The following is a 230,686-nucleotide window of genomic DNA, read 5'->3' as shown; positions in this document are numbered from 1 at the left end:
CGTGCCGCCAGTTCGATCGCAGATTTTGGAACATTTCGCACTAAGATTTGAATGCCGCCAAACTTACAGAAATTTGTAAGTCTGGCTTTCTAATAAAAAATATCACGGTGGTGCTTATTCATGACAACAATCAATACTGTAACAGGGCCTATTTCAGTGGACCAATTGGGAAAAACTTTGATTCACGAACATTTTATTTTTGGCTATCCAGGTTTCCAGGGTGATGTAACCCTTGGCGGATTTCATCAAGAAAAAGCATTAGCGGAAGCAGTAAAAATTGCCAGGCAGATCCAAAGCTTTGGGGTGCAGACAGTCGTTGATCCAACACCAAATGAATGCGGCAGAAACCCTGAATTTTTAAAGAAAATCAGCGAAGAAACAGGACTTCAGATCATTTGTGCCACAGGCTACTATTATGAAGGCGAAGGTGCAACACCTTATTTTAAATTCCGCCAGGCGCTGGGTACAGCCGAGGAAGAAATCTATGAAATGTTTATTAGGGAAATTAATGAAGGGATAGCCGGAACCGGAATAAAACCGGGGGTCATTAAGCTGGCATCCAGTAAAGATAAAATTACTCCTTATGAACAAATGTTTTTCCGTGCAGGGGCAAGAGCTCAAAAGGAAACAGGCGTTGTCATCTTGACTCATACCCAAGAAGGAACAATGGGACCAGAACAAGCAAGGTTCCTGATTGAACATGGAGCAGATCCTTCAAAAATTATTATTGGACATATGTGCGGAAATACAAATCCTGAATATCACAAGGAAACAGTGGATCAGGGAGTGAGAATTGGTTTTGATCGCTTTGGTATTCAGGGAATGGTAGGCGCGCCGTTTGACCAGGAAAGAGTTCAGGTCCTTCTTGCCCTGTTAAAGGAAGGCTACGAGGATCAAATCATGCTTGCTCATGATACTGTTAATATCTGGCTCGGCCGTCCTCCAGTGATGAATGAACAATTAACAAAAATAATGGAAAACTGGCAGCCAACTCATATTTTCAGCAATATCCTTCCTCAGCTGAGGGAAAACGGTGTTACTGAAAAGCAAATCGATAAGATGATTGGCGAAAATGCAAAAGCACTTTTTTCAGGAGCGCCAGCAAAGGTAACTTTATAGGAATTTAGACCATTTTCGACAAGGGCAAAGAAATCCTGGCCCAGCAATAAAAAAGAGTGATGGCCTAAAACCCTGTATTTAAACTTTAAAAAAGGGGTGAGGTCTTATTCGAAAGATAAAAACGCTGACAATGGATACACCTTTTTCCGAAGGATTTGTAAATGCCTTTGCTGTAATAGGTGAAACGGCAACTCTTGTAGATGCGGGGAATCCAGGAAGGAAATCCTTTAATCAGCTGAAATCTCAGTTAAAAGAACATGGACTTACTTTTAAAGACTTTGACAGCATTGTTTTAACACATATGCACACAGATCATTCCGGCGGTGTCATGTACATTCAGGAGGAAGCTGATCTGCCTGTCTATGTCCACGAGCTTGCTGAGCCAGTGGTTACGGGCGGCATAAATGAGTTTAACAGAATAAATGACTTCTTTAATAACTTTCTAACTCAATGCGGTGCCGATTCGTCAGAGCATCAGCATGTGAGAAGATATAAAGAAGAAATATGGAAGAATGTACATTATTTAAAGGATGAAGACGATGTCCATATTGGTGGAGTTCCCTTCAAAGTTACCTATGTTCCTGGTCACAGCCAGACAGATATTCTGTTATGGAATCAAGAAGACGGCACAGCTTTGGTTGGAGACCATATTATTCCGGAATTATCCGTAAACGCTTTCATTGAACCTCCGCCACCCGGCCAGATGGAACGTCCTAAAACCCTGCTGCAATATCGGGAATCTCTTAACCGAGTGAAGACTCTCCCTCTGAAAAACTGTTATTCGGGGCACGGCAAACCGTTTGAACAGCATATTGAATTGATAGAAAAAAGGCTTGCCGAGCATGATAAACGCAGCAGGCAAATCTATGAAATTCTCGCATCAGGCAGTAAAAATATATACGAGATTTGTCTTGTCATGTATCCAAGATTAAGAGACAAAACCATTTTCCTGGGATTGTCACAAATCCAGGGTCATCTTGACTTAATGGAATTACGAGGGGAGGTGGAAAAAGAAAACATTGAAAGTGTCATGATTTATAAACTGGTTTAGTTGATTTCCCTCTTAGCCCAAGAAGAAGGAGTGGAAGATATGACACTAAAGGAATTGCTTGAGGTTAATATAGACAAATACGGTGAGTATCCATTTTTGTATTACCGTGATAAGCAATACACGAATTTAGAAACAAAATTGTATGCAGATCAATTAGCCAGTGGTCTGCAAAACAGGCTTGGCATAGAAAAAGGAGACCGTGTAGTAGTTTGCATGCCAAACTGCCCGGAGGTTGTTTTTTCCTATCAGGGAATTACCAGAAGCGGTGCTGTAATTGTTCCTGTTATGTTCACCCTGCATCCTAAAGAAATTCATTACATTATAAAAAACAGTACTGCGAAAGCTGTCATTTGTTCTTCGTATACAGCAGAACAGGTGAAAAAATCACTTGATGGCTTGGATCAGCAGCCTGCACTCATTGTAACGGATCTTCCCTCCGGTGAAGGAGTCCTAAATTTTTATGACATGATGAAGGATGATACTTTGAAGGAAGTGGAAGCAACTGACGAAGATACTGCTGTTATTCTTTACACCTCCGGTACAACCGGAAATCCTAAAGGCGTGCTATTAACCCATAAAAACCTCTATTCCAACGCCGTTAACTCCTCAGAACATAGCCGAGCTGAAAGCGGGATTACAATAGGAGTCCTGCCGCTTGCTCATGTTTACGGTCTTACAATATCGAATGCCTGTTTTTTAACTGGAAGTTCTGTTGTGATCTTTTCAAAATTTGACCCCAAAGAGATATTTGAAGCAATTGAAAAATATAAAGTTAAGTCATTTTCTGCTGTACCAGCGATGATCCATGCTATGCTCGCGTATCCTAAGGCCGGTGATTTTGATACTTCTTCACTTGAGTCTGTTGGTTCAGGATCTGCTCCTTTGCCTGTAGCATTGCTTAATGAATTTAAGAACAGGTTCGGGGCAGTGGTGCTGGAGGGTTATGGTCTTTCAGAAGCTGCGCCGGTCGTGACAGCACATCATAAAAATATTGAAATTAAGCCCGGCTCTGTTGGTATTCCCATACCCGGAGTAGAGATTAAAATTATTGATGATCTGGGCGAAGAGGTTCCTGCTGGTGATGTTGGGGAGCTTATTGTCCGGGGAGACAACGTGACACCTGGTTATTATCAAAATGAAGAAGAATCCAAAAAGGTTTTACAAAATGGATGGTTACATACAGGAGACATGGCCAGGGTGGATAACGAAGGATACCTGTATATTGTAGACCGTAAAAAGGACCTGATTATCAGAGGCGGCTTTAATGTTTACCCGCGTGATATTGAAGAGCTTCTTAACGGTCACGAAAAAGTTTCAGAGGCTGCTGTGGTCGGAGTGCCTGATGCAAGAATGGGTGAGGAAATGGTCGCTTGCATCGTTAAAAAGCCTGGATCAGAAGTAACGGAGGAAGAGCTGATACGTTTTTGCCAGGAACACCTTGCCAAGAATAAAACACCTAGAAGGGTTGTTTTTATGGACTCCCTTCCCCGCAATGGAGTTGGAAAGATATTAAAAACCCATCTAAGGCAGACCGCTGCTGATATAGTATCCTATTAAATTCAAGGAGGAAGTGAATATGGAACAAAGAACCATTTTAACAACAAGCAAAAGGGGACTGCTGGAGGATTCATTCCCATTCCGCTTGTATCAAAAAGCAAAGAAGTTTGGTATTTGGAATCCCTCTGACATTGATTTTTCACAAGACCAAAAAGACTGGCAGAAATTACCCGCGGAACAAAAGCATGATATTCTGCGCTTAATATCCCAATTCCAGGCAGGTGAAGAAGCTGTAACGCTTGATTTGCTGCCGCTAATCATGACGATAGCTAAAGAAGGCAGGCTTGAAGAAGAAATGTTCCTTACCACCTTTTTATTCGAGGAAGCTAAGCATACAGAATTCTTCAGGCTGGTTCTAAATGCTATTGGTGAGCGCGGGGACCTCTCCCATTTCCATACAGGTGCTTATAAAACAATTTTCTATGAAATTTTGCCAGCTGCAATGGAACGCCTAGTAACCGACCAATCACCTGAAGCAATTGCAGAAGCCTCTGTTGTTTACAACATGTTTGTGGAAGGCGTTTTGGCCGAAACAGGCTATTATTCCTTCTATAAATCCCTTGAAGCAGACGGAATCATGCCAGGCCTGCTACAGGGAATCGGTTATTTAAAGAAGGATGAATCAAGACATATAGGGTATGGTACATTCTTACTGCAGCGCCTGATTTGTGAGCATCCACATTTATTTGAATTTGTTGAAGCCAAAATGCAAGAACTGACTCCGCTGGCAATCCGGCTAAATCAGGAAGGCTTTGCCGGCAAAGATGTCAGTGAGTTTGGCCATTTACTTGAGGATACAATGAACTTTACACTTCGCCAGCTTTCTGTCCGCATGGATATTCTTTCACGGGCAAGAGGCAAAAAGATAGAAGAGATTTACAGATTTACAGAAAGCGAGCTTGGTGTTCTTTAAAAATTCTATAAGAGGAGGAATTGAAATGACAGTAGAAGTTGATGTAAGAACCTTTCCGCTATTTATTAACGGAACATGGGAGCCGGCATCAAACGGTGAAACGTTTGATGTTTTCAACCCTGCTACAGGCGAACTTGTAGCTAGAGTGGCTAAGGGAACAGAAGAGGATGTCAATAAAGCAGTTGAAGCTGCAAGAAATGCTTTTGACAGCACCGATTGGAAGAACATGAAGCCTAAGGATAGATCAAAGGTTCTTTATGCCATTTCCTACCAAATTGCTGCGCACGCAGAAGAACTTGCCTATTTAGAAGCTATTAGCTCTGGCGGAACAGTTCGAAGACTGGGTGGTAATGATATTTTGCAAATGGTTGATCTATTTCAGACCCTTGCGAAGTTTGTTGAAGAGTATCCATTTTCAGAAACGCTTCCAAGCCCGCCTTTTCCTGGACCGGCCCATAACTTTATTTGGAGAGAGCCAATTGGAGTTTGTGCTGCAATAACACCCTGGAACCTTCCAATGGTCATTGCAACCTGGAAGATCGCTCCGGCACTCGCTATGGGTAACACAGTTGTGGTCAAGCCTGCAAGCTATACACCACTTTCTACTTTAAAACTTGCTGAAATCATTTCACAGGTTGTTCCTCCTGGAGTCATTAATGTAGTGACAGGGCCAGGTGCTGAAGTAGGCGAAACTCTAGTTAAACATCCAAAGGTGGATAAGGTTGCATTTACTGGTTCTACAGATGTAGGACGCCGTGTTATGAAGCTTGCTGCTGAGACTATTAAAAATACAACCTTGGAGCTCGGCGGAAAGTCGCCAAATATCATTCTAGAAGATGCAGATTTAAGCCTTGCTATTCCTGGAAGCCTGTTTGGAGTATTTTTGCATTCCGGACAACTTTGTGAGTCTGGAACTAGACTTTTTGTTCCGGATCATCTGCATGATGCTGTAGTAGAGCAGCTTGTAAAGCTGGCAGGAAAGATTAAGCTTGGAAATCCACTAGATCCTGCTACAGATGTTGGTCCTGTTATTTCGAAAAAGCAAAAGGAAACCATCCTTTCCTATATTGAAGCGGGTAAGGCAGAAGGTGCCACTCTCGTTTGCGGCGGGAAAGAAGCAGTAGTTGCTGGCTGTGAAAATGGCCAATTCGTTGAACCAACTATTTTTATAAACGTAACAAATGATATGAAAATTGCCCGTGAAGAAATTTTTGGACCAGTATTATCAGTTATCCGGTATAAGGATGTTGATGAAGCAATCCGCCTTGCAAATGACACCATTTATGGACTGGCAGCGGGAGTTTGGACACGTGATGTTAACAAAGCGTACGACGTATCCCGCAAGCTGCAGGCAGGTGTTGTCTGGATTAACGACTGGCATATGCTTCGTAATGATGCACCGTTTGGCGGATATAAGCAAAGCGGTATTGGCCGTGAAATGGGCAAGCATTCTCTTGATGCTTATACACAGGTTAAGCATGTCCATACTTCCATGGTTCCTGAAATTCATAAGCGCAACTGGTACGGCCTATTGTTTTCCAATACTAATGAATAAAAAATTTATATTGAGGTGAAGCGGATGCAAACGACAACTTTATCACAATTTATGCTTAGATCTGCTATCTACAGCGGATCGAATTCAAGGGCACTTGTCCCAGATTTGTTTAAAGGACTTGGGGCAAAGAGAGTCGTACTATTCAGTGATCGCGGACTGGAAAAAGCAGGAGTAGTTGAAAAAGTAGCTCAAATTTTTGAATTAACTTCTCATGGTTCCGGACCTGAGCTGGCCGGCGTTTATTTGGACATTTCCCAGGATGCAGAAAGCCGTTGTGTGAATGAAGCTGTCAGATATGCCAGAGAAGTAGGAGCTGACGGACTTCTGGCTGTCGGTGGGGGCAGTGTGCTTGATACTGTAAAAGGGGTGAAGTATGCCCTTTATAATGGCCTTTCCGATATCAAGGATGCTATTCCTGGCGGCTTCCGCTTTGAACAGTTCCCTAAGGCTCAATTTATGGCGATTCCTCATATCTCAGTTCCAACTACTGCTGGTACAGGTTCCGAGGTTTCACCAATCGCTGTTATTTTTAATGAAGAGATCCAAATGAAAGGCAATATTATCAATCCATTTATCAGTGCAGATATTGCGGTTTTAGATCCAGACCTTACGGTTGGTCTTCCGCCGGCAATTACCGCATTTACAGGATTTGATGCTTTAACACATGCGATTGAAGCTTTGGCATCTCCAAGTGCAACAGCTATAACAGATGCCCATGCCCTCCATGCTATTCGCCTGATTGAAAAAAATCTTCCCCTTACTGTGGCTGATGGTTCGAATGTAAATGCCCGAATGGAAATGCTCCAGGCAAGTTTAATGGGTATTACTGCTTTCAGCTTTGCCTTAAATGCTATTCCAGTCCATAACTTTGCCCATGCATATGGAGCATTGTTCCGTATTCCACACGGATTGGCAAACGCAGTCTTCCTGCCAGTTGTCATGGAATATGTCCCTGATCTTTATCTGCCAAAAATTGCTGAACTAGCTGAAGCACTTCGAGTAGATACTGATGCAGCTGACGAGCCGCGCACTGTTTTAGCGAAGGTGGTTGAAAAGCTGCGCCTTCTTCAGCATAAAACAGGCCTTCCTGAGGACTTTGCACAGTACAATCTATCAGAAGAGGACCTTGAAAGGGCAGCAGCAGCGGTTGCAAAGGACCCTGCTTCGGTTTCCTTCCCAATGCCTAAGGAGCTTATCCAGGCGGTTGGCCAGAAGGTAGTGCCTTTAACAGTAAAATAAAACAAAATAAAGCGGACTCAATTTTAGCTTTTTGAGTCCGTTTTCCTATTACTTATAAACATAAACATAATAATATTATGTAACAAGGAGATGGAGAGCGATGATGAATTTTTCTTTTACGGAAGAACAGGAGCTTTTAAGAAAAACTGTTAGAAGTTTTGTAGACAAAGAGATTATGCCATATATCAAGGAATGGGATGAGAATCAACATTTTGAGCCTCGTATTTTAAAAAGGCTTTCCGAGCTAGGACTAATGGGTGTGTGTATTCCTGAGCAGTATGGGGGCTGCGGTATGGATTATAATTCCCTTGCTATCGTTTGTGAAGAACTGGAAAGAGGGGATACTGCCTTCCGGACTGCCGTTTCCGTTCATACAGGTCTCAATAGTATGACTCTGTTGCAATGGGGAACGGAGGAGCAAAAACGTAAATACCTAATTCCTCAGGCAAAGGGTGAGAAGGTTGCAGCCTACGGCTTAACCGAACCAAATGCAGGCTCAGATGTGGCCGCCATGCAGACGACAGCTGTGGACAAGGGTGACCACTATTTATTAAATGGCTCGAAGACCTGGATTTCCCTCTGTGATGTTGCAGACCATTTCCTTGTTTTTGCCTATACAGATAAGAGTAAAAAGCATCATGGAATATCCGCCTTTATTGTAGAGAGAACCTGGGATGGCTTTTCATCTAAAGCGATAAAAGGAAAGCTTGGAATTCGCGCCGGAAATACGGGTGAACTCTTTTTTGATAATATTAGAGTTCCGAAGGAGAATCTCCTTGGCCAGGAAGGTGAAGGGTTTAAAATTGCGATGTCAGCATTGGATAACGGAAGATTCACTGTTGCAGCAGGTGCTTGCGGAACGATCATGGCAAGCCTTGAAGCAAGTCTAAAGTACTGCCATGAAAGAAGTACTTTTGGCAAGGAAATCGGCCGCCACCAGCTCGTCCAGCAAATGATTGCAAAAATGGAAGCAGGGCTTCAGGTGTCGCGCCTCCTTGTTTATCGCGCAGGCTGGCTGAAAAATGAAGGCAAGCGCTGCACCAGGGAAACCTCGCTGGCAAAATGGCAGTCCTGTGATTATGCCTATGAAGCAGCAAATGATGCTGTTCAAATACACGGCGCCTATGGCTTTTCAAATGAGTATCCAGTTGAAAGATATTTAAGAAACGCTAAGGCGCCTGTAATATATGAAGGAACACGTGAGATTCATACGGTTATGCAGGGTGAATATGCTTTAGGATATCGTACAGACAAACCATTATCGAAAACACTGCCAGCGTGGCCCTTTGAGCCTGCAATCGAGGAATCGCTTAAATAAAAAAATAGTCCTCCTGAATATGAGGGAGGACTATCCTATTAATTTTAAAAAATTAAATCAAAAAACTTGTTATTTCTGAAATTTCGGAATAGAATTAATCTAACATACCTACCGGTTGGTATGTAACGGATATTTATTTAATATAATTTTTATAGTAAAAAACTAGATTACCAGACTATGAATGGAGTGAAAGGTATGGATTTAAGGCTGACTGATGAGCAAAAAATGGTTCAAAAAACGATTCGCAGATTTGTAGAAAAAGAACTTATCCCGCTTGAAAATGATGTTCTTAGAAATGAAAGAGAAGGAAAACCAAGCCTTCCACCGGGAAAATTAAAAGAGCTTCAGCTTAAAGCAAAGGAAGCCCGTTTCTGGGGCATAAACACACCTGAAGAATATGGCGGTGCAGATCTTGGCCAAATGATGATGGCAATTGTTTTAATGGAAGTTTCTAAAACATTTGTACCTTTCCAATTTGGAGGTTCAGCCGATAATATTCTTTACTATGGAAATGAAGAGCAGAAACAAAAATATTTAATCCCAACCATTAATGGCGAGAAAAAGTCCTGTTTTGCAATGACAGAGCCTGGTGCTGGATCCGATACACAAAACATTAAAATGACAGCTGTAAAAGACGGCAATGAATGGGTTCTAAACGGCGAGAAAACATTTATTACTGGCGGTAATGAAGCCGATTTCGTTATGGTTATTGCAATTACCGATAAAGAAAGGCACCAGGAAACAAGAGGTCGTGAAGGTGTAACCTGCTTTATCGCAGACAGGGACATGGGCTGGAAATCAGAGTATATACATACGATGGGAGAATGGGGCCCAGCCGGACTTGTATTTGATAATGTGCGAGTGCCTGAGGAGAACATTCTTGGCGAATTGCACAAAGGCTATAATTTAGGACTTGAATGGATTGGCTTCGCTCGATGGATCGTTGGAGCAAGAGCAGTAGGTTCTGCCGAGCGTCTATTGCAAATGGCCATTGATTATTCTAAAGAACGTGTAACTTTTGGGAAACCGATTGCTGAACGCCAGGCTATTCAGTGGCAAATTGCTGACTCTGCAGTTGAAATTGAAGCTGCCAGATGGCTTGTTTTAAATGCGGCGTTCACTCTTGATGCTGGTGAAGATAACCGCCACCTGGCTTCAATGGCAAAATTATATGGCTCCAATATGGGTAACCGCGTAGTTGATCGTGTGTTGCAAATCCATGGCGGAATGGGTTATACAAGAGAATTGCCAATTGAAAGATGGTACCGTGAAGCAAGACTCTGGAGAATTTACGATGGAACTGATGAAATTCAGCGCATGATTATTGCAAGAAATCTCATCAAAGGACATGTCAAAGTGGGCCAATATATTTAAAAAATGTAAGCGATAACATAATTTTTTGGGAGGTAATCTAATGACAGGCAGATTTGAGGGCAGAGTTGCATTCATAACAGGAGGCAGCCGTGGTATTGGAAAAGGAATTGTTGAACGTTTTGCTGAAGAAGGCGCTAAGGTAGCTTTCATTGATTTAAATGAAGAGGCACTCGCCGAAACTACAAACGAACTTCGTGATAAAGGCTATGAAGTATTTTCAAAAGTTGCTAGCGTAACAGAAGCAGAACAGGTTGAGCAGGCTGTAAAAGAAGTTAACGACACCTTTGGATCGGTTGATATTCTTGTAAATAATGCAGGAGTCATCCGTGATAATCTTCTTTTTAAAATGACAGATTCAGACTGGCAAACGGTAATGGATGTCCATTTAAAAGGTTCCTTTAACGCAGCCCGTTCCGTACAAAAATATATGGTAGAGCAAAAATACGGAAGAATTATCAATATATCTTCTACTTCTGCCTTGGGAAATCGTGGTCAGGCTAACTATGCTGCGGCTAAAGCCGGTTTACAAGGCTTTACAAAAACACTTGCAATCGAGCTTGGCAGATATGGGATTACTGCTAATTCCGTTGCCCCAGGTTTTATTGAAACGGAAATGACAAAAGAAACAGCAGCCCGAATCGGAATTCCGTTTGAGGAGCTTATCAAACACAGTGTCTCCAATATTCCTGTTGGCCGAAGTGGCAAACCAGCTGATATTGCCAATGCAGTTGCATTCTTTGCAGACGAAAGATCTTCCTTTGTAAACGGCCAGGTTATTTATGTAGCTGGCGGTCCAAAAACTTAATTCTAATATAATGAGGTGTGGAAGAATTGTTTAAGCATTTGATAGGCAAGCAATCTGCCAAAGTGAAAAACTCAGTTGAACGCGGTGCGGTTAAAAAATTTGCAGAATCCATCGGTGATCTTCATCCTATTTATCTGGATGAAGAAACCGGCCGCAATTCAAGATATAAAGGCAATATCGCACCACCTACCTTTCCGAGGGTTTTCGACTATGGAACCATTGAGGATTTGAATCTTCCTAACAAAGGCTTGATCCACGGAGAGCAAACCTTCCATTATGAAAGGCCTCTGTTGGTAGGTGAAGATATTTATTGCTATTCCGAGGTTAAGAACTATTTCGAAAAAAAAGGAACGATGGGAGAAATGGGCTTCCTTGTTCTTGAAAGCTTTGGAGAAGATACATCAGGACAGATTGTCTTTTCTTCTAAATCAACCGTTATTATTTCGGAAGCAGTAAGGAAGGTGTTGGTTCCATGATGACACTTCAGGAGATTCAAGTTGGCGATTCGCTGGAAGATATCCAATTGGAGCCTGTAGACAGAATTACTTTGATTAAGTATGCCGGTGCTTCAGGCGATTTTAACCCAATTCATACAATCGATGAGGAAGCAAAAAAGGCCGGTCTGCCTGGTATCATTGCCCATGGTATGTGGACGATGGGCAACTTGTCGAAGCTGTTTACTCCTTATTATGAAGAGGGATTTATACAAGATTACCAAATCCGCTTCAGAGGCATGGTTTTCTTAAACGATCAAATCACCCTCAAAGCAGAGCTGAAGGAAAAAGAAGCAAACAAGCTGAGCTTCCTTGTTAAAGCGATAAATCAAAAAGGTGCTGACGTGATAAACGGTGAAGTTGTTTATAAAAAGTATGAAGATTAAGTAACTATAATTAGTGACCCAAAAGAGGTTTGCGGAAGCAAAAGGGGCAACTAAACTGCAAAAAGTACTACTTAATCTACAAAAAGCAAGTCTCTTTTTACAAAAAATCCCGCTTATTCTACAGAAAATACTTTGTATTCTACAAAAATGGGGCCGTATTTTACAAAACTTCAAAAACCGTCCCCATTTCCGTTATTTTGAAAACTTAACCCAAAGACCCGGCATATTTGCTGGGTTTATTGCTATCCATAAGAGGTGTTCTGGATGAATGGCAAGACAGTGATTATCACGGGAGGAAGCAGTGGTATTGGCAAAGCGATGGCTAAAAAATTCCTCGATAAAGGAGCAAATGTAGTCATTACTGGCCGAAACAAAGATAAACTAAGCCAGGCTTCCACAGAAATCGACCAAAATACCGACAGGCTTCTAACAGTTGAGATGGATATAAGAAGCCCGGAGGATATAGAAAGAACGATACAGGAAACTAAAGCTCGATTTGGCAGCTTTAACACTCTAATCAACAATGCAGCCGGAAATTTTATCTGCCCGGCCGAGGATTTATCCCTCAACGGATGGAATGCGGTAATAAATATCGTATTAAATGGAACCTTTTATTTCAGCCAGGCTGCAGGAAAAGAGTGGATCGCAAACAGAGTGCAGGGGAGTATCATTAATATCCTCGCCACCTATGCCTGGACATCCGGACCTGGTGTCATCCACTCTGCCAGTGCCAAAGCGGGTGTTCTCGCCATGACCAGGACGCTTGCTGTTGAATGGGGCTCCAAATATGGAATACGTGTGAATGCTATTGCACCGGGACCAGTCGCAAATACAGGTGGAGCAGACCGGCTATGGGGATCAGAAGAAGCTTATCAGCGTACTGTTTCCTCCATACCTTTAAAAAGACTTGCTCTTCCAGAAGAGATTGCTAATGTAGCCTCGTTTTTAACTTCAGAAGAAGCTGCCTTTATAAACGGTGACTGTATTACCGTGGATGGGGGCCAATGGCTGAATCGCAGGTCGTTCTTATCCTGAAAATATAATAAAGGAGCGATAAAATTGGCAGTTAAAGAATATAAGGCAAACTATAAACCTCCTGTTTTTCAAACAGTTGAGGAGGAGCGTCTTCATTTAAAGCAAAAGCTTGCAGGGGCATTTCGACTATTTTCTAAATTTGGTTTTGATGAGGGTGTAGCAGGCCATATAACGGCAAGGGATCCTGAAAAGAAAGACCATTTTTGGGTAAATCCCTATGGTGTTCATTTTAGCCAGATTCAGGCATCCGATCTTATCCTTTGTAATCATGAAGGTAAAGTAGTCGAAGGAAACTATCCGGTCAACGGTGCCGCTTTTGCTATCCACTCACAGGTCCATGCAGCAAGGCCAGACATCATCGCCGCTGCACATTCCCATTCTGTTTACGGAAAATCATGGTCTTCACTTGGAAGACTGCTCGATCCGCTCACACAGGATGCCTGTGCCTTTTATAATGATCATTCGTTATTTGATGATTATACAGGTGTAGTTTTGGACACCGAGGAAGGAAAAAGAATAGGAAAGGCACTTGGAAACCATAAGGCATGCATTTTAAGAAACCATGGCTTACTTACAGTGGGAAAAACGGTTGACGAAGCGGTTTGGTGGTTTATTACTATGGAACGCTCATGTCAGGCACAGTTGCTGGCTGAGGCAGCAGGAACTCCTGTACTAATAGAACCGGAGAATGCAGAGGTGACAAGAGGCCAGGTAGGAACACATGAAGCCGGATGGTTCCAATTCCAGCCGCTTTGGAACAGGATTGTCAAGGAACAGCCAGATTTCCTTGACTAATTGTTACTACATAAGAAAGCCCTTCGGAAAGGAGGAATGATTTTGAAAATAGGAGTAATAGGAGCAGGGGCAGTCGGCGGATATTTTGGCAGTATCCTTCAAAAATCAGGTAATGAGGTTGTATTCCTTGCAAGAGGCAAAAATCTTGAAGCGATGAAATCAATGGGCTTAACAGTGGAAGGTGAAAATGGAAGCTTTACCGTTCAGGGCAAATTTACTGACCGATATGAAGATCTATCAGATTCTGACCTTCTTTTATTTTGCGTAAAATCAACAGACACATATAAAACAGCTTTACGCGTAAAGCCCTTTTTGAAGGATGGTTCCTTCATACTGACTCTGCAAAACGGGGTGGATAATGAAGCAATTCTTTCAACCGTTTTTGAAAAGGAAAAAATTTTTTCAGCAGCATCCTATATTCAGGTTTTTTCTAAGGAACCAGGGGTTGTCAGGCAGATTGGCAATTCTCCCAGACTTGTAATGGGAGGAGTGGAGGAAAGCCAGGAAACAGCCATTAAGGAAATATCAACCTTCTTAAATCTCGCAGGTATCGAAACCTTCACTACCAAAAACATTACAGAAACCAAATGGAAGAAGCTCCTATGGAATGTTACATTTAACCCTATTACTGCGCTCCTTGAAACAAGTGTAGGTGAAGTACTTGATAATCCGGAATTAAAAAATACAGCAGAACAAATTTGCCGGGAATCTATTAATGTAGCAAAAGCCATGGGCGTTACACTTGGAAACAGTGCTTGTGACGAAATACTTGCACAGGGGGCGTTGGCGAGAAACCATCAAACATCCATGCTGCAGGATAAACTGCGGGGGAAAAAGATGGAGGTTGAATCCATCTGCGGGTTTATCGTTAAAAAAGGCCGTGAATATAACGTGTCTACACCTGTACTAGAAACCCTCTACCATCTTTTAAAATTTCAGGATTCTAGAATTGGCAGCACTTTTTCGGAGGTGGCGACATGAATGAAGTCCACCCTCAACCCTGGATGAAATATTATCCGGATACAACAGAAACATCCTTCGATATCCCAGAGGTCAGCTTATTTTCATTTTTAGAAGATACGGTTGAAAAATATGGACAGCAAACCGCGATTATTTATGAAGAGGAGCACATTTCCTATAATAGCCTGAAGAGCAAGACTGATCGCCTTGCCGGTGCATGGAGAGACCTTGGAGCCCAAAAAGGTAATCGAATCGGCCTGATGCTATCTAACGTACCCCTTTATATTATTTCCTATTATGCGGCCTTAAAGCTAGGATTGATTATTGTCCAGATCAATCCCCAGTATACGCAAAGAGAACTAACTGAAATATTGACGGACTCAGATATTTCCTATCTTGCAGCAGAACCAGAGCAATTGGAAAAAGTATTAAATGTTGAAAAGGACTTTCCGGGTCTTCGGTATATTTTCTCGTCTGGACAGAGAGGAAAAGAAGGAATCAAGCTCCTGGATAAATTAATTGAAAACGCCAGCCCTTTAGTAGAAAAGGTATCTATTAAAGCTAAGGAAGATATTGCAGTTATTCAATATACAGGAGGAACAACCGGCCGAAAAAAAGGGGCCATGCTTACTCACTTTAATTTAGTGGCAAATGTTCTCCAAAGCAAAGCTCTGTATGGAGAGAAAATGCTATTTGGCTGTGAGACGATTCTCACTGCCATTCCCCTCTACCATGTTTTTGGAATGACAGTAGGGATGAACATGGGAATTTACACTGGTGCCACTAATCTTCTCGTCAAGAAATTTGAGACGGAAAAAGTACTTAATCTGATTAAAAAGCATCAACCAACATTTTTTCCGGGAGTTCCAAAGATGTACACAGTCTTTGTAAACTATCCTGGTATAGAAAACTATGGGCTTGATTCGTTTAAAATCTGTTCAAGCGGATCTGCACCACTGCCGGTTGAAATCATTCACCAGTTTGAAAAATTAACGGGTTCAACAATTGGAGAAGGGTACGGTTTGTCAGAAACATCACCCTCAACTCACCGAAATCCTCCATATGGAATCAGAAAAGTGGGGAGTATTGGGCTGCCACTTCCTGGTACGGATTGCCAGATTGTCGATGATCTGGGTGAAACATTGCCACCCAAAGCAATTGGCGAATTGCTGATTAACGGGCCACAGGTCATGCTTGGCTACTGGAATAAGCCAGAAGAAACCATGCAGGCAATTCGTGACGGCTGGTTTTATACAGGAGACCTGGCTATGATGGACGAAGAAGGCTATTTTTACATCGTTGGCAGAAAGAAAGAAATGATCATAGTCGGAGGTTTTAATGTTTATCCTCAGGAGGTGGAAGGTGTTCTTTATGAACATCCATCTATAAAGGAAGCAGCCGTTATAGGTGTTCCCGACCATAAAACTGGAGAACTTGTCAAAGCCTTCGTGGTTCCGAAAGAAGGAAAAACCATCAACCTGAAAGATCTGAAGGAATTTTGCTATCAGGAGCTGACGCGCTATAAGGTTCCTAAAGAATTCGAGATTATTGAGGAACTTCCAAGAAACTCTGTCGGCAAGATTTTGAAGAGACTCCTAGTTGAAAAGAAATAAAGATAGAGGTGTCATACAATATGAACTTTGAACTTGATGAGGATATATTATTTTTGAAAAGAAATGTCCGGGATTTTATCCAGACTGAAGTTGAAGCGGTTGCGATGCAAATTGAAGAAGAGGATCGAATTCCGGATAGGATCATTAACCTTTCCAAGGAAATGGGACTGTTCGGGCTAAGCATTCCAGAGGAATATGGCGGTCTTGGGATTGGAATGGTAGGAAAATGTGCGCTCTATGAAGAGATTGGCCAAACTCATAATGGATATACTACCCTGATTGGTGCTCATACCGGAATTGGTTCTGTCGGTATTGTAGAAATGGGCAATGAAGCCCAAAAGAAAAGGTACCTTCCCGATATGGCAACAGGTGACTTGATTGGAGCATTCGCTTTAACGGAACCGGAAGCAGGTTCTAACGCCGCCAATCTAAAAACAACAGCTGTTAGAAAAGGAGACAAATACATCCTTAATGGCCTTAAGCATTATATAACCAATGCTACCGAAGCAAGTGTTTTTACAGTTATGGCTGTAACAGATCCTTCAAAAGGCGCAAAGGGAATTACCTCCTTTATTGTTGAAAAGGACTTTCCGGGCTTTAAAGTCGGTAAGGTTGAAAAAAAGATGGGGCTGAAAGGATCTCATTCTGCAGAATTGATTTTTGAAGATTGCGAGGTTCCTGCTGAAAATGTTCTAGGATCAGAAGGCCAGGGTTATGTGAATGCTTTAAAAATTCTTGCAAACGGACGGGCCGGTCTGGCGTCAAGAAATATGGGCTCCAGCCAAAAGCTTCTGGACATGTCCGCTGCCTATGCAAAAGAAAGAATTCAATTTGGTACACCAATCATAAAATACCAGGCTGTTAGCCATATGCTTGCAGAAATGGCAGTTGAGATTGAAGCGCTTCGTTCTTTTACCTACCGGGTAGCCTGGATGGTGGACCAAGGAATGAAGGTTATCAAAGAAGCAGCGATGTTAAAGCTTTATGGATCTGAAGTCTACAACCGTGTTGCAGATAAAGCTGTTCAAATTCACGGAGGACTTGGCTATATTGCTGATTATCCGGTAGAACGCTTTTACCGGGATGCAAGGATAACAAGAATTTATGAAGGAACCTCAGAAATTCAAAAAAATATCATTGCAGCCCAGCTGGAAAAAGAATATTAAGGCTTATTCAGACAGGACTAGCAGTAAGTTGTCTGTGACTGTCCGAATAGGAGTGGCATTCAAGCAGGACCAACTGGAAAATTTCTGTGACGTTCCGAATGCAAGGCTTAAATATCATAGGAGGTGAACTTTTGGAAATCAGCAAGGTTCAATCAACCTTTTTTGAACACATTGGCTTTAGAAGAGATGAAACAGACTCCGATGCCTTTAATTTGGAGCTTGATCTACAGCCCGAACTTCTTCAGGATGATGGGACCATTCACTCCGGTGTATTCTCTACCATGCTGGATATTGTAATGGGCGCTACTATATCTCAAAAATTTCTTTCCTTTGCAACCACCATTAATTTAAATATTTCTTTTTTTAATCTGGATCCTTATCCTTCATTCCGGGCGGAGACAACTATCCTTCACCATGACACAAAAAGCGTTACCGCAGAAGGTGTAATTTTTAACTATGAAGGAGACCTGATTGCTAAAGGAATGGGTACCTTTAAAATTTCACCAGGATCGCGTCAATAGGAAGGAGGAAAATATGTCCCAAACTCTTCATGAAATAAGAACCGGACTTGAAAATAATCCATTTCTAAAGAGAACGGGTTTTGAAATTTTAAAGTTTGAGGAGGAAGATATTCTCTTAAAACTTAAAATAGAACCAAGCCATCTTAATCTCAATCAAACACTGCATGGGGGAGTGCATGCTTCCATGCTGGAAACAGCGCAAGCAATGGCGATTCGTTCCCTGTATAAAACGAGAGTTTCCGTCATAAACGTCAACATTCAATATTTAATGGCAACCAGTTCAGGTGATCTTTTTGCAAGAGCAATAGTGTTCCAAAAGGGATATAAGATCGCCGGAGCTGAAGCAGAAATAAGAGACAGTGAAAACCGTCTGATAGCAAAAGGCAGCGGAGTGTACAAAATAATCCGGGAGTAACATGGAAAAAAACAATCCACAAACAGAAAAACAAGTTGAATATTCTAAAAATTTTGTATAATATTAACTAAATGCATACCAACTAGTTAGTATGTTGGATGCGGAATATGAGGTGTATATATGTATTTTGAACATACAGACAAAGTAAAAGAACTGCAAGCCAGGCTGACAGATTTCATGAACGAGTATGTATATCCAAATGAAAAAATATATAAGGAACAAATCGATAAACAGGATCGTTTTTCTTCTGTACCTCCAATTATGGAGGAACTAAAGCAGAAAGCTAAAGATGCAGGACTCTGGAATTTATTTTTACCAGAGAGTGAATATGGAGCAGGGCTGACCAACCTCGAATATGCTCCTCTATGTGAAATTATGGGACGTTCCAGTATTGCCCCTGAGGTCTTCAATTGCGCAGCACCTGATACAGGAAATATGGAGGTTCTCGTGCGTTATGGTACACAGGAGCAAAAGGACCAATGGCTGCAGCCACTCCTTGACGGAGAAATCCGTTCTTGTTTTTCGATGACTGAACCAGACGTCGCATCCTCCGATGCCACGAATATTCAGTCTAGTATTATAAGAGACGGCGATGAGTACGTCATTAATGGAACGAAATGGTGGTCCTCTGGTGCAGGAGATCCTAGATGTAAAATTGCTATTGTAATGGGAAAAAATGACCAAGAGGCTGCAAGGCATCAGCAGCAATCTATGATTCTAGTGCCACTGGATGCACCAGGAGTAACAATTAAAAGAGTACTCCCTGTGTTTGGCTATGATCATGCCCCTCATGGTCACGCTGAAATTGAATATAAGAATGTAAGAGTGCCAGCCTCTAATATGCTATGGGGTGAGGGCAAGGGATTTGCTATCGCACAAGGAAGACTGGGACCAGGACGTATACACCATTGCATGAGAACAATAGGTGCAGCTGAAAGAGCATTAGATGAATTATGTAAGCGCGTTCAAGAAAGAACAGCTTTTGGTAAGAAACTTTCTGAGCAGGGAGTCATCCAGGAATGGATTGCAGAATCCCGCATTGATATTGAACAGGCAAGGCTTCTGACATTAAAAGCAGCCTATATGATGGACACAGTCGGTAACAAGGAAGCGAAGGCAGAAATTGCTATGATCAAGGTCGTTGCGCCTAATATGGCCCTAAAAGTAATTGACCGAGCTATCCAGGCGTTTGGAGCAGCAGGTGTAAGCGATGATTTTACACTGGCAGCTTCATGGGCTAATATCAGGACACTTAGACTGGCTGACGGACCGGATGAAGTTCACAAGAGAGCCATAGCCAGATACGAATTGAAAAAGCACAAATAGAGATGACGAGGAGTGTTTATAGATGCATGTAAAGGAATTATTTGATTTAACAGGGAAAGTTGCTATTGTAACCGGTGGAGGACGCGGACTTGGCAGGCAGATTGCAGAAGGGTTTGCAGAAGCAGGGGCAAACGTAGTTGTTTGCTCGAGAAGAGTGGATGCCTGTGAAGAAGTAAGCGAACATTTGAAATCCCTGGGCGTTGAATCTTTTGCATTAAAGTGTGATATTACAAACCCAGAAGATGTTCAAAATGTAGTAGATAAAACAAAAGAACGCTTTGGACGGATTGATATTCTTGTCAATAACAGCGGAGCTTCCTGGGGAGCGCCTGTAGAAGAGATGCCGCTTGAAGCATGGCAAAAGGTGATCAATACAAATGTTACCGGAACATTTTTAATGTCCCAGGCTGCAGGACGTGTAATGCTTGAACAAAAATCGGGAAAAATTATCAACATCGCTTCTGTTGCCGGTCTGAAAGGCTCCAATCCTAAGTATATGAATGCCATCGGCTATAATACCAGCAAAGGAGCCGTTATAACTTTCACAAAAGACCTTGCTGCAAAATGGGGGCCAAGCGGTATCTATGTAAATGCCATTGCACCAGGATTTTTCCCTACCAAGATGTCCAAGGGGCTCCTTGAAGCTGGCGGGGAAGGAATTCTTGAGGGAACGCCTCTTCGTAAATTCGGCTCGGATTCGGACCTTAAGGGTGTAGCGTTATTCCTTGCTGCTCCAGCATCGGATTTTGTTTCAGGTGATATTTTAGTAGTCGACGGCGGAGCGCACGTCTTATAAGGAGGAGTCATTATGACAAGAGAAGCGGTAATTGTTTCTGCAGTAAGAACAGCCATCGGGAGACAGGGCGGAGCATTGGCTACTGTACCTGCCTATGTTTTCGGAGCCGAGGTTATTAAGGAAGCGGTTCGTCGTGCTAATGTTAAGCCGGAAATGATAGATGATGTCATAATGGGAAATGTCATCAGCGGTGGAGGAAATATCGCCAGATTAACAGCTTTACAGACTGGTTTATCACTAGACCTGCCAGGTCTGACCATTGACAGGCAGTGTGGTTCCGGAATAAATGCTGTCAATCTTGCAGCACAGGCAATCCTGTCCGGTGACGGAGACGTTTATGTTGCAGGCGGTATTGAAAGTATGAGCCGGGCCCCTTACTTAATGGATCGCCCTGAAAAGCCATACAGCCCTGCTCCTCCAAGCTTTAGAAAATCCCGGCTGTCCCCTGCTGAAATCGGAGATCCCCCAATGGGAATTACGGCTGAAAATCTAGTGGAAAAATATAATATCAGCCGTGAAGAGCAGGATGAGTTTTCTCTCAGAAGCCAGCAAAGAATGGCTGCTGCGATGGAGGAAGGACGGTTTGACGAACAAATTGTCCCAATCACAATTCCAGTGAGGAAAGGCGAGCCTATAGTTTTTAAAAAGGATGAGCATCCACGTCCCGATACTACAATCGAGGGATTATCAAAGCTTCAGCCTGCTTTCTTAAAAGGTGGGTCTGTTACAGCAGGGAGCAGCTCTGGTTTAAATGATGCAGCGTCTGCTTTGTTGATCATGTCCAGAGAAAAGGCAAATGAACTGGATGTCCAGCCATTGGCAGTGATTCGCGCTTCGGCGGTAGCGGGTGTTGATCCTAACATTATGGGAATCGGACCAGTTCCGGCTGTAAGGAAAGTATTAAAAAAGGCCGGCCTTTCACTGGATGACATGGACCTGATTGAAATAAATGAAGCTTTTGCTGCACAGGTTATTGCCTGCAACAGAGAGCTTGAGATGGATATGGAAAAAGTGAATGTTAATGGAGGAGCGATTGCACATGGCCATCCGCTTGGTGCCACTGGAGCCATCCTCATTACTAAGGCAATTTACGAGCTTGAAAGAATCAGTGGAAGATATGCGCTAATAACCGCGTGTATCGGCGGCGGTCAAGGCATTGCCACCATCATAGAGCGTGCATAGGTTGGCAATTGTAGAACTATAGCCAAAAAGTGTAGAAATTCTGATTGTTTTTGTAGTACGTGTTCTAAAAAATGTAGAACATCAGCCCAAGAGTGGAGAGGTATTCCTTGATTTTGTAGATGCAGCGGAAGTAATTCCGAGTTTCACGAAAACAGTCTCTAAAACAGCGGATAAAACCACAGAATCTAAAGAAAAGATCTTAAATTCACGGATAAATAAATGGAGAGCCTTACCGCTCTCCCAATTCTATTATTTTTTCAAAAAGGAGGGGCATAAATGGCTTACGATACGATTCCAATTAGAAAAGGTGAAGAGTTGGATACAAAAGCAATCGAAACATTCCTGAGATCTGAGCTCACCGACTTGCCTGAAGGCTCTCTTACTATTCAGCAGTTTAGCCATGGACGATCCAACCTGACATACCAGCTGCAGCTTGGTGATTGGGAAGCAGTTTTAAGGCGCCCGCCGCTTGGTCCTGTTGCACCCAAAGCACATGATATGGAAAGGGAGTACCTGATACTTAAGGAAATTCATCCGCATTTTAAGGCAGCTCCTAAGCCATATTTTTTTGCTAATGAAAGTGTCCTTGGCAGTCCGTTCTTTATTATGGAAAGAAAGCATGGAATCGTGCTGGACACCGATTTCCCCGAGGGCATTAATCCAACTGAGGAAATGTGCTGGAACTTATCCGCAACAATGGCAGATAATCTTGCAGCGCTTCACAGTATCGACTATACGCAAACAAAGCTGGTTAAAATGACGAAGCCTGAGGGTTTTATGCAGCGGCAAACCAGCGGATGGATCCAGCGTTATGAAAGATCTCAAACGGATGATATACCAGGTATCGACGAACTTAAACAATGGCTAAACAGCCATGTTCCACGATCTAAAGATTCGTCCATTATTCATTATGATTACAAATTAAACAATTCGATGTTTGATGAAAGTTTAAGTGAAATGGTTGGTTTATTCGACTGGGAAATGACAACCGTGGGAGATCCTCTTGCTGATTTGGGCGTTGCCATGAGCTACTGGATTGAACCAGACGATTCAGATCTTTTAAAAAGAGGCATGGGAAAGCCTCCTATTACTGCTACTCCGGGGTTTATGACTAGAAATGAATTTCTGTCCCGTTATGCAGCTAAAAGCGGAAGAGATATTTCTAATATGAATTTCTACTTAACCTTTGCTTACTTTAAGCTTGCCGTTATCTGCCAGCAGATTTACTACAGATGGAAAAAGGGGCAGACCCAGGATGAAAGATTCGCTGGACTTAATAACTTTGTGAGCAGTCTTATCCAATATTCACTATATACAGCGGGACAAAAATGGTAACTACGGATAGGGGTGCTTCTCATTGCTGAAAGTCCATCTTTTATTAAAAAAAGAAGAAATTGACCAAGAAAAAATGCAGGAAAATAAATTGGCGGTTGTATTCGATATTTTATTGGCAACCTCTACAGTTACATCTGCACTTGAATTTGGTGCGAAAGAAGTCATCCCTGTACTAAACGGGACAGAGGCCCAATTGGAAGCACAAGGAAGAGAAGAGGATAGCTTTGTGCTCGTAGGCGAATATCAGGGAAAGACCATTGATGGTTTTTTATCTCCCAATCCGCTTGAATTGAAGGAGAAAATAGAAGGTAAAACGGTTATTCTCTCAACAACAAATGGAACGGTTGCCTTGAAAAATTCATCAGGTGCTAATGCTGTATATGCAGCATCTATTCTTAATAGCCAGGCTGTAGCCAACCATATTTTAAAAGATTACAAGGGAGAAACGATCATAGTGATTTGTTCCGGTTCATCCCAGGAATTTAATGTTGAGGATTTTTACGGTGCTGGGTGTTTTATCGACTGTTTGTACAGGGGTTACGGGGAGGAAGTTGATTTAACGGATTCTGCCTTTGCTGCCCATCAATTTTATAAAACCAATAAAGAAAAGGGACAGGATATTTTAAAAATTTCCCGTGTTGGCCAAATGCTGTTACAGGCCGGATTCGAAAAGGAAATTGAGTTTGTTTCACAGGAGGGCTTTTTTCAATCAGTCCCACGCCTGGTCGACCGGAAACGTATATTGCCGATTTAAGGGGGAGAAATCCCCTAAAAAGTCACATAAATTGTTAGCGTTTACATATTTGAAAGGGAGATGAATGTATGACATTAAAACCAGAAGTTAAAGCTTTGCTGGAAGCTTTCCAAGCAAAAGGTATTCCTCCGATTGAAAAACAAGGCCTTGAAGAAGCAAGAAAAGGATTTGAAGCATCAGCAAAGCTATTAAGCAAGGCAGATAAACTAGCCAAAACCGAGGATCGAAAAATAAAAGGCTTTAAGAATGATATTGGTATTAGGATTTATACTCCTGAATCAGATTCATCAAATGCTCGTCCAGCTCTTGTTTATTATCATGGAGGAGGCTGGGTAATCGGCAATATCGAAACCCATGATGCAACCTGCCATTCTCTAGCTGTTGAAGGTGATTGTATTGTTATTTCGGTTGATTACACCCTCTCTCCGGAAAGCAAGTTTCCAGTTGCTGTCGAAGATGCCTATCTAGCTGTCCAATGGACTGCGGACCATGCCTCCGAGCTTAATATTAATAAAGAACTTATTGCTGTTGGCGGAGATAGTGCAGGAGGAAATCTTGCAGCGGTTGTCTGCTATCTGGCTGTAGAACGAAATTCACCTTCCATTGCTTATCAGATGCTGTTTTATCCTTCAACAGGATATGAATATACCCCTTCATATGAAAAGTATGGAGAAGGCTATTATTTGACCAAATCTACCATGACATGGTTCCGCGAACAATATCTTAACGACCCTTCTGATACCCTTAGTCCTTTAGCCGCGCCAATGTTAATTCCCGATGAAGCAGCCTCAAAACTGCCACCAGCTTTTATTATGACCGCTGAATATGATCCGCTTTGTGATGGCGGAGAAAACTTTGCAGCCAAGCTAAAACAGGCAGGTGTAGAAACCAAATATGTTTGTTTACCCGGGCTGATACATGGATTCCTAGGGATGACAGAATATCTTCCAGATGCCAAAAGTGCCATTAAGCAGGCTGCAAACGAACTTAAAGGGCTGCAAAAAACAACGGAAAGTATTTAATAAGGAGAGATGAATATGTTAACACTGCACCACCAATTCTGGCCTAAGATTTCAAAAACTTTAACTCTTCCAGAAACTTCGCTCTATGAAAATCTAAGTATCAGTGCCAGAAGATATCCAAATAAAGAAGCCATTAACTATTACGGAAATACTCTTTCATTTAAGGAACTGGATGACGAAGTAAACTCCCTTGCCGGCTTCTTGCAAAACAAACTAGGTGTTGGGGCAGGGGATAAGGTTTTACTATTTATGCAAAATTCCCCTCAATTTGTTATAGGTTTTTATGCTATTTCAAGAGCAAATGCTGTTGTGGTTCCGATTAATCCAATGCTGACAGCAAATGAATTGGAATTCTATATCCGTGATTGTGAGATCAAAACCGCGTTAACCGGACAGGAGTTATATTCAAAAGTAGGTCCTAACGTAGGATCAACTTCATTGGAAAATATTGTGATTGCTGCCTATTCCGATTACAAGGGAGATAATTTTACTGGTATTATCCCGGCTGAAGTAGAAGCGCCTCGCGCCGTGATCAATGAACCAAACCATTACCTCTGGAAAGAGGCAATTGATGCAAATTATCAGCCTGGTGAGCATACAGCTACAGCGGATGATCTTGTTGTGCTGCCTTACACATCGGGCACTACCGGTCTTCCAAAGGGATGCATGCATACAAACAGGACAGTTAACGCAAATACTGTAGGTGCCTATCATTGGTCAAGATCTACAACAGATACAGTTCATCTGCAGACTTTGCCGCTTTTCCATGTAACAGGAATGGTGCAAAGCATGAACATGCCAATTTTTGCAGGAGCCACTATGGTCATTATGACAAGATGGAACCGTGAAGCTGCGGTTGAAACGATAAGAAATGAGGGATGTACACACTGGGTAGCCATTGCTACTATGATTGTTGATTTCCTTGCCAATCCCAACCTTAAGAAGGAGGATATCGCTTCCTTAACTTCCATTTCAGGTGGAGGTGCCGCTCTTCCTGAGGCAGTAGGGAAAAAATTATTTAATCTGACAGGATTATATTTTGTAGAAGGATATGGACTAACAGAAACCATTGCCCAAACCCATTTTAATCCTGCAGACCGGCCAAAAATGCAGTGCCTTGGCGTTCCTTCCTTTAATGTAGACGCGAGAGTCATCGAACCTTCTACAGGCAAGGAGCTTGGAGTCGGAGAAGTGGGAGAAATTGTCGTGAATGGTCCGCAGGTTATGGTTGGTTATTATAACCGGGATGATGAGAATAGAAGCTCATTTATTGAAATAGAGGGGAAAAGCTTTTTCAGAACTGGTGATATCGGTCGTTATGACGAAGAGGGATATTTCTTTATGGTTGACCGGGTGAAAAGGATGATTAATGCCTCAGGCTATAAGGTATGGCCAACAGAAGTTGAATCTTACCTTTATAAACATCCAGCCATCCAGCAGGCAGTGGTGGTAGGGGTGCCAGATCCACGAAGAGGTGAAACAGTTAAAGCCTTTGTAATTTTAAATGATGGTTATGAAGGAAAGGTTTCTGAAGAGGAAATTATTGAATGGTCCAAAGAGCATATGGCTGCCTATAAATACCCTCGCCAGGTTGAATTTAGAAAAGAATTCCCTGTAACCAGCAGCGGGAAAATTTTATGGAGAAAGCTCCAGGAAGAAGAACAGGCAAAAGCGGAAAAGGTTTAATTCATTCCTCCAGTACCTATGTCTAACAAAATACAGTGACTTTGGCAACAATTAACTCACGAGGAGGATAAACATGGAGATATTCGTTCAGCAGATGTTTAACGGCTTAACCATTGGCAGTGTCTATGCGCTTGTAGCTTTAGGACTGACGCTTGTTTACGGCATCCTGCACATCCCGAATTTCGCTCACGGTGCTCTCTATATGATGGGTGGATATATTACCCTCACTATGATGACAAACTTCGGCCTTCATTACTGGCTGGCCATTCTTGTATCCATTCTTGCAGTAGGCTTAATTGGGGTGCTGATGGAAAGACTTGTTTTCCATCCTCTACGCCATGCACCACCCATTCATGACAAAATTGCTGCCATTGGAATTCTCCTCTTTTTGGAGGCATTCGCCCAATATGTATGGGGAGCCGATTATCAAACAATGCCATCTCCTTATGATCAGGTGGTACATCTATTTGGCCTAACCTTTACAATGCAAAGGCTGCTAATTATTGTTTTTGCAATAGCTGTAATGATTCTTCTTTATGTATTCCTGAAAAAAACCTTCATAGGAGCGACCATTATTGCCATGTCCCAGGACAGGGAGGGAGCAAATCTGGTTGGTATTAACACGAATAGAACAGCTATGCTGACATTTTTAATAAGCGGTGGGCTGGCATCAATTGCCTGTTCTCTGGCTGCTCCTATTAATCTAGTATTTCCTGGAATGGGACAGCTCGTTATTTTAAAGGCATTTGTCATTATCATTTTGGGAGGAATGGGCAGTATTCCAGGGGCAATTCTTGGAGGCTATATACTCGGGTTTAGCGAAAGCCTCGGAGCAACTTATATCTCCAATGACTATAAGGACATTATCGCCTTCGTTCTCCTAGTAATTATTTTATCTGTTAAGCCTACAGGTTTATTCGCAAAGGGGGGGCATTAATGGCGAAGATTCTAAAACAGAGAAATATTATTTCTTTGCTGATTCTAATTGCAATTGTGTTCCCTTTCCTTACTAAAAATGAATATTTCATTCATGTTATGACTTTGTCATTTATTTGGATGATAGGTGTATACGGGCTTAATTTGCTGGCAGGATACACAGGCTATCTTTCCTTAGCTCATGCAGGATTTTTTGCCATCGGAGCCTATTCGCTTGGCATATTAACGGTAAAAGCTGAAATGAATTTCTGGCTTGCATTTCTGCTATCCCTGCTGATTACAGGCATTCTTGGATTTTTAATTGGACTAATCGCTCTAAGGACAAAGGAACACTTTTTTGCGATCTATACGCTTTGTGTAGGCTATATTATTTATTTAGTCATTGATAAATGGGATAGCCTAACTGAGGGTGTACGCGGTCTTATTGGTATACCGGCTCCAGGAAAAGCAGGTCCGATAAACTTTGAGGAACCTTTATCCCAATATTATCTGGTCTTGTTTTTCCTGCTTGTGACTGTACTTATTGTGTACCGGATTATACATTCACTATCTGGAAGAACCTATATTGCGATTCGGAACAGCGAGGATCTCGCCCTGACGATTGGGATATCAACCATGAAAAACAAGCTTTCCGTGTTTGTCCTGTCGACCATTTTTGCTGGGCTTTCAGGTGCTTTATATGCTTCCTTTATTCGGTTTATCGGGCCAGATATCGGTCAGATTTCCGTCACTTTTGATTTGCTGACCTATCTGCTGGTAGGGGGAATTGGAACCCTTTCAGGACCTATTGTCGGAACAGTGCTGATAGTATGGCTGTCTCAGGAGCTTCAATTTTTACAGGATTATCGAATGCTCATTTTTGGACCGGTTTTAACACTCCTAGTCATTTTTTATCCAAGGGGAATTGTTGGAGCTTTAACAGGCTGGAAACACAAAAGGGATGAAAAAAGAAAGCCCCAAGCAGCCCGTGCAAGTTCCATGGCCTTTGGGAAAAGCCAAGTCACAGTAGATAAGCCGGTAAAGGAGGGCTAGATATGTTTCTTGAAACAAAGGGATTAACCAAAAGGTTCGGAGGAAACACCGCCGTCAATAATGTCGATTTCACAGTTGAACAGGGAAAAATTAATGCTATTATCGGTCCGAATGGTGCCGGAAAATCAACCTTTTTCAATTTAATTAGCGGATTTCACCCTCCAACATCAGGACAAGTGATTTTTAAGGGGCAGGATGTAACTAAAATGCCGGCCAACAAAATTGCCGAGCTTGGGGTTGCCAGAACCTTTCAAACAACCAACCTATTTGAGCAATCAACTGTTTTGGATAATGTTATTGTCGGACACCGTCTCAGAACAAAATCAACTCTCTTCGATGCAATCTTTAGGACGGGCCGTTTAAAAACTGAGGAAGCCATATGTCGTGAAAAAGCTATGGAAGTGATTGAATTCACTGGTTTAATGCATGTAATGGGAAAACAGGTCGGCAGTTTATCACAGGAGGAAAAGAAAAGGACCGCCTTTGCTCTTGCACTTGCTACAGACCCGGAAATAGTTTTTTTGGACGAACCAGCTGCCGGTATAAACCCCGACGAAACAGAAGGACTGGCGGAATTAATTAAACAGATAGCAAAAAAAGGAATTACTGTTTGCCTGATTGAGCACAAGATGAAAATGATTATGAAATTGGCAGACAAGATAATGGTCCTAAACTATGGAGAGAAAATAGCAGAGGGGACACCGGAGCAAATCCAAAATAATCCGACTGTCATCAAGGCTTACCTGGGAGGGAGTGCCATTGCTTAAGCTTCAGAATGTTTCAGTTAAATATGGCAGTTTTACAGCTATTGAAAATTTAAAGATTGAAGTAGAAGAAGGCCAGATTGTTGTTCTTCTTGGTGCAAATGGGGCAGGTAAAAGCACTGCATTTAAAGCAATCAGCGGCCTCAAAAAACCTTCATCAGGAGAAATTTTCTTTCAGGGAACACCAATCAGCAGACGGACAGCCGATAAAATTGTTCAGCTAGGAATTGTCCAGTGTCCTGAAGGGAGACATCTTTTTCCTGCTATGTCTGTATACGAAAACCTGAAAATGGGTGCCTTTGTTCATCGCAGAAAAAAGGATGAAATCAAGAAATCCATGTCCCATGTATTCGAATTGTTTCCAATCTTAAAAGAAAAGCAGCATGATCCTGCAGGCTCTTTAAGCGGAGGGCAGCAGCAGATGCTTGCTATTGGAAGAGCGCTCATGTCGAAACCGAAGCTAATGATGCTGGATGAACCTTCGGTTGGCCTCGCACCATTGATTGTGGAGCAAATGTTCGAGGTAATCAAAACGATAAATAAAGAAGGAACAACCATACTATTAGCCGAGCAAAACGCCAATGCTGCTTTGAAAATTGCGGATAAGGGTTATGTTTTTGAAAATGGATCAGTCGTACTTCAAGGTACATCAAATGAGTTATTCTCCAATGATGAGGTTAGAAAAGCCTATATCGGAGCCTAGCATCTTATCATTCCATCTGAGGGGGTGATGGGCAACACTTAAAAGCTTTATTTTTCGAATATTTCAAATAAAAAACAAAAAGGGGAGAAATCGATGCAAAAATTAAGAAGCCTGGTTGGTCTTAGTATCATTTTTGTCTTCATGTTTAGTCTCGTTGCCTGCAATTCCTCCAAGTCAAGCAGTTCGGCATCTAAACCTAGCAAAACTGAGGCAGATGGTGCATCAACAGTGAATATTGGGTATAGCGGGCCATTAAGCGGTCCCGCAGCATTTTATGGTAAACGGACCTTGAATGGTACCGAAATGGCTGCCGAAGAAATCAACAAAGCAGGCGGTTTTGAGGTTAATGGGAAAAAGTATAAGCTGAATGTTGTAGCACTTGACGACAAATATTTGCCAAACGAAACAGGGGCAAATGCTAAAAGGCTTCTTCAGGAAAACAAGACACCGATTATTTTTACTCCACACAGTGGCGGAGTAGCTGCCCTTCAGGTTTTTAACCAGACAGAAAATAAATTTATTATTGGCGCCTATACGAGTGAGCCAAAGATTACAGAGAATGGAAATAAGTTAACTGTCCGAATTCCACCTCGTTACGATGGATATATCGAACCTTTTACAAAATATGAAATGGATCATTTCGGCAAGAAAATTGCTTTTCTACCAACTTCCTCTCAATATGGCAAGGACTGGTCTGAAAAACTCCAGCCATATTGGGAAAAACAAGGCGGAAAGGTTGTTTACAATTCCTCCATTGATTTCGCAAAAGATACAGACTTCTTCACGATCGTCACGAACGCTCTAAAGAAAAAGCCGGATGTTCTGTTTATCGGCGGTGCTTCAGAGCCAACTGCAAAAGTTGCAAAACAGGCTAGGGAACTAGGATTTAAAGGCGGATTCATCGTTATGGACCAGGCAAAACTGGATGAAATGAAAAAAGTAACAGGATCTTATGATGTTTTAAATGGCGCAATTGGAGTAATGCCATTGGTTCACTCCGAAAGCCCAGGTATTCCGGAGTTCATTAAAAACTATAAAGCTAAATACAATGAAGATCCAGGATCAGAAGCTGGCCTAAACTATATTGCTACTTACGTGTTTGTCGAAGCAATGAAAGCTGCAGGTTCTGTTGATGATCCAGAAAAAATCCGTGCACATATGCAAGATGGACTGGATAAGCTGCCAGAAGACAAAAAAGTATATGTAATTCCTAAAATCGATGATCATGGCGGTTTTGAAGGGGAACTAATTATTGCTGCAGTTGAGGATGGGAAGATCGTTCCAATTAAAGTAAAATAGGCCAATACAAAGAAAAACGCGAACTATAACAGTTCGCGTTTTTCTTTACTATAGGGAGGAGTTGCTGCTTTTACTGGGGCCTTATCGATTTTAAGTCCATCGATTAAGAACCAATGTTCCTTTCGCCCTGTAAGCAAAAGAGCCTTCCCTTAAAGTGCCAAAATCCGAAGTCGCTGCTAACCCTTTCAAGTTGACCAGTCCCTTCTTCTTTTATTGGCGTTACATTCTTTATTTACCACAGTGTGAAAAAGAAAAACATAAAATTAGCATTTGGTTAAAATTGGTTCTATGACCATTTTATTTCTTTGCTATTCTTTTTAGGACAGCCTTCTCTATGGTTTTCCATGGGAGGATGTTTTTAAGGATAAGATTCCTTTTCACACCTTTTCCCACAGGATAACGCAAGGCAGGATTTTTGTGATCGGCAATATCTGAAACCAGTCGCGCCACTTCAATGGGGTTACCGTAATCCGGTTTGCCTTTTTCAAGCTCATTTAAAATAAACTTCATATAATCCTTGTAAATTGAATCTGCTTTAGTATTAACATCATCTATACTAGTCCAAATGCTGGTTTCGTATGAACCAGGTTCAACAAGTACTACATCAATACCAAAAGGTTTGAGTTCAAGCCTTAAACTTTCACTCCAGCCTTCAAGAGCATGCTTTGACGCAGAATAGGCCGATAAACCAGGGAAGCCAATTTGGCCACTTATGCTGCTTATATTAATAATCTTTCCCTGGTCACTTTTTCTCAAAAATGGAAGCAATGCCTGCGTCACGCGGATTGCACCAAAGAAATTCGTTTCAAACTGAACCCGGTAATCTTTTAGAGACAATTCTTCACAAAATCCCCCTACAGCCAAACCGGCATTATTGACAAGAATATCAGCTGATTCGATTTTTAGAATAAAGTTATTTACAGACTCTTCAGATGTCACATCAAGCTGACGAATATCAATATTTTCCCTAACACCATTTTGTTTTGAGAGTTCTAAAAGTATTTCTGCCTTACTCGTATTTCTCATTGTGGCAATAACAGAGAAATCCTTTTTAGCAAGTTCAATTGCGGTGAGAAGCCCAAACCCGCTTGATGAGCCGGTAATAATGGCTGATCTTTTCTTCATATTTTCTCCTTTCAAATGCTTTGCGATTAAATTCTATAAGTTGATCCTGTTTCCCTCCTTGCGTTGTCGGATAAAAAGATTAAAATGAAATTAACTTTCGGAATAGAGGGGAATAAAGTGGAGTATCAAACAACTGAACTCTGGAATGAGGAAGTATGGAAAAAAGCCTCTGAAATATACCATACTGCCTTTGAAAAGGGAGCCAAGACAGAAAAGATCATCCGCAATATGTTTAAAAAAGAAATTGCTCACCTTCATGTATGTTATAAAGGTTCCAAAGCTGTGTCAATGGCGATAACAGGAACAATTAAAGGGCTTAACAGCCTGCTTATTGACTACCTCGCTGTTGATTCCAACTTTCAGGATGAAGGATATGGGAGGGCAATGGTTGAATATATAAAAACAAAATCGCTGGGTTTTGATTCAATAATCATTGAAGTGGAGTCAGAAGAAACTATAGAAAATCTGTCCAGAATTCATTTCTGGGAAAAGTGCGGATTTATCTTATCTCCTTATATCCACCAATATATATGGGTGCCTGAACCTTACCAGGCGATGTACCTGCCCTTAAAGGAGATAGAGTTAAAGACTGACGGCAGGGAACTATTCAGATTTATTACTCAGTACCATAAAGAATCCTTCAGATCTTAGAAAAACCAGGTTAACGAAGTAGAACTTGTATTGACACTGGAGATTTCTTCACAATATTATCGAGATCTCTAACAGCACTAGAGGTAATATTGATTTGGTTCACCTGCTCATAAGGGGTGGGCAGGATAAAACCAATATTGCCTTTTTTCGTTTCTCCACCCTTTAAATTACCGCTCATTTTTTCCTGGTAAATATCCTTTTCACCACTTATAAAAACTTTGTCAGCATCTAAAGAAATAATAGGAGTAAATTTGACCGTTTTAGGTTTTGTATTAACCATCTCAACATTCATTTTTATGAAATCAAATTCTCTTAAATTCGTGTATTTTCTAAAAAAGTGTTCCCGTCCCGGTGCTGGTTGAAAATGTATGATTTTTATATCGTTAACAATGTATTCGATGCCGTCAAGTAGGTAAAGTTTATTAATTGGTATGTTCTTTTTAAGTGTTAATGTCCCAAAAAAGGAAGAAATGGAGTCCCCCGAGTCCGAAAAATCATTATCCTTTGGTAATTGAGCAGATGGCGTTTTACTCTTAAGAGTCTTCTCTTTTAAGTGAACAGCTTCAGATATGTTTTTTTTGTTATCCCGATTAATAGATGGTTCATTGCAAAAGCCGGCCAGAAATCCCGTTAAAATTAACAACAAAAGCAAGTGCCGCATCGTATTCCTCCCGGATATTTTATTTTTAACACTTTTACTTTAACCCATTATCGTTAAGGCAAATGGGTGGTTTTGTTAAAGTAGTGTAAAGAATTTCTAATTTTTTTGGCAACTCCCATCATGAAGCTTTAAAATGTAAATATAGAGAGCAGTTAGATTCTAATAAAGGGGCGAAGTGATTGAGAGCCATTTTCAATAAACTGAGTGGGAAAAGTTTTTTATTTTTATTATTGGCATTTGTGTTAATCCAAGTTCCTGTCCTCGGCAATTATGTAAGTATGATAGACACGTTAATACACGAGTCCGGCCATGCAATTATTTCCCTGCTTGGCGGAAAAGTGGATCAAATCTCTCTATTTAGCAATACTGAAGGAGTGACAGTCAGCAGCCAGTCTACCTGGATTGGCGCTTTTTTTACCAGTCTTGCAGGGTACTTTACTTCATCATTACTTGCTTTTATCGCCTTTTGGCTGATTGGAAAGAGGAAGTACAAGATTATGATTTTAATTCTGTTAACCTTTATTGTACTTAATATTATTTTTTGGGTACGTAATTTGTATGGTCTGTTTTGGCTGATTTCTTTTGGAGTCATTTTTCTCTTTCTTTTGGCTAAAGGTTCCAAGAGGTTCAATTATCATCTTGTTTTACTTTTTGCTTCTATTATAATGGTAGACTCGGTAAAAAGCGGTTTTGATGTTATGTACATAAGCTTCCTTACTCCAATATACTCAGGTGACGCTGCAAATCTTGCTCATCTAACTGAATTTATTCCTGCGCAAGTATGGGGAATCTATTTCTTTTTGCAATCTCTATGGTTTTGCTTCTTTGGTTTAAAAAAGGGAATTTTTAAACTAGCTAACCCTGATTATAGTAAAGACTAAAATGCTGCCTTAATTGGCAGCATTTTTTCTTCGTTTTGAAATTTATAGATTTTTACCTTTTGGATACCTCCGAACTAGGTTATTGTAATCTAGCTCCACAAGGAAAGCTTCGTCAGCTACACCTCGCACGAAGAAAAAGCTTTAGCTTTTTCGAGGAGCGCCCAGCCAGTTTTCCTCGAGAATATGCTTCTTTGAATATCTTGTGAGGATCATGACCGATAGGTTATGATTCGAACAGCTCGGGGTCATAAGCCAACTCACTCCAGAAATCAGGACAAGGAACGCTTCGGAAGCTTCCGCATCGCACGAAGGAAAAGCTTTAGCTTTTCCGAGGATGACTGCGTGATTCGTCTTATGCCTGTCGGAGGCCTATAGGACAAGGAGAATTTTGGAAGGTTAAGCATCGCACGAAGAAAAGCGCAGCTTTTCGAGGACGTGGCGTTTTTAGCCTTTCATCATCTAAACAGGGCGCTTGCGCCTTTTGTTCTTAATCCAGTTTTCACCAATGGTTTCTTTTTCGTTTTTAAAGGGAATTTAGACATCAAGGAACAAAAAAAGGAAGTGGCAGGAATGAGTTTATCGGTGGCGAAGCATAAAGCCGAAGGAGCTGGCAGGGAAATGGCACCATGGATTTGCCGCTGTGGCCGCATCGGATATATGGCTCGGGGAGTTGTCTATGTATTAATTGGGATACTTGCTGTGATGTGGGCATTTGGCCTTGGTGGTAAAGCAACAGGTCCAAACGGAATGTTTAAATTTATAAAAGGAATACCTTTTGGAGAAGTGATACTTTGGGCTATTGGCATCGGATTAATAGGGTATATAATTTGGAAAGGAATACTAGCCATTGTTGATCCCGAAGATAAAGGACTTAAAGGAAAAGGTCTTATTGCAAGAATTGGATATCTTGTGAGTGCAATCATTAACTCAGCAATTGCTTATAATGCAATAAAAACAGCTATGCATTTAAGCAGCGGTGGAGAAGGTACTCAGAAATCTATTTCTGCAAAAGTGCTTTCAAAACCATTTGGTGAATGGGCAATAGGCATAGTGGGCTGCATCATAATTGGTTATGGAATATGGGAAATGTTCAGTGGATTTAAAGAAAAGTTTATGAAGGATTTTAAAATTTACAAAATGAATCCTCATGAAATAAAAATGACCAAAAAGGCTGGGAAAATTGGTCTTATCTCACGGGGTCTAGTCTTTGGTTTTATTGGTTATTTTTTTATTCTTACAGCCATTACGTCCAACCCGAGTCATACAAAAGGACTTGGAGGTGCACTATCCAAGCTCGCTCAGCAGCCATATGGACACTTTCTGCTCGGAATAGCAGGAACTGGCCTAATATTATTCGGCCTATATGGAATAATAAGAGGACGCTATCAATATATGACTTTATAAGAGGAGCCCTAGTGGCTCCTCTTTTTCTTAACGGAAAATATAGCAAACTTAAAAAATATGGTAAAATTAGCTAAGATACTTTCTAAAATTGCAGGAGGGTCTTGGTGAATTTTACCATAACTTTCTTTCCGGCGATTATATTTAGATTTTTGGGAAGAGAAAGAAACAGAATTGGATTAATTTATTACTTACAGGAATAAATTATTTGTCAGCTTTCTATTTAAAAAAAGAACTAGAGGATGAAAAAGAACAAATATAAGGAGAGTCAATAATGGAGAATATGGGAGTTAGATTAGCGCAAAAGCAGCTGGATGCTTATAATGCTCAAAACTTAGAAGAGTTTTTATCAGTATACAGTGAAGATGTACAAATAATGGAGTTTCCTTCAAACCGTGTGACTACAAACGGCCTTAAAGAAATGAGAGAAAGATACGGCAGGCTTTTTAAGGAAAACCCTAATAATCATGCTGAGCTTTTAGCAAGGATTGTAAAAGAGAACCATGTTATTGACCATGAATATGTAACTGGAAGGGCAAATGGAAAGGAAGCTAAGGCTGTAGCTATTTATGAAATTCAGGGAGATAAAATAGCGAAGGTATGGTTTCTTTAACTTAGATAAATAAAGAAAAAGTGGGGGAGAAAATGAGGAACTATTCTATTAAAAGATTAAATGAATGCTCAATTGATGAAATAGTGGATGTCTGGAATCGTGGATTTGAAGGTTACTTTGTTCCAATTAAGATGACTGCCGAAGCTTTTTTTCAAAGAGCAGTAAATGAAGGAATATCACTTGATAAATCAATAGTAGCCTTCGATGGCGACACATCTGCAGGAATCGTTTTAAATGGCTTCAGGACAGTTGGAGGCAAAAAAATTTCATGGAATGGCGGAACCGGGGTGGCAACAGAGTACAGAGGCACAGGAGTATCTAATTTCCTTATGGAGGAGATTTTAAAAATCCACAGTGAAGAGAATGTTGAAATGGCAACCCTTGAGGCAATAAAAGAAAATGAAAGGGCCATTCGCCTTTATCAGAAATATGGTTATGAAATAACAGACATACTTGTATATATCAACGGGAATTTGGAGCTAGGAAATGGACAGGAAATCCAGACAGTCAATATTAGGCCAGAGCAGCTTTCACAGTATTCCTTCTACAAAAGTAGTGAGCCATGGCAATGCCAATGGCAAAGTGTAAAACAAGGGGAAGCTCAGGTATATTATGATACCGCTCAAAATCCGTTAGGCTATTCCATATTTAAAAGAACATGGAAAGCTGATGGCGGGCTGGATAAAGTTTTTCTTTTTCAGGTGGAATTAATCGGAGAACCAATGGAAGAAACAATTCAATCTGTTTTGACAGCTATTGCAGGACAGCAGGATAGAGAACTAGTGAATTTCACTACCATTAATAACAGGGAATCGAGTCCTGTTGTAAAATACCTGTTAAGTAAAGGGTTTATGAAAACTGTCGAACAGGTAAAAATGGATCTGGTTATTGAAAGGCAATAATAATTAGGAGGCATATAAATTGAAAATCGCAGCAATAGTCGGCAGCAACAGAAAACATTCTTATAATAAAAAAATCGCTCTCTTTATCCAGGAAAGATATAAAGAAAAAGCAGAAATTGAAATTTTACCTATAGAAACACTTCCAATGTATTCGGAAGACGATGAATTAGCCCCGCCTTCACAGGTTACTGAAATTAAAGCAAAGATTAAAGCAGCCGATGCAATTTTAATTGCAACACCTGAATATAATCATTCCATACCAGGATTTTTGAAAAACGCATTAGATTGGTTTTCTCGTGTAGATAAGGTCTTAGTCGGAAAACCTGTCATGATCGTGGGTGCTTCTCCAGGAGTTCTTGGAACCGTGCGTGCTCAGGTACATCTTCGGCAGATTTTAAATTCGCCAGGAATGGGTGCCCTTACTTTGCCAGGAAACGAAGTATTTATTGGCGGTGTTAAAGAAAAACTCGATGAGTCAGGCAAGTTAACTCACGAACCAACTATTCAATTTTTAGATACAGTGATGATAAACTTCATGGAATGGATTAAGAAAACAAAATAACAAAAAAACCTGCAGAATTTCTGCAGGCTTTTTTGTTATTTTTTCCTCGTTATTTCCTGACTCTGAAATTCGAAGAGTATTAATGTAAGATGAGACATTGAACATATACTTGATTAAGCACCGGACGAAAGGGATGGGAATGCTTTTTCGCAGAAACGGGCTGGCAAGACTCCATAATATGGCTCGAGTGAGTAAGTTTGGCAGTTTGTCATCTGAAAGGGAGGCCTACCAGGAAGTTGCTACTTTAGCCATTCATCCTTATAACACATAGGGAAATGCTGGATAAACCCTTCCTTTAGGACAAAATCCCGTCGAACTCCGTTTACGCTCTTTTTACAAAAAATCAAAGTCAGGGCCTATTTATTATGTGGCATAGCTTTCGGAAGCTTTTTAAAGAAAAAATGAGGATTTCATATATTTCGCCGTTTACAATTGGTGTTCACAAATCAGACACAATCATGGTGTACTCACTTTTGTTGAATACGGACCCCCACTTTCTTGAGAGTTGAAAGTGAAAAAAAGAAAGAGGTATTAATTTTGAATTTAAATACAATTAAATATTCTTGGTTTGGAAATATTAAAGGGGATATTTTATCAGGTATTGTTGTTGCTCTTGCATTGATCCCTGAGGCTATTGCATTTTCTATCATCGCAGGAGTAGATCCATTGGAACATTTGATTGGTCATGCTTAAAGTCTTTTAAAAAGGTTCCGGTTACTGATACTATCGTTATGTCCGTAACTGTCATTAGTAGTAAAAACTAGTAACTTATCTTAAGGTGTATTATTTGGGGTTATCTTAAGTGCCTTATTTTTTGCAGCAAAAATTTCAAAAGTGAAGTAACCAGTCTATCGGCAAAAGGTTCTCACAAAAAGGTCTATCACGTAACAGGTCAGCTCTTTTTCGCCTCAGTAACAGAATTTGTAAACAGCTTTGACTTCAAGGAAGACATAAAAGAGGTAGAGATTGATTTATCCAATGCACACCTTTGGGATGATTCTGCTGTTGGTGCTATTGATAAAGTGGTTATTAAGTACCACCAAAACGCTGTAAAAGTGACTTTGAAAGGGTTAAATACTGAAAGCAATAAACTTATGAATAAAATTGGAATTCATTACAAGCCAGGCGGACTGGAAAAGGTTTCCGGACACTAAGGAATGAAAAAAGGGTGCATTACTGCATCCTTTTTAATTTTATGGAAAATATTTTTCTATTTCCTTTGGTAATACAGCTGTGTCATTAGGAAACCAATAATAACTTTTCCCATCAAATTGTAAATTAAAATTATATGCTATTGGTTCTCCCGTATAAAAAATGACCTGAAAAGAAGTTGGATCGCTGCTCTGCGTGTGCGGTGTGTAATTTGGATGCGGCACCCCTTCGTTTAGAAGTTCGATAAAAGTTTTTATATCCTTACTAAGTGTTAGTTTATTAATTTGTTGATTACGGTTCTTAATATTTGATTGATATATTTCAACCCTTTGAACCTTTTCAAATGGCAAATTGGAAAACTGCCAAATCTCCTCTTTCTCACTGTCACAATAAATTCTATATCCGTTAATATCCCAAGGCGACTTAACAGCAATTAAGTTTGGCTTACCCTTAATAGAATAAATTTCTGTCCCTTTCTTAAGAAAGGCTGCATCTCCATCCTTTGTTCGATAATACGGGTCTGAAATATTGTCAGCAACTTTGAATCTAACTTGGCCAATTTTATTTCCTAAATAAACCTTATCAGAAAGAGTTCCATTAAAGATACCAACATATTCTTTTCCATCCCATTTAATAAAATCAACCCAGTCAATAATCGCGTAATTGTTGAGTAATGGTTGAAAAGGATTGCATCCGGACAATAAAAAAAAGAGCAATATTGGTCCCCACAATAATTTCCTCATAATTTCACCGCCTTTTTCTAATAGACGCAAAAGTTGTTAAAAAGTTCCATTAGAAAAAAGAAGACCCATACTATAGTTCCTGTGAAGAATGCTCTTCTCCTGTATCTACTTCCTCAATTTCAAGATCAGCTTCAAGCATTTGGGTAGCAAATTTATTTAAAGGTTCGTTTTCCTCTAATCCATAACTAAAAGAATCGTTTATATCTTTTTCCTCTAAGGAGGCCATAATTCCATCTATATCATTGTGATCACCAGCTATTGAACCGAACCCCTGGCTATGCTTTTTGTTGCTTACAAATCCGGTCGGAAGATTATTCCCCAGGTTTACACAGGAGGCACCTTCGACAGTTCCGATGGAAATGGTACCAATAAAAAAGGAGGGGGAGAACTTTTTCACACAAACACCCTTTCCTTAATCAATTGTATAAGCTACTTGCTTTTCATTTATCTTTACTTGAATATCATTTCTTTTATCGGTTTTTTCTTGCTTTGCTGTCTTCTTTTTTGGATGAACCACAGGGGAGAAGGTATTACCGAGGTTTAACATACCGCTTAATTCGTTTATATCTAGTTTATCCAGATGAAAAGCCAGCTCTTCAAGATTTACTTCATTAAGGTGAAGGTCCTTTATATCCACGTTTACAATAATTGGAGGGGATTGTTTCTCCTGTAACGTTTTTTCGAGCATACTGATTTTCCGATAAATTTCCTCGATTTTTATTACTAAATCTTCCTGATCCATAAGGTTCAATCCTTTTTACCTTTTTTTCTCTAAGCTTGCTGAGTTTTTGCTTATATTATTTTTGCTTCCAGTAATTCTTCCAAATCCTTCGTTTATTACTGAATCGCTCTTCCTGCCTTTTTGAACATTCGTTCCCACAAAAAAACCTGATGATTCCCTCAGACTGAGAATATTAATTGACATATACTTAATCGAAGTCATTTTCCTTCTCCTTTTTTAATCTTTCGGAATAGAGACAATTAGTATTCCTTTTGCAAATTCAGCTGTCAGCTTGTCCAGTCTGTACTCATGTGTAAGGGGAATTTCTCTTTTAAAAGGACCATAAAAACGTTCACTTACTATACTTTGCATAATGTCAGGTGAGAAGGAATTATGAATTACTCCTTCTACAATTAGTGTAGTTTTCTCCAATCTTAACGAAAAATCTTTCCGATCTGCTCCAGCTAGGTCCAGAGTTACATAAAAATGATTTTCTGTTTTAAATACATCCAGCCTGGGCTCGACAAAAGGTGCAATCTCGTAAAGAATTCCGGAAAGTCCTGGTCCCAGAACCCTTTTTATGTGAGGGTGTAGATGAGGCTTTACCACTCAAATCCCTCCAAAAATTATATTTTCCCTTATTTCACTCTATGTGCTTTTTGAGGGAGACATGCCAAAAGGGTATATAAAAGACTCTTAAATTTTAAACCGGCATGGCTTAAATTAAAGAGCCTGTGTTTGAATACTCGGTGATGGGTTCTGACTGTTAATAAGGCCGTCTAAAACATCTGTATCATTTACCAGTGCCCCATTACCCACATTTAAAACATTGCCTGCAAAAAAGCCAATACCATTATTGACTTTCCGGTGAGCAGCCCAGCCTGGAAGCTGGTTTTCTCCGACAGAGATGGCGGCGTTAGTATTAACAGAATTTACATTTATAGCCCCAAGTGTAAATGCAATTGGCAACTTCCTTCAGCTCCTTTCTAGCCGTGCTCATTTATAGGGGTGTCAATGATATCGTTATCTAAAATAACAGATGAGTTCTGTGTATTTTGAATGGCACCAGCAAACCTTCCTTGCCCAGCGTTTCGTTTACTGTGGGCGCTCCAGCCGTTAAGATCATTTTCACCGACAGAAACTGCTGCACCTGAATCTAAAACATTTATATTAATCTCCGTAACATTAATCTCATTTCCATGGTTGTCATTTACCCGTTCGATAATAATTTCAGGACAGTTATCAATCGGAGTATCAACAAAATCATTATCAACAACATAACTGGAGTTTTGAGAAACGATAGAATTACTGGCCGTTCCAAAGCCGTAATTATTTTTCCTATGGGATGACCAATTATGGGCAAAATTCGTTCCGATAAAAATACCAGAGGAAGTATCAATTGTGTTTACTGAAACTTGATTTAAATTGACCTGGCTAATTATGGGTTTATTTTTCAAGATTTCCAGCCCTTTTCAAACATGCTATCAATACATTAATTTATGATAATTAGAGAAAAGTGTTCTTTCCTCTAAAAACTGGTGCCTTTAAAAAAGGTACCATTTTCCAATAAGGCCGTGTTAGAATTAATTATCTAAATATTAAAAAAAGGAGAATGACATGAATTTTCCTGTTTATATCTTTGAAATACATCCTCATTTTCTGCTTGAGTCCCTTTCATACTTTATTGGTTTTAGGGTGTACCTATATACAAGAAATCAGGAAAGGATTCCTAAAGACAAAGCGATGTGGGTAGTGGTAGGGGCAATTTTTGGAGCAGCTTTTGGTTCAAAATTTGTATACTGGCTGGAGGACCCTGTAAAAACCCTGCAAAATTGGAATAACATATTATACCTGATGAAAGGCAAAACCATCGTAGGTGGCTTGCTGGGAGGATTGATTGGGGTTGAAACGGCCAAAAAGATTATTGGCTGGAGCCGCTCCACTGGTGATGATTTTGTACTGCCGATTGCTGTTGGAATGATGATTGGAAGGATTGGCTGCTTTTTAACCGGACTTGATGACCATACATATGGAACAGTAACAAACTGGATAACAGGAATTAATTTTGGCGACGGGGTATATAGGCATCCCACTCAACTTTATGAAATTGGATTTCTATTCATTTTTATAATCTTTCTTCTTTCTATAAAAAAACGAAATAAAGTTCGTTGGGAAGGTTATCTCTTTCAGCTATTTATGATTGGTTATCTGACATTCCGGCTGCTGATTGATTTTATAAAACCCACGCCGCATCCCTATCTTCACTTAAATAATATCCAGGTTGCGAGCATTGCCGGTATTCTTTATTACTTTTTCCTTATATGGAAAAAGCACAGTCAAATTGATAACGAAGATATATTTATAAAAGGGGAGATTAGGAATGCCGAATAGGCCATATACCTATTATGACTTAACAATTAGCATTTGTTCTAAGTGTTTAAGGAAAGTGGAAGCTAAAATTATTTTTGAAAATGAAAATGTTTATATGGTTAAAACCTGCATGCAGCATGGAAGAGAAAAAGTTTTAATTTCAACGGATATTGAGTATTACAAGCTCTGCAGGAATTTCATTAAGCCATCCGAAATGCCCTATCGCTGGAATACACCGATTAAATACGGCTGTCCATATGACTGCGGTTTATGTCCCGACCATGAGCAGCACAGCTGCCTTAGTCTTCTCGAAATAACAGAGCGATGTAACCTTAAATGCCCTATTTGCTATGCTGAATCATCTCCAAACAAAGGTACCTTTCGCTCTCTGGAACATATTCAATTTATGTTAAACAGTATCGTCGAAAACGAAAAAGAGCCGGATATAATCCAGATTAGTGGAGGAGAACCAACGATTCACCCGAAATTTTTTGAAATACTTGATATGGTGAAAGCTACTCCAACAAAGCATATTATGGTGAATACAAATGGGCTGAGAATTGCTAATGACAAAGAGTTTGCCAAAAAACTAGCGTCCTATAAACCGGGATTTGAAATTTACCTCCAGTTCGACAGCTTTGAAAAGGAAACACTGGAAGAGCTCCGCGGAGTCGATTTAAGGGATATTAGGAAAAAAGCGATTGACCATTTAAACGAATTTAATATATCTACTACACTTGTAGTTACCCTAAAGAAGGGGCTCAATGACAGTGAGGTAGGAAGGATCATTCAGTATGGGCTTCAGCAAAAATGCGTAAGGGGAGTTACCTTCCAGCCAATTCAGAGTGCCGGACGTCTTGAGGAATTCAATCCCGAAACTGACCGGCTTACATTAAGCGAGGTCCGGCAGATGATTATCGACCAGTCGTCTGGAGTGTTCGGAGAAAAAGATATGGTTCCGGTACCTTGCCACCCGGATTCACTAGCTATGGGATATGCATTCAAACAGAATGGCAAGGTTACTCCATTAACAGGGATGATCGATAAAAACATTCTGTTGGAAGGAGAGAGGAACACGATTGTGTTTGAACATGACGAAAATATCCGCAACATGATTTTTAAGCTGTTTTCACTTAATCACTCTCCCCAATCGTCCGCCATGACACTGAAGGATTTATTGTGCTGTCTGCCGAAAATTACTTTGCCAGGAAAAATTGGTTACGACAATGTGTTTAGGGTGATTATTATGCAATTTCAGGATGCCCTTAACTTTGATGTCCGTTCCGTCAAAAAGTCTTGTGTCCATATTGCCCATCCAGATGGAAGAATCATACCTTTTGATACTTATAATTTATTTTATCGGGATGAAAAAGAAGAAGAGTTGAAGAAGATAAGAGAAGAGGTTGTTCTTCAGAGGTAAAGCTGGAAAGGGGGATTCTTATGAGCAGTCAAAGTAATAATCCTGATAAAAAAAATGAAGGTAACATTGGTGCTGGCATAGCAATGGGTATATTAATATATATCCTTACAGTACCCGTGGTTTTATCATTCACATCGCTTTGGCTCTTGATAATAGCTCCTTTAATTCATATTGGAGCTATAATCTACTTCTTCGCAAAAGGAAGGAGGTATACAGGAATAGGGCTGCTTTTAATCGCAGGTTTTGCCCTTTTGCTTGTAGCAGCCTGTTATGGATGGGTCTTTACAATGAATCTATAGGTCTTTCAAAAATCCTTGTTAAGCACAAGGATTTTTCTTTTTTTTGAAAATTTATCTTTAGAGTTCCTAAATATTAATAGTATAATATAACGATGTAAACCCAATATGGAAATTTTTTAAAAACAGGAGCGTGAGTGGTATTTTGCCTCAAAAAAGTAGTTCTTTTCTTGGATCGCCTTCCTTCGCGAAATACTGGTTCTCGCGAATCTTTGCATCTACTGCTTTTCAAATGCTTTCTTTGGCTATTGGCTGGGAGATGTATAATCTAACCCATGATGCCTTCAGCCTCGGTTTTGTCGGTCTTGCCCAGTTCCTGCCAATGGTCCTGCTTACGTTTGTCGTAGGACATGTCGCCGATCGCTTTGACCGCAGACGAATTGTTTACCTGTGTCAGTTTATTGAAGGCGGTATAGCCATTTTTCTTTTGGTGGGCAACATAAATGGCTCGTTGAGCAGGGAATTAATTTTGCTGGCAGCTGCAATTCTGGGTGCATGCCGTGCTTTTGAAGGTCCGGCAGCCTCGGCATTATTGCCGCAGCTTGTTCCAAAGGATATACTTCAAAAAGCAATTTCCTGGATTACTTCAGCAGGACAAACAGCCCAAATCCTTGGTCCATCACTCGGCGGATTACTATTTTCTCTGAAACCAGAGTCTGTCTACATAATAGCAGCAATAGCGCTGCTGATCTCCGGGGTACTCACATATTTAATACCAAAGGTAATAATTGAACGGAAATCTGAGCCGGTTTCATTGCGGTCGGTTTTTTTAGGACTGGTGTTTGTCTATCGCCATAAGGTAATTTTAGGAACTATATCACTCGATCTATTTGCAGTGCTTCTTGGCGGGGCAACAGCGCTTTTACCGATTTTTGCACAGGACATTCTTCACACCGGAGCCTGGGGATTGGGTTTAATGCGGACTGCTCCAGCTGTGGGTGCCTTATTGATGTCTGTAGTTTTGGCGTACTATCCACTCAAAAAGGCATTTGGACCAACACTATTTGGAGCACTGGCTGTTTTTGGATTGGCGACAATGCTCTTTGCAGTTTCAAAAAACATATATCTCTCCATGTTGGCTTTGCTTTTAATAGGGGCTTCCGACGTAATCAGCGTGGTAATCCGATCATCCCTTGTTCAACTGCAAACACCTAATGAAATGCTCGGCCGTGTGAATGCAGTAAACTCTTTGTTTATTGGGACTTCCAATCAGCTAGGTGAATTTGAATCTGGCATGCTTGCCGGATTTATGGGTGCTGTACCAGCTGCATTTATTGGAGGTCTTGGAACATTAGCCGTTGCCGGATTATGGATGTATTTATTTCCCTCATTAAGAAGGCTAAGATCACTTTCCGAAAGTTAGTGATGCCGATAATAATTAGCAAAAAGAGCAGACAGCTGTCTGCTCTTTTTTAAGAAACCTTATTACTTTCAATGTATGTTTCCAAAGCTGGATGGAATTCTTTTTGAAAATGCCCTTCTGGACATGATTTAATGATTACTGATTTAAATATATTTGATTGTTTAGTATCCAAGACTTTGTTTGCATTTAGGACAACGCTCTATAAACAGATTCTTAAAGAAACTCATATATCATTTTCCTAACCCATTAAATCCTATAGATATGCTAAGTATTATACAACGAATATAAAAGAATACAATAAAAACATCTCATTAAAAAGTGTTAATCATCAGGAAGGAAAATTTAAAGTATTTTATTCAACTACCTTCTAAATTGATTTTTATAAAAAATCATAAGCGACAAGTAATGGATGAGGTGCTAAAGTCGCCACTTCCTGTGGCCCCATTTTGCGCAGCCGAACTGACAAGCCTCCTCGCCCGTATCTCTCTGTGGGAGCTTGACAGCATGTTTTCCTCCATAACATTGAAATAGTAACCTCTTATATACACTGCGGAGGAAATGCGAATGAATTTTCGAGTAGTGTCGCAGGTCTCTTACATCAGCATCATCGTAACTGCGTCTAATAAATAAAAAATGCCGTTCCAGACTATAGCCCGAAACAGCACTTCTTATCAGTTTATTATTTATTTTTCTATTTCAGCTATCTTAACAAGGGACTTTCCTAGATTAGCTCCTTTAAAAAGATCAAGGAAAGCATCTATTGTATGGTCAAAACCCTCAGTAATGGTTTCTTCATACTTAAGCTTGCCTTCATTTAACCAGCCCGCAAGCGCCTTAATTCCTTCTCCAAATCTGGACGAATAGTTTCCAACGGTAAAGCCCTGCATAAGTGAACTTGTCTTAATCAGATAGGATTGAACACGCGGTCCTACATCTTCGATTTCATTATTGTATGATGAAATAGCACCACAAACGGGAATTCTTGCAAAATGATTTAATAAAGGGAAAACAGCATCGGCTACCTTTCCGCCAACGTTTTCAAAATAAACATCAATACCATTTGGACATGCTTCCTGAAGAGCAGTTCCTACATCCTGGGTCCTGTAATTAATTGCTTCATCAAACCCTAACTCATTCTTAAGGTAATTAATCTTATCTTCAGAACCAGCAATACCTACTACTCGGCAGCCTTTCAGTTTAGCAATTTGCCCAACAGTTGAACCTACAGCACCGGCAGCACCAGAGACAACAACCGTTTCACCTTCTTTAGGCTTCCCAATATCCAATAAACCGAAATAAGCAGTAAGACCAGTCATACCCAAAACACTTAAATAGGCAGAAACAGGGGCCAGATTAGGGTCCAGCTTACGAACAGATTTCTCACTTGCAACCGAGTATTCCTGCCACCCTAATGAACCAAGTACCATATCTCCTTTTTTAAAAAGGTCTGATCGGGATTCGACAACCTGGCCTATAACGCCGCTTGAAATTACTTCATTCAATTGAAAAGGAGGAATATAAGATTTTCCTTCATTCATCCGGCCACGCAGGTAAGGATCAACTGAAATATAAACCGTTTTTATTAGGATCTCTCCTTTAGAAGGCTCTCCAATAGGCACCTCTAAAACCTCAAAATTATCATATGTAGGAGTACCCGTTGGTCTTTTTTTAAGATTAATTTGTTTTGGCAAGTTTTATCATCCCTTCCATAAGTTGTGTTCAATCTTAATATACCTAAAGGAAGAGGATATTAAAAATTTAAAGCATCCTAAAAGTTAAGTAGTTTTAAAAATTAAAAACAATCGAAATAGTGACCAAGGCAATCAATTATGTGCGGCTGAAGTCGTAAATAAAATTAAAAAACATCTTTAATTACTAGTGAAACACATATAATATACTTCTCGTTTAAAGACAAGGTTATCAGAGATGACTTGCTTTTTTAAGCTCTCTTCTAAGGTGCCTTGCCAATTCAGCTAAAATCCTGGAGAACAATCCTGAGCTAGCAAAATTAAGGCTAATTCAAACTATAGAATCAACTCAGGGGAATACTTTTGTTTTAAATACATCTGAAAATAAATCAATTAGCTAAAAGACTAAGAGTTAGTCTTTTTTTTTCAGAATTTAAATCCCTAAATTCTGAACGCACGAGGTACAGGACAAGGAATGCTTCATCAGTATATCATCACATGAAGCAAAAGCATCTGCTTTTTCTCACGAAGTCCTAGTCAGGCGAAAGGCACAGGACAGGTCTGCCAGCTTTTGCCTTGCATGCATGAAGAAAATACAAAACTTTTTCGAGGATGTGCCGTTTTCAGCGTAGTAATCTTTTTGGTGATCCATAATAAATAAATTTCTAATTTTAGGAAAAACAGCAATTTCCCGTTTTAACACCAACAAAAAAGGAAAAAGTATATTATACAACTTTGAGATCAGAGGAGCATCGAGATGATATTAAAAATTAAAGTATATTCAGACTATGTTTGACCGTTTTGCTTTATAGCGGAGGTTCCGCTAGAGGAAGCAATTAAAAATAAAGATGTAGAGATTGAATGGATGCCTTATGAATTGAGGCCCTATCCAAATGAAACACTTAAACCAGAAGGCGACTACCTTCAAAATTCATGGAAAAATTACGTTTACCCTATGGCAGAGCATTTTGGTGTGAAAATGGTATTGCCCAGAGTATCTCCACAGCCGCATACCCATCTTGCCTTTGAAGGTTTCCAGTATGCCAAGGAAAAAGGAAAAGCAAATGAGTATAACCATCGTATGTTTACAGCATTCTTTCAGGATGAACTGAATATTGGAGATATAAACGTTTTAACCAATATTGTGGAAGAGCTGGGACTTGATCATGAAGAATTTCGTTCCTCTTTAGAAACAAGAAAGTATAGAGAAGTACATCAGAAGGCATTAAAACATGCATACGAGGAAGCGGACATACAAGCAGTTCCAACCTTTTATATTGGCGAAACAATAGTCAAGGGTGCCAGGCCTAAGGAAACACTTGAAAGAATTATAAATGAAGAGATAACAAAGCAAAAACCAAAAATAGATTTTGAAGGCTGGGTTTGCGGACCAGATGGCTGTTAAAAATAATAAAAAGGAGAGATGATGCACAATGAATAGAAACCCCATTCAATTAGCCAAGATTTCGATTTTTCAGGTTGAAACAGCAAATAAAATTCGACAGTCTAATATTAGCGGTTTCCAGCAACCTATCTTTTGTGGTGTACATGGAGGAGTCAAGCAGTTTTTTGGAGTGGAACCAGAAATTGAATATCCTTCCACACTGGACCATACTGTTATTGAAGCCGGTGGGTAATAGAAGAGGTGGAACCACCTCTTTTTTTATCGGTTAGGAAATTATAGATTTTCACCTTGTGGAAAACTCCGAACTAGGTTATTGTAATCCAGCTCCAGCGCCCAGCCCCTCGGGGTCATAAGCCAAATCACTTCAGAAATCAGGACAAGGAAAGCTTCGGAAGCATCCGCATCGCACGAAGGAAAAGCTTTAGCTTTTCCGAGGATGACTACGTGATTCGTCTTATGCCTGTTGGAGGCCCACAGGACGTGGGTCAGAAAGGCGTTGCCACAGGACGTGGCGTATTTAGCCTTTCATCATCTGAACAGGGCGCTTGCGCCTTTTGTTCCTGACTTGTTTTTGGCTAGTTTGAAAACACAACAAGAGATATTTTTTTCCTTTTCCATATTTTTTCGTTATAATCCAATTATCACGGTGATATCCAGCAAACTCTAAAAAGGAGATGCGAGAATGCTAGAAACGTTTGAAGCATTCATTGTGGATTTGATTTTTATTTTAGTTTAGTTCTTTCCTTGGGTACAGAACTTCGGATTGATACAAAAAAATTCCACAAAAGTATCATTCTGCCTTTTATGATTTTGCCTATTCACTAGCACTTGCTTTTAATATGATTTTTAATGTTCGTTTCGATGGTAAATTTCAAATCGATTTACGTATTACTGTTTTTGTCATAGCGGGTTTATACATAGGTGAAATCAGGATTACTGATACAGGAATAGGCATGACTGAGGAGTAAATAGGCAGACTTGGTGAACCTTATTTTTCAACAAGGGGAAAAAAGGGACCGGTCTTGGCATGACGATCGTATATAGTATTATCGCTTCGATGAATGGAGGCCCGATGTGAAAAGCCAGCCAGGAAATGGACCATTTTTAAACTTAGCTTTCCGAGGGCAGTGCCTTTAAAGGCTGTGGAATAAGGGGACTAAAGCATAAGAAAGGTGATGCTTTCATACCTTTGATTCGGGAGGCAATAGAATGAAACAGTCATTATTTGGAGGAATTTATTTATCTCTTGCGGCGGGAATTTGGGGAGGAACCTTTGTAGTCAGCAAATATGTCCTGGATTATATTCCACCCTTTACTTTAATCTGGATTCGTTATTTAGTAGCCTTTGTAGTTTTATTTTTATTCCTTAAAATAACAGGCAGAAGAAATAAAAGTAAAACCAGGATGGGCAAACAGGAATGGTTATTACTGATATGGCTCGGTTTTATTGGTTATTTTGTTTCGATAGCCCTGCAATTCATTGGCACTAAGCTTTCGGATGCCCACACAGGTGCAATTATAACCTCCTCAACTCCTGCTTTTATGGTATTATTTGCCCGTTTCATATTAAAAGAAAGTCTTACCCTAAAGAAAATTATCTCACTATTATTAGCCTCTCTTGGTGTCGTAACGATTATTGGCTGGGATGTTAAAATAGGAGATTATCTTTTGGGATGTTTAATTTTAGTAGGAGCAGCTGTGACTTGGGCTCTGCTTTCCGTTTATGTAAAAGTAGCAGCACAAAAATATTCATCTCTTTACATTACTACCTGGTCTATTTTCTTCGCTTTATTATTCACTACCCCCGCAATGGCAGTTGAATTGCAAAATAGTAAAGTGGAATTCCATTCTTCTTATATCATTTTAGGAATCTTATACTTAGGTGTAATATCTACTGCAGTGGCTTTTTTCCTTTGGAATAAAGGCCTTGAACTTATGGATGCGGGAGTAGGATCACTCTTTTTCTTTTTCCAGCCTTTTACAGGTACCTTACTTGGATGGCTTTTATTGGATGAAAAATTAAATTCCTCTTTTTTCTTAGGAGGATTTATGATTTTAGCGGCAGTTTTAATTGTAAGTATTCAATCCAGACAACCCGGCAGGAATCCAGAAATTGAAGTAAGGAATCACATTGTATAAAATAAGTTTGATACGGTTTAAGATATATCTTTTCTTGGGAATGCTTTATGAATATATATACACGGCTGAGGGAGAAGAATTTTTAACGAGCCTGCAATTGCTATATACATCGAGGACTGGCCGGGAAGGTGATATTGGTTAAATTGCTGCTGCCAATGAAGGGCTGAATGTTGAGTTATCCGGATTCGCCTTTTTTGAAAAACTACTTTTCTCAGCATGGCAGTCGTTGAAATGTTCAGGAGTAAAGCAATAGGAAGAAAGCCTATGAGAATTTGCTGAAAGAAGCTAAATTACTTGTTATGACAAGCTTCTTAAAGTGTAGATCCAAGAAACCCTGCCTTAAAACCATAAAAAAATTTGGATGCAAAAGGCTGGAATCTACGGAACCGCATGGAATATGGCGATGAAATTACAATATCAAGGCGCTATTGCTCGCCTAATTCTTATGAAAATAAACCGATAGGAGGGAAAGGGCATGTTATCGATTGATCCTAAAAGCCTGCCAGATAAAGAAAATTATAAGTTTCTTACAGGAAGTATTATTCCAAGGCCAGTTGCTTTTGTTACTTCGCTATCTAATGATGGTGTACTCAATGGTGCACCGTTTAGTTATTTTAATATCGTATCTTCAACTCCTCCGCTCATATCTATTTCTGTTCAAAGAAAAGCCGGGGAGAGGAAGGATACAGCACGAAATATTCTTGAGTGTGGAGAATTTGTAGTCCATATTACCGATGAAGAAAATGTGGAGAAAATTAATGTCACCGCTGCAAGCCTGCCCCCACATGAAAGTGAAATACCAGCAGCAGGGCTGACTCCTATAGACAGCACTGTGATTAAAGTTTCCGGGGTGAAGGAAGCGAAAATTCGCTTTGAATGTATATTGGAAAAATCATTGGAACTTGGCGATATAGATGGAGAGCCTGCTTGTGATCTTATTATCGGTAGAGTGGTTCAGTACCATATAAATGAAGACTTGTATGATCAAGGAAGGATTAATGAACTGAAGCTTTCCGCAATCAGCCGCCTTGCAGGCAATAATTATGCTAAAACTGGCGAAATTTTCTCGCTGGAACGTCCTAAATAATCTTGGCGCAAAAAGAAGGGAACCAACTCTACACTCGGATCTCTTCTTTTCAATTTATTTATTTAAATATGTACTTCTTGAGGAAGGAAACTTGAAGGAAAAGCGGGTTCCTTTGCCTAGTTCACTATCAACTTTGATCGATCCATTCAGTGCCCGAACGATACTAAAAACAACCATCATACCAAGGCCTGTGCCCTTTGAACCTTTAGTGGAATAGTATGGCTCACCAAGTTTTTCTAATTGATTCTTGGTCATACCCACCCCTGTATCTGCTATTTCAATTGCAACGGTGTTTTTTGAAAATTCGGTTCCAATTTTAAGGTAACCGCCAGAGGGCATGGATTCTATAGCATTTTTAATGACATTAACAAAACACTGGCGAAACTTCTGCTGATCTCCCTGAATAAAACCCACGGCAGAGAAATCAGTAGTTATTTCTACTGAATTTTGGTTCGCCATTGGCTGGAGAATTTTAATGGCTTGCAGGAGTTCCGCTTTTACATTTAATTCCTCCATTGAAGTTATAGAAGGCTTTGCAAAAGTTAAATAATCCTGAATGACTCGTTCTGCTGCCATTAACTCTTCCTTAACGAGTGCTAAATATTCTTTTTGTTTATATTTAGGTAGATAATCATCCTGAAGAAGCTGTACAAATCCAGTTGCGGCTGTAAGTGGGTTTCTGATCTCGTGAGAAATGGCAGCACCCATTTGTTCAACTGCCTGGAGCTTTTCTGTTTTAATTAATTGGTGTTTCATTTGGATATTTCTTCTAACAAACTCAATCATATAAGCTATGATTCCTATCCCAAGAGCAGGTATTGTTAAAAATGCAAACCAAGCATCCAGCCAAAAAATTCGAGTATGTATAAATTCCATTCCAAGCACTGTAATAAGACTTATTACCAAACCAACGGTCACAGCATAAATAATCCGTTTTTTTGGACGAATGGCCGAGAACCGGGGATACTGCCTCCAAAAGAAAAAAGCAAGTGGAATATAAAAAGCTGCTGTTTCATAAAAACCCGAATCTAATCCCAAAAAAGCTCGAATAATGATTACAGCACCTGCAATTAAGGGGCCAATTCCGAGATAAAGTCCTCCAATAACCAAGGGAATGATTCTTAAATCATACCTTGCACCTCCATCAGCATGGTAAGCAAACTGCATAGAGCTCCATAATGCTATATAACAAATAAAATTAAAGGAGAGCTTAGAATTGAGGAAGTTTCTTCCTTTTTCATGAAAAACGAAACAAAAAAAGAGGAAAACAATTAAGAAAGATAGGTTAATTAAAAAGTGGGTGGTTATTTCCATAAAAATCACCTCTATTCACAGGCCTGTTTAAGGAAATTTTACAGGTATTTTTATTCTTCGACAAGAAAATTCTAAATAAATAATAAAAACTAGCAAATTATAGTTATTAAAAAGAAAAAAGCAGCGAGTAAGGATCGCTGCTTTTGCATAAGTATTCATGAATTATTCAGTTCCGATACAATTCGATAAGACTTAAGACGAGCTTGATGGTCGTAAATTTGGGAGTTAATAATCATCTCATCGGCTTGAGTTTTATCAAGAAATGCCTGTAGTTTTTCTCTAACTGTTTCAGGACCGCCAATAATAGAAGAACCCAGACGCTGATTTAGCAAGGCACGTTCATACTCACTAGTAAAGTCATCAATATTATTGACAGCCGGTAATAAAGGACCGGGATTGTTCCGAAGAAGATTAAGGAATTGCTGCTGTAGTGAGGTCGAAAGCATCACTGCCTTTTCATCTGTCTCCGCTGCCACCACATTTACGCCTACCATGGCATAAGGTTTACTTAATACCTCAGAAGGTTGGAAACTTCGGCGGTACAAATCAAGGGCCGGAAGTGTGTTTTCAGGAGAAAAATGGCTTGCAAAAGAAAATGGCAGACCGAGCTGTCCTGCCAGCTGGGCGCTAAAACCACTTGAACCCAACAGCCAAATAGGAATATTTAGCCCCTCTCCAGGAACCGCATGAACGGTTTTTTTTATTTCAGCATTAAAGTAGGCTCGCAGTTCATCGAGCTGTTCCGGAAAATCATTTCCGTCACTCCTACGGTCCCGTCTTAGAGCATGGGCAGTAATCTGGTCAGTTCCAGGCGCGCGGCCAAGACCCAGGTCAATTCTCCCTGGGAAAAGAGATTCAAGTGTTCCAAACTGTTCTGCAATTACTAAGGGGGCATGATTTGGAAGCATTATTCCTCCTGAGCCAACCCTGATTGTACTGGTGCCGCCTGCTACATAGCCGATAACCACTGAAGTGGCGGAGCTTGCGATACCGGGCATATTATGGTGTTCGGCAAGCCAGTAGCGTTTGTAACCCCATTCTTCAGCATGTCTTGCCAAATCAAGGGTGTTTCGAAGAGAATCAGCAGCAGTTCCGCCTTTTAATATAGGGGAAAGGTCAAGCACTGAAAATGCTAAATCTCTCAATTGTTTTTTGTTTGCATCTGACATTTATTTCATCTTCTTTCGTTGTTTTCTAAAGAAAATATAATCTATTGTAACAATTATTAAATAGACCACAAAACGAAACGTTCTGCATCTTCTATGCTTCCCATCCGAGCGGTTAAAATGAGGGGCGCTTGCATCCCGTAATCTCTATCGTTATCATAGTTTTAGATCATATGTACGGAATAGGAGGAATTCGAATGAACAATATTTTACCGCCAGGGCAATTTGAAACCGATAAATGGCCGATTCTTCATAAAGGTGATGTATTTAATTTTAATAAGACATATTGGACTTTCCGCCTTTTCGGCGAGGTAAAGGAGGAAGTAAATCTTTCGTTTGATCAGTTCATGAGTTTGCCAAAAACAACAACAGCAATTAATATGCATTGTGTTACAACATGGTCAAAGTCTGGCACAGTGTTTGAAGGAATCAGATTATCAGAACTTCTAAATCTTGTTGATTTGAACGAAGATGTCCAATACATTAAAATATTTGGTTATTATAACGGGGACAGATTTGGATATTCTGCAAATCTGCCTCTAAAACCACTCTTGGGTGATGACTCATTGTTTGTTTTCCGCTGGAAGGATGAAACACATGCTTGGCAGGAACTTGATCCTAAGCATGGATATCCGCTTCGCTTTATTCCGCCAGAAACCTTTTATTTATGGAAAGGAACCAAATGGGTCTCGGGTATACAATTTATGAAGGAAGATGAAGCAGGTTTTTGGGAGGACTTCGGATATTCCATGACCGCCAATCCCTTTAAAGAGGAGCGATTCAGATAATTGGGTCGTTTTATCAGGATGAGGACGAAAGCAACAGCTTTCGTCTTTTTTAATAGGGATACAAAATTTTGTATTGAGAATAGTCAGATACGGATTTAAAATGAGAGAGGGAAAATGTTTGAGAGAGAAGGATTAAGAATGTGGATTGCTGCAGCTTTGGTTACAACACTAAGTTTCGGAATGAACAACACTATTTTTAAATGGAGTACAGCACACGGTCTATCAAAAGTACATATTCAGTTTTTTTTCTACTTTGTTGCCTTTTTGCTGACACTTGGTTATGGGATTACAGTAGGATCGTTGCATTTTAATTTGATGGCTATTTTTCTAGGTTGCCTTATTGGTATATTAAATGCTAACGGAAACATTCAAATGTCCAGAGCATTTGAGAAGGGACCTGCAAGCCTTACTTCCCCATTAGTCGGTACTAATGCTCTTTTTCCCATTCTAGGGGCAGGTATAATTTTTCATGAACATATTTCACTTCTTCAGTGGGTAGGAATTATATTTATTCTGGGCTCAGCGATGATCATTCAATATTCACCGGGCTCAAATCACGCAACCGAATATAGACCTTGGCTGTTGCGTGTCCTTTTTGCCATAATGTCTTTTGGGATACTTGGGATTTTAATGAAAACAACCTCGTATTTGCAAATAAGTTCATTAGATACTCTTATTTGCATGTATGGTGGAGGCAGTATTTATCTGGGGCTTAAAAGTATTTATGAAAAAGAAAGATGGCAGCGTACAGAAGCCCATATTGGCTCACTTGTAGGTCTAGTCAGTGTCGTAGGATATAGCTGCTACTTCTATGCCCTTCATGAAGGAACGGCAAGTATTGTTTTTCCTATCGTAAGTTTAAATTGTCTTGTCGTGATCCTTGCTGGATGCTGGCTGTTTAAGGAAAAATTAAAGCTTTATCAGCTTGTTGGGATATTTTCGGCACTTCTCGGAATTATTTTCACAAAAATTTGATTGCTAAAATAGCAGGGAGGAATTTTTTTCTGCTGTTTTTTCGTCAAAAAGCGTAGAAAACAAAGCTTTTTTTTGAAGTTTTTATCATTTCATTATAAAATTCGGCATGATTTCTTGCACATTTCAATTTTTTCTGTTATTGTTAAGGAGAATTATTTTTGTTCGGGTATATAAGGAAGGAAAACAAATGCTTTTCGCCTGGATATCGATAAGAGCAAGAATAGTAATACAAATGTGTGTTCAGCACACTGGGAGGCAACAATAATGGAAACAGGTAAAGTAAAATGGTTTAATGCAGAAAAAGGATTCGGATTCATCGAGCGCGAAGGTGGAGAAGACGTATTCGTACACTTCTCAGCTATCTCAGGCGAAGGCTTCAAAACTCTTGAAGAAGGTCAAGAAGTATCTTTTGATATCGAGCAAGGTGCTCGTGGACCTCAAGCTGCTAACGTTCGCAAAAACTAATATTTTTTCCCATACAAAAACAGGCTCTCTCGGGAGCCTGTTTTTTTCCGTTTTAGGTAAGGTAAAAATAAAAAGTAATTACTTTTTTATTAGCAATATTTATTTTAAAATGAAAAAACCCCGCTCAAAAGAGCGAGGCTGTATATTACAGTAAAGCAAATGGTAAATTTATTATATCATAAGTTTTCAATATAACCAGTCAAATTTAGATATTTTTCCCCAAAAATCGATAAAAATTCTACCAGTTAACCAAAATAGGAAAACCTTTTAGAAACATAGCTTTCTGCATCGATCTGAAAAGATGTTAAACAGGCTTATATCCAAAAAGGAGGCAATATAAATGAATTTGTTAGGTCTGCACCATGTTTCGATTCTTACAGGTAAAGCTGAAAGGAACTACCAGTTCTATACGAATATATTAGGTATGCGATTAATAAAAAAAGGGGTTAATCAGGATAACACCAGCTCTTACCATTTATTTTACGGAGATGCTAAGGGTACTCCGGGAACAGAGATTACCTTTTTTGATATTCCGGGACTGGGACATACATATCCGGGAACTTCAAGTATATCAAGAGTTTCTTTAAGGGTAAAAAGCACGGTATCCCTCCGGTTTTGGAAAAATCGGTTTGCACAGGCTCAAGTAGTGCATGGGGAAATTTCAAGAATGGCCGATCGAGATACCTTGATATTTGAGGACTTCGAGGGAACAAAACTTATGCTAGTGGCTGATAATGGTGAAAAGGGAATAGCTTCGGGAATACCTTGGAGTAAACCTGACATCCCAATAGAGCATGCCATTATTGGGTTAGGGCCGGTAACACTTACTGTGGAAGCATTGGAACCAACTGCCAAAGTTTTAACTGAAATTCTCGGCTTTCAGCACATAGGCTCTTTTCCTTCATCTGAGAACGGTGTGCCGAAGACAGAGATTTATAGTACAGGAGAAGGAGGGGCAGGAGCAGAAGTTTATGTCAAAACAAGGCCTGGACTTCCAAAAGAACGATTGGGCAGAGGCGGAGTACACCATGTTGCCTTTAGAGTGCCTAATGAGGAAGAATTTAGCTATTGGGTGCAAAGGATAAATAAATTTGGCTTTACTAATTCAGGGAAAGTGGACCGTTACTACTTTAGGGCTCTTTACTTCAGGGAACCTAATGGCATCCTTTTTGAACTTTCAACCGATACACCAGGATTTGATGTAGATGAGGATATAGATAATTTGGGTGAAAAACTTTCGATTCCTCCATTTTTAGAAGCAAAGAGAGGAGAAATTGAAGCCAGCCTTCGACCTTTAAAGCTATAAAAGAATAAAGAAAGAAAGCAAACCGCCATTTATGGCGTTTTCAGTTTGTCGACAAAAGGGGTTTCGGAATGCTTTATTCCGAACCACCTTTTTGATTTTATTGAGATTTCCTATTGGATGTTACCATTCTAATTCTCGGATTCAAGGACGTTACTGGATCCCACCCTGTCTAGTTGGCCATCTTTTTTAAATTCAGGGGAGGGGAAGTGAGCATATCTGCATTGGCAGCTCTTTAAGTCTCCTCATGGTTGTCCAACGCAAGCCAAGCTTCTCTTTGCGTCGGTGAATATACTCTCGTCGGTTTCCTTACGTTTTCCATAAATGTTTTTTACCTCTTCTTCATGCCTCAAATGATCTTCTTCCTCCACATTTTCTTGCCAGATATGGCGGGTTACGAACTTTTGATGGTCTTTGCTTTCTGTACAAAGGACAGGTGGCGCATATATGCTATGGAGATTTATATTCACGGTACCCTTCTTTATTCGAGGTCGAATACTTCAATACTTCCCCAGGAGGACAGAGGGAACAGTCATAATATTCAGCTTAGACATATCAAGTTTTCGGAAGAAACCATCCGGCTGATCTCTTTGAATGGGACTGTTTTTCAAAAGCATCTTCATCACCTCAAGCGTTATTTATATATCTTTTAAAATAGGTTTGGTTCTACTGCCACACCAACTTTCTAAATCCAGTTGATTGGAGTGCTTTGTAAGGGAAATCAACAGGCCCCTTCTAAATCTGAAACCGCCATTTAATGCAGCAAGTGAAAAAAGCTCCTATCTCTAGTTTTTCGATTTTCCAACTTGAAATAAAGGAAAACTTAAGATTCATCTCAGATAATCACACTATTAGCAAATCTAGCTTGTTCATAAAAATTTTTAAAATAAGAAAAGAGGTAATATGATGGATAAGAAAAAATTAATCTCCTGGGGAGTTAGCTTTGGCAGTGTTTTACTTGTGGCAGGAATGGTAGCTTATCTTGGATTGGGAGATGGGCAGCAAAATCAGAAACAGGGCTGATTCTCCAGCTTCCGCACAATATCAAAGGGAAAATAGAAACAATGAACAGTCCAAACGGAATAGTGGACAGGACGGAGACCAGGGAACCGCTTTTAATCAGGATGGACAACCGGAGAACAGTGCAGATCAAAACACAAATGGCAATTTTAACGGAGAGGCTCACCATTTCAGGCACGGATTTGAAGATGGCGGTTTTTCAGACGGCCAGCAATACGATAGCCAGTTTGGTCAGGATGATAGTGCCGGAAGCCAATTAGATCAGGGAGGATCTTCTGATAAACAGCAATTCGATACAAGGACTGGAGGAACAAATTTTTGAAAAAAAATAGGTTCCGTTCTATGAGTACAATGATTGAGGTTTCATATTGTGAGACAATCTTTCCTTTTCAGATAGATGAAATAATTGATTACTTTTCTTTGATTGAGAGTATTTGCAGCCGGTTTAGGATTGACAGTGAATTATCTTTTATAAATAACCATGTCGGACAGGAACAGCCCGTATCAGATATATTATTAGATATCTTGCAAGCTGCTCTCTTATTTTACAATGAAACAGATGGGCTCTTTAATCCGGGGATTCTTGATGCTCTGGAAAACGAAGGCTATGTAGAATCAATTGAAAAAGTGATAGAGGGTACTAGTGTAAAGCAGGGGTCTAGAGAAACTAACTTTGTACCATACAACTTAAACGCTGAAAAAAGAACTGTAACACTTCGTAACAGAATAGATTTAGGCGGGATCGCAAAAAGCTGGGCAGTTGATAAAGCAGCTGAAATGCTAGAACCCTTCGGATATGGATATGTAAATGCAGGAGGGGATATACGCATTTTTAGTAAACTCCCCAGGCCATTGCGCGTAGGAGTGGAAGATCCCTTTAATTCCATTAATAATTTAACTGTCATAGAAGTTGAATCAGGAGGGGTTGCCACTTCATCTACCATAAAAAGAAGATGGGAGGCGAACGGAACCTGGCACCATCATTTAATTAATCCTAAAACAGGAGAATCAAGCACCGGAGATATTGTTTCATCTACACTAACAGCTTCAAGCTGCGTGGAAGCAGATGTATGGGCAAAATCGATTCTTTTGCTTGGTGAGGAACAAGGAGTAAAGATGGTAAAGCAAAGAAAAAGCAAAGCAGTCCTCATTAATAGTAATGGACTCCTTGTGAAAGGAAGCTGAAAATGGATCAATATATTTGGTATTTAATTAGGGCAACAGGTATGGTTGCCTACGTGCTGATGTTTTTTTCGGTATTGACTGGTTTGTATAGCCAATATGCAAAAAACAGGAAAATTAAAATAAAAAATACTTTATTTTTACACGAGAAATTGTCAGATTGGAGTTTAATTCTTGTTGTCATCCATGTTTCCGCCTTATTTTGTGACCGCTATGTTACCTTAAATTGGATTGAAATCCTCGTTCCTTTTCAAACAAACTACCATCCGCTTGGTATGGCAACAGGCATTTTTTCCCTCTATTTTTTAATATTTACTATGGTTACATCAAAAGCTAAAAAACTAATCGGATATAAAGTTTGGAAAAAGCTGCACGGGTTAAATCCATTCCTTTATATTTTTACGACAGTTCATGGAATATTCCTTGGAAGTGATACGAATACAGTATTTTATGTTGGTGTAAACGCTGTTCCAATGGTAATTTTAATAGCACTTCTTTTGAAAAAATCACCAGCCCAAACAGGAAATTAATAGGACTTAAAAGCATTCGGAGACCCGAATGCTTTTTTTCGTTTTTCACAAATGATACAATCTAAATCAAGCTGTACGTTTTAAATTCTTAAATTGACCTTTTGAAAGTACTGTTTTATCCAGCCTATGAGCAAGCAGCCCAGCCATTACGGATAAAATAACATCTTTAGGAAGAGGAACTACCATCCAGGCCCATGCCATTTTATAGCTAAAAGCAGAAGGAGCAGCAGCCCAGAATTTATAGGCATAATACATCCAGTTAGTTCCAATAACATAGTTTATTGCTAATCCAATTATGGAAGCTAAGATAAAGGCTGGAACACTGTTATTTTTCTCAACAATTTTGCCTGTAAAATAGGCGACAAGAATAAAGGAAAGTATAAAGCCGAAGGTTGGATCCAAAATAATTGAGAACCCGCCATGAAAACGTGAGAATACCGGAATACCTATTAACCCGGCAACAGCGTAAACAATCATGGAAAGAGTTCCAACTCTGCTTCCAAGAACAAGCCCAGCTAGCACAGCAAAAAAGGTTTGCAGCGTGATCGGTACCCCTCCGACCTCCATAAATGGAGCAATTTGAGTAATATTAGCCCCGATCGCCATTAATGCAACAAACATGGCCGCCATGGTTAAATCAATTGTTTTAAAACTGCGTTTCATCATTTTTCCTCCATTTGTTGTATTATAATTTAACAATAATAGGTCAGGAATATATATGTCAACTAAAAATATAATCAGGTTAACATTTAAGAGCGAAATGACCTGCGGAAGGATGATTTAAAAAAATGAGGCTTTTTACTGATATTGATTTGGATGGATTAGGATGCGGACTCCTTGCTAAAATGGCCTACAAAGAGAATGCTGAAGTATATTATTGTTCCTACCGCAACTTGGACAAGCGGGTAATGCAATTTATTGATAAGCCTGATTCTCATAACGCTGAAGTTTATATAACTGATCTGGCTGTTAGCAAGGAAGTCGAAGTAAAGCTCGAGGAACGATTTAAAAAGGGAAGACATGTAAAGATGATTGATCACCATATCACCGCTATGCACTTTAATGAATACGAATGGGCATCCGTTAATCCGGAATATGAATCAGGAAAAAAAACTTGTGCAACATCTCTTTTCTATGACTTTTTAGTTGAAAATGGAAAATTGGAAAAAACAAAAGCCCTAGACGAATTCACGGATCATATCCGACAGTATGACACCTGGGAATGGGAAGAAAATGAGAATGTCCAGGCTAAAAGGCTTAATGATTTATTTTACATAATTGGTCGAGAACAATTTGAAGGTGAGATGCTTAGCAGGTTGCTTCATAATCAAGACTCATTTTCGCTTTCAGAAACAGAAAACCAGCTGCTTGATATTGAGGAAAGAAAAATAGAACGCTATATTTTTTCAAAGGAGCGTCAGATGGTCCAAACCTTTGTGGATGAATTTTGTGTGGGGATCGTTCACGGTGAACAATATTTATCTGAGCTGGGGAACGCATTAAACAAACAAAACCCGCATCTGGATATGATCGTAATCTTGAATGTGGGCAGTAAGAAGGTTGGTTTTAGGACCATTCATGATGATATTAACGTAGCAGAATATGCCAGAACTTTTGGCGGGGGAGGACATCCAAAGGCGTCAGGCTGCGATATGACCGAGGATGCATTTAGAAAGTTTGTTGTGGAAATCTTCCCTTACGAATCAGTTAGACCAGATGCATATAATAATGAATTCAATGTTAAAGGCGCCAAATACGGTACTTCTTATTTGAATAAGGATGGACTAATTTCGATTATTCTTCCTTTGCCTGATGGTACATTCGCCCTTATCCATAATGGAAATAAAATGGAGAACGTCTTTTGGAAGTACGAAGAAGCTGAAAATTTTATCAAAAGAAATTATTCTTCATGGCTACGTTATGACGAAGACTATATTCATTATTTGTCTGGCGAACATGCTATTGCAAAGGATGAACTTCGAAAAACCTATACTAGCTTTATTACAAAGGTCCACACAGAACTGTTAAATAAATAAATTAAGAAAAGCAGAAGCGCCCGTTCAGCGACGTATGACCATTTGAAGAAAGGCTAAGGTCGCCACGTCCTGTGGCAACGCCTTTCTGACCCGCGTCCTGCGGGCCTCCACTTCGACTGAGATAAAGGATACACGAAATGCAAAGCATTTCGATGTTGACTTATCGTAGGGAGAAGCGGGATGGACACTAGCTGCACCCAAGTATCACCTGAAGGTCATACTTGATGCAAGATATTCAAAGAAGCTTCTCATTGTTGAAAACTCGCTGGGCGCTGGAGCTAGACAATTTAAAAGGTAAAACTTTATACTCTCTTACCCATAAATATAAGGCTGTCTCATTTACGAGACAGCCTGTTTTCATTTAAAGTCCGGGTTCCTGTTCAAAAATCCTTTCCAAGCCTGTTCAGTTCCGCGGTCTATTTCTTCTCTGGAAGCTCGCAATCTTACCTGAGAGCCCCCGTAGCCGATTTCCAGATCCCCATTTTTAATATCATTAAAAACTTTATCTGCAAAATCATCGAGTGGTGCACCGAAGGTATGGAGACCAGCACCTCCCAAATCCGTATTTACCGCAGGAGGTAGAACCTCGATTACCTTTACATTGGTATCCTCTAGCTGGTGCCTTAGTGAAATGGTAAAAGAGTGTATAGCCGCTTTGGTTGCGCTATAAATTGGCACCCAGACTCCAGGCGTGATGGATAAGCCGGATGAAACATTCACTATAGCTCCCTGCTCCTGCTTGACTAAGTGAGGGAGAAACAATAGAACAAGGTGGATAGGGGCTTCCATGTTGGTAATTATCTCATTCTGATGAAAACTCCATTCATTTTCATCTTTTAAAAGATTTACCCGCTGCTGGATTCCTGCATTGTTTACAAGAACGTTTAGTCCAGGAAATTCCTTAATTGCCCAATCGAAAAGTGACTTGCGATCTTCTTCGTTGGATACATCGCAAACGCGTGTATGTAAATCCGGGAAACGCTGTTTGGCTTCCTCAAGCTTTTCGGCCCGGCGTCCGACAATAATAACTTCGTTTCCTTCATTTAAAAATCGTTCAGCAAAAGCAAGGCCAATTCCAGATGCTCCGCCCGTAATCAATATGGTATTCCCTGAAATTTTCATTTAGTTCTCCTCCTTTGGGGATATGGTAACTGATAAAAGTGAAGATATACAAACATTTATATTCAGACCCTATAGTATTCCCTAAGAAAACCCAGGGATTTTTTATTCTTTTCTATTTTTAGGCTCTTTTCAAATAGATTGTTGCAATTTGAAGAAACTGTGAGAAAAAAAGGCGAGACTCCCCGAAAATGCATTCGCATTTTCTTCGTGCGGTGATGATTCACCGATGTAATCTCAACGTCCTGCGGGAAAAGCAAGCCAGGGCGAGACCACTCAGGTCGTTAGCGACCGGGGAGGCGTGCTCCTACGCCTCAGAATATTAGCAGAAGCAAGCCTTCAGCTCGTCGCAAAGCCTGCAAGTAGAGCTGCAGAGATGCTTATCACGAAGTTATTTTCAGGCAGCCGCCTGATTGCCCGCGGAAAGAGAGTCTATTTTTGTTTAATAAACAACAAAGTTTACGAAAAGAGACTTTTTTTATTTGTCAAAAAAAAGTACACACCAATTGGTATGTACTTTAAAATCCAAAAAGGAAAGAGAGCATTTTTCTCTTCTTAGGTTTTCTGGATAACACTTCATGAATAGGTGTTTCGATTCTTTCGGAAGTTCTTAGGGAGGATTCGAGAAAAGATATTTTTTCAGTTAAATGTTTAATCTCCTCCTGCAGGTCTTCAATTTCCCGCCGGTGCTGCAATAGCTGATAAGATGTAACGGAGTCTGCCTTCTCGTTTAGTCTTCGTTCTAAATCATTAATCTTTTCAAAAATCCGGTTCATTTGCGTATCAGTTTCAGGCTTTTTCACTAATGCTATTCGTGACTTTTTCTCTTTTGCCGCAGCGATTTCCTGAAGGAGGGTACCGTTTTGTACCTGGTCCTGAATGGTTTTTAAAATCTCTATGTCTTCATCATTAAAATGGTAGTGCCCCCGCTCGTTTCTTTCCATAGGCAGTTCAAGCTGCTTTACCCATCGTTGTATGGTGCTCTGCGAAACACCTAATAATTTTGACACTTCTGCAGTATTCATTCATTTTCCCACCTTTTTAAATTATCTCTAAATTAAGGTCCAGAAAACTAGTGATATATTTTATTTTTTCCAAATAGACCAGCGCTTTTTAGGTTTTTCTTTAGCCGAGGCCGCCTCCCTGAAGTTTTCTACCATATCTTGGAATGCAGCTTCCCGTTTGCCTACTTCATGGCTTAGCTGCTCGCGAACATTATTAATGGTTTCGATATAGTATTCACGGTCAAGGTTAATACCATCGACTAATTCATCTGAAAGCCTGGCCATATTGGCTTCAATGGTTTTTACCCTTGTCGTATTAATTTCTGCTGTCTTGCCGATCGTTGCTGAGAGCGCTTCTACTGCTTCTGATGTCTGTTTCGAAACGTTCGCAATGCTGTTAGACAGTGATTCCACAGTTTCGGTAGTGTTTTCCGAAGATTTTGCAATACTGAATGTAAGAGTTTCGATGGTTTCATAGGTATGTTCTGAAGCCATTACAATATTATTGGAAAGTGCCTCTATCGTTTCTGCAGTGTGGATGGATGTTTTGGCGATTTTGCTTTCAAGGCTTTTTATTTTTTTTGAAGTATGTTCTGATGATTTCGCAATATGATTAGAAAGAGCTGACATTGTTTCGGAAGTACGTTCTGAAGATTTCGAAATCTGGTTAGAGATCGTCTTTATTTCGTCTTTCGTCTTTTCAGCTGATTTATAGATCGAATCCGATATGCTTTTCACTGTTTGCAGTGTGCCTTTTGAAATCTCTTTTTTTACTTCTTCAACAATCTCCTTACGAACACCATTTCTTAATTCATTTTTAATTTCATCCAATATATTACCCTTGAATTCATCTAAAAAGGGCATCAGGTCGAGGGTGGGAGGGCTGCTGTTTTCAGAATTAGGAAATCCCGAAAAAGGGACAAGTCCTGCTTCGAGTGATTCGGAGGCAGGTTCCGAATTTACTCCCAAATGTCTCTGAAGAAGCTCCCGAATCATTTCCTTCCCTAGATTCTTTTCTCGCATTTGCTTTATTTTAATTAAAAGTGTAATCTCAACTTCCGTATAATAGCGGGCTCCTTGTTTAGTCCGGGGAATAACCAAGATTCCCTCCAAATCCTTTTCCCATTGTCTAATAGTTCCTGATGGAACTTGAATATGTTTAGAAACTTCTTTTATGGTGTGCGCCTTTACAAACGTAGATTCTTTCATATGAACAGCCCTTTCTGAATTATAATAGGATATGGTGTTCGGAAATGTTCTCCTTAAATAATTCATCAAAGGGAAGCCTCTTTTCCTGCCGAGTGACAAAAGCTCTCAAAACAAGACCTAAAAGACCATTTCCCAACAATTTAAATGGAAAGAGCTTAATCTTTTGTAATTGGTTCTCTTTTTTTGCAAAATAAAGAGGTAGATTGTAAAAGGAATCTTCGGCACACCTCGAAATACCTTCCGATTACCTTGGAGCTGTGCAGCTTCCCTACATGCTAGTTCGGTGTCCTGCGGAAAAACGGGCCGGCAAGAATCCACAGTGAGTATCGAGCGAGGAGGCTTGACAGTACGTCCGCGGAATGGGAGCGGATTCCCTTCTTTTTCAAATCAATAGTAAAAGTTTACAAAGTCATTTAAAAATAATGCCGAAAATGGGCAGGAGGAGAGAAATAGTGAATTTAATTGATGTTCTGGAAAAATTACAAAATCGGACTCCAGCTATACTTGGAAGTGAAAATTTCAAAAAGTATTCTGTTCTTCTCCCCCTGTTGGAAAAAGAAGACGGTATCCATGTTCTTTTTGAAGTAAGGTCACATCAGCTCAGAAGGCAGCCGGGTGAAATTTGTTTTCCGGGAGGTAAAATGGATCCCGAGGACAAAGATGAAGAATTTTCTGCCATTCGGGAAACGTCAGAAGAGCTAAGAATTAAAAAAAGCGAGGTAAAAAGCGTCTTTCCACTGGATTACATGGTATCCCCATTTGGTATGATTATTTATCCTTATGTTGGTATCCTTTCAGATGCAGAGAACCTAAATCCTAATCCTTCCGAAGTAGAAGAGATTTTTACTGTTCCGCTTACCTATTTCCTTGAAAACAAGCCTGATATTTATCATGTCAATTTTGAAGTAAAGCCGCAGGACGGCTTTCCGTTCCATTTAATTGCTGGGGGAGAAAATTATAACTGGCAGGCGCGCAAAATGGATGAGATTTTTTATCAATATGACGGCAGGGTTATTTGGGGACTGACTGCCCGTGTTTTATATCATTTCATTAAGGTAATAAGTAATTAGTTCTGCAGCCTTCTGTTTAGGAGGCTGCTTTTTATGGGACAGCATAGGTTCATTTTGATAATATTTTCGTTTGTAATTTCCTTTAGAGGGGAATTAAAACAATGAGTACTTAAAACGTGTCTCAATCAAAATATCAAGACAGAAGGAGGAACAGACATGGCGGTAAAAAAACCACAGCAAATAGCCCAAGTGGCAGTGGAAGCAGGTATTACTAAGGCCGCACTTCCGTTAAGAAGCATGCTGCTGCTTGGTTTTCTGGGGGGAGCTTTTATTGCACTAGGTTATTTACTCGATATCCGGGTAACAGCTAATCTTCCAAAGGAATGGGGAACTTTTGGCGCATTTTTAGGCGCATCTGTCTTTCCATTGGGACTAATTCTCATTGTTATAGCAGGCGGGGAGTTACTTACCGGTAATATGATGGCCGTATCCATTGCATGTTTATCAAAAAAAGTAAAACTTAGCAGGCTTCTAAACAATTGGTTTTGGATCACAATCAGTAATTTTATAGGTGCATTATTTGTTGCTTATGTTTTTGGGCACCTTGCAGGACTTTCCTCTGACGGCCCTTTTTTGGACAAGACACTTAGTATGGCCCAAGCTAAGCTAGATGAAGGATTCTGGGAAAGCTTTTTCTCTGGAATAGGATGTAACTGGCTCGTAGGTCTCGCAGTATGGCTTTCTTATGGTGCTGAAGATATGGGTGGGAAAATCCTTGCCATTTGGTTTCCAATTATGGGGTTCGTTGCTATTGGTTTTCAGCACGTTGTTGCAAATATGTTTGTCATTCCGGCAGCCATATTTGCCGGACACTTTAGCTGGCTGGAATATCTGGCGAACTTTGTTCCAGTATTCCTTGGGAATGCTGTTGGAGGAAGCTTATTTGTAGGATTGATTTATTGGTCTTCCTATAAATCCTACCTGGCCCCGCAAGCATCAGAAGAATACCAAATGATGCCCAAACGGAAAGCGAGATAACATTTCAAAAAAGTATCCTTGCGGCCACTGATGAAGTCTATGGTGACCGTTTTTCATATTAGTAGACCTTTTGGATAATAATATTATCTTTTCGATACCTTTTTTCCTCTACAAAGAATGTTTGGGCAAGTCCTTCCCCCATCAATAACCCTTTATCCTTTCGGGAAGACCTTTAGGAAACTAAATCATAACTTAACAAAAAACCGGATAGCGATGCTTTCCGGTTTTTTTAGCAAATCAGAATTTATATCCACAAATTCTAAACGCACGACGGACAGGACAAGGAAGGCTGCAGCAATGTCATCGCACGAAGGAAAGCACCAGCTTTTCCGAGGAAGTCCTAGTCAGGCGAAAGGCAAAGGACAAGGAAAGCCACGTCAGCTTTGCCTCGCACGAAGAAAAAGCATAGCTTTTTCGAGGATGTGCCGTTTTGAGCGTGATAAGTAAAAATAGGGCCTTCGCCTAAATGACTTGGCGAATGCCAAGTTTTTCTAATGCTTAAGGCAGTAAATAAATATCATGATAGGGAGGTTTGTCCATGCTTGATTTCTCCAAACGGCCTTCCTCCACTAATTGCTGCAAGCCTTTTTCAACCTCTTCATGTTTTGTACCATACAGATTAGCAACTTTTACAGATGAAATTGTCATATACTTTGGTTTTTTAGATGATGACATTATCATTGAATAGACATGCTGGTACAACTCTTCTTTTTCCATCATTAATCCCTCTTTCCCTACAATTTTATTTAACTTTTTAATAAAATCCCCTAATTAGTAAATATTAATTCCTATACCAGATAGGAGGGAATTGAATGAGTTTCCATGCTCCGCAGCAAATTGCGAAGATGGCAGCTGAAGCGGGAACAAGAAAAGCGACTCTTCCTTTGAGAAGTATGCTGGTCCTTGGGTTTCTGGCTGGAGCTTTTATTTCGGTCGGATATTTACTCGATGTTCGGGTTACCGCTAATCTGCCTAAAGAATGGGGAACCTTTGGGGCGTTTTTAGGTGCATCTGTTTTCCCGCTAGGACTTATTTTAATTATCATAGGCGGCGGGGAACTTTTAACAGGAAATATGATGGCTGTCCCTATGGCTGTAATGGCAGGGAGAGTGTCAATTGGACGCCTAATTAACAATTGGTTCTGGATAACAATAAGCAATTTTATAGGCGCAATCTTTGTAGCTTATGTATTTGGACAGCTTGCCGGTCTGACTACTCAGGATCCTTATTTGGCAAAAACTGTTGCGATGGCAAAGGCAAAACTGGACGAAGGATTTTCAGAAAGCTTTTTCTCTGCCATTGGGTGTAACTGGCTGGTAGGCATGGCAGTATGGCTTTCTTACAGTGCTGAAAGCATTGGCGGTAAGATTTTAGGGATTTGGTTCCCGATTATGGGATTTGTCGCAATAGGATTTCAGCACGTAGTTGCCAACATGTTTATTATTCCGGCTGCTATTTTTTCCGGGCATTTTACCTGGGGAGATTATTTAGGCAATTTTATACCTGTGTGGCTTGGAAACGCAGCAGGTGGAGCTGTCCTTGTTGCTTTTGCCTATTGGCTTTCCTATAAGGATGTCATCTCCGAACCTTCAAATCAACATACGGAAAAAAGGGAGGCGTCAAAATGAATGAAGAAAAAATCTCCTTTCAGTTTAACGGAAAGGGGTATACCGCCAAGAAAGGGCAGACCATCCTAGAGGCTGCGAAGGAACAGGATGTTTTTATCCCAGGCATTTGTTCACACCCAAACCTGGGACCTATACAAACATGTGACACCTGTTATGTTTCTGTAAATGGTGAGCTGGTCCGTTCATGTGCAACAAGAGTGGAAAGTGGCATGACTGTGGACACTCAGTCAGAAACTGTAAAAGAGGCACAGGATGAAGCAATGTCGAGGATTTTAATAAACCATGAATTGTACTGTACGGTCTGTGATAACAACAACGGAAACTGTACGATTCATAATACGGTCGAATTAATGGAGGTTGAACACCAAAAGTACCCTTTCCGTGCAAAACCTTATCCTCCAGATAATTCACATCCTTTTTACCGTTATGAACCTGACCAGTGTATTCTTTGCGGCCGATGTGTTGAAGCGTGTCAGGATTTGCAGGTAAATGAAACTTTGACGATAGATTGGAGCCGCGAAGTTCCCCGTGTTATTTGGGATAATGATGTACCTATTGATCAATCATCCTGTGTATCCTGCGGGCATTGTGTCAGCGTTTGTCCATGTAACGCATTGATGGAAAAATCGATGCTAGGCAATGCAGGATTCCTCACTGGTATTCCGCCAAAGGTATTAGGGCCAATGATTGATTTGACCAAAGAGGTAGAACCAGGATACATGGAGATTTTTGCTATATCCGAAGTAGAAGCAGCCATGAGGAAAACAACTATAAACCGCACTAAAACCGTTTGTACTTATTGTGGTGTTGGATGCTCCTTCGAAGTATGGACAAAGGGGAGAGAAATCCTTAAAATTCAGACTACTGCTGAAGCCCCCGCAAATGGCGTTTCGACATGCGTTAAGGGGAAGTGGGGATGGGATTTTGTTAATAGTGAAGAAAGGCTCACAAAGCCATTAATTAGAAAAGGCGATGAGTTTGTTGAAGCAACATGGGAGGAAGCACTTGGGCTCGTCGCTAGGAAGCTTTCTGAAATAAAAGAAGAACATGGGCCCGATTCTATTGGATATATCGCTTCGTCTAAATGTTCTAATGAGGAAAATTACTTATTCCAAAAGTTTGCCCGTGCCCTTATGGGAACGAATAACGTAGATAACTGTTCAAGGTATTGTCAGTCTCCTGCCACTGCAGGGTTGATGAGAACTGTTGGACTGGGTGGAGACTCAGGCACTTATGAAGATATTATGGCATCAGATCTAGTAATTGTAATTGGGGCAAATCCGGCTGAATCGCATCCAGTTCTGGCCACTCGCATTAAGAGGGCCCATAAGCTGCATGGACAAAAGCTGATTGTAGCTGATTTGAGGGAAAATGAGATGGCGCAACGTGCCAACATGCTGATCCATCCAAAACCTTCTACAGATCTAATCTGGTTAAATGCTGTTGCAAAATATATTTTAGATCAGGGCTGGGAGGACAAAGAGTTTTTGGAGAACCGTGTTGCCGGCCTGGAGAAATTTAGAGAGACACTAGAAAAGTATACGATTGAATATGCGGTAGAAAAAACAGGCTTAACAAAAGAAGAATTGATTAAACTGGCAACAATGATTCACGAAGCAAAATCCGTTTGTGCCCTTTGGGCAATGGGGATTACACAGCATATGGGTGCAACAGATGCCAGTACAGCAATTTCAAACCTGCTTTTAGTAACAGGAAATTATGGACGCAAGGGAACCGGTGCCTATCCTCTTCGCGGGCATAATAACGTTCAGGGTGCTTGTGACTTTGGAACAATGCCTGCATGGATGCCAGGTTATGAGGCTGTTCAGGATCCTGAAGTGAGGGCTAAATATGAAAAAGCATGGGGAGTATCTCTTCCTGAAGAACCAGGAATGGATAATCATCATATGGTGGAGGGCATGCATAAAGGCAAAATAAAGGCCATGTACTTGTTCGGAGAAGAAATGGCACTTGTTGATGCAAACTCCAACTATGTGGAAGCAGGCTTTGAAGGTTTAGATTTTTTCGTCGTTCAGGACATTTTCTTTAGCAGAACAGCAAGGTATGCGGATGTTGTTTTACCAGCGGCACCAAGCCTTGAAAAGGATGGTACGTTTGTGAATACGGAACGCCGCATACAGCGTTTCTATAAGGTTTTTGAAACACTGGGTGAGTCTAAACCGGATTGGATGATTTTCCAGGAGATTGCCAATTTAATGGGAGCAAATTGGAATTACAAGCATCCATCTGAAATTATGGATGAGGCAGCCAGTCTGGCAACACTCTTCTCAGGTGTCAGCTATGACCGCCTTGAAGGCTGGCAATCACTAGTATGGCCGGTTTCTCCTGAAGGCAAAGATACACCGCTTCTTTACCAGGAAAGATTTCCATTCCCAGATGGAAAAGCAAGACTTGTACCGGTTGATTGGACACCGCCATTTGATCCGGGAGAGGAGTACGATCTACATTTGAATAATGGACGTTTGCTGGAACACTTCCATGAGGGTAACTTAACCTACCGTAATGAAGGATTGACCCATAAAGTACCACATCCATGGCTTGAGGTTTCATTGGAGCTAGCCAAAGAAAGAAACCTGGAGGATGGTGCATTGGTTAGGTTGACTTCACCATATGGCCATGTTGAAATCCGGGTAATGGTCACAGACCGGGTTAGCGGGAATGAATTATATCTGCCTATGAATACCCGTGATGAGCTGGCAGCTGTAAACCGTTTAACTAGCAGTTATCATGACATCATCACCCATACTCCGGCTTACAAAGAAATGGGAGTGAAAATGGAAGTTCTCGAAACTGCAGGAGAACCGCCATTGCCTAGACATAACCACCGGTTTGGCAACCGTGTACCGCAAATCAGTGTAAAAGTAGAAGAGAAATGGAAGCGTGAGGACTTTACACCGATTGAGCAAATGTATGAAATAAAGGGGGATCAACATGGCGAGGGCAATTACGCAAATTAGCAGATACCAGGTAAACCCTGAAGAGGAACAAGCCCGGGCGCAAGAAGAAATAATGAAGGCTTTAACTGATAATAAGGACGCTGTTCTCAATTTAATTACTCTTGTAAAAAGACTTGATGACTTAAAGGTATTTCAGGCTGCAAATGCATTTATTGAGAAGGGCGAAGATATAGGAGTAATTGCCATGCAGCAAATAAACCAGCCCACTATGCATAATGTGATAAAAAATGCGATGGGAGCATTCACATTTCTCGGGTCCATTCAGCCAGCTCAGCTCAATACCATTATGGAAGGGCTCAGCCATGGCATGAAGGAAATGTCCAGAACAGGAGAAAAAGGCGAAAAACAAAGCGTATGGCGTTTGCGTCTTCGTTTCTGGACACCTGAAATCAGAGCTGCAATGACAACTATGATGTCCTTTATGCAAGGAATGGGTGAAGTATTTCTGCGGAACAGAAGAGAAAATTAATCATAATATTTTTTAGCTGCATCCTTCATCAGTGATGCAGCCTATCCAGATTGAAAGAAAGGATGACAAATCATGGAATCCGGTGTTTTGAAGGTGAATAGTAAACTAAGTGAACAGGACGCCGAGAAAATTTTGGATGCATTAAATCATGTCTGGGGAGTATCCGATGCAGAGGTAAGCGTGGATCGTGCAGAAGCGTCTTTCAAATATAATAAGAAAATGGCATCAGCCCAGGATTTTGCCCAGGCAGTAATAGATGCAGGTTTTACCATAACCGAACAAAAGTAAAGGGTGACTCTCATGCGAATTTGTGAAGTATGTGGATTTAAAGAAGAAGAAGAAATCAGAGATCAGGAAGAAATACAGCAAGTGGTTCTTCATGTATGCGAAAGCTGCAGACAAGAGAGAAAATATAATCCACTAAATTGGATTTTTTAAAAAGTCGATTATCTTAATTTGAAGCCCCCTATAAAAACAGCTTTCCTTTAAACAAGAAAGCTGTTTTTTTCTCTTCTCTAAAAGACCATTGAACTTAGAACTTAGAAGAAACTGTGAGAAAAATAGGTAAGACTCCAAAGTCGTTACTATTTTAGATTAAAGATTTTCATAACATCCTCCCCCTGTTAGAGGAACCTAACTCCTAGCGAATTAAATATTAAGAGCGCAGGAATTAAACCATACAACGACATTAAACATCATTAATCAAAAGGTATTTAGCTAAAAGTTACAAAATTGATACTTCAAACATATTAAAGTGCTAGCAATAAGATAGCAATTGCTTAGCAGGTGATAAAAACGCTGTCGAAAGCTGTGTTTTCTAAGCTGATCGGTAAGATTCGCCTTTTTTCTTAGTAAGTAAATTTTTTTGAACGTTTTTCCTTTTTAACTCGTCTTAAATGTATTAAAGAGAAAAAGATCTACTATTTGGGAGGAGAAAGCATACATGAATGCTTTTATAAAAGCAGATAAAGTTTCAAAAAACTTCGGGGCACATAAGGTACTTAAAGAGGTATCTTTTAAAGTTGATAAAGGAAAAGTTGTTGGTTTACTGGGACCAAACGGTGCCGGTAAAACAACGATTATCCGCTTGCTAAATGGAGTGATTATTGCAGACGGTGGGTCTATGGAGATTGGAGGTTGGAACCCTAGAGTCAATGGACATGAAATTAGGAAGATGTGCGGTATTCTTACCGATGGAGCTGGCATGTATTTTGAAATGTCCGGTGCAGAAAACTTGGAGTTTTTCGCTAAGATCTATGGTACATATGAAAAAAAAAGGATACAGACGTTATTAGAAGAATTTGAACTTGCAGAGCACCAGAAAAAGAAAGTGGGGCTTTACAGTACAGGAATGAAAAAACGACTGGGGATGATTAAGGCGTTATTGCACCGCCCTCAGATTCTATTCCTTGATGAGCCAACCAACGGTCTGGACCCTGAAGGGATCCGGCTAGTTTACGATTATGTCAGCAGGCTTAACCATGAGGAGGGAACAACTATATTCTTATGTTCCCATATTCTTCACCAGCTCGAAGATGTATGCCATTCTTTTATGTTTCTCGAAAATGGAAGCATTCTGGAATCAGGAACAAAGCAGGAATTGGAAGAAAAATATATTAATCAAGTAACGCTGCGAGTTGAGACTGGGCTAAATATCAAATCTGATTTATGGAATGGATTGCAGGTTAAAAACCTAGGAGTAAAAGGTTTTGAGTTTAAACTGTCAAATAAAGGGGAAATTGCTCCTCTTCTGCAAAAAATAGCGGAGGAAAGCTGGATACATGATGTACACATTCAAAATAGGGATCTTGAATCGCTCTATTTTAAGATACGGGGTGAAAGCAATGAATAAACAAGCTATTTGGGCCATAGCCCAAAAGGATATAAGGGGCATAACAAGCAACAGTCAGGTATGGATTGGTTTTATTGTGACTCCTTTATTATTTTGCATATTATTACCTGTGGGGCTCATACTTGCTGCTAAGTACATGGTTGTAGCCGACCAGGACTTATCTGCCATACTTTATAAGATTTTAAAAAACCTTCCAAATGGAGAGTTGAAGCATTCCATTCAAATGCTGCCATCTATTAACCATCAAATTATATTTGTTGGTATAAACTTCTTTCTTGGCTCGCTTTTTCTTATGGTTCCTTGTTTAAATTCCATGATGATAGCAACCAATAGCTTTGTTGGGGAAAAAGAAAGGAGAACCCTTGAAAGTCTGTTATTTGCTCCAATCACTGTGAAGGATTTATTTATCGGAAAGGTTCTTGCTGCTTTTATTCCTGTTATGGCTCTCACGGCAGGAAGCTTTATTATATTTGCGATTGTAGCTGACGCGTTGACCTATTCTATGTTTGAAAAATTGCTTTTACCCAATACAAATTGGTTTTTGCTCATTTTCTGGCTTTCACCCATTATTTCCTTATTAACGATATTATTCAGTGTGATGGTATCAGCAAAGGTTCAAAGCTTTCAGGCAGCACAGCAATTTGGAGGTGTTATTATTCTGCCTATCATTCTGTTAATTATCAGCCAGGCCTCCGGTTTCCTTATCCTGCAGCCTCTGGCTGTCTTTCTTATTGGAATTGGCCTTCTCATAGTTTGCATTCTCTTTCTTTGGCAAATTACCAAATGGAATAACCGGAATATCCTGTTTGAAAAACAGCTATAGATTTTAAAGGAGGAACCCCAAATATAGTGGTATTTCTCCTTTAAAAGGAAGATTTTCTTATTTGGTATAAGTGGCCAGCAGTGCCAGAAACAGAAGTTTTAACACTCCCCGATACTTGACGTAAAAATAGTGCACCGATATACTTACTTACGATAAGTAAAGATAGATTAGCTGTTTTTTAATATAATTGAGGTGTTATGATTATGGCAAAGATTAAACCAAACACTGCGTCTGGAAATTCCTCCAAATTTATTTTTTGGATCATTGGGTTAATCGCAGTATGTATTTTAGGATTCATTTTTTTGGCGAATCACTCAAAATCTACTTCTACATCAAAAGATTCTATAGATTACAGTAATCAGCCGTTTTTGGGGAAAGCATCTGCTCCTGTATCGATTATTGAATTCGGAGATTATAAATGCCCTAACTGCAAAAACTTCGGTGAGAATGTTATTCCTGTCATTCAAAAAGAACTTATTGATACTGGTAAAGCAAAACTTTATTTTATGAATGATGCTTTTATTAATACTGATTCCACTCGATCTGCCAAATTTGCAGAGGTAGTATATAAAGAACTTGGAAATAAAACTTTTTGGAAATTCCACGAGCTTTTATACAAAAAGCAGCCATCAGAGAGCAAATATGAAAAAATGGACATTTATAATGAAGCATTTTTAACGTCAACATTGAAAGAGATTGCTTCTGAGTCAGATACTCAAAAGGTTGTAAATGCATTTAAGAATAATGAGGGAGACTCTCCCTTCAAGAAAGATATGAATTATGCTGCCAAATTACATGTGACAGGCACTCCGACCATCTTTGTGGATGGAAAGCTATTTGACGGGCAAACGATCGATGATCTGGCCGAAATGGTGGACAAGGCGGCTAAGAAGAATGAATAAAAGTTTATTACTAGCCTGGATTGCAGCGATTATCGCTACATTAGGAAGCTTATATTTAAGTGAAGTCATGCATTTTATCCCTTGCACACTTTGCTGGTACCAGCGTATTTTTATGTATCCATTGGCAATCCTGCTGGGAATTGGCTTTTACTATCATGACAAAAAAATACATCGGTATGCCTTGCCGCTTTCTGTGATAGGTATGCTGATGTCCGGATATCATTTCCTGCTGCAAAAGATACCATATCTTCAGCAATTTGAAATGTGTACTTCAGGGGTACCTTGTGCAAAGGATTATCTTAATCTGCTGGGATTTATAACGATCCCATTAATGGCTTTTACAGCCTTTACGATTATAACGATTAGTCTTGTTATATTTGCCCGTATAAATAAAAATGAAGAATAACAAAAAGCGAAAACCGATTTAAAGGTTTTCGCTTTTTTATTTAACTTCCCATAGCTTCAGACTGCTTTTTCTTCAAGCGGTTTTCAAGAACGCTTATCATAAATAGGAAGTGTTCAGCTTCTCGAACCACATGATCGGCAAGAAGGGGATTAATTACATTTTTTATCTGACAGTTTTTATTAATTCAAGCCAAGTCTTTTTAAAATTCCTTAATTTTACGGTTGCACTTTCGCTTTCCTGATTTAACCTGCCAATGGTTGAATAAGTTGGTCTTCTTTTATAAAGCATTGATTCAACATCCGCGAGCCTGGTTTGTGCCTCCCTAAAAAGACTTTTGGTTTATTGTTTTTTCGATAAATTTCTAATATGCCCTAAGCAAATTAAAAAACTGAGAATGCAGAACATATTTACCTGAATATAAATTTATAGGGATAAATAGATGGCTAAAATGAAAAATGTTGTTAAAACACATAAAAAAAGGGCCTCAAAAGATCACTTGTGTTGCTTTTCCTTCTTCATATTAATATCCATTTGATTTCAAACATCCCAATATCTCTTTCATTCTCAAGCCTATATTTGTCAGTTTAAGACTTCTTTCATCTTCAATAAAGGATAAATGATAAACGAAATAGAAAATATCATACATAAAATGGAAAAAGAGGGGGAAGTAATGGATATATCCCTTGATTATGATATTTTTAATAACCTGCCAACTACTGTTGCAAGCCTGCTGGGTATTATAGTATCAATCGCCATGTTTACATATTTATTTATAAACCAAAAAGTAAAACTGGGTTTTAAAAAAACTTTAGCAGCGACATTAGTTGGGATAGTTGTCTTTTCTTTTACGATTAATACTGCTGTTATTTCAGTCAAAATCCCGGTTCTGCCTCTTGGTGTTTGGTTCTTATACTTTTATCTTAGGGGGAATCGCAATAACGAGCGTTGGCAGCAATATCGAAAGTTTGCCTGGCTTGGGTATATACTGAACTTTATCCTTATCCTTTGTCATTTAATTGTCATACCATTATCTCATTACTTTTATCCGGAAAATAAATTATCAACCTATATTGATAATGCCAGTAATGCTCGAGTATTCGCATCCCATCCTTCTGCCAGCCCCGCAGAACTTAACCGTATTTCATTATTAAACCAAATTGAGAAAGCGCGAGAAAAAAAGGCTATGAGCATGGACTGGTATTATGATACTGCTATAAGAGAGAATAGATCTGCTGAACGATTTCCTTATTATTTAACCAATACCAAACCAAAAACAGGAGGAGAAGAGGTTAGAATTTTTATTGAGAGGAATGGAAAGGGTCTTCTTATTTCGACTTTAAAAGGCCAGCACTATTTTCGTCTTGACAGCTCCATTTTAAAGGAGGAGCTCCATGACTAAAAAAACTCAATATAGCCTTATTTGCATCGGTATCATTCTCCTGGCCGTGTCTGCCTATATCTTTTTTATAAAAGAACCATTAGATTTCCCGAATAAGAAAGTCCTCAATAAAAAATTAGAAGAGGTATTCCAGGAAAATGGCGGAATTAAAATTAAACAAATTCAATTTCTGGATAAGCAGCATGCTGTTGTCTTTTTTTCTTCACGTGATAATGCCAACGGGACGAGTTTCTGGAAGTGGGATACAGTAAAATGGAGTATAGTTTCTGCTGATACTATGGGGATTCCGAAAGTATGGAAAGTAAATCCGTCCGATGAGAATTCCTATTATGTTATCTGGAACTTTGGTCCCGGAAACCAGTATAAAAAAGTCGATTTTTACTTAATATCAAAGCGGAACTTTTTAGTATCAGATGAAATGGACACCTATACACCAGGTGTACAACTTAAAACTAATCTTCCAATTGAACAGTACAGCTCAGGAGTTATGAAGCTGCCGATGAACATGACAGCCTATATTAGAGATGAAATTAAAATCAAACAGATGAATAAACTAAGTTTTTTTAATGAAGAGATGCCCATGTATCAATTTGGCTGGTTGGGTTTTGCCAATAATGGAAAAATAGGAATCTTTAATAATTCAGACGGAAGTGGGTTTGGAACCGGAGGAGAGGAAGGCCTGCAAGATGTTTTTTTCCGCGATCCAAGTGAATTGGAAGGACCTCTTGAAGAAAAATGAGGGCGAATTTATATGAATCCTGCAAATCTTAAGAATCTAAGAAGATATCAATTTTTAGTTTTGAAATGGCTTTAATAATGGGTGTTTTTTACTTAACTTTAAAGGCAGGAGTTCCCTTGGACTACTTTTTCCTTTTCGCTCTGTTATATGGCTAATCCAGGGGAGTTAATCTTTTTAAAATCTTGATTCCTAAAAAGTTAAAAGCCGCTGCAGGAATATGAAAGATTTTCAAAAACAGTTATCTGACCTAGATTATTATTTATCTGCGATGCTGCCACTCATTATTGTGGTTAACATAGCTCTTTATTTTCAAAATCGCAAGCTGGACCCAATTGAAATTAAGAAAAGGTATGAAAGTAAGAATCTTGTAAAAGGAATTGTATTAGGGATTCAGGTGCTATTGCTCTCATGCCCTTTAATATGTTCTGCTTTATCCTCTTTGGAGGATTTAACTTTTGTTCTTGGAAGTTCGAAAATGTTATGGTATAGTGGTTTAGGAATTTAATAATATCCGCTAACGCGGTAGAGGTTCTAGCTACCCTCTCAAAAAAACTATGGGAAACAGGACTTCTTTGTAGTTCTGTTTTTATTTTTTTGGAGTGCCGAACCGAATTTCCTCATTTCATATATTCGGAGGTTACAGGATGAGAATTTTTCTTTATTTGTTTAGCATAGTAACAGCAAACGTTATAACAGCTGCTTTTGCACCATTACATCTGGGGATCTTTATTGTTCCTATGGGAACCTTGCTTGTTGGGGCAACATTCATTTTGCGTGACCTGGTTCAAAATAAATACGGACGTGCGAAAACTTATTTATTTATTGGAACAGCACTTGTTTTATCTGCGGCTGTTTCTTCATATTTGGGAGATACTTTACTAATTGTTGCTGCATCAGCTTTATCATTTCTTGTTTCAGAAACCTCGGATACAGAGATTTATAGTCGTTTAAATCTTCCTATGAGCTGGAGAGTATTTTATAGCGGTCTCGCAGGCGGTTTCCTCGATTCCATCATTTTCGTGATAATCGGGTTAAGTCCATTAGGTGCTAATTTTCTTCCATGGGAAGCAGTACCGGCAGCAATTCTTGGACAGGTAATTTTTAAAACCATCATTCAGGGATTAGGAGCACTCATTCTTCATCAAGCCGAAAAATCAAAGCTGTCATCAAAGCCCATTTCAAATAATTAATCAAGAAGCGTCTTTCTATAAAAGGAAAGGCGCTTTTTATCTTTAATGCTGTAAAAAGATGTTGTAGATTGTAAGAGAATCGCGACACTCCTCGGAAATGCATTCGCATTTCCATAAGCGGTTCAAAAATGCTCGTTCAATCTTTTGCGGAAAAACGGTCTGGAAAGACTCCACTGCGGAATAAGAGCGAGGAGGCTAAACCATTGTGACGTGAAAAGGGAGCTGATTTCCATAAAAATGTTTTTAAATTCTTTATGGAGAGAGAGTTGTCAAAAAAAACAATGGGACCGTCCTTTGTTATAGAAGTGAAAACGGTTTGTAACTATCTGGACATGTATCTGTAAACAAACCTTACTATAATTAAATAAAATGCAGAAAGCAGGTGTTTTTATGGAAGAAACAGAGGTTAAGTCATACTTGCAAAAATCGCTTGATGAGTGGAAGGAAGATATTACACAGGTCCTTGATCAAATTGGGCTTGAATATGAAGAAGTTGCCCAGGAACTCAAGGTTTATTCCTATAAATACGGTATAACAAAGCAGGTCATTCAATCAACTGTTAATGATGAAATTATAGAAAGTATTCGTGAGAGGTACCATAGACCCTTTGAAGAACAATATAACCAGCTAAAGGAATACATAAAGGACCTGGAAGAAAAGCGAAGAGTTTTTCAGATGTTCATACATAAAATCGATGAAGTTACCAGGAAAGAAGCTTCAAGATATTAAAACTTAGCAAAATAAAATCGCCTGCCGAATTTGGACAGGCGATTTCTTAATGAATAGAAGTCATTAACAACGGAATGAGTGAAAAACCAAAAACCAAGGTAATCCATGCAGCAAAAATCATAGCCAGAGTAGAGAAGGTGCCTTCCTGTTCTCCATACTCAAGCGCCTTGCTTGTTCCCGCACCGTGAGCAGCTGTCCCTAAAGCCAATCCTTTAGCAATAGGAGCTTTTATAGAAAGACCTTTAATTACCAGCGGACCAAAAGCTCCGCCAATTACTCCCGTTAAAATAACAAAGACAGTAGTTAAAGCTGGAAGGCCACCAATTTCTTTTGAAACTTCAATAGCAATTGGTGTAGTAATCGAACGGGGAAGAATACTGATCATAAAATCGCTATTTAAGTGAATCAATTCGGATAATCCAAAAGATGAAATAATAGCTGCCAGGCTTCCTGCTGTAATGCTGACAAAAATAGTACCGATATATTTTTTTACCATAGAATAGTGTTTGTAAATGGGAATCGCAAACGCAACGGTAGCAGGTCCAAGCAGATGGGTCAGTAATCGAGAGGAATCAAGATACTGATTTGCAGAGACATGAACGATGCTTATAATTAGAATTAATCCAGCCGGTGCGATAATCAATGGATGAAACCAAGGAAAAGGCCACTTAGTATAGGCTTTTTTAGACACCCGGTAAATGATATAGGTTATTAATGTAAACAAAATCATTTTCATTACGCATTACTTCTCTTTCGGTTTAATATTTTTTCAGCTACATATGCAGTTACCCCTATAACAATAACTGTACTGAAAGCAATCAGTAGAACAGTTTCTCCTCCCTGAATGCTGAAAATTTCATGATAATTTACAATTCCAACGGCAGATGGAATAAAAAATAGAAGTAATTCCGCCAGCAGCCAATTCCCGCCTTGTTCCACCCACTCAAGTTTAACCATTTTAAATTTAAGTCCAAGGAACAAAAAGATCAGACCTATCATAGAAGCGGGAATAGGAATAGGAAGTACATGTTTTACTCCATAACCCATAAACAAGAAAATATGAAGGAATAAAATTTGTATAATAATTATTAGAATTTTTTTCAATCGTAACAGCCTCTCTCTAAAACACCTTAGGTAGAAGATAATATTACGACGAAAAACGATATTCGTAAAATACATATTAAGAATGAGTTTCATAACTTAAGGTTATGATGCATCCGCTGAAAATGGTTTAAGATTCGATTTGTGTCAGAATAAAATTAATTAATTTTCGTCCCGCATATGAAAGGTAACGATCTTTTCGAGTAATAACAGCTAATTCCCACATAACAGGCGGATTCAGTTTAATCTGTTTAAGATCTTCGTGTGAGGCTCGTTCACAAATCGACTCAGGCAATATAGTAACTCCCATTTGCGCGGCAACCATTTCTGTCATAAAATCCCATTGGGAGGTTTTAAATAAAATTTTTGGTTCAAAGCCCTCATTTATGAATTTTTTCCTCATGATATCATGAAGTGAAAATTCTTCATGGTAAAAAATAAACTCTTCATCCACTAATTCCTTTAATTCAACATATTCCCTGTTCGCATACCGGTGACTATAAGGCACAAGCAGCCTCATTTCTTCAGCAAGAAAAGGAAAGACATTTAGTTCCTTTTCATCAATTGGTAAGACAGCGACTCCCAGTTCAAATTCTCCTTCCTCTACGCTTTTAACAACCCTCGCTCCGCCATATTCTGTAATTTTAATTTCAATATTAGGGTAATCACGATGAAATTTGGCCATCACTTTGGGAAAAAAGAGACTTCCAATGATGGGAGGGAGTCCGATATGTATTCTGCCGCGCTTTAAGTTGGTCATATCATTCAGGGTTGTATTCATTTCATCCATTAATGAAGTCATCTTCTGAGCATATTCCATAACAACATTTCCTGCATCTGTTATTTCATTTTGCTTATTGCTTCTAATCATCAGAGGTATTCCAATTTCATCCTCTAGGGACTTTATCATTTTACTTAAAGCAGGCTGGGAGATATGAAGCGTTTCAGCAGCCCTCGTTACACTTTTTTGCTTTCCTACTTCCAGGAAATATCGTAAATGCCTTATTTCCATGGTTTTCACCTCCACCTAAGCATTTTAATACAATTATGGCGTAAATAAAAATACGGAGAACAAACCTTATGGTCCGAACTCCGCACAAGTTTACATTTCTAGTTCCATTCGTACTTTCTTCTCCGTTCTGACAAGACGGGGGAGAATGATAAGATAATACGTTCCAACAATCAGCATCAGGATTCCTATGGCATTATAAATAGAATCTACTTTTATAAAAGCTGGGAAGATCGCTGCAATAATGGCAAGTGCAGCAGAATGGGCGGTCATCATTAGCGGATCCAGCCAGCCTGATACTCGACCCAAAAATTTTGGCTCCACTAGCTCATTCATCCACCCTGATATGGCGACATTAACAGGAGCAAGAATAATCCCCATGACTAATATAACAGCATAAAACCACCAGACATTTGTCATGGCACCAGCAATCATACAAATAAATTGCTCCGGTTAAAAGTACTTCTGTGATAAGAATCCTGTATGCCTTAAATTTTTTGACTAATGGACTGCCAATAGAGCTTCCAATAATAAAACCAATTCCGAGAAAAAAACTGAAATAAGCTGCAAATTGTTTATAATGTTCAGGAGCTAACATATATTTCAATGTAAAAAGCGGGAGTACCGAAAAACATCCATTAATAAACCCGAAAACAAGAAAACCGGAAATGATTGAAAGAAGAAGTTTATTTTTTAAAATATATTGAAGTCCAGATCTGAAATCGGCGAGTAACATTTTTATATTAAGTTCCTTCATTTTTGTTTTCCCGTTTGGAAGCCTGACTTAAGTAGAAATAGGGCAGCTGCGAATCAAAATGGCTGAAACGACAAAGCTAACTCCATCAATAACAATCGAGCCGGATACACCAAAATAATGTTAGGAAAGAGCGCCGAGACCAACTCCAAAAAGCATAAACAGTCCCATAACCATAATTTGCTGGTTTAAAGTTATCTTTGTTGATTTTTTCCAGCTATCTTGATTGAAGAGGGAGGCTGCCAAAATGCCTGCGAAAAGCGAGCGCCAGGAGTAAAAATCTTATGGTGAGTATAACAATGGTTAACCCTTTGAAGCACACAGGCAACCAAATGATAAACGGGGAATATGCTAAAGAAAAAAGGGAGGGGCTGCCATTGCTTCATATTGTTAGTCCGGGGGAGAGCTTTGAAAGTATATCTATGGATTTTCGTGTTTCCCGAAAAAAACTTTATCGTGCCAACCCTGGTATATATAGACTGTATCCGGGACAAAGAATTGTCATCCCTGGTATTCCGGAGCCAATTACGATTCCATTTTCTATAAAGGTTTCCCTTGGCAAAAAAACACTTGCTCTTTTTAATGATGGCCGCTTTGTGAAAGTCTATCCTGTGGGTATTGGGAAAATGCTGACCCTTACACCTCTTGGGGATTATATTGTTGTTAACAGGGAGCCAGCACCCGGAGGACCTTTCGGTGTTATGTGGCTTTCTTTATCAAAAGCAGGGTATGGAATCCACGGCACAGACAACCCGGCTTCCATTGGCAAAGCCGTTTCACATGGATGCATAAGAATGCACAATAGGGATGTTCTAGAGCTTTCAGGAATCATTCCAAATGGAACGAGAGTTAGTATTGAAAAATAACCTGTAAGGATTATCCCTTACAGGTTAAATTTATAATCGAATAGAAATGTTAACAAGCTGGCGACTTTCTTTTCGCAGATCTATTTTTGCTGACCATAGGAAGTAAATTGCACCTAGCAGAATATAGAGAAATCCTCCCAGTAAGCCAAGGGTTCGGGGTGAAATCCCTTCAAGAGCCAATCCTGATAAAAACATAGAAAGACCTAAGCAAGTATTGGTGACGGTTGCAGAAAAAGCAAAGTAAGCTCCATGGTGTTTTGCAGGTATAGTCTGCATAACAGCCGTATCCATTAAAGTATTTCCCACTCCGCTAAAGAGCGTAAGAATTCCAAATAAAAGGGCTGCAAGTACAAAGGAATGAACCTGGCTAATCCCTGTAAGGACAACTCCTTCCATTAATAACCCTATAAAGGCAATTGATAGAAAGTTCTTTTTAATAAGTCCTGAAACCAGAGGACTCATTAAAAGTCCTGTTCCCAGAACGCTATAAAAAATTCCAACTCCAAGTCCGCCCATTTGGAAAACCTTCACCGCGTAAACACTTAGCAAAACATTCTCAATCCCATTTATTAAAGGATTTAACAAATCAAAGGTCATGAGCATAATCAAAAAGACAGAAGTCATGGCCAGCCTTGCTATGCTGACATCATGAACTGTTTCTTTTGATGACATTTTAACCGTTCTATTCTCAAGGCTTGGTATTCCGGAAATGAAATATGCAGCAGCAGCAAAAGATAGAATGTTAATAAAAAATGCCGCCTTCGGGCCAAGGAGGAAAGAAACGATCCCTCCAGTAAAAGCTCCCACAATTAAAACAATTCCGAGAGAAACCTGCTCCCACGCGTTAACATCCTTTATTGATTTCTTTTGCACGATGACAGGAATTCCAGCTTTCCTTGCCGGAGCATACAGAGCTTCTCCAGCTGAAAGAAGAAAAGAGCCTGCATAGACAATCCACATGTCAGCTGCACTATTAATAAAAAGAAAAGATATGGCAATGAAAGCACGTACAAGGTCGGTAGTAATCAGAACTCTCTTCCTGGTCCATTTTTTTGCGAACCTGCTGCTAAATGGAGCAAATAGGAGAAAAGGGATCATTCTTAACGCCATTGTTACCCCAACAGCTAGGCCAGAGCCTGTCATTTCCAAAATAAGCGTCAATAGCGCTACCTGACTGAAACGGTCACCAATTCCATTAACCACGCCGGCTAGAAATAACTTTCGGTATGATTTTTCACGAAGTATGGTTTGATACATTTTAAAACTCCTAAGTTTAACCATTAATTTTATAATTATCTAATTAGATATTAATCTAATCTCATTCTCCTGTAAACAAAAATATCAACTTTTTAATGCAAGAATTGAATATTTAAAAAGGAGGGAAATATAAATACATGGACAAGGAGGGGTTTGAATGGAAAACAAATTTATCTTACAGTTTTTTTATAATGAGGACAGCTCCATTTCCATACCAGTTAAAGGAGAAAATGCAGAAGAAATTTCTAAAAGGATCATTGAACAAAATAAGCCATGGATCTCCTTTCCGCTACGAGATAAATTCACAAAGAAATTAGGTTCGGAATATGTCACTATTAACATAGAAAAAGTTAAATATTTTAAAGTGGAAAAACAAATCAATTCTGTGACATCCAGATTTGACGAATCAGATTTTGTAGGAATAACGGAATAGAAGCAAGAAATGAGAGACAGTAAGATAAACTGAAAGATTCACAGAAAAAATAAGACTAAGATTCTATTTTGATTTAATTGTGCTAAATTGGCAGTTTTACAATTTCATAACCACTGAATAAAATAGACAACGTATATAGTTAATAAAATAGACAACGTATATAGTTAATAAAATAGACAACGTATATAGTTAATAAAATAGACAAGTTATATAATTAAAAGCCTAATCCTGATATTTTTCAGAAGCGGAGGAACCAATGTTCTTGGGGTTCATTCTGTTTTACAGAAGGGGTGTGTTCTCTTTCGCCATCCTATCCGTCAGCTAACTTCGCAGGCAAAGTGAGGAAGGTCCTAAGACCACCAAATTCGGTTTATTTTTTTGATTGAAAAAGATACCTGATAGAAGGTCTTTTTGTTTTGCGTTATAAATTAAATCGCCTAGGGAAAAATTCCTCATGATATAAAGGACAGCATTAGTTCATGAATCAAAAAATAACCATTATTATGATTCACCTGTATACAGCACAAATGAATCCAGAAGCAAAAGGTGATCAAAATGTTGGCAAATTATATAAAACGTTTAATCGGTCAGCCAAAAATTAATATAAAACTTGATAAGCCATAGTATTCTGCTGGTGGTGTTATTAATGAATCAATTGAATTCGAAGGCAGATTGATCAAAAACAAAATCGGCCGTATTGATATTGATTTGCTGGGTGAAAAGAAGTCTGTTCACGATGCTTTAAATACCATGTCTGTATTATGTTCACTGCCATGCTATCCTAAGAAAAAAGAATCGATTGAATTTATTATAACTATTCCTGAGGAACTGGAAAGAGAAAAAGACTACTCTCTTGAGTTTAGTGTCAAACTTGATAATTCCTCTTTTATTACAAAAAGAAAAACCTTAAGAGTTTCCTATTGAAAAGGATGTCATTACATTTGTCTTGGTTTCTGAAATACACAAAGTAGTAAACATTACACTTTCGTTTACAAATAGTATCGGCGGAGAAAATATTATTGCGGTTTATGTGAGATTTGACGATACATTAATTGAAAAATGGAAGAAATGTGGTGCTCCTTGCAGATTGAATGTTCTTAAAAGCAAATTGATCTCTTTTGGACCCGCTGAACAGGTTTATTCAAGCAGTGGAAGAGAAAAGGGGCCTTGACGGCGATATTCACATTATTATGCCCCAGTTTATCCTGATGAAATGATGTATAACCTTCTTCATAAACAAACAGCAATTCAGCTGAGGTGTCGGTATTTCCACCATACGGATATTGAAAAAATTAAAAGAAGGCAATATAACCACCCTGGTATATACTGCCTTCTTTTTGTCTGGAAGTACTTCCTTCACTCATAAAAATTAAATTTCATTTTACATGAAAACAGCCAGCATGTGTTACAATCTTGAGTATTCAATATGGAAAAATTAAAACACTGCTAAAGAAGGGACAAAGCTTTTGAACACTAAATTCAATCAAAAAATTATCATAGAGAAGTGCGGCACTGTCTCCTTCAGGCGTGGAGAATTTTTTAACCGCAATAATAAAATAGAATTTTCTGAATTCTGTTCCAATAAATATAAAGCAGTTGTGAAGGGTGATGAAGAAATTTTTCATGTCATTGTTCAAACTGATGAACATGGCAGCCTTCATACTAAATGTGATTGTACTAAGCTTGCTTCCTATAATAAGGATTGCCAGCATATCGCAGGAGTTCTGCTGGCCATTCTGGAACATCAGCGTAAAGGAACTGTACCAATTGAAGCAAAGGAAAACGATGAAACTTTAACAGAGGGATTAATCAACCTTTTCACTAATCGTACCGTGCAAGCAAGCGGGCATCTTCCTCATTTCGAAAAAAAACAGGTAATTGATGTTGCCTTTACATGCAAACCATTTTCTTTAGGCAATGAGAGATATCTATTCGGCCTGGAAATAACCATCGGTTCTGAAGTTGTTCAAGATATTCGAAGGTTTTTAAACCACATAAAAGAAGGCAGGCCTTACAAACATTCAGGCACCTTCACATATGAACCAACTCTTCATTGTTTCGAAAAAGAAACATATGATGTTATCCAGCAGATAATCCAGGTGCTTCGAGACCAAAATGCTTATGGAAACACTGCTCCATTACAAGAACACGATCAGATGCTGCTAATCCCGTCTTCCTCATGGGAACGCCTGCTTCCTATGCTGGTAATAGCTTCACACACAAAGCTGGAATATGAGGGACAAACCTTTTCAGGCATTAGCTTAACAAATGAAATCTTCCCATTGGAATTTGAAATGAAAGAAACAAACGGATCCGGCGTTGCGTTAAAGATTAATGGCTTGTCAAAGCTGGTCATTTTCGAATCCTATGAGTCTGTTTTATTCGATGGAAAAATAAAAAAGCTGGATAAGGACGATTTGAATAGGCTTTTGGAACTTATAAAGATGCTGGGAACGTCGGGTTCAAATTTCATTCCTATTCCAAAAGAGCAGCTTTATTTTTTTCTTGAAAAAGTGGTCCCTGGACTGAAAAGACTTGGGCGTGTTAACATTTCTGAAAGTCTAACAAAAGAATGGGTAAGAACTCCTTTGGTGGCTAAGCTTTATCTTGACCGGGTAAACAATAAGCTTCTTGCAGGGCTGGAGTTTCAATATGAACATATATCGATAAATCCATTGGAAAGAAGAGAGCTGCCAGGTGGTTCCTATATCGTTAGGGAGACTGCGAAAGAAGATCAAATCCTTCAGCTTATAGATGAAAGCTCATTCTCAAGGACCGAGGAGGGGTTTTATCTTCAAAATGAAGAGCTTGAGTATGAATTTTTATATCATGTTCTTCCAAAACTCCAAAACCTTGTACGAATTTATGCTACCACTGCGGTAAGAAATAGAATATCAAGAGGAGTTTTTAATCCTCAAATAAGAATCAGAGTCAAAAAGGAACGGACAAATTGGCTTGAATTTAAATTTGAAATGGATGGTATCAAGGAACCGCAAATTAAGGAAGTTTTGCAGGCCTTGGAGGAAAAAAGAAAATTTTACCGTTTGCCAAATGGATCTCTCTTCTCGCTACAGACGCGAGAATTTGAAGAAATTCTGCGATTTCTCCGTTCTCCATTGATGGAAGATAAGGATCTGGTAAATGGTTTAAGCCTTCCATTTGAAAAATGCCTGCAGCTGCTTGATACTGTTGAGTCAAATGATAATTTTAAGCTGGAGGAATCATTCCGGGAGCTTTTAGACAACTTGCGGAACCCTGACAGATTAGCATTTGAAGTTCCACACAGTTTTGATTTCATCCTGAAAGAGTATCAAAAATACGGGTATAAATGGATGAAAACTCTTGCTCATTTTGGATTTGGCGGTATCCTGGCTGATGATATGGGACTCGGAAAGACGGTACAAAGTATTTCATATATAGTATCGGAACTGCATAATATTCGTAAGGATAACCAGCCAGTTCTCATTGTTTGCCCTTCTTCTCTTTCATATAACTGGCTCAGTGAATTTAAGAAATTTTCTCCCGAGCTTAAAGTGTCAGTCGTAGATGGCAACAAAACAGAGAGAGCAAGCCTTTTGGGGAGTTCAACTAATACTGATGTATTAATTGTGTCCTACCCCTTATTGAGACGGGAGATCAGCTGGTTTGAAAAACAAGGCTTCCATACGGTATTTTTTGATGAAGCACAGGCGTTTAAAAATCCGTTAACCCAGACTGCTAGAGCAGTAAAGAAGCTGAACTCCAGATATCGCTTTGCACTTACCGGTACTCCTATAGAAAATTCCTTAGAAGAGCTATGGTCTATTTTTCATGTGGTTTTTCCTGAACTCTTCCTCGGGCTGAAGGAATACAGCAAGCTCTCCAGGAAACATATCGCGAGAAGAATTCAGCCTTTTTTACTACGAAGATTAAAAGAGGATGTACTAGCAGAACTTCCTGATAAAATAGAATCAAGGGAATCGGTTGAACTTTTTCCTGAGCAAAAAAGATTATATGCTGCATACTTGGCAAAACTTAGGCATGATACATTAAAGCATCTCGATAAGGAGACAATACGAAAAAATCGAATTAGAATTTTAGCAGGACTGACTCGTCTCCGCCAGATTTGCTGTCACCCTGATTTGTTTGTGGAAGGATATAAAGGGAAATCAGCAAAGTTTGAACAGTTGATGGAAATTGTAGAGGAATCAAGAATTTCGGGAAGAAGAGTGTTAATTTTTTCTCAGTTCACTAAAATGCTTGAACTCATTGGCAGGGAGTTAACTAATAAAAGTATGCCATTCTTTTACTTGGATGGCCAAACTCCGGCAGAGGAAAGGGTAGAAATATGTGAACGATTTAATAATGGTGAACGTGATATGTTCCTTATTTCTTTGAAAGCCGGAGGGACCGGGCTTAATCTAATGAGTGCCGACACTGTTATTTTATATGATACCTGGTGGAATCCCGCAGTAGAAGAACAGGCAGCTGATCGTGCCCATCGTATGGGACAGAAAAATGTGGTTCAAGTCATCAAGCTCGTCGCCCGTGGAACAATCGAAGAGAAAATGAATGATCTCCAGGACAAAAAGAGGGACCTTATAGGAGAGATCATTGATTCTGATGAAAAGATTATTTCTTCCCTTACAGAAGAGGATATAAGGGAATTATTAATGATATAAGTAATACATCAAAAAAAGCAACCTGAGGGAAGCTTTTTTTGGTGTGCTAGACATCTCCATTAACTTGGCGGTAAAAGTCAGCTTTGGATGTTGGGATATGCGCCCATTAGCTGAAGGCGAAGGTGTCCGCTGCGACGTGGAATCTAAAGGAAGCCTTAGGCAAGCCATCGGTCCGAGTTAAACGAATCATACGATTATTCTCAAGGAATTCCCTCATCAACAATGTGTTTAATTTCAGAAAAAAAACCAATGTGTTTTGAGGTTCTTTTTAGATACCTGCTGGAAGGCTTCCATGTGTGTTTATTAGAATCCCATCTGAAGTAAACATAGTTATATCTGCTGGTCGAAAGAATACGATATCCTTTAGTCCTTGCATTTTTTATAAAGTTTGTATCTTCACTCAAAGATATATCTAAAAAAGGGACATCCTGCATTACTGTTTTTTTAGCAACAATAGTCCCGCCTAGTACTAGTTTAACCGGTTTAAATTCCCGGCCTGGGAATCGAAGCCGTAATTCCTTAGTAGCCGGAATATACATAAAAATGCTTCTTTTTCCAAGAATATCAGCGTCTGTATTCTGAAAGGTTTTTAAAGCTTCATCTAAATACGCAGGACCATAATAATCATCATCGTCCCATTTAGCTACAAATTTAAACTTAGCTTTATCAATACCAAAGTTTAAACAACTTCCTAGTGTTGTGTACTCTGGAAGTTGGTACACCTGGACATGTTCATAATTTTCCGCTTTTTTCATCCATTCATTTAAATTTAGTGAATCACTATTTAGAACAATGATTAACTCTTTTTCTTGTAATATTTGATTTCGATAATTTGAAAAGATATTGTCCATATATCCCTCTTTATTTGTACAAGCAACGATGGAAATTCCCTCGTTTTTATTAGTTTGCTCCATTATACTTTACTCCCCTTGAATCGAAAGTTATTTAAGAAGCACCATGCTGTTTGCTTATCCGATCAATTAAAAATCTGCCATATCCTATAGGATTAAAGTGTTTTGCCTTCCATTCTTCATATCTTTTTCCTTTGTATCTCATGTTTCCATAGCGTCCGCGGAAGTTGCTCTCAATAAAATAGGGGTGTCCTTCTTTATTTAAAGCAATGTCAAATGCTATATCGGCAATATGTTCTGTATATTTTTCCAAATGTATTGCCAATTTCAAGGTTAGCTGTGAAATATCGTCATACACCTTGCTGTAAGAAAGAGATGGATGTCCCTTTAAAACAGAATCGAAGCTGAGAGATCTGCCACCCTGGCTAATATTCGTAACAAACTGTTCTTTTGATGGAGATACCTTACATAGAATACCTGCCAGTACCCAGTTGCCCGTGTGATTTCGCTGTACAACTACACGAAGGTCGAAGGGTCTTTCATTGTAAGTTGCCAGTTCAATTCTTTCCTGGATAATGTATTGCTTCTTACTAAAGGTTTCTGTAATATATGGGGGGATTTCATCTTTAAAGGTAATTTGAGACCACTCTCTTCTTGCATGTGGATAGTTGAGTACCCATGTACCCAAATTGTCCCTGGATAATTTCATTATCCCTCCGCCTAAGCTTCCGTTTGCTGGTTTAAGAATTAAATGATTGTGCTGATTCATCATTATTCTCAGGTTTTCGATCGTTCCCTTTACAGTCTTAGGCAGAAACGCTTGTAACTCTGGATTTTCACTGATAATGTGGTGCATATTCAATTTATTATGGCCAATGCCTTTTTTATTGTAGAACTGGATATTTCTTTTTTCTAAAAAGTGAATCTGCCTTTTTGATAAAAAGCTTCTTGTATAAATCACCTTAGGAATAGAAATGGTTTTAAGTTTGTACTTTCCCTCTGTTTTTACAAACCCTTGCACTTGATCAACTCCAGGTTTAATACTCCTTAACCTCATAAAAAAAGGAATAAGATGATAATGTTCCCCTGCCGCCTGGTAGGCGGAAACGTTTATTTGATTTTGTCCCTTTAACAGTACTTGATAAATGCCATCAGGCAGGATTACCCCTATATATTCCTGTTTCACTGTCCTTCAGCTCCTGCTTTTATCATTCTTCTCTATGTATATTTCAGATAAGCTAATTTTGCTCTAGATAATTGGCACAAATAGAAGGGGACTCATAGTATGTAGAAGTGAAAAGGAATACAGCCGTGAGGTGGTGGACTATGAGTAAATCGTTTCAAATAAAAAAAGAAATGGAAAATGGCTATAGAATAACGCTAAATTCTGTCGTATTACGGAAGCTGGGGATTACCCCATTGGAAAAAATACAATGTCGGTTTGGCCTTCAAAAATGTGAAGTCAATATTATTTCGTCTAATAAAATAAGAAAAGATGAAATCTTAATGACGGGTGATACTTTTCATTCTTTAATGCTGCCCCTGCTACCGGCGTACGAGATAGTATGTAAAGAAAATGTGATTCATTTCGGACCCATTATCGGAATCGTAGCAGCAAAAACCATATCAAAGCTGGATGAAAAAGTCCTCAAGCTTGGAAGATATGTGAAAAATTATAAAAAAATTGGCGGAGCGATTATTGCATTTTCAAACGAAGGGATTGACCGTGACAAGAAATTGATATTTGGTTATTTGTATAATCCATCAAAAAAAAGATGGGAGAAAGGGTACTACCCTTATCCATTGGCTATATTTAAAAAGTCTTCCTTAAATCAGGATTTGCATCGTCATTTTGAATCCTTGATTGGGAAAAATATATTTAACTCTTCTACATTTGATAAATGGGAAATGTATACTTGGTTTAAAAATTCTTCAGAATTAAAGCCTTTTTTGCCAGAAACAAAAATCTTTCGAACGTTTGTAAATGTTGTGCAGATGATGGAGAAATATGATGCTGTTTATATTAAGCCAATAAAAGGCATGCAGGGCAAAAGGGTAGCGAAATTAGAGAATAAGGACGACAAGCTTCTCCTTCAATACATTGATGAGGATACAAAAAAAGATTACACTTTTCCCGATTTGTATGAGGCAAAGGATTTCCTGGAAAAAAATTTTGGTGAAGAGAAATTTATTCTTCAGCAGCCTCTTAATCTTCGTTTTAATAATTCCATCATAGATTTTAGAGTGATCATGATTAAGGATCACACCGGATCGTGGAAAAATTATGGTGTTGTGGGGAGAAACGGGGTAAAAGGTCAAATTGTCAGCAACCGCCATAGAGGCGGAAAAGTAGAACAAGTAGATATCACACTCGGAAAAATGTTTGCCAAAAGGTCTGCAATTTTGGAGTATAGAAAGAAGATGGACAATTTGGCAAGAAAAGCTGCACAAACGATTGAGAATTGTGGATTTCACTTTGGGAAACTGGGGATTGACATTGGAATAGATACGGATGGAAAAGTGTGGTTAATCGAGATTAATCATCGTAATCCTAATGATTTTGTCGCTTCCTTTTCAGGGAATAAAAAATTGGTAAACTTGATTAGGCTGGCTAATATGCTTTACGCAAAAAGGCTAGCCGGTTTTTCATAGTTGAGATTATTATTTTATAAACGGATAAAGGCATTTTAGATTTTATTCGTTTTATTAGCGAGCCATAAATAAGAAGAAGCCTCCTTAATCATCCAAGTCATGATTTAAGGAGGCTTTGTTTGTCTATACCGTATCAGGCTGTTTTTTAAGTTCTTTAACGAATCTTCTTAACGACTCTCGCATTGAAGTTTTGACCAATATGATGGAATTTGGATTGGCCAGTTCATTAAGAATGTTCTGTGCCTCGATATCTGATTTGCATATATATACTCTGTTTGGATCCATGCCCAATTTGATTGCTTCACGGCTTATAATAGAAGCCGTATTTCCAATTGAAATCAATATTTTTATTTGATTTTCTATAACCATACGGGCAACTTTTTTATGCTCATTTTTCTCTTCTGCACCAAGCTCGCTAATTTTGCCAAGTACGGCTATAGAGGTTTTTTCGTGGGCGAGTTGATTTAAAACAGTAAGAGCCGCCTGTATGGAACCAGAGTTCGTATTCCAGGTATCATCAATAAGGGTTGCACCTTTTAATCCTTTCACTATTTCAAGGTGTCGTTTAAGATGTTTAAAGCTTTCAAGACGTTGGATCGCGTACTGAATGTCAACTCCATTCGAATGGACGGCGGCGATGGCAGCGAGTGCATTATAAACATTATGAATGCCGCAACCTGGTATACGAGCAGAAAGGGTTTCTTTGTTAAAAGTTAATTGAAAATCAATACTATGTTCTGAATATATGATATTATGCGCCCTAAAATCGGCTGTTTCTTCTAAGCCAAACCAAACAATCTTTTTATTTGGAAAGTCCTTGGTGATCTTTAAAGTATTTTCACAGTCTGCATTAAGTATTGCAGCCTGATTTTCGCCAACACCATTTAAAATCTTTGACTTTTCCATTCTATAATTTTCAATCGAACCAAATCTTTCGATATGGTCAGCTCCTATGCCGGTAATCACGGCTGTGAATGGGCCAAAACATCGGCAGCAGCGATCCAAATTCCCCTTTTTTCCAACACCTAATTCAAAAATTCCAAAATCCGTCTGATCTTCGAATTTTGTTAATACACTTGAGTTTGAACGGAACAGGTTATAGTTACCTAAAGTGGCTTTTACTTTGTATTGTTCAGAAAGAATATGCCTGATCATTTCCTTTGTAGTGGTTTTTCCGTATGTTCCTGTGATGGCGATGACTGGTATGTTGAATAAACGTCGATAAAAGGACAGGAAACGTTGGTAAGCAACTTTTATGTTTTTAACTTTTACGATTGTTACAGCATTGGGAATATTCTTAAGACGGCCAACACGATCGGTGACAATAATGCAGTTGGGTAAGGGCTTTTTTGTCACTGTATTCCCTATATTTCTATTAAGACAAAAAAATAATGTGTCAGAATTTAGCTTATTCCTGCGTGTAATGACAGTATGGAAGCTGGAACACAAGCCTTCTTTTATTATGATTCCGCCGATATGGGGAAGAATTTCTTGTAAATGTAATTGTTTCACAGTAATCTCCTTTGGGCTTTTTTACATAGAGAAATAATTTCTTTTAAATGAAGAAAAATTGCCTTTGTTACCATTTCGGTTCGATAATAATTTCCCTCTTGAGAAGATTGATATCCATACATTTAACCCTGGTAAAATCTTTTAATTCTAAGGAAAGGAAAACCGGGGTACGCTTTAAGAGATAAACGTCTTTGCAATCACTTACTACATCACCATAAACATCGAATGGCATTAACAATGAAACCACTGATAATTTTTTCTTAATATCGAGGCTTTCAATTCGAAAGAAGGGGGTTTTAAAATATGCCTCTTCTATGAAGCCTTCGGCATAAAAAGGGGAGACACTATCAATTGAATATAGTGAAAAAGGTATGGTATCGACTTTAAATAATTTCGTCAGCAGACTGCTGAAACAATCAGAAGGGTCACCAGCAAGCTGATCCTGCTGCTCTTTTAAAACCTTTAAAGCTGTTAAAACATCCGCGCGGTTTTCCAAGTTGTCCCTCCTTCACCATTGAAAATTATTCTTTTGGAACACTGTCAGCAATATATTGGGCATACGGCACCATGTTTTTGGCAACAGAAAATTCCCGATGTTTACTTCCGGGCCGCCAGTTAACTTCAAAAATCCAGATACGGTGATTTTGATCAATTCCAATGTCAATGCCCAATTCATCAAAGGATCGTTTTTGATAAAGGCTGTCAAAGTGCGTGGCAAATGCGACAGCAAAATATTCCAGCATTTGCTTTATATCGAAATATTTATCGCCAAACTCTTCAACCAAAAAAGGAATAAATTCGCCTCGATATCCGCCATTACTAATATTGCTTGTTAGTTTTCCGTTTCCACTGATTCTGGGATAGATTAGGGTAATAGCCCATTTTCCCAAAGCGTTTTTTTGGACGTGTAAACGAAAATCATAAGCCAACCCTGTTTTTGTTTTACATTCAATATAGGGCTGAACTAGATATTTTTGTTCATAAATTAGCCTATCTACAAGCTCTTTAAAATCCGAAAATGAATAAATGTTTTCTTCAATGCCGCTAATACAGTGTATGGTGTTGTTTCCTAGGAGAGAAAAAAAGTAGATAGAACGGCCCTTGCTTCCTGAATGGGGTTTAATGACCATTCTGGTGAACTTTTGCATCAGGTTCAGCACTTGATCAGAATTAGAAATATTAAAGGAAGGAATAAGATGGTTTGAAAATTGCCTTCCCTTTTTGATTTTTTTGAAAACCTTCATTTTAGTTCCAATTGAATGGCTAATAAAAGGAATTCTTCTTTTCAAGGCCTTCTTTACAATCGATTGTTCTCTTGTCTTGGGAGCACTGATATTAATAATGGTGTCTGGAAAATCCACCTCCTGCTGGATCCAGTCTCCATCCTTATAAACCCATCCAAAAATCTTCTGTCTGCAAAAGTCTACAGCACGATAAGAGAAATACACAAAATCAATACCATCCATTTTTGAGACGGAGGCACATGCATAGGCCTTTTTAACATTATGAGGCTTTTTACGATAATGAAGCATGCCAATAAGTTTCATGAACAACAACACCCTACATTGGTTCTAAATAAAATTTTATTTCTTTTGCTGCTGTTTTAGCAAAGTCTCTAGCTTTTAATGGATCCTCAGAGCTCGCTAGGATATATGCATAACGGTCACCCATTGATAATGGGGGAGAAAGGATACTACCTTTTCTCGGTTTTATATAAACCTTCTTAACCCCTTCCATATTTAGTGCTTTATTTTTACCAATTACTTTAATTAATCTTCCTGGTGAGTTAACAGTTATATATTGCAGAAAAGCAGATTCATTTTTACTAGGTTTGAGGCAAGGCTCTTCACCAAGATTTAGCTTTAATGTTTCTTTTACCAAGTTGATTCCAGTCGCTTCTAAGATTAACTGGTTGACTGCACCACCTGAAATTCGGGGATTGATTTCAATAAGCTTCCATTCTTCATTTACCAAACGCATTTCCAGATGGCAGGTTCCATGTTTCAAACCAATATCTTCCATGATACTCTGAATAGCAGCATTTAGCTTTTTATCTACTTTAGAGCTTAATTGTGCCGGCATAGTATAGCCTGTGATAATAAAACGGTTTACCCTTGAGATTTCTTGTTCAATGATGGCGACCACCGTTGTTTCAGAATGGCAGACCACAACCTCAATCAGATACTGAGGACCATCCAAATATTCTTCTAAAAGTATAGGAGCTTCCGGGAAACGGCTCCTAAAATATTGGGTTGCTTTTATAAATTCTTCACGGGAATGAATGAGCAATACATCTTTGGAGCCTTTGGAAACGGGAGATTTTAGAATTACGGGAACATTTGAAACATACTTTTCAAACATATCATACTGATCCATGTCTAAAGGGAATATGGAATAAGACGGAGTAATTGGGTTATTCTTTAATGTTTCGCGAAATCGCGTTTTATCTTCCATTTGGTAAAGGGCATTTACAGACAGTTCAGTAAGGCCCAGTTCCTTGGAGATTTGAGCAGCAGTACTTACCAAAGGATCTATAAAGCTCACAAACGCCTTAACTTGTTTACCTTGATCCTTTAAAAGTGAAATTTGTTCATAAATAACGTCTTTATCCAATAAATCATCCACAAAGATCATCTGGTGCACATCCGTAAATTCTTCCCTTTGCTTTAACCATTTGTGCCGATCAGTTAATAGCACTGTAAAATATCCCATTTCTGCAGCTGAGAAAATTGCATCACGGCTTGATCCTGATTTATTGCTGCCAAGAAAAACAATCGTATGCATACAAATTTGTTCAACTCCTCAGATTCAAAGTGATAACAGAAGTTCTTTCATCTGCATCCACGGTGGGAGGCATTTATTAAACGTTCAGTTGTTTGTTGCAATATAGGCTCAAGCAAATTACTATTCTTGGCCTTTTACTGTAGGTAATTTTGTACTCCCATATATTATTCATTGCCGAAAAAATTAGTGAGGACTCTTGCGGAATTTATGTACAATGCTATCAAATTAAACATGCATTTTTAAATGCTCCATTAGTTCTCTGAATTTTGGTAACTCTGAAAGACTGGCAATCTCAAAATCGATTTGAACATTTAGCGTTATGTACATACTAATCACCTCAAGATTAGTATGAAAAGAACAATCAATTTTGTACATCTTTATTCAAGCACGATTGTACATATTTAAATTAGCATTTCTAGATTTGGAATCATATAAATCAGAAGTTACAGTGAATATTTTCCCTTTAGCCTTATAATTGTCCAAGCCAAATTTCCATTCTCCCATACATTGATTAGTGTATTCAGTTGTTGTGTTGTTTTTAACATTATTGAAAAGTAAGTGCAAAAAATAGGTTACTGCTCCAGGGAAAGGTATGATGAAGAATGCCAATATGGGACAAATGGGAAAAATATTCAACCTTAATCAAAAATAAAGAACTTGAAAAACATCTTCCCGAAACGACGAGATTTTCAACAGAGAAGGAACTATGGGACTTTGTTTATAGGTATCCTTCAGTGATCTTAAAGCCTATAGATGGCAGTAGGGGGAGAAAGATATTTAAAGTATCTGAAGTTGAATCAGATAAGTTTGAAATTCATTACTTAAATAGTAGGGAGGTATTTATTGGAAGGAATTATGCTTATTCCTACTTTAAAAATAAAAAAGCTCCACGAAGAACTTATCTTGCTCAGAGGTATATCTCCCTAGCCAATATCCAGGGCTGTCCATTTGATATTCGGGTCATTGTTCAAAAACAAAAGAACTCGAATAATTGGATTGTAACTGGTAAAGCAGCAAAATTAGCCGGGCAAGGCTTCTTTGTAACAAATAATAATAATCAGTTGAGAAGTGGATCGATATTGCCTGTTGCCGAAGCGATCAAAGCCTCCAATATTCATAAAGTGGATGATAATGGTGAAAAACTTGTATCAGAATTAGAACGAATTGCCTTGCTTGCAACGAAAACATTAGAGCCAATTTATCAAGGGCATCCTATATATGGTTTTGATATGGGGATAGACAGTGACGGGCACATTTGGATTATCGAGGCAAACTTAAATCCTGGATTATCTTACTTTTTGAAACTAGCAGATAAAACGATGTACTATACAATAAAGAAAATGCGTAAAAGGTAAAAAGTCACTTATGTTAAAGAATAAAAAATCATTTTACTCGTAAATTAAAAAAAATTTATTCAAGAATGAAAAAAGAATGCCTCGGACAATTTTATCCGAGGCATTTCTTAGAGAAAAAACAAAGTCCGTTAATGTAAACTCGTTTAAGTTTATATTAAAATGTCTAAGCAATTGCAAAAATACACCGTAAGACTTACCAAAAATATCCTGATCGACAATCTTTTTAAAATCATCAAAATAACCAATGTGATGCGATGTTTTGTTTAAATACCCTTTTGTAGGCATCCATGTGTGCTTATTTGAATCTCATCTGAAGTATACATAAGTATTTTTGCTTGTCGATAGGATACGATATCCTTTAGCCCTGGTATTTTTTATAAAGTTGCTATCTTTATGCAATGATATATTTAAAAACGGGACTTCTTGCTTTACTGTTTTTTTAGCAATAAGGGTTCCGCCTAATACTCTTTTAACAAATTTAAATTCACGACCCGGAAATCGCAATCGTAATTCCTTAGTTTTCGGAAAATACATGAAAATTGTTCTTTTTCCAAGAATATCAGCGTTTGTATTCTCAAATGTTTTTAAGGCTTCATATAGATAAGTAGGGCCATAATCATCATCATCATCCCATTTAGCCACAAATTTAAAATTTGCTTTATCAATACCAAAGTTTAAACAACTTCCCAGTGTTGTTTCCTATGGAAGTTGGTACACCCGGACATGTTCATAATTTTCCGCTTTTTTCAGCCATTCATTTACATCATGAGAATCACTGTTCAAAATTACAATTAACTCTTTTTCTTGTAATATTTGATTTTGATAATTTGAAAAAATATTATCCATATATCCTTCTTTACTTGTACAAGCAACGATGGAAATTCCATGGCCTTTATTCGTTTCCTCCATCATACTCTCCCCTAAAAAATTGGCCTAGTCTTATTGGATATTCTTACCTTTTTGAGTAGTTTTGTACTACCACATTTTATTCAAGGTTGAAAAAATTAGTGAGGAATTTACGTACTCAGTCTTTGAAATAACATATATAAGATAGAGAGGAATCGAAATACATTTTTTTATTTGTTATGTTACGGGGAAGGGAACCAATATTTATAGTTTCAGATTCTTTTTGTCTCAATTTTTCAAGAATGAGAAGGTGCGTAAGTGTATATCAAAAAAATGGAAGCAATAACTGATGAAAAGATTTTTTTCAATCGATCAATGGAAGTGAATATGAATGTAAGCGAAGGAGAAAAAATTCTTCTTCATTTCGGTGCCTGGAATAGAGAAGTGGAAATAGCTTATACAGAGGACATTGAAGAGAATAGAATGGGGATTTCATATAGTCTAATGGATCAGTATACGGTACCAGATGATATAGATTTTGAATACCGAAAGGAGGGAAAAGAACTTCACATCGGTCCTGTGCTTGGTATTGTTAGAGGGAACAATTTTCCCCATCTTAACCGCAGCCGTAATGTACTACTGCCCTGGGTTAAGGATTATCATAACATTAAAGGATTGGTTATTATTTTTCCACTATCAGAGGTATACGAAGGGGCTAAGTCTATAAAGGGTTATTATTATAACTTAAATAACCCCAAAAAACGTTGGGAGGAAGGAACCTTTCCAATTCCAAGTGCTGTTTTTAACAAGAAGACAGGGGGTGTCGGCAAGAGGTACCGGCGCCTGTTTGAAGAATTAACTAATGGCAGATTCATCAATAGCAGTGGAACAGGAAAATGGGAATTTTTTTCTGCACTATTCAACAACCCGGCAACTAAATCGAAAGTTCCCTATACAGAAAAATTCCAAGATTTTAAACAACTTTTCACAATGCTCAACAAATATGGCGTCCTGTATTTAAAAAGAAGATACGGATCCCGAGGATACGGGATAATACAAGTCAAGAAATTGGAGAACTTATATGAAGTAACAAGAGTTTTAAAGGATACGCAGAAAAAAGATCAGTTTGAAACAGAGAACGAATTGAAGTACTTTCTTGAAAGTTTAATAACAAGAAATGGGTATATTATACAGCAAGGTGTACTTTACCAAGCCAATCAAAAACAAGTCGATTTTCGAGCGTATATTCAAAAGGACGGAAGTCTGGAATGGAAGGTAAGCGGGTTTATTGGCAGGCTGGCCCAACCGAATAGTGTGATAACAAATATTAGGTATACGCAAAAAATATTACCAGGAAAAGCAGCATTAATGGAGTTTTATGGACTGGTAGGAGAAGATACTGATAGGGCAGCCAAAAAAATTGAAGAAGCCTGTATCCTGGCAGGCCAAAGCATGGACATAAATTTGGGGCATTTTGGGGATGTTGCACTCGATTTCATATTAGACAGTCAAGGGAATGTTTATTTTCTTGAAGTTAACGCTGGTTATGGGCATAAAATTTTTAGGGAAATACGGGATTATGAACTCAGAGAACGTATTTTAAAGTCGCCGCTGGAATATGCAAAAGCTCTTGCCGGATTTTCGGTTAAATAATAATAATACATCATCTTAAAGAAGAATCTGATATATGAAATTATCCCCTTCAAAGTAGACAGTAAAAAAGAGAACATATTATATGTTATCAACTGTCTATCTCGAAGGGGATTTTACTATGATGAAAAGTCGGAGGATTTAAGAGTGAAGAAAGTGAGGCAAAAAGAAGGATTGGGCATACCTACAGTAAACAGCATGAGAAGTGATTTAACTGCTTGAGTTTTGTGTAATCATTTTAGGAGGTTAGTTTTAATTATTGGTTATACTTTCTCTGCCTATGGAGTGGTACTCTATTGGATATTGTTTAGCATCCTCTAATGGATAACAGTTACGACCATCAAAAATGATAGGTTCTTTCATTAAAACTGAATATTTATTTAATGGAAAATCAATGAATTCTTGCCAATCTGTTAAAATGAAAACAATATCAGCACCTTGAAGTACTTCTCCTATGTTTGTGCCATACTTAACTTTTGGATCTAATACTTTTTGGGCATTTTCGATGGCGATTGGATCATAAGCAAAAACTTCAGCACCTTCATCAATCAATTGTTTTGAAATATATATACATGCCGACTCACGAACATCATCTGTATTTGGCTTAAAAGAAAGTCCTAAAATTGCGCATTTCTTTCCTTTTAAACTTCCGAACCGTTTTTTTGCTTTTTCCAGAAGTAGCAGCTGTTGCTTTTTGTTTACCTCAATAACAGAGTTTAAGATTTTAAAAGAATAATTCGCATTTTCAGCCAATCGAACCAGAGCAATGGAATCCTTAGGAAAACACGATCCGCCGTAGCCAATTCCAGCCTCTAAAAATCTTGGACCGATACGCGAATCTTGTCCCATTCCATAAGCAACATCTTCAACGTTGGCACCAATTCTTTCACAAATCACAGCAATTTCATTAATGAAGCTAATTTTCGTTGCTAAGAAAGCATTCGATGCATACTTAATCATTTCAGCACTACGAATATCCGTTTTGAAAATTGGAACATTCAATGGTTGGTAAATTTCTTCCATTATTTTGACTGCATGATCTTGATTTGTTCCAATGACAGTTCGGTCATTGTTAAAAGTATCGTATATAGCAAATCCTTCACGTAAGAATTCAGGATTAGAAACAATATCAACCTGGACGTTCTCTTTCAAATTTTCTTGAATAATTTTATAAACAAGTTCATTTGTTCCTACAGGTACGGTACTTTTTGTTGCAACAATTACATCATGAGTAACATGTATGGCGATTTCTTTGGCTGCCTGCTTAATATATTGTAAATTAGCTGAGCCATCAATATCTTGAGGGGTCCCAACTGTGATGTAAATAACCTCAGCATTTTTTAATCCTTTTGCATAATCAGACGTAAAGTCAAGGTGTCCATTTTTGATATTTTTGTGCATTAACTCTTCTAAACCGGGCTCATATATAGGCGGAATTCCAGCTTTCATTTTTTTTACTTTTTCTTTATCTACATCAATGCAAATCACAGAATGACCAATTTCAGAGAGGCATACGCCAGTTACGAGACCTACATATCCTGTTCCTATCACAGCAATATTTCTCAATTTTAATCGAACCTTTCTACTTTTTGTTGATTCTCGAGAAGGGGTTTATTGGTGAATTTCCAAACAACAACAAACTTTCAGTTTACCAGTTTTTCTTTGTACATTTTTATAGTTTGTTTTAGACCTTCTTCTATCGAAACTTTTGGTTCCCAATTAAGAAGCATTTTGGCTTTTTCAATATTCGGTTTCCTTTGTTTTGGATCATCTTCAGGTAATGGGAGAAATATAATTTTGCTTTCAGAGTTTGTAAGTTTTTTTACAAGATGAGCTATTTCGATAATTTTATATTCGGTTGGATTTCCGATATTGATGATTTCTCCATTGGCGTTTTCGCTTTCCATTATTTTTTTGAAACCGTCTATCGTATCCGTGACATAACAAAATGACCTGGTTTGTTCGCCATTGCCATAAACGGTTATATCTTTACCTGTTAATGCTTGAGTGACGAAGTTTGAAATGACCCTTCCATCATCATTGGCTAAACCGGCTGAATAGGTATTAAAGATCCTGGCTATTCTAACTTTTACATTAAATAACGAGTGATAGAGATAACAAAAAACCTCTCCTAATCTTTTTGATTCATCATAACAAGCTCTTGGTCCCCAGGTATTAACATTCCCTCTATAAGTTTCAGGCTGGGGACTTATCTCAGGATCACCATATACCTCGCTGGTACTGGAATAAAGAATTCTGGCTCCATTTTGCTTTGCTAATTCAAGCATATTGATTGTTCCCATCGTGTTTACGTTGATTGTTTCGAAAGGTCGAGCCTGATAATACTTTGGGGATGCTGGAGATGCTAAGTGATAAATTTCATCGACATTTTTTAATAACGGATGCCTTAATAATTCTTCAGAACAAATATCGGAATCAATAAAAGTAAATTGTTCGTTATTTAAATTAATTAAGTTCTGTTTCTTCCCCGTATAAAGATTATCGATTCCAATTACATAAGAGCCTTGATCAATAAGATCTTTAGCGAGGTGAGATCCCAGAAAACCAGCCACCCCAGATATCACAATTTTTTTCACTTCTACACCCCTTATTTTTTCTTTATTTCATTAATAAAAAGTATCTTGTCTCAATAAATGCATTAAATAATTTCTTTTATATGCTATTCAAACTAAAACTATTTGATTGGGTATTAATATTAGATTTAATAGTTAATAAGAGTGGATCAATGAAGAGATTGCTCAATAAATTATGTAATGAATAGATGAAATAAGTTCTGAGAGTATTCTATATTCTGCAAACTCTTCTAATTTCATGGTGCAACGGGGTTTTTGCTTGATCGAACTTGTAATCGCAGCAATAACAGACTGGGGATAGCAGTATAGCTTGCGCGCGAGCCGTTGAAAAAAGCCAGTTCCTACTTCCGGGGCTGGCTTAAGAAAACTGCATTTTATTTAAGATTCGGCTGAATTTCTTTGGAGTAATCTTCATGTTGTCAAATCCGGACCAATCCTCTTTCATTCCGGGGCCACGTTTTCCGTAATCACCAATAAAATAATAATGTTTAAGATTACCAAAGGAACTGATCATCGAATAGAGACAGGTGATATAAGCGGGAGAAAAGATTTCAAGTACTTTTGTTCCCGGCTGGCAAAAGGTTAAATTTGTAAGCCCTTCTCCACGTGGGGGAGTAATCACTTCGGATGTTGAGAAAAGAGCCACCTGCTCTGCAACCGTCATCGTTTCTAGATCGACTACAGAAAGCCCAATTCAACCAGCATCCCAATGACATCCTGTTCATTTAAAATTCGTCGTGCTCCTTTTCGCCGAATATAGATTCGCTTGTTCGGTGTCGGCAGCGGTTCCAATCCAAGAAAGGCATTGCGGAGAAAATCATATCCCATTTGGTTAAAAAATCAGGCTGGGAAGGAAGAATCAGCTTTTCCACCTTTGCAAGGAACTCATTATAGGTTCGGAACACTTTATCAATACCGAGTTTCTTATAGGTTTCCTCTTGAAAGGGGACATGCTCCGGTTCATAGCCCTCAATATATTGGTCCCCCTTAATCCCACTTTCATTCAGCAAACGAAAACGGGGCAGCACCTCATACATCCAAAAGGAATAGTTTCTGCTCTCGATATGAGTTAAATCTGCAGCAATTTCAATCTGGTCAGTAATGGATGGCATTGGATCATTCAAAAAAATGGAACGACCAAAATTGGGGTACCCCATTCAATAGAATGTTCCCATAGCAAATTGTCTGGCGTAATAATCGACCTGTTATACCCCCATACCCGTACTTCCGGAATCCCACTTACCTAGGCCGGAAAAATATTTAGGATAGCTTACAGACGGGTTCTCAATTTGTCTAGAAAAATGGTAAACCGGATAAATTTCCTATGTGAAACTATTTTCGAAAAATGGTTCGACTTTTGCATCAAACCACTCTTTAACCGTTGAATAAATACCTACAGGCGGATGTAGTTTTTTCGCCAAAAACCCCCCAATCGACATGCTAAAATCATATGTTTATCCATCGTGTCATGTAACGAAATTTTATTTAAAGGGGCTAAAAAAGAAATACTGGTTACACTGGTAATGGCCGTTAGAATAGCGAAGATTTCCTTAGGATTACGTGAAATCCTGTATCCAACCAGATTATTTCCAATTGAAGATCATCTTTTTATGAACATCAAGGAGTGGCTAATGTTTTAAACACTGCTATTAGGGGCAGAAAGCCATCCTTCCAAAAGGTCCACTTCCTTAAATAATCAATTAACTGTATAACTATGAACTTATTCGGACTATTCTAACTAAACACTAAGGTATAGAAAAATCCATTAAAGGTATTGGGCCTTTTGGGAACTTGTTTATTTTAGAAATATAAATGAGAAGACAGGATTATTGGTCATAAAATCATCATAAGCTTTGTTTTTTACTTTGGAATTTGACCTAAATTAGTATATTCATGTCTCCGATTTAGCCAATGCACATATATTAGAATTAGAATATTTGTTGAAAAATCCAACAGTTGGAGAAATTTTTAATTTAAGATGGACACTGAAGAATGACTTAAACAAATGATTGAATCTACTTGGAATGGCATCAAAATCATCCGCACCGCTATTATAAGGGAGTGAGGGCTTGATATTTTGTACGGCAGTCTGTGCCAACCATATGGCAAAAGCAATTACGATGGCAAAATCGTTAAAAGAGCATATGCCTGACTCGAAGTTAATCGTCTGCCTTCTGGAACTTGAGATGATGAAGGAGGCTGAAAGCTGCCCTTATTTCGATGAAGTAGTTCTACCAAAGGAAATGGGAATTCATGAATTTTATTCATTCATATTTAAGTATTCCATTTATGAGGCAGCTTGTGCGGTAAAGGCTCAGCTACTAATTTATACTATGGGCAAATACCCTGACAGGGAAAAATTTGTTTATATCGATTCTGATGTCAAGATATATAGCCGGTTTAAAGAAATTGAGGAAATTTTGAAAAATGAGGCTATTATACTGACTCCGCATCACCTTGAGCCCATGGACCATATTTCTGAAATTATACGAATTGAAGAGAATCAACTTCGAGTGGGAAGCTTCAATATGGGGTTTATTGCTCTGCGCCGCTCTAAAGAGGCGGAACAATTTCTTAAATGGTGGAATGAACGCCTCTATCATTTTTGTTACCTTGATCTCAAACGAGGGCTTTTTTTAGACCAAAAATGGATTGATCTAGCTCCGGGATTATTTAGGGTTCATATTCTAAAGCATTCTGGCTATAACATTGGAAATTGGAATTTACCAAAAAGGAATCTCTATGTAGAAAAGGGAGAGAAGAAGGTTAACGGTGAGGCGCTTTGTTTTATTCATTTTTCCGGTATAGGAAGCTGGTTTGAACAATATTTAAAGGAGTTTGTAAAGGATAAAGGAAATCTACTTTATTCTTTATTAGCTGAGTATAAACAGGACTTGGAACAAGCTGGAAATCAAAAGTATAAGGATCGTCTTTGGAGCTTTGATTATTTTTGGAGCGGTGAATATATAAATCAGGAGTCACGGGTGATTTTTCGTGAAAAAACTCATCTTTTTAAAAATAAAATTCCCTTTGAATTATCAAATTTATTCTTTCAAAATAGGTAAGTGAAAGGATGTATTTCGGATGCTGTCTGTGATAATGGCCGTATATAATGGTGAAAAGCATTTACAGGAAGCCATTTTAAGTGTTCTCGAGCAGACTTATGATGATTTTGAACTCGTGATAGTTAATGACGGTTCGACCGACCAAACAAGAAATATTCTAGAGCAATTTGCTAATAAAGCAAATATAATTCATCTTGAAAAAAATCAGGGGGCCGCTACTGCATTAAATATTGCGGCCAGTCACGCTAAGGGTGACTGGCTTGCGGTCCATGATTCGGATGATATCAGCCTTCCAACAAGATTAGAAGAGCAGGTTCGCTTTATGGATCCTCAGTACTCAGCTGTTGGGACATTGATTGAGTGCATTAATGGTGATCCGCCTGTCACCTTGGAAAGACTGAAACAAATTGAGGATGACTACAACAATCATCAAACGGCTCAGGACCTTATGAATGTCCGCTTTTTTGGAAATCCGAATTGTCATGGAACGATGATTTTCTCAAAGGATTTGTTTCAGCGAGTCGGGGGATATAATCCAAAGTACAAAATTGCCTTTGATTATGATCTTTGGATGAGATTTATGCGTGAAAAGCCAATTGTAAAAATTCCAAAGGTGCTTTATAAATGGAGGGTACATGATAAATCGCTCCATCGTAAGGACGAAGGGGAAACCTGTAAGGAAGTGATGCAGATTTCATCTGAAAATATAAAATGGCTTACGCCAAGATTAGCTGTGTTTGGCTGTGAAAAGGGTTGCGAGAGTTATCGACATTCCATTCAGGGTATTGATGGGCTTCGGGTAGAGCGATATGTTACAAGTCCATCATTGCAAGAAATCAATAGTGTCAAGAAAAGCCTGTACCAAAATAAGTTAGACGGTGTAATAGTGTTAGAATCTTATTTTCATAACAAAGTCTTGAGGTATTTAAAAAGGGCCGGACTCATTTATAATGATAATTTATTTTTCCTATGGAATGTCTTTAAATAGGAGGGGATAGGAAGGTGGGAATCTTATACAGTGTAATAGTCCCAACCTTTAACCGTGCTGAACAGCTTCGGCTGACATTAACTGCATTTGAACTACAGACATTTGTTCAGTTTGAGGTCATTGTTATAGACGATTGTTCGACAGATGTAACGGCAGAGGTAGTCAAAGAGTTTTCAGGGAAGTATCCCCTTCAATACATCCGCGTGGAAGAGCGGAGAGGACAGGGAGTTGCAAGAAATATTGGTGCATCCTATGCAAAAGGGGATATTTTGATCTTTTGTGATGCAGATTTACTTGTCCTTCCCAGTTTCCTTGCTGATTTCCATCTTTTGCATTCCCAGCATAAAAATGCCATTATCTCTGGAACCCCTTATTGTTTCAATATGGTTTTTACTCATTATTTTCCGGATTTCTCACGCAGGGAACGTAAATTGTTTCGGGATATTGTAGGTCGAACAGATTCCTCCAAAAAGGTGACACCTGTGATTAAACCTGAGGACCTCAGATCAAATTTTAATTGTATCTATCCATTGGTGCGGCAATGGGAAATTGTTCCTGACAATGTGAAGGAAGCTTTTTTAAATACAGAAGTTGCCCCATGGCTGCTTTTTATTACTCGTTGTGTCTCCATTCCAAAGGATATCTTTTTGCACGAAAGAGGGTTTGATGACCGGCTTATTCGAGGGGAGGACTGGGAGTTTGGTTATAGACTTTACAAAAAGGGCTACACCTTTAAAAGCGTTGGGAAAACTGTCGGTTTTCATCAAGAACATCCTCAACAAAGACGAAAACCTCATTTCAGTCACCCGCCGTTTTATGTATTTTTATATGAAAAATTTGGGATGGCCGACCCTGAATTAGCCTTACTTTCTCTCTGGGATTCTTCAGATGATCTATGGAATCACATTCATGAATATAAAAAGGTCTTAACAAAGGAGCAAAGTGAGGAAAGAAATTTATTGTTTTTAGCTTGTGAAAAGCTGGCAGTAAGAAGATTGGCTGAGTATCGGTCGAAATTAATAAAATAGTTGGTGAAAAAGGCATTGGGGTCTCCAATGCCTTTTTTCATTGTGCGTCGCGCATGGTCATTCGCTAGACGGTGAAAGTCCGTTATGGGGGGAGATAGCGACAACCATTACCAAGAGCAAGGGTGTCTAACGCAAGGTGGAATCTGAAGGAAGCTGGAGGCAAAATTCTGACCCGAGGAACACGAACATCATCAGGCGAATTCTCAAAGGGTGAGGCTGCAATACAAATCGAAGCCCAAAAGCTATCACGTTGTGGATACCTAAATCTGCCTATGTCAAAATAGCAGACGTCAACTTCGCAAATTGTTAGGCACATGTTCGCCGTAATTGGTTAAAAGCGGACAGTAAAAATGAACAAATTACACATTATTTTCCGGATTTCTCAAGAAGGGTGATATCCATAAGATTATGGAGCCTCTTTTGCTATGTTGGGAACCCCAAACAAAAGTAAAGCAGGCTTTTTTTGGCAGTACACTAAATTTCTTCCAAAGTGAGATTTTGAATTCCACTCAAGTAGAAAAAATAAAAGGAGTTAGCGCCATTAAAAGTTTGTAAAAAGTAAATAAGTTATCATAGGACAATCTGTAATCCACATACACGATATAAAAGGAGTGATTATTATGAAAAAAGCTATAGTTACAGGCGCTACAGGTTTTGTCGGCCACCACTTAGTCAAAGATTTGGTTAATAACGGATACAAAGTATTAGCAATGATAAGGCCAGATTCAAAAAACATAGTTAAGTTACAAAATATAGCAAATGTTGAGATAGTAGAATATGATTTATCTGCTTTAAAAGATGCAAGTAGAAAAATAAATGATAATTATGATGTTTTTTTTCATCTAGGGTGGGAAGGAGTTTCTGGAGAAAAGCAATCTAACTATGATATACAAATAAGCAACATTAAATTTTCGCTGGATGCCATGGATTTAGCATACCAAACTAAGTGCACTCGTTTCATTGGAGCGGGTAGTATACAGGAAAAAGAGTGCTTAATTGAAATGCCAAAAGAGCAAGAGGCGAAAAATCAAGGTAATGCATATAAAACTGCGAAACTGGCAGCTCACTTCTTTTGTAAGTTAAAAGCAAGCAAACTTAACATGGAATTTTTTTGGCCATTACTTACAAATACCTATGGTATAGGTGAATTATCAAACCGTTTAGTAAATAATGTTATTCGGCAATTAATTAATGGCCATGAACCTGCATTAACAAAAGCGGATCAGTTATATGATTTCATATACATAACTGATGTAGCTAGGGCATACAGATACATCGCAGAAAAAGGAAAAAGTTATAATCAATACGTAATTGGCAGCGGTAGAGTGATACCACTAAAAGATTATTTAGTAGAATTAAAGGATATCGTTAAACCTGATGCTACTCTGGGATTTGGAAGACATATATATAGTGGTGTTTATATGTCAATTGAAGATTTGAAAAATGAAAACCTAAGCAAGGACACGGGGTTTAAGATTGAGGTGCCGTTTAATGAGGGTATTAGATTGACGGCTGAATGGCATAGGAGATTAAAGTGAACCCTTAAAATCGAATATGAATAGTATGGTAATAAAAATAATAAAATCTGTTTTATGAAATTATTCTTTGAAGTATATATGAAATTTTAGTATATTAAAATCATTTAATTCCCCAATTGGTCTCCTTTCTTCAGTTGGTTTAAGGCTGAAGCTGTATTCTCTTCTCCCTTAGCATTTTACTTGTGGTTGAGGGCACAAAAATTACGCCTTACTATACTTAGACTTTAATGTAATTCTTATTCACTATAAAGCTATTTCCTCATTGATTTTTAGTGCCATATATCCTTACTAGTCATTTCAAAAAACCTTAAGAGAAGGTGGGTGGATATCTTTTCATTACAACAAAAAAAACCGTATTTTTTTGAATGAGTGCCTATTTGTGACGAAGTATTAGCACAAGCAATTTTAGACCACCTACAGCATATGCCTCAGTCAGCGGTCATTGAGCGGTGATTTTAAGTGAATTTGGTTCCTTTGTAAAAAGGAAATTTCAAACCATGGGTGACAGTTGCAGCACCTTAAAAATAAGCTAGTGAACAGGACGGAAAAGAATAATGAGTAAATAAGAAGTAAAGCCATGATATAATTCGTATCATGGCCCTTATCAATGAATGTTTTTTTATTTTAAATTTTGGTAGTATTCAAAAAACCTTGACTCATTGATAAAAATATCATGAAAGTTCGTCACATTAGATGTACCTACGTTAGTCTCAAGTAAATGATGATAATCTAAATTATATAGTTGACTGATTAGGTAAAATTGTGGGGGTACAAAATTAGAGGGGAAAATCTCAATTACCTTGGTTCCTGGGTTGCAAAAGATTAGATTGGTGAGACCTGCTCCAGTAGGACCTATTACAAATTCGGCCTGTGAAAATAATTTTGCTTTATCTGCTATGCTAATTTTCTCTAATTCATATCTTTCAAACCCCTCTTTTTGAAGGAAATTAAAAATAACTTCTTCATTGAGAATTTTCCTGCTAGCGGTTCCAATTCCATTTCTAGTAATATATATTTTCTTATTCCTTTTTTCAAAATTGATATTAGGCGGAAGAAACTTATTTCTGATGAAATCACATGCCCATTTTGGCGTTACGTAATACTGTGAAGGAATAATCAAATTTTCAACTTGCAAATGAGTCTTATTGTCGGGTACGATGATTTTGTCAGACGGTACACCGAACAAGTTCAATAATTCGAGTTCTTTTGGAGAATTGACAATATATTTCTCTATGTTTAATCCGCTTTTTTCCAAAAGATGAAGTCTAGGTATTGTATCTATTAACCAATGATAATAATTATTAGTGAATGTGAGTGTTAAAATGGCTGCGTTTTTTAAATACATTGAAATGGGATGCAATTTTTTTTCTTGTAAAAGAGTATGTTCCTCAGGGTTTTGCCATACCCATTCGTATGAATAATCGTGAATTATTTTATTGTCACTTGTAATTATGGATCCGCGTTTCCCAACAACTCTAGCCTGTTCTAATACAGTGACATATGCTTGTTCAAAATAATTGGGGTTCCACCAATTTTCTATTTGGGACCACAATCCAATATATACATTCGGACCTAATTCAAATTCTTGTATGTGTTTTGGTACGTCGGTTGGAGGATATATTTCTTTAAAATAATTCATATTGCTTTTTTCAGAAAAGATAAAATCTTCTAATCTTCTATAGAACCCAACTGGAATTGGATTTCGTTTGTTTTTCACATTGCATCCCTCTTTTTTTAATATCAGTTGAGGTTTTATGAATTTGTTTATTAGCATTTAGTCATGTTAAGAACTTTACTGCGTTATGAAAATAAATATACTCTTTCGGTTGGTAAATCAGATCTTAAATGAAACTTTGCAATTAATATAGTTAAAGTTTGACAATATTAATATCATAGCTTTCCCCTATTTGGTGGGAAATGAAATGAGCTGAATTTCTTTATGCCATAAAAGTTTTCTATTATTGTTTTGACTTTAGTTCAAACTCTTCAATTTGTTCTAAACAAACTTTCTTTAAGTTTTGTTTATTAATGAACGCCCTTGTCCATAGTACTACCTTATTTATGGCTTCATCTATATCCCAACGCTGCTCCCAGCCTAAAAGCTGTTTTGCCTTGGAACAATCCAGCTTTAAGATTTTGGCTTCATGAGTAGCATTTTCTCCCTCAATCTTTATATAAGCGGATTCTCCCCATTGTTTTAAAAAGATATCCACGATTGTATTTACAGTAAGAGTATCTTTTTCAGATGGACCAAAGTTCCAGCTGCCTTGATACAAATAACCATCATTATAGAGTTTTTCAGCTAGTAAGAGATATCCGCTTAGTGGTTCTAATACGTGCTGCCATGGTCTTAATGAATTCGGATTTCTTATAATAATTTCCGTTTTATCAAGGCAGGATCTTACACAGTCTGGTAATAAGCGGTCTTTGGCAAAGTCACCGCCGCCAATTACATTACCCGCTCTTGCAGAAGCTAGAGCAATACCATATTGATTATTCCGATAAAAGAAAGACTGAAGATAACATGAGGTAACTAGTTCCGAACAAGCTTTGCTGTTAGAATATGGGTCAAAGCCGCCTAATTTATCATCCTCACGATATCCCCAGAGCCACTCCTTATTTTCATAGCACTTATCAGAGGTTACGTTTACTATTACCCTCTTTTTATTTGACTTTGTCGATAGTGCCCTTACAGCTTCAAATACGTTAACTGTACCTAGTACATTTGTTTCATATGTCTCTATGGGATTGGAATAAGATTCTCTTACTAATGGCTGTGCAGCTAAATGTATAATAATATCTGGATCAAAGTCTGAAATAACGTTATTAAGTAACGTATAATTCCTAATGTCGCCAATTACGGTGTTAGTAATATCGTTTATCTTACATAAATCAAATAAATTAGGATTTGTTGGCGGACTTAAGGAATACCCAGTAATATTGGCACCTAAATAATGGAGCCATAGGCAGAGCCATGAGCCCTTAAATCCTGTATGGCCTGTAACAAAGACTTTTTTTTCGTTCCAAAATTTTTTATTCAACATTGCATTGAACCTCATTTCAACTCCATATTTTCCAAGGAGCCTTTTCCGATTTCCAGAGCTCCTCTAAGTAGTTTTTATCTCTTATAGTATCCATTGGCTGCCAAAAGCCGGTATGCTTATAGGCCATTAACTGACCAAGTTCGGCAAGCCTTTCAAGCGGCTCTTTTTCTAAAACTGTTTTTTCATTATCTATAAAGTCAAAAACTTCTGGCTCAAAAACAAAAAAACCGCCGTTAATCCATCCTCCATCTCCTTTTATCTTCTCTTTGAATGCTAAGACTTCTTGTTTCTCTGATAAATCCAATGAGCCAAATCTGCCTGTTGGCTGAATAGTAGTAAGTGTTGCCAACTTACCGTGTGATTTATGAAATTTTATAAGCTCATTTATATTTACATCGCTAACTCCATCTCCATAGGTTAATAAAAAAGGTTCATTTCCAATAAATTTTTGAACCTGTTTTACCCTGCCTCCTGTCATCGACTCTAACCCAGTTTCAGCTAAAGTAATTTTCCATGGCTCTGCGTTTTGATTATGAACTATACTTTGATTTCCATGAGTGAAATCTACTGTGACATCTGATTTATAAAGATAATAGTTTAGAAAATAATCCTTTATTTTATATCCTTTATATCCCAAACAGATAATAAATTCATTAAAACCATAAAAGGAATAAATTTTCATTATATGCCAAAGTATTGGACTATCACCAATTTCTATCATAGGTTTAGGTTTCAAATGAGACTCTTCGCTTATTCTTGTTCCAAATCCACCAGCAAGAATGACTACCTTCATTCCTACCACCTCTCATTCACTTTTTTAAATGCTTGTTCAATATTCAGATATTTCCATTAGCGGTACTAACTTATCTTTATTCAATTATTAATAAATTTGTTCAAGCTTCTAGCAAAAATAGGCCTTTTTTGAAAAGAACTAATTTAGGATCGATCTTTATATAAAACAAATACACTAGCGTTGGAGTTAGTGCATAAATTATTTATTGTGAGGTTTTTAAGAGGGCAAACGAAAGTTTAGCTAGTACACGAAAAAATTATTAAACAATCAATATTTAATTCCATATGAGAAAAAAATTCCACATTGGAGTTGCATACAAATGTTTACTAATTACAAATTTTTACCAACGAATATAGAAGGTCTTATGCTTATAGAACCTTTTACCGTTTACGACGAACGAGGATTTATGAAAAAAACCTTTGAAAAAAATATTTTTTTAGAAAAGGGTATTGATTTTTCACCTATTGAGGAAATTGAAACAACATCTAAAAAGGGTGTATTAAGGGGTCTTCATTATCAAAATAATAACTCTCAGGCAAAACTAATTAGATGTTCGAAAGGTAAAATCCTTGATGTTGCTGTAGATTTAAGAAAAAGTTCTTCAACCTTTGGAAATCATTTTTCTGTAATGTTATCATCAGAAAATAAAAGAATGCTTTATATTCCAAGGGGTTTTGCACATGGTTGCTTATCATTAGAGGATGATACGACTTTCTATTATCTTTGTGACAATAAATATTCCCCTGAACACGATTCAGGCATTTTATGGAACGATGAGGATCTAGCCATTGACTGGGGAAAGGTGGCAATAAATCAAATTATATTATCTGAAAAAGATAAAAAATTACAGACCTTTCAGGAGTTTAAAACACTTCATTGTGACTTTTAATATATGCTGTATGGTGTTATTATCCATGTTTTACAAATAATAATTTAAGATACTTTATGCTCACAAAAAATAAAAGCCCTTGCGAAAAAAACGAAAAAGTCTTCCTAAGGTTGATACATCTCACATAATGATTGAGTTCCCACAGACCAGAAACAATCACTTCGGCTTATCTTAATTCATCCAACGTATGAGCATTTATTCTATCAATTCAATGATGATTCTTCGATTCTTTTTTCCTTGCTAATCACTTAATTGTTACGCTCTGTTGCAACTGGAGGTATTAATTATTTTTAATTCGGTCTAAACCAACTTATATTAGAAGCCCCAATCTAAGGGATAAATTTATAGTGTTTTAAGAAAACGCCATTAAATCAATAATCATGTGAAACTACTTTCTTCTGTTTTATAACTTGATGAATGGACGGATGATGTAAGGAGTGAGATTTATGGGAATATCGGTGGTAACAGCGGTATATAACGGAGAAGAGTATCTTAAGGAATCCATTGAGAGTATTCTTAAACAAACATATTCACATTTTGAATATATTATTGTAAATGATGGATCCAATGATAAGACAAGAGAAATATTGGACAATATAGCGGATTCCAGAGTTAAGGCAATTCATTTAGAAAGGAATGGAGGGGCAGCAAATGCCTTAAATATTGGAATTAATGAAGCAAGAGGCAAATGGATTGCACTCCAAGATGCTGATGATGTTAGCATAGAGCATAGATTGCAAACTCAGTTATATTTTATTAAATCGGATCCTAGACTTGTAGTTGTTGGTTCATTAGTTCAATGTATACCCGGGAATGATAAAATTAATCAAAAGTTTCTTCAATGGGAGGAATCCTTTTTTAACAATAAAAAAAATTTCAGGAAGGAACAATTTAACAGCACTCCCCTTTGCAATGGTACCGGATTTTTCTTAAAGAGTGCATTTGAAAAAATTGGAGGATATGATCCAATATTCAAAATTGCTTATGATTACGATCTATGGACTAGAATGTTTGAAATGGGGGGGATTTCTAGGGTGCCGGAAGTTTTATATAAATATAGAGTACGTAAAAATTCTCTTGCACATCGTGATAAAATCGATACAAGGAACGAGGTATTACTCAGTACCTTTAAAAATATTTCAGAGCTAAGATTTAATCATTTAAATAGGAAACCAAAATTGTTATTACTAGGCACAGAAAAAAACTACGAATTTTATAGGAGTCATTTGGAAGGAAAAAATCATTTTATAACGATGAGCTTTCCTGACCCACGGTCAAATGATATAGAAGAAGCTTATTCATTATACAAATCAAATGAAATCGATGGAATTGTTGTTAATTCAAAAAAACGTAGGCTTTTGCGTCAATTAAGAAGGAGGGGTCTATCATTCGGAAAAAATTTATTCACTATTCAAATACCTTGAATTTTCAAATATCAGCTTACAATTAGTTATTTGTATTATATAAGCATATTTTTCTGTGTATCTTTTGAACAAGAAAAAGGTGAAGAACATTGGAAACTATACAAATAGTTACTACGAGCAATGATAATTATGCAAAACCCACAGCTGTCATGCTTACTTCCGTGTTAGAAAATAAGAAATCAAACAATCCCATGTCCATTAATATCATTGGTAGATTGTCTGATATTAATAAGTTTAAGTTAAATGAGTCCATAAAAAGATTCGGATTAGAATTAAAGTTTTTTGATACTTCTCCCACACTTTTTGAGGACTTTAAACTCACAAAGCACTTAACAAAAGAAGCATATTATAGATTACTCATTCCTGACCTTCTTAATGCTGAGGTTCGTAAAGCCATATATTTGGATAGTGATATTATTCTTAATGAAGATATTACTGAACTATGGAAAATTAATATAGAGGACTATTTCGTAGCAGCGGTTAATGAATTTAATAAAAGAAGGCATAGAGCTCTGTCTCTGCCCACCAAAAAAGGAATGTATTTTAACTCTGGTGTCATGTTAATAAATCTTGATAAATGGCGTGAAAATCATACAACTAAAGCCGTAGTAGATTATTTAAAAAATAACGAAAGTATTATTATTTTTCTAGATCAGGATGCGTTAAATGCTGTTTTGTATAGTAAGTGGCTACCGTTGGATATGAAATGGAATTTCACAACAGAATTATATAAAAGGATTATGAGAATTAAAAAGAAAAAAAGTAGTAAAAAAAAGATGAACGATTTTAAGCCAGCAATCATTCACTTTACCGGTAAAAGTAAACCTTGGAATAAAGGACACATATTACAAGACGAATTTTTTAAATATGAAAGTATAACTATTTGGAGTGAAGATATTTAAATATAATAATGGTAATCTAGGTTTAGACAGATAGTTTTCCCTTAGTATTAAAAGTCCAGCAACGGTTATAAATATGTCCTGTATGATATTTTAAACCCTGAATAGCCAAAAGGCATCCAATGTATTAATTGGATGCCTTTTGGCGTACTCAGATTCTTTAATCATGTTCCTGGGAGAGTTGTATAATGCCTTCTTCTAGGCTAATTTTGGGAGACCATCCCAAGGAAGTTAATTTGTTAATTGATAATACGTTGAAACTGAGTTCCCCTGCTTTAGCATTTGTATAAACTGGGGGTTTTGAACCACGATATAGTCGATAAAACAAGGCGAGAAGCTCATTTAATGATGTTCCTTTGCCAGTTCCAACATTTAAAATTTCGTGTGGGAGAGATTCCAATTGGCTAACCAGTATATTTGCCGCCACAACATCACTCACATGAATATAATCACGAATTTGTTTTCCATCCCCATACACAATGGGAGGCAAACCGTTTCTTATACGGTTTTCGAAAATAGAAACTACCCCGGATTCTGAAGCTGGATTTTGCCTTGATCCATATACGTTTGAATAACGCAAAATGATTGATTGAAAACCGTATTGTTTAGCGTAAAAGTCAATATAAAATTCAGATGCAAGTTTGTTAATTCCATATGGTGAAACAGGTTTAGTAATAAAAGTTTCTGGCAAAGCTATTTTAGGAGTTTGACCATAAACAGTGCCTCCTGAAGAAGCGAATATGAATTTTTTTATTCCGACTTTGCCTGCTGCTTGAAGCAAGCGAACAGTCCCAAGCAAATTCGTTTCTACATCGTAAATAGGATTGCTGACTGAATTTCTAACATTAACTTGTGCAGCGTGGTGGTTTATTATGTCTGGTTTTTCTTTACGCAAACATTCTTCGAGAGTAACATCTAAAAGAGACATGCTGATAAGACGGGCATCTGGATTTAGGTTAGACAAAGCCCCAGTTGATAGATTATCTAGAACAACAACGTCATATCCGTTATGAATATATTGGTCAACAAGATGTGACCCGATGAAACCTAATCCTCCTGTAACAAGAACTTTCAATTTTTTTCACCCTTTTTTAGTTGAATATTTTAATTCCTCCCGTATTTTTAAGAAAGGCAGGATACAATCAGAAACATGAATAAGAAATTGAGTAATGGGTACATAGATACGTTATTGGAGTACGTTAAGCAGGGAGTGATTCGACTCCCAACCGATTCTCTAACAATATTAATAAATAGAAAATGCAATTTATTAACCATAATCGCGCTTTTCACAATTGTAAATGATCATATTCAAGATATTTAAGCATCTGACCTTGTCAACTTGTTGTAATTTCAATTTTTTGGGGTCTGGATTATCCAATAATAGAGTGAAGGACTTGAAATGGTTAAAAAATAGGAGAAGGCAGAAAGAGTTTATTTCTTTAATTTAAAATACATTTCTATTTTTTGTTGCAATTTTCATTAAGTGACTTCCATAATCAGTTTTAAGCAGGGAATTGGCTAAAAAAATTAACTGCTCTCTCGTTATATATCCTTTTTTATAGGCTACTTCCTCTATGCATCCTATTTTAATGTTTTGATGTTCTTCAAATATCTTTATACATTGTGAAGCTTCATACAATGAACTATGTGTACCAGTATCAATACAGGTAAATCCTGTTTCCAACACTTCAACATCTAGCTCGTCCATAAATAAATAGGCCTTATTAATGTCCGTAATTTCCAATTCCCCTCGTTCAGAAGGTAATAGACTTTTTGCTAATTCTACTACCCGGTTATCATAAAAATACAATCCTATTACCGCGTAGTTTGATTTCGGATTTTTAGGTTTTTCTTCTAAGGAAATAGCTTTGCCGCTTAGATCAAATTCTACGACTCCATACCTTTCAGGGTCTTTTACATAATATCCGAAAACGGTAGCACCTGTTTTCTTTGTGATTGATTTTTGAAGGCGGGCAGAAAGAGCATTTCCAAAAAGAATATTATCACCTAATATTAAAGCCACATTATCATCGCCAATAAATTGCTCACCGATAATAAAAGCCTGTGCAATCCCTTTTGGTGATGGCTCGGCTTCATATTTTATCGAGATTCCTAAGTGGGATCCATCTCCTAATAACTTCATAAATCTTAATTTATCCTCGGGAGTTGTTATAACTAGTATTTCACGTATACCTGCCTCCATTAGAATTGAGAGGGGGTAGTATATCATCGGTTTATCATAGACAGGTAAAAGAGCTTTTGAAATAACTTTTGTTAAAGGACTAAGTCGAGATCCACTACCCCCAGCAACTATAATTCCTTTCAACTTGGCACTCCTTTCTTGGATGAAACTTCCTATATTTAATCATGATTATTAGATTTCAGTAATCAGCTTTTAATGACGAATAAAAAATATGGTTTTCTGTATTTTTAGGGTATTCATTTATAAAGAATGTGATTAGGACTTCATCATGCTCTAATAAAAATTTGGCGTTTTCCACACAAAATTGGTCAATTTATCTCTTACCGGCATATTTGCCGACCTCCTAAATACCGTTAAAGCAGCTCCAGCTAGTTTAAAAGAAAAGATAGAAAGGTTGATGAAATCATGATCGAACAGCGAGCCTTGACAATGTATTGCAAAATTAACTTGAAATACAATAATACTTGATATCGGAAAATGTATTATTTAATGCTTTTGAGTTCCATTAGATAAAAAAGAACCAAAATATCATTAGTTAATTCAAACACCTTCCAAACGCTGTCTCTTGAAAGGTAGTATATTAGTACATTATTTTTTTCCCGCTCTTTTCGTCCATCCAACTATATAAAGAAATCATTATTGAGAATAATATTTATCTTTTTTCCTCAGTATTTTTAAAGATTTTCTCCATGCTACATGAACTTATTTTATATATAACTATGGAATTTCCAAGTGCATCATTAAATTTTTATTCAAAACCAACCATTTTAATAAAGAACAATCAAATCCTTTTCTTATTTATAAACTATTCAGTATAGTGGGAAATTGCTTGGTTGTTTACCCAAGTCTGAGACAGATTTATGCATCTTTTCATAAAAAATCAATGACAAATTGTCCATAAGTAATGGGATACAGACAAAATCAGTGAGTGTTGCTCTGTTCCAATGAATTATAGGGTTTGGAAGCTAATGATATGCCTATACATAGTGGTCATTTTTTCATATTCATATTAAGAACTCGGTTTAAATCTTTATAAGGTGATGTCAAAACCGAATAAGTAGCATTAGTGAATATTCTTAGAAGTTTAGCTGTTTTTAGTCAAAATCAATTTACTTATGAATTTTGCATACGGGCATTTGATATGAAGCTAATGCTGAATCATAGATTCAATCTATCTTTGGTTCATTTGTGGTAGAGAAATAAATTTATAGGAGGCATTTGGATAAATGAGTAGACCGTATGTAGGTATACTATTAGACAATATAATATATAATGGCATTCCACGTGGAAGAACGGGATTTGAACACCTTTCCTTTTATGAAGAAGCGGGGATTATGTATGATTTTATACCCTGTTTTTTTCGGATCCAGGATATTGAACCAAGGGGAAATCAAGTACAGGCATATGTTAAAGGTGAAAATAACAAATACATGAAACAAAGTGTTCCTATACCAAGAGTGATTCATAACCGTGCATTATTTAATTCCAATAGTGATTATAAAAAGGTCCAGCAGTTAATGAATAATGGTATCATAGTTTTTAATATAAAGAATCGTTATCGTAAAATACTAGTTCACGAAATACTTCTAAAGAACAATGAACTGCACAAACATTTACCGATGACGCTAATTGCAGATGAAAATAATATTCTTCAAATGCTGGAAAACTATGATTCACTTATTATTAAGCCAAATAATAGCAGTTTAGGGCTTGGTGTCATGCTTATTAGTAAAGAGGATGATGAATACAAATGGGCCTTTCGAAATCGAGCAACAAAAAAATACGAAAGTCTTACTTTTGGGAACCAATTACCACAAAATTTATTGGATATTCTTAGGAAACGTACTTTTCTAGTTCAACAAAGAATTCCACTGGCATCTTATCAAGGGAATCCATTCGACCTTCGGGTATCCGTTCAAAAAAATCAGACGGGACATTGGCAAGTGACAGGTATTGTTGGGAAAGTCGCTAATGGAGGAAATTATGTAACGAATGTTGCGAGGGGAGGAAAAGTCTATCCGTTAGATGTGCTATTAGAGGGAAAGAATCTTAATAAAGACCAAGTCTATAAGGCAATTGAAAAATTTTCGTTACAGGCTGCCGAACAATTATCAAGTGAATTAAGCGGTTTAGCTGATCTTGGAATGGATATAGGTATTACTGAAGAGGGTTTCCCGATGTTTATTGAGTGTAATGCACGGGATTTAAGGATAACGTTTCGAAATGCCAAAATGGAATCAACATGGAAAGCTACTCATACAACACCATTAGCTTATGCAAAGTATTTACTGGATACATTATATTAAGAATGGAAAAATCAGAAAAGCAATAGTAGATTTTTAAAAGTTATGTGAACCCCCTTGGTTGGTCTGGGAAAGCCAACCAAGGGGGTGTTTTAGCATGGTCAAGTTTTTTGGGAATCACTTATGATTTTTTGAGTGGTGATTTTAGCCAAAACTTATTCTGCTTGCTAGGCTTAATGACAGTTGTGTTTAATGTTGCAACTTTGTTAGTTGGAATATTATCAAACACAGAAGAAGATACATTAGCAGTAATTTATATTGTTTCGGCCTAATGTAGGGTAATCAAAATCGTTATTATGGCAGTAGAAGCTAATGGTAAAAATTTTATGATAGTTTTATATATTTTTTTATATTTTTTTATATACAGCGTGTAGATAGCCCTGTCCTTTCTTTCTTATGCAAATACAATAATTAATGTGAATGGCGTCTGACGTTAAATAACTCAATTAGCTCAAATGTGGATAATTGGGGTGATTGACTATTTGAAGTACTTTCTGTTTATTCCCTTAGTAAAATTGGTTCCTTAAAATTCAAATATTTATACCGTTAAAGAATTGATTTGTACAATATTTTCTTCTATTCAAAGTTTCGACAACAAAAGGTAACCAAATAGAAAGACCCCTTAGTCAACAAGACAAGAGGAATTTTTGAAGTTTATTACTGGTCTTTATTGAAAAGAAGGAGTGTGAAAATAGTGCAAGCTATACAATATGAAAATCAAAGGGTTTTAATATTGGCTCCTCATGCAGATGATGAGGTTATCGGATGCGGGGGGGTTATCCAGAAATACCTGGAAAACCAAAGTGCTGTTCGAGTTGTTATAGCTACATTTGTATACGGTACTTATCAGAAGTTTTACAAAGAAAAGAATCTATATGAAGAATACAGTGGAATGGTCCGTTTAAAAGAGTTAGAAAAGGCTTATGAAATATTAGGTGTGACTGATCATAGTATCATGTATACCGATAATGAAAAAATCAAATACCATAGTAAACTGGATGTGATACCAAGAATAGAGTTGGTATCAAAAATTGAAAGGGAAATTGATTCATTTAAACCAACAGTGATCTATATTCCATCGTTAACGAAACATCAGGATCATACAGCTTTGCACGAGGCTGCTTTAACGGCAATAAGACCATATTATTGGAACGGATCGGTACTCGTATATGAAACCGATGGTGAGCTTTCTTTTTCACCCAATTTATTTGTCCCGCTTAAGCCAGAGCAGGTCGAAAAAAAAGCAAAAGCTTTAGCAGCTTATAGGACACAGGTTGGCGGAAAAAATCATCCCACTACTCCCCAATTTCTTTCGACAAAGGCAACATACAGAGGACAATCAATTTACACCGATTATGCTGAAGCATTTCAGGTTATAAGAATACACGGGTAGAGATAAAATGGACAAGGGATAGGATGAACTATAATAATATATGAATTTTACAAAATTTCCTTCGATAGAATTTTTTTCAATAAACCCTGACATCCTGCATGGATTAATTGATAAGCTTTTTCAAATTCCCCGGTGTGGTAAGGGTCAGGAATATCGATACAATCACTCTCTGTAATAAATTCTGACAAGTAATGGACGTTTATGGCTTTGTTCCCGGCTAGTTCCTTGATCGACTTTTGGTTTCTTTCATCCATAACGATAATAAGGTCAAATTTATTAAAATCTTCTTTTGTTATTTGTCTTGCAGTAATATTTTCATAAGGGATTTTCCGTTTTGATAAAACCTCACACGTTCCTTGGTGTGGAGGTTTTCCAAAATGCCAATTACCTATTCCGGCTGAATCGACCTTAACCTTAGTACTCAAGTTATTTCTAAGTAAGAGGTCACGGAAGAGTGCCTCTGCCATAGGTGAGCGGCATATATTTCCATGGCAAACAAATAAGATAGAATTCATTTATATCACCTTCTTGTCAATTGTAGACTATGGGCAGTCGTAAAAAGACCCACTCACTTTACTTTATTAAAATCCATAAAAAATCGTGAATATTTCTGATTAATTAATGTACTAATTAGTTAAATAAAGGAAAAATATTCTTAGGAAAATTCAAAAAGATAATGTACAAACTAAAACTTTGTTTTAACAAAGTAAAGAAGAATTATTTTTTAAAAAGTAATATAAAAAAGACTGCCAGCAAATCTAATTTTTTTATTTTCGACATACAAAGAGGCTGCCCCAAAATAATACTTTTTTGGGGAGCTTCTTTTTTATTTATGACAAATTGTATTATTAAGTGCGACATCTAGAAAATACAAAAAAACCCACACTCGCTTCGTGTAAAATAGAAGTTACCACACAACTTTTTTACATGGAGGACGAGTATGAGTTACACATATCTTACCACATTTGAACGAGGGAAACTAGAAGCGCTTTATAGCGCTGGTTTCTCTACCAGAGCCATTGCGAAGAAACTTGGCAGACACCATTCCACTATTGCACGTGAATTAAATCGTAGTGTGGAGTTGGACCAAGATTACCAAAGCCAGATAGCCCACACCCAATATAAAAAGCGAAGACAGGCCTGTAAACCAGTGGGCAAGTGGACTCCGGATTTAGCCAATCAAATAAAGGAAAAGCTGTATTTAACCTGGTCACCAGAACAGATTTCTTGTGGCTTATTAAAAGGTTCTATTTCGTTTAAGACTATGTATAATTGGCTTTACAAAGGTCTTCTTTCCATCCCGGATTTACTCGTTTTAAGGCAAAAGGGAAAGCGCAAAAAGCCTAGAGAAACCAGAGGCCGTTTTAATATTGGAACATCCATCCAAAAACGTCTAAAAGAAATAAAGAAACGCGAAACCTTCGGTCACTGGGAGTCGGATTCATTTGTCTCTGGCAGGGGGAAAAGTAAGGGCTGTGTTGCCACATTTATCGAACTCAAAACCCGTTACTATATTGCCGTATTGATGCCAGATCGAACCGCAGCTTCTATGGAAGAATCGATTAAACGGATATCTTCGTTATTCCCAGAAAAAGCATTTAAAACGGCCACTGTAGACCGTGGGAAAGAATTTGCGTGTTATGGGGAGATTGAAAATGAACTCCCTATACACGTGTATTTTGCCGACCCTTACTCTTCCTGGCAGCGAGACAGTAATGAAAAGGCAAATGACCTCTTGCGTGAGTTTCTCCCAAAAGGAACAGACCTAGCCAAGGTGTCGGAGAAGGAATTAAATCGTGCTTTACACCTTTTTAACCAAAGACCAAGGAAATGTTTAAATTGGAAAACTGCACACGAAGCGTTTTAAGAGGAAGTGTGGCACTTAGATTGACAAACCGTCTTATAAAAAAATAAAAAATTAGTTCGGTTTTGGTTTTGATGTTACCACTACAATAAATAACCTTTAAGAAAATTAGAGTAAATTTTATCCCTCTAAGAGATCTCTAACTACAATTTACTCCCTAAACATAGGAAAAATTTAAATGGCTGACACAATTAGTCGTTATTTAACGACCTTTTGAGTCAGCCTCTATGCTTCTTTAAAAATCCATTTATATTAGTCTTCAATCAATAAAGGGTCTGTAATCATCCGTATGGGTAATAATTTCACATTCCTCTAGCAACTCTTCATCCTCGGCTTGCCATGTATGTGACTTTTTGTCTGCGCGACGAATGCTAACGTAATGATAATGATCAGTTGAGTAGATCTTATAACCTTTCTTTCGGCACCTTTTCTGAAATAAAATACCCTTCGCCACTCTCTTTTTTGGAAATCTCACATGTGGAAAAATGGATTTTCTAAATACAAATGTTCCGCCGCCCACGTGAGTTATATATGTGTTTTGATTATCTGGTCTAATTACAGCGAGAAGCTTCTTTCCCTCCAGATAGGTGAGAGAAGAATCGTTGCCTACCACTGAAGCCTCTGTGGTATTTAGGGCATTAAGGGCTTGGGTCAGATACTCTCTACCGTAATAATCATCATCATCTAATTTAGCGACAACAGTATGCTTGGCTTTCCTAATTCCAAAATTAAGGCAAGACTCCAAGGTCATTTTGGCCCGCCTTTAAATAGTAACGTTTTTATATTTTTTGGCTTTCTTCCTCCACTTACGAATCCCCATACCAGCTCTGTTCAAGATAATGATTAGCTTTTTGTTCTCACAATCTTTCCTGTCATAATTTTCAAAAATATTATCAATTTGATCTGATCGTACAAGTGATAACTGAAACACCGTTCATTCTTCAACTCCTCCTATATAAGGAATAAAATCGTCAGTGTACGCGACAACTTCAGATTCTTTTAATACCCTTTTATCGCTGGATTTCCATGTGTGTTTTCTTTTGTCTCTTTGTCGTATCGAAACATAATAATTACTGTCAGTGGAATAAATTTTATAGCCTTTTTGTTCGCAGTTTACTTGGAAAAATACATCCTCTCCCAAGTTTTTGTTAGGGAATCCTACGTCAGGATACAAAGATTTTTTCCATACAAGTGTCCCCCCTCCTAAATGTGGTGCATTTATACCAACTCCTTGGAGATAACAATTTTCGTTATTGGGTTTACGGATTGCAAGCAATTCTCTTCCTTGGAAATAGGTGCTGACAGACATTTTTCCTACTACTGAAGCCTCAGTATTAGCCAAAGCGTCAAGGGCTTGTGTAAGATATTTAGGTGAATAATAATCGTCGTCATCAAATTTTGCAATATTGGGGTGCTTTGCTTTTTCGATTCCAAAGTTCAAGCAGGCTCCTAATGTTAAATCCGGGAGCTTGTAAACAAACACATTATTGTGTTTTCGGGCTATTCTCTTCCATCTATTAAGGCTCATATTCGCCTTATTTAATATAATAATAAGTTCTTTATTCTCACAGATTTGCCGATTATAATTGTTAAAGATATTTTCTAGCTGTCTTCTTCTTATCGTGCAAGTAATGATTGAAACACCGTCCATATTTATTCCTCCCAATTAACTTGGATTCCGCCTTTATCAAAATAAACTTCTTCCCAAAATCTATACATCTGCAATCCCCAGTTAATCTTTAACTCTTCCTGAGTAATTGGATGATTTTTTGCAAGTTTGATAGCTAAGAAAGGTAAATTGATACCTGCAGCGGTGCAATGGACAATAGTTCCCTGAATACGTGGGTTTATTTCAATAATTTTAGGGATATGATTACTATCTCTTCGAACTTGGACACCTATATTTCCATGAAGGCCAAGCTCTTTGACAATTTGGGATGAGTATTGAATGACATCTTCCTCTTTAACAATTGTACTTTTCACGGAAATACCATTATTGATTTCATCTCTTAATCTTGGAACTGCAACAATAACCTCCCCATGATTGGCTAAAATATCAACACTGTACTCTTCAAAAGGAAGGTATTCCATTACCATTGTGTCAGGAATCGATGAAGTCCCTTTTAAAGTTTCCATTAATTCATTAAAGCTTATATATACGGAAGACGGTTTTTCGTAATATAAAAGGTCAATCCGGTTTTTATTTTTGTCTAATATACGGAACCCCCGACTTCCGTCAGAAATGACTGGCTTTATGCAAACGGGTTTTTCAGGATAACCTAAAGCAAAAATTTCCCGGCTTAATTCTTCAGATGTATGAACGATTGAAAATTTTGGGGTAGAGATTCCTTTCATAGATAGGGAGTTGAATAACTTCCCTTTATTTATTGTCTTATCTAATGAGTTAAAATTTGAAACCGAAACGGCGACACCACTTTTCTTGAATTTCTCAGCATGATTTGATAAAGCTAGCAACTCTTGAGATACCATTGGAAGGATAACTTCAATTTTTTCATTGAAGCATAAGGTATGAATTTGGTTAATAAATTCTGGATCAGAAGCTTTAGGGACAGTAAAGAACCTATCAACCATTGCCTTTGCAGCTATATTCTCTTTAATATCTACTCCTATGATTCTGAAATTAACTTCTTTCACTGCTCGCAAAGACTTTATTACTCCAGGTGCTCCTGGGGATCCAATACCTGTTATTAATACAGTAATTAATTCAGACATTATTAAACTCCTTATTTTAGAATTAAAGTGAGAACGCTTGAAACTTTCTGGGATACGATAGGGGAATAGGAGAGTTCTTTATTTTAGAGTATTCATTAAAATTATGTAGGGTTCTATTAATTAGCCTTTTTTTCTAAAGATTGGTTAATTAAATGAAAATATCCCAATCCAATAAGTGTCCAAGCTAAATCATAAAGTTGAGAATACAATAAGATCAAAAAAAGGAAGGAAATGAAGATTTATGTCTTGTTATGAAGATGTTCTTCAAGATTTTTTTCACACAAGCAATGGTCGAAACTATATCACATTAGTTAAATAGTGCAATTTCAAACTACAATAATTTTCTCAAAAATATTGTTTTAACAGAAACATGGTTGTTTTATCGTGTACTGAAAAATGAGGAAAGGAAGCTTTGTCTGAGGAAATAAAGTGATACTCGTTATTTAATCCTTTTCCTTTTTTGAACTAGAAAATAGAGATTAAATAAACATTTTTTGAATTTAATTATCCTATGGGAGAGTAGGTAAATGAGGGCATCAAGCAGCAAGTGGAAAAAACATAAATTGATGATGGGAAATACCAATTTACAAGCCTATTTGCCAAAAACAATTCTTTTATCAAATCGATCATTAATAGAATGGGTAGAAAATTATACTAAAGTAATGCTAAAACCATGTTTTGGTTCACAAGGCAAAGGTGTTATCCAAATTACAAGCTTCCCTAATAAAGATTTTGAAGTTCATCATGAATATCAAAGAACCATAATTAAAGGGAAAGAGCAACTTTATGACTATTTAAAAGAAAACTACTATCGAAGGAGAAACACCAAATACATTATCCAAGAAAAGATCCCCCTAGCTTCGATTCAAGAAAATCCCTTTGATATTAGAGTCATGGTCCAGCGTAAAATAAATACCAGTGAGTGGACAGTAACTGCAAAGTGTGCGAAAGTAGCAGCCAATAATTATGTCATTACTAATGTAGCAAAAGCAATTCTGCCAGTCGATCAAGCACTAGAAGAATCGTGTTTATCAAATTTCTCTCTTGCCAATATAGATACTAAACTCAATGAAATTTCTTTGACAATCGTCGAGCATTTATCCTATTTTTATCCAAAAACCAGAGCGTTTGGAATTGATTTGGGAATTGATGAAAAAGGGGAGATTTGGATTATTGAGGTCAATCTGCGTCCCTCAATTTTTATGTTTAAATCACTAAAAGATGGGTCCTTCTCGATAATTAAATCATTTCTTTAATTTTCTTCTGTGCCTCAAAGATGGAAAAAAATTTATCAATGGATTAAAAAGATCTAAAATGTAATGTCGATAATTCGTAGTGTTTTTTGTTCAGTTGAGCTTAATAAAGAAAAAAATGTTTACAAACATTTTAACGATTTTTTTCAACAAGATTTTCGGAATGAGATTAAAATCAAAAGGAGACTTACAGGTCTCCTTTTTACATTATTAATTATTCTAGTACATAAAATATTCCTTTTTAAACCAATATCAATATCGTTATCGTTATTATTATTACCATCACTATCCATGTGGATTTCATTCTTACGGATATTATCCATATTTCAGGTACCATTCCTAGTTACAAGTGTTGAAAAAAAATCATTACCTCACAATCTCCTTCGAACTGATTCGAGATTTTTTTAATATCCTTTATTTGTCCAAGCGTTTTTATATTTTATTCATAAGATAGGGACGAAGGAGGTGATTATAATGGGTATACGGAAATGTCCTCCAATTACACCACCAAACGAGCCACCTATGTCACCTGAAACTAATTGTGAGACCTGTACTCCACCAGAAGGATCTACACCAATTCTTACAGTGAGCGTTCCAGGTGGACTTGCTATCAACTTATTAGGCATTCATGTTGAAGCTTGCCCAATCTGTATTACCGTGTTCACTGAAGGATCAAGCCTTACAGCTTCCCAAACAAGTATCATCATAAACGACTTACTCGCTGTTATTCGTGGTTTGATTCCGAACGTCCCAGGCGCTTAATTGAATAAGACAGGATAATTTTATTGCCAAAGGATTCTTGGGGTTGCAGCGAAGGGTTTTTAGTTAAGCCAAATACACTATTATATATAAGCCTAAGAAAAAGCTGTTTCTTCAAATCCCATAATAATAAAAACTGAAAAAACGCGTGCAAAAACAGACTCAGAAAAACTTATCACCATAAAGAGTAATGCAGTCTGCTCATATATCCTTCAATAATTCAGAACGCTTTAAAGCCGTTAAAGTGGATATCATTCTGGTGTATAGATTCCTCTAAATTCTTTTCTTTGATTTACACCATCTAATTTTTGCAAAACCATTTTGTTAATGAAGCAGAAGGCTAGTACACTTTTTTCAATTACCTGTTCAACTGTCTAAACCTCATAGTAACTTTCAACATATATTATTTTAGATCCATTTAGAGAGGAGGTGAGTTTATGACAACGACTACTCTTCTTACTGACTGTGAGACTTGTACTCCACCAGCAGGTTCGACACCGATTCTTACAGTGAGCGTACCTGGTGGACTTGCTATTAACCTATTAGGCATTCACGTTGAAGCTTGCCCAATCTGTATTACTGTGTTCACTGGAGGTACAAGCCTAACAGCTGCTCAAACAAGTGTTGTAAACGACTTATTGGCTGTTACTCGTGGATTGATTCCGAATGTTCCAAGCGTTTAAAAGGAATAGATCCTATTATTAATAAAAAAGTCTTAGGGTTGCATTACACCCTAAGGCTTTTTTGTGAAAATAATTGACCATTAAATAAAAAAAGTTAGCTGTTTCTTCAACAGCGGGGTGAAGAAGAGATAAGGTAAACTGCAGTTTATATTAAAATATATTAGTTCTGCATTATCCAATTATCAGATATATCTAACTTTTTGGGTTAAAATTATAAAGATTCACGTGTTTTTAAGAAGAATAAGCCTCAAGCAAAAACTGATTTTAGTTTCGGGGGCTTTAAATTCGGCAGAAAGATAAAAAAACCCTTGATTGATCAAGGGCTTTAAGCGTCCCAGAGAGGATTCGAACCTCCGACCTACAGTTTAGGAAACTGTTGCTCTATCCTGCTGAGCTACTGAGACATGATATAAGGTAGTAATAGTATTGCGGGAAGAATAATCCTGTTAATCCCGTCCTGATCTCAGAAAGCTGAACCAAGAATCGGTTCGATCAGCTTATTAGGCGCATTTATAATTATACTTCTCATACTAAAAAAGTCAATAACTTTGTTAAAGATATCCGAAGGAAGAAGGAACAATAAAATCAAAATAATAATATTATGTAAACTATACTAAAATATTTAATTATTGACATATTCTTATAATTCACTTATTATCACTTTAAATGATTAAAACTCTAAAACTCAATAAACGATTTCTTCTTATCAAGAGAGGTGGAGGGACTGGCCCTTTGAAGCCTCGGCAGCAGGTTCTGCGGAATACTGTGCCAAATCCATCAAACAGATTTGTTTGAGAGATAGGAAGAGAGTGAACGAACTCTCTTCTTGTCCGGGGGAGTTTTTTTTGTTTCTTTACCTAGTTTAGCACTTGGAAAATTTGAGATTGAGTTAGAGGAGGGATAAAAAATGAAGTTCGGATTTTGGCTTCCTATTTTCGGAGGGTGGCTCCGTAATGTTGATGATGAAAATATGCCGCCTACATTTGACTATGCAAAAAAAGTGGTTCAATCAGCAGAAAAGTGGGGATATTCAACCACTCTTGTTGCTGAATTAAATTTAAATGATATAAAAGGGCCAGAACATGATTCCTTGGAAGCCTGGTCAACAGCAGCTGGTCTTGCAGCTGTAACAGAGAAAATCGAGATCATGGCAGCAGTACGCCCTGGTTTTCATAATCCTGCGGTAACTGCAAAAATGGCAGCAAACATCGATCAAATGAGTAACGGCCGCTTAACTCTTAACGTAGTATCTGCCTGGTGGGCGGAAGAGGCTCGGCAGTATAACGGGATTTTTACCGAGCATGACGAAAGATATGATCGAACAAAGGAATTTATTGATGTACTAAAAGGTATGTGGACAAAAGATACCTTTACATATGAAGGGCAATTTTACAATATACAGAATGCAAAGCTTTCGCCAAAGCCAGTTCAGCGTCCAAATCCAATTCTATATGCTGGTGGTGAAAGTGAGAAAGGTAAGCAGACGATCATAGAAAAATGTGATGCTTATGTTATGCATGGCGGAACAGTAGAAGAGATTCAAAGAAAAGTTGCGGAAATGAAGGACCGCCGTTCTGAAACAGAGAATGCTCCACTTTCTTCTTTTGGCATGGCTGCATATGTGATTTGCCGCGATACAGAGGAAGAGGCACTACTGGAACTTCAAAAAATTACGACTGTAAAAGATACAAGTGGTTACGCTGGCTTTAAAGATTTTACAAGCAAATCACAACTTGAACAAAAGATCCAGCTCCAGGACTACTCAGTGTCAAACCGTGGTCTAAGACCTAATCTTGTGGGAACACCTGAGCAAATTGCTGACCGTATTATTCAGTACGAAGAAGTAGGATTAGATTTGCTCCTTCTCCAATTCTCTCCGCAATTAGAAGAAATGGAACGTTTTGCAAGAGATGTAATGCCGCTGGTTGAGGAACGCAGAAATAGGGTTGTTTCACACTAAGAAACTCAAAGGGGGGGTTATACTTTGAAAAAGGTATATGTAATACACGAAAATAGTGAATGGACAGATCATCTTACCAGGAGGCTTGAGGAGCTTGAGGTTCCATATGAGGAATGGCATCTCGACCAGGGAACTCTTGACCTATCTGCAGAACCTCCAGAAGGAATCTTTTACAGCCGTATGAGTGCCTCTTCCCACACAAGGGATCATCGTTTTGCGGCTGAATATACAGCTCAAGTACTGGCATGGCTGGAAGTTCATGGGCGAAAGGTTTTAAATGGCACTCGTGCTCTTCAATTAGAGGTAAGCAAGGTACTGCAGTATCTTGAGTTAAATAAGTATGGAGTACATACTCCTAAAACGGTTGCTGCTGTAGGAAGAGGGCAAATACTCGAAGCTGCAGCTCAATTTGATGGCAAAGCTTTCATAACAAAGCACAACCGTGCAGGAAAAGGACTCGGTGTACAGTTATTTCAAACAATGGATGCCCTTAGGTCGTATGTCGAAAGCCCTGGTTTTGAAGAACCTGTAGACGGTATAACATTAATTCAGGAATATATCCAGTCACCTGAAAGTTTTATTACGCGATGTGAGTTTGTGGGGGGCAATTTTGTGTACGCCGTAAAGGTTGATACATCAGAAGGTTTTCAGCTATGCCCGGCGGATGCATGTCAGATAGGTGATCTGTTTTGCCCGGTTGGCGAAGAGGTGGAAGAGAAGCCTAAATTTCAAATTATTGATGGATTTAGTGATCCAATCATTGAAAGGTACAAACAGGTTTTGGCTGAAAACTCAATTCGAGTTGCAGGAATTGAATTTATAAGGGATGCATCAGGAGAAATTTTTACCTATGATATTAATACAAATACAAATTACAATTCAGATGCCGAAGCAAAAGCAGGAAAATTTGGAATGCTAGAAGTTGCTGCCTTTTTGAAAAAAGAGCTAGGAAATCTATAATATTGAAAAATTGGCTCCCGTATCTGGGAGTTTTTTTTTCGAAAAATTAGGTTGTTTTAATTCCCTCCTTTAACAGAATGGAAATTGGGTATATTAAACTAAAAAGGAAGGGAGAGATTTTTGTGAATCACCTTGAAGGAAGACTGCTATCAGGAGTTTATGATGCCCACGAAAAAGAGTTTGCAATACAAAGAGTAAAAAGCTTTCAAATTGAATCTATTTTAAATGAAAAAATGACACAAAGTCTTTTTTTCTATCTGCAAAAACAGGAAGAAGATAAAGAAGGAATGGTTCTGACTTTAAATGACCAGATGCCTGTCCTTTTGTCGCATGAGGAAGTCTGCGAGCTATTGGAGGATTTACATAAAGTTAAATCAATGTTTCAACAATAGCTTCTTAATGTACAGGAGACGAAAATGATGAAGGATCCTTTTTATAAAAGAGAAGCCAAGGAAAATCTTTTGCTCAGGCTTATTAAGCAGTTGTGTGGAGAAATAGTAGGGGCTATTCTTGAAGCAATCTTTAAAACACTTTTTTCTCTCCTTTGGAGGTTAATTCTAAGTATTATTCACTTTTTCACCTGGTAGCTTTCTAATGATTAGCTCAGTGATTAAAATGGAAAGATAGACACTATTAGGCAAGCATGTTTTTGCTCAGCAGGAGGAAGAAATGAAGATATTTTTAAAAGGGCTGCTATTATTTTTCATCATGATTATTGCAGCCTTTTGCCAAAATAAAGAAGCTGTTACTAGTATACCTGAAAAATCGGTTTCGATTTTTGCCTCTAATAATTCTGAGGAAAAAAAGCTTCATTTAAAAATAAGGAGCTACTTAAGGGAAAAAGGGATTAACGGAAGTGTTGCTGTAATGAAAGGTACAGAGGTTTTATATAATGAGGGAGTTGGTAATGCCGATATTGGAAGGGAAATCAAAAACACTAAGAAAACAACCTTCCCTATTGCCTCCATCACAAAATCCATGGTCGCTGCATGCATTCTGCAGCTTCAGGAAAAAGGATTACTTCATACAAACGATCCTGTTTCAAAATATATTTCAGATTTACCTAATGGCAAACATATCAAAATTATTCACTTACTGACCAATACCTCAGGTTTAAAGCCTCTGCTTTGGACAAGGGCTCATTCATCACCATCTGATCTTATTAATCAAATTAAATTAATGCCTGTTGCTGCTTTTGCTCCAGGCACACATTGGGAATATAGAGATACAAATTACATGATTTTAGGCTATATAATCGAAAAAATTACTAAAATGCCACTTCATACATATATAAATGATAATATATTTAAAAAATCCGGAATGAGGGATAGCGGATTTATTACTAACCAGGAGCCTGCCCGCTTTTCGTCAAAAGGATATATTAAAAATCATAAATTTTTAAGACCCTCAAGAAAGTTGAATCCCGCCCTTTTGTATGGAGCCGGGGATATATACGCAACGTCACTTGATATTTGTAAGTACGACCAGGCACTTATCAACGGAAAGCTTATTTCAAAAAAGTCATGGAATGAAATAAAAACACCAGGATCCGTATCAGGTTATGGCCTGGGCTTGTATGTTAAAAAAGATTTTGTTTTTAGCAGAGGATTTATCAGTGGATGGAGTTCTGTCCATATCATATACAAGGATAGAACTTCCATAGTTATTTTGCTGAATAAAAGAGACAGGGACTTAGATATTTTAAAAGCTGCAATAGATATTAAGAGCATTATTACAAAAGAGGAAGCTATGGCTAATAACAGAATATAAAAAAATAAAAAATTGGAATAAAGAAGGAGGAGGACTTATGAGGGTATCTATAGATAAATAAAAAACGCCTTTTGGCGTTAAGATTAGTTGAATTAAGACCAAAAAATATTGTACAATAAAATCCGGCCTATTCAATCGTTTGATTGCAAGAACATAAAAAATCCTATAATAACATTAACACATACTTATTGAGTTGTCAAACAATCGGCTTAATTTTATCCGGGGAGTGGTTTGATGAGCGAATTTCAAAATAATGACCTTTTTAAAGAACAGGAACGGGTTGATTTTATTGTAAATGAAATCAAAGAGAAGGCACTAAGACTGTCAAAAGGTGCTAAAAATATAGGATCAGACGTCCTCGAAATCCGGAAAACCTTCTGGGAGGATGTAACGGTTAATTTTGATGAACCAGATGATATAGCAGAAACCTACACCAGCATTAAACAGCAGGCAGCTTTACTCGCAGAGAGGGAACGTACCTTTAAGCAAACTGATAAAGAACTTAGGCTGTTGGCCAGGCTAAAATATTCACCATACTTCGGTCGAATCGATTTTCATGAACACGGCGAAAGTGAAACAGAAAATGTATACTTGGGTATCGCCTCATTAATGGATAGGGAAGATGAAAACTTCCTTATTTATGACTGGCGAGCACCGATTTCGAGTCTATATTATGATCATGCTCCTGGACCGGCCGGTTATAATACCCCTGAAGGGCGAATAGAAGGAGACATGAAGTTAAAACGGCAATTTGTCATAAGAGACTCAAAGATAAAAGCAATGTTTGAAACAGGAGTAACCATTGGTGACGAGCTTCTTCGAGAGGTGCTTGGCAATAACGCAAACACCCAAATGAAAACAATTGTTGCAACTATTCAAAAAGAACAAAATCAGATTATAAGGAATGAAAAGAGCAAGCTTTTAATAGTCCAGGGTGTGGCCGGAAGCGGAAAAACGTCAGCTGCACTTCAGCGTGTCGCTTATTTGCTTTACCGATACCGGGGGACACTTACTGCTGAAAATATAATGCTGTTTTCTCCAAATCCTCTTTTTAATAGTTACGTCGGAACAGTTTTACCGGAATTAGGGGAAGAAAATATGCAGCAGACTACCTTTCAGGAATATATTATAAGCAGGATAGGAAGAGAATTTGAAGTTGAAGATCCGTTTTCCCAATTAGAATTTTTGCTTTCATCAGCAGACGTGTCTGAAAATAGTCCGCGAATTCAGGGAATCCGTTTTAAATCGACTCTTGAATACAAGGTAGCTATTGACCAATATGCTTCTTTACTTTCTAAAAAAGGGCTCGTATTTAGAGATTTACTATTTCGTAAGGAAGTAATTCTATCAAAAGAGGAAATAGGTGACTATTTCTACTCATTGGATAAAAACTTTTCAATGCCCAACCGTATTCAGCTTGTTAAGGAATGGCTGCTTAAAGAATTGAGAAGGAAGGTTAAAAAGGAACAGACGAAGCCCTGGGTAGAGGAAGAACTCCAATTTCTTGATAAAGAGGATTTTCTAGAAGCTTTTAAAAAGCTTCAGGAAAAGAACCGATTTAACGAAAATTCATTCGACGACTTTGAGCGGGAACAAAAATGGCTTTCGGAAATGGTAGTAAAGGAGAAGTTTAAGCCTATCTTCAATGCCATAAAAAAACTGAAATTCGTCGATATGCCTGGTATTTACAGCCAGTTTTTTCAATCTGTATCTAAGAAGGTAGGTTTTCCAGATAAATGGGTAGAAATTTGCTCGGGAACCCTCAATAGGCTTGAATCTTCCCAAATGGCATACGAGGATGCGACTCCTTTTGTTTACTTACAGGATCTGATAGAAGGAAGAAAGTCAAATCCTTCAATACGCCATATCTTCATTGATGAGGCACAGGATTATTCACCATTCCAGTTTGCATTTCTTCAGTCCATGTTCCCGTACAGCAAAATGACCTTGCTAGGAGATTTTAACCAGGCTATTTTTTCAGGCGCTTCGGGAGCAGATACTGTTTTAATAAGCCAGCATGATCTTAACGAAGACATTATGGAAATAAAGCTCAACAGAACTTACCGCTCTACGAGGCCGATTGTAGACTTTACCAGATTTATAATCGAAGGCGGGGATAAAATCGAGCCATTTAACCGAGAAGGGAAAATGCCGGAAGTAACCCTTACTAACGAGGGGCAAATTAATAGCGAAATTGCTAAAAAAATTAAAGATATGCAGGAAAATGGAAATGAAACGATCGCAGTAATTTGTTTAACAGCGTCTGAAAGCAAGAAATTTTATGAAAAGACAAAGGATTTATTTCCTTCTCACCTAATAGAAAAAGGTACAATGGCATATGAAAAAGGGATATCAGTCATTCCAGCCTATTTGGCAAAGGGAATAGAATTTGATGCTGTCATCCTTTATGATATATCAAAATACTCTAGGGAAAGTGAACGTAAACTCTTTTACACTGCCTGTACCAGGGCGATGCACGAGCTTCATTTGTTTTCAACTGGCGATATAAGCCCATTAATGGATGAAGTCCCTGAAGAATTTTATAAGCTATCAAAATAAGAACATGAAAAAAGGTGCGAACCGATTGGTTTGCACCTTTTTTCATCCTCATAAAGGAAAGTGATTGAGAAGTTAGCATTTGCATGGGGCCGTATCGATATTAAGTATATCGATTACAGACGAGCGTTCCAATGGACCGCTCAGCAAATGTCACTTCAACACTTGCAATGCCACAAACTAACCTTTGAGTCGCTGTTAACTCCATTTTGGACCAGTCCCTCCTGTTTTGTTTTGGCCTTGCACTCTTTATTTACCCGAGTATTAAAAGTATAAACATTTTTAATAAAAAAATATTTTTCAAATTTTATTATTAAATATTAATACCAGGTAATAAATATCACATCTTTTTTTTAGGATTTGCAATATGATAGGAGGGAATTGAAATTCAAAATGTAAAGGGGTAAAGAAATTGACTTTACCACAGCTACAAAAAGGGCATATGGCTCCTAAGTTTCCTATCATACAGGGTGGTATGGGGGTAGGTATATCGTTAAGCGGACTTGCCTTTACTGTTGCCAATGCAGGTGGAATTGGGATTATTTCAGGCACGGGAATCTCAGTGGAGGAAATGAGAAATCATATTCGCTTGGCACAAGAGAAAACAAATGGTCATGGTTATATATAGGAGTTAATGTTTTATTTGCCATGAATGACTTTGCAGAGAAAATGAAAGCTGCCTTAGAGGAAAAAGTTGATTCTATTATTTCAGGCGCGGGAATTTCCAGGGATATGTATTCATGGGGAAAAGAAGCTGGAATCCCGGTTCTTTCTATCGTCTCCTCTGCTAAGCTGGCCCGTATATCCGAAGGCTTGGCGCTGCAGCTGTAGTAGTAGAAGGATTTGAAGCAGGCGGCCATCTAGGTACTGACCGGCCTATGTTTGATATTCTCCCGGAAGTAGTGGAGGCAGTTAAGATACCTGTCATTGCTGCTGGAGGAATTCTGACGGGCTGTGACCTCGCTAAAGCGTTGGAAATGGGGGCATCAGGTGTCCAGATGGGTACACGGTTTGTTGCAAGTGAAGAATGTGATGCCCCTCTTTCCTTTAAACAGAAATATGTTGAAACAAAAGAAGAAGATCTTGTACTTGTAAAAACAACAGTTGGCCTTCAGGGCAGAGCCATTCGAAATAAGTTTACTGAAATAATCAGTGGAGAAAACAAGCTCAAAATAGCTAAATGTTTCGATTGTCTGAAAAATTGTTCTTATCGTTTTTGTACTCTTGATTCTTTAAAGGTTTCTCTTAATGGAGATACAGAAAACGGATTAGTGTTTGCTGGTTCCAGAGTTGCCGGAATCAAGGACATTCATCCGGTTAAAACGATATTCGAGCGAATCATGCGGGAATACAGTCAGGAAAAATCGCTGGTTGTTTTTTAAAACTTAATGGAATAGTTGAATAGGAGTGGTAATAAGCTGCTTCTTAAGGGAAAAGGAAGAAGTTTTGTGGAATATAAAAGTGAGTGTATTTCAAATATATAAAATTAAATATCAGTAATTTCTAATAATGAAAGGCTCTCCCCTAGAGGGAAAGCTGCTTTCTATATGTATTAAATAGTTTCCTTGTTCAAAGGAAACTATTTACAAGGTAATTATTTTCTCCACTGGCGTTCAACCTGTTGGTGCGCCATTCTCGAAATTTCTTCCTCCGAGGTGTATTTAGGTGCTATTACATTTGTCAGGTAGTTCTTTCCCTCATAATTTACAGTAATATTCACTTGTACCATTTTAATCTTCCTCTCATGATGATTTTAAATTTGTCTTGTGTAATTTATATACCAACCATAAATTAAAGCTAAACCTATAGCCATCAAAAGAATGTCGACCATTAATTTACATATTAAAGGACCTGGGTTTGAGCCCCGGTCCTTTTTTTCATTAAACCTCTACCATTAAAAATTCTTCGGCAAATTTCTGCAATTCCATACGATTTGGTTTATGTTTTTTTGCTGTTAATTCAGCCATTCCAACAAATGGGCAGGCGAATGAATCCTTTTTTAATTCTCGGATGGATATGTCACCATTCAATAATTGAATGGCCAGATCCCTTACATGTTGATTCTCTGAAGACTGATACATGATAAATGCAATACAAGTTAATTTATCCACTTTCATCTTCCTCCCATAACGAATCAAACGTGTGTTCTTTGTGTAATTTCGACGGCAGCTTCCTAATTTCCTGTTAAAAATTCCATTTTTTTTAATGGGAGGCATAATAATTGCCTAAATACCTGTAAACAAGGGTTCTATAAAGGATTTTAGTGAAATTTATAGGAAAATATTATCGCATTCAGTTGAATCTTGTTTAGTGAATATGTTATTTTAGATAGTGATAAAAGGAATACATAAAAACGATGAAGAGGAAAGTAATTTTTGCTGTAATCCATAGCGAGTCGGGGATGGTGGGAGCCTGATGAGGAAGCGTAAATGAAGAACACCTCTGAGTTTCCATCCGAAAAGGCATCCCCAGTAGGCATGGACGTCACCGGCACGTTACGAACTGGAAAGCATTACTTGCTTGCAAGCTGGCCTTTTTAGGCAATTTGGGTGGTACCGCGGAACTTAAACCTTTCGTCCCTTTTATACGGGATGGAAGGTTTTTTTATTTTATAAATGTGCTAGGAGGAAGCTATATGAAAAAAACAGTCATTAAGGACTTGTACAGAAATCAGGAACAGTACACGGATCAAAAGGTCACTCTCTCAGGCTGGGTTCGGACTGTACGGGACTCTAAAACGTTTGGATTCATAGAATTAAATGATGGAACCTTTTTTAAAAGTGTTCAAATTGTATTTGACGACCAGATGGAAAACTTTAAAGATGTAGCAAAGCTTTCTATAAGTTCTTCTATTATAGTAGAAGGAAAATTTATTTTGACTCCACAAATGAAGCAGCCCTTTGAAATTAAGGCTGAAAAAATTATTATTGAAGGAAATTCGACTTCTGACTATCCTTTACAAAAGAAGAAGCATTCATTTGAATACTTGCGGACAATCGCCCATCTTCGTCCAAGAGCAAATACTTTTAATGCAGTGTTTAGAGTTCGCTCACTTGCTTCCTATGCTATTCATAAGTTTTTCCAGGATAAAGGGTTTGTAAATGTTCATACACCTATTATTACAGGCAGCGATACTGAAGGCGCTGGGGAAATGTTCAGGATTACCTCTCTTGATTTAGATAACCTTCCAAAAAATGAAGAGGGTAAAGTGGATGTTTCAAAGGATTTCTTTAACAAAGAAACAAATTTAACAGTTAGCGGACAGCTTTCTGCTGAAACATTTGCCCTTGCATTTAGAAATGTGTATACCTTTGGCCCGACTTTCCGTGCTGAAAATTCAAACACTGCAAGACACGCAGCTGAATTTTGGATGATCGAGCCTGAAGTAGCATTTGCTGAACTTCCGGATATAATGGATTTGGCAGAAGAAATGGTTAAGTATGTTATTGGCTACGTTCTAGAGAATGCTCCTGAGGAAATGGCTTTCTTTAACAGCTTTATAGAAAAAGGCTTGCTCGATCGTTTAAAACTTGCTTATGATGCAGAGTTTGGCCGAGTAACATATACCGAGGCAGTTGAAATTCTAAAGAATGCGGGAGAAAATTTTGAATATCCTGTAGAGTGGGGAACAGATCTGCAAACAGAACATGAACGCTACCTTTGCGAAAAGGTTTATAAGCGCCCAGTTTTCGTGACAGATTATCCTAAAGAAATTAAAGCTTTTTATATGAGAACTAATGAAGATAATAAAACCGTTGCTGCTACTGATCTTTTAGTACCTGGTATTGGTGAATTGATTGGCGGAAGCCAGCGTGAAGAGCGTGAAGATGTATTAAGAAGCAGGATAGACGAGCTAGGAATGAACATTGAAGACTATTGGTGGTACTTGGAGCTTCGAAAATATGGTGAAACCAAGCATTCTGGATATGGCCTTGGATTTGAACGTTTAGTAATGTATCTGACAGGAATGTCCAACATTCGCGATGTTATACCATTTCCAAGGACAACTGGAAACGCTGAATTTTAAGCTAAAGATTCGATTAGGTCACCTTAATATTTTTGGTGACCTTTTCATATTTAGAAAATGTATTTTAAAAAGGCTCTTTTCTAAGAGATTGTTGCTATTTGAAAGAACTGTGAGAAAAAATAGGCGAGACTTCTCGAAAATGTATTCGCATTTTCTTCGTGCGGTGACGATTCACCGATGTAATCTCAACGTCCTGCGGGAAAAGCAAGCCAGGTGAGACCCCACAGGTCCTTAGCGACCGAGGAGAAAGAAGAACGGAAGCGCCTTGTCAGCCCCGACAAGCGCTGGAGGCCCTGACGATAAAGTCGTTCTTTACTTCAACGTCAGGACTGAAGCGACCTCGAGGGGCTAGGGGCTGAAGTTTGACAGGCTCGCGGATTGCGAGTCTATTTTTACTATTATAAACAACAAAGTTTTCGATAAGAGCCTTTAAAAAAGAACCAGCGGGTGCTCTTTTTATTTTTTATAAAGAGATTCAGGGAATGTTAAAAAGAAGAAGCGGAAAGTCTATCAGTAGACATTTAAAAATGTAGGATGTACATTATTAAATAGGAAAAATGGTTTAGCTGGCTGAATAGCTTGTTGTAGGAAGGGGTTTTTTTCGATTGAGCAATATTACAAGTGAAAATCACTATGATATAAAGGTTGGGGGTTTGGATTTTAAATGGGATATGGGGGAAGGACTATTTTTGTTCGAAAATGAAGATTCAGTCCTTTTTTGGATATCTTCAGCAATGAAGACCTTTTTTGATACGATTGAAGAAGTATCCGGACAAGATGCTGCAAGCGTAGTGTTAGAAACAACCGGATTCCGTCAAGGATTGGTAGTAGGCGAATATTTTCGTAATCTAAAAGGGGTTAATGTTAAGGAAGCCGCAGCTCTTATCCCACATACATACGCTTCAGCAGGCTGGGGAAAAGCCGAAATCCTCGATTTAAATCAAGAAGCATTTACAGTTACAGTAAAAATGCAAGATAGCTGGGAATTTAAAATAAACAAAGCACAAAGTAAGGAAAAAGGTGGAACCTTTCTTGCGGCCCACTATGCTGGAATTTTTACAGGGTTATTTGGAAAGAACATTTGGTTTGAAGTTAAAAAAGACCAAGTAAATGGAGATGAATACAGCGTGTTCGACTATTCTCCATCTTCGGTTACTGTTTCGAAAAATATTCATCAGCTAGCAAGAAAGAAAGAATCGGAACATATTCGTGAGCTGGAAATATTGGTAGAACAAAAAACAAAGGATTTGCAGGAACTAATTAAGCAAATATCCTCTCCTATCATTCCTGTACTTGAAGGAATCGTGGTAGTACCTCTAATTGGTAAATATGATGAAAGCAGATCTGAAGATTTATTAGTAAAGACACTTAATAATTTGCCAAAATATCAGGCTCGATTTTTAGTGCTGGATTTAACGGGCCTTGACCAGGAAATGAGTGGTTATAGTGCAGAGTTTATCCGAAAACTCGGTGCAGCAGCATCACTAATAGGGGTGGATACCATTTTGGTTGGTATTTCTGCTGAACTGGGGAAAAATATGACAGAGTCCAATATTAATCTTTCGAAGTTTCCTTGTTTTCAATCACTACAGCATGGGATTTACTATTCCTTGGCACAGGTTGGCCGGAAAATTATATAAAAAGTAAATACCTAACCATTAATATTTCAAGGAGAGTATTCGATGCATAGAAATCAATCTTTATTTCTTTATATGGAAGAGCATGCAAAAGATATTAGCAATGAATGGTTTGACAATATCGAGGATTCGGATGCAACGTCTGTTTATGCGTCTAAGAATTCTCATATTGTTAAAATATTAAGAGAACAAAACCTTGATTTTGTTCTTCATTTTAATCGGCTTTTTATTGAAGAAAAGTCACAGTTTTTCAAAACCTTCGATGAATGGATTGTTATGATAGCAAGTGATCCTGAACATATGAAAACACCCATTCCTAACATTATTCGTGAATTCATACGTGTTAGGGATATATTTTTAAAATATGTTAGAAACTTTATCGATGAAAACAAAGAGAAGATAGAACAGTCAATAGTTGATTTATGGAATGAAATGATAATTAAAGCTTTTGACGTTGCTATTCATCGGTTTGCGGAGGAAGCATATAAACTTTCCAACAGGCAGCTAGTGGCCCAGCAGGAAATGATCAATGAACTTAGCTCTCCAGTTATCTCATTGAAAGATGACAGGGCTCTTCTTCCGTTAATAGGAGACATTGATACAGCCAGGGCTAAAATGATATTAGAAAATACCTTAACACAATGCGGGGAAAAGGGAGTTAAACACTTATATATTGATTTATCTGGTGTAGTAATGATTGATACTATGGTAGCTCATCAGATTTTTCAATTACTAAAAGCTCTCGATTTAATTGGTGTTGAATCTACTATATCAGGCATTCGTCCAGAGATCGCCCAAACAGCTGTCCAGCTGGGACTATCTTTTGAACGGGTGACCATAAAATCCACGCTTGCTAATGCATTGTCTACTACAAAAATATAAAACGAAGGACCTCCATGCAGGAGATCCTTCGTTTTTATATTTTTTAACAGGAAAAAAGCCCGCCGTAAAAGGCGGGCTTTTTCATATAACCTTAAATTCTTTCGCGCTTAGCAGATATTTCATCCGCAAGACTAAGAAACATTCCAAATCCGAAGAATACCATTGATGCGATGATGACCCCGATACCAAAAACAGAAATATAATAGTTCTCATTGTAACCGCTTGCAAAAAGGCTGCCAAAAAAGATGATTAACCCAATTAAAATACCAATGGAAGCGATTTTCTTACCTGCTAAGGCTGGTTTCATATGGTCCATAATAACATCCCCTTTTACTGAATATTCTACACCTTGACACAAATTTGTCAAACTTTTTGTATAAAAAATTTCCAAAACGGGCAAATTACTTGCTTTTTTTAGGAGGAAAGTATGGACGAGTAAGGGTTAGGGGTTTTTTATGCAGGTAAAAACAAAGAAAAAGGAGCAAAGATTGGCTCCTCATAATGGATATAATTTACCTATTATTTTTATTTAAATTTTCTTTTGCCATTTTGATCAGTTCACTAACCATTTGCCCTCCGAGTTTTCCGCCTGTTTTTCCTGCCTGGCGGGCAGTTAGAAGCCCGTTATAACCGTGCTCTAATGGAACACCTTCCTCTTTTGCTATTTCAAATTTAGCTTCTTCTGGATTGTTTGTTTCAGCTACTTTAGCCTTCAATTCATCCATTGCTTTTCTTGCTTCCGGAACGAGTAATTTTCTTCTTCTGGACATAATAATCCCTCCTATAATTAAGATAACCCATTAAGTTTATCCAATTCTTATTACACCCGAAAAGCTTAATGGGTTAAAGGATTTAACTTTAAAAATTAGAATACATACCTTTTAGAGGGGGGGATGTATTTGCAGATTAGAAACAGTTTGTTTCTGAGGGCAGAAATAAAGAATAAAATGAGTAAAACCTTTTTTGTTTTCGATTTGAAAACAAAAAGTTCCACATTAATAGCATTTGCATTTACAGGAATCCCTGAATATGTAAATAGATTGCGGAATGAGAAAAGGTATTGAAAAATGGAGTGATATTGGGGGGGAAGATAAACAGTCTGAAATAGTTTTTATGTATCAAAGAATATAAAACTACTAGGGAATAACGAAGATTAATTTTTGGACAAACCCACAAACAGTAGAAATGAAATTAATTTTGAAATAATAAAAAAACTGTCCGAGCGGAATGAGTACCGCACTAGACAGCTTATAACTTAGTTTGAAAGGTCGCACTCTTCCAGTTTAACAACCTTTGTTTTTTTAATAAATTTATAAACAAGCCAGGTTACAATAAAGAGAGGAAGGCCAATATAGGAAATAAGAACACCATTCCAATCGATATGGTCACCCATAAATGCTGAGTAGTTTTGACCCAAAACTACAATTGTACAAAGAACAAATGCGAATATAGGGCCAAATGGGAATAACAGAGCTTTATATGGCAGTACATTTAGGTTTTTGCCCTGTGCAATAAATGCTTTACGGAAACGATAATGACTTATGGCAATTCCAAGCCACGCAATAAAACCGGACATTCCGGATGCGTTAAGCAGCCAGATATAAACGGTGCCGTCTCCAAATAAAGAGGCAAGGAAGGCCAATGTACCAACTAGAGATGTTACAAGTAAAGCATTGACAGGTACTCCATTATTGTTTAATTTGGAAAGAAACTTTGGAGCTTTTCCTTCACGGGCCAAATCCCACAGCATTCTTGTAGAAGCATACATACCTGAGTTCCCTGCTGATAGTACTGCGGTTAAAATGATAGCATTCATAACAGATGCCGCAAAAGCAATTCCTGCTTTTTGGAATACCATTGTGAACGGGCTAACTGTAACTTCGCCACTTGCGAGGTTAGGGTTAGTATAAGGAATCAACAATCCAATTACAAAAATGGCAAGTACATAGAAAAGTAGGATACGCCAGAAAACCTGTTTAACCGCTTTTGGAATGCTTTTAGAAGGATCTTCACTCTCGCCGGCAGCTACTCCCAGCAATTCAGTACCCTGGAAAGAAAATCCTGCCGCCATAAAGATACCGAGCATAGTCATAAAGCCGCCATGGAAAGGAGCATCGCCAGCAGTAAAGTTTTTAAACCCAACAGGTGCATGTCCTCCCATAATTCCAAAAATCATTAAAAAGCCGGTAATAATAAAAATAATGACAGTGACTACTTTTACTAAAGAGAACCAATATTCCGCTTCACCAAATCCTTTTACGGATAAATAGTTTAAGAGGAACATAATCACTAGAAATATACTGCTCCAAATAATAGAAGGGGTATTGGGAAACCAAAACTTCATAATCATTGTTACAGCAGAAAGTTCGGCAGCAATTGTAATAGCCCAGTTGTACCAGTAATTCCATCCTAAAGCAAACCCAAGTGATGGATCTACAAATTTTGTAGCATAAGTGCTAAAGCTTCCAGCAACAGGCATGTAAGCCGCCATTTCAGCAAGGCTTGTCATTAGGAAATAAACCATAATTCCAATAAGAATATATGAGAGAAGTGCTCCCCCCGGCCCGGCTGTGTGGATTGCTCCGCCACTTGCCAAAAATAAACCTGTACCAATCGTCCCGCCTAAGGAGATCATAGTTAAGTGTCTGGACTTTAAGGAACGCTTTAACTCAGATGTTCCTTTTTTAGATTCTGGAAAAGCAGGTGATGCTGTTTTTTCTTTGTAAGATGTTTGCATGAAAATCTATACCCCTTTTTTCTGATGTTCTGGAAGGAGCCAGGAATAAAAAAATGCCCTCGAAGCAGATTCGACGGCATATCAGTACCCCGCATCATACCTTCCGAAAGATAGCACAACACGTTTGGCTGGTAGGGCGCAAACGTGACAGTTCTGTTCCTTTTTGGAAACAGCCCCAGCTTGCCTTTGCAGAGAACAAAAACAAACTTCGGCAGCTCTTCCTTTCAAAACGGAGTTATAGGTTTCCTCTGAACCTCGTCCGATTTACTAATAAAAGCTGCGACCTCTACCTCATCGGTTGATGAGGATTTAAATTATTAAGTTAGTATAGTTTTAAAGTATAATTAAAAACAGAAGAATGTCAATCTTTTTTTATTAATTAAATGCGCTAACACCAGAATTATCTTTATATCAGAATAGTTATTTTTATTGAAATTATCAAGGGGGATACAAAATGAACCAGAATAGGGAGCTGTATAATTTAGTCAGAGATGTGTATCATCTCCTTCAAAGGGGCCTTGATAAAGAACTAGAATCATTAAATATTAGTTTTGTTCAGTTTGGGGTCATTCAGGTTCTATCGCGGCTTGGAAAAGCTACGATGACAGAATTAATTGAGGAAATTGGCTGTGCACCAAGTAACATGACCACTATGATCCAGAGATTGAAGAGGGATGGTTATGTGCAAAAAGAAATACACCCATCCGATCAGAGAATATCACTGGTATGTCTTACAGAGAAAGGGGAGCAAATAAAAGATCAATTCAATTCCCAATATGAAGAATATCTAAGAAAAATATTCGGATTTCTTGGGAATGAAGAGCGGACTAAGCTTCAAATGCAGCTAGGATATATTAAAAATCAGTTAAATTCTTTTTCCGGGACGAAAACGTAATGGTTTCCCTTTTATTTCTTCATTATTTCATATATGAACTAAATCATATTTTAAAACTTCATATATGAAATATTTTTCTTCTGTCTTATTTCATAAATAAATCCTCTGAGAGAGAAAGAGAAAAACTAAGTACATTGTCTTCCAATGTCTGGGGTACCTTAAAATTTGAACTAAAAAGCAGCTGTTCTATCTGCTTAAAAAATAATTCTTTAGTAATGGCCGCCAGTACAGATATCTGGAAAGATCAACCTAAAGACAGACAAATTTAAATTATTTTAAAAAACTATTAAATTTACTTAGTAAGGGATAATCTGTATATTTTTTAAAAAAGTCTGTTTGTTTCAGGAGGACACTTTGATGAGGTTGCTGAGATTAATATTTGGATCGATAATTATTATACTTGCTTTTAATTTATTTTTAATACCTCACAAAGTGATGAGCAGCGGTATGAGCGGCTTGTCAATGATCATAGCGATGATTTCACCAATCAATACTGGGGTTGCTAACTTCTTGCTTAATTTTCCTTTATTAGTTATTGGTTATTTGAAACTGGGTAAGAAGTTTATTTGGAATACACTTATATCAGTCCTGATTATTTCTGTAGGCCTTTATATTGTCCCTGTACAGGCTATTGTCCAGGATAAAATTTTGTCATCCATCTTTGGCGGGGCACTTACGGGATTGGGAGTTGGAATCGTATTTCGTTCCTCTGGTTCAACAGGGGGATTTGATATTATTGGCATGATTGTTTCAAGGAAAAAGGACTTTCCGCTTGGAGCTCTTCTATCAGGAATGAATGCAGCGGTAATCGTTATAAGTGGCTTTCTATTTGACTGGGACCAGGCCCTTTACACACTTGTATCCATATTTGTCACTGGAAAAGTGGTTGATGCCGTTTATACACATCATGTTAAACTGACCTTAATGATTATTACCGAAAAAGGTGATGAAATTAGGGAGAGATTTATATCTAAGGTTTATAGGGGTTTAACTGTAATGGATGGTGTAGGAGGATTCTCAAATGAGAAGCGAAGCATATTAATTGCAGTCATTTCACGCTATGAACTCGCTGAAGTTAAAAGCATAATTGAAAACGTAGACCCGGAGGCTTTTGTGAACATTACAGAAACAATAGAAGTAATCGGGTTATTTCATAGACCAAGTCCACAATAGGGAGGAAGCCAAGGTTTCCTCCCTTCTTGTTTTTAAAAAAATTGGGACTACGATAAAATGCAAAAGCAAATAGATGCCGAAGCAGAACGTTCGTACCAGGAATCAATTGATAAAGGAATACCGATCAAAGAAAAACGAATGTTAAATATCCAATGTAACGAAGGCATTTACTTTATTATGCATTTGTGGAGAAATTCTGTTTAGGATTGTCAATGGCGTCCTTGAAAGGCTTTTGTTCATCCAGCTATTCCTCCTCTTGCTCTTTTAAGTAAAAGTTTAATTAAGAATACTTACTAAATTTTTCTGTTATTCACAAAATAGAATAGCCACACCAAAATTAATCCATAAGGTATATATAAAAGCAAAAACTTCACAGGTGATTTACCAGGACTATTTCATTAATAACCAATTTATTTAGCTTAAAGAAATTACCAAGCCTTTAGTTTGGCAATTTCTATAAAACTTTTAATATAATAGGCTTATTGAATAAACAGACAGTAAAAGCAGTGAGGTAAAAAATGAAAAACTACACAAAAGAAATCCTTTTAGTTTTTATGTCAGCCAGTTTGTTATTGTCAGGCTGCAGCGCACTCGATTTTAATATATTAAAACCCAAGGAAATTGATGCTCAAGCAGATATAATTCCAGTTAAGAAAAAGGTTATTGCTCTAAAAGAGAAAAAACTCCCGCCGCTCCCGGATCACATTATTTTGGATGTTCCTTTATTCAAACAAATGGAAGCCCCGCGCCTTTATAATGGGTGTGAGGTTACCAGTCTCGGAATGATTCTTAAGTTTCATGGTTATCAGGTAAACAAGAATGAATTAGCCAGAAAGATTAAAAGAGTTCCCCTGAATATTGGTCAAGGATTAAAGGGAAATCCAAATGAAGGTTTTGTTGGGAACATGGAAAATGGCCCAGGGCTTGGTGTCTATCATGGACCTATTGTAGACTTAGCCAGACAGTATGCAGGTGATAAAGTTATTGATTTAACTAACAAGCCGTTTTCAAGCGTTCTTGAGAAAGTAGGTCACGGTTTTCCAGTTTGGGTCATTATAACCACAAGCTTTGCTCCTGTTAATGTTTTTCAGTCCTGGAAAACACCACAAGGGACAATTAAAATTACTTTCAGCCAGCATAGTGTCGTAATAACTGGCTATGATAAAGACCATATTTACATTAACGACCCTTACGGATTTAAAAACAGAAAGCTGGACAGGGAAAACTTCATTAATGCCTGGGAGCAAATGGGCAGCCAGGCCGTATCATTATAAAGAGAAAAAAGCGCAACAACCTGCCATTCCAGGGTGGATAAGCTTACTCGAAATTACTGGAAGTAAAATCCATATTTCTTAATGAAAAGTAAAAAGTCCGGGGCTATTCCGGACTTTTTACTTTCGTTAGTTTAAGAGACAGCTTCTTTAAATAGGAGAGTAAATTTGGTGCCTTTATTGATTTCACTGTCGATTTGAACTTTCCCTTTCATTCGTTTAAGTATATAAAGGAAATCATCAGGCCAAGACCTGTCCCTTTGGTTTTCGTAGAATAGTAGGGTTGGCCAAGCTGATAAAGCTGTTTCGTGGACAAACCAATACCTTTATCCTCAATAATAATTGAAACAAAACCATCCTGTGACTGGCATATTATTATTAATTCCCCGCCCTCTGGCATTGCTTCAATCCCATTTTTCATTAGGTTAATCATTAATTATTTAAATTCAGGAGGGCTGCCCTCAATCTTGCCACCCTCCTGAATGTTTGAATGGATATCTATATTGGCAATGGCTGAATAGGGACGCATAAATTCTACAGTTTCCTTTAGAAGAGATGAAGCATTCAGAATTTCAAAATTACTTCCGGAAGGCCTGGCCAGAGCTAAAAAGTCATAAATAATGTTTTGTGTTCTTTCCAGTTCCTCAAGAGAGAGAGACATACATAGTTTGTTTGGAGTTTAGGTTCTTTTGATCTCTCATTATTTGCATGAACCCGCGAATCGTTGTCATCGGGTTTCTTATTTCATGAGCCATGGAAGCAGCTAGCTGGCTTATGGCATTCATTTTTTTAGCATTTTGCAGCTGCTCAAGCATATATACCTTCAGCCGGGTAATTTCAATAAAATATATAATGGCACACTAGGCTGCAAAGGAGATAAAAGTAAACATAAGCACATAAACGGAAACATTTAATTTACCAGTACCAATGAGCAGGGTTAACCGTGAAAAGGATATTAATACGTAAAAAAAGCTGGCAATGCGAATTTTCTTGGCAATTTTATAATTATTGTATTTTCTAGCAACAATGAATAACGGAATGGAAATAATCAGGTAGTTTAATAAAGCAATAGGGATCTTTGCTGGTGAACTAACAGACTCAAATAACTCAATTGCAATGATGATAAGAATGTCAGGTTTGGGTCCCAAATAGAGAAAGGCAACGAAAACGGGGATAAATTTAAAATCAAAAGAAAGACCGTCTGAGATTCCAACTGGAAAGGATATGGTTAAAAAAGTGGTTAATATGAGAACCCCAAACATTGATTGGAAAAAATTTTTCAGCTTTTCCAATCAATAATGTACTTGCTAGAGGGATGATTATCATAAGAAAAAAATGTAAAAGAAGTTCTTCCTAAAACTGTTTCATTTTCCCCCCGGTATCCTGGTCCATAATCGAATTATACCAAAAGAACCGTGAAAAAATAGGCTAAAAATTGAAAAAACGCCAAAAAATGGCGTTTTATAGTTCTAGTATTTCTGGTTCCAATCCCTTATTATTCATTAGTCTGATTAAAGAAGGTTCGATACGGAGGACAATATAATCTTGGTCATCGGGACCTTTAAACCATTTCTCTAAGTACTCATTCCATAATTTGTTTTTCATTTCCGCTGAGTCGTCAACAGCCGCCTTACCTTCAATTTCAAGAAATGAATCTCCAAAACCCTCTCCATCATATCCGAGTAAAATGTGTACAAAAGGGTTTTTTTCAATTTCTTCAACCTTATGGGTTTCTTTGCTGGTTGCTGTGTAGAGTGTTAGACCTTCATGAAAAAAAGTCATATAACGGGAATGAGGCTTGTTTTGCTGAACAGATGCAAGTGTTCCAACTTTATTTTCTTGCAATATTTTTAATATTTTTTCTTTAAGTTCACTGTTCGTCATTTGATCACTCCTTTATTAACAATCTCTTTTATTATTCCTCCAAATGATAGCTCTAAACAGAAGGAAGTGTTCTATTTTGCCTTAGTGATGGAAAAAATCGTTTGATTAAAATAAAATGTGGTAGTATGTAAAAAAAGAGCAAGAAGTATATGAAAATTACTAATTAGGATGATAAATATGGATAAAAATAAAAAAATCGGGTTAATTGTTGACGTAGAGACCACTGGTTTACGCCCTGGAGCGGATGAAATGATCGAATTGGCTCTAATTCAGTTTGCATATCAAAAGGACACAGGTGAATTTCTGGATATCTTGGATCAGCAATCATTTTTAAGAGAGCCTTTATCGAGTACTTCAAAAAGAAATTATCCGTCTGCCTTTAAAATACACGGTATCCCTTTCAGCGATGTAGAGGGAAAGGTTTTTGACGATCCAAAAGTTAAAAACCTTCTTAGCGATTCTGACTCAGTTTTTGCCCACAACGCTTCCTTTGACCGAAGTTTCTTATACCATATGTATCCAGAGATAAACGATCTTCACTGGTACTGTACTATGAGGAATGTTCCCTGGAAAGGTTATGGATTTGAAAACAGTAAGCTACTTACATTACTGCAGGCTCATGGGATTACAGAATATCAGTCGCATCGGGCTTTGGATGATATAACAAATTTAATGCATTTATTAAAAAAGGAAAGCCCCTCAGGTTCACTTTATTTAAAAGAAGTAGTATCTAAAAGGCCAATGAGAAAGTATGACCCTCAGCCTAAAACATCTGGAAAATGGAAATCATATATAAAACAAACTGCTGATGAAACAGGTGCTGCTTCGGAACGTTCACAATACCAACGAAAGTTTTAATCTCACTTACATAAAGAATTTTTTAAGCTCTTGCCCTATTGGGCTCTTTTTTTTGTCCAAGTCATTATAAGCAGATAATTGGACATAGCAATGAAATTATACAAAAATAATAAAGCTATTGCTATAAATGAATAATAAGATGGAACAGCATAGAGGAGGTAACATCATTGAAGGATTTATTTCAAGTAATCGAAGAAAGAAGAGCTGTTAAGGTTTTTGATCCAGATGAAAAGATTTCAAAAGAAGAACTTACAGATATTCTGGAGCTAGCTGGGAAGGCACCATCAGCATGGAATTTGCAGCACTGGCATTTCTATGTATTTCATGACCAGGAAGCAAAGGATAAATTATTTAAACTGGCCTATAATCAAACGCAAATTCGTGATGCAGCTGCAACTATTGCTATTTTAGGCGATAAAGAAGCAAATAAGAATTATGAACCTGTTTTTGCACCACTTGTAGAGGCTGGGGCATTATCTGCCGAAATCTATAATGCATTAGCCGGCCAGATTGATGGCGCATATCAAAGAGAAGGATATCCACTTGTCGCTGCCCATCACAATGCTGGATTGGCCGCAATGCAGTTAATGCTTATTGCACAAGCTAAGGGGTGGGATACCTGCCCGATCGGCGGATTTGATCATGAAGGCTTTGTAAAAGAATTTAATGTTCCAGAACGTTATGTTCCAATTATGATCATTCCTGTTGGGAAAAAGCTAAACCCTGGCCGTCCTTCACCACGCCTTGAAATCAACAAATTAACCACATGGATTTAAAATAAAAGGAAGTGTCCCAAAAAAGGGACACTTCCTTTTATTTTTAATCACTGATCGAATTGTGCTTATCATTTCTCACCTTTAATCTAAACAGGTATAATTTAGATAATTAAAGGACCCCGAAGGGAATAGTTAGGAGACGGCACATGAATTTTCTTTCAGACAATACACCTCAAGAGAGATTGAATTTAATAAATACACTTAGTAAAAGGTTTAAGGAAAGGGCCTCTCTTACGGAGGAATCAGGATCATTTCCATTTGAAAATATCCAGGATCTTAAAGAATCAGGCTATACTGCTTTGACTGTTCCAAAAGAATATGGAGGCAAGGGTATCTCATTATATGAAATGCTGAAGCTGCAGGCAAGGATAGCAGAAGGAGATGGATCGACTGCTCTTGCCATAGGATGGCATATGGGTATTATCAAAAATCTTGGAGAAAAAAAGTCCTGGAACAACGAAAAATTTGCCTGGCTTTGTGAAGAAGTAAAAAAAGGGGCGCTGATAAACAGCGCAGCTACAGAACCCCAAACTGGAAGTCCTACAAGAGGCGGGAAGCCACAGACAACGGCCCAAAAAGAAAATGGACATTGGATTATTAGTGGAAGAAAAATCTTTACAACAATGTCACCTGTCCTTGACTATTTTATTGTAAGTGCATCAGTTGTAGAAACCGGAGAAACTGGAAACTTCCTAATTCCCCGCTCAGCACAGGGACTTGAAATAGAGGAAACATGGGACAGCATTTCCATGAGAGGCACCGGCAGTCATGATTTAATCCTAAACTATGTAACTGTACCCTATGATAATTTTGTTGAAATCTTTACTCCAGGTAAAAAAGGGGCTAATGGTTGGCTGCTTCATATTCCTGCATGCTACCTTGGAATAGCAGAGGCAGCTAAGAAGTATGCAATCGAATTTGCAAAGCTGTATTCACCAAACAGCATAAAAGGATCTATTATGGATATTCCTGCAGTAAAACAAAAAACGGGTGAAATGGAGCTGTTATCTGTCCAATCATCCCATTTCCTATATTCTGCTGCTCGTCAATGGGATGAAGCTAATGAGGCGGAAAAGCAGACAATGGGACCATTGCTGGGGGCAGTCAAATTGTCAGTCACTAATTCAGCAATAGAAATAGTGGACATAGCTATGAGAATCGTTGGGGCAAAAAGCTTATCTATAAAAAATCCCCTCCAAAGATATTATCGGGACGTGAGGGCAGGGCTTCACAATCCTCCTATGGATGATATGACTATTCTCTCGCTTGCTGAAAAAGCGATTTCATCAATAGATTAAAAATAATGAAGTCAAGGTGCAAATATGAGAGAAGAAGCTGTTACTGTAAAATTAGGTTTATATCAGGAAAAACATTATTATGCTTTAATGAATTTTTTTCTTCCAGAGGAACAAAAAAAATTTACTGGAATGCCAGAAAATGCGCTCCCCCTTGCTTTAGAGGATCCTGATCGAACTCCGGTTGTAATTTTGTCGGAAGACAACCCAGTAGGATTTTTCGTACTGCATATAGGGTCAGAAATTTTTCCGTTCACTAATAATCCCGACGCGGTTCTGCTTCGGGCCTTTTCAATCAATCACGGGGAACAGGGCAAAGGTTACGCTAAACAAGCGATGCTTTTACTGGCTGGATTTGTAAAAACTCTGCATCCTGATAAAAAGGAAATTATACTTGCTGTAAATGCAAAAAACACTTCAGCAAAAAGTCTCTATTTAAAAACGGGGTTCAGAGATAATGGACAGGAAAGAGAAGGATCAAGAGGGATGCAGCACATTTTGCATATGAATCTGTCATAATTAAATTCGAGTAATCCCCGTTAAATTGGTCACCCTATTTTTATAAGGGGTGATAGCAGCATGCCAAGAGGAAAAGAATTAGAACAGCTGCCTATGGCAAACATTCTGCCAGGAGCGGGAATGGATCACAGTCCCAAAAACCGGGATTCTTTAAATGGAATTGTCAGCAAAGAACAGCCTGAGCCAGCGGATATTGTTAAAGAGAATGAAGATATGGTTTAAAAAATGTAATTATGTTACAACGAAAGAGGGCAGGCTGACATGGCCTGCTCTTTTCGTTTTTTACTCTTCAATTAATTCATGTATTTCCACAATAGACCGCTCTTCAAGAGGACCACGTAAATGGACTGTTGCTGTTCTGCCGTCTTCATTTAACTGATCAATCCATACAGAGGTTCCATTATATTTTACTTCAATATCAGCAGAGGAAGATAAAATCTGTTTTACTCTTCGTTCATTCATCTCTGATCACTCCATTTTCAATTTTCGTTTTATTTTTCTCAAAAAAAGAACTTTTATTCGGGCTATGGTAACAACCATTTACGAAAAGCTTGTGATAAAATAAAACTAGATGTATTCAGCTAAGAAAAATTCTACATACCTGGAAGTGGTCCAAATGGAAAGAAACTTAATAAATGTAATGGAAGAAATAGTTACTACCTTGGTGAATGTAGCAATGCTAAGTCCTGATTATCAAACTTTTTGCCCTTGCAGTAAGTGCAGGAATGACATAATTGCTTTAACCTTAAACACCCTTCCAAGCCATTATGTTACAACAGAACACGGAAGAAAATTAATTTTCGAGCAGCTAAATACATTAGAAAATCGAAAATGGATTAACAAGAGAATAATTAGTGCCATTCATACGGTTGGGAAGTTCCCGATGCATGATCGCTAAATGGAAGAAAAGCCAACCTTTGGCTTTCTTTTTTTTGATTAAAAAAACTTCACATAATATAAAAAATGGTATAGAATAAACAAAACATATAATTCCGATAAGACAGGTGTGAAAAATATGATTTCTGACTCAATACCTCAGCCATTAGTTCGAACTAATCAATGGTTTATCGTATTAAGTGTAATTGCAGCATGGATAACAAAACAGGAATGGATCCTTGCGATTCCACTTGTTGCCGGTATTATGGGTCTGGCCTTTGATTTTAATCCGGTCATGCGATTTGCAAAGCGGTTTTTGAAGAAAAAACCAACTGAATATATTCCTGAAGATCGGGATCAGCAGCAGTTTAATCAAGTAATTGCTGTCTTATGCCTTGCTGGCAGCTTAATTAGCTTTTTCCTAGGCTGGGACATTGCAGGCTATGTTTTTTCAGCCATGGTTGCTCTTGCAGCAGGTATTGCTTTAATGGGATTTTGTATTGGCTGCTTTATCCGTTTTCAATGGAAACAATATCAATATAGGCAGTCACTTAAGAAACAGCAGTAAGACGCAGCAAAGTATATTATTTTTAAACAGTACTTCTTTTCAGAAGTGCTGTTTTTATTTATGGTTAAGAAAGTATAAAGGTTTACCTTTTAAATTGTCTAGCTCCAGCGCCCAGCGAGTTTTCATCTTTGAAAAGCCTCCTGGATTATCTTGCATCAAGTATGACCGTTAGGTGATACTTTGTGCAGCTAGATCCATCCAGCTTCTCCCTACGATAAGTCAACATCGTACTCAAGTGCTCCTGCGCCACAGCATTTTTCAAAGAAGCTTATGTTCAGCTCGTCGTCGCAAAGCTGCATGTTGTCTATTCAGAGAAAGGATGTTTACTCAGGTAGCTGCTTCGCTGAACGGGCGCTTCCGCTTTTCTTAAACTTTAAAGACTATCTTTTCATTTCTAACTGGGTGTTTTTTATGCCATACAGCGTAAGGATATATTATATAGAAGGAAAACGTTCACAAATCGTAAAATTAACCTTTTTTCTCCGAAGCATCTATTGGTCTTATGCTTTTAAAACCTCTTTAATAATATCAAAAGTTTTAGTTTGTACTTTTTTTCACAAAATGACAAAAAAGTTTCATAAACAATGTGCGGAAAAACCTCTTTGAAAATTTAAAATAGAGATGAGAGTGATAATAATTGAAAAGAATTTTTAAGGAAGGATGATTACTTTGTTAAATCAGGATTTAAATACAATTATCAGTCAAATGGAATCCCTGAATCACCATGAAATAATGCTAAAAGAAACGGTATCCAAATTTTCCTATCATTTACTTTCAAGAGAGGAGTTCTTCACAGGGCAAATTGGCTATAGGATCGATCTTGAGGGTAATCCTTTAACGGGTACGAGAGAAGGGGAATGGAAAGATAATTGGGTTGTCATTGGTTACGAGGAGGGAGATGGTGATCCATTATTTATTGATTTATCCAATGAAGTTCATCCGGTTTTGACCACCAAACATGACCATGGCTGCTGGAAGCCCAGTATCCTGTTTAGCACCTTTAATGATTTTATTGAACAAATATCCTAAAGAATGAGGCTGCCGTTCCAGGCAGCCTCTATTTATTTATCGTAGGGGTAATCAATTGTATTTCCATTGATTGTTCCGGGAGATTGGTGATCCTTGAGGTTTTGCATATAGTTTTCAAATTCTTCTTTTACCTCGGGAGGTGCTCCGGGCTTTAAATGCCAGTTCCCGGGCTCATCGACAAAATAGGGGCTTTTAGTAAACTCCGGCTCTATTCTTGGCATAAATATCACCTCGATTCTTTTTGTTTATTTTCCCCTTTTAACCAATCCTTCAAACAGTTCTCATACTTCATACTTATTTATGAAATAAGGCAAAAAACTTATTGCGTACCTTATCCAAGCGGGAGTATGATAGCTATTGGTAAATAAATGAATAAATAGTTAAATTCAAATACAGGGAAAATTCCGCCGAAAGAAGATGACAGCCATGTATAATGAACACGAAGTTTTACGGAATGAAAAATATAGCATAAAAAATGGGATTGCCCAAACCGTTGTATTAAATATAAGCAATAACTATTTTACTTTGTTTGCTATAGGAGTGCTTGGCGCTACCAACTACCAGGTAGGATTGATTAACTCTCTCCCGCAATTTATAGGTATGTTTGCCATGGTTGTCTGTTCCTTTCTTATGAATGGAATAAAAGAAAAGAAGCGATTTACCGGGTATTCCATTCTTTTTACAAGGCTGTTTCTTCTGCTTATGTTTTTTGTCCTTTATATTCCTTCAGAATATAGAAACTGGGCGTTTGTTATACTGGTTGGTTTAATGAATTTTCCTGGTTCTTTTGCGAACCTAAGCTGGCAATCCTTTATTGGTGATTTGATTCCGGATAGCAGAAGAAGTGGATTTTTTAGCGATAGGAATCGGGTATTAACGATAGTAGGTATGATAACCACTTTTGTGGTTGGTATAGGACTGCAGCAATTTGATAAAAGCAACTCTTTCCCATATAAAATTTTATTCCTTGCTGCGTTTATATTTGGAGCGGTGGAAGTATATTATTTAAACAAGCATACTGAACCGATACAAATGAGGAAAAAGGAAAAGAAAAAGGAGTTCAGGATTCTTGATTGGAAGGCTTTTAAAGATAAACGATTTGTTTATTTTTTAATCTGCAGCCTGATTTTTAATTTTGCATGGCAGATGGCCTGGTCACTATTCAGTATTTATCAAATAAAAGACGCTCATGCAACAGGGCTTTGGATTAGCTTGTTTAATGTTGCCAATCAGGTTGCCCAAATCGTAAGCTTTCGATGGTGGGGGAAAATGGCGGATAAACACAGCAATTCAAAAATGCTCTTTTATTGTGCCCTTGGAATGGCTACAGCTCCTGTTCTTAATATCCTTTCAGATAATCTGATATACTTGGTTATTGTGAATGCAAGTTCCGGTCTGTTTGTGTCTGGAACAGTCTTGCTCCTGTTTAATCAGTTACTAGAAGTGACTAACGAAAAGAATAGGGGAGCTTATATCGCAAATTACAATATTTTATTAGCTATAGTTGGTTTCATTGCACCTCAATTCGGGGTATTTCTTCTTGAAACCAATAGTATGGATTTTGCAATGACGATCGCGAGTATTCTTAGAACTTTAAGTGCCATACCTTTTTATTTTCTGTTTCACTACATGAAAAAGAACGGGCTCCCAAAGCCTAAGCCAGTTGCTGATTTCTAAATAATATAAAAGATGTGGGGAGAAAAAAAGATGAGCGAATGCAAGATTAATCATTCAACAGAAGATGTAAGAAAAAAATTTGAAACCCAAATAGACTTTTTGCCGTCTAATATTAAGGAAGCTTTTCCAACTTTTCTTGAAAGCGGTCTAAATCAGGAAAGTTTGAATGCAGCATTCCATTTTCTAAAAAAATATGATCTTTCCACTAATGAAGAAAAAAGCAGACGTGATACTGAATTATGGAAATTGATGTCAAATAATAGCGAGAAATAAATCCCTCGCGGACCATCAATTGGAACCCATATAGATTTTACTTTTTCTAAAGATGTGTTATAGTAATTGAGGTTCGTTTACCGTGATAGTTACTGGTAAGTGAGAGGAGAATTAAAATGAAAAAATTCCAATTGCCGAAGGAAATTAGCCGCAGTAATGTAATGTTTTTTGCAGCAGCTGTTGTGCTTTTCTGGATAAAGACATATTCGGCTTATAAAATTGAATTTAACCTGGGAATAGAAAATACCCTGCAGCAATTTTTACTATTTATCAATCCAATCAGTTCCGCTCTTTTCTTTTTTGGCCTTGGCCTTTTGTTTAAAAAACGGGCAAAACTTGTGATAATTATTATGGATTTTCTTTTATCATTCCTGCTATACGCGAATATAGTCTATTATCGTTTCTTCAATGACTTTGTTACTGTTCCTGTTCTCATGCAGACTAAAACAAATGGCGGCCAGCTCGGAGACAGTGCTTTATCGCTTATGTCAGTGTTTGATATCTTCTATTTTGCAGATACCATTATCCTGATTGTTCTTGCTTTCAAGGTTTTTAATCATATTCAGGAATCAACCAGAAAGCCATTTAAAATCGTTTTGCTGTTTTCTATTACAGCATTCCTTTTTAATTTAGGTTTAGCTGAAAAAGATCGTCCGCAGCTTTTAACAAGATCTTTTGACCGTGCTTACCTGGTTAAATATTTAGGTGCATACAATTTTACCATTTACGATATTATCCAGAACATCAAATCATCAAGTCAGCGTGCGCTTGCTGACAGCAGTGATATTACTGATGTAGAAAACTACCGGAAAGCGAACTATGCCGAGCCGAATCCAGCTTATTTTGGCAAAGCAAAAGGCAAAAATGTTATTTATGTATCAATGGAATCATTCCAAAACTTTATGATTGGGTACAAACTTAATGGACAGGAAGTAACTCCTTTCCTAAACAGTCTTGCCCGGGATAATAATACATTCTACTTTGATAATTTTTATCATCAAACTGGACAGGGTAAAACCTCTGATGCAGAGTTCCTTATGGAGAATTCCCTTTATCCAATGGCTCAGGGTTCAGTATTTGTTAACAAAGCTCAAAATACGTACCATGCCATGCCAGCAATTTTAAAAGGCTATGGATATAATTCAGCTGTATTCCACGGAAACTACAAAACATTCTGGAACCGGAACGTTATGTATAAAGCACTTGGATATGATCAGTTCTACGATGCTGAGTATTACAATATGTCACAAGAGAATACGAAAAACTACGGTATGAAGGATAAGCCATTTTTCGCTGAATCTATGCCAATGTTAAAAAATCTGAAGCAGCCTTTCTATACAAAATTCATCACTCTTTCAAACCATTTTCCTTTTGAAATGGATCCACAGGATACAGATTTCCCTGCAGGCGATTTCGGTGATGATGTTGTAAACCAGTATTTCCAGTCTGCCCATTATATGGACCAGGCATTAGAGCAGTTCTTTAATGATTTAAAAACTTCCGGATTGTATGACAATACAATTGTAGTATTATATGGCGACCACTATGGTATTTCAGAAAATCACGATGATGCTATGGCAAAAGTACTTGGGGTAGATCAAATTACTCCGATGCAAAGTGCTTCACTCCAGCGGGTTCCCTTATTTATTCACGTTCCAGGCGTGAAGGGCGGTGTTCAGCATCAGTTCGGAGGAGAAGTCGATGTAAGACCTACAGTTCTACATTTGCTTGGTGTTGATACAAAGAATTTCATGGAATTTGGATCAGACCTTTTATCAAAAGAACATCGAAACTGGGTATTATTCCGTAATGGCGACTATGTTGGCCAGCAGGTTACTCAGCTAAACGAAAAATGCTATGATTCAGCAACTGGCCAGTTAGCAGCAGATCCTGCACAGTGTAAGGATATTGACAATAAGGTTCATGATGAGCTGGATATGTCTGATGAGGTAGTATATAAAGACTTGTTAAGATTCTACAAGCCGCAGGGATTTACTCCAATTAATCCAGACGACTATGAGTATCTTGGCAAAGGCAAAACAAAGAAATAAGACTAGAGTGAGGCAGAGCCTCACTCTTTTTTTGCTTATTTAAAAGGAACTTCATCATTTCTGAATTTTTATAGTTTTTACTGTTAATTTTTTGCAGTCATAAACTTGCTTCCTGCGCTCGCTTTCCGCTGGCGTTCCGGGAGCCGATCGGCGCTAGAGACTAAAGTTTCTAGTTTCAGTATAACCAAGCAGCCTTAAAATAAATGGAATGGTGCGGGAAGTTCCATTTTAACTAATTATTCTACTTTTCCTAAACTGCTTGGCAAAGCCGACGAAGCTTTCCTAGGAACTTGGACAATTTGTAGAAAAAAGGATACAATAAGAACAAAAGTTCGAAAAAAGATAGGAAACCGTGCTATGAATGAATTAAATCTTCCACATTACCATATTTCAGTCAGGCCGCTTGTAGAATATGTATTTCGCAGTGGCAGTATAGATTCCAGGTTCCAAGCGCCAACAAGCTTGAGTGAAGGGACAAGGGCACATCAAAAAATTCAAAAGACCTATAATGAAGGCGACCAGAAAGAAGTTCCGTTAAAGCTTTCAATAGAACACGGTGGTTTTTTGTTTGAATTGGAAGGAAGATGTGATGGCCTGCTTTTTGGGGAAAAAGGGAATATCATCATTGATGAAATAAAATCTACTGCAGCGGGTATAGAGGGTATTTTAATTGATTCCTACCCAGTACACTTGGCCCAGGCAAAATGCTATGCGTATATGTTCTCCATGGATAAAGGTATAAAAGAAATAAGTATCCAGCTTACCTATGTGGACAGTAAAACAGATGATCTTAAAAGATTTCATCAAACCTTTTCTTTTCAGCAATTGGAAAGCTTTATAAAAGAGATATTGGAGGATTTTCTTCCATTTGCCAGAATGTTGTCAGAACATAAAAACCTCTGTCGCCAAAGTATAAAGGATTTGGTTTTTCCTTTTAAAACTTATCGCAAGGGGCAAAAAAAGCTAGCGGCCTCTGTATATGATGCCATCAAGGGAAAGAAAGAACTGTTTTTAAGAGCTCCAACAGGAATAGGAAAGACCATTTCCACTATTTTTCCCTCGGTTAAAGCTGTTGGTGAAGAGGAAATAGACCACCTTTTTTACCTAACGGCTAAAACGATAACGCGCCAAACTGCGGAGGAAAGCTTTCAGCTATTAGAAAAAGAAGGGCTACATTTTAAAACAGTCACTCTTACAGCAAAGGATAAAGTATGTTTAAATGACACCACATCCTGCCAAAAAGATATGTGCCCTTTTGCGGATGGATATTATGACCGTATTAATGGGGCCATACTCGACATTTATAAAAATAAAAATAATATAACTCGTGGGACAATTGAGGAATATTCAAAAAAGCATAGGGTTTGCCCCTTTGAATTTTCATTAGATCTGGCCTACATAGCAGATGCCGTAATCTGCGATTACAATTACATATTTGACCCTCGAATTTCTTTGAAAAGATTCTCTGAGGAATATAAGAAGAGGTCTCTTTTATTAATTGATGAGGCTCATAACCTTGTTGACCGGGCAAGGGGCATGTTTAGCGGCAGCTTAATGAAGTCACCCTTTCTTAACATAAAAAGGTCCTATAAAGGTAAAAACCAAAGAATTTTCGAATCAGCCAAAAATATTAATCAATATTTTATCGATCTCAAAAAGGAAGCTGACAATCGCAAGGAATGGATTCTTTCGGAGTTTCCTGATAATCTCTTTAAACTGGCTGCGGAATTTAATAGTAGAACAGAAGAAGAATTAGCATCTGGCAGCACTGACACGGAGCTTCTTGATGCTTACTTCATGACTCTTGCCTTTGTGAAAACAGCTGCCCTTTTTGACGACCATTATGCTATTATGATTCAAGCTGATAGAAAAGAAGCTACTATAAAGCTTTTTTGCCTTGACCCGTCATTATTATTGAGCAAAATGGGAAAAAACTATCATTCCAAGGTTTACTTTTCTGCTACGTTTACGCCAATGAATTACTTCAAAGAAATGCTTGGGGCTAATAACGAAGCAATGGAGGTATCCATCGATTCTCCTTTTGCTAGCAGCCAGACCGAGGTTTTTATTTACCCCATATCCACTAGATATAAAGGCAGGGAAAAGTCCTATAATCCAATTGCAAAAACGATAAATGATTTAATCACTGTACGACCCGGAAATTATCTTGTTTTTTTTCCATCCTACCAATATCTGATGGAAACATTTGAAGCTTTTAAAGAAATAGATGCTATGACTGAGACAATTATTCAAAGCCGTGGAATGGCAGAATCGGAAAGAGAAGCTTTCCTTGCCAGCTTTCAGGAGGAAAACAAGAATTCACTAGTTGGATTTGCCGTGTTAGGTGGTGTCTTTTCTGAAGGAGTTGACTTAAAAGGTGAACGGTTAAACGGAGTCGTATGTGTCGGTGTCGGGCTTCCACAGGTTGGACTGGAAAGAAATATTATTAAGGATTACTATAGGGCCCAAGGAAGTAATGGATTTGATTATTCTTATGTCTATCCTGGCATGAATAAAGTTTTGCAGGCAGCAGGCAGACTGATTCGCTCTGAGGATGATTATGGAACAATTGTACTGATGGATGATCGATTCCTCGAAAATAAGTATCAAAAGCTGTTACCACAGGAATGGAAGGATTTCCGGATTATTTGATTACCCAACTGTTAATGTAGAAAAAGGAGTACACACATGAAATATAGATTTTTTTCTTTTCTTTTCAGCTTTGTTTTACTATCAGGTTTATTAACGGCCTGCACCAGTATTGATACTAGGACGTCAAAGATTAGTCAGTCCAATTCGGATCAGCCAACAACTGCCTCTGTGGGAAATCCTAAATTAAAGGAAGCTACAGTTGTAAAAAATGTTGATGGAGATACCTTGGTTATAAATTTGAACGGACGAGAGGAAAAAGTAAGAATGCTTTGCATTGATACCCCGGAAACACACCATCCACGTCTCGGAGTCCAGCCTTTTGGTCCTGAAGCGGCTAAATTCACCGAGGAAACACTGTATGTTGGCCGAAAAATACAGGTTGAAACAGGTATTGGGGATGGTCGGGATAAATATGGCCGGTTATTAGCCTATATTTATGTGGATGGAAAAATGTTTAATGAAACTCTTCTAGAAAAAGGATTGGCGCGTGTAGCGTATATATATCCACCTAACACAAAATATGTAGACCGATTTTACGCAGTTCAAAAACAAGCTCAGGATCAGGGACTGGGAATCTGGTCAATTGAAAATTATTCGAAGGAAGATGGATTCCACAAGGAAAATGCAGGCACAGGTGGCTCCTCGCAAAAGTCTTCTGATAATATAGAAACGGTTAACAAGGAAAAAAGCCAAAATTGCGAAGGAAAAATTAAAGGAAATGCCAACTCTCATATTTACCATGTACCAGAGGGGGCCTTTTATAATTCTAATATGAATAATATAGTTTGGTTCTGCACGGAGAAGGAAGCTCAGACCGCAGGGTACAGAAAATCCCAAAGATAAACCAGACTATCATTTACGCTAAATGGCAATACTTTTTGAAGTATTGCTTTTTTCCTTAATTGAATGTTTTATTTTGTTCACAGCAGGATACATATTTAAGGATTGGAGGTTCGGTAATGAGAGATGTAACATTGACAGAAATATTTAATCAGCATATTGCCCAAAAATTCTTAAACAGATCTGGTTTATCTCATGCCATTGCTGTTGCATACCATGCATTTCACCTTGCTAAAGAGCAAAATGTTGATACCGATATAGCCGCAAAAGCTGGATTTTTGCATGATATCGGCCATTACACCTGGTATAAAAATGGTAAATGGGACTATGAATTATACCGAAAAAATGATATTCATCCTATAAAGGGGGCTGAAAGGGCTCATAAGCTTTTGATCCGCCTTGGAGAAAACCCTGTGAAAGCAAAAACCATTGCACTTGCTATTCTTTTTCATACAGATTCCTTTCTGCCTTCAAATGATATAGTCAGGACTCCTCTTCAGCAAATTGTAAAGTGGGCGGATGAAAAGGATGAAGAGGAGGGTGGCATGCATCATTATCGAACGATAGATTCGATACGGGCAATAAATAGTCTGAAGCGGCTGGATGAAATGATTGATAAAGAATTGGAAAAAGACAGCAAGTAAAAACTTGCCAATTTGCTTCTCCAAATTGGATAATAGTATCAAAAGGGGGAGATATCATGAGTGAAATATTATTAAAACAATTTGAATTAACACGCCGGAACTTTTTAAAAAATATTGCCTCAATTGACCAGGCAACTGCCGACGCTCAGCCTAATGGATTTAATAATACCATCCATTGGCATATCGGGCATGTTTTGACTGTTACAGAGCAATTTATGTTTGGATTGCCGAAGAAATCAACAAACCTGCCGGAATTATATATACAATTATTCGGAAATGGCACCAAGCCTGCAGACTGGAGTGGCAAAGTTCCTTCTGTTGAAGAATTAACTGCTCAATTGCAGGAACAGCTTAGCCGTTTAAAAGAAATAGAGGTCTCCAGCTTCAATCAAACATTAAATAAGCCTTTTCATGGTCTTGAAACCTTTGGTGAATTAGCTGGTATGGCAATATTCCATGAAGCTAACCATTTAGGGCAAATACAGGCCATGAAAAAACTTATTCTTGCTCAATAAAGATTTATACAAAAAGAGGCTCGCCGTTAGGCGGCCTCTTTCATTTATATTTTCTTTAATCCTTCTTCCTGCAAATATAGTGCAGCTTCTTCGTAGGTTCCGAAAGTTGTTTCAATATTTACCCCGAAATAAAGGTTCCACAATTCATTTTCAAACTTTAATTTTAAAAGGTTGTCCTCGTCATCTCTCCAAAGTTCCTCAACAGCGATTATTTCCTTTTGTTCTCCTTGTTGTTCCTTATTTTCCGGCGACAAGGAATGAATTGTCTTTCGCAAAAGATTCCTAAGCTCTTCCGCTGTGAAATCCCTTATATTTACCATTCCTTTTTCGTCAGTCTCATAACCTTCAAGGTTTCCGGCATATACAAAACCATTTCCATTTGGGTGGAGATGGTACACGATATTCTTTTTATCTGAGTTACTCTCCTCATATTGAAAGTTAACTCTTTTTAAAGAAACATCTTTTCTGTTTAGCTCGGTAAATGATTCAATGATAGTCAGTTTTTCTTCAAAAGTAAGCATATATGCCTCCAAATAACGTGTTTCTCTCTATTTTATCATAACCGGCACTGGAAATTAAAAATCATTATGTAAAAAGAAAGCGCCCTTACTTGGCGCTTTCCCTGCAGGCATTGCTTAGTAAACGTATGCAGAGCCTACAATGATTAACAAGATAAACAGAACAACGATTAGCGCAAAGCCGCCTCCGTATCCGCCACCCATATTAACACCTCCAATAATTCGTTAATGCATTTTATTCAAAAATATAAATTATGCGTGGACATATGGCTAAAATCTTTTACCATTTCACTCCTGTTAAATATTTCAAAAAATGATTGAAAATTTTCTGCGTTTGTGTAAAATTACACTATAAGGGATATTGTGGAATTTTTAGCCTTTAAGGAAGGCGGGAAAAGTAATGGATAAAGAAATTATAGATAAGCGGAAAAAGATATTTTGGGAGGAGCTAAACAAGTTAAGGGAGGACGGCTATCTTTCTTCAAAGGTACTTAGGCAGGTTTCAGCTGCCTATAGAGAATATTATTTAGATAAGGAGAAGGTTTGGGAGATATCACATCAGTCTTCAGATTCCTTAGAGTATGCGCCTGATGAAAAGGAGCTTCCATTATTAAAACCTGAGCCGAAACCTGCTAAAACCAAACCAGTTAAATCGATTAAAGAGAAAAAGATTCCCTCCCAAGAGGAGATACGAGAAAGAAATATTACTTGGTCCTTGAATATCGGAGTAATCTTTTTACTGATCGGTGGATTGTTTGTAGCTACTAGTAATTGGGCTACAATGACCTCTGTAATGAAAAGTACCTCCATCGCAGCGGTTGCTGTTTTGTTTTTAGGAATAGCCCTCCTATCAAGAAAGGTATTGCATATTGATAAAACAGCATTCGCCTTTAATGTACTCGGAAGTTTATTTTTGCCTATATTTATTCTTTCATTAGGCTGGTTTGGACTGCTTGGATCCTATTTAACAGTGGATGGACCAGGTAAAAATTTCCTTGGGTTACTTGTGAGCATTCTGCCAATATTGGTTTATATTTATTTTGCAAAAACCTTGCAGTCCCGCCTGTTTGTTTGGTTTTCATTTATTTCAGTGTCAGCAGCCGCAGCGTTTCTTATTGCGGCATTTAACTTGGAACAAGACTCCTTTTACCTTGGAATCATGCTATTAAACGCCGTATTGATTTATGGATATCATCGTCTAAAAGGCAGAGAATCAATTAAATTATTTACGAAGGAACTATTCTCATACACTCAGGTAAATTTGGTCCTTTCAACCCTTTTTATGCTTTTTCTTTTCCAAAATGAAGTTCAATATGGATTTAACCTTTTGCTGACAGCTGTTATTTATCTATCCATGATATTTGTAACGGGAAGAAAGGAATATCATTTTGTATTTACCGTAATACTGGTTTATGGTGCATACCAATTAATTGAACATAGCTTCCTCAGCCATTTCTCAGCTCTCCTTTATGCTGGGCTTGGGGCTGGATTTTTGTTCATTCCAAAAAGCATTAAAGAAAAGACTTCACTTGAATTGGCCTTCCAATATACCAGTGCTGTTATTTCTGCTTTGGCATTTATTTATATTAGCCTTGAAGGAATGCTTGTTAGGATGGGGTCTCCTTCATTTGTCCTGTTTCTAGCATATATCGTCATAACTGCAAATTTTCTATACCTTTCAAACATCAGGGCAGGAAGGCTTTTTCCTTATTTAAGTTCCTTTTTTGCGGCTTCTTCCTTATATGAATTGGTTCAGCTTGCTGACCACTGGATTATTAAGATAAATTTTGCGATGGGGTTTTTTATTGCAGGTTTTTCGCTATTTATTTTACTGGGAACGGTTAAACTTCCAAAAACAAATGTTATCAAGGAAAGTTCAAGAGATGTTGGAAGTGTAATAATGCTTCTTTCATTATTTGCAGCAGCAGTCCTTGAAAGCTATCTTCTGCTTGGCGTTATGTTCCTTCTGTTTTCATTCATTTCTTTCATTCTTTTCAGATTGGAAAAAAGGAAGTTTTATTCTGCTGCAACTGAATGGATTCTGCCTGTTTCACTGGGGCTATCAGTCGCAGCATTTGGTGAAAAACTTAATACTTTTTCCCTGGATTGGGACCGAGAATTTAGCCAGCCAGCAAATTTGACTATTGCTGCAATTATTTTGATGATGTCGAGCAGGTTATGGAAAAAGTCTGCCTTTCCGAAATTTTTCTATCCATCAAATATAGTTTCCTATATTTTTATTACAATAGGAATGTTATTTGTCCCCGTAGATTCAATTAATGAAGTATGGGTACAGCCACTTATTTTTGCAATAGGCATAGCCATGTATTACATTCTTCATAAACAGGCAGGCGTCCGGTGGCTATGTTTTTTACTGAGTGGGTTAACATTAATATTGTATTATTCATTGTTTCAATCATTTGATATGTTCACACCTTTAACACCTCTTGGAGAATCAATGGTTGTTCCGTTCGGACCAATAACTCTATTGATTATTTCGTTAATATCGAGAAAAACAGATAGAAAACTGTCAGAAAGCTTTGCCTGGGCTGGCCAAATTATTTATCCGCTGTCACTTGCCCTAATATGCTTTGGGTACCCGACAGACCGAGAATACAGTCTTTTTATCGCTTTCCTGGTTTATGGTGCAAGTGTTTACATTAGCAAACAAGAATGGTCTGTAAAAAGCTTCTTATATGCTTCTTTCACCATGGTTTTCCTTACCATTGAAGCTATTTTCGACTCCATGAACATTCCTGAGAATCGTATTTATGATTTCCCAGCCACTGCATTGCTTATCTTTACTTTCTGGTTATTCAGTTCAAAAGACTTTAAAAAGAGAACAATTTACTATCTTGTTCCCTTTTCGCTGATAGGAATAGGCGCCTGTGTAATTTCCTATCCATTTGACTACTATCTTTATATTGAAATATTAGTGTTTGGAACAGCGATTTTAATTTTTCTGCATCGGATAAAATGGGATCTCCTGAATATAGTAGTCCTTTTCCTTGTTTTTATAGGTACAATCGAATTCACAATAGAAACAGCTTGGGGCCCTTTTGAAAAAATGCTTTTGGCCGGAGGTTTGGGTGCAGGTCTTGCCTTGATAGGAAGGAGTACCTATAAATCTTTATATGAATCCCATTCAGAAATGTTTAAAACAAAACTTGATGGCTATACCATTATCTCCTTTCTTTTTTATGGGCTTATGTATTACTTTGACACGGATGCTATATGGACAATTGCCTTACCTGGCATTCTTATTTCACTTACCATATGGATGCAAAGAAATCGTGTTTATAAGGCTTATTCCTTTTTGGTTCCAGTTTTATCGGGAGGGTATTTGCTTCAGCCTTACTATTCAACACTTAAGTATATGCACATACCAAGCATATGGGAGAGAGAAGCGATCGTACTTCCCTGGATTGTTTTAATGATCTTTTGCCGAAGAGTTTTAAGAGGCCGTTTTGCCGTGCAAATGAACAGTATACAATGGGTAGTTTTGATTGCTGCTGCAGCCAGTCTTATAGAGGATGCTCTAAAAAGCTCAACAGTCTACGATGCTATGATACTTGGAACCTTGTCTCTAGTATCCATGCTTGCCGGAATGGCCTGGAGGATTAAAGCATACTTCTTTACTGGATCAGGTGTTTTACTCTTAAATCTATTTCTTCAGACGAGACCGTACTGGGGCAATATGCCATGGTGGGGTTACCTCCTGGCTGCAGGATCCATTTTAATAGTTGTAGCCAGTTATAATGAATGGCACAAACAAAAATCTGCAAAAGGAGAAGCAACATTCATTTCAATATGGAAAAATACAATAATGCCTAAGTTAAAAGAATGGAACTAATATGACAAGGAAATGATGGGGTAAATTTCTTCTTATGAAATAGTTAATGTTGTCTATACATTTATTACCGATCCCAAAAAGGAAGAGGGTTATGATTATAGACTGCGTGGAAGTGCTGCACAGGAAGGTGAAAACTTAAAGAAGCAGTAATACGGGAAGTAATGATTAAATAGGCTAGATAGACTTTGATGAAACTGAAAAAAGCTATAAGGCTAAATTAAAACCTACTACTCCATCCGCACTGTTCCATACTTCTTCAGGGGGACTATATAAGAATATTTTAGGTCATTAAAGTTTTTCTTTAATGACCTTTTTTTCAGTGCTATTTAATAAAAAAAACAACAACAAATTAACATAGCAATAAAAAAGCAATCCGGCCATATGCCGGATTGTAGTGTGGGAGGCAAGCATTCACGCTTATGAGAACATCATATCCCATAAAAATGAACAAAGTATGAATAGAATTTTAAAAGAATAGCAAATTGCTAAAATAAATTTTGATGCTTTTTTAAAGGGTGATAAATTTGCTATTCTTTTCGAATGGGAAAGAATCCTAAAATGAAGTGGTTTGTAAAAATGACAGCCCCCCATGATCACCATCGTTCCACACTGGGCATCTGCCTGGTCGCTTCCAGCCCATTGAAAAAGCTTCAAGCATATGACGATTTCCTATTTAAATCTGTTAAAGTGAAAGATTTATATACTTTGAAATGATATTCTTCCAAATAAAGAGTTTCATAGTTTAAACCTTTCGACATAGTGGAAAACCCTTATATAAAGGAAAAAACGGGAGGGACTATAATGATTGATATTAAATCCACATTAGAAGGGAAACAAGCAGTTCTTAGCGGTCTTAAAAGTAAACTGGAAGGCCTTGGATATACGGTAGGAGGAAACTGGGATTATGACCATGGATTTTTTGATTACAAACTGGATGAAGGTGAAGAAGAACAGTATTTAAGGATACCGATTACAGCACTTGACGGAGATTTGGAACAGGAAAACAGCCGTGTAGAGCTGGGCAGACCCTTTATGCTTTCCCATGAATACAAAACAGATGTAGATGTAGAAGGGAACGTGGGAAATGTCAGTGCTTCCTTAAATCAATTTCGTGAGCCTTCCGACAAGGATGCACCTTTTCCGAAGAGTTTTATAGAAATGGGAGAACGTCTAGTTAAAAATACCGAGACGGAATTAATAAATGAAAAAATAATTTAATTCAAAAGACCCCCATTTAGTAAGACTTTATACCGTAGTTTATAGGTAAAGAGGACTGGAAGTGGGGGATTCAATAATGGCAGTTAAATTTATTGATATAGACAAATTATTAGAAGCTACCCATGAAACGGATTCGGCAAATGATTACATTTTCAAAAATACAATTGAAATTGATCATCTTCTGGAGGTAACAGAGGATTGGGATTAACATAAGGGAGGCTGTCCTTTTAAAATAAAGGAGAGCCTCCTTTTCCATTTTCATTTTTTTACCTGTCATAAAATTTCACAGGGATCTATATAAATTTCTATTCTCAAATTTATTAAAGCTGTGTTAAAGGACTGGAAGAGCGGGATAATGGGAGAGCGAACAGGTTTGAATCGCCGAGAAGACTCTTAGTGCTCCTGCGCCATAGAGTTTTTGAATAAACACCATTCAGCTCTTCGAAAAGCCGCCATTGATGTTAGCAAATGCTTTTCGCGGAAAGAGGCAACTATAAGTGAAACACATGCATGTTTAATGTAGCCCAATTAAAAACACAGCCAAAAAGTGGTTCTCCACGCGCTTTGGTTGTGTTTTTTTTATTTAATTTTAATATTCTTCAAATTTTCAGAAAAATCAATTGACTTTTCACTATCTTCACGTTATTTTTATATTAAATATATAACACTAAAAATTAGTATCGATAAATACGCGTTATACAAAATGGGAGGCGGATAGATGGATAGTACTGTTTCTTATGGTTTACTGGCGGAGGATGAAAAGCACGCACTGTTTATAAAGCGTATTGAAGCAGGAGAGAAAATCGAAGCAGATGACTGGATGCCGGAAGAATACCGAAAAACCTTAATCAAATTAATCTCTATGCATGGAATTAGTGAGATTATGGGTGCACTTCCTGAGAAGGAGTGGGTCCCTAAAGCTCCTTCGTTAAAAAGAAAACTGGGTATCATGGCAAAGGTCCAGGATGAAATGGGCCATGGACAGCTATTGCTTCGGGTTTCAGAGGATTTAATGAAGCCATATGGAAAAAACCGTGAAAGCATAATGCAGGATTTGTTCAGCGGTGATTTGAAATTCCATAATGTTTTTCATATGGAGGCTCCAACATGGGCCGACGCGGGACTGATTGGCTGGCTTGTTGACGGTGCAGCTATTATCACCCAAACAAATATGCTTGATGCATCTTATGGTCCGTATGCAAGGGCTTTAAAAAGAATTTGCGCTGAAGAGGTTTTTCATGCTCAGCACGGGGAGTCCATCATTATGGCTCTCGCAGAAGGCACACCAAAGCAAAGAGTAATGCTGCAGGAATCGCTTAACCGGTGGTGGGAAGCATTATTGATGTTTTTTGGTCCCGGGGATGCGGGTACAACTGGAACTTCCAAGCAAGATATAACAATTAAATATAAAATCCGTACAAAAACCAACGAGGAACTAAGACAGGACTTTTTTACGAAATATATTCCCCGTGTTCTTTCCTTGGGGCTAATACTGCCTGACTCAACCATGCATTTTGATAAAGAGGCAGGAAAATGGATATACAAGCAGCCGGATTGGGGCAAGTTTAAAGACATTATTAAAAATAAGGGTCCAAAATCAGAAGAACGCCTCCGGCTCCGAAGGATTTCTTATGAAACCAATGAGTGGGTAAGAGAAGCCCTGGGCTCAGCTTCTGCTGGAGAAAGGAGGTAGCTCTATGGCAAAAGGGTTTTATGAGGAATATGAAGTATTCAGCCGCCGATCAGATACAGCCCCTATGCTATATCAGTTTTCCCTGTTAGCCCCGAATGAAGAGCTGGCCCTTATTATGGCTCAGGAAAATTTCATGCGCAGGGAACCTGCCTCCGATATCTGGGTCGTAAAAAGAAGCAATATACGGAAAATGACCCTGGAGGAAAAAGAGACTCTTAAAAGGCTGGACAACAAGGACTACCGGAATACAAAGGGTTATGGATATTTAAAGAAGAAATGGCGGCAGTATGAACAGGGCATGCTTGATGAAAAGGAAATTATGTCATGGGGAGGAAATCAGTCATGACAAAAATTATTAGCCCAGATGAAGCGAAACAAAATTCTTCTTTTAAATCTGCATTAACTGAATTGCTTTATCAGCTAGCTGATGATGATTTTATTTTGGCATACCGTGGATCGGAATGGCTTGGTCTGGCTCCCCATATAGAGGAAGATGTAGCCTTTTCTTCCATTAATCAAGACACAATGGGCCATGCTGCTATATTCTATCAGCTACTGGAAGAATTAGGGGAAGGAGACATGGATGTCCTGGCGCATTCGCGTCCTCCAAAGGAACGACTGAATGCGGTTCTCCTGGAAATGGTTAATGGGACTGGCACCTATCTGGAAAATCCTAAATTTGATTGGGCATATACAGTTGTTCGGCATTACTTTTATACAGCCGCTAAAAAAATCAAAATGGATTCCTTGAAAAATTCCACTTATCAGCCTCTTGCTGACGCTGCAGCCCGTGTAAGTATAGAACTCTTTTATCACATGATGCATTGGAGAACGTGGTTCCAGCAACTGATGCTTGCTGGAGGAGAAGCTCGGACAAGAATGGAAAAGGCCATCTTTCAGGTAATGGATGAGATGGAGGGAGTAATAACTCTTGGGCCTAAAGGGCAGGAAATTATCAAATTCGCGTTAATCGAACATGATAAAACTCTTAAAGACCGCTGGCAGGCAGTACTGAGCCCTGTGTTCACTTCTGTTAATAGTATAATGCCGGAAAGTATGGGAATGAAAAGCGGAAACGGACGTAATGGCGAACACACCGCGGATCTGGAATCAGCGCTGGCAATCATGAATGAGGTATATATCCTTGATCCTGCTGCCAATTGGTGACTTTGGAAAAACCCATCAAGGGAATGATGACATTGAATAAGATAGGCAGCGACCATCAAAAAGAATTAGTTTTGAAAGCGCTTTATGAAGTGAAAGATCCTGAGATTTCAAGTATTTCAATAGTAGATCTCGGTATGATGGAAAGCATTGAGGTAAGCGGAAATACAGTTAAATTGGAACTTGTGCCTACATTTTTAGGATGCCCCGCTTTGGATATAATCCGTCAGAATACAGAAAAAGCAATAAAAGCAGCTGTACCAAGTTTCGAGGTCCAGGTTGAATTTATTCATTATATTCCTTGGACATCTGACCGGATTTCAGAAAATGGAAGAGAGAGGCTTAAGGAGTTTGGAATTGCCCCGCCTCCAAGAAAACTTCCGGAAACCGGTATTTGGGAAGTAGATTGCCCTTTTTGTGGTTCGCCCTATACAACTCTTGAGAATCTATTTGGTCCTGCTGCATGCAGAAGCATACTCTACTGCAAATCGTGCAGGAACCCATTTGAGGCAATGAAACCCTTATTTACAAATATATAAAGAAAACTCGGTGATTGCCGAGCCTATTAGGCGAAGGGAGAGCCGTAGTTGTCCTTATGCGTTCAGAATTTATGGATATAAATTTTGAATAGCTAAAAACAATTTGAGGAGAGATAAAAATGATTAAAATGATCGCCCTATACAAACACCCTGAAAATAAGGAAACTTTTGACGAGTATTATAAAAACACTCATACTCCGATTACGGCTAAAATTCCCGGTCTTCGAAAGATGGAAGTAACAAAGATAATTGGCGGCCCAATGGGGGGAGAAGGCAAATACTATTTAATGTGTGAAATGTACTATGACGATATGGCTTCCTTTAAAGCAGCAATGAAAACAGGCGAGGCAAAGGCTTCCGGAAAAGATGTTATGTCCTTTGCAGGTGATCTGGTAACCCTGATGATTGGTGAGGAAGTAAATGAGTAATTATGAATTTATTGAAACAAGAGCAGAGGGCGGAATTGGTTTTATTGAACTTAACCGCCCTAAAGTTCTGAATGCACTCAATCGTGGGATGATTTCTGAGATATTGGCTGCAATGGAGGATTATGACCGGTCTGAAGAGGTACAGGTCATTATGCTAAGCGGAAAGGGGCGCTGCTTTGCAGCCGGAGCTGATATAGATGAAATGGCCAATGCAGATTCCATCAGCATTGAGATGTTAAATCAATTTACAGACTGGGATAGGCTTGCATGGATTAAAAAGCCTATTATCGGTGCTATTCATGGCTTTGCCCTTGGCGGAGCTTTTGAACTGGCGCTCTGCTGTGATTTGCTTATTGCAGCAGAAGATGCTGAATTTGGTTTCCCTGAGGTAAACCTTGGAATCATGCCTGGTGCAGGCGGAACCGTCCGTTTGACAAAATTGGCTGGTAAAACTAAAGCAATGGAATGGCTTTTTACTGGTAAAAGAATAAAAGCTGCGGAAGCTTTGCATTATGGAATCATCAATAAGGCAGTTTCAAAAGAGCTGCTGTTAGAGGAAGCTGTCCGTTTTGCCAAGAAAATTGCAGCCCAGCCCCCTCTATCCATTCGGTTTATTAAGGAGTCAGTTCTTAAAGCAATAGATTCCAGTATTTATGAAGGAATGCAGTATGAAAGGAAAAATTTTTCCATGTTGTTTTCCTCGCAGGATCAAAAGGAAGGTATGAGGGCTTTTATTGAAAAAAGAAAACCTGATTTCAGCGGAAGGTAGGGGATCCATTCATGTTTGAGACAGTTACATATGAGGTGCGCGGCAATACGGCATGGCTGACTCTGAATCGGCCTGAAAAGCTAAATGCCTTTAATGCGCAATTAAACAAAGATGTCCAAAAAGCAGTAAAAGAAGCTTCAAAAGATCCAAATATCAGGGTAATCGTTTTAACTGGTGCCGGAAGGGCCTTTTGCTCTGGTCAGGATCTTGAAGGTGTTGATGAACAAACGGATCTTGGTGATGTACTCAGAACACTTTATAATCCAATGGTTCTAGAGATTGAGAAATGCGAAAAGCCAACCATTGCTGCGGTTAATGGTGTGGCAGCAGGGGCTGGAATGAGTCTGGCGCTTGCCTGCGACTTTAGAATTGCTTCCGAAAAAGCAAGCTTTCTTCAAGCATTTATCCATGTCGGACTGATTCCAGATGCGGGTAATCTTTACTTTCTTCCACGTCTGGTTGGCCATGCGAAGGCTCTTGAACTAGCTGTACTAGGCGAAAAAATTCCTGCTGAAGAAGCCCTTCGTCTTGGGCTTGTTACCAGGCTAGCTTCAGCTGATCATTTCCTTGAAGAAACAGCTGCTTTTGCAGAAAGGCTTGCTTCAATGCCAACAAAGGCAATAGGCTTGATCAAGCGGAACTTAAAAGCCAGCTGGCATGAAAATCTTGAAGAATTTCTGGAAAGAGACGCTCAGGGTCAGAGGATCGCCGGACAAACCGAGGACCACCGCGAAGGTGTTGAAGCCTTCCTATCAAAAAGAAAGCCTGTTTTCAGAGGTGAATAGAATAAGTACTTCTATAAACTGAGACTTCCAAAGGAGCTGATTTATTTGTCAACTGTTAAGGATAAAAAGCTGGAACCAATGGAAACAAAAAGAGAATTCTATCAATTGATTATCAATGGAGAGAGAACCGACAGTACAACAGGAGGAACATTTACCACTTACAATCCTGCTACAGGAGAAGCTGTTGCAACTGTAGCAAAGGCTTCTGTAGAGGATGCAGAGAAAGCAGTAAAGGCTGCCAGAACTGCTTTTGATTTTGGAAAGTGGCGCACTTCACCAGTAAACAAGCGCTCCCGTACTTTAAATAAAATTGCAGGGATAATGCGATCCAGGTTCAATGAATTAGTAGAATTGGAGATTTTAGATACCGGTAAATCCCTTGCAGCAGCACAGGGGCAGGTTATGCAGGCGATAGAGGATTTCGAATTCTACGCAGGTGCCATAGTAAGCCACCGCGGTTCCGTAAACAGCATGCCAGGTGCTTTCCAGAACATTACTGAAAAAGAGCCAGTCGGAGTGTGTGCACAAATCATTCCCTGGAATTATCCATTAATGATGGCAGCGTGGAAGATTGCTCCTGCCATAGCTGCTGGATGTTCGGTTATTGTGAAGCCTGCTTCATTGACCCCGTTGACTGCTATTGTACTAGGTGAAATCTGTATTGAAGCAGGAGTACCTGAGGGTGTTGTAAACATTATTCCTGGAGCAGGATCAGAAGTTGGTAACTATCTGGTTGAACACCCGCAGGTTGATAAGGTAGCATTTACCGGTTCCACTCCAATCGGCAAGGATATAATGGCAAAGGCTTCCCAAACACTAAAAAGAGTAACCCTCGAGCTTGGAGGCAAATCACCGAATATTGTTTTTGAAGATGCTGACATTGATGCTGCTGTAGATGGCTCACTGTTTGGTATTTTTTATAACAGCGGCCAATCATGTGAGGCCCGCTCCCGTTTATATGTAAATGAAAACATTTATGATGCATTTTTGGAGAAGTTTATTGCCAAAACAAAGATGCTGAAAATGGGCAATCCTTTTGAAAAGGATACACATGTTGGTGCCATTATTGATAGAAAACAGCTTGAAGTCATTGATGGTTATGTTCAATCTGCCATTGAAGACGGTGCTGTAATTGCTGCTGGGGGCAAAGAGGCTTCTGTCGAAGGCTACGAAAATGGATTCTGGTATGAACCCACCATCATTACCAACGTAAATCACGAAATGAAGGCAGTCCGAGAAGAAATATTCGGCCCAGTTGTCGTAGTCATGAAATTCCGGGATGAAAAAGAAGTGATTGGACTGGCAAATGATAGCGAATACGGCTTGGGATCAGCAATCTGGACAAAGGATTATGGCAGGGCAACTCGGGTTTCAAAACAAATACAGGCCGGTATAGTGATGGTGAATTGTCCATTTTCCGCCTTCCCGGGAACACCGTTTGGCGGATACAAACAGTCAGGCTTTGGACGTGAACTTTGTGTGGAAACACTTGATCTTTATACTGAAACAAAAAGCATCATTTCCTACTATGGAGGCCGTCCGCTGAATCCTTTCGGAATTTAACGCAAGACTGTTTAGACAATTGCGAGCACCAATTATGCTGGTGCTCGCCATATTTTTTTATTGAAGGTGGCTTTGAATATGCAAAAAGTAACAGTAATTGGTTCCGGCGTAATGGGCAGAGGTATCGCATATGTATGTGCTGCTGGAGGATTTGATGCCACTCTTGTAGACATCAAACAGGAACAGCTGGTCGCAGCAGAAAAAGAAATTTTGTCGATTTTGGAAAAGGGATTGGCAAGAGGAAAAATAACCGAAAGCACAAGCAACCAGACTATTAATCACTTAAACTATTCCACCGATCTGGCAGATGCAGCAGGAAGTTCAGATTTAATTATCGAAGCAGTACCTGAAGTACTTTCTATAAAAAAAACTATTTTTGAAGCTATTGATAAGTTTGCTCCTGAAAATTGTCTTTTCGCTACGAATACGTCAACAATGAGTCCAACTGAAATTGGCTCATTTACCAAGAGGCCTGGTAAGGTAATTGCTATGCATTTCTTCAATCCTGTCCATAAAATGAGGCTTGTTGAGATCATTCGCGGGCTTGAAACAAGCGACAGTACAGCAGAAGCAATTCGTATAGCAGCAGAAAGAATGGGCAAAGAAACAGTTGTAGTAAATGAATTTCCTGGTTTTGTAACTAGCAGGATCAGTGCCTTGGTGGGAAATGAAGCCTTTTATATGCTTCAGGAAGGAATAGGAACACCAGAAGAAATAGATAAGGCAATCAGGCTTGGATTAAATTATCCAATGGGCCCATTTGAACTTGGAGATCTTGTTGGGCTTGATACCCGCCTGAATAATTTAAAGTATCTCCATGAAAAGCTTGGGGATAAGTACCGTCCTGCACCGCTTTTGGAACAATACGTCAAAGCGGGAAGACTTGGGCGGAAAACTGGGCGGGGCGTTTATGAGTATCGGCAAAATCAAGGAGAATAAATAAGGGGGAATTTTAATGCGCGAAGCTGTTTTTGTAGATGCTGTAAGGACACCAATAGGCAGGTATAAAGGTGCTTTAAAAAGCGTGCGCCCGGATGATCTTGGTGCTGTGGTTATAAAGGCCTTAATCGAACGAAATCCGGAAATTAATCCTTTAAGGATTGAAGAAGTCGTATTTGGATGTGCAAACCAGGCAGGAGAGGACAACCGGAATGTAGCACGCATGTCAGCCCTGTTAGCGGGACTGCGAGTGGAAACAGGTGCTGTAACCGTTAACCGTCTCTGCGGATCAGGTCTTGACGCAGTTAATTATGCAGCAAGAGCTATACTGGCTGGAGAAGGCGAGGTATTTATTGCAGGCGGCACTGAAAGTATGACCCGGGCCCCGATGGTAATGGCAAAACCGGCAGCTGAATTTCCAAGGGGCAATATGGAACTTTTTGATACAACAATAGGCTGGAGATTTATTAATCCAGCTTTACAAGAAATGTATGGAACTGACAGCATGCCTGAAACAGCCGAAAATGTGGCCAAAGAGTTTGGAATCAGCAGGGAGAAACAGGATGAATTCGCATATTTAAGCCAGCGGAGAGCCATGGCTGCAATAGAATCAGGACGTTTTAAAGAAGAAATTGTCCCTGTGAATATAAGAGGGAGAAAAGGTGAAGTAACAATTTTTGCCCAGGATGAGCATCCCCGTCCTGATACTTCTCTTGAAAAGCTGTCTAAACTAAAACCACTATTTGAAAATGGCACAGTTACCGCCGGGAATGCTTCTGGTGTAAATGACGGGGCATCTGCATTAATGCTTGTAGATCATGAAGCGGCTAAGGAATTGGGACTTACTCCTCTGGCCAGATATGTTACTTCAGCAACAGCAGGCCTGGAACCCCGAATCATGGGCGTTGGTCCCATATACGCGGTGAGAAAAGCTCTTAAAAGAGCTCATCTTTCAATTGAGGATATAGGTCTTGTTGAATTGAATGAAGCTTTTGCTTCCCAGTCGCTTGCCTGTATCCAGGAACTTGGCTTAGATCCAGAAAAAGTGAATGTAAGCGGTGGTGCTATTGCCTTTGGGCATCCTCTTGGTGCAAGTGGGGCACGAATTCTCACAACGCTTATTCACGAAATGAAAAAACGGGGAGTCAGATACGGACTTGCCACAATGTGTGTAGGAGTGGGACAGGGAATTGCGACCATAGTTGAAAACATGGACTGGGAGGCATAAAGGATGAGCCATATTAGGCTTGAAACAAAAGGCCAAATAGCTTTTCTTACCATTAACCGTCCTGGATCCCTAAATTCCTTTAATTATGAAGCACTTGTTGAATTGGGTCACAAAGTAGATACTCTTCACAGCACAAGGGAAGTAAGAGCCATCATCATAACTGGTGAAGGGGATAAAGCTTTCAGCGCCGGTGCGGATTTAAGGGAAAGAAAAGGTCTGGGAGAAGCAGAAGTACGACGAAATGTAAAAAAAATACGAGATGTATTTAATAGTATAGCCCAGCTGCCACAGCCAACTATTGCTGCCGTTAATGGGTATGCGCTGGGAGGGGGCTTTGAATTGATGCTGGCTTGTGATTTTAAAATCGCAGCAGAACACGCCGAAATGGGACTAACTGAGGTTAGCTGGGGGATTATTCCCGGAGCAGGGGGTACACAGCGATTAACTAGACTTGTTGGAGAGATGAAGGCAAAAGAACTAATTTTTACAGCAAGAAAAATAAATGCTCATGAAGCCTTTCATTGTGGAATTTTAACCAAGGTCGTATCAAAAAACAGTCTTATACCATGTTGTCTGTCACTTGCAGAAGAGATAATACAAAATGCTCCTCTTGCTGTAGCACAAGCAAAATATGCAATTCAGTATGGGGCAGACCATGATATACAGACTGGTCTAGCTTTTGAAGCCAATGCTTATGAGGTTATTATTCCTACCCGCGACAGAATGGAAGCCCTTGAAGCATTCAGCGAAAAGCGGAGGCCAGTTTTCATAGGCAAATAAGATTAATAATTCTAAAATATTTTCGCCAACTTATCACATTTCTAGTAGAATAGAAGCTGGTCTTTACAAGAATTTTTCAAACGAAAAGGATGTATGATACGTGAATACCAGATCAATGATCTTTACATTATATGGCGATTATATATCTCACTATGGAAATAAAATTTGGATTGGCAGCCTGATTCGGCTGCTTGAAGAATTTGGCCATAACAGCCAATCCGTCAGAGCGGCAATTTCAAGAATGAACAAACAGGGATGGGTACAGGCTGAGAAGTTTGGCAATAAAAGCTACTATTCCCTAACAGAGCGGGGGATTAAAAGGATACAGGAAGCCGGTAAAAGAATTTTTAAGTTAAAGCCCGAGAATTGGGATGGTAAATGGAGGATTCTCATGTATACCATTCCTGAAGAAATCCGCAGTGTACGGGACGAACTTCGAAAGGAACTGATATGGAGCGGTTTTGGAACACTATCGAATAGCTGCTGGATTTCACCAATCAGTCTTGAAAAACAGGTCTATGATTTGGTAGAAAAATATGAAATAAAGACGTATATTGATTTTTTTATTGCTGAATATGACGGTCCTCACCAAAATAATAGTCTTGTAAGCAGAGCTTGGAATTTAGAAGAAATTAACGATAAATATAGGCAGTTTATTGGCGAATACAGCCAGAAATACATTATTGATAGAAGTAAATTAAGCAAGGGCCAGATGACTGATGCGGAATGCTTTGTTGAAAGAGCAAAACTCGTTCATGAATACCGTAAATTCCTATTTTTTGATCCAGGTCTTCCAGAAGAGCTTCTTCCCGAAGAATGGCTTGGCAACCATGCAGCTTCACTCTTTTCCAATTACTATAAAGAACTCGCCGAGCCTGCATCCAGATTTTTCGAAATGGTTTTCAGGGACGGAAACGAACTAGAGGAAAAAGATTCTTCATATAACTTGATGGACCATCCTTATATTACTGACTGATAATATCATTTTATATACCCTTTTTTATACGGAGGGAGGGACTTTTGTGAACTTATTAACCGAGGCACTAAATATCAGGTATCCTATCTTTCAGGGAGGCATGGGGAATATCAGTAATAGTATTTTAACTGCAGCTGTTTCCAACGCCGGAGGACTTGGAACAATTGGTGCTGGAACTATGGACCCTAATGAGGTTGAAAGAATAATCCTTGAGACTAAAAAGCTTACAGACAAACCTTTTGCTATAAACCTGGCATTAGGTGTTTCTCCCTTTATTAAAGAAATGCTCTCACTCGCAGTTAAATACTCGGTCTCAGCTGTTTCGCTTTCTGCAGGAAATCCGGCTCCTTACATACCAAAGCTTCATATACATAACATAAAAGTCATTACGGTCACAGCCTCTGTCAGACAGGCGGTTAAAGCTGCCGAGGCGGGTGCGGATATTATTGTAGCAGAGGGTTATGAGGCAGCGGGAATAAACTCTCCTTATGAAACCACTACTTTGACATTAATCCCTCAAATCGCAAAAGCAGTAGATGTACCGGTTGTGGCAGCAGGAGGGATTGCTGATGGCCGTGGCCTAGCAGCCATGCTAATGCTGGGGGCACAGGGGGTTCAAATGGGAACACGGTTCATTGCAACAAAGGATGCTCCCTTTCACCCAAATTACAAGGAAAAAATTCTCACGGCTGGAGACACGGAAACTGTAATTGTCGGAAGGTCAGTGGGCAGAATTAGAAGAGTGATAAAAACAGCCTATGCTGAAAAACTTTTATCAGAAGAAAAACATGGAGTTTCTCTTGAAGAATTTAATAGTTTAACAACAGAGGATATTCATAAAATAGGGGCTATAGAAGGAAATGGGGAAAAGGGATTTATGAACAGTGGGCAAATCTCTGGGTTTATAGATGATCTCCCCAGTGTTTCTGAATTACTGGAGAGTATGATGGCCGAGGCAAGTTCGCAAATAAAGAAAATTTCAAATATGTTTTAAGAGGAAGCAGAAGAGTTCTGCTTCTTTTTTCGATATGTGTTAATCCTAAAAAGGTAGTTAAGGTGTTTTGAAGGGGCTTATTGGTTCGTTCCTGGAAAAGAAGCGGATCCGTACCCGTACACTTTCTTTCTTTATGGCTCATTCTAGGAGAATGTTGCAATTTGAAAAAACTGTGAGAAAAAATACGAGACTCCTCGAAAATGCATTCGCATTTCCTTCGTGCGTGGGCGGATTCCATAATGCAAATTCAATGTCCTGCGGGAAAAGCAAGCCAAGCGAGACCTCGCAGGTTGTTAGCGACCGAGGAGGCGTGCGCCTGCGCCAAAGAATATTCGAAGAAGCCCTCTTCAGCTAGCAAGTAGCAATTACACAGTTGTTTATCATGAAGTTATTTACAGGCAGCAGCTTGATTGCCAGCGGAAAGGGAGGCTTTTTTGCTTTTATTAACCACAAAGTTGATGAAAAGTGCCTTCTTTATAAAAACGCAATTAAAATCCCCTTGCGATTTTCTATTTTCTTGATATAATTTTATAAATATATCAAATTTTTAGAATATTATTGACTTTAAGAATAATAAAGTGATAGTATAACGATATATTTACGGTGTCTATATTATTTATCATACGATGCCGATTTGTATTACATAAAGAGGTCAGTTTATTTAAAAGAGGGGGATTTTAATGAAAAAACATGTTCGGTCGTTTTCGATTGTTTTGGCCGGAATGCTTCTTCTTGCAGGTTGTGGAAGCAAAGAAACTTCGGGAGGTTCACAAAAAGAAGCTGCCAAAAAAGAATTCAAAATAGGAATCACTCAATTTGCCGAGCATCCATCTCTTGATGCTGCAACAGATGGTTTCAAAAAAGCATTGAAAGATAAGGGAATCAAAGCTAAGTTCGACGAGCAAAATGCACAGGCAGACATGAATAACACTCAGACTATCGCTAATAACTTTGTGGGGAACAAAGTTGATTTAATTTTTGCCAATGCCACTCCTAGTGCTGTTAGTGCTTTGAATGCCACAAAGGATATTCCCATACTGTTTACTTCTGTTACGGATCCTGTTGGGGCAGGACTGGTAAAATCCTTTGATAAACCTGGCAAGAACATTACAGGAACAACAGATAATCATCCAGAAGCAACAGGTAAAACCATTAACTTTATTACAGAAGAAGTGAAAGCCAAGAAAATTGGCGTTGTTTATAATTCAGGGGAACAAAATTCGGTCGTCCAGGTTAAAGCAGTAAAGGAACTGGCTGAGAAAAAAGGGGCAAAGCTTGTAGAGGTATCTGTATCTACATCTGCAGAAGTGAAGCAGGCTGCAGAATCTTTAGTAGGGAGGGTTGATGCTATTTATATTCCTACTGATAATACAGTTGTTTCTGCCCTTGAAACCGTTATTTCGGTCGCTAATAGCAAGAAGATTCCGCTCTTTGTAGGGGAGCTTGATTCAATGAAACGCGGTGCGGTTGCAGCAAGCGGATTTAGCTATTATGACCTTGGATATCAAACCGGGTTAATGGCAGCAGATATCCTTAGCGGTAAAAAGAAACCTTCCGAAATTCCGGTTGAACTTCCAAAAAGCCTGAAGCTCGTTATTAATAAAAAAGCAGCTGAAGCACAGGGCTTAAAGGTAAATCCGGATTGGGAGAAACTTGGAGAATTTTACGATGGTAAGTAATTAACGGTAAGTAATTATAAGTAAGCGGGCGGATGAGGATTAACAACAATCCGCCCCTAATCTGTGTGTTTAAGGCTTAAATTCCAAAAGAGAGGATGATGAAATTGTTTACAGCCATGTTTGGATCCTTCGAATCAGGAATCATCTTCGCAATTATGGCACTAGGTGTATATTTATCCTTTCGAATCCTTGATTTTCCCGATCTAACGGTCGATGGAAGCTTTGTAACGGGAGCGGCGATTTCATCGATTATGATTGTCAACGGCACTAATCCTTTTACTGCTACCATTTTCGCTTTAATCGCTGGTTTTGTGGCAGGCTGCCTGACTGGTATTATCCATACCATCGGAAAAATTAATGCTCTTTTATCTGGTATTTTAATGATGATCGCTCTGTATTCAGTTAATCTTCGAATTATGGGAAGATCAAATATTCCTTTATTGAATACTGATACAGCTTTTACAAGTGTAAGTGGCTTTTTTCAAAAAACAGGGATTGATTCATTTTTAAATAAGCTTTTAACATCAATTGGTCTTGGCGACAGCCTGCCGGAAACATGGGGAATCCTCATTTTTATGGTAGTCGTAACATTTTTGATTAAATGGTTTACCGATTGGTTCCTGAATACCGAAATTGGGCTTGCTGTGCGAGCTACCGGCGATAACAAGCGGATGATCCGGAGCCTTTCTGCAAATACGAATCTGCTGATTATTCTTGGCCTTGGTATTTCTAACGCATTAGTTGCTTTCTCAGGAGCTCTTATCGCTCAGCAGGGAGGATTTGCTGATGTGGGAATGGGAATTGGTATGATCATCATTGGTCTTGCATCGGTCATTATCGGGGAAGCGCTTTTTGGCACAAAAACGATTGCCCGTACAACACTTGCTGTTATTGGCGGTTCGATCATTTATAGAATTGTGGTCACTCTGGCGCTGAGAATTGAATTCCTGAACCCCGGTGATATGAAAATGATTACGGCGGCTATCGTCATTATTGCCCTGACGGCCCCGAAAATTGTTGAAGGTTCTAAAGAAAGAAAAAGAAAATCACGCAGGAAAACAGAGCGTATGAATGTTGTTCCTATCCCAGCAGACCGAAAGGGGGATAATCATGCTGCACTTAAATCAAATTCATAAGGTGTTTAATGAAGGAACCCCTGATGAAAAAATCGCAATCGATCATGTGGATTTGTCGCTAAAACCTGGTGACTTTGTCACTGTTATCGGAAGCAATGGGGCCGGAAAGTCAACATTAATGAATATTATTTCGGGTGTTCTTACTCCTGATGTAGGTGAAATCCACCTTGATAGCAAAAACGTAACGAATATGACCGAGTACAACAGATCCAAACTAATCGGCCGCGTATTTCAGGATCCCATGGCAGGAACGGCACCAACGATGACGATTGAAGAAAATTTGGCTATGGCATATTCCCGCAATAAGACAAGAACCTTTCGGCGTGGTGTGACAAAAAGCAGACGTGAATTTTTCAAGGAAGTATTGGAGTCTCTGCATCTAGGTCTTGAAAATCGCTTAACCGCAAAGGTTGGACTATTATCAGGCGGAGAACGCCAGGCTCTATCTTTGCTAATGGCAACCTTTACGGAACCAGCCATACTTCTTCTGGATGAACATACAGCAGCATTAGACCCCTCTAGAGCAGAGCTAATCACTAACCTGACAAGAGAAATTGTTGATCGGTATAAGTTAACCACCATGATGGTAACTCACAATATGCAGCAGGCAATTGATCTGGGAAACAGATTGATTATGATGGATAAGGGACAAATCATTTTTGAGGTTGATGAAGAAGAAAAGAAAAAGTTGACTATTGAAACCCTGCTCCTGGAATTTCAAAGGATTCGTGGAGTCCAAATGGCAAATGACCGGGCAATTTTATCATAAATATCTTTTATATAGGGGTTTACGATGAAACCAGGTATTCATGTTGGCCAGTCTATTAGTATTGAAGTGGAAGTTACAGAGGAAATGTTTCCCTGCTTTGAAGGAAAGCTAGTGCATCCGGTTTATTCTACCGCTTCTTTGGTCCATCATATGGAGTGGGCTTCAAGGCTTTTGCTTCTGCCATATCTTGAGGAAGGGGAAGAAGGCATGGGTGCTTCTGTAAATGTTAAACATTTAGCTCCTTCCATTTTAGGTGAACGGGTGCACTTAACAGCAGAAATCAAAAAAGTGACAGTCAATTCCCTAATTACCGAAGTACGGGCTGAAACCCAAAAAGGAATTATTGGGACTGGCGAGGTGAAGCAGGTCATCCTGCTAAAAAGCAAAATTCAGGAATTTTTAAAATCATAATTTGTTAGAAAAAAAGAAACAGCCTTTTAGGTTTGTTTCTTTCGTATTTTAATAGGAATAATTTACTTTAAAGCGGCAAAGCGATATTGGTTAATTTTTAAATAATGGTTTTGGAGGTTAAGAAAAATGAAAGCGTTATCATCCTTTGAAGGAGAGAAAATCAGCATGGATATCTTTCAAAAAATCAACGGACATGAACAAGTTGTTTTTTGTAATGATGAGGCTACTGGCCTGAAAGCAATTATTGCGATTCACAGTACACAATTGGGTCCGGCTCTTGGTGGCTGCCGGATGCTGCCCTATAAATCAACCGAGGCAGCTCTCGAGGATGTTCTAAGACTCTCCAGGGGAATGACGTATAAGTGTGCTGCGTCCGATGTCGATTTTGGCGGCGGTAAATCTGTCATTATCGGAGATCCAACCAAGGATAAAAGCCCTGAACTTTTCAGGGCTTTCGGACAGTTCGTTGACTCTTTAAACGGGCGCTTTTACACAGGAACAGATATGGGAACCAGCCCTGAAGACTTTGTCCATGCCATGAAGGAAACTAATTGTATTGTAGGGGTTGACGAAGCGTATGGCGGCAGTGGTGACTCCTCCGTTCCAACTGCACTCGGGGTTATCTACGGAATCCAGGCGACAAACCGTGCAATTTGGGGGTCCGATTCCCTCGCAGGAAGAGGCTACTCCATCCAGGGACTTGGAAAAGTTGGATTAAAGGTTGCAGAGCACCTGCTTGATGCAGGAGCAGATTTATATGTGACAGATATTAACCTTGATGCTATTGAACGGCTATCAGAAAAGGCAAAGACCATGGGAGCCAGCATTAAGGCTGTAAATAGTGAAGAAATTTATACTGTACCAGCAGATGTCTTCGTACCATGTGCACTAGGCGGGATTATAAATGATGACACTATTCCGCTTCTAAAGGTAACGGCAATTGCGGGTTCGGCTAATAATCAGCTGCTTGAACTTAGGCATGGGGAAATGCTGCAAGCCAGGGGAATTTTATATGCTCCGGATTATATCGTAAATGCAGGAGGATTAATACAGGTAGCTGATGAGCTGTATTCTTCAAATAAAGAGAGAGTTCTTCAAAAAACGAGGGCTATTTATGACACTCTTACAGATGTTTACCGTCATGCAGAGGCAGATGGAAAAACAACAGTAGAAGCAGCAAATTATTTTTGTGAAAGCAGAATTGCTGCCAGATCAAAAAGAAATAGCTTTTTCTCCCATACAAAGCGACCTAAATGGGCGGTCCGTTCATAAATCTTTGAAAGTAAGGTGATCAAAATGGAAATCAGCTTTCCAATTATACAAATGATCGACCAAAACGGAAATATCACTAAGGAGCAATATCAGAACCAGATTACAGAGGATTTAATAAGAAATTTTTATAAGCATATGTTCCGTATGCGCCTTTTCGATAGGAAAGCAATCAGCCTGCAAAGACAGGGAAGAATTGGCACATATGCCCCCTTTGAAGGACAGGAGGCGGCCCAGGCAGGCAGTGCTCTTGCTTTGGAAAAAGACGACTGGTTATTTCCAACCTACCGGGACCATGGTGCAGCTATGGTTTTCGGTCATTCTTTAAGGCAAATCCTGCTGTTCTGGAACGGTAGAAATGAGGGATGCATCCCGCCTGAAGGGAAAAAGATTTTTCCTCCCGGTATTCCAATTGCTACTCAAATTCCTCATGCAGCCGGTGCGGCATATGCTGAAAAGTTAAAAGGGAACAAAAATGCTGCCATTGTTTATTTTGGTGACGGTGCAACCTCCGAAGGAGATTTTCATGAAGGATTAAACTTTGCCAGTGTCGTGAAAGCACCAGTTGTCTTTTTTAATCAAAATAATGGTTATGCCATTTCTGTTCCTACAGAAAAACAAATGAATTCAAAAACCATTGCCCAAAAGTCTCTTGCCTATGATATTCCTGGAGTAAGAGTGGATGGAAATGATGTGTTCGCTGTTTACTTTGAAACCTTGAGTGCACTTGAAAGAGCCCGAAACGGTCAAGGGCCTACTTTAATAGAAGCAGTAACCTGGAGGAAGGGGGCTCATACCACCGCAGACGATCCGTCAAAATACCGGGATCAGGAAGAAAGCAAAATTTTTCAGGAGCAATTGGATCCTTTGAAAAGATTAGAACGAATAATGAAAAATAAAGGGATTTATAACGAGAATTGGATTAAGTCAATCGAAGAGGTAGCAGTCAAAGAAATTGATCAGGCTGTATCGGATATGGAAGCCTTCCCTCCCCCTGATCCGGCAAACATTTTTGATCATGTTTTCGCTGAACTGGTCTGGCCACTTCAAAAACAAAAAGAAGAATATCTGGCATTGATAGGCGGTGAAATAGAATGAGCACGGCAACAGGAACCCAAACAATGACCTTTATCCAGGCAGTAAATGATGCCTTGTCGATTATGCTTGAGGAGAATTCCAATGTCATCCTGATGGGTGAAGATATAGGGAAAAACGGTGGGGTCTTTCGGGCAACAGACGGATTACAGGAAAGGTTCGGAGAGAAAAGGGTAATGGACACACCTTTAAGTGAGGCTGGTTTTATTGGAGCCGCTATAGGGATGGCTGTAAATGGTTTTATCCCTGTCACTGAAATTCAATTTCTTGGATTTATTTATCCAGCATACGAACAAATAATGACACATGCTTCCCGCCTGCGGATGAGAACAATGGGGCATTTTTCAGTTCCCATGGTTATCCGCGCACCTTATGGGGCTGGGGTAAGAGCACCGGAAATACATTGTGACAGTACAGAAGCTCTTTTTACCCATATGCCGGGAATTAAAGTGGTCTGCCCTTCTTCACCTGGCGATGCTAAAGGGCTCTTAATAGCAGCAATTGAGGATCCTGATCCTGTTCTTTTCCTTGAACCAATGAGGTGTTATCGGTCAGTCAGGGAGGAAGTGCCAGATAGAAAATATACTATTGAAATCGGAAAAGGCAAAAAGCTGATCGAAGGCTGCGATGTTACTCTTCTCACATGGGGTGCAATGGTTCCTCCAGCCATCAAAGCAGCAGAGGAAATGAAAGAAAAAGGGATTAGCTGCGAGGTTATCGATTTAAGAACGCTTTATCCGCTTGATCGGGATATTATTGCTGAGTCGGTCCAAAAAACAGGGAGGACGATCATTGTCCATGAGGCCCACGGGACAGGTGGAGTGGGGAATGACATTATGTCAATTATCAATGACACTTCTTTTCTTTATCAAAAAGCACCCGCTGAAAGAGTTACAGGCTTCGATGCACCAGTACCTTACTTTGGGTTCGAAGACCATTACCTGCCGAATGCAAGACGTATTGTTCATGCAATTGAAAAAGTAATCCGCTTTTAAGGAGGTGAACCAAGTTGGAAGTTAAACTGCATGATATTGGAGAAGGCATGACAGAGGCTGATATCAACTGCTTTCTCGTAAAGCCAGGAGACATGGTAAAAGCAGATGATCCCCTTGTTGAGGTACAAACCGACAAAATGACAGCAGAAATCCCATCGCCAGTCTCTGGAAGAGTAGGGGCCTTTAAGGTAACTGAAGGGCAGAGGGTTAGGGTAGGAACAACACTATTAATTCTTGAAACAGCTGATGTATCAACCGTAAATCAGCCAGCCATTTCATTACCTGAAAAGACATCTTTTCACCAAGAAGTATTTGAATCATCTAATGGTGTTCTAAATAATTGTAACCAAATAAAATACAAAAGAATTCTTGCGTCTCCATTTACCAGAAAGATAGCAAGAGACCATAAAGTAGATATTGAAAAAATCCAGGGAACTGGTCCGGCAGGCAGAGTTACTGACGAGGATGTATACCAGTTCATCGGCCAACAGAACGAAGAGAAGCCAAAGGAAGAATTATTTGTTACTGTCATTAAGGAAAAACAGGAGAGTCAGCCAGCAAAGGAAGAATATATACAGGGCACTACCCTGCCTTTCCGTGGACGCAGAAAACAAATAGCCAGGAAAATGCACCAATCTGTTTACACCATTCCTCATTGTACCCATTTCGAGGAGGTAGATGTAACAGAATTGATCCATTTCCGTGGGGAGTTAAAGAAAGAAAAAGAAAACATATCAGCTACTGTGTTTTTCATGAAAGCATTGTCAGTTTGCCTAAAGAAATATCCCATTTTTAATGCCGTGCTGGAGGAAGAGAAAGAAAGGATTAGGCTTATATCTGAGCACCATATTGGTGTTGCAGTTGAAACTGAAGATGGCTTGATTGTACCCGTTGTAAAAGATATCGACAAAAAATCACTTCGCGAAATACATCAGGAAATGAAGGATCTAACCCAGAAAGCCTTAAGGGACCAGTTAACTATTCCTGATATTTCGGGAGGAACTTTTACCATCAGTAATGTAGGCCCTCTTGGGGGAAGCCTTGGGGCAACGCCTATTATCCTGCATCCTCAGGTTGCATTGGTTTCATTTCATAAAACAAAAAAAATGCCGGTAGTAATGGAGGATGATCAGATTGCTATTCGTTCTGTTATGAACATTTCGATGTCCTTTGATCATCGGGTTGCAGACGGGGCAACAGCAGTAAGGTTTACGAATCTATTCTCGGAATATATTAAAAATCCTAAAAAGCTTTTACTGGAGTTGATTTAAATGGTCGTTGGAGAAATGGCCCATGAAAGGGATTTGGTCATTATTGGCGGCGGCCCAGGGGGATATCATGCAGCTATCCGTGCTTCACAGCTCGGCCAAAAGGTTACTCTGATTGAAAAGGAAGAGCTCGGAGGAATCTGTCTAAATAAAGGCTGCATTCCATCCAAGCTTCTAACTGCCCAGGCGAAAAAACATCGGGAAATTTTAAGTGCGGGCAATATGGGTTTTGAAATTGGCAGCTTGAAAATAAACATTGATAAACAGGCCTCTAATCGAAAAAAAGTGATTGACCAGTTGAAAAAAGGGATTGAGGCACTTTGCCAGGCAAACAAGGTAGAGCTCCTTAAAGGAAGTGCATATTTTTTATCAACTGATCGAATTGGAGTAGAGAATGGAGACAGTTTTGAGGTTTACCGGTTTAAAAATGCCATTATTGCAGCAGGAGCAAAACCTGCTGTGACTCCGGGCATCTCTTTTGACGGTAAAAGAATACACAATAAGTGGACGGTTTCTTTCTTAGATCAAATTCCTGGCCATCTTGTGGTATACGGAAGTGACGTAAATGCGCTGGAAATAGCTGCTGCCTACAGAACCTTGGGTTCAGAGGTTACCCTTTTGCTTGAAAAAGGAAAAAAAGATTTTAACTTTGATTCATCGGTTACCAAAGAATTAAAAAGGATTTTTAAGAAGGAAAAAATATCGATTCTTATAGATTCTGAGATACAAAGTACTGAAATAAACCAGGAAGGTGTAATACTTACCTATAAAGCTGGCAGTGATGAAAGGACTCTTACTTGCACCCATTTATTTATTTCATCAAAAAACAAACCAAATACCTATGATATTGGAGCAGACCGGCTTGGAGTAGGAATGAACTCAGAAGGATTTATACAGGCAGACCGGCAGTGCCGAACTTCAATGCCTAATATATATGCTATTGGAGATATAACGGAGGGTCCTCCTCTGGCACTTAGGGCAATCAGTCAGGGGAAAGCTGCAGCAGAAGCAATCGCTGGCCTCTCTCCTGAAATCGACTTGCGCTTTATGCCTAAAGTAGTTCATACAATCCCGCCTATTGCTACAGTGGGATTAACTGAGGAAGAGGCTGCAGAACAGGGGCTAAATATAAAAATTGGCCATTTTCCTCTTATGTCAAACGGTTATTCTGCCCTTTCCGGAAAAAAAGAAGGGTTTATAAAAGTAGTTTCCGAGGTGGATACTCATTTAATTCTTGGTATCCATATAATGGGTGAAGGGGCACTGGAATTAATCTCTGCCGGAACTATTGCCCTTGAAATGGCGGCAAGGGATGAAGATTTAACATTCCCGCTCTATCCTCATCCAAGTATCAGCGAGGGAGTGTTAGAAGCTGCAGAAATGCTGAATGGAAAGGCAATACACATTCCGCCGAAGCCAAAAAATGAAAAGATGAAAGCAAAGCTTCTTTAATACTGAAAAGCGTTTTTTTAGCTTTAGAACGAACTCTTGAGAAGATCGATTAATTTTTAATACCATTAATTCAGAAAATTAAAATATTAGGAGGGCTATATATGAAAGAACAAGTATTAAAATCTGAAACATTAACAGAGGACTTTTTCCCGGTAAGAGATGTCGATTACCTTGAAATTTACACAGGAAATGCTAAACAAGCATGTCACTTTTTTGCCACGGCCTACGGTTTTAAACCTGTTGCGTATTCTGGCTTGGAAACAGGGAACCGCGAGACTGTTTCCTATGTGCTTCAGCAAAAGAAAATAAGGTTGGTAATCACAGGTTCTCTTACAGAAAAAAGCAGAATTTCATCCTTTGTAAAGACACATGGCGATGGAGTAAAGGATGTAGCACTACTTGTTGATGATGTAGAAAAGGCATTTCATGAAGCAGTAGAGCGTGGTGCCATTGCTATTGCAGCCCCTTTTGAGCTCAGTGATGCTCATGGATCCATTAAAAAGGCTGTCCTAGGCACATATGGTGATACCATTCATACTCTTGTGGAAAGAAAAAATTACAGCGGTGTTTTTATGCCTGGCTTTGAACCATATACCTTTAGCCTTCCAGTTGTAGATGCAGGTTTAATCGGTATTGATCACGTAGTTGGCAATGTAGAAAGCATGGATGAGTGGGTAGAGTACTATTCAAAGGTAATGGGCTTTAAGGAAATGAAGCACTTCACCGATGACGATATCAGTACAGAATACTCCGCGCTTATGTCGAAGGTAATGCATAACGGAGGAAGAATAAAGTTCCCGATTAACGAGCCGGCAGAAGGTAAACGTAAATCTCAAATTCAGGAATATCTTGAGTTTTACAACGGAGCTGGAGTACAGCATCTTGCCATCCTGACAGAGGATATCGTATCAACAGTAGCCACATTGAAAAAGAACGGTGTTGAATTTTTGTCCACTCCAGAAAGTTATTATGAAGCCCTTGGTGAGCGTGTGGGAAAAATCGACGAGGATATAGCAAAGCTGCGTGAGCTAAGCATTCTTGTAGACCGGGATGACGAAGGATATCTCCTACAAATCTTTACAAAACCAATTGTAGACCGTCCCACTCTATTTATTGAAATTATTCAGCGTAAAGGCGCCCGTGGATTTGGAGAAGGAAACTTTAAAGCATTGTTTGAGTCAATTGAGCGCGAACAAGAAAAACGTGGGAATCTATAGGAAAATATTCCGATCATAGATTAAAAAAGGGAGAATATATTCTCCCTTTTTTAGCTAATCAGAATTGATATCCTTAAAAATTCTAAACGCACGACGGGCAGGATAAGAAGGCTTCGTTAGCGATATCACAGCACGAAGGAAGAGCAGCAGCTTTTCCGGAGATGTCATAGACAGGCGAAAGGCACAGCGATGAGCGGTTTTTAGCGTGATAAGTAAAACTAAGGCATCCGCCAAAGGGACTTTGCGAATGCCAAGTTTTTCTAATAGATAGGGGGGCAAGCTAGGATGCTAGTTAAGCCGATAAATGAATTAGAGAGTATTCCATACCAGACGGGAGAAACGCTTGAAGAGCTTTGTAAAAGGTATGGCGTTCAAGAGATGATTAAAATGTCTGACAATGAAAATCCATATGGTTTTTCGCCGTCTGTAAAGGAAGTTATTTTAAAAAACACGGAAAAGGTGCATTTTTACCCAGATGGCAGCTGCACCAATCTTGCTGCAAAGCTCGCTTCCTTCCATCAGCTGCCGGAGGATCGTTTTATTATTGGAAATGGATCGGATGAAATCATTCGTATTTTGACTAGAGCTTTTATCAATAAAAATGACGAATCAGTCATGGCAGCTGCTACTTTTCCACGGTACCAAACAAATGTCATTATTGAAGGCGGTATTCCTGTTACCGTACCTCTGATGGCTGGAATCCATGATTTGGAGGCCATGAAAGCAGAGATTAACCAAAAAACAAAAATGGTTTTTATCTGTAACCCTAATAATCCAACCGGAACAATTACAGGAAAAATAGAACTCCTTAATTTTATTAATTCTGTCCCAGAAAATATTTTAATAGTGATTGATGAAGCCTACGCCGAGTATGTTACATCGATCAATTACCTCGAAACGATTCCATTGGTGGAACAGTTTCCAAATCTTGTAATATTAAGGACTTTTTCAAAAATATATGGACTTGCAGGACTGCGGGTGGGGTACGGAGTAATGCACCCGAAAACTGCAAAGGAATTAAAAAAGACTAAGGATGTATTCAATATAAATGTTTTTGCCCAGGCTGCTGCTTCAGCAGCACTGATGGATCAGAAGTTTGTTCAAAGGTCCTCTGAAGATAATTCTAGGGAGAGAGAATATGTAAGTAATGGATTGAGAAAAGCAGGATATAATTCGTTTCCTTCAGAAACCAATTTCCTATATGTACCCTTAAATGACCAGGCCCCAGCTATATTCGAATCTCTTTTAAAGGCGGGTCTTCTGGTAAAACCAATGCCGATTCCTGGGATTACGAACGGTATGCGGGTCACATTGGGTAACAGAGAGACAAACGATAGATTTCTGCAAGTACTTCATTCCTATTCAAGGAAAGGAGTTGTGTACCTTGGAGATTAACCCACAAAGCTTGGAATGGCGTGATGCCTATAAACTTCTTATCGGCTCCATTTTGCCTAGGCCAATTGCATTTGTATCAACAGTCAATAAGGGCGGAGTTGCAAATGCTGCACCTTTCAGTTTTTTTACTGCCATATGTGCAGATCCAATGCTGATTTGCTTTTCACCAATGAGAAGAGGGACTGATGCTGCAAAGAAAGATACTCTCACAAATATTGAAGAAACTGGTGAGTTTGTCGTCAATATTGTCAGCCAGGACCTGGCTGTACAAATGAATGAGTGTGCACCGGAATATCCTGCCGATGTAGATGAAATGGAAGCAGCGGGATTAACAAAGGAAAAAAATGCTGCTGTTAGACCGCCGCGGATAAAAGAGTCCCCAGTCCATCTTGAATGCAGACTAGAACAGGTTCTCCACTTTGGAGAGCAGCCAGGAGCAGGAAGCCTTATTATAGGAAAGGTTCTTCATGTCCATATAAATGACGTGTTGTACGACAACGGAAGAATTGACAGCCAGAAGCTAATGCCCGTTGGCAGGATGGCAGGGAATACCTATACAAACCCGCTTGCAGATTTATTTGAATTAATTCGTAAAACAGAAATTAGGTGATAACAAATGAAATGGATCAGTTTTTTAAAAGAAGATGGAAAACAGAGGTGCGGCATTCTTTCAGAAGAGGGCTTTGTCATTGATATTCATGAAGCAACATGTAGTGAACTGCCTGATAATTTGCTGGAATATCTTGAAGGCTTGTCCTTGCACGAAGAAAAAGTAAAGGCGCTGACTTCCTTAAAATTATCTGATAAGGGTACTTATCCTTTTAAAAGTATTAAGCTGCTGGCTCCGCTGCCAAAACCAAAAAGCTTACGTGATTTCTATGCATTCGAACAGCATGTTAAAACAGCAAGGGAGAATCGAGGACTGGAAATGATTCCAGAATGGTATGAAATTCCTGTTTTTTATTTTTCAAACCATATGGCTATTAAAGGGCCAGGGGAAACTATCAATAAACCGGGTGAGTGTGAATGGCTGGACTATGAGCTTGAAGTGGCAGCTGTAATAGGGAAAGAGGGAAGTGATATCCCGGCGGCTGAAGCAGAGAATTATATTTTTGGATTTATGATTTTGAACGACTGGAGTGCCAGGGACCTTCAAAGAAAAGAAATGAAGGTGGGCCTTGGTCCTGCAAAAGGCAAAGATTTTGCCACTTCAACCGGACCTTGGATTTTAACAAAAGAAGAATTAGAGGATTACAGAAAAGGCAAGGGCTACAATCTTCAAATGACAGCACATGTTAATGGAAAATTGTTATCTCAGGGAAATATGGGAGATTTATATTATTCGTTTGGAGAAATGATTGAAAGGGCTTCTGCAGGGGTTACTCTTTATCCTGGAGAAATCATAGGATCTGGGACAGTAGGAACAGGGTGCATACTTGAGCTAGGAGCTGATGCACACAGGTGGCTGCAGCCAGGGGACGAAGTAGAATTACAAATAGAGAAACTTGGAGTTTTGAAAAATAAAATAGAATAAAGAGGGATGAAAAATGTTCTATCGCCAAATGGGCAAAATTCCAAAGAAACGGCATACAATCTTTGGTAAGGAGGATGGCTCGTTATACAGAGAACAAGTAATGGGAACAAGAGGATTCTCTGGTTCGCAATCCATTCTTTACCATCACTACCTGCCAACTGAAGTTGAAAAGGCAGAATTAGTTAAAAGCTATCTGCCCGAATACGAAGAGCAGGCAGCTCTTAAACACCGCCATTTTATTACTGATAGTATTTCTTTAAAAGGTAATGCGCTAGATGCCAGGGAGTATTTACTTGGGAACCAGGATTTACTGATTGGAACCATTAACGTTAGCGAGCCAATGGAGAGCTTTTACCGAAACGGCGATGGAGATGAGATGCTCTTTATTCATAGAGGGTTTGGTAAGGTAGAATCTATGTTCGGTACTATTTCCTACAGGCCAGGAGATTATATTGTTATTCCAATCGGTACCATATTCAGGGTAATTCCAGAAGGAGATGAAAATACAAAAATCCTGTTTATTGAATCCTTCACTCAGATCACCACACCGAAAAGGTACAGGAATGAGTATGGACAGCTCCTTGAACACAGTCCGTTTTGCGAGCGGGATATCCGCGGTCCAGAGAAGCTGGAAACCTTTGAACAAAAAGGCGAGTTTGAGGTTCTGACCAAATCCAGGGGATATATCCACTCCCATATCCTTGGCCACCATCCCTTGGACGTAGTTGGCTGGGATGGTTACCTTTATCCATGGACTTTTAATATTGGAGATTTTGAACCAATAACAGGGCGTATCCACCAGCCCCCGCCAGTTCATCAAACATTTGAGGGGAATAATTTTGTTGTTTGCTCGTTCGTCCCGCGCCTTTACGACTATCATCCGGAGGCTATTCCAGCACCGTACAATCATAGTAATGTCAATAGTGATGAACTGCTTTATTATGTTGAAGGCAATTTTATGAGCCGTAAAGGGATTCAGGTAGGAAGCATCACGCTTCACCCATCTGGCATACCGCATGGACCGCACCCTGGGAAAACGGAAGGAAGTATTGGCAAAAAAGAAACATTAGAACTAGCTGTCATGATCGACACCTTCCATCCTTTAAAAATAGTAAAGAATGCAGGAAACATAGAAGATCCAAACTATATGTATTCCTGGTCAGAAAAAAAATAAAGGTATTACCCATCCTGCACACAGCGGGGTGGGTTTCATTTTAAAAATTGTTCCTGTTAAAAGATATTATTGAAATAGGCTCTTTTCTAATAAATTGTTGCTATTTGAAGGAACTGTGAGAAAAAATAGGCGAGACTCCTCGAAAATGTATACGCATTTCCTTATGCGTGGGCAATTTCCATGATGCAATTTCAATGTCCTGCGGGAAAAGCAAGCCAGGCGAGCCCCCACAGTTCGTTAGCGACCGAGGCGGCGTGCTCCTGCGCCATAGAATATTCGATGAAGTTGCCCTTCAGCTCGTCGCAAAGCTGCAAGTAGTGGCACACAGATGTTTATCACGAAGTTATTTACAGGCAGAAGCTTGATTGCCCGCGGAAAGCGAGTCTATTTTTACTTTTATAAACAACAAAGTTTACGAAAAGAGCCTTGAAATATAAGGGAATCTGCAAAATTATAGCTGAAAATTGAAGTGTTAACAAAAGCTAAGAAATTTCTAAAGTAGCTCATCACCATATCAGACTAAAGTTTTTATTGTTGTTTTTTCAGCTAAGTTGATTGGAGATAAAATAAAAAGACAAGTTTAACAGAACTTAAAAGGTTTAAGGAGGTGATTCAATGAAAAGGTCGGAAATATATGCACTTATCATTTATTTTATGAGTCTCTTTGGAGTAAAAGCATTTCTTGATTATATTGATATTGATGTTAAAACAAGAGCAATGATAAATCTAGTAATTTTCCCCGTTATTTTAGTACTATTAATTTTTATACTAAGAAGAGAACTGGAACAGCCTTTATTTAAAGGGAGGCCTATTTCTTTTGGAAAAGTTATTCTTTGGATAATTGGAGGTTTTATTGCTGTAATAGCTGCCCAAAAATTTGCTGTGCTTTTAAAAGAGCGCTTGTTGGGAATTGAACCAGAGGGAGCAGCAACAGATAGCTTAATAAGGGCTCTTCCTTTTTTAATTGTATCTTCATCCTTTTTTGCCCCAATAACAGAGGAGATTATATTTAGGAGAATCATTGCAAGATTCCTGATCGTCAGGATAAATCCCTTTACTGGAATCATCCTGTCTGCGGTTATTTTTGCAGCTATTCATTTATCATGGCAAGGTTTTTTAAATTTATTTTTTGTAGGCATTATTTTAGGTTATTCCTTTTACAAAACAAACAGATTGCTCGTTCCTTTTGGGATACATATTCTATTAAATTTGTTAATTGATATCATTGAACTAATAGCATAATAAATAGAGGTTGTCCCCAAAACCGGAACAACCTCTTTGTTTTTTATTCTTTTATCCCTTCCTTATGAAACTGGATAGCAAGAGTTCCTTCACCAGAATGAACGGCAATGGTGGAGCTGATCTCTCCTATTACTGTATTTACAGAAGGGAACACTGCTTTAATCTTCTGTTCCAATTCTTTAGCTTTTTCTGGTACATTTCCACGCATAATTTGAACCTCGGAAATATGAAACTTTTCCATGTTTTCACCGAGAAGTTCAATTAATCTATTCACGGATTTCTTCTCTGTACGGACCTTTTCATAAAGCTCAAATTCACCTTTTCGGTTCATTCGAATAATCGGCCTTATTTGAAGAATATTTCCCAAGAGGTATTGAGTACCCGACATTCGGCCGCCTTTATAAAATTGCTCAAGGTTTCCCAGGAGTATATAGTTTTCAAGATTCTCTGTTTCTACACGTAGTTTTGACGAGATTTCTTCTAGAGTCAGACCTTCTTTTTCCCATTCTATACCCATCTTCAATAATGAGGTTATAGCATAACCCATTGATTTGGAGTCAACCGTTTCAAGTGTAAATTCAGCCATTTCGGCACCTGACTTGCAGCTATAAAGAGTTCCGCTAAGCTGAGTTGAAATATGAATAGCAATTGCACCTTCATATTCTTCCTTCAGCTTTTCAAATAAACTTAAAAATTTGCCAGAAGATGGCTGTGAAGTTTTTGGGATTTCTTTTTCTCTCTTTATTCGTGAATAAAGTTCTTCTGTATCTAAATCGATACCATCCTGAAATGCTTCAGTTCCAAAAATGATATCAAGCGGAACAACATAAACATCGGGATTGTCTATTAAATCCTTTGTCATATATACGGTACTGTCCGTAATCCAGGCCATTTTCTTTTTGGTCATTTATGGATATTCCTTTTCGTTTATTAGTTAGAGTATTATTATTTTCCGTTTATGTTAATGGATATTCTCCATTAAAAGGTTCAACTTATTATATCTTATTTTCCCGAGAAAATGGGGTTTTTCTTTATATGAATGACAAGGAACTTATTTGCCGAATACCCAAAAAAAGGGTAAAATAAGCCAGATAATTCTTATATTTTTAAACTAACTCAGGAGTAAACATGAAAACTTTAAAAAATCTGCATCCCGTAATAGTGAATATTATCATTGGGACAATGTTTGGCCGGATGGCCACATCCATGAGCATCCCTTTTTTGGCCATTTATTTAACAAAAATAATGCATATTTCCTCATCTAAAACAGGAATGATTATTGCTATAAGTGCCTTAATAGGCATTTGCACCAGCTTTTTTGGAGGATATTTATCAGACCGATTTGGAAGAAAAATAGTTTTGTATATAAGCATTTTTATATGGTCGATGGTTTTTGTTGGCTTTGGGATAGTTCAGACCGTGGCAGGGTTTTTTATTATTAATGCAATGAATGGATTTTGCCGCTCAGTTTTCGAACCCACGTCCAGAGCTTTACTTGCAGATCTGACAGAACCAAAAAACCGTCTTGCAATTTTTAATTTGCGCTATACCGCGATTAATCTTGGGGTAATATTTGGACCCCTTCTAGGTTATTTTTTGGGATCTTCTAAAACAACCTTTCCCTTTTTTATTGCTGCGGGGGTATACATCATTTATGGTCTTTCATTAGTATTCACTTTTCGAAATTCCAAATTAGAAAAATCAACTTCACCTTCCATACAAAAACGTGTAACTATGAAGGAAGCTGTCCAAATAGCACGGGCGGATTCCATCCTTTTGTTTTCTTTAATCGGCCTAATTATGGCTACATTAGGCTATTCTCAGTTTGGTTCTACTCTTCCTCAATATTTGTCCAACTCAGAGTCTATAAAAAACGGAGCCAAATTGTTTTCTTTACTGTTGGCTTTAAATGCAGCTATCGTAATTTTTATTCAATATCCACTTTTGAAAATAGGAAAAAGAAATTCCCCTATCTTGAGTATCCTATTCGGAAATATTGTCAGCAGTGTCAGCCTTTTAGGTTTTGGGCTAGCTAAAACAATACCTGTTTGGATTATTATAGTTTTCCTGTTTACCATTGGAGAAGTATTAATGTTTTCGATGACAGATGTCTTTATGGATTCCATCGCAAAACCAAATCTGCGTGGGACATATTTTGGGGCAATGGGTTTCACCCAGATCGGGCAGGTGGCTGGTCCAGCTCTCGGCGGTTTACTTCTAGATCATTTCGGTTACAATCATCCGTTTATGGTGTTCAGTACGGTAAGCGCTCTTTCTATTTTAGGAGTGCCGATGCTGCTAATTGTTCAGTGGAAACAAAACAAAAACAGAGTAACTGGTAAAGACGCTGATATTGAGACCTTAACATAAATAGAATATCTGTTTCTATAAAAGGAGGAAGTTCTATGTGGAAGACTAAAATTACCGAATTGCTCCAAATCAATTATCCAATCATTCAGGCCCCAATGGCAGGAGGTCCGACTACTTCTGAACTAGCAGCTGCAGTTTCAAACGCCGGAGGGCTGGGAATGATAGGAGCCGGGTATATGAACCCTGAACAAATTCACAAACAGATTCGAGAAATTAGGGATCTTACGGATAAGCCCTTTGGAATTAACTTATTTGTTCCTTCCAGTTACAAAGCTAGTCAGGAAGAGCTGGAGATAGGTATTAGGCATGCCAGAGATATTGCCTCTAAGCTTGGTAAAAGCTTTGATTATGCAGATTTCCCAGACTACGAAGGGGACTATAATGTATTTAACGAACAATTACAGGTTGTAAAAGAGGAAGGAGTAGCGGTTTGTTCCTTCACTTTCGGTTTGCCGAGTAAAGAAAGCATTCAAGATTTAAAGGAATTGGGAATCATTGTTATTGGGACCGCTACTACAGTGGATGAAGCCCTTCTTAATGAAGAAGCAGGAATGGATGCTGTTACAGTGCAGGGAAGTGAGGCTGGAGGACATAGAGGAGCATTCAAACCGGAAGCCCCTGAAAGCTTAATTGGCTCAATGTCACTTATTCCGCAAGCCTCCGATTCCGTTCAATTACCAGTTATTGCAGCAGGAGGAATTATGGATGGAAGGGGATTGCTCGCTGCCAGAATCCTGGGGGCAGAGGGAGTTCAAATGGGCACTGCTTTTTTAACTACAAAGGAAAGCGGCGCCCAGCAGGTTTATAAAGAAAAGCTTCTTTCTTCAACAGAAACACAGAGCGTGTTAACCCGTTCTTTTTCAGGTAAACTAGCAAGAGGTATTGAGAATGAATTTATACGCAGGTCCAGGGATATTGAAAATTCACTGCCGCCATACCCAATACAGAACACGCTAACCAAAGGAATTCGCAAATTGGCCGGAGAACAGAAAAATCCTGAGTACCTTTCACTTTGGTCGGGCCAAAGCGTGCGGCTCGCACGGAAATTAACGGCAAGTGAGCTAATGGAGAAAATTATAAAGGAAGCAGAAAAAGCGGCCAACTTAATTAAATAAACTTTTTAAGCAGGGGATATGCACATCTCCTGCTTCTTTTAATAAATAAGTATATGGGCTGGTGGTGGGTAAGTTATTACTTTTAAGTTTATAAATAATTAGTAAAAATTATACAATTAAGGAACATTTATGATGAAACAAAAGAAGATTCGACAAATATCTTGGTGGGTATATAGGTATTAAATACTATAAAAAGGGAGGATAAAAAATGAAAAAATATCTGTTAAAAGCTCCCTATTTGCTTTTATTATCAGTTTGGCCTGTACTGGGGTTAATCTATCAGGTTTTGAATGAACATCCACAAAAAGCGGCGGATATTTCTACTTCTTTTGATCATAATATTCCATTCATTCCTATTTTCATTATTCCATATATATTATGGTATGCCTATATGTTCGTGTACCTTGTCTACTTTTGCTTTAAAGATACTAAGGTATATATTAAAACCTTAATAATGATAGTTTTAGCTGAACTAGTTTGTTTTACAATCTACTTCTTTTTTCAAACTACTGTACCAAGGCCGGATCCCCAGGGAAATACCCAGATAATTCATTTAGTAAAAAGTATATATGCTAACGACCAGCCTTATAATTGTTTTCCGAGTATACATGTGCTTACAACTTTTTCAATTATGCTGGGATCATTGAATCTTCAGAAGAAGCATCTATTAAATACTATTTCTATCCATTTATTCGGATCTCTGATCATTATTTCAACTCTCTTTGTAAAACAGCATGTAATACTCGATATGATTGGCTCCATGTTCCTGACTACATTTATTTATGGTATAGTTTTTGAGATTTCTAATCTGTGGGTTTCTCAGAAGTCTGAAGCCGTCTATGTAAAGAATAAGGGGTAAAGCTTGGGTATAGTGGATACATTATATTAAAATGAAAAGGAGGGCAGAGAGCATAAGAGCTTTCTGCCCGAACTTTTATTTCAGTCGGATAGGAGGCCATGGAATGGAATCTACTCAGACAAAAAAAATTATCGGAATGAGTTCAGTCATTTTTTGGGTAGGTATGGTCAGCCTTCTAACAGACCTTTCTAGTGAAATGATTGTTCCCATTCTTCCTTTATTTTTAGCTGGAACCTTACATACCCAGGTAGGAACGATTGGTATTATTGAAGGAATCGCTGAAAGTACAGCAAGTATACTAAAACTGTTTTCGGGCTGGCTTTCTGACCAAATGGGAAAAAGAAAACCATTAATGATTGCAGGCTACGGTTTTTCAAATCTTGTAAAGCCCTTATTCGGTCTAGCTTCCTCAGGCTGGCATGTGCTGCTGATAAGATTCGGAGACCGGTTTGGCAAAGGGATAAGAGGCGCACCAAGGGATGCTTTAATTGCTGATTCAACATCCAAGGAAGAGCGAGGGAAGGCATTTGGCTTTCATCGTTCAATGGATACACTTGGTGCAGCGATTGGACCGCTTGCTGCATATTTGATTCTATCTTTTTATGAAGGTAATTATCGGATTGTTTTTTGGGCTTCAGCTATTCCTGGTATTCTGGCTGTCCTAGTCCTTATTTTTTTTCTAAAGGAGAAACAGCCAAAAGAACAAAAGATTCACAGAGGGCTGCCGAAAATAAGTTTTAAGGGGATGAGCCGCCAGTTCATAGGATTTACCCTTATTTCTGCCCTGTTTGCTTTGGGAAATTCATCCGATGCTTTCCTTATTTTACAGGCTAAAAATGTCGGAATGAAGGAAGCCTATATTCCGCTCGCCTATTTGGTGTTTATTATAACATATGTTCTGTTTTCCCTGCCGGCTGGGATTCTCTCAGACCGGATCGGAAGAAAACCTATTCTTATATCCGGTTATATCATTTTTGCATTTATTTACTTAGGTTTTGGAATGGTTCACGGCAGCACCGGGATATGGATTTTGTTTATCTTTTATGGTTTATATTATGCTGCAACTGAGGGAATACAAAAAGCTTATATTGCCGATATTGTTCCTTCAGGAAAAAGGGGAACTGCATTAGGAACATTCAATGCAATAACTGGAATAGCTGCACTTCCTGCCAGCATAATTGCCGGATATCTTTGGCAAGTTTATGGACCTTTAGCTTCATTTGGAGCCAGCAGTGTCTGTGCTCTCCTTGCTGCCATCCTCTTGTTTATTTTTAGAAAAGAAACGGCAGACTTGCAGGAATAAATGATTAAACTCGGCGTACCGAGTTTTTTTTTGGCTAATCAGAATTTATATCCATAACTTCTGAATGCACAAGTAAAACTTTAGGTTAGCCCAAATGATTCGCCATGGTGAATTTTTTTAATAGTGAAAAAAATAGGAATTAAATGTATAATAAAGGAAGTAGCGAAAAGGGAGTTAGATACATGAAGTTTTTTAAAAGGTATAGAATCATCACATTTTTATCAGCTTTAATGCTTGCAGCTGCGGTTTGGGGCGGATATAAGGTTGTATCTTATTTAAAAAATCATGAAATCATGGGTACACAGTCTAGTGAAAAAACAGGGGATGCTGATTCTTCAAAAAAAGTAGTAAATAAGCCAGTGGACAAGTCATTAATCGTTTTCAGCAATGCTCCTGATAAAGACAGCCATGAATTTATAGGCAGCATGCATGAATTTTATAATGATACTCTTTGTTACGGAAAACTTGAAACTGCAGATTATACTGAACAAAAGGATAAAGCAAACGAAATTCTTGAAGATTTAAAAGGAATCACCATCAAAGATGAAAATCTTGCCAAAGATATGGAAGAAATACGTACAAATGCTAAAAAAGTCGCCAATTCAGACAACCGTGGTGCCATGAAAAGGCTTCACCGCTTGTTTCATGATCTGGATATTTATTTTAACGGTTATAGCTATCATGAGGTTTTTGGAATTACTGCATTCAGAGGAACAGAGTGAATTAAAAATGAAAAGGGCGCTCCTAGCGCCCTTTTATGCTGTCATAATCCTTATATTTTAAGGTATCAGTTTTTGAGGTAGGAGTGGATTTTAAAATATTTCCATCCTTATCTTTATAAACTTCATATTCCCTGTACGTCTCCACTATATATCCGCCTATTTCCTTGCGGCTCTCGAGCTTCTCCTCGAATACCGGCACTTGAGAAGGTTCTCGATTATTCTTCATTACACTCATTGCCAGTTCTGTTTTCGTATAAAGAAATGGTTTATTTAAAAAGGAATAAGGGGAATCCAAATAAGCATAAACGCATAATATGAGTAAAAGGCCAAAAAGGGATAGTCTGGCTGAACTTGACTTCAATTTAATCGCCACCTTATACAAAGTTTTCTGTTTAACATTGTATGCTTGTCCCCAATAGATATGTCTATGGAAGCATTGAGAAACGGCGAAAAAGTATTTTGAAAATAAAAACTTTTTACAAATATGATGCATTTTGTATAAAAATACGATAGAATACATATTAATTCATATTTATTAAAAAGGATGTGGCTTTTTTATGAGCAAAGGTAAAGTAGTATTAGCATACTCCGGGGGATTGGACACTTCCGTAGCGATAAAATGGATTCAGGAAAAATATAATTATGAAGTAATTGCACTTGGACTTGATGTAGGTGAAGGCAAGGACTTAGCTGCCATTAAGCAAAAAGCATTGAATGTGGGGGCTATTAAAGCCATTATGATTGATGGAAAAGAACTTCTAGCGAAGGAATATATTCTGCCTGCATTAAAGGCTAACGCGATGTATGAAGGAAAATATCCTCTATCCTCCGCTCTTTCCCGACCACTTATTTCAAAGCTGCTTGTTGAAGCAGCAGAAGCTGAAGGGGCTGTCGCTGTTGCCCATGGCTGCACAGGGAAGGGTAATGACCAGGTTCGTTTTGAAGTTTCCATCCAAGCGTTAAATCCAAATATTGAAGTTATTGCCCCGGTTCGTGAGTGGGGCATGACAAGAGACGAAGAAATAGCTTATGCAGCAGAAAATAATATTCCTATACCAATAGATCTCGACAACCCATTTTCTATTGATGCTAACATTTGGGGACGCGCATGTGAAGCAGGTGTACTGGAAGATCCGTGGGCAGAGGCTCCTGAAGCAGCCTTTGACTGGACAATGCCAATTGAATCCACTCCTGATACTGCTGAATATATCGAAATTGATTTTGAACAGGGAGTACCAGTTGCCCTTAACGGTGTGAAAATGGAGCTTGTCCCATTAATTGAAAAACTTAATGAACTAGGCGGAAAACATGGTGTTGGCCGAATCGATCATATCGAAAATCGCCTGGTAGGAATTAAATCGCGTGAAGTGTATGAAAATCCAGCAGCGCTAATTTTAATCAATGCCCATAAAGAACTGGAGTTTCTCACTTTACCAAGAGAAGTTTCTCAATTTAAAAGCTTAATAGACCAGCAAATGGCTAAAATTATCTATGAAGGACTCTGGTATTCGCCATTAAAAAAAGCGCTTGATGCCTTTGTGGATGAAACGCAGAAAGTAGTAAGCGGAAAAATTCGAGTCAAACTTTTTAAAGGCAATCATACAGTAGTAGGCAGAACCTCCGCTAATTCACTTTATAACGAAGAACTAGCAACATATCTAAAGGGAGATATGTTCGATCATAATGCCGCGGTTGGCTTCATTAAACTATGGGGTCTGCCAACAAAGGTTTATTCAGAGGTACATCAGGAAGAGAAAACAAATAAGAGTTTGCAGGTTTAGGAGGATCACAATGAGTAAGCTTTGGGGCGGCCGTTTTGAGAAGGAAACAAATAAATTAGTAGAAAAATATACGGCCTCAATCGAATTTGACCAGCGTCTGGCTTTAGAAGACATCGAGGGCAGTCTTGCTCATGTACAAATGCTGGGAGAATGCAAGATCATCCCCTTGGAGGATGTTGAAAAAATAAAGAGCGGATTACTGATAATCAAAGAGAAAGTTATATCCGGAAATGTTAGTTTTAGTGTAGAAAATGAAGATATCCATATGAATATCGAAAAAATGCTGATAGATGAAATTGGACCAGTAGGAGGTAAGCTTCATACAGGCCGGAGCCGAAATGACCAGGTTGCTACTGATATGCACTTGTTTTTAAAAAGAAAAACACAGGAAATGATTGATCTCCTGCAGAGTGTCCAAGAAGCAATCCTGCTTCAGGCAAAAAGCCACATAACTACAATCCTTCCAGGATATACGCATTTGCAAAGAGCACAGCCGATTTCATTTGCCCATCATCTGATGGCTTACTTTTGGATGCTGGAAAGGGATAAGGAAAGATTTACGGATAGCATAAAAAGAACCAATATACTGCCGCTTGGCGCAGGAGCACTTGCTGGAACGACTTTTCCGATTGATCGTACGCGTACAGCCGTGCTCCTCGGGTTCGAAAAGGTTTATCCTAATAGTCTCGATGCGGTAAGTGACCGCGACTTTATTGTTGAGTTTTTATCAAATTCTTCAATACTCATGATGCATATTTCACGCTTGTCAGAAGAAATGATTATCTGGTCAAGCCAAGAGTTTCAGTTTATTGAACTTGACGATTCCTTCTGCACTGGTTCGAGTATCATGCCGCAAAAGAAAAACCCCGATGTGCCGGAATTGCTTAGGGCCAAAACCGGGCGCGTATATGGTAACTTGTTTGGCTTACTAACGGTGCTTAAGGGACTTCCATTAGCATACAACAAAGATATGCAGGAAGATAAGGAAGGCATGCTTGATACCATTGATACACTTGAAGGGGCATTGCAGTTATTGGCTCCTATGATTGAGACCATGAAGGTAAAAAAAGATCGGATGAATCGTGCAGTGACTGAGGATTATTCAAATGCGACTGACATTGCTGATTACCTTGTTAATAAAGGGTTACCTTTCCGAGAAGCCCATGAAGTGATTGGAAAACTTGTATTGTATGGCATAAAGAATAAAAAGTATCTGTTAGAGCTAACCCTTGAGGAATTTAAAGAATTCAATTCAATGTTTGAGGACGATGTTTTTACGGTTTTACTTCCTGATAACGTGGTTAATGCGAGGAAAAGTGAAGGCGGCACTGCTTTTTCCGAGGTTGAAAAGCAAATCCTGCTGGCAGAACAGGTTATCAAGAAATCTGTTCTCATATAGTTGCAAAAAGCGTGTGAAATTCTCACACGCTTTTTTTCATAAGGCTCTTTTCTAAGAGATTGTTGCTATTTGAAGGAACTGTGAGAAAAAATAGGCGAGACTCCTCGAAAATGCATACGCATTTCCTTCGTGCGTGGGCGGATTGCCCGCGGAAAGCGAGTCTATTTTTACTTTTATAAACAACAAAGTTTACGAAAAGAGCCTTTCATAAAGAACCTCGCCATAAAGAGGCGAGGGATTGAGCTATGAAACAATTTGATGTTTTGTATCCTTTACCTTAAATACCTGATATAGCAGAAAAGCAATTACAGAAAGAATTGCACCTGATATATACGGAAGACCGGCCGCTAATGAAAACAGCCCTCCCCCAAGCGGAGGTCCCACTATTCTGCCGAGGGAATCAAAGGAAGACAATAAACCTGTGGTGCTGCCATACCCTCCAGTTGATCTTTTGGTTAGAAGGGATGAAACACTTGGCCGAATTACACCATTTCCAATTCCAAAGATTGTTAAGAAGACAGCAGCAGTTGTAAAGCTGTCTACAAGGAGAATCAGCAGAAAGCCAACAGCAGAAATAATGACGCCCCCCTGAATTACTGCACCTTCACCATATTTCTTTGTCAGCCTGCCAACCAGGCCACCCTGGACGAATGCCCCGGCAAGGCCCATAATCATAAAAATATATCCAAGATGCGTTGTATCAATGCCTGCTTTTTTGGCAGCAAAATAGGCAAAAGTTGCTTCCAATCCTGACATGGAAAGAGATAAAAATAATTGCATGATGAATAAAATCGATATTGCCCCGCTAAAAGATGTCCATAAAGAGGCCTTATTTGCTGAGTTAGCTAGTCTGCTTTCTTTTGTTGATGATTCCTTCAATAAAAGAAAGACTAGAACTAATGTGATCAGAGACGAAAAGCCAGAGATATAAAAAGGGAGACTTAGACTAGTTTTCGAAAAAACTCCGCCGATAGCTGGGCCGAATACAAACCCAAGCCCAACAGCTGCACCGATTATACCCATACCTTTTCCCCGATTTTCTTCTGTCGTTATATCAGCAACATAAGCCATTGTTGTAGGCATATTAGCTGAAGAAAGAAGACCTCCGATAATACGTGCCGCAAATAACATCCATAAATGGTTGGCCATTCCCATCATAAAGAAAGAAAGAGACAATCCAGCAATCCCAATCATCATTACAGGTTTTCGGCCTATTCTGTCAGAAACCCGTCCCCACATCGGAGCAAAAATAAGCTGCATTAGCGAATATACAGCCATTAGAAGGCCTAGCTGTGTTGGACTGGCTCCTATTTTTTCCGCATAGAAAGGGAGTACGGGAATAATAATTCCAAACCCCACCATTACCATAAACATGACTAAGAACAATATAGGCAATGCTTTTTTTGTTTCCACCCATTTCACCCCAATCCTATTTCATTTTTAAATTTACCATAAACAATTATTATAGTGAAATTCTGCTATTTGACAGCCTAAATATAAAAAAGAAAAAGAGTAATTTTAAATGAATGATTTAGAAAATATTCCGAAAATAATAGCTGTTTGTTATTATACTTTATATAATCTCTTTTGATAAAACGGTAGTATTTAAGTGTTGCTTTTTTAGCGAAAAATGCAATCCTACTCTTTAACTTGGAAAGCGGAATATTGAAGATGTAGCTCAGACAATGAGAACCTACGGACGCACTTTTAATAGGGGGAGACTGGATTGTAAAGCCTGTTAGCATAACAAAGTTAATAAGATTTTGGGTTAAAATTGAGGAGGAAGTGAATTGAAGGTAAATATTTTTGGGCTTCCAGTTAATGCCGGTGCACTTTATAAAGGGACAGAGCAATCACCTGATGCAATCAGAAAAGCAGGCCTTGTTAATAGATTAAGAGAGGCAGGATTTAATGTACTGGACCATGGCAATATCACGGAGGCTGAGCGGCTGCCAAAGCACAATATCAGCCCTGTACGGAATTGGCCTGCTCCGAGAATGGTTTGGGAAGCAACGTTAAATACATCTGATCAACTATTTAATGATGATGATTTTACCATCATCCTTGGAGGAGACTGCAGCATTGAAGTCGGCACTTTTTCTGCATTTCGAAAAGTATTTGGAGAAGATGTTCATTTGTTGGTCCTTGACGGTCATGTAGATACAGTAGCTCCATCAGGAAACCAGTGTGTAGGAGCTGCAGGAATGGGGCTATGGTTTTTAACTCAGGACTGCAAAGTGTGGTGGCAGGAGGAGCCCTTCCCAACGGAATGTATTACTGTCATTGGAAATCATACAGCGGCAGAAAAGGAATATGGAATCAAAACAATTCCTTTTGAAGAAATAAATTTAGAAAGAGTAAAACAAAGTCTTAACATAATTTCTGATACCAGCAAAATCCTTGTTCATTTTGATGTAGATGTTCTTCACAAAAGTGTAATGCCGTCAGCCTATTCTCCAAGCGAAACAGGTCTATATATGGATGAGGCTTCAGAAATCCTTAAAACTATTTTAGCCGATCCTAGAGTCAAGGGACTCGAGGTAACAGAATTTTCAGCTGATAAGGAAATCGACGGAAAAAGCTCAGAGTCAATTATTGAACTCCTCTCATTAATTTCTGAAAGAGAGAAAGTTGGACTTTAAAAGATTATGTCGAAATATAAACATCAACAAAAAGGCTGTCTCCTTAAAGTTGACAGCCTTTTTCTATTATCGACATGCCACAACAAAAATCGCGATCACACAGGATAAGGACTGCTAGCCATCACTTATCAAACTGATAATTGATTGCTAGCAATTTGTTATCTTTGAGAAAGGCATAAAAAAACCCTGCAGAGGCAGGGTTTAAGCTTGATTTATCTTATACTGTTTGTTGAGACCATTCCTCAACATCCCAGACCTTAGTTATCCAATCTTCATAAAAGTCTGGTTCGTGGCAAACAAGCACTACAGTTCCTTTGTAGGCTTTCAAAGCCTTTTTCAACTCTTCCTTTGCTGATATATCTAAGTGGTTGGTTGGCTCGTCAAACAGAAGCCAGTTGCTTTCGTTCATTTGCAGCTTGCAAAGACGAACTTTAGCCTGTTCACCACCGCTAAGTTGACTCATAGGACGAGAAATATGCTCATTCTTCAAACCGCAGCGGGCAAGAGCGGCACGTACCTGATGCTGGTCCATGCCTGGGAAAGCATTCCATACATCATCGATTGGCGTTATATTACCTGCTTTAACTTCCTGTTCAAAATAGGAAGGGAAGAGGAAGTCGCCGCGCTCCACTGAACCGGACAACGCATCAATTTTACCAAGCATTGTTTTTAAGAGAGTAGACTTTCCGACACCGTTACACCCGGTAATGGCAACTTTTTCACCACGTTCGATTGTAAAGTCCATCTTCGGAAGAAGCGGCCGGTCGTACCCAATCTCCAGGTTCTTTGCTTCAAATACATAACGGCTGCTTGAACGGGACTCTTTAAATTCAAAGGAAGGCTTTACAGCTGTTTCCGGACGGTCAATTCGTTCAATTCGATCCAGCTGCTTCTGGCGGCTTTTCGCCCTGCCTGTAGTTGAATAGCGTGCTTTATTTTTTGCAATGAAATCTTCCTGCTTTTTAATAAATTCCTTCTGTTTTTCGTAGGCATTAATATGTTGATTTTTATTGATTTCGGCAAGTTCAAGGAATTTATCATAGCTTGCTGTATAACGTGTCAGCTTCGAAAATTCAAGATGGAAGATGGTATTCGACACCTGATTCATGAATTCCGTATCATGGGAAATAAGGATAAAGGCATAGGGATATTCTTTCAAATAAGATGCAAGCCAGCGGATATGCTCAACATCAAGATAGTTGGTAGGCTCATCGAGCAATAATACCTTAGGTTGTTCAAGCAGAAGTTTAGCAAGAAGAACTTTAGTACGCTGCCCCCCGCTTAGAGCTGCAACATCACGGTCAAGCCCAATGGCATCCAAACCAAGTCCGCGTGCTGCTTCTTCGATTTTTATATCAAGGGAATAAAATCCTCCTGCATCCAGTGCATCCTGAATTTCGCCCATTTGCTCCAATAAAATCTCAAGTTCGTCAGGAGTTGCATCGCCCATTTTTGCTGTAACTTCATTTAGTTCTTTTTCCTTTTCGAATAAGGGAAGGAAGGCATCTCGCAGAACATCCCTCATTGTTTTACCAGAAGTAAGGACAGTATGCTGGTCTAAATAACCATAAATTGTACCAGGTGTCCATTCAACACGACCGCCATCGTGGATCAGCTGGTTTGTGATAATGTTCATTAGTGTAGATTTACCGACACCATTAGCTCCAACAAGTCCGGCATGATCTTCTGCTAAAAGGCGGAAAGAAACATCTTTAAATAAGGTACGGTCGCCAAATGTATGAGATAAGTTTTCTACTGTTAATAAGGCCATTTTATAGCTCCCCACTTTGTTCAATTAATTTTCCATTACAACATCATACTAAATTTTTGCGAAATCTACCATAGCAATTAAAAGGAAATTAATTGGGATTATGTTTTATACTCGTTTTAACCTTCTGTCAGGCGTTAAATATCTTATTCGGTTGCCGTGGATCCTCCTTTGCGGAAATAGCCGAATGAACCATTTAACCAATGCTGCTAACATGGAGGATTTAGGTTTTTTTTATACATGTGACTTTGCCAGAGGAGTAACGCTACATCCTGGGAGATTATTTATTGCTAAACAAAGTTATCAGAAAGATATAGAGAACGATTTCCTTTGCAAAACCCCAAAAACCCCATTGAGCTTTACCTAGAAATTCATTTATTTTTTTAAATATACATTTTTTGATTTATTTAATAGGCTCTATAATTCTATTCTAGCTTTTAAAAACCTTTGGTAGTATATGTTTATAGACAAATATTATCAAGAAATCAATAAATAGGAAGATAACTCACTTAATTGAAAAGGGGTAAAGAATTGATACGACTTGAAAGAATTACCAAAGAGAACTGGGAAGAAGCAGCAAGCTTAAGAGTAGGGAAGGATCAGAAGAAAAATGTAGCCTCTAACCTTTATTCCATAGCAGAGGTCCAGTTTTTGCCTGAATTTGAAGCAATAGCTATTTATAGCGATGATAATATGGTGGGCTTTGCCATGTACGGTATTGACGAGGATGACCATAACTACTGGATTTACCGTTATATGATTGATGAAAGGTATCAGAGCAAAGGTTATGGAAAAGCAGCTTTAAAGGGAATTATTCGCGATATAAAAAACCGGCCACAATCTAAGATTATTATGGTTGGTTATAAGCCGGATAATACTCAGGCAGCTAGACTTTATCGGTCAGTGGGATTTCGGGAAGAAGGCCCGGCACCATGGGGTGAAACACTAGCAAAATATGAATAAAGCATGTTAGCAGTCAAGTTTTTTGAGTTGACTGCTTTTTCTTTTTAGGCATATATTTACCTAGTTGTATTTTTTTATTCGTTCAACTGGAGGTTACATATTTGGAAAAACAAAAATTATGGACAAGAAATTTTATTAATGTTTGTTTAAGCGGCTTTTCTCTATTTTTAGTTTTTTATTACTTACTCGTAAGTCTGCCGATTTACGTTATACAGGATTTACATGGAAGTGCCTCAAAAGTAGGTTTAGTGGTCACTGTTTTCCTAATTTCTGCGATTATAATAAGACCTTTTGCCGGACAGTGGATTGGTAAGGTAGGAGAAAAAGTAATTCTAATGGCTTCCGTTATAATTTTTACTGCTGCCACAGCATTATACTTTTTACCGCACACTTTGACAGGCCTGCTCATTCTACGTTTTTTCCATGGCATTGGATTTGGCATGGCTACAACCGCTGTAGGTACAATCGTAGCAGAAATTATTCCTGATTCCAGACGGGGGGAAGGCATGGGCTATTATGCGATGTCGATGAACCTGGCAATGGTAGCAGGCCCTTTCCTTGGTTTAAATACGATTCAAAATTTAGGAAGTAATTGGACGTTTGTAATTGGTCTCCTTTTATCCTTCTTCGGATTGTTAACCTCATGGCTGATCAAATTGGATACAAAGGAAAAGGGGGATACAGTTTTACGAAAAGCTGCTCCGCTAAGTTTCCGCGACCTATTTGAAAAATCAGCAGTAAAAATTTCGCTTGTAGGTGCTGTATTTGCGTTAGTTTATTCTTCCATTCTTTCATTTGTTTCTGTTTTTGCTAAAGAGCTTGGGCTGGTAGAAACGGCAAGCTTTTTCTTTGTTGTTTATGCTATTATTCTGCTTTTAAGCAGGCCTTTCACAGGGAAATGGTTTGACCTTTATGGTGCCAATATCATTATTTATCCATCTATTCTTTTGTTTGCTATTGGAATGCTCCTGCTTAGTAAAACCACTGGACCATCCTTATTTTTAATTGCAGCTGGCTTTATTGGCCTTGGCTGGGGAACTGTCTTTCCAAGTCTCCAGACAATCGCCATCCAGGAATCTCTTCCTAACAGAAGAAGGCTTGCCACAGCAACATTTTTGTCCATTTTTGACCTCGGTATTGGAACAGGGTCTTATTTAACTGGACTGGCAGCCGCCAAAATTGGTTTTAGTTCTCTTTATTTCTCTGGCATGTTTGTAGTAATTGCCGGCTTGATATTATATTTTTTACTTCACGGGCGTAAAGAATCTCTTATTAAACGTCAAACAAGTCTGTAAAACTTGCTTCTCGAACGGAAGAAAAGGTTCAGCAGGGCACACAGTATGTTGAAAATGTTACTGCTCAGATGCTTACTATAAATGATAAGGTTCTAAATCTATCTGCTGCAATCCGAACTCTTAATGAGAACTCACTGAAAATAAATGAAAATGCCGCTTTAATAACAGACATTTCAAATCTTTTGGCTTTAAATGCTGCAATCGAAGCAGCAAGAGCAGGAGAACACGGAAGAGGCTTCGGCGTTGTGGCTGATGAGGTAAGAATACTTGCAGAGCAATCAGCCCGTGCAGCCGGGGATATACGAAACATACTCGAATATATTACAGAGGAAACAGCAAACGCTTCATTAGCAATGAACGATAGCGCTGAGGCAGTAAATAAAGGCGGAGAGATAGTCGAAAATGTAGGAATCATTTTTGACGAAATTCTTGATGCAACAGGAAATGTAAAACAACAAAGTGAAGCCGTTCAAATTGCAGGGGAATTGACAAACCAGCGGATGCAGTTACTTCTTGAGTCAGCAGAAGAGATTGCGTGCAATTCATCCAGTTCGGCTGAAAGTATCGAAAAGGTTGCGGCGACAACCGAACAGCAAAATGCAGTAATGCAGGAACTTCTTGCTTCCTCTGAAGAACTTGCTAAGATGTCTGGAACATTTAAAAAATCTTTTTCCAAGTTTAGTATTTAATCTATAGTCCCAAACAGTCTTGTCGTTTACAGGGCTGTTTTTTTTCTTTTTGGAAACTATTTTAAACCACCTTCTGAACGAAAACTTCGTTAGTTATACCTCTCTCGATGAAATAGCTTTATCTTTTTCGAGGATGAGGCTTCCCAGGAAGTGGCGAATTTAGACTTTTATCATTTAACTACGCCTTTTGTTCTGAAAATAGCGGAAGGATTAAGTGGTTATTCTAATTCATACAGGAAAAAGAAAAATTTTAAAAAAAGATGTCCTCTAGGTATGAACATTAATAAAATATATGGTAAAGTATTAAGGGAGAAACCTTTTATACAAGTGGATTCAAACTAACTTTAACTGTCTTTTTCAGATGTACATATGTTTTTGATACAACAACAAAACGAGATTTCAAATGGGAGGTTCAAACATGTCCAGTAAAACATTAGAGCTATTTTTAAATGAAAATCTTGACGATTTGAAAGGAAAAGGTCTTTACAATGTGATTGACCCGCTTGAAAGCCCAAATGGCCCTGTTATTACGATTCAAGGTAAAGAGCTTATTAACCTTTCTTCCAATAATTATCTTGGGCTTGCGACGGACGAACGCCTTAAAAAAGCAGCAGCGGAAGCTCTTGATCAATTTGGTGTTGGCGCCGGTGCAGTAAGGACTATAAACGGAACATTAAAGCTACATGTTGATTTAGAAGAAAAATTGGCTGAGTTTAAGCACACTGAAGCTGCTATTGCTTATCAGTCAGGTTTTAATTGCAATATGGCAGCAATCTCTGCCGTTATGGATAAAAATGATGCTATTTTATCGGATGAATTAAACCACGCATCCATTATAGATGGCTGCCGCCTTTCACGTGCGGCTATTATCCGTTTCAACCATTCCGATATGGATGATTTACGAGCAAAAGCAAAAGAAGCTAAAGAATCAGGAAAATATAATAAATTAATGGTTATTACAGATGGTGTTTTTTCTATGGATGGGGACATCGCTCTGCTTCCTGAAATTGTGAAAATAGCAGAAGAATTTGACCTTATTACTTATGTAGATGATGCCCATGGTTCTGGAGTTCTTGGAAAAGGGGCAGGCACAGTCAAGCACTTTGGTCTATCTGATAAAATTGACTTTCAAATTGGTACATTATCAAAAGCAATTGGTGTTGTAGGCGGTTATGTTGCAGGTAAAAAAAATCTGATTGACTGGCTTAAAGTACGGAGCCGTCCATTCCTTTTCTCTACCTCTTTAACTCCAGCAGATGTTGCTGCAAGCAGAAAAGCCATTGAAATTTTAATGGAAAGCACTGAGTTGAACGAACGCCTTTGGGAGAATGGAAATTACCTGAAAAAAGGCTTGAAGGAACTTGGCTTTAATATCGGCAATAGTGAAACACCAATTACTCCTTGTATTATTGGCGATGAAAAACTGACACAGCAGTTCAGCAAACGCCTTAATGATGAAGGTGTTTACGCTAAAGCGATTGTGTTCCCGACAGTGCCACAGGGTACAGGAAGGGTGCGGAATATGCCAACAGCTGCCCATACGAAAGAAATGCTTGATAACGCAATTGCCATATACGAAAAAGTAGGAAGGGAAATGGGCGTTATTAAATAGCAATCGAAGTATTTTGCGGAGGATGGAGAATTAATGAAACGTATTTTAATTACGGGGGCATTGGGACAGATTGGATCAGAGCTTACCTTAAGACTACGAGAAGTTTATGGATCCGATAATGTTATTGCCACCGACATTCGGAAAAATGATAGTGAAGCTGCACAAAGCGGACCATTTGAAGTAGTCGATGTTACGAATCTGCAATCCATGATGGAAACAGCTAAAAAATATAATGTGGATACCGTTATGCATCTTGCTGCACTTTTATCTGCAACTGCAGAAGCAAAACCAGTTTTTGCATGGAATCTCAACATGGGCGGGCTCATGAATGCCCTTGAAACAGCAAGGGAACTTAAGGCTCAATTTTTCACGCCAAGTTCTATTGGAGCTTTTGGCCCTTCAACACCTAAGGACAATACCCCTCAGGACACGATAATGCGCCCTACTACCATGTACGGTGTAAACAAAGTAGCAGGAGAACTGTTATCTGATTATTACTTCCATAAGTTCGGCGTGGATACAAGGGGAGTACGTTTTCCTGGATTGATTTCATATGATACACCTCCAGGCGGCGGTACAACAGATTACGCAGTGGAAATCTATTATGAGGCTGTTAAAAACGGAAAATATACATCTTATATTGATAAAGGAACCTATATGGATATGATGTATATGCCTGATGCATTGAATGCCATCATAAACTTAATGGAAGCAGATTCTGCAAAGCTTATTCACAGGAATGCTTTTAATGTAACAGCAATGAGCTTTGCACCGGAAGAGATAGCAGCTGAAATCAAGAAAAATATTCCTGATTTTCATATAGAATATAATGTAGATCTGGATCGACAAAAAATTGCTGAGAGCTGGCCAAATTCCATTGATGCGTCTGCAGCAGCTGCAGAGTGGGGCTTTAAGGCTGAATATAATCTTGAAACAATGACTAAAGACATGATTGAAAAGCTTCGTCAAAAGCTGTAATCCTTTTAAAAGGGACCAAATAATTTTTTATTTGGTCCTTTTTTTCGTATAGAAACTATTGCAATTCGGCACCACAAGTCTTTCATCCTCTAAACAGGGCTTAGTCTTTTGTTCTTTCTATAGGTAAATCCAGACTAAAAAAAGCATTCCAGAATGGAATGCTTATCTTGAAACATAGATTAACTTGTCCTTTTGATTTGAAACACGCCCAATGATAGCGGCGTAACCAACTCCGTTATCATGAAGATTTGCGATATACTGAACGGCCTCTTCTTCAGAAATAGAGATCAAAAGTCCTCCTGAGGTAACTGCATCACATAATACAATTTGTTCATAATCTGAGATATCTTCATAATAAATATCGTTAAACAGCCATTTATGATTAGATTTCGAACCTCCAGGTACAACCCCATCTTTTGCAAGTTCAAATGATCCTTCCAAAACTGGCACCTTCGATAATTCTATTTCAAAAGATACCCCGCTGCCACGAGCCATTTCGCTTCCATGTCCGAGCAGACCAAATCCTGTAACATCTGTAACGGCATGAGGATGGAACGGCATAAGATTTTCTGCTGCAGCCTTATTCAGCTCAGCCATTGTTTCTGTTACTACCTGTTCCTGGTCTGGGGTAACTGCTCCCCGTTTAATGCCAGTGGTTAAAATTCCGACTCCAATTGGTTTTGTCAGGACAAGTACATCTCCTGGCTGGGCCCCAACATTTTTCCACACCTTATCCGGGTGTACAATGCCGGTTACAGACAAACCAAATTTAGGTTCCTGATCATCAATTGAGTGACCACCGACGGTAAGAGCACCGGCTTCTTTAACTTTATCGGCTGCCCCCCGAAGAATATCAGACAACGTGGCAGGACCCAGCTTTTTAATCGGATAACCTACTATATTCAATACTGTTTTGGGTTCCCCGCCCATTGCATAAACATCACTTAAAGAGTTTGCTGCTGCAATTTGTCCAAACATATATGGATCATCAACGATTGGAGTAAAGTAATCAACCGTTTGAATCAGGGCAATAGAATCCGTTAATTTATAAACCCCTGCATCATCGGATGTTTCGTGTCCCACGAGAAGCTCAGGAACAGGATCTTGCTTTGGCAATTGACGCAAAACTTGCGCCAGGTCCTCAGGACCAATTTTACAGCCTCAACCAGCTTTTGTTGAAAAAGAAGTAAGGCGAATTTTTTCATGTTCACTCATCAAGTCCACCTCCATTTCATTAGTATAACTCTTGCTAAGAAAAACTGCACTTCCAGAAGCATAACATTTGCGAAAGAATTATGGGGTATACTAAAATTATTATATCCTAGTGGGTATATTAAGATATTTATTTTTCCAGGGGGTTTATTCATGAAAAAGCACCAGGTTATCGTCGAATTTTGTATGATGTGAAACTACGCACCAAAAGCCGCGAGTTTCGCGGAAGAACTTTTTACTCATTTTCGAAGAGATATTGAAAAAATGGAACTGGTACCTGTATCAGGCGGTGCCTTTGAAGTAACAGTAGATGATCAAAAAATTTACTCCAAGCTTGAAACTGGAGTATTTCCAAATACAGAAGAAATAATTAGTAAAATTGAATCTCTATAAGTAAAGAGCCCTCTGCAGTAATCGCAGAGGGCTTTAAATGTATTTATGGTAATGTAACAAAGCGATTTTTCCCTAAACCAGGATCGGTTTTGGAAATAAATACTTCAAGTGTTCCATTAGAGAATAAAGCGGTTACTTTTTTCTCAATGATTTGAAAAGGAAATTCCACTTTTCGAACGAGGCGTTCACCCTTGGAAGGATGAGAGTCATCCTTCTTTGTGGCGGTTATAATTAATTCATTTTCATTTATATAAACGGTAATTTCCGAGCTTTCAAAATCCGGAAGAACCGCTTCCACAATCCATTTTTTATCTGTTTCATACAAATCAATACGAAATTGCATGTGATCTAAATAAGTAGTAAGCGGATCAAGAAAATATGTTTCCAGCCATTTTTCCATTTTTGAGGAATCATTGGGCTTTTCAGACATTGGAATCCCCCTTTGCTTGGTTCATTTTATTCACTTAATTTCAAAAGGTGAAAAGATGGTATAATAACAAATATCCATTTTCAATTTGCGTAAAGGGGTTTTAAGTGTGAAACAATGGCTGCGCTCAATTCCAGCCGTACATGAGCTTCAACAGCATGAACGGTTTTACCATCTTCTTGGTAAATACAATATTGATTCTGCTTCTTTAAGCGAAAATTTAAAACTAATTCTTGATCAATGCCGCCAATCCATATTGGGCAGTAAATGGGAAGGCCCTGAGCCCGGCACTGCTTCTTTTATAGATACCCTATTTAATAGGCTCGATCAGCTCCTGAGCCAGAGATTTGCCTATACTATAAAAAGAGTTATCAATGCTACAGGAACAATTCTTCATACCAATTTAGGCAGGGCGAGACTCAGTGAGGAAGCAATTAAGCATGTTTTAAATACAGCCCAAAATTATACCAATTTAGAATACATACTTGAAATAGGAGAACGTGGGTCCCGCCATAGCCATGTGGAGGAACTTTTAAAGCGGATAACTGGAGCTGAAGCAGCTATGGTCGTGAATAATAATGCTGCATCAGTTTATCTGATTTTAAGGGCTCTTGCTAATTCCAAAGAGGTTATCGTATCTAGAGGCCAGCTTGTTGAAATAGGAGGATCGTTCCGTATATCTTCTATTATGGAAGAGAGCGGGGCTAAATTAAAGGAAGTCGGGACCACTAACAAAACTCATTTGTATGATTATGAAAATGCTGTTTCAGAGGAAACAGGCATGATTTTGAAGGTTCATACAAGCAACTTTAAAACAATTGGTTTTACAAAGACAGTTGATTCTAAAGAATTAATTGATTTAACCCATAATTTAAATAATGTGGTCTACTATGAAGATTTAGGAAGCGGAGCATTATATGACTACCGGAAACAGGGGATTGGGGAAGAGCCCGTTGTGAGGGAAGTAATTGACATGGGTGCTGACCTAGTTTCTTTTAGCGGCGATAAGCTTCTTGGAGGACCGCAGGCGGGGATTATAGCAGGAAGGAAAAGCCTAATAGATAAGCTGAAAAAGCATCAGCTGGCGAGGGTTGTTAGGGTGGATAAAATGACGCTTGCAGCCCTCGAGGGAACCCTTATGGAATACGAAAAAGGTGAAAATGCTGTAAGAAATATACCCACATTAAGGGATATTCTAGTTCCGCTTAATGAACTGACGGAACGTTCTAAAGAGTTTGTTGAAAGATTAACCCCTATGGCACCATTATTGTCTGCAAAAATAATTGAAGGGACAAGCCAGGTAGGGGGAGGAACCATGCCGGAAGTGAAGATACCTACTCGGCTAATATCGCTTAAGCACCATTCATTAAGTGCAGAACAAATGGGAATAGAACTTCGTACAAATGCTGAACAGCCAATTGTAGCTAGAATCCAAAAAGAGGAACTGCTGATTGATTTAAGATCTGTAACTCCTGAAGAAGAGACATTAATTCTAAATGCTCTGACAAAATTGTAAAAAGAAATAGAATTATACAAAGGCTGCCGATTTGGCAGCCTTTATCTAATGCCGTTCTTAGCGGCCGTCCTATAACCCCACCTGTATGGTGGATCTATTTCTACAAATCGTGATGGTGACCATGTTTAGCATGTGAATGCTGTCTGTTTTTTACCTTATGTGAACCGCTTAATGGAGCGGGCTGTCCGGACTTATTCCCTTTAGGGGCGTTGCGGTGCATGTCTTTGCTGTCGTTTTTGTTCATCTTCATCCCTCCTATAATTAGAATGCTTTTTACATCTAATTTTATTCTGCATATTTCTTGAAGGGTTGAGCAATTTAACGGTAAACACAGCGAGAGGAGTGAACCAAACAATGCCTTACCATAAGAATAAACAGCAGGCATTCCAGGCTGCCCAGCAGGGGGTTGAAGATGCAAGAGAGCTTTATTCTGAGATCGTTAATGACAGTGCCAGCTATGGCCATCAGCTTCAATACCTTAAGCAGGAAGTAAATGAAGCCTACCAACAAATTGAAAATGCTCTTGAAGTAGCTTCAGAACATCAACGGGTCCAGCTCCAACAATTTCAGCAGGACCTGCAAAAAATTGTTCAGGAAGTCAATAATTACGAATAAAGAAAACATTATCCTGTTAATAAATCCTTTAAAGGCGGGCTTTTCATACCCGCCTTTTTGAATGGTTTAGAAAGTATAAAGTTTTACCTTTTAAATTGTCTAGCTCCAGCGCCCAGCGAGTTTTCATCTCTGTAAAGCTTCCTTTGAGTATCTTGCATCAAGTATGACCTTTAGGGGATACTTGGTGCAGCTAGTGTCCATCCCGCTTCTCCCTACGATAGTCAACATCGAAATGCTTTACATTTCGTGTATCCTTTATCTCAGTCGAAGTGGAGGCCCGCAAGACGCGGGTCAGAAAGGCGTTGCCACAGGACGTGGTGACCTTAGCCTTTCTTCAAATGGCCATACGTCGCTGAACGGGGGCTTGCACTTTTCTTAATTTTATTGATTTTTTTTCCGCTTTTTATTATTTTGCTTTTCCATTTCAGTTAAAGGCTCATTGGCCATTTCTTCGTTATAGCCCGCTCCTTTCCCCTGACCTTTTGCAGCATTCGCTCCAGGAATAACATGATTCGCTTTTCTTCTTTGCACAAAACTCACCTCCTGTATTTTTATTGTTTCCTTTAGAATTAAAAAGAATGAAGAAGTATTGTTTTTTCAACATAACAAAAGGCGATGTTAATATTAATTAAATTAAACAAAAATCCCCCTTAAAATAGCGAATCAAGGATTTAAATCGCTAAAACGAATAATTTAATAAGAAAAACTTATCAGCCGCAATAACATTCTTGTTATTTACTTATATAAAATGTTGTATTAAGATTAGAATTGTGAGAAAAGTGAGGATGGATGGGAAGATTCAAACTTTTCGACTTTTAAAGTAATTTAGTATATGATGTCGATTGAAGGGGGAAGTATTATGGTGAAAAACGATGTTTTTAATGCGCGTTCTTCTTTTGAAGTGAATGGTAAACGCTATCACTATTACCGTTTAAACGCACTGCAGGACGCAGGTGTTGCCAATGTATCAAAATTGCCATATTCCGTTAAAGTATTACTTGAATCAGTGCTCCGCCAGCTTGATGGCCGCGTAATTACGAAAGAGCACGTTGAAAATCTTGCAAAATGGGGAACAAGCGAAGTTAAGGAAATTGATGTACCTTTTAAACCTTCACGTGTTATCCTCCAGGACTTCACTGGTGTTCCAGCTGTAGTTGACCTTGCTTCATTAAGAAAAGCAATGGCAGACATGGGTGGAGACCCTGATAAAATCAATCCTGAAAAGACAGTTGATCTTGTTATCGACCACTCTGTACAGGTTGACAAATATGGAACTCCTGATTCCCTAGAAGCTAATATGGAACTTGAATTTGAGCGTAACGCAGAGCGTTACCAATTCCTAAGCTGGGCACAAAAAGCATTCAATAACTACCGTGCAGTTCCTCCTGCAACTGGTATCGTTCACCAGGTAAACCTTGAGTTTCTTGCTGATGTTGTACATGTAGCAGAAAACGCTGACGGGGAGCTTGAAACTTACCCAGATACACTAGTGGGAACTGACTCCCATACAACCATGATCAATGGTCTTGGTGTACTTGGATGGGGTGTAGGCGGTATCGAGGCAGAAGCTGGAATGCTAGGCCAGCCATCTTATTTCCCAGTACCTGAAGTAGTAGGGGTTAAACTTACTGGTGATCTTCCAAACGGCGCTACTGCTACTGACGTTGCTTTGAAAGTTACGCAAGTGCTGAGAAGCCAGGGGGTAGTTGGTAAATTTGTTGAGTTCTTTGGTCAAGGCGTATCTGTTCTTCCATTGGCTGACCGTGCTACAATTGCCAACATGGCTCCAGAATACGGCGCAACCTGCGGATTTTTCGCAATTGACAATGAATCACTTAATTATTTGCGTTTAACTGGCCGCGATGAAGAGCAAATTCAAGTCGTAGAACAGTATTGCAAAGAAAATGGGTTATTCTTTAATCCTAACGATGAACCTGTTTATACAAATGTTGTAGAAATTAACCTTTCAGAAATTGAAGCAAACCTTTCAGGTCCTAAGCGTCCGCAGGATTTGATTCCTCTTTCACAAATGAAGGAATCTTTCAATACCGCGGTAACAGCTCCACAAGGAAACCAGGGCTTTGGATTCAAGGAAAAGGAATTAGATAAAGAAGTAACTGTTACTTTCCATAATGGAGATCAAACGGTTATGAAAACTGGTGCGGTTGCTATTGCAGCTATTACAAGCTGTACAAACACATCCAATCCATATGTAATGGCTGGTGCCGGACTTGTTGCCAAGAAGGCTGTTGAACTTGGAATGGAAGTTCCTAAGTTTGTTAAAACTTCCTTGGCTCCAGGATCAAAGGTAGTAACAGGCTATCTTCGTGATTCCGGATTGCTTCCTTATCTTGAGCAAATGGGCTTTAACCTTGTCGGTTACGGATGTACTACTTGTATTGGTAACTCCGGCCCACTTCGTGAAGAAATTGAGAAAGCCGTTGCTGACAGCGACCTTCTTGTTACTTCCGTACTTTCCGGAAACCGTAACTTTGAAGGACGGATTCATCCGCTTGTTAAAGCAAACTACCTTGCTTCACCTCCATTGGTTGTTGCTTACGCACTTGCAGGTACAGTTAATATTGATTTCGCATCTGAGCCAATCGGCAAAGATAAAGAAGGCAATGACGTATTCTTCAAGGATATCTGGCCAACTACTGAGGAAGTAAATGAAATAGTTAAGCGTACTGTAACTCCTGAGCTTTTCCGTAGGGAGTATGAGCATGTATTCAGCGATAATGAACGCTGGAATGAAATCAAAACTAGCAATGAACCACTGTATACTTGGGATACAGACTCCACTTATATCCAGAATCCTCCATTCTTTGAGGGATTAACACCAAATCCTGATGAAGTTAAACCTTTATCTGGTCTTCGTGTAGTAGCCAAGTTTGGTGATTCTGTAACTACAGACCATATTTCACCAGCTGGTGCTATTGGTAAAAATACACCAGCGGGCAAGTATCTACTTGAAAAAGGCGTTCAGCCTCGTGACTTTAACTCTTACGGCTCTCGTCGTGGAAATCATGAAGTTATGATGCGCGGAACTTTTGCGAACATCCGTATTCGCAACCAGATTGCACCTGGCACAGAAGGCGGAGTTACAACTTACTGGCCAACTGGTGAAGTCACTTCCATTTATGATGCTTGCATGCAGTATAAAGAAAATGGTACTGGACTTGTTGTTTTAGCAGGCAATGATTATGGAATGGGTTCTTCACGTGACTGGGCTGCAAAAGGTACCAATCTTTTAGGAATTAAAACTGTTATTGCTCAAAGCTTCGAGCGTATCCACCGTTCAAACCTTGTATTAATGGGAGTTCTTCCTCTTCAATTCAAGGATGGAGATAGTGCTGAAACTCTTGGGTTAACAGGTAAAGAAACAATCAGCGTTCAAGTTGATGAAACAGTAAGACCGAGGGATATTGTAAGGGTAACTGCTACAGACGAAAACGGCAAAGTTACTGAGTTTGATGTTCTTGTCCGTTTTGACTCTGAAGTAGAAATCGATTACTACCGCCATGGCGGAATCCTTCCAATGGTACTTCGTGAAAAACTAAAAACTTCCAATACTAGCGACGTTCTGTAAGTAAAAGGAATAATCCTTAAGAAGAGAACCATGTTACTACACATGGTTCTTCTTTTTGTTTAACACTCTTCTAAATGAAAGAATTGTTTGACAATAACCCTTAGTGCCGATAAAATAAGCCTTAACTAAACGTAAAGGAATGATAAAGAGGGATGAAGTATTAATCTTATTTTTCACCACATTATTCGAATAACGATAATGATGGACCTGAAGAATGGGATTAGTATGCCTTTTTATCAAG

The 230,686-nt window shown here is 38.5% G+C and carries 229 protein-coding genes, 1 tRNA gene, 5 pseudogenes, 4 riboswitches and 1 other annotated feature; of the genes and pseudogenes, 168 read left to right on the top strand and 67 right to left on the bottom strand.

Annotation, left to right across the window (positions count from 1 at the left end):
• The first annotated feature begins 120 nt into the window (after positions 1-120).
• The 30 genes from G8761_RS11640 (at position 121) to G8761_RS11495 (ending at position 31,151) form a co-directional block, all read left to right on the top strand.
• Positions 121-1,119 carry a phosphotriesterase family protein gene (locus tag G8761_RS11640; RefSeq protein WP_166026765.1) on the top strand — a complete coding sequence of 333 codons (999 nt, stop codon included), beginning with the start codon at positions 121-123 and terminating at the stop codon, positions 1,117-1,119.
• Between the two features lie 130 nt (positions 1,120-1,249).
• Complete coding sequence (locus tag G8761_RS11635) at positions 1,250-2,170, top strand: MBL fold metallo-hydrolase (protein WP_166026763.1); 921 nt, start codon at positions 1,250-1,252, stop codon at positions 2,168-2,170.
• Between the two features lie 39 nt (positions 2,171-2,209).
• Entirely contained in the window at positions 2,210-3,727 is a 1,518-nt protein-coding gene (locus G8761_RS11630; protein ID WP_166026761.1) for a class I adenylate-forming enzyme family protein, read from the top strand.
• A gap of 19 nt (positions 3,728-3,746) precedes the next feature.
• Positions 3,747-4,640 carry a R2-like ligand-binding oxidase gene (locus G8761_RS11625; protein ID WP_166026757.1) on the top strand — a complete coding sequence of 298 codons (894 nt, stop codon included), beginning with the start codon at positions 3,747-3,749 and terminating at the stop codon, positions 4,638-4,640.
• A gap of 25 nt (positions 4,641-4,665) precedes the next feature.
• On the top strand, positions 4,666-6,195 hold the full coding sequence (locus G8761_RS11620; protein ID WP_166026755.1) for an aldehyde dehydrogenase family protein: 1,530 nt from the start codon (positions 4,666-4,668) through the stop codon (positions 6,193-6,195).
• A gap of 24 nt (positions 6,196-6,219) precedes the next feature.
• Positions 6,220-7,434, top strand: coding sequence for an iron-containing alcohol dehydrogenase (locus tag G8761_RS11615; RefSeq protein ID WP_166026753.1), 1,215 nt, complete (start codon positions 6,220-6,222; stop codon positions 7,432-7,434).
• 103 nt (positions 7,435-7,537) lie between these two features.
• Positions 7,538-8,752 (top strand): acyl-CoA dehydrogenase family protein, encoded by a 1,215-nt coding sequence (locus G8761_RS11610; protein ID WP_166026875.1) that lies wholly within the window; start codon positions 7,538-7,540, stop codon positions 8,750-8,752.
• Positions 8,753-8,947: 195 nt separating this feature from the next.
• The gene (locus G8761_RS11605) at positions 8,948-10,126 is read left to right on the top strand and encodes an acyl-CoA dehydrogenase family protein (RefSeq protein ID WP_166026751.1); all 1,179 of its coding nucleotides are present in this window, start codon (positions 8,948-8,950) and stop codon (positions 10,124-10,126) included.
• 40 nt (positions 10,127-10,166) lie between these two features.
• Entirely contained in the window at positions 10,167-10,931 is a 765-nt protein-coding gene (gene fabG, locus G8761_RS11600) for a 3-oxoacyl-ACP reductase FabG (RefSeq protein ID WP_166026749.1), read from the top strand.
• 26 nt (positions 10,932-10,957) lie between these two features.
• Entirely contained in the window at positions 10,958-11,407 is a 450-nt protein-coding gene (locus tag G8761_RS11595) for a MaoC family dehydratase N-terminal domain-containing protein (protein WP_166026747.1), read from the top strand.
• Complete coding sequence (locus tag G8761_RS11590; RefSeq protein WP_166026745.1) at positions 11,404-11,811, top strand: MaoC/PaaZ C-terminal domain-containing protein; 408 nt, start codon at positions 11,404-11,406, stop codon at positions 11,809-11,811. The genes G8761_RS11595 and G8761_RS11590 overlap by 4 nt, the downstream gene beginning before the upstream one ends.
• A 264-nt stretch (positions 11,812-12,075) precedes the next feature.
• Complete coding sequence (gene fadH / locus G8761_RS11585; RefSeq protein WP_166026743.1) at positions 12,076-12,846, top strand: 2,4-dienoyl-CoA reductase; 771 nt, start codon at positions 12,076-12,078, stop codon at positions 12,844-12,846.
• Positions 12,847-12,870: 24 nt separating this feature from the next.
• Complete coding sequence (locus G8761_RS11580) at positions 12,871-13,641, top strand: class II aldolase/adducin family protein (RefSeq protein WP_207789187.1); 771 nt, start codon at positions 12,871-12,873, stop codon at positions 13,639-13,641.
• A 42-nt stretch (positions 13,642-13,683) separates the two neighbouring features.
• Entirely contained in the window at positions 13,684-14,622 is a 939-nt protein-coding gene (locus G8761_RS11575) for a ketopantoate reductase family protein (protein ID WP_166026741.1), read from the top strand.
• Positions 14,619-16,214 (top strand): long-chain-fatty-acid--CoA ligase, encoded by a 1,596-nt coding sequence (locus G8761_RS11570; protein WP_166026739.1) that lies wholly within the window; start codon positions 14,619-14,621, stop codon positions 16,212-16,214. The genes G8761_RS11575 and G8761_RS11570 overlap by 4 nt, the downstream gene beginning before the upstream one ends.
• A gap of 20 nt (positions 16,215-16,234) precedes the next feature.
• Positions 16,235-17,380: an acyl-CoA dehydrogenase family protein gene (locus G8761_RS11565; protein ID WP_166026737.1), complete on the top strand. Its 1,146-nt coding sequence runs from the start codon at positions 16,235-16,237 to the stop codon at positions 17,378-17,380.
• Between the two features lie 131 nt (positions 17,381-17,511).
• Positions 17,512-17,901, top strand: coding sequence for a PaaI family thioesterase (locus G8761_RS11560; protein WP_166026735.1), 390 nt, complete (start codon positions 17,512-17,514; stop codon positions 17,899-17,901).
• A gap of 13 nt (positions 17,902-17,914) precedes the next feature.
• On the top strand, positions 17,915-18,316 hold the full coding sequence (locus G8761_RS11555) for a PaaI family thioesterase (protein ID WP_166026733.1): 402 nt from the start codon (positions 17,915-17,917) through the stop codon (positions 18,314-18,316).
• 120 nt (positions 18,317-18,436) lie between these two features.
• The gene (locus G8761_RS11550; RefSeq protein WP_166026731.1) at positions 18,437-19,642 is read left to right on the top strand and encodes an acyl-CoA dehydrogenase; all 1,206 of its coding nucleotides are present in this window, start codon (positions 18,437-18,439) and stop codon (positions 19,640-19,642) included.
• A 22-nt stretch (positions 19,643-19,664) separates the two neighbouring features.
• On the top strand, positions 19,665-20,438 hold the full coding sequence (locus tag G8761_RS11545) for an SDR family oxidoreductase (protein ID WP_166026729.1): 774 nt from the start codon (positions 19,665-19,667) through the stop codon (positions 20,436-20,438).
• A 12-nt stretch (positions 20,439-20,450) separates the two neighbouring features.
• Entirely contained in the window at positions 20,451-21,620 is a 1,170-nt protein-coding gene (locus G8761_RS11540) for a thiolase family protein (RefSeq protein WP_166026727.1), read from the top strand.
• Between the two features lie 276 nt (positions 21,621-21,896).
• On the top strand, positions 21,897-22,955 hold the full coding sequence (locus tag G8761_RS11535; RefSeq protein ID WP_166026725.1) for a phosphotransferase family protein: 1,059 nt from the start codon (positions 21,897-21,899) through the stop codon (positions 22,953-22,955).
• A gap of 22 nt (positions 22,956-22,977) precedes the next feature.
• A complete protein-coding gene (locus tag G8761_RS11530; RefSeq protein WP_166026723.1) occupies positions 22,978-23,709 on the top strand; it encodes a 2-phosphosulfolactate phosphatase in 732 nt (243 codons plus the stop codon).
• Positions 23,710-23,777: 68 nt separating this feature from the next.
• On the top strand, positions 23,778-24,731 hold the full coding sequence (locus G8761_RS11525) for an alpha/beta hydrolase (RefSeq protein ID WP_166026721.1): 954 nt from the start codon (positions 23,778-23,780) through the stop codon (positions 24,729-24,731).
• A gap of 15 nt (positions 24,732-24,746) precedes the next feature.
• Complete coding sequence (locus G8761_RS11520) at positions 24,747-26,417, top strand: long-chain fatty acid--CoA ligase (RefSeq protein WP_166026719.1); 1,671 nt, start codon at positions 24,747-24,749, stop codon at positions 26,415-26,417.
• Positions 26,418-26,490: 73 nt separating this feature from the next.
• Positions 26,491-27,354 carry a branched-chain amino acid ABC transporter permease gene (locus G8761_RS11515; RefSeq protein ID WP_166026717.1) on the top strand — a complete coding sequence of 288 codons (864 nt, stop codon included), beginning with the start codon at positions 26,491-26,493 and terminating at the stop codon, positions 27,352-27,354.
• A complete protein-coding gene (locus tag G8761_RS11510; protein ID WP_166026714.1) occupies positions 27,354-28,385 on the top strand; it encodes a branched-chain amino acid ABC transporter permease in 1,032 nt (343 codons plus the stop codon). Before G8761_RS11515 ends, G8761_RS11510 begins: the two co-directional genes overlap by 1 nt.
• A 2-nt stretch (positions 28,386-28,387) precedes the next feature.
• On the top strand, positions 28,388-29,152 hold the full coding sequence (locus G8761_RS11505; protein WP_166026713.1) for an ABC transporter ATP-binding protein: 765 nt from the start codon (positions 28,388-28,390) through the stop codon (positions 29,150-29,152).
• Entirely contained in the window at positions 29,145-29,852 is a 708-nt protein-coding gene (locus tag G8761_RS11500; RefSeq protein WP_166026711.1) for an ABC transporter ATP-binding protein, read from the top strand. Before G8761_RS11505 ends, G8761_RS11500 begins: the two co-directional genes overlap by 8 nt.
• 93 nt (positions 29,853-29,945) lie before the next feature.
• Positions 29,946-31,151, top strand: a complete 1,206-nt coding sequence (locus G8761_RS11495) for an ABC transporter substrate-binding protein (protein ID WP_166026709.1) — start codon at positions 29,946-29,948, stop codon at positions 31,149-31,151.
• Positions 31,152-31,448: 297 nt separating this feature from the next.
• Here the strand turns inward: G8761_RS11495 and G8761_RS11490 are convergent, their stop codons facing one another.
• The gene (locus tag G8761_RS11490; RefSeq protein WP_166026707.1) at positions 31,449-32,276 is read right to left on the bottom strand and encodes an SDR family oxidoreductase; all 828 of its coding nucleotides are present in this window, start codon (positions 32,274-32,276) and stop codon (positions 31,449-31,451) included.
• A 117-nt stretch (positions 32,277-32,393) separates the two neighbouring features.
• Between G8761_RS11490 and G8761_RS11485 the strand changes: the two genes are divergently transcribed.
• A complete protein-coding gene (locus G8761_RS11485; RefSeq protein WP_166026705.1) occupies positions 32,394-32,927 on the top strand; it encodes a GNAT family N-acetyltransferase in 534 nt (177 codons plus the stop codon).
• Positions 32,928-32,937: 10 nt separating this feature from the next.
• Here the strand turns inward: G8761_RS11485 and G8761_RS11480 are convergent, their stop codons facing one another.
• On the bottom strand, positions 32,938-33,588 hold the full coding sequence (locus tag G8761_RS11480) for a hypothetical protein (RefSeq protein ID WP_166026703.1): 651 nt from the start codon (positions 33,586-33,588) through the stop codon (positions 32,938-32,940).
• Between the two features lie 179 nt (positions 33,589-33,767).
• Here G8761_RS11480 and G8761_RS11475 point away from each other — a divergent pair, with 179 nt between their 5' ends.
• The 7 genes from G8761_RS11475 (at position 33,768) to G8761_RS27835 (ending at position 39,101) form a co-directional block, all read left to right on the top strand.
• The gene (locus G8761_RS11475) at positions 33,768-34,469 is read left to right on the top strand and encodes a M50 family metallopeptidase (RefSeq protein ID WP_166026700.1); all 702 of its coding nucleotides are present in this window, start codon (positions 33,768-33,770) and stop codon (positions 34,467-34,469) included.
• Positions 34,470-35,039: 570 nt separating this feature from the next.
• On the top strand, positions 35,040-35,873 hold the full coding sequence (locus tag G8761_RS11470) for a DUF1206 domain-containing protein (RefSeq protein ID WP_166026698.1): 834 nt from the start codon (positions 35,040-35,042) through the stop codon (positions 35,871-35,873).
• 271 nt (positions 35,874-36,144) lie between these two features.
• A complete protein-coding gene (locus tag G8761_RS11465) occupies positions 36,145-36,483 on the top strand; it encodes a nuclear transport factor 2 family protein (protein ID WP_243449987.1) in 339 nt (112 codons plus the stop codon).
• A 32-nt stretch (positions 36,484-36,515) separates the two neighbouring features.
• Complete coding sequence (locus G8761_RS11460; protein ID WP_166026697.1) at positions 36,516-37,385, top strand: GNAT family N-acetyltransferase; 870 nt, start codon at positions 36,516-36,518, stop codon at positions 37,383-37,385.
• A 19-nt stretch (positions 37,386-37,404) separates the two neighbouring features.
• Positions 37,405-37,947 carry an NADPH-dependent FMN reductase gene (locus G8761_RS11455; RefSeq protein WP_166026695.1) on the top strand — a complete coding sequence of 181 codons (543 nt, stop codon included), beginning with the start codon at positions 37,405-37,407 and terminating at the stop codon, positions 37,945-37,947.
• Between the two features lie 537 nt (positions 37,948-38,484).
• A complete protein-coding gene (locus G8761_RS11450) occupies positions 38,485-38,640 on the top strand; it encodes a SulP family inorganic anion transporter (protein ID WP_243449986.1) in 156 nt (51 codons plus the stop codon).
• A gap of 77 nt (positions 38,641-38,717) precedes the next feature.
• Positions 38,718-39,101, top strand: coding sequence for an STAS domain-containing protein (locus G8761_RS27835; protein WP_338000945.1), 384 nt, complete (start codon positions 38,718-38,720; stop codon positions 39,099-39,101).
• Positions 39,102-39,140: 39 nt separating this feature from the next.
• Here G8761_RS27835 and G8761_RS11440 read toward each other — a convergent pair whose 3' ends face one another.
• The 7 genes from G8761_RS11440 to G8761_RS11410 all read right to left on the bottom strand — a co-directional run bounded on the left by G8761_RS11440 (position 39,141) and on the right by G8761_RS11410 (position 42,020).
• Positions 39,141-39,842 carry a hypothetical protein gene (locus tag G8761_RS11440; protein WP_166026693.1) on the bottom strand — a complete coding sequence of 234 codons (702 nt, stop codon included), beginning with the start codon at positions 39,840-39,842 and terminating at the stop codon, positions 39,141-39,143.
• Positions 39,843-39,912: 70 nt separating this feature from the next.
• Positions 39,913-40,239, bottom strand: coding sequence for a hypothetical protein (locus G8761_RS11435; RefSeq protein ID WP_243449985.1), 327 nt, complete (start codon positions 40,237-40,239; stop codon positions 39,913-39,915).
• Positions 40,240-40,254: 15 nt separating this feature from the next.
• Positions 40,255-40,584 (bottom strand): hypothetical protein, encoded by a 330-nt coding sequence (locus tag G8761_RS11430; protein ID WP_166026691.1) that lies wholly within the window; start codon positions 40,582-40,584, stop codon positions 40,255-40,257.
• Between the two features lie 15 nt (positions 40,585-40,599).
• Entirely contained in the window at positions 40,600-40,785 is a 186-nt protein-coding gene (locus G8761_RS11425) for a hypothetical protein (RefSeq protein WP_166026689.1), read from the bottom strand.
• 15 nt (positions 40,786-40,800) lie between these two features.
• Complete coding sequence (locus G8761_RS27155; RefSeq protein ID WP_166026687.1) at positions 40,801-41,172, bottom strand: Hsp20 family protein; 372 nt, start codon at positions 41,170-41,172, stop codon at positions 40,801-40,803.
• Positions 41,173-41,286: 114 nt separating this feature from the next.
• Positions 41,287-41,532 (bottom strand): hypothetical protein, encoded by a 246-nt coding sequence (locus G8761_RS11415; RefSeq protein WP_166026686.1) that lies wholly within the window; start codon positions 41,530-41,532, stop codon positions 41,287-41,289.
• A gap of 17 nt (positions 41,533-41,549) precedes the next feature.
• Positions 41,550-42,020 carry a hypothetical protein gene (locus G8761_RS11410; protein WP_166026684.1) on the bottom strand — a complete coding sequence of 157 codons (471 nt, stop codon included), beginning with the start codon at positions 42,018-42,020 and terminating at the stop codon, positions 41,550-41,552.
• Positions 42,021-42,180: 160 nt separating this feature from the next.
• Between G8761_RS11410 and G8761_RS11405 the strand changes: the two genes are divergently transcribed.
• The 4 genes from G8761_RS11405 to G8761_RS11390 all read left to right on the top strand — a co-directional run bounded on the left by G8761_RS11405 (position 42,181) and on the right by G8761_RS11390 (position 46,012).
• On the top strand, positions 42,181-42,954 hold the full coding sequence (locus G8761_RS11405; protein ID WP_166026682.1) for a prolipoprotein diacylglyceryl transferase: 774 nt from the start codon (positions 42,181-42,183) through the stop codon (positions 42,952-42,954).
• Positions 42,944-44,353: a radical SAM protein gene (locus G8761_RS11400; RefSeq protein WP_166026681.1), complete on the top strand. Its 1,410-nt coding sequence runs from the start codon at positions 42,944-42,946 to the stop codon at positions 44,351-44,353. Before G8761_RS11405 ends, G8761_RS11400 begins: the two co-directional genes overlap by 11 nt.
• Before the next feature lie 20 nt (positions 44,354-44,373).
• Positions 44,374-44,652, top strand: coding sequence for a hypothetical protein (locus tag G8761_RS11395; protein WP_166026679.1), 279 nt, complete (start codon positions 44,374-44,376; stop codon positions 44,650-44,652).
• A 130-nt stretch (positions 44,653-44,782) separates the two neighbouring features.
• On the top strand, positions 44,783-46,012 hold the full coding sequence (locus tag G8761_RS11390; protein ID WP_207789186.1) for an MFS transporter: 1,230 nt from the start codon (positions 44,783-44,785) through the stop codon (positions 46,010-46,012).
• A 683-nt stretch (positions 46,013-46,695) separates the two neighbouring features.
• On the opposite strand, the gene G8761_RS11385 is transcribed toward G8761_RS11390, so the two are convergent.
• Entirely contained in the window at positions 46,696-47,703 is a 1,008-nt protein-coding gene (locus G8761_RS11385; protein ID WP_166026677.1) for an NADP-dependent oxidoreductase, read from the bottom strand.
• Positions 47,704-48,457: 754 nt separating this feature from the next.
• Between G8761_RS11385 and G8761_RS11380 the strand changes: the two genes are divergently transcribed.
• From G8761_RS11380 to G8761_RS11360, 4 genes are all read left to right on the top strand, one after another.
• A complete protein-coding gene (locus G8761_RS11380; protein ID WP_166026675.1) occupies positions 48,458-49,105 on the top strand; it encodes a DsbA family oxidoreductase in 648 nt (215 codons plus the stop codon).
• 28 nt (positions 49,106-49,133) lie between these two features.
• Positions 49,134-49,337 carry a hypothetical protein gene (locus G8761_RS11375; protein WP_166026673.1) on the top strand — a complete coding sequence of 68 codons (204 nt, stop codon included), beginning with the start codon at positions 49,134-49,136 and terminating at the stop codon, positions 49,335-49,337.
• 977 nt (positions 49,338-50,314) lie between these two features.
• Positions 50,315-51,244, top strand: a complete 930-nt coding sequence (locus G8761_RS11365; protein ID WP_166026671.1) for a DMT family transporter — start codon at positions 50,315-50,317, stop codon at positions 51,242-51,244.
• A 475-nt stretch (positions 51,245-51,719) separates the two neighbouring features.
• Positions 51,720-52,331: a flavin reductase family protein gene (locus tag G8761_RS11360; RefSeq protein WP_166026669.1), complete on the top strand. Its 612-nt coding sequence runs from the start codon at positions 51,720-51,722 to the stop codon at positions 52,329-52,331.
• Between the two features lie 54 nt (positions 52,332-52,385).
• Here G8761_RS11360 and G8761_RS11355 read toward each other — a convergent pair whose 3' ends face one another.
• Both G8761_RS11355 and G8761_RS11350 read right to left on the bottom strand, forming a co-directional pair.
• On the bottom strand, positions 52,386-53,498 hold the full coding sequence (locus G8761_RS11355; protein ID WP_338000941.1) for an ATP-binding protein: 1,113 nt from the start codon (positions 53,496-53,498) through the stop codon (positions 52,386-52,388).
• 302 nt (positions 53,499-53,800) lie between these two features.
• Complete coding sequence (locus G8761_RS11350) at positions 53,801-54,814, bottom strand: LLM class flavin-dependent oxidoreductase (RefSeq protein ID WP_166026639.1); 1,014 nt, start codon at positions 54,812-54,814, stop codon at positions 53,801-53,803.
• 194 nt (positions 54,815-55,008) lie between these two features.
• Here G8761_RS11350 and G8761_RS11345 point away from each other — a divergent pair, with 194 nt between their 5' ends.
• The 4 genes from G8761_RS11345 (at position 55,009) to G8761_RS11330 (ending at position 58,345) form a co-directional block, all read left to right on the top strand.
• Complete coding sequence (locus G8761_RS11345; protein WP_166026637.1) at positions 55,009-55,599, top strand: molybdopterin-dependent oxidoreductase; 591 nt, start codon at positions 55,009-55,011, stop codon at positions 55,597-55,599.
• Between the two features lie 114 nt (positions 55,600-55,713).
• Positions 55,714-56,574 carry a DMT family transporter gene (locus G8761_RS11340; RefSeq protein WP_243449984.1) on the top strand — a complete coding sequence of 287 codons (861 nt, stop codon included), beginning with the start codon at positions 55,714-55,716 and terminating at the stop codon, positions 56,572-56,574.
• Between the two features lie 264 nt (positions 56,575-56,838).
• Complete coding sequence (locus tag G8761_RS11335; protein ID WP_166026635.1) at positions 56,839-57,039, top strand: cold-shock protein; 201 nt, start codon at positions 56,839-56,841, stop codon at positions 57,037-57,039.
• A gap of 340 nt (positions 57,040-57,379) precedes the next feature.
• On the top strand, positions 57,380-58,345 hold the full coding sequence (locus G8761_RS11330; RefSeq protein ID WP_166026633.1) for a ring-cleaving dioxygenase: 966 nt from the start codon (positions 57,380-57,382) through the stop codon (positions 58,343-58,345).
• Between the two features lie 169 nt (positions 58,346-58,514).
• Here G8761_RS11330 and G8761_RS27145 read toward each other — a convergent pair.
• Positions 58,515-58,920, bottom strand: a pseudogene (locus tag G8761_RS27145) (transposase); the annotation flags it as partial.
• A gap of 416 nt (positions 58,921-59,336) precedes the next feature.
• Here G8761_RS27145 and G8761_RS11325 point away from each other — a divergent pair.
• Genes G8761_RS11325 through G8761_RS11315 form a run of 3 tightly spaced genes read left to right on the top strand, consistent with a single transcriptional unit; the run spans position 59,337 to position 61,074 of the window.
• On the top strand, positions 59,337-59,684 hold the full coding sequence (locus G8761_RS11325; protein WP_166026631.1) for a hypothetical protein: 348 nt from the start codon (positions 59,337-59,339) through the stop codon (positions 59,682-59,684).
• Positions 59,681-60,547, top strand: coding sequence for an FAD:protein FMN transferase (locus tag G8761_RS11320; RefSeq protein ID WP_166026629.1), 867 nt, complete (start codon positions 59,681-59,683; stop codon positions 60,545-60,547). The genes G8761_RS11325 and G8761_RS11320 overlap by 4 nt, the downstream gene beginning before the upstream one ends.
• Positions 60,548-60,549: 2 nt before the next feature.
• Positions 60,550-61,074 carry a ferric reductase-like transmembrane domain-containing protein gene (locus tag G8761_RS11315; RefSeq protein WP_166026627.1) on the top strand — a complete coding sequence of 175 codons (525 nt, stop codon included), beginning with the start codon at positions 60,550-60,552 and terminating at the stop codon, positions 61,072-61,074.
• Positions 61,075-61,140: 66 nt separating this feature from the next.
• Here G8761_RS11315 and G8761_RS11310 read toward each other — a convergent pair whose 3' ends face one another.
• On the bottom strand, positions 61,141-61,737 hold the full coding sequence (locus G8761_RS11310; RefSeq protein ID WP_166026864.1) for a biotin transporter BioY: 597 nt from the start codon (positions 61,735-61,737) through the stop codon (positions 61,141-61,143).
• A 125-nt stretch (positions 61,738-61,862) separates the two neighbouring features.
• On the opposite strand from G8761_RS11310, the gene G8761_RS11305 reads away from it, so the two are divergent.
• Positions 61,863-63,110, top strand: a complete 1,248-nt coding sequence (locus G8761_RS11305) for a DHH family phosphoesterase (protein ID WP_166026625.1) — start codon at positions 61,863-61,865, stop codon at positions 63,108-63,110.
• Between the two features lie 357 nt (positions 63,111-63,467).
• Here the strand turns inward: G8761_RS11305 and G8761_RS11300 are convergent, their stop codons facing one another.
• From G8761_RS11300 to G8761_RS11290, 3 genes are all read right to left on the bottom strand, one after another.
• Positions 63,468-64,232, bottom strand: a complete 765-nt coding sequence (locus G8761_RS11300; protein ID WP_166026623.1) for an SDR family oxidoreductase — start codon at positions 64,230-64,232, stop codon at positions 63,468-63,470.
• A 515-nt stretch (positions 64,233-64,747) separates the two neighbouring features.
• Positions 64,748-65,254 carry a MerR family transcriptional regulator gene (locus tag G8761_RS11295; RefSeq protein ID WP_166026620.1) on the bottom strand — a complete coding sequence of 169 codons (507 nt, stop codon included), beginning with the start codon at positions 65,252-65,254 and terminating at the stop codon, positions 64,748-64,750.
• A 60-nt stretch (positions 65,255-65,314) separates the two neighbouring features.
• Positions 65,315-66,442: a MerR family transcriptional regulator gene (locus G8761_RS11290; RefSeq protein ID WP_166026618.1), complete on the bottom strand. Its 1,128-nt coding sequence runs from the start codon at positions 66,440-66,442 to the stop codon at positions 65,315-65,317.
• Between the two features lie 452 nt (positions 66,443-66,894).
• Here G8761_RS11290 and G8761_RS11285 point away from each other — a divergent pair, with 452 nt between their 5' ends.
• Together G8761_RS11285 and G8761_RS11280 are read left to right on the top strand one after the other, a co-directional pair.
• Complete coding sequence (locus G8761_RS11285; RefSeq protein ID WP_166026616.1) at positions 66,895-67,512, top strand: NUDIX domain-containing protein; 618 nt, start codon at positions 66,895-66,897, stop codon at positions 67,510-67,512.
• A 156-nt stretch (positions 67,513-67,668) separates the two neighbouring features.
• Positions 67,669-68,490, top strand: a complete 822-nt coding sequence (locus tag G8761_RS11280; RefSeq protein WP_166026614.1) for a formate/nitrite transporter family protein — start codon at positions 67,669-67,671, stop codon at positions 68,488-68,490.
• A gap of 498 nt (positions 68,491-68,988) precedes the next feature.
• On the opposite strand, the gene G8761_RS11275 is transcribed toward G8761_RS11280, so the two are convergent.
• Complete coding sequence (locus G8761_RS11275) at positions 68,989-69,207, bottom strand: hypothetical protein (RefSeq protein ID WP_166026612.1); 219 nt, start codon at positions 69,205-69,207, stop codon at positions 68,989-68,991.
• A 95-nt stretch (positions 69,208-69,302) separates the two neighbouring features.
• On the opposite strand from G8761_RS11275, the gene G8761_RS11270 reads away from it, so the two are divergent.
• From G8761_RS11270 to G8761_RS11230, 9 genes are all read left to right on the top strand, one after another.
• Entirely contained in the window at positions 69,303-70,118 is an 816-nt protein-coding gene (locus G8761_RS11270; RefSeq protein WP_166026610.1) for a formate/nitrite transporter family protein, read from the top strand.
• Complete coding sequence (gene fdhF / locus G8761_RS11265) at positions 70,115-73,096, top strand: formate dehydrogenase subunit alpha (RefSeq protein ID WP_166026608.1); 2,982 nt, start codon at positions 70,115-70,117, stop codon at positions 73,094-73,096. The genes G8761_RS11270 and fdhF overlap by 4 nt, the downstream gene beginning before the upstream one ends.
• On the top strand, positions 73,071-73,565 hold the full coding sequence (locus G8761_RS11260) for a helical membrane plugin domain-containing protein (protein ID WP_166026606.1): 495 nt from the start codon (positions 73,071-73,073) through the stop codon (positions 73,563-73,565). Before fdhF ends, G8761_RS11260 begins: the two co-directional genes overlap by 26 nt.
• Before the next feature lie 72 nt (positions 73,566-73,637).
• On the top strand, positions 73,638-73,853 hold the full coding sequence (locus G8761_RS11255; protein WP_166026604.1) for a heavy-metal-associated domain-containing protein: 216 nt from the start codon (positions 73,638-73,640) through the stop codon (positions 73,851-73,853).
• A gap of 12 nt (positions 73,854-73,865) precedes the next feature.
• A complete protein-coding gene (locus tag G8761_RS11250; protein ID WP_166026602.1) occupies positions 73,866-74,003 on the top strand; it encodes a hypothetical protein in 138 nt (45 codons plus the stop codon).
• A gap of 505 nt (positions 74,004-74,508) precedes the next feature.
• A complete protein-coding gene (locus G8761_RS11245; RefSeq protein ID WP_166026600.1) occupies positions 74,509-75,417 on the top strand; it encodes an ABC transporter ATP-binding protein in 909 nt (302 codons plus the stop codon).
• Positions 75,410-76,240 (top strand): ABC transporter permease subunit, encoded by an 831-nt coding sequence (locus G8761_RS11240; RefSeq protein WP_166026598.1) that lies wholly within the window; start codon positions 75,410-75,412, stop codon positions 76,238-76,240. Before G8761_RS11245 ends, G8761_RS11240 begins: the two co-directional genes overlap by 8 nt.
• Before the next feature lie 203 nt (positions 76,241-76,443).
• A complete protein-coding gene (locus tag G8761_RS11235; RefSeq protein WP_166026596.1) occupies positions 76,444-77,142 on the top strand; it encodes a DsbA family protein in 699 nt (232 codons plus the stop codon).
• On the top strand, positions 77,135-77,548 hold the full coding sequence (locus G8761_RS11230) for a disulfide oxidoreductase (protein WP_166026594.1): 414 nt from the start codon (positions 77,135-77,137) through the stop codon (positions 77,546-77,548). Before G8761_RS11235 ends, G8761_RS11230 begins: the two co-directional genes overlap by 8 nt.
• Before the next feature lie 40 nt (positions 77,549-77,588).
• On the opposite strand, the pseudogene G8761_RS11225 reads toward G8761_RS11230, so the two are convergent.
• Positions 77,589-77,848 (bottom strand): annotated as a pseudogene (locus G8761_RS11225) (DUF2935 domain-containing protein); the annotation flags it as partial.
• Positions 77,849-78,218: 370 nt separating this feature from the next.
• On the opposite strand from G8761_RS11225, the gene G8761_RS11220 reads away from it, so the two are divergent.
• From G8761_RS11220 to G8761_RS11200, 5 genes are all read left to right on the top strand, one after another.
• Entirely contained in the window at positions 78,219-78,947 is a 729-nt protein-coding gene (locus G8761_RS11220; protein WP_166026592.1) for a hypothetical protein, read from the top strand.
• Positions 78,940-79,686: a hypothetical protein gene (locus G8761_RS11215; protein WP_166026590.1), complete on the top strand. Its 747-nt coding sequence runs from the start codon at positions 78,940-78,942 to the stop codon at positions 79,684-79,686. Before G8761_RS11220 ends, G8761_RS11215 begins: the two co-directional genes overlap by 8 nt.
• A 217-nt stretch (positions 79,687-79,903) precedes the next feature.
• The gene (locus tag G8761_RS11210) at positions 79,904-80,191 is read left to right on the top strand and encodes a hypothetical protein (protein ID WP_166026588.1); all 288 of its coding nucleotides are present in this window, start codon (positions 79,904-79,906) and stop codon (positions 80,189-80,191) included.
• Positions 80,192-80,205: 14 nt separating this feature from the next.
• Positions 80,206-80,248: riboswitch (PreQ1 riboswitch) on the top strand.
• Between the two features lie 82 nt (positions 80,249-80,330).
• Positions 80,331-80,876 carry a VUT family protein gene (locus G8761_RS11205; protein WP_166026586.1) on the top strand — a complete coding sequence of 182 codons (546 nt, stop codon included), beginning with the start codon at positions 80,331-80,333 and terminating at the stop codon, positions 80,874-80,876.
• Between the two features lie 390 nt (positions 80,877-81,266).
• Complete coding sequence (locus tag G8761_RS11200) at positions 81,267-81,605, top strand: hypothetical protein (protein ID WP_166026584.1); 339 nt, start codon at positions 81,267-81,269, stop codon at positions 81,603-81,605.
• 46 nt (positions 81,606-81,651) lie between these two features.
• Here G8761_RS11200 and G8761_RS11195 read toward each other — a convergent pair whose 3' ends face one another.
• The 4 genes from G8761_RS11195 to G8761_RS11180 all read right to left on the bottom strand — a co-directional run bounded on the left by G8761_RS11195 (position 81,652) and on the right by G8761_RS11180 (position 84,150).
• Complete coding sequence (locus G8761_RS11195; RefSeq protein WP_166026582.1) at positions 81,652-82,341, bottom strand: LrgB family protein; 690 nt, start codon at positions 82,339-82,341, stop codon at positions 81,652-81,654.
• On the bottom strand, positions 82,341-82,709 hold the full coding sequence (locus tag G8761_RS11190; protein WP_243449983.1) for a CidA/LrgA family protein: 369 nt from the start codon (positions 82,707-82,709) through the stop codon (positions 82,341-82,343). Before G8761_RS11190 ends, G8761_RS11195 begins: the two co-directional genes overlap by 1 nt.
• A 127-nt stretch (positions 82,710-82,836) precedes the next feature.
• Positions 82,837-83,718 (bottom strand): LysR substrate-binding domain-containing protein, encoded by an 882-nt coding sequence (locus tag G8761_RS11185; RefSeq protein WP_166026578.1) that lies wholly within the window; start codon positions 83,716-83,718, stop codon positions 82,837-82,839.
• Between the two features lie 90 nt (positions 83,719-83,808).
• Positions 83,809-84,150 (bottom strand): hypothetical protein, encoded by a 342-nt coding sequence (locus G8761_RS11180; RefSeq protein ID WP_166026576.1) that lies wholly within the window; start codon positions 84,148-84,150, stop codon positions 83,809-83,811.
• Between the two features lie 651 nt (positions 84,151-84,801).
• Here G8761_RS11180 and G8761_RS11175 point away from each other — a divergent pair.
• Positions 84,802-85,335 (top strand): L,D-transpeptidase family protein, encoded by a 534-nt coding sequence (locus G8761_RS11175; protein WP_166026862.1) that lies wholly within the window; start codon positions 84,802-84,804, stop codon positions 85,333-85,335.
• Positions 85,336-85,365: 30 nt separating this feature from the next.
• On the opposite strand, the gene G8761_RS11170 is transcribed toward G8761_RS11175, so the two are convergent.
• The gene (locus G8761_RS11170) at positions 85,366-86,592 is read right to left on the bottom strand and encodes an MFS transporter (RefSeq protein WP_166026574.1); all 1,227 of its coding nucleotides are present in this window, start codon (positions 86,590-86,592) and stop codon (positions 85,366-85,368) included.
• Positions 86,593-86,749: 157 nt separating this feature from the next.
• On the opposite strand from G8761_RS11170, the gene G8761_RS11165 reads away from it, so the two are divergent.
• The 5 genes from G8761_RS11165 to G8761_RS11150 all read left to right on the top strand — a co-directional run bounded on the left by G8761_RS11165 (position 86,750) and on the right by G8761_RS11150 (position 91,686).
• On the top strand, positions 86,750-87,025 hold the full coding sequence (locus G8761_RS11165) for a hypothetical protein (protein ID WP_166026572.1): 276 nt from the start codon (positions 86,750-86,752) through the stop codon (positions 87,023-87,025).
• A 209-nt stretch (positions 87,026-87,234) separates the two neighbouring features.
• A riboswitch (cyclic di-AMP (ydaO/yuaA leader) is annotated at positions 87,235-87,377 on the top strand.
• A gap of 127 nt (positions 87,378-87,504) precedes the next feature.
• Positions 87,505-87,627 carry a hypothetical protein gene (locus tag G8761_RS27650; protein WP_275940698.1) on the top strand — a complete coding sequence of 41 codons (123 nt, stop codon included), beginning with the start codon at positions 87,505-87,507 and terminating at the stop codon, positions 87,625-87,627.
• Positions 87,628-87,697: 70 nt separating this feature from the next.
• Complete coding sequence (locus G8761_RS11160; RefSeq protein WP_166026570.1) at positions 87,698-87,949, top strand: hypothetical protein; 252 nt, start codon at positions 87,698-87,700, stop codon at positions 87,947-87,949.
• A gap of 22 nt (positions 87,950-87,971) precedes the next feature.
• Positions 87,972-88,196 carry a hypothetical protein gene (locus G8761_RS11155; RefSeq protein ID WP_166026568.1) on the top strand — a complete coding sequence of 75 codons (225 nt, stop codon included), beginning with the start codon at positions 87,972-87,974 and terminating at the stop codon, positions 88,194-88,196.
• 295 nt (positions 88,197-88,491) lie between these two features.
• The gene (locus G8761_RS11150) at positions 88,492-91,686 is read left to right on the top strand and encodes a DEAD/DEAH box helicase (protein WP_166026566.1); all 3,195 of its coding nucleotides are present in this window, start codon (positions 88,492-88,494) and stop codon (positions 91,684-91,686) included.
• A gap of 200 nt (positions 91,687-91,886) precedes the next feature.
• Here the strand turns inward: G8761_RS11150 and G8761_RS11145 are convergent, their stop codons facing one another.
• Positions 91,887-92,600 carry a glycosyltransferase family 2 protein gene (locus G8761_RS11145; RefSeq protein ID WP_166026563.1) on the bottom strand — a complete coding sequence of 238 codons (714 nt, stop codon included), beginning with the start codon at positions 92,598-92,600 and terminating at the stop codon, positions 91,887-91,889.
• Between the two features lie 31 nt (positions 92,601-92,631).
• Complete coding sequence (locus tag G8761_RS11140) at positions 92,632-93,723, bottom strand: YheC/YheD family protein (RefSeq protein WP_166026561.1); 1,092 nt, start codon at positions 93,721-93,723, stop codon at positions 92,632-92,634.
• 140 nt (positions 93,724-93,863) lie between these two features.
• Here G8761_RS11140 and G8761_RS11135 point away from each other — a divergent pair, with 140 nt between their 5' ends.
• Complete coding sequence (locus G8761_RS11135; RefSeq protein ID WP_166026560.1) at positions 93,864-95,189, top strand: YheC/YheD family endospore coat-associated protein; 1,326 nt, start codon at positions 93,864-93,866, stop codon at positions 95,187-95,189.
• Positions 95,190-95,312: 123 nt separating this feature from the next.
• Here G8761_RS11135 and G8761_RS11130 read toward each other — a convergent pair whose 3' ends face one another.
• The 4 genes from G8761_RS11130 to G8761_RS11115 all read right to left on the bottom strand — a co-directional run bounded on the left by G8761_RS11130 (position 95,313) and on the right by G8761_RS11115 (position 99,485).
• Positions 95,313-96,701, bottom strand: coding sequence for a Mur ligase family protein (locus G8761_RS11130; protein ID WP_166026558.1), 1,389 nt, complete (start codon positions 96,699-96,701; stop codon positions 95,313-95,315).
• 67 nt (positions 96,702-96,768) lie between these two features.
• Positions 96,769-97,197 (bottom strand): CotY/CotZ family spore coat protein, encoded by a 429-nt coding sequence (locus tag G8761_RS11125; protein ID WP_166026556.1) that lies wholly within the window; start codon positions 97,195-97,197, stop codon positions 96,769-96,771.
• 25 nt (positions 97,198-97,222) lie between these two features.
• Positions 97,223-98,248: a YheC/YheD family protein gene (locus tag G8761_RS11120; protein WP_166026554.1), complete on the bottom strand. Its 1,026-nt coding sequence runs from the start codon at positions 98,246-98,248 to the stop codon at positions 97,223-97,225.
• Positions 98,249-98,261: 13 nt separating this feature from the next.
• Positions 98,262-99,485: an ATP-grasp domain-containing protein gene (locus G8761_RS11115; RefSeq protein WP_166026552.1), complete on the bottom strand. Its 1,224-nt coding sequence runs from the start codon at positions 99,483-99,485 to the stop codon at positions 98,262-98,264.
• A 602-nt stretch (positions 99,486-100,087) separates the two neighbouring features.
• Here G8761_RS11115 and G8761_RS11110 point away from each other — a divergent pair.
• The gene (locus tag G8761_RS11110) at positions 100,088-100,840 is read left to right on the top strand and encodes a YheC/YheD family protein (RefSeq protein WP_166026550.1); all 753 of its coding nucleotides are present in this window, start codon (positions 100,088-100,090) and stop codon (positions 100,838-100,840) included.
• Positions 100,841-101,146: 306 nt separating this feature from the next.
• Here the strand turns inward: G8761_RS11110 and G8761_RS11105 are convergent, their stop codons facing one another.
• Positions 101,147-101,482 (bottom strand): hypothetical protein, encoded by a 336-nt coding sequence (locus G8761_RS11105; protein WP_166026548.1) that lies wholly within the window; start codon positions 101,480-101,482, stop codon positions 101,147-101,149.
• A 57-nt stretch (positions 101,483-101,539) separates the two neighbouring features.
• Positions 101,540-101,749: a hypothetical protein gene (locus G8761_RS11100; protein WP_166026546.1), complete on the bottom strand. Its 210-nt coding sequence runs from the start codon at positions 101,747-101,749 to the stop codon at positions 101,540-101,542.
• A gap of 255 nt (positions 101,750-102,004) precedes the next feature.
• Here G8761_RS11100 and G8761_RS11095 point away from each other — a divergent pair, with 255 nt between their 5' ends.
• Entirely contained in the window at positions 102,005-103,339 is a 1,335-nt protein-coding gene (locus G8761_RS11095; RefSeq protein WP_166026544.1) for a YheC/YheD family protein, read from the top strand.
• A gap of 249 nt (positions 103,340-103,588) precedes the next feature.
• Here G8761_RS11095 and G8761_RS11090 read toward each other — a convergent pair whose 3' ends face one another.
• The 4 genes from G8761_RS11090 to G8761_RS11075 form a co-directional block, all read right to left on the bottom strand.
• Positions 103,589-104,902, bottom strand: coding sequence for a UDP-glucose dehydrogenase family protein (locus G8761_RS11090; protein WP_166026542.1), 1,314 nt, complete (start codon positions 104,900-104,902; stop codon positions 103,589-103,591).
• A gap of 77 nt (positions 104,903-104,979) precedes the next feature.
• The gene (locus G8761_RS11085) at positions 104,980-105,933 is read right to left on the bottom strand and encodes a GDP-mannose 4,6-dehydratase (RefSeq protein ID WP_166026540.1); all 954 of its coding nucleotides are present in this window, start codon (positions 105,931-105,933) and stop codon (positions 104,980-104,982) included.
• A gap of 355 nt (positions 105,934-106,288) precedes the next feature.
• Positions 106,289-106,624 (bottom strand): glycosyltransferase family 61 protein, encoded by a 336-nt coding sequence (locus tag G8761_RS11080; protein ID WP_338000944.1) that lies wholly within the window; start codon positions 106,622-106,624, stop codon positions 106,289-106,291.
• Between the two features lie 31 nt (positions 106,625-106,655).
• Positions 106,656-107,054, bottom strand: a complete 399-nt coding sequence (locus tag G8761_RS11075; protein WP_166026537.1) for a glycosyltransferase family 61 protein — start codon at positions 107,052-107,054, stop codon at positions 106,656-106,658.
• A gap of 945 nt (positions 107,055-107,999) precedes the next feature.
• Between G8761_RS11075 and G8761_RS11070 the strand changes: the two genes are divergently transcribed.
• The 4 genes from G8761_RS11070 to G8761_RS11055 all read left to right on the top strand — a co-directional run bounded on the left by G8761_RS11070 (position 108,000) and on the right by G8761_RS11055 (position 112,549).
• Positions 108,000-108,995 carry a hypothetical protein gene (locus G8761_RS11070; RefSeq protein WP_166026535.1) on the top strand — a complete coding sequence of 332 codons (996 nt, stop codon included), beginning with the start codon at positions 108,000-108,002 and terminating at the stop codon, positions 108,993-108,995.
• A gap of 19 nt (positions 108,996-109,014) precedes the next feature.
• The gene (locus tag G8761_RS11065) at positions 109,015-109,983 is read left to right on the top strand and encodes a glycosyltransferase (protein WP_166026533.1); all 969 of its coding nucleotides are present in this window, start codon (positions 109,015-109,017) and stop codon (positions 109,981-109,983) included.
• A gap of 14 nt (positions 109,984-109,997) precedes the next feature.
• Positions 109,998-111,011, top strand: coding sequence for a glycosyltransferase (locus G8761_RS11060; protein WP_166026531.1), 1,014 nt, complete (start codon positions 109,998-110,000; stop codon positions 111,009-111,011).
• A gap of 620 nt (positions 111,012-111,631) precedes the next feature.
• Entirely contained in the window at positions 111,632-112,549 is a 918-nt protein-coding gene (locus G8761_RS11055; protein ID WP_166026529.1) for an NAD-dependent epimerase/dehydratase family protein, read from the top strand.
• A 619-nt stretch (positions 112,550-113,168) separates the two neighbouring features.
• Here the strand turns inward: G8761_RS11055 and G8761_RS11050 are convergent.
• The 3 genes from G8761_RS11050 to rfbF form a co-directional block, all read right to left on the bottom strand.
• The gene (locus tag G8761_RS11050; RefSeq protein WP_166026527.1) at positions 113,169-114,266 is read right to left on the bottom strand and encodes a glycosyltransferase 61 family protein; all 1,098 of its coding nucleotides are present in this window, start codon (positions 114,264-114,266) and stop codon (positions 113,169-113,171) included.
• Between the two features lie 241 nt (positions 114,267-114,507).
• Positions 114,508-115,593, bottom strand: coding sequence for a CDP-glucose 4,6-dehydratase (gene rfbG, locus G8761_RS11045; protein ID WP_166026525.1), 1,086 nt, complete (start codon positions 115,591-115,593; stop codon positions 114,508-114,510).
• 16 nt (positions 115,594-115,609) lie between these two features.
• The gene (gene rfbF / locus G8761_RS11040; protein ID WP_166026524.1) at positions 115,610-116,386 is read right to left on the bottom strand and encodes a glucose-1-phosphate cytidylyltransferase; all 777 of its coding nucleotides are present in this window, start codon (positions 116,384-116,386) and stop codon (positions 115,610-115,612) included.
• A gap of 319 nt (positions 116,387-116,705) precedes the next feature.
• Here rfbF and rfbC point away from each other — a divergent pair, with 319 nt between their 5' ends.
• The 3 genes from rfbC (at position 116,706) to G8761_RS11025 (ending at position 119,601) form a co-directional block, all read left to right on the top strand.
• Positions 116,706-117,275 carry a dTDP-4-dehydrorhamnose 3,5-epimerase gene (gene rfbC, locus G8761_RS11035; RefSeq protein WP_166026522.1) on the top strand — a complete coding sequence of 190 codons (570 nt, stop codon included), beginning with the start codon at positions 116,706-116,708 and terminating at the stop codon, positions 117,273-117,275.
• A 446-nt stretch (positions 117,276-117,721) separates the two neighbouring features.
• Positions 117,722-118,699 (top strand): glycosyltransferase family 2 protein, encoded by a 978-nt coding sequence (locus G8761_RS11030; protein ID WP_166026520.1) that lies wholly within the window; start codon positions 117,722-117,724, stop codon positions 118,697-118,699.
• An 89-nt stretch (positions 118,700-118,788) separates the two neighbouring features.
• The gene (locus tag G8761_RS11025; protein ID WP_166026517.1) at positions 118,789-119,601 is read left to right on the top strand and encodes a glycosyltransferase family 8 protein; all 813 of its coding nucleotides are present in this window, start codon (positions 118,789-118,791) and stop codon (positions 119,599-119,601) included.
• Positions 119,602-119,758: 157 nt separating this feature from the next.
• Here the strand turns inward: G8761_RS11025 and G8761_RS11020 are convergent, their stop codons facing one another.
• Together G8761_RS11020 and rfbA are read right to left on the bottom strand one after the other, a co-directional pair.
• Positions 119,759-120,673 (bottom strand): NAD-dependent epimerase/dehydratase family protein, encoded by a 915-nt coding sequence (locus tag G8761_RS11020; RefSeq protein ID WP_166026515.1) that lies wholly within the window; start codon positions 120,671-120,673, stop codon positions 119,759-119,761.
• A gap of 369 nt (positions 120,674-121,042) precedes the next feature.
• Positions 121,043-121,924, bottom strand: a complete 882-nt coding sequence (gene rfbA, locus G8761_RS11015; protein WP_166026513.1) for a glucose-1-phosphate thymidylyltransferase RfbA — start codon at positions 121,922-121,924, stop codon at positions 121,043-121,045.
• A 1,103-nt stretch (positions 121,925-123,027) separates the two neighbouring features.
• On the opposite strand from rfbA, the gene G8761_RS11010 reads away from it, so the two are divergent.
• Together G8761_RS11010 and G8761_RS11005 are read left to right on the top strand one after the other, a co-directional pair.
• The gene (locus G8761_RS11010; RefSeq protein ID WP_166026510.1) at positions 123,028-124,107 is read left to right on the top strand and encodes a YheC/YheD family endospore coat-associated protein; all 1,080 of its coding nucleotides are present in this window, start codon (positions 123,028-123,030) and stop codon (positions 124,105-124,107) included.
• A 691-nt stretch (positions 124,108-124,798) separates the two neighbouring features.
• Positions 124,799-125,497 (top strand): PIG-L family deacetylase, encoded by a 699-nt coding sequence (locus G8761_RS11005; protein ID WP_166026508.1) that lies wholly within the window; start codon positions 124,799-124,801, stop codon positions 125,495-125,497.
• Positions 125,498-125,544: 47 nt separating this feature from the next.
• Here G8761_RS11005 and G8761_RS11000 read toward each other — a convergent pair whose 3' ends face one another.
• Positions 125,545-126,012 carry a low molecular weight protein-tyrosine-phosphatase gene (locus tag G8761_RS11000; RefSeq protein ID WP_166026506.1) on the bottom strand — a complete coding sequence of 156 codons (468 nt, stop codon included), beginning with the start codon at positions 126,010-126,012 and terminating at the stop codon, positions 125,545-125,547.
• 425 nt (positions 126,013-126,437) lie between these two features.
• Here G8761_RS11000 and G8761_RS10995 point away from each other — a divergent pair, with 425 nt between their 5' ends.
• On the top strand, positions 126,438-127,364 hold the full coding sequence (locus G8761_RS10995; protein WP_166026504.1) for an IS30 family transposase: 927 nt from the start codon (positions 126,438-126,440) through the stop codon (positions 127,362-127,364).
• A 256-nt stretch (positions 127,365-127,620) separates the two neighbouring features.
• On the opposite strand, the gene G8761_RS10990 is transcribed toward G8761_RS10995, so the two are convergent.
• From G8761_RS10990 to G8761_RS10980, 3 genes are all read right to left on the bottom strand, one after another.
• On the bottom strand, positions 127,621-128,112 hold the full coding sequence (locus G8761_RS10990) for a glycosyltransferase family protein (protein WP_166026502.1): 492 nt from the start codon (positions 128,110-128,112) through the stop codon (positions 127,621-127,623).
• Positions 128,113-128,295: 183 nt separating this feature from the next.
• On the bottom strand, positions 128,296-129,012 hold the full coding sequence (locus G8761_RS10985; protein ID WP_166026500.1) for a glycosyltransferase family 2 protein: 717 nt from the start codon (positions 129,010-129,012) through the stop codon (positions 128,296-128,298).
• Positions 129,013-129,014: 2 nt separating this feature from the next.
• Positions 129,015-130,094, bottom strand: coding sequence for an ATP-grasp domain-containing protein (locus G8761_RS10980; protein ID WP_166026498.1), 1,080 nt, complete (start codon positions 130,092-130,094; stop codon positions 129,015-129,017).
• Between the two features lie 527 nt (positions 130,095-130,621).
• On the opposite strand from G8761_RS10980, the gene G8761_RS10975 reads away from it, so the two are divergent.
• The 3 genes from G8761_RS10975 (at position 130,622) to G8761_RS10965 (ending at position 132,789) form a co-directional block, all read left to right on the top strand.
• On the top strand, positions 130,622-131,350 hold the full coding sequence (locus G8761_RS10975; RefSeq protein WP_166026496.1) for a YheC/YheD family protein: 729 nt from the start codon (positions 130,622-130,624) through the stop codon (positions 131,348-131,350).
• A gap of 471 nt (positions 131,351-131,821) precedes the next feature.
• Positions 131,822-132,109 carry a hypothetical protein gene (locus G8761_RS10970; RefSeq protein WP_166026494.1) on the top strand — a complete coding sequence of 96 codons (288 nt, stop codon included), beginning with the start codon at positions 131,822-131,824 and terminating at the stop codon, positions 132,107-132,109.
• 434 nt (positions 132,110-132,543) lie between these two features.
• Entirely contained in the window at positions 132,544-132,789 is a 246-nt protein-coding gene (locus G8761_RS10965; protein WP_166026492.1) for a hypothetical protein, read from the top strand.
• Positions 132,790-133,119: 330 nt separating this feature from the next.
• Here the strand turns inward: G8761_RS10965 and G8761_RS10960 are convergent.
• Positions 133,120-133,193: transfer RNA gene (locus G8761_RS10960), tRNA-Arg, on the bottom strand.
• Positions 133,194-133,489: 296 nt separating this feature from the next.
• Positions 133,490-133,594: riboswitch (SAM riboswitch) on the top strand.
• Between the two features lie 102 nt (positions 133,595-133,696).
• Between G8761_RS10960 and G8761_RS10955 the strand changes: the two genes are divergently transcribed.
• From G8761_RS10955 to G8761_RS10930, 6 genes and pseudogenes are all read left to right on the top strand, one after another.
• On the top strand, positions 133,697-134,749 hold the full coding sequence (locus G8761_RS10955; RefSeq protein WP_166026490.1) for an LLM class flavin-dependent oxidoreductase: 1,053 nt from the start codon (positions 133,697-133,699) through the stop codon (positions 134,747-134,749).
• 24 nt (positions 134,750-134,773) lie between these two features.
• The gene (locus G8761_RS10950; RefSeq protein WP_166026488.1) at positions 134,774-135,709 is read left to right on the top strand and encodes an ATP-grasp domain-containing protein; all 936 of its coding nucleotides are present in this window, start codon (positions 134,774-134,776) and stop codon (positions 135,707-135,709) included.
• 122 nt (positions 135,710-135,831) lie between these two features.
• Positions 135,832-136,101: a hypothetical protein gene (locus G8761_RS10945; protein WP_166026486.1), complete on the top strand. Its 270-nt coding sequence runs from the start codon at positions 135,832-135,834 to the stop codon at positions 136,099-136,101.
• A 277-nt stretch (positions 136,102-136,378) separates the two neighbouring features.
• Positions 136,379-137,479, top strand: coding sequence for a serine hydrolase domain-containing protein (locus G8761_RS10940; protein ID WP_166026485.1), 1,101 nt, complete (start codon positions 136,379-136,381; stop codon positions 137,477-137,479).
• 234 nt (positions 137,480-137,713) lie between these two features.
• A complete protein-coding gene (gene helD, locus G8761_RS10935) occupies positions 137,714-140,038 on the top strand; it encodes an RNA polymerase recycling motor HelD (RefSeq protein ID WP_166026483.1) in 2,325 nt (774 codons plus the stop codon).
• Between the two features lie 439 nt (positions 140,039-140,477).
• Positions 140,478-141,417, top strand: a pseudogene (locus G8761_RS10930) (NAD(P)H-dependent flavin oxidoreductase).
• Positions 141,418-141,629: 212 nt separating this feature from the next.
• On the opposite strand, the gene G8761_RS10925 reads toward G8761_RS10930, so the two are convergent.
• Both G8761_RS10925 and G8761_RS10920 read right to left on the bottom strand, forming a co-directional pair.
• Positions 141,630-141,764 carry a BA3454 family stress response protein gene (locus G8761_RS10925; RefSeq protein ID WP_166026481.1) on the bottom strand — a complete coding sequence of 45 codons (135 nt, stop codon included), beginning with the start codon at positions 141,762-141,764 and terminating at the stop codon, positions 141,630-141,632.
• A 151-nt stretch (positions 141,765-141,915) separates the two neighbouring features.
• Positions 141,916-142,146, bottom strand: a complete 231-nt coding sequence (locus tag G8761_RS10920; RefSeq protein WP_166026479.1) for a hypothetical protein — start codon at positions 142,144-142,146, stop codon at positions 141,916-141,918.
• Between the two features lie 236 nt (positions 142,147-142,382).
• Positions 142,383-142,619: a binding site (T-box leader), on the top strand.
• Between the two features lie 51 nt (positions 142,620-142,670).
• Between G8761_RS10920 and asnS the strand changes: the two genes are divergently transcribed.
• The 3 genes from asnS to G8761_RS10905 all read left to right on the top strand — a co-directional run bounded on the left by asnS (position 142,671) and on the right by G8761_RS10905 (position 146,581).
• Positions 142,671-144,062: an asparagine--tRNA ligase gene (gene asnS, locus G8761_RS10915; RefSeq protein WP_166026477.1), complete on the top strand. Its 1,392-nt coding sequence runs from the start codon at positions 142,671-142,673 to the stop codon at positions 144,060-144,062.
• Positions 144,063-144,733: 671 nt separating this feature from the next.
• Complete coding sequence (locus G8761_RS10910; protein ID WP_166026860.1) at positions 144,734-145,702, top strand: STAS domain-containing protein; 969 nt, start codon at positions 144,734-144,736, stop codon at positions 145,700-145,702.
• Positions 145,703-145,744: 42 nt separating this feature from the next.
• On the top strand, positions 145,745-146,581 hold the full coding sequence (locus G8761_RS10905; RefSeq protein ID WP_166026475.1) for an STAS domain-containing protein: 837 nt from the start codon (positions 145,745-145,747) through the stop codon (positions 146,579-146,581).
• Between the two features lie 91 nt (positions 146,582-146,672).
• Here the strand turns inward: G8761_RS10905 and G8761_RS10900 are convergent, their stop codons facing one another.
• The 3 genes from G8761_RS10900 to G8761_RS10890 form a co-directional block, all read right to left on the bottom strand.
• Positions 146,673-146,897 (bottom strand): hypothetical protein, encoded by a 225-nt coding sequence (locus G8761_RS10900; protein ID WP_166026473.1) that lies wholly within the window; start codon positions 146,895-146,897, stop codon positions 146,673-146,675.
• Positions 146,898-147,093: 196 nt separating this feature from the next.
• A complete protein-coding gene (locus G8761_RS10895) occupies positions 147,094-147,351 on the bottom strand; it encodes an alpha/beta-type small acid-soluble spore protein (RefSeq protein ID WP_166026471.1) in 258 nt (85 codons plus the stop codon).
• A gap of 485 nt (positions 147,352-147,836) precedes the next feature.
• Positions 147,837-149,318 (bottom strand): amino acid permease, encoded by a 1,482-nt coding sequence (locus G8761_RS10890; RefSeq protein WP_166026469.1) that lies wholly within the window; start codon positions 149,316-149,318, stop codon positions 147,837-147,839.
• A 103-nt stretch (positions 149,319-149,421) separates the two neighbouring features.
• Positions 149,422-149,615: riboswitch (Lysine riboswitch) on the bottom strand.
• Between the two features lie 157 nt (positions 149,616-149,772).
• Here G8761_RS10890 and G8761_RS10885 point away from each other — a divergent pair.
• From G8761_RS10885 to G8761_RS10870, 4 genes are all read left to right on the top strand, one after another.
• On the top strand, positions 149,773-150,213 hold the full coding sequence (locus G8761_RS10885; RefSeq protein ID WP_166026467.1) for a MarR family winged helix-turn-helix transcriptional regulator: 441 nt from the start codon (positions 149,773-149,775) through the stop codon (positions 150,211-150,213).
• Between the two features lie 354 nt (positions 150,214-150,567).
• Positions 150,568-151,386 (top strand): YitT family protein, encoded by an 819-nt coding sequence (locus G8761_RS10880; protein ID WP_166026465.1) that lies wholly within the window; start codon positions 150,568-150,570, stop codon positions 151,384-151,386.
• Between the two features lie 57 nt (positions 151,387-151,443).
• A complete protein-coding gene (locus G8761_RS10875) occupies positions 151,444-151,590 on the top strand; it encodes a hypothetical protein (protein ID WP_166026463.1) in 147 nt (48 codons plus the stop codon).
• A gap of 314 nt (positions 151,591-151,904) precedes the next feature.
• On the top strand, positions 151,905-152,660 hold the full coding sequence (locus G8761_RS10870) for a C39 family peptidase (protein ID WP_243449982.1): 756 nt from the start codon (positions 151,905-151,907) through the stop codon (positions 152,658-152,660).
• Between the two features lie 208 nt (positions 152,661-152,868).
• Here G8761_RS10870 and G8761_RS10865 read toward each other — a convergent pair whose 3' ends face one another.
• The 4 genes from G8761_RS10865 to G8761_RS10850 form a co-directional block, all read right to left on the bottom strand.
• Positions 152,869-153,078 (bottom strand): ATP-binding protein, encoded by a 210-nt coding sequence (locus G8761_RS10865; RefSeq protein WP_166026461.1) that lies wholly within the window; start codon positions 153,076-153,078, stop codon positions 152,869-152,871.
• Between the two features lie 223 nt (positions 153,079-153,301).
• Positions 153,302-153,442, bottom strand: a complete 141-nt coding sequence (locus tag G8761_RS28060) for a histidine kinase dimerization/phospho-acceptor domain-containing protein (protein WP_420800247.1) — start codon at positions 153,440-153,442, stop codon at positions 153,302-153,304.
• 75 nt (positions 153,443-153,517) lie between these two features.
• Positions 153,518-153,949 carry a hypothetical protein gene (locus G8761_RS10855; protein ID WP_166026457.1) on the bottom strand — a complete coding sequence of 144 codons (432 nt, stop codon included), beginning with the start codon at positions 153,947-153,949 and terminating at the stop codon, positions 153,518-153,520.
• Positions 153,950-154,118: 169 nt separating this feature from the next.
• Complete coding sequence (locus G8761_RS10850) at positions 154,119-154,541, bottom strand: pyridoxamine 5'-phosphate oxidase family protein (protein ID WP_166026455.1); 423 nt, start codon at positions 154,539-154,541, stop codon at positions 154,119-154,121.
• Between the two features lie 177 nt (positions 154,542-154,718).
• Here G8761_RS10850 and G8761_RS10845 point away from each other — a divergent pair, with 177 nt between their 5' ends.
• The 5 genes from G8761_RS10845 (at position 154,719) to G8761_RS10825 (ending at position 158,211) form a co-directional block, all read left to right on the top strand.
• Positions 154,719-155,399, top strand: coding sequence for an exonuclease domain-containing protein (locus G8761_RS10845; protein ID WP_166026453.1), 681 nt, complete (start codon positions 154,719-154,721; stop codon positions 155,397-155,399).
• A 167-nt stretch (positions 155,400-155,566) separates the two neighbouring features.
• Positions 155,567-156,175 (top strand): nitroreductase family protein, encoded by a 609-nt coding sequence (locus G8761_RS10840; protein ID WP_166026452.1) that lies wholly within the window; start codon positions 155,567-155,569, stop codon positions 156,173-156,175.
• A 146-nt stretch (positions 156,176-156,321) separates the two neighbouring features.
• The gene (locus tag G8761_RS10835) at positions 156,322-157,473 is read left to right on the top strand and encodes an acyl-CoA dehydrogenase family protein (RefSeq protein WP_166026450.1); all 1,152 of its coding nucleotides are present in this window, start codon (positions 156,322-156,324) and stop codon (positions 157,471-157,473) included.
• Between the two features lie 24 nt (positions 157,474-157,497).
• The gene (locus G8761_RS10830) at positions 157,498-157,989 is read left to right on the top strand and encodes a GNAT family N-acetyltransferase (RefSeq protein WP_166026448.1); all 492 of its coding nucleotides are present in this window, start codon (positions 157,498-157,500) and stop codon (positions 157,987-157,989) included.
• Positions 157,990-158,049: 60 nt separating this feature from the next.
• Entirely contained in the window at positions 158,050-158,211 is a 162-nt protein-coding gene (locus tag G8761_RS10825) for a hypothetical protein (RefSeq protein ID WP_166026447.1), read from the top strand.
• Positions 158,212-158,271: 60 nt separating this feature from the next.
• On the opposite strand, the gene G8761_RS10820 is transcribed toward G8761_RS10825, so the two are convergent.
• On the bottom strand, positions 158,272-158,451 hold the full coding sequence (locus G8761_RS10820) for an H-type small acid-soluble spore protein (protein WP_166026445.1): 180 nt from the start codon (positions 158,449-158,451) through the stop codon (positions 158,272-158,274).
• Positions 158,452-158,605: 154 nt separating this feature from the next.
• Between G8761_RS10820 and G8761_RS10815 the strand changes: the two genes are divergently transcribed.
• From G8761_RS10815 to G8761_RS10805, 3 genes are all read left to right on the top strand, one after another.
• Positions 158,606-158,887: a late competence development ComFB family protein gene (locus G8761_RS10815; RefSeq protein WP_243449981.1), complete on the top strand. Its 282-nt coding sequence runs from the start codon at positions 158,606-158,608 to the stop codon at positions 158,885-158,887.
• 117 nt (positions 158,888-159,004) lie between these two features.
• A complete protein-coding gene (locus G8761_RS10810; protein WP_166026443.1) occupies positions 159,005-159,433 on the top strand; it encodes a DUF4395 domain-containing protein in 429 nt (142 codons plus the stop codon).
• Positions 159,434-160,102: 669 nt separating this feature from the next.
• Positions 160,103-160,462 (top strand): SMI1/KNR4 family protein, encoded by a 360-nt coding sequence (locus tag G8761_RS10805; RefSeq protein WP_166026441.1) that lies wholly within the window; start codon positions 160,103-160,105, stop codon positions 160,460-160,462.
• Positions 160,463-160,494: 32 nt separating this feature from the next.
• Here G8761_RS10805 and G8761_RS10800 read toward each other — a convergent pair whose 3' ends face one another.
• Positions 160,495-160,683 carry a hypothetical protein gene (locus G8761_RS10800; RefSeq protein ID WP_166026439.1) on the bottom strand — a complete coding sequence of 63 codons (189 nt, stop codon included), beginning with the start codon at positions 160,681-160,683 and terminating at the stop codon, positions 160,495-160,497.
• Positions 160,684-160,888: 205 nt separating this feature from the next.
• Between G8761_RS10800 and G8761_RS10795 the strand changes: the two genes are divergently transcribed.
• The 7 genes from G8761_RS10795 to G8761_RS10765 all read left to right on the top strand — a co-directional run bounded on the left by G8761_RS10795 (position 160,889) and on the right by G8761_RS10765 (position 169,114).
• The gene (locus G8761_RS10795) at positions 160,889-162,139 is read left to right on the top strand and encodes an MFS transporter (RefSeq protein ID WP_166026437.1); all 1,251 of its coding nucleotides are present in this window, start codon (positions 160,889-160,891) and stop codon (positions 162,137-162,139) included.
• 30 nt (positions 162,140-162,169) lie between these two features.
• Complete coding sequence (locus G8761_RS10790; RefSeq protein ID WP_166026435.1) at positions 162,170-162,412, top strand: group-specific protein; 243 nt, start codon at positions 162,170-162,172, stop codon at positions 162,410-162,412.
• Between the two features lie 116 nt (positions 162,413-162,528).
• A complete protein-coding gene (gene ltaS / locus G8761_RS10785; protein ID WP_166026433.1) occupies positions 162,529-164,463 on the top strand; it encodes a lipoteichoic acid synthase in 1,935 nt (644 codons plus the stop codon).
• Positions 164,464-164,820: 357 nt separating this feature from the next.
• Entirely contained in the window at positions 164,821-167,115 is a 2,295-nt protein-coding gene (locus G8761_RS10780) for an ATP-dependent DNA helicase (protein WP_166026432.1), read from the top strand.
• A 36-nt stretch (positions 167,116-167,151) separates the two neighbouring features.
• Positions 167,152-167,958: a thermonuclease family protein gene (locus tag G8761_RS10775; RefSeq protein ID WP_166026430.1), complete on the top strand. Its 807-nt coding sequence runs from the start codon at positions 167,152-167,154 to the stop codon at positions 167,956-167,958.
• A 116-nt stretch (positions 167,959-168,074) separates the two neighbouring features.
• Positions 168,075-168,599, top strand: coding sequence for an HD domain-containing protein (locus G8761_RS10770; RefSeq protein ID WP_166026428.1), 525 nt, complete (start codon positions 168,075-168,077; stop codon positions 168,597-168,599).
• Between the two features lie 56 nt (positions 168,600-168,655).
• Positions 168,656-169,114 carry a DinB family protein gene (locus tag G8761_RS10765; RefSeq protein ID WP_166026426.1) on the top strand — a complete coding sequence of 153 codons (459 nt, stop codon included), beginning with the start codon at positions 168,656-168,658 and terminating at the stop codon, positions 169,112-169,114.
• Between the two features lie 44 nt (positions 169,115-169,158).
• Here G8761_RS10765 and G8761_RS10760 read toward each other — a convergent pair whose 3' ends face one another.
• Both G8761_RS10760 and G8761_RS10755 read right to left on the bottom strand, forming a co-directional pair.
• A complete protein-coding gene (locus G8761_RS10760; RefSeq protein WP_166026424.1) occupies positions 169,159-169,635 on the bottom strand; it encodes a hypothetical protein in 477 nt (158 codons plus the stop codon).
• Positions 169,636-169,749: 114 nt separating this feature from the next.
• Complete coding sequence (locus tag G8761_RS10755) at positions 169,750-169,836, bottom strand: YjcZ family sporulation protein (protein WP_155899821.1); 87 nt, start codon at positions 169,834-169,836, stop codon at positions 169,750-169,752.
• Between the two features lie 196 nt (positions 169,837-170,032).
• On the opposite strand from G8761_RS10755, the gene G8761_RS10750 reads away from it, so the two are divergent.
• From G8761_RS10750 to G8761_RS10605, 31 genes are all read left to right on the top strand, one after another.
• The gene (locus tag G8761_RS10750; RefSeq protein ID WP_166026422.1) at positions 170,033-173,485 is read left to right on the top strand and encodes a hypothetical protein; all 3,453 of its coding nucleotides are present in this window, start codon (positions 170,033-170,035) and stop codon (positions 173,483-173,485) included.
• Between the two features lie 801 nt (positions 173,486-174,286).
• Complete coding sequence (locus tag G8761_RS10745; RefSeq protein ID WP_166026420.1) at positions 174,287-174,703, top strand: YugN family protein; 417 nt, start codon at positions 174,287-174,289, stop codon at positions 174,701-174,703.
• Positions 174,704-174,779: 76 nt separating this feature from the next.
• Positions 174,780-174,911 carry a hypothetical protein gene (locus G8761_RS27645; RefSeq protein WP_275940697.1) on the top strand — a complete coding sequence of 44 codons (132 nt, stop codon included), beginning with the start codon at positions 174,780-174,782 and terminating at the stop codon, positions 174,909-174,911.
• A gap of 510 nt (positions 174,912-175,421) precedes the next feature.
• A complete protein-coding gene (paaA, locus tag G8761_RS10740) occupies positions 175,422-176,396 on the top strand; it encodes a 1,2-phenylacetyl-CoA epoxidase subunit PaaA (protein ID WP_166026418.1) in 975 nt (324 codons plus the stop codon).
• 4 nt (positions 176,397-176,400) lie between these two features.
• Positions 176,401-176,742: a 1,2-phenylacetyl-CoA epoxidase subunit PaaB gene (gene paaB, locus G8761_RS10735; RefSeq protein WP_166026416.1), complete on the top strand. Its 342-nt coding sequence runs from the start codon at positions 176,401-176,403 to the stop codon at positions 176,740-176,742.
• A complete protein-coding gene (paaC, locus tag G8761_RS10730) occupies positions 176,739-177,563 on the top strand; it encodes a 1,2-phenylacetyl-CoA epoxidase subunit PaaC (protein WP_166026414.1) in 825 nt (274 codons plus the stop codon). Before paaB ends, paaC begins: the two co-directional genes overlap by 4 nt.
• 32 nt (positions 177,564-177,595) lie before the next feature.
• Entirely contained in the window at positions 177,596-178,099 is a 504-nt protein-coding gene (gene paaD / locus G8761_RS10725) for a 1,2-phenylacetyl-CoA epoxidase subunit PaaD (RefSeq protein ID WP_243449980.1), read from the top strand.
• Positions 178,100-178,218: 119 nt separating this feature from the next.
• Entirely contained in the window at positions 178,219-178,527 is a 309-nt protein-coding gene (locus G8761_RS10720) for an EthD family reductase (RefSeq protein WP_166026412.1), read from the top strand.
• Positions 178,520-179,296, top strand: a complete 777-nt coding sequence (locus G8761_RS10715; protein WP_166026410.1) for an enoyl-CoA hydratase/isomerase family protein — start codon at positions 178,520-178,522, stop codon at positions 179,294-179,296. The genes G8761_RS10720 and G8761_RS10715 overlap by 8 nt, the downstream gene beginning before the upstream one ends.
• 11 nt (positions 179,297-179,307) lie before the next feature.
• A complete protein-coding gene (locus G8761_RS10710) occupies positions 179,308-180,081 on the top strand; it encodes an enoyl-CoA hydratase-related protein (protein WP_166026408.1) in 774 nt (257 codons plus the stop codon).
• Between the two features lie 45 nt (positions 180,082-180,126).
• Positions 180,127-181,644, top strand: a complete 1,518-nt coding sequence (locus G8761_RS10705; RefSeq protein ID WP_166026406.1) for an aldehyde dehydrogenase family protein — start codon at positions 180,127-180,129, stop codon at positions 181,642-181,644.
• A 78-nt stretch (positions 181,645-181,722) separates the two neighbouring features.
• Complete coding sequence (locus tag G8761_RS10700) at positions 181,723-182,583, top strand: 3-hydroxyacyl-CoA dehydrogenase (protein ID WP_166026404.1); 861 nt, start codon at positions 181,723-181,725, stop codon at positions 182,581-182,583.
• 16 nt (positions 182,584-182,599) lie between these two features.
• Positions 182,600-183,811, top strand: a complete 1,212-nt coding sequence (locus tag G8761_RS10695; RefSeq protein WP_166026402.1) for an acetyl-CoA C-acyltransferase — start codon at positions 182,600-182,602, stop codon at positions 183,809-183,811.
• A gap of 3 nt (positions 183,812-183,814) precedes the next feature.
• Entirely contained in the window at positions 183,815-184,591 is a 777-nt protein-coding gene (locus tag G8761_RS10690; protein WP_166026400.1) for an enoyl-CoA hydratase-related protein, read from the top strand.
• A 100-nt stretch (positions 184,592-184,691) separates the two neighbouring features.
• A complete protein-coding gene (gene paaX / locus G8761_RS10685; RefSeq protein WP_166026399.1) occupies positions 184,692-185,567 on the top strand; it encodes a phenylacetic acid degradation operon negative regulatory protein PaaX in 876 nt (291 codons plus the stop codon).
• A 46-nt stretch (positions 185,568-185,613) separates the two neighbouring features.
• Entirely contained in the window at positions 185,614-186,561 is a 948-nt protein-coding gene (locus tag G8761_RS10680; protein WP_166026397.1) for a nitronate monooxygenase, read from the top strand.
• A gap of 680 nt (positions 186,562-187,241) precedes the next feature.
• The gene (locus tag G8761_RS10675) at positions 187,242-188,240 is read left to right on the top strand and encodes an ABC transporter substrate-binding protein (protein WP_166026395.1); all 999 of its coding nucleotides are present in this window, start codon (positions 187,242-187,244) and stop codon (positions 188,238-188,240) included.
• A 104-nt stretch (positions 188,241-188,344) separates the two neighbouring features.
• Positions 188,345-189,376, top strand: coding sequence for an ABC transporter permease (locus G8761_RS10670; protein WP_166026852.1), 1,032 nt, complete (start codon positions 188,345-188,347; stop codon positions 189,374-189,376).
• Complete coding sequence (locus tag G8761_RS10665; RefSeq protein WP_166026393.1) at positions 189,351-190,145, top strand: ABC transporter ATP-binding protein; 795 nt, start codon at positions 189,351-189,353, stop codon at positions 190,143-190,145. The genes G8761_RS10670 and G8761_RS10665 overlap by 26 nt, the downstream gene beginning before the upstream one ends.
• Positions 190,146-190,169: 24 nt before the next feature.
• The gene (locus G8761_RS10660) at positions 190,170-190,556 is read left to right on the top strand and encodes a thioesterase family protein (protein ID WP_166026391.1); all 387 of its coding nucleotides are present in this window, start codon (positions 190,170-190,172) and stop codon (positions 190,554-190,556) included.
• Positions 190,557-190,682: 126 nt separating this feature from the next.
• Positions 190,683-191,828, top strand: a complete 1,146-nt coding sequence (locus G8761_RS10655; protein WP_243449979.1) for a Leu/Phe/Val dehydrogenase — start codon at positions 190,683-190,685, stop codon at positions 191,826-191,828.
• A gap of 24 nt (positions 191,829-191,852) precedes the next feature.
• Entirely contained in the window at positions 191,853-192,923 is a 1,071-nt protein-coding gene (pdhA, locus tag G8761_RS10650; protein ID WP_166026389.1) for a pyruvate dehydrogenase (acetyl-transferring) E1 component subunit alpha, read from the top strand.
• Positions 192,920-193,915 carry an alpha-ketoacid dehydrogenase subunit beta gene (locus tag G8761_RS10645; protein ID WP_166026387.1) on the top strand — a complete coding sequence of 332 codons (996 nt, stop codon included), beginning with the start codon at positions 192,920-192,922 and terminating at the stop codon, positions 193,913-193,915. The genes pdhA and G8761_RS10645 overlap by 4 nt, the downstream gene beginning before the upstream one ends.
• Positions 193,916-193,929: 14 nt before the next feature.
• Positions 193,930-195,186 (top strand): dihydrolipoamide acetyltransferase family protein, encoded by a 1,257-nt coding sequence (locus tag G8761_RS10640; protein ID WP_166026385.1) that lies wholly within the window; start codon positions 193,930-193,932, stop codon positions 195,184-195,186.
• Positions 195,187-196,635: a dihydrolipoyl dehydrogenase gene (gene lpdA, locus G8761_RS10635; protein ID WP_166026383.1), complete on the top strand. Its 1,449-nt coding sequence runs from the start codon at positions 195,187-195,189 to the stop codon at positions 196,633-196,635.
• A gap of 101 nt (positions 196,636-196,736) precedes the next feature.
• Positions 196,737-197,852: a 4-hydroxyphenylpyruvate dioxygenase gene (hppD, locus tag G8761_RS10630; RefSeq protein WP_166026381.1), complete on the top strand. Its 1,116-nt coding sequence runs from the start codon at positions 196,737-196,739 to the stop codon at positions 197,850-197,852.
• Between the two features lie 285 nt (positions 197,853-198,137).
• Entirely contained in the window at positions 198,138-199,247 is a 1,110-nt protein-coding gene (hisC, locus tag G8761_RS10625; RefSeq protein ID WP_166026379.1) for a histidinol-phosphate transaminase, read from the top strand.
• A complete protein-coding gene (locus G8761_RS10620) occupies positions 199,237-199,857 on the top strand; it encodes a flavin reductase family protein (RefSeq protein WP_166026377.1) in 621 nt (206 codons plus the stop codon). Before hisC ends, G8761_RS10620 begins: the two co-directional genes overlap by 11 nt.
• A gap of 6 nt (positions 199,858-199,863) precedes the next feature.
• Positions 199,864-200,781, top strand: a complete 918-nt coding sequence (locus G8761_RS10615; RefSeq protein ID WP_166026375.1) for a fumarylacetoacetate hydrolase family protein — start codon at positions 199,864-199,866, stop codon at positions 200,779-200,781.
• 13 nt (positions 200,782-200,794) lie between these two features.
• Positions 200,795-201,955, top strand: a complete 1,161-nt coding sequence (locus G8761_RS10610; protein ID WP_166026373.1) for a homogentisate 1,2-dioxygenase — start codon at positions 200,795-200,797, stop codon at positions 201,953-201,955.
• Between the two features lie 615 nt (positions 201,956-202,570).
• Positions 202,571-203,197, top strand: a complete 627-nt coding sequence (locus G8761_RS10605; RefSeq protein WP_166026371.1) for a CPBP family intramembrane glutamic endopeptidase — start codon at positions 202,571-202,573, stop codon at positions 203,195-203,197.
• A gap of 43 nt (positions 203,198-203,240) precedes the next feature.
• On the opposite strand, the gene G8761_RS10600 is transcribed toward G8761_RS10605, so the two are convergent.
• Positions 203,241-204,104 carry a DegV family protein gene (locus G8761_RS10600; protein WP_166026369.1) on the bottom strand — a complete coding sequence of 288 codons (864 nt, stop codon included), beginning with the start codon at positions 204,102-204,104 and terminating at the stop codon, positions 203,241-203,243.
• 221 nt (positions 204,105-204,325) lie between these two features.
• Here G8761_RS10600 and G8761_RS10595 point away from each other — a divergent pair, with 221 nt between their 5' ends.
• The 5 genes from G8761_RS10595 (at position 204,326) to G8761_RS10575 (ending at position 209,566) form a co-directional block, all read left to right on the top strand.
• Positions 204,326-205,567: an MDR family MFS transporter gene (locus G8761_RS10595; protein ID WP_166026367.1), complete on the top strand. Its 1,242-nt coding sequence runs from the start codon at positions 204,326-204,328 to the stop codon at positions 205,565-205,567.
• A gap of 35 nt (positions 205,568-205,602) precedes the next feature.
• Positions 205,603-206,682 (top strand): NAD(P)H-dependent flavin oxidoreductase, encoded by a 1,080-nt coding sequence (locus tag G8761_RS10590; protein ID WP_166026365.1) that lies wholly within the window; start codon positions 205,603-205,605, stop codon positions 206,680-206,682.
• 208 nt (positions 206,683-206,890) lie between these two features.
• Complete coding sequence (locus G8761_RS10585) at positions 206,891-207,541, top strand: phosphatase PAP2 family protein (protein ID WP_166026363.1); 651 nt, start codon at positions 206,891-206,893, stop codon at positions 207,539-207,541.
• A 103-nt stretch (positions 207,542-207,644) separates the two neighbouring features.
• Complete coding sequence (locus tag G8761_RS10580; RefSeq protein ID WP_243449978.1) at positions 207,645-208,844, top strand: MFS transporter; 1,200 nt, start codon at positions 207,645-207,647, stop codon at positions 208,842-208,844.
• Positions 208,845-209,026: 182 nt separating this feature from the next.
• On the top strand, positions 209,027-209,566 hold the full coding sequence (locus tag G8761_RS10575) for a hypothetical protein (protein ID WP_166026362.1): 540 nt from the start codon (positions 209,027-209,029) through the stop codon (positions 209,564-209,566).
• 22 nt (positions 209,567-209,588) lie between these two features.
• Here G8761_RS10575 and G8761_RS10570 read toward each other — a convergent pair whose 3' ends face one another.
• Positions 209,589-209,927, bottom strand: coding sequence for a hypothetical protein (locus tag G8761_RS10570; protein ID WP_166026360.1), 339 nt, complete (start codon positions 209,925-209,927; stop codon positions 209,589-209,591).
• A 196-nt stretch (positions 209,928-210,123) separates the two neighbouring features.
• Between G8761_RS10570 and G8761_RS10565 the strand changes: the two genes are divergently transcribed.
• Both G8761_RS10565 and argH read left to right on the top strand, forming a co-directional pair.
• Positions 210,124-211,347 carry an argininosuccinate synthase gene (locus tag G8761_RS10565; RefSeq protein ID WP_166026358.1) on the top strand — a complete coding sequence of 408 codons (1,224 nt, stop codon included), beginning with the start codon at positions 210,124-210,126 and terminating at the stop codon, positions 211,345-211,347.
• Positions 211,348-211,357: 10 nt separating this feature from the next.
• The gene (gene argH, locus G8761_RS10560) at positions 211,358-212,746 is read left to right on the top strand and encodes an argininosuccinate lyase (RefSeq protein WP_166026356.1); all 1,389 of its coding nucleotides are present in this window, start codon (positions 211,358-211,360) and stop codon (positions 212,744-212,746) included.
• Between the two features lie 243 nt (positions 212,747-212,989).
• Here the strand turns inward: argH and G8761_RS10555 are convergent, their stop codons facing one another.
• Positions 212,990-214,159 carry an MFS transporter gene (locus G8761_RS10555; protein WP_166026354.1) on the bottom strand — a complete coding sequence of 390 codons (1,170 nt, stop codon included), beginning with the start codon at positions 214,157-214,159 and terminating at the stop codon, positions 212,990-212,992.
• A gap of 377 nt (positions 214,160-214,536) precedes the next feature.
• Between G8761_RS10555 and G8761_RS10550 the strand changes: the two genes are divergently transcribed.
• Entirely contained in the window at positions 214,537-215,388 is an 852-nt protein-coding gene (locus G8761_RS10550; protein ID WP_166026352.1) for an arginase family protein, read from the top strand.
• Positions 215,389-215,605: 217 nt separating this feature from the next.
• Here G8761_RS10550 and G8761_RS10545 read toward each other — a convergent pair whose 3' ends face one another.
• Positions 215,606-217,159 (bottom strand): ABC-F family ATP-binding cassette domain-containing protein, encoded by a 1,554-nt coding sequence (locus G8761_RS10545; protein ID WP_166026350.1) that lies wholly within the window; start codon positions 217,157-217,159, stop codon positions 215,606-215,608.
• Between the two features lie 528 nt (positions 217,160-217,687).
• Between G8761_RS10545 and G8761_RS10540 the strand changes: the two genes are divergently transcribed.
• From G8761_RS10540 to G8761_RS10520, 5 genes and pseudogenes are all read left to right on the top strand, one after another.
• Entirely contained in the window at positions 217,688-218,119 is a 432-nt protein-coding gene (locus G8761_RS10540; RefSeq protein ID WP_166026348.1) for a GNAT family N-acetyltransferase, read from the top strand.
• A gap of 101 nt (positions 218,120-218,220) precedes the next feature.
• The gene (locus tag G8761_RS10535; protein WP_166026346.1) at positions 218,221-219,414 is read left to right on the top strand and encodes an MFS transporter; all 1,194 of its coding nucleotides are present in this window, start codon (positions 218,221-218,223) and stop codon (positions 219,412-219,414) included.
• A gap of 11 nt (positions 219,415-219,425) precedes the next feature.
• Positions 219,426-220,103, top strand: a pseudogene (locus G8761_RS10530) (methyl-accepting chemotaxis protein); the annotation flags it as partial.
• A 418-nt stretch (positions 220,104-220,521) separates the two neighbouring features.
• A complete protein-coding gene (locus G8761_RS10525; protein WP_166026344.1) occupies positions 220,522-221,715 on the top strand; it encodes a glycine C-acetyltransferase in 1,194 nt (397 codons plus the stop codon).
• Positions 221,716-221,748: 33 nt separating this feature from the next.
• On the top strand, positions 221,749-222,693 hold the full coding sequence (locus G8761_RS10520; RefSeq protein WP_166026342.1) for an L-threonine 3-dehydrogenase: 945 nt from the start codon (positions 221,749-221,751) through the stop codon (positions 222,691-222,693).
• A gap of 162 nt (positions 222,694-222,855) precedes the next feature.
• Here G8761_RS10520 and selD read toward each other — a convergent pair whose 3' ends face one another.
• Positions 222,856-223,908, bottom strand: coding sequence for a selenide, water dikinase SelD (gene selD / locus G8761_RS10515; RefSeq protein ID WP_166026340.1), 1,053 nt, complete (start codon positions 223,906-223,908; stop codon positions 222,856-222,858).
• 204 nt (positions 223,909-224,112) lie between these two features.
• Between selD and G8761_RS10510 the strand changes: the two are divergent.
• Positions 224,113-224,298, top strand: a pseudogene (locus G8761_RS10510) (Rdx family protein); the annotation flags it as partial.
• Between the two features lie 43 nt (positions 224,299-224,341).
• Here G8761_RS10510 and G8761_RS10505 read toward each other — a convergent pair.
• Positions 224,342-224,728, bottom strand: a complete 387-nt coding sequence (locus tag G8761_RS10505) for an Hsp20/alpha crystallin family protein (RefSeq protein WP_166026338.1) — start codon at positions 224,726-224,728, stop codon at positions 224,342-224,344.
• 106 nt (positions 224,729-224,834) lie between these two features.
• On the opposite strand from G8761_RS10505, the gene selA reads away from it, so the two are divergent.
• Positions 224,835-226,241, top strand: coding sequence for an L-seryl-tRNA(Sec) selenium transferase (gene selA / locus G8761_RS10500; protein ID WP_166026336.1), 1,407 nt, complete (start codon positions 224,835-224,837; stop codon positions 226,239-226,241).
• Positions 226,242-226,341: 100 nt separating this feature from the next.
• Here selA and G8761_RS10495 read toward each other — a convergent pair whose 3' ends face one another.
• The gene (locus G8761_RS10495; protein ID WP_166026334.1) at positions 226,342-226,485 is read right to left on the bottom strand and encodes a small acid-soluble spore protein P; all 144 of its coding nucleotides are present in this window, start codon (positions 226,483-226,485) and stop codon (positions 226,342-226,344) included.
• Between the two features lie 110 nt (positions 226,486-226,595).
• On the opposite strand from G8761_RS10495, the gene G8761_RS10490 reads away from it, so the two are divergent.
• Positions 226,596-226,856: a hypothetical protein gene (locus tag G8761_RS10490; protein ID WP_166026333.1), complete on the top strand. Its 261-nt coding sequence runs from the start codon at positions 226,596-226,598 to the stop codon at positions 226,854-226,856.
• Positions 226,857-227,237: 381 nt separating this feature from the next.
• On the opposite strand, the gene sspO is transcribed toward G8761_RS10490, so the two are convergent.
• Positions 227,238-227,387, bottom strand: a complete 150-nt coding sequence (gene sspO / locus G8761_RS10485; RefSeq protein WP_166026331.1) for a small acid-soluble spore protein O — start codon at positions 227,385-227,387, stop codon at positions 227,238-227,240.
• Positions 227,388-227,715: 328 nt separating this feature from the next.
• On the opposite strand from sspO, the gene acnA reads away from it, so the two are divergent.
• A complete protein-coding gene (gene acnA / locus G8761_RS10480; RefSeq protein ID WP_166026329.1) occupies positions 227,716-230,445 on the top strand; it encodes an aconitate hydratase AcnA in 2,730 nt (909 codons plus the stop codon).
• Positions 230,446-230,686 lie beyond the last annotated feature (241 nt).

It is taken from the genome of Neobacillus terrae (assembly GCF_011393025.1).
In the GTDB taxonomy this organism is placed as follows: domain Bacteria; phylum Bacillota; class Bacilli; order Bacillales; family Cytobacillaceae; genus Neobacillus_A; species Neobacillus_A terrae.
The sequence above is the reverse complement of the archived record's forward strand: the minus strand, read 5'-3'. Positions and strand labels throughout refer to the sequence as shown.

Coding starts and splice junctions, on each gene's coding strand:
- G8761_RS11640 (WP_166026765.1), top strand. CDS start 121: ATGACAACAATCAATACTGTAACAGGGCCTATTTCAGTGGACCAATTG.
- G8761_RS11635 (WP_166026763.1), top strand. CDS start 1,250: ATGGATACACCTTTTTCCGAAGGATTTGTAAATGCCTTTGCTGTAATA.
- G8761_RS11630 (WP_166026761.1), top strand. CDS start 2,210: ATGACACTAAAGGAATTGCTTGAGGTTAATATAGACAAATACGGTGAG.
- G8761_RS11625 (WP_166026757.1), top strand. CDS start 3,747: ATGGAACAAAGAACCATTTTAACAACAAGCAAAAGGGGACTGCTGGAG.
- G8761_RS11620 (WP_166026755.1), top strand. CDS start 4,666: ATGACAGTAGAAGTTGATGTAAGAACCTTTCCGCTATTTATTAACGGA.
- G8761_RS11615 (WP_166026753.1), top strand. CDS start 6,220: ATGCAAACGACAACTTTATCACAATTTATGCTTAGATCTGCTATCTAC.
- G8761_RS11610 (WP_166026875.1), top strand. CDS start 7,538: ATGAATTTTTCTTTTACGGAAGAACAGGAGCTTTTAAGAAAAACTGTT.
- G8761_RS11605 (WP_166026751.1), top strand. CDS start 8,948: ATGGATTTAAGGCTGACTGATGAGCAAAAAATGGTTCAAAAAACGATT.
- fabG (WP_166026749.1), top strand. CDS start 10,167: ATGACAGGCAGATTTGAGGGCAGAGTTGCATTCATAACAGGAGGCAGC.
- G8761_RS11590 (WP_166026745.1), top strand. CDS start 11,404: ATGATGACACTTCAGGAGATTCAAGTTGGCGATTCGCTGGAAGATATC.
- fadH (WP_166026743.1), top strand. CDS start 12,076: ATGAATGGCAAGACAGTGATTATCACGGGAGGAAGCAGTGGTATTGGC.
- G8761_RS11570 (WP_166026739.1), top strand. CDS start 14,619: ATGAATGAAGTCCACCCTCAACCCTGGATGAAATATTATCCGGATACA.
- G8761_RS11565 (WP_166026737.1), top strand. CDS start 16,235: ATGAACTTTGAACTTGATGAGGATATATTATTTTTGAAAAGAAATGTC.
- G8761_RS11555 (WP_166026733.1), top strand. CDS start 17,915: ATGTCCCAAACTCTTCATGAAATAAGAACCGGACTTGAAAATAATCCA.
- G8761_RS11550 (WP_166026731.1), top strand. CDS start 18,437: ATGTATTTTGAACATACAGACAAAGTAAAAGAACTGCAAGCCAGGCTG.
- G8761_RS11545 (WP_166026729.1), top strand. CDS start 19,665: ATGCATGTAAAGGAATTATTTGATTTAACAGGGAAAGTTGCTATTGTA.
- G8761_RS11540 (WP_166026727.1), top strand. CDS start 20,451: ATGACAAGAGAAGCGGTAATTGTTTCTGCAGTAAGAACAGCCATCGGG.
- G8761_RS11535 (WP_166026725.1), top strand. CDS start 21,897: ATGGCTTACGATACGATTCCAATTAGAAAAGGTGAAGAGTTGGATACA.
- G8761_RS11525 (WP_166026721.1), top strand. CDS start 23,778: ATGACATTAAAACCAGAAGTTAAAGCTTTGCTGGAAGCTTTCCAAGCA.
- G8761_RS11520 (WP_166026719.1), top strand. CDS start 24,747: ATGTTAACACTGCACCACCAATTCTGGCCTAAGATTTCAAAAACTTTA.
- G8761_RS11515 (WP_166026717.1), top strand. CDS start 26,491: ATGGAGATATTCGTTCAGCAGATGTTTAACGGCTTAACCATTGGCAGT.
- G8761_RS11510 (WP_166026714.1), top strand. CDS start 27,354: ATGGCGAAGATTCTAAAACAGAGAAATATTATTTCTTTGCTGATTCTA.
- G8761_RS11505 (WP_166026713.1), top strand. CDS start 28,388: ATGTTTCTTGAAACAAAGGGATTAACCAAAAGGTTCGGAGGAAACACC.
- G8761_RS11495 (WP_166026709.1), top strand. CDS start 29,946: ATGCAAAAATTAAGAAGCCTGGTTGGTCTTAGTATCATTTTTGTCTTC.
- G8761_RS11490 (WP_166026707.1), bottom strand. CDS start 32,276: ATGAAGAAAAGATCAGCCATTATTACCGGCTCATCAAGCGGGTTTGGG.
- G8761_RS11480 (WP_166026703.1), bottom strand. CDS start 33,588: ATGCGGCACTTGCTTTTGTTGTTAATTTTAACGGGATTTCTGGCCGGC.
- G8761_RS11470 (WP_166026698.1), top strand. CDS start 35,040: ATGAGTTTATCGGTGGCGAAGCATAAAGCCGAAGGAGCTGGCAGGGAA.
- G8761_RS11465 (WP_243449987.1), top strand. CDS start 36,145: ATGGAGAATATGGGAGTTAGATTAGCGCAAAAGCAGCTGGATGCTTAT.
- G8761_RS11460 (WP_166026697.1), top strand. CDS start 36,516: ATGAGGAACTATTCTATTAAAAGATTAAATGAATGCTCAATTGATGAA.
- G8761_RS11440 (WP_166026693.1), bottom strand. CDS start 39,842: ATGAGGAAATTATTGTGGGGACCAATATTGCTCTTTTTTTTATTGTCC.
- G8761_RS11430 (WP_166026691.1), bottom strand. CDS start 40,584: ATGGATCAGGAAGATTTAGTAATAAAAATCGAGGAAATTTATCGGAAA.
- G8761_RS11425 (WP_166026689.1), bottom strand. CDS start 40,785: ATGACTTCGATTAAGTATATGTCAATTAATATTCTCAGTCTGAGGGAA.
- G8761_RS11405 (WP_166026682.1), top strand. CDS start 42,181: ATGAATTTTCCTGTTTATATCTTTGAAATACATCCTCATTTTCTGCTT.
- G8761_RS11400 (WP_166026681.1), top strand. CDS start 42,944: ATGCCGAATAGGCCATATACCTATTATGACTTAACAATTAGCATTTGT.
- G8761_RS11395 (WP_166026679.1), top strand. CDS start 44,374: ATGAGCAGTCAAAGTAATAATCCTGATAAAAAAAATGAAGGTAACATT.
- G8761_RS11375 (WP_166026673.1), top strand. CDS start 49,134: ATGAATAGAAACCCCATTCAATTAGCCAAGATTTCGATTTTTCAGGTT.
- G8761_RS11365 (WP_166026671.1), top strand. CDS start 50,315: ATGAAACAGTCATTATTTGGAGGAATTTATTTATCTCTTGCGGCGGGA.
- G8761_RS11360 (WP_166026669.1), top strand. CDS start 51,720: ATGTTATCGATTGATCCTAAAAGCCTGCCAGATAAAGAAAATTATAAG.
- G8761_RS11355 (WP_338000941.1), bottom strand. CDS start 53,498: ATGCAGTTTGCTTACCATGCTGATGGAGGTGCAAGGTATGATTTAAGA.
- G8761_RS11350 (WP_166026639.1), bottom strand. CDS start 54,814: ATGTCAGATGCAAACAAAAAACAATTGAGAGATTTAGCATTTTCAGTG.
- G8761_RS11345 (WP_166026637.1), top strand. CDS start 55,009: ATGAACAATATTTTACCGCCAGGGCAATTTGAAACCGATAAATGGCCG.
- G8761_RS11340 (WP_243449984.1), top strand. CDS start 55,714: ATGTTTGAGAGAGAAGGATTAAGAATGTGGATTGCTGCAGCTTTGGTT.
- G8761_RS11335 (WP_166026635.1), top strand. CDS start 56,839: ATGGAAACAGGTAAAGTAAAATGGTTTAATGCAGAAAAAGGATTCGGA.
- G8761_RS11330 (WP_166026633.1), top strand. CDS start 57,380: ATGAATTTGTTAGGTCTGCACCATGTTTCGATTCTTACAGGTAAAGCT.
- G8761_RS11325 (WP_166026631.1), top strand. CDS start 59,337: ATGGGCAGCAAAATCAGAAACAGGGCTGATTCTCCAGCTTCCGCACAA.
- G8761_RS11315 (WP_166026627.1), top strand. CDS start 60,550: ATGGATCAATATATTTGGTATTTAATTAGGGCAACAGGTATGGTTGCC.
- G8761_RS11310 (WP_166026864.1), bottom strand. CDS start 61,737: ATGAAACGCAGTTTTAAAACAATTGATTTAACCATGGCGGCCATGTTT.
- G8761_RS11305 (WP_166026625.1), top strand. CDS start 61,863: ATGAGGCTTTTTACTGATATTGATTTGGATGGATTAGGATGCGGACTC.
- G8761_RS11300 (WP_166026623.1), bottom strand. CDS start 64,232: ATGAAAATTTCAGGGAATACCATATTGATTACGGGCGGAGCATCTGGA.
- G8761_RS11295 (WP_166026620.1), bottom strand. CDS start 65,254: ATGAATACTGCAGAAGTGTCAAAATTATTAGGTGTTTCGCAGAGCACC.
- G8761_RS11290 (WP_166026618.1), bottom strand. CDS start 66,442: ATGAAAGAATCTACGTTTGTAAAGGCGCACACCATAAAAGAAGTTTCT.
- G8761_RS11280 (WP_166026614.1), top strand. CDS start 67,669: ATGGCGGTAAAAAAACCACAGCAAATAGCCCAAGTGGCAGTGGAAGCA.
- G8761_RS11275 (WP_166026612.1), bottom strand. CDS start 69,207: ATGGAAAAAGAAGAGTTGTACCAGCATGTCTATTCAATGATAATGTCA.
- G8761_RS11270 (WP_166026610.1), top strand. CDS start 69,303: ATGAGTTTCCATGCTCCGCAGCAAATTGCGAAGATGGCAGCTGAAGCG.
- fdhF (WP_166026608.1), top strand. CDS start 70,115: ATGAATGAAGAAAAAATCTCCTTTCAGTTTAACGGAAAGGGGTATACC.
- G8761_RS11260 (WP_166026606.1), top strand. CDS start 73,071: ATGGCGAGGGCAATTACGCAAATTAGCAGATACCAGGTAAACCCTGAA.
- G8761_RS11255 (WP_166026604.1), top strand. CDS start 73,638: ATGGAATCCGGTGTTTTGAAGGTGAATAGTAAACTAAGTGAACAGGAC.
- G8761_RS11250 (WP_166026602.1), top strand. CDS start 73,866: ATGCGAATTTGTGAAGTATGTGGATTTAAAGAAGAAGAAGAAATCAGA.
- G8761_RS11245 (WP_166026600.1), top strand. CDS start 74,509: ATGAATGCTTTTATAAAAGCAGATAAAGTTTCAAAAAACTTCGGGGCA.
- G8761_RS11240 (WP_166026598.1), top strand. CDS start 75,410: ATGAATAAACAAGCTATTTGGGCCATAGCCCAAAAGGATATAAGGGGC.
- G8761_RS11235 (WP_166026596.1), top strand. CDS start 76,444: ATGGCAAAGATTAAACCAAACACTGCGTCTGGAAATTCCTCCAAATTT.
- G8761_RS11230 (WP_166026594.1), top strand. CDS start 77,135: ATGAATAAAAGTTTATTACTAGCCTGGATTGCAGCGATTATCGCTACA.
- G8761_RS11220 (WP_166026592.1), top strand. CDS start 78,219: ATGGATATATCCCTTGATTATGATATTTTTAATAACCTGCCAACTACT.
- G8761_RS11215 (WP_166026590.1), top strand. CDS start 78,940: ATGACTAAAAAAACTCAATATAGCCTTATTTGCATCGGTATCATTCTC.
- G8761_RS11210 (WP_166026588.1), top strand. CDS start 79,904: ATGAAAGATTTTCAAAAACAGTTATCTGACCTAGATTATTATTTATCT.
- G8761_RS11205 (WP_166026586.1), top strand. CDS start 80,331: ATGAGAATTTTTCTTTATTTGTTTAGCATAGTAACAGCAAACGTTATA.
- G8761_RS11200 (WP_166026584.1), top strand. CDS start 81,267: ATGGAAGAAACAGAGGTTAAGTCATACTTGCAAAAATCGCTTGATGAG.
- G8761_RS11195 (WP_166026582.1), bottom strand. CDS start 82,341: ATGAAAATGATTTTGTTTACATTAATAACCTATATCATTTACCGGGTG.
- G8761_RS11185 (WP_166026578.1), bottom strand. CDS start 83,718: ATGGAAATAAGGCATTTACGATATTTCCTGGAAGTAGGAAAGCAAAAA.
- G8761_RS11180 (WP_166026576.1), bottom strand. CDS start 84,150: ATGATTGCTGGTGCCATGACAAATGTCTGGTGGTTTTATGCTGTTATA.
- G8761_RS11175 (WP_166026862.1), top strand. CDS start 84,802: ATGATAAACGGGGAATATGCTAAAGAAAAAAGGGAGGGGCTGCCATTG.
- G8761_RS11170 (WP_166026574.1), bottom strand. CDS start 86,592: ATGTATCAAACCATACTTCGTGAAAAATCATACCGAAAGTTATTTCTA.
- G8761_RS11165 (WP_166026572.1), top strand. CDS start 86,750: ATGGAAAACAAATTTATCTTACAGTTTTTTTATAATGAGGACAGCTCC.
- G8761_RS27650 (WP_275940698.1), top strand. CDS start 87,505: ATGAATCAAAAAATAACCATTATTATGATTCACCTGTATACAGCACAA.
- G8761_RS11145 (WP_166026563.1), bottom strand. CDS start 92,600: ATGGAGCAAACTAATAAAAACGAGGGAATTTCCATCGTTGCTTGTACA.
- G8761_RS11135 (WP_166026560.1), top strand. CDS start 93,864: ATGAGTAAATCGTTTCAAATAAAAAAAGAAATGGAAAATGGCTATAGA.
- G8761_RS11120 (WP_166026554.1), bottom strand. CDS start 98,248: ATGAAACTTATTGGCATGCTTCATTATCGTAAAAAGCCTCATAATGTT.
- G8761_RS11115 (WP_166026552.1), bottom strand. CDS start 99,485: ATGCATACGATTGTTTTTCTTGGCAGCAATAAATCAGGATCAAGCCGT.
- G8761_RS11110 (WP_166026550.1), top strand. CDS start 100,088: ATGCCAATATGGGACAAATGGGAAAAATATTCAACCTTAATCAAAAAT.
- G8761_RS11100 (WP_166026546.1), bottom strand. CDS start 101,749: ATGGAGGAAACGAATAAAGGCCATGGAATTTCCATCGTTGCTTGTACA.
- G8761_RS11065 (WP_166026533.1), top strand. CDS start 109,015: ATGCTGTCTGTGATAATGGCCGTATATAATGGTGAAAAGCATTTACAG.
- G8761_RS11055 (WP_166026529.1), top strand. CDS start 111,632: ATGAAAAAAGCTATAGTTACAGGCGCTACAGGTTTTGTCGGCCACCAC.
- rfbG (WP_166026525.1), bottom strand. CDS start 115,593: ATGTTGAATAAAAAATTTTGGAACGAAAAAAAAGTCTTTGTTACAGGC.
- rfbF (WP_166026524.1), bottom strand. CDS start 116,386: ATGAAGGTAGTCATTCTTGCTGGTGGATTTGGAACAAGAATAAGCGAA.
- rfbC (WP_166026522.1), top strand. CDS start 116,706: ATGTTTACTAATTACAAATTTTTACCAACGAATATAGAAGGTCTTATG.
- G8761_RS11030 (WP_166026520.1), top strand. CDS start 117,722: ATGGGAATATCGGTGGTAACAGCGGTATATAACGGAGAAGAGTATCTT.
- G8761_RS11010 (WP_166026510.1), top strand. CDS start 123,028: ATGAGTAGACCGTATGTAGGTATACTATTAGACAATATAATATATAAT.
- G8761_RS11000 (WP_166026506.1), bottom strand. CDS start 126,012: ATGAATTCTATCTTATTTGTTTGCCATGGAAATATATGCCGCTCACCT.
- G8761_RS10995 (WP_166026504.1), top strand. CDS start 126,438: ATGAGTTACACATATCTTACCACATTTGAACGAGGGAAACTAGAAGCG.
- G8761_RS10990 (WP_166026502.1), bottom strand. CDS start 128,112: ATGACCTTGGAGTCTTGCCTTAATTTTGGAATTAGGAAAGCCAAGCAT.
- G8761_RS10985 (WP_166026500.1), bottom strand. CDS start 129,012: ATGGACGGTGTTTCAATCATTACTTGCACGATAAGAAGAAGACAGCTA.
- G8761_RS10980 (WP_166026498.1), bottom strand. CDS start 130,094: ATGTCTGAATTAATTACTGTATTAATAACAGGTATTGGATCCCCAGGA.
- G8761_RS10975 (WP_166026496.1), top strand. CDS start 130,622: ATGAGGGCATCAAGCAGCAAGTGGAAAAAACATAAATTGATGATGGGA.
- G8761_RS10970 (WP_166026494.1), top strand. CDS start 131,822: ATGGGTATACGGAAATGTCCTCCAATTACACCACCAAACGAGCCACCT.
- G8761_RS10965 (WP_166026492.1), top strand. CDS start 132,544: ATGACAACGACTACTCTTCTTACTGACTGTGAGACTTGTACTCCACCA.
- G8761_RS10955 (WP_166026490.1), top strand. CDS start 133,697: ATGAAGTTCGGATTTTGGCTTCCTATTTTCGGAGGGTGGCTCCGTAAT.
- G8761_RS10940 (WP_166026485.1), top strand. CDS start 136,379: ATGAAGATATTTTTAAAAGGGCTGCTATTATTTTTCATCATGATTATT.
- helD (WP_166026483.1), top strand. CDS start 137,714: ATGAGCGAATTTCAAAATAATGACCTTTTTAAAGAACAGGAACGGGTT.
- G8761_RS10925 (WP_166026481.1), bottom strand. CDS start 141,764: ATGGTACAAGTGAATATTACTGTAAATTATGAGGGAAAGAACTACCTG.
- asnS (WP_166026477.1), top strand. CDS start 142,671: ATGAAAAAAACAGTCATTAAGGACTTGTACAGAAATCAGGAACAGTAC.
- G8761_RS10910 (WP_166026860.1), top strand. CDS start 144,734: ATGGGGGAAGGACTATTTTTGTTCGAAAATGAAGATTCAGTCCTTTTT.
- G8761_RS10905 (WP_166026475.1), top strand. CDS start 145,745: ATGCATAGAAATCAATCTTTATTTCTTTATATGGAAGAGCATGCAAAA.
- G8761_RS10900 (WP_166026473.1), bottom strand. CDS start 146,897: ATGGACCATATGAAACCAGCCTTAGCAGGTAAGAAAATCGCTTCCATT.
- G8761_RS10895 (WP_166026471.1), bottom strand. CDS start 147,351: ATGTCCAGAAGAAGAAAATTACTCGTTCCGGAAGCAAGAAAAGCAATG.
- G8761_RS10890 (WP_166026469.1), bottom strand. CDS start 149,318: ATGCAAACATCTTACAAAGAAAAAACAGCATCACCTGCTTTTCCAGAA.
- G8761_RS10885 (WP_166026467.1), top strand. CDS start 149,773: ATGAACCAGAATAGGGAGCTGTATAATTTAGTCAGAGATGTGTATCAT.
- G8761_RS10875 (WP_166026463.1), top strand. CDS start 151,444: ATGCAAAAGCAAATAGATGCCGAAGCAGAACGTTCGTACCAGGAATCA.
- G8761_RS10870 (WP_243449982.1), top strand. CDS start 151,905: ATGAAAAACTACACAAAAGAAATCCTTTTAGTTTTTATGTCAGCCAGT.
- G8761_RS10865 (WP_166026461.1), bottom strand. CDS start 153,078: ATGAAAAATGGGATTGAAGCAATGCCAGAGGGCGGGGAATTAATAATA.
- G8761_RS28060 (WP_420800247.1), bottom strand. CDS start 153,442: ATGAATGCCATAAGCCAGCTAGCTGCTTCCATGGCTCATGAAATAAGA.
- G8761_RS10850 (WP_166026455.1), bottom strand. CDS start 154,541: ATGACGAACAGTGAACTTAAAGAAAAAATATTAAAAATATTGCAAGAA.
- G8761_RS10845 (WP_166026453.1), top strand. CDS start 154,719: ATGGATAAAAATAAAAAAATCGGGTTAATTGTTGACGTAGAGACCACT.
- G8761_RS10835 (WP_166026450.1), top strand. CDS start 156,322: ATGAATTTTCTTTCAGACAATACACCTCAAGAGAGATTGAATTTAATA.
- G8761_RS10830 (WP_166026448.1), top strand. CDS start 157,498: ATGAGAGAAGAAGCTGTTACTGTAAAATTAGGTTTATATCAGGAAAAA.
- G8761_RS10825 (WP_166026447.1), top strand. CDS start 158,050: ATGCCAAGAGGAAAAGAATTAGAACAGCTGCCTATGGCAAACATTCTG.
- G8761_RS10820 (WP_166026445.1), bottom strand. CDS start 158,451: ATGAATGAACGAAGAGTAAAACAGATTTTATCTTCCTCTGCTGATATT.
- G8761_RS10815 (WP_243449981.1), top strand. CDS start 158,606: ATGGAAAGAAACTTAATAAATGTAATGGAAGAAATAGTTACTACCTTG.
- G8761_RS10810 (WP_166026443.1), top strand. CDS start 159,005: ATGATTTCTGACTCAATACCTCAGCCATTAGTTCGAACTAATCAATGG.
- G8761_RS10800 (WP_166026439.1), bottom strand. CDS start 160,683: ATGCCAAGAATAGAGCCGGAGTTTACTAAAAGCCCCTATTTTGTCGAT.
- G8761_RS10795 (WP_166026437.1), top strand. CDS start 160,889: ATGTATAATGAACACGAAGTTTTACGGAATGAAAAATATAGCATAAAA.
- G8761_RS10790 (WP_166026435.1), top strand. CDS start 162,170: ATGAGCGAATGCAAGATTAATCATTCAACAGAAGATGTAAGAAAAAAA.
- ltaS (WP_166026433.1), top strand. CDS start 162,529: ATGAAAAAATTCCAATTGCCGAAGGAAATTAGCCGCAGTAATGTAATG.
- G8761_RS10780 (WP_166026432.1), top strand. CDS start 164,821: ATGAATGAATTAAATCTTCCACATTACCATATTTCAGTCAGGCCGCTT.
- G8761_RS10775 (WP_166026430.1), top strand. CDS start 167,152: ATGAAATATAGATTTTTTTCTTTTCTTTTCAGCTTTGTTTTACTATCA.
- G8761_RS10770 (WP_166026428.1), top strand. CDS start 168,075: ATGAGAGATGTAACATTGACAGAAATATTTAATCAGCATATTGCCCAA.
- G8761_RS10765 (WP_166026426.1), top strand. CDS start 168,656: ATGAGTGAAATATTATTAAAACAATTTGAATTAACACGCCGGAACTTT.
- G8761_RS10760 (WP_166026424.1), bottom strand. CDS start 169,635: ATGCTTACTTTTGAAGAAAAACTGACTATCATTGAATCATTTACCGAG.
- G8761_RS10755 (WP_155899821.1), bottom strand. CDS start 169,836: ATGGGTGGCGGATACGGAGGCGGCTTTGCGCTAATCGTTGTTCTGTTT.
- G8761_RS10750 (WP_166026422.1), top strand. CDS start 170,033: ATGGATAAAGAAATTATAGATAAGCGGAAAAAGATATTTTGGGAGGAG.
- G8761_RS10745 (WP_166026420.1), top strand. CDS start 174,287: ATGATTGATATTAAATCCACATTAGAAGGGAAACAAGCAGTTCTTAGC.
- G8761_RS27645 (WP_275940697.1), top strand. CDS start 174,780: ATGGCAGTTAAATTTATTGATATAGACAAATTATTAGAAGCTACCCAT.
- paaA (WP_166026418.1), top strand. CDS start 175,422: ATGGATAGTACTGTTTCTTATGGTTTACTGGCGGAGGATGAAAAGCAC.
- paaB (WP_166026416.1), top strand. CDS start 176,401: ATGGCAAAAGGGTTTTATGAGGAATATGAAGTATTCAGCCGCCGATCA.
- paaC (WP_166026414.1), top strand. CDS start 176,739: ATGACAAAAATTATTAGCCCAGATGAAGCGAAACAAAATTCTTCTTTT.
- G8761_RS10720 (WP_166026412.1), top strand. CDS start 178,219: ATGATTAAAATGATCGCCCTATACAAACACCCTGAAAATAAGGAAACT.
- G8761_RS10715 (WP_166026410.1), top strand. CDS start 178,520: ATGAGTAATTATGAATTTATTGAAACAAGAGCAGAGGGCGGAATTGGT.
- G8761_RS10710 (WP_166026408.1), top strand. CDS start 179,308: ATGTTTGAGACAGTTACATATGAGGTGCGCGGCAATACGGCATGGCTG.
- G8761_RS10700 (WP_166026404.1), top strand. CDS start 181,723: ATGCAAAAAGTAACAGTAATTGGTTCCGGCGTAATGGGCAGAGGTATC.
- G8761_RS10695 (WP_166026402.1), top strand. CDS start 182,600: ATGCGCGAAGCTGTTTTTGTAGATGCTGTAAGGACACCAATAGGCAGG.
- G8761_RS10690 (WP_166026400.1), top strand. CDS start 183,815: ATGAGCCATATTAGGCTTGAAACAAAAGGCCAAATAGCTTTTCTTACC.
- G8761_RS10675 (WP_166026395.1), top strand. CDS start 187,242: ATGAAAAAACATGTTCGGTCGTTTTCGATTGTTTTGGCCGGAATGCTT.
- G8761_RS10665 (WP_166026393.1), top strand. CDS start 189,351: ATGCTGCACTTAAATCAAATTCATAAGGTGTTTAATGAAGGAACCCCT.
- G8761_RS10660 (WP_166026391.1), top strand. CDS start 190,170: ATGAAACCAGGTATTCATGTTGGCCAGTCTATTAGTATTGAAGTGGAA.
- G8761_RS10655 (WP_243449979.1), top strand. CDS start 190,683: ATGAAAGCGTTATCATCCTTTGAAGGAGAGAAAATCAGCATGGATATC.
- pdhA (WP_166026389.1), top strand. CDS start 191,853: ATGGAAATCAGCTTTCCAATTATACAAATGATCGACCAAAACGGAAAT.
- G8761_RS10645 (WP_166026387.1), top strand. CDS start 192,920: ATGAGCACGGCAACAGGAACCCAAACAATGACCTTTATCCAGGCAGTA.
- lpdA (WP_166026383.1), top strand. CDS start 195,187: ATGGTCGTTGGAGAAATGGCCCATGAAAGGGATTTGGTCATTATTGGC.
- hppD (WP_166026381.1), top strand. CDS start 196,737: ATGAAAGAACAAGTATTAAAATCTGAAACATTAACAGAGGACTTTTTC.
- hisC (WP_166026379.1), top strand. CDS start 198,138: ATGCTAGTTAAGCCGATAAATGAATTAGAGAGTATTCCATACCAGACG.
- G8761_RS10615 (WP_166026375.1), top strand. CDS start 199,864: ATGAAATGGATCAGTTTTTTAAAAGAAGATGGAAAACAGAGGTGCGGC.
- G8761_RS10610 (WP_166026373.1), top strand. CDS start 200,795: ATGTTCTATCGCCAAATGGGCAAAATTCCAAAGAAACGGCATACAATC.
- G8761_RS10605 (WP_166026371.1), top strand. CDS start 202,571: ATGAAAAGGTCGGAAATATATGCACTTATCATTTATTTTATGAGTCTC.
- G8761_RS10600 (WP_166026369.1), bottom strand. CDS start 204,104: ATGACCAAAAAGAAAATGGCCTGGATTACGGACAGTACCGTATATATG.
- G8761_RS10595 (WP_166026367.1), top strand. CDS start 204,326: ATGAAAACTTTAAAAAATCTGCATCCCGTAATAGTGAATATTATCATT.
- G8761_RS10590 (WP_166026365.1), top strand. CDS start 205,603: ATGTGGAAGACTAAAATTACCGAATTGCTCCAAATCAATTATCCAATC.
- G8761_RS10585 (WP_166026363.1), top strand. CDS start 206,891: ATGAAAAAATATCTGTTAAAAGCTCCCTATTTGCTTTTATTATCAGTT.
- G8761_RS10580 (WP_243449978.1), top strand. CDS start 207,645: ATGGAATCTACTCAGACAAAAAAAATTATCGGAATGAGTTCAGTCATT.
- G8761_RS10575 (WP_166026362.1), top strand. CDS start 209,027: ATGAAGTTTTTTAAAAGGTATAGAATCATCACATTTTTATCAGCTTTA.
- G8761_RS10565 (WP_166026358.1), top strand. CDS start 210,124: ATGAGCAAAGGTAAAGTAGTATTAGCATACTCCGGGGGATTGGACACT.
- argH (WP_166026356.1), top strand. CDS start 211,358: ATGAGTAAGCTTTGGGGCGGCCGTTTTGAGAAGGAAACAAATAAATTA.
- G8761_RS10545 (WP_166026350.1), bottom strand. CDS start 217,159: ATGGCCTTATTAACAGTAGAAAACTTATCTCATACATTTGGCGACCGT.
- G8761_RS10525 (WP_166026344.1), top strand. CDS start 220,522: ATGTCCAGTAAAACATTAGAGCTATTTTTAAATGAAAATCTTGACGAT.
- G8761_RS10520 (WP_166026342.1), top strand. CDS start 221,749: ATGAAACGTATTTTAATTACGGGGGCATTGGGACAGATTGGATCAGAG.
- G8761_RS10505 (WP_166026338.1), bottom strand. CDS start 224,728: ATGTCTGAAAAGCCCAATGATTCCTCAAAAATGGAAAAATGGCTGGAA.
- G8761_RS10495 (WP_166026334.1), bottom strand. CDS start 226,485: ATGAACAAAAACGACAGCAAAGACATGCACCGCAACGCCCCTAAAGGG.
- G8761_RS10490 (WP_166026333.1), top strand. CDS start 226,596: ATGCCTTACCATAAGAATAAACAGCAGGCATTCCAGGCTGCCCAGCAG.
- acnA (WP_166026329.1), top strand. CDS start 227,716: ATGGTGAAAAACGATGTTTTTAATGCGCGTTCTTCTTTTGAAGTGAAT.